Raw genomic sequence first — 227625 nt, 5'->3', positions numbered from 1 at the left:
CAGCCGCCGATCGACGGCGCCGCATAGACGAGTGCGGTGAACGCACCCCAGGTCAGGTTCGCATGGCTGTCGGTGAAACCGAGCCGGTCGACCATGAAGAGGACCAGGAGCGCGGCCATGCCGTAGTAGCCGAAGCGCTCCCACATTTCGATGAGGAAGACCGTCGTGAACGATCGGGTTTGTGAAACGGGTGGTTGCATCATCAATCTCGTTTGAAACGGACGGCACGGATCACGCGTCGTCTTTGGGGTCGAACTGGCGCCGATGCACAATGGGCCGGGTAGGCTTCGTGACGGCGATGGAACAGTCGGGCGGTTAGCCCGGGCCGGGGTCGGACTCCGCCGGGTGTGGCGGGGAAGGGCCCCGACCGGCGCGCGCATGGTAACGGCTGCCGGTCCGGTGCGTCAGGTGCCTGCCACCTAGGGAAACTCCCAATGTGGCAGCAGCTTTCAGGAACATTCGTCTCATCATCTATTTGTAAGATTCCGTGCAGGTCCTCCGAAGATTCCCGGAGAGCCGCTTGCAGCTTGCCTGTGAAGCCGGCGAGTCTGGCAAGATAGCGCGTCGTTTCGCTCGCTTCGTGTCCCGTTTAGTGCACCGGGCTTGACACCGAAGACGTGGGCGAACCCGAAGACTAAGCTATATCGTTCTAACTTAGTTATTTTCCATCAAACATTTTTTGACGATCACTTTTCGGCCTGCTATGGTTCCCCCCACTGAAAACTCGCGGGCTGCAGATGCTGCCGCGCTGGGCAGCAAGATTCGCGCGTTGCGCCAACGACTCAAGCGCACGCTCGACGACACCGCTACCGCCGCGGGGATTTCGAAGCCGTTTCTGTCTCAAGTCGAACGCGGGCTCGCGTCGCCGTCGCTGACATCGTTGGCCGGTATCGCGCACGCGCTCGGTGTGACGGTGCAGTACTTCGTGGATACGCCGAGCGAGGAACGCTCGGTGTGCCGAGGCGAGCAGTTGCGCTTCTTCGGGTTTGCCGATTCGGCGAACCTGTTCGCGCGGTTGACGAACGTATCCGAAGGGCGCCAGCTGGAGGCGATCCTCGTGAGGATGCCGCCGGGGCAGAAGCGGTCCGAGGTGACGACACATGCAGGAGAGGAGTTCCTGTATGTGATTGAAGGGGAAGTGTCGCTGACGCTGGAAGGCAAGACGTTCGTCCTGCAGGCCGGCGACAGCTCGCACTATCAGTCGACGGTCCCGCACAGCTGGGTCAACACCGCGAAGATCGAGTCGGTGGTGGTCTGGGTCGGTACACCGAGGCTGTTCTAACGCACAGGTATTCCTTCGTTTCGAAGACGGAATGCCTGTCGAAAGAAACGTAAGGAATACTAAAATGCAATACGAGAATCACGGGCCTCCTCAATCGCTGCGCCCGTCAGCGTCTCAAGCGTAATCCGCGGCATCCGCCGCGCGACGCTCACCGAACAACCTTTCTCAAGACTGCCACGATGAAATCCTTGCATGCCATGTCGGCCGTGCTGGCCGCGCTCGCCCTGACGCCTGCCGCCCACGCCGTTACCGTTCCGTCGAACGTCGCGCTCGCGCCTCAACAGGACCTGACGCGACAGGTGCCCGCCGAAATCGAGTCGCTCGACCCCGCGCACATCGAATCGTGGACCGGCAACACGATCGGCCTCGACCTGTTCGAAGGGCTGGCCCGCATCGATGCGGCCGGCCAGGTCGTGCCGGGCGTCGCGCTGTCGTGGGAGCGCAAGTCGCCGACGACGTGGATCTTCAAGCTTCGCCATGACGCGAAGTGGAGCAACGGCCAGCCGGTGACGGCCGCCGATTTCGTCTATTCGTGGCAGCGCCTCGTCGATCCGAAGACGGGCTCGAAGTACACGATCCTCGTCGAGTTCGTGAAGAACTCGAAGGACATCATCGCAGGCAAGGCTGCGCCGTCGACGCTCGGCGTGCGCGCGATCGATCCGTACACGCTGGAAGTGACGACCGACGTGCCGGTCGCATTCTTCCCGGAACTGACGGCCATGGTGCCGCTCGCGCCGGTGAACAAGGACACGGTGACGAAGCTCGGCGACGCATGGACGCGCCCGGGCAACATCGTCAGCAACGGCGCATACCAGCTCGTCGACTGGCAGCCGAACAACCGCATCGTGATCTCGAAGGATGCGAAGTACTGGAACGCGCCGAAGGTCGTGATCAACAAGGTCACGTACTTGCCGATCGAGAGCGACGAGACGGCGATGCGCATGTACCAGGCCGGCCAGATCGACTACAGCTACTCGATCCCGTCGGGGATCTTCCAGCAGGTCAGCAAGCAGTTCGGCGGCGAACTGCGCCAGGGCCTGCAGCTCGCGACCTATTACTACTACCTGAACAACAGCGATCCGGCGCTGAAGGACAAGCGCGTGCGCCAGGCGCTGTCGATGGTGCTCGATCGCGACGTGCTGACGCAAAGGCTCACGCAGGCCGGCGAGAAGCCGATGTACGGCCTGATGCCGAGCGGCACGAAGGGCGTGCAGCCGTTCACGCCGGATTGGGCGTCGTGGCCGATGGCCAAGCGCGTCGAGACCGCGAAGAACCTGCTGAAGCAGGCCGGCTACTCGGATGCGAAGCCGCTGTCATTCACGCTGACGTACAACACCAACGACCTGCACAAGAAGGTCGCGCTGTTCGCCGCGTCGGAATGGCGCACCAAGCTCGGCGTCAATACGAAGCTCGAGAACGTCGAGTTCAAGGTGCTGATGAAGGAGCGTCATGACGGCAAGGTGCAGATCGCCCGTGACGGCTGGTTCGCCGACTACAACGACGCGATGACGTTCTTCGACCTGCTGCGCTGCGGCAGCGCGCAGAACACCGTCGGCTACTGCAACAAGCAGGCCGACGCGCTCGTCGACGAAGGCAACCAGAAGCTCGACGACAAGGCACGCGCCGCGCTGCTCACGCAGGCGCACGACATGGCGCTGAGCGACACGCCGATGGTGCCGCTGTTCCAGTACTCGGCCGATCGTCTCGTGAAGCCCTATGTGGGCGGCTACTCGCTGAAGAACGTGATCGACATGCGTGCTTCGCAGGACATGTACCTGATCAAGCACTGAGCGGAGCGATCATGCTGGCCTACGCATTGAGGCGCACGTTGTGGGCGGTGCCGACGATCCTCGCGGTCGTCACCGTCTGCTACCTGCTGCTGCACTTCACGCCCGGCGGTCCGTTCGATACGGAAAAGCAGTTGTCCGCCGCGACGCTCGCGAACCTGAACGCGAAGTACCACCTCGATCAGCCGCTGTGGAAGCAGTACCTGATGTACCTCGATTCGCTGCTGCATGGCGATCTCGGTCCGTCGTTCCGCTACGTCGACTGGTCGGTGAACGATCTCGTGAAGAAGGCGCTGCCCGTGAGCCTCGGCGTGGGCGGCGTGTCGATCCCGATCTCGATCGTGTTCGGCGTGTTGCTCGGCACCGTCGCGGCGGTGCGCCGCGACAGCTTCATCGACCGCGTCGTGATGCTGATCGGCAACGTCGGCAATGTCGTGCCGCCGTTCGTGCTCGGCCCCGTGCTCGTGTGGATCTTCGCGATCCTGCTGAAGACGTCGTCCGGCAACGGCTGGCTGCCCGCGGGCGGCTGGGGTGACGGCGGCTGGGAGTACCGGCTGCTGCCGATCGTGCTGCTGACCTTCATCAACATGTCGCTGCTCGCGCGCGTGATGCGCGGCTCGATGATCGAGACGCTGTCGAGCAACTACATCCGCACCGCGCGCGCGAAGGGCCTGCCGGGCTCGACGATCGTGCTGCGCCATGCGCTGAAGCCTGCGCTGATGCCGGTCGTGTCGCTGTTCGGCACGGTCTGCATCACGTCGATCACGGCGGCCGTCGTCACCGAATCGGTGTTCGCGCTGCCGGGGCTCGGGCAGCTCGTCGTGAACGGTGCCATCAACCGCGACTACACGCTGGTGCTCGGCCTCGTCGTGCTGACGACCGTCTGCGCGGTGCTGTTCAACCTGCTGGTCGACCTCGCGTACGCGTGGCTCGATCCGCGCATCCGTTATTGAGCGAGGCACAGCGATGACTCCGACTACTCCCGTCGTCGGCCTGCCCGTGCAGGCCGACTCGCCGCCGCGTTCGCGCTCGCCGTTCGCGCTTGCGATGGCGCGCTTCCTTCACAACCGTGCGGCCGTGTTCAGCCTCGTGCTGCTCGCGCTGATCACGCTCGCCTGTTTCGTCGGCCCGTGGCTGCTCGCGGCCGATCCTTCGGCAAGCGACTGGGGCTCGATCAGCCTGCCGCCGACCTGGACGAACCAGCACTGGTTCGGCACCGACGAGCTCGGCCGCGACCTGCTGGTGCGCACGCTGATCGGCGGCCGCGTGTCGATCGAGGTCGGCCTGCTCGGCACGCTCGTGTCGGGCCTGTTCGGCGTCGCATGGGGCGCGACCGCGGGCTTCGCGGGCGGCCGCGTCGACTCCGTGATGATGCGCATCGTCGACATGATGTACGCGATCCCGTACCTGCTGATCGCGATCCTGATGATGACCCTGTTCGGCCGCTCGTTCATGCTGGTCGTGCTGACCATCAGCGCGTTCTCGTGGATCGACATGGCGCGCGTCGTGCGCGGCCAGACGCTGTCGCTGCGCAGCCGCGAGTTCGTCGATGCGGCACGGGCGATCGGCGTGACGCCGGCGTCGATCGTGCTGCGCCACATCGTGCCGAACCTGCTCGGCGTGGTCGTCGTGTACGCGACGGTCTCGGTGCCGGGCATCGTGCTGACCGAATCGGTGCTGTCGTTCCTCGGCCTCGGCGTGCAGGAACCGATGACGAGCTGGGGCGTGCTGATCCAGGACGGCGCGCAGAAACTGGAATCGACGCCGTGGCTGTTGCTGGCCCCGGCCGTCATGCTGTGCGTGACGCTTTACTGCGTGAACTTCGTCGGCGATGGCCTGCGTGACGCGCTCGACCCGAAGGATCGCTGAAGATGGCCGCACTGCTTGAAGTAGACAACCTCGGCGTGCGCTTCACGCGCAAGGACGCGCCGCCGGTGGACGCCGTGAGCGGCGTGTCGTTCTCGCTCGAAGCCGGCAAGACGCTCGGCATCGTCGGCGAATCGGGCTCGGGCAAGAGCCAGACCGTGATGGCGATGCTCGGCCTGCTGGCCGGCAACGGCACGACCACCGGCGCCGCGCGCTATCGCGGCGACAACCTCCTCGAGATGGATTCACGCGCGCTGAACAAGATACGCGGCGACCGGATCGCGATGATCTTCCAGGATCCGATGACGTCGCTCAATCCGTTCCTGACGATCGAGCGGCAGATGACCGAGACGCTTCAGCTGCATCGCAAGATGTCGCGCAAGGACGCCACGAAGCGCGCGATCGAGGCGCTCGAATCGGTGCGCATTCCCGATGCAGCACGCCGCATCCGCATGTATCCGCACGAGTTTTCGGGCGGCATGCGCCAGCGCGTGATGATCGCGATGGCGCTGCTGTCCGAGCCGGAAATCCTGATCGCCGACGAGCCGACCACCGCGCTCGACGTGACCGTGCAGGCGCAGATCATCGACCTGCTGCGCGAGCTGAACCGCGAGCGCGGCACCGCGATCGTGCTGATCACGCACGACATGGGCGTGGTCGCGGGCCTCGCGGACGACGTGATGGTCATGTATGCGGGCCGCACCGTCGAATACGCGCCGGCCGAATCGATCTTCGCGGCGCCGTCGCATCCGTACACGATCGGCCTGCTCAACGCGCTGCCGCGCCTGACCGACGCGGACGATGCGCCGCTCGTCGCGATTCCCGGCAATCCGCCGATGCCCGGCACCGCGCCGGCCGGCTGCGCGTTCGCGAAGCGCTGCACGTATGCGGAAGAACGCTGCGGCGCGGCGCGCCCCGCGCTCGAAACCTATGGCGCCGTGGGCGCGGTGCGCGCGTGCCACCGCCCCGTGGCCGATCTGACGGGAGGTCTGCGATGAGCGTCAATGAACGCCGCAATACCGGCGCGACGGACGACACGCTGCTGTCCGTCGACGGTCTGAAAGTGCATTTCCGCGTGCCGCTCGGCGGCTATCCGTGGTCGCCGAAGGGGACGCTGCGCGCCGTCGACGGCGTGTCGTTCGACGTGAAACGAGGCGAGACGGTCGGGCTCGTCGGCGAATCGGGCTGCGGGAAGTCGACGCTCGCGCGCGCGCTGATCGGCCTCGTGCCGATGACGGCCGGCACGGTGAAATGGCGCGGCGAAGCCGTGGCGCCCGATCACCTGCGCGGCACCACGATGCGGCGCGAAGTGCAGATGATCTTCCAGGATCCGCTCGCGTCGCTCGATCCGCGCATGACGATCGAACAGGTGGTCGCGGAGCCGCTCGTCACGCACCAGGCCGGCCTCGGCCGCACCGAGGTGCGCCGCCGCGTGGTCACGATGCTCGAACGCGTCGGCCTGAACGCGCATCACCTGCTGCGTTATCCGCACGAATTTTCCGGCGGGCAGTGCCAGCGCGTCGGCATCGCGCGCGCACTGATCGGCGAGCCGAAGCTCGTGATCTGCGACGAACCCGTCTCGGCGCTCGACGTGTCGATCCAGGCGCAGATCGTGAACCTGCTGCGCGACCTTCAACGCGAACTGTCGTTGTCCTATCTGTTCGTTGCGCACGATCTGGCGGTGGTGAAGGCCATCAGCCAGCGTGTGCTCGTGATGTATCTCGGCCGCGTGATGGAGTTCGGCACGCGGCATGACGTGTACGGCGTGCCGCAGCACCCGTACACGAAGGCGCTGCTCGACGCGGCGCCGACGCCGGAGCCGGCGCGCGAGCGTGCTCGCCGTCCGATGCTGCTGGCGGGCGAGATGCCCTCGCCGCTCAACCCGCCGTCCGGCTGCGCGTTCCGCACGCGCTGCCCGGTCGCGATCGACGCGTGCGCGCAGGACGTGCCGCTGCCGGAAGTTCGGCAGGGGTCGGCCGCGCGTGTCGCGTGCATCCGCGCGGGTGTGGCGTGAGCTGAAGTGACGCAGCAAACATAACCAAGGCAGGTCAACAGGGGTAGGTGCGGCGCGAACGATCTTCGCGCCGCGGGTACAGGCGCGTCTTTAATCGGGCGCGCCGGGGGGCCGGGCGCGGATCGCAACCGGCGTGGACGATATCAACACAAGACGAGAATTACGATGAAAAAACAGAAGACGATCGGGACGGCATCGAAAATGCTGCTTGCCTGGGGGCTGCCGGCACTCGCCGGTGTCTCGCTGACGGGCGTCGCGCACGCCGACGACGCGGCCCCCGCACCGCTGACGGTCGCGCAGGCCGCACCGGGCACGACCGTTGCGCAGGCAACGACCCCGAACGCCGTCATCAACGCCGAGGCGAACCAGGCCGTCACGCCGCCCGACGAGCCGTCGGCGCAGTCGCAGTCGAAGGGCTTCATCGCCGACAGCCATCTCAACTTCCTGTTCCGCAACTATGCGGACGTGCTCGACGCCAAGGGCGGGCCGCATCGCCACGCGTGGGTCCAGGGCGCGATGGCGAACTTCGAGTCGGGCTACACGACGGGCCTGATCGGTATCGGTTTCGACGCATCGCTGTATGCGGCGCTGAAGCTCGACGGCGGCCAGGGCGCGGGCAGCATGGTGCACATCGCGAAGGGCGGCGGTGGCGGCAACCAGCTCGCCTGGGCCTATCCCGGCATCTACGACGTGAAGGCGCGCATCTCGAACACGGTGGTCAAGTACGGTCTGCAGGCCGTCGACAACCCGTTCATGGAGCAGCACGACAACCGCGCGCTGCCGCCGACGTTCCTCGGTGCGACGCTCGTCAGCAATGAATTCAAGAACGTGATGCTCGAGGCCGGCAGCTTCACGAAGACCGACGCGCGTGGTCATACGACGCTCACCAACCTGACGACGCAATACGGCGGCACGCGCATCAACCGCCTGTCGTACGTCGGCGGCACGTGGGACTACTCGCCGAACGGCGAAATCGCGCTGTACGCGAACCAGGCCGACGACGTGTGGCACCAGTACTACGCGTCGGTGAAGCACAGCATCGGCAGCCCGCAGACGATCAAGTGGACGGGCTTCGGCAACGTCTACTCGACGCACGACACGGGCGACGCGCTGCAAGGCAAGATCAACAACAACGCCTACAGCCTGTCGCTGGCCGCGCAGCACGGCCCGCACGAGCTGCTGCTCGGCTTCCAGCAGGTGCTCGGCGACCAGTTCTTCGACTACCTGAACGAAACGAACGGGATCTTCCTGACCAACTCGATGGACGTCGACTACAACGCGCCGCACGAAAAGTCGCTGCAGCTGCGTTACACGTTCTACGGCAAGGAAGCGGGCCTGCCGGGCTTCAAGGCGATGGTCTGGGGCGTGACGGGCTGGGGGGCGGACGGCAGCGCGGGCGCGGCGAACGACCCGAGCAAGTCGAGCATCTACTGGAGCAACGGCGCGCCGGTGCAGGGCCGTCACCACGAGTTCGGCTTCATCCCGTCGTACACGTTCCAGAGCGGCAAGCTGAAGGACACGAAGGTCACGTTCATCGCGATGTGGCACGCCGGTTCGGCACACTACTCGGACGCGACGAACACCGAGTACCGCCTGGTCGTGAACCTGCCGCTGCACGCGTTCTGATCGAAGGGGGCGCAGGCGCCCCCGCCTCGCACGGCCGGCCTTCGATCGACGCGATCAGGCCGGCTTGTGCAGCCCCGCGACCGGATCGTTCGCAGCGGGCATGTCTTCCACGAGCGACGTGAGCTGGCGGCCCGTATCGCGCCATGCATCGAGGCCGCCGCGCAGCGCGAGCGCATCGGTGAAGCCGGCGTCGAGCAGGCGCTTCGCCATCAACGCGGCCGTGAACTCGTTCGGGCACGAGCAGTACACGACGAACTTCTGCGAGAACGGATAACGCGCGACGATGTCGCCGATCTGGCGTTCGTCGGCGAACTGCGCGCCGGGAATCGTGAACGGATCGAGCTTGCGGTGCTCGGGCGAGCGCACGTCGAGGACCACCGGCGCGGACGTATCGCGCAGCATCGCGTCGAGCTCGTCGACGCCGACCCGCGCGCTCGCGAGCTGGCGGATCAGCGCGCGGCGGCGCATCCAGCGGATCGTCGCGTACACGGCCAGCACCGCGACGGCCACCAGCAGCGCCGCGCGGCCGAGCTGGCCCGCACCGGCGAACAGCCAGTCGATCTGGCGCGCGAACATCAGCCCGACCATCAGCCCGACGATCGTCCACAGCGCGGCGCCGAGCGCGTCGTAGCCGAGGAACGTGCGATAGCGCGTGCCGAACGCGCCGGCCATCGGCACCGACACGAGCGACAGCCCCGGAATGAAGCGCGCGACGGCGAGCACGCGCACGCCGTAGCGGCCGAAGAAGCGTTCGGTTTTCTTCACGCAGCTGTCACGCGACAGCGACAGGCGGCAGATCGTCTTCAGCGTCGTGCCGCCGAAGCGCCGGCCGGCGAGGTACCACACGGTGTCGCCGATCAGTGCGCCGAGCACCGACAGCACGACCACCGTGACCAGTTGCGAGCCGATCATCGCCGGATGCATCGCGGACATCGCGCCGAACAGCACGAGCGTCGGCATCGCGGGCACCGGCAGCCCGATGGCCGCCGCGAGCACGTTGACGAAGACGAGAAGCGGCCCGTATTGGGCGACGAGGTCGCGGAGGAGCATGACGGCTGGCCGAAAAGGAAACGCGCGCGGAAAGCACGCAGATGGGCCGATTATCGGCCTTTTTCAAGTCAGCGGCGGGAATAACGCAACGTGCGTGACGGCGGCAGGGGGCGCGGTGAGCCGGCGCGTTGCGCGCGGCTCACCGTTCGAAATCAGGAGGAGGTGCGGGCGAGTGACGCGGCGCCGTGGTTTTCGCCGGGGAGCTCGGCGCCGTGCGAGCGGATCGCCGCGATCAGTTCGGCCGGCGTGATCTCGTAGCGGACTTCGCGGTGGATGCCGGGCTTGCGTTCGTCGATCTCGATCAGCAGCACGCTCTTGCCGTCGCCGGTTGCTTCGAGCCGGAGCGAGCGCAGTTCGCGACCGTCGGTCGGGTCGTGTTCGGTGAGCAGGGTCATTGCCCCGGATGAGCCGGAAGTGCGCATCGAACCTATCCTCGTATCGTGGATGCCGTAGTGGCGAAGATGTCTTGGTTGAATACAGCTTGGCGCAGTTTAACGCGAACGGGCCGCAATTCGGAGCAATTTCGTTGGGGGGAATTGAGGGCTGAACCATTGATCCTTCTGATGTTTGAGCCGCGCGGGGCGGGCGTTTGCGCCGGATCGGGCGCAGCCGCGGCCGGCGCCTGACCGCCGCTCGCGCCCGGGCCGGCCCGGGCGGCGACACGCGGCGCAGCGCGGGTCGCCGCGGCGGCATCAGAAGCGGTCGGCGAGCCCCATCGCCGGGTCGCTGACCGAGTGCCGGCCGGTTTCGACGCGGCCGGCGACGCGGCGCGAGAAACTCGCGTCGCTGTCGGCGGTGACGATGAAGTCGTACCAGTGGCCGGTCGAGTCGAGCTTCCAGTGCAGCTCGGCCTGGTCGCCGGCGCGTACCGTGACCGTCCACGTGGTACCGGTACCGTGGCCGTGACCCTGGCCGTTGCCGTCCTCGTTGCCGTGGCCATGACCGCGATCGTCGTGCGCGCCGCGTCCGGACAGCGGCCCGTAGACCTGGTTCGACCTCACGGTGAAGCGCACCGTCCCGCCGCCGTGGTTGCGCAGCTTCAGGTGGAGGTTGCCGCTCGCGCCCGCATAGCCGACGCGAACCTCCGGCTGCGGCGCACGTGCACCGGCCAGGCGGCTGAGGTCGCCGGTGAAGCGGCGGTGATAGCCGTTCGGGCCCAGCACCCACAGGTCATATTTACCGCCGTTGTCGGCGCGCGCGGCCCAGTCGCCGTGCAGCGTCTTGCCCGGTTCGACGACGTAGCGCCGCGGCAGGCGGTCGAGGTGCAGCTTGTCATAGACGTGAAACACGGCGGCGGCGCGGCCCGTGTTCGCGAACTTCAGCGTGACCGTGCCGGTGCCGGCATCGGTACGCGCGCTGGCATGCAGTTCGTAAGGCAGCGCGCGCGACGGGCGCACGCCGGTCGCCTGCGCGGGCAGCGACGGCGCGGCCGGCGGCACGATCTTCGGCGCGGCCTGTTGCGCGGCGCTCAGCGCGTCGACCTGGCTTTTCGTCGTATGGCCCGCGAGCGTCGGCAGCGGTTCGTTGTTCGGCGAGCGGAAGTTGAACGCGCTCGTCAGGTCGCCGCACACCGCGCGGCGGTACGCGCTGATCTGCGGCTCCGCGACGCCGAAGCGCTTTTCGAGGAAGAGCAGCGTCGACGTATGGTCGAACACCTGCGAGTTGACCCAGCCGCCACGGCTCCACGGCGACACGACCCACATCGGCACGCGCGGGCCCGGGCCGTACGGACGGCCGTCGATCGCCGGCTGGCTCGACGTGGCCGGCGTGAAGTCGTGGTACTCGGCGGCGACGTCGGCGTCCCGCAGCGTATGGCCGCCCGCGAGCGTGCCGTCGGCGTTGCGCGACGGCACGGCCGGCGACGGCATGTGGTCGAAGAAGCCGTCGTTTTCGTCGTAGTTCACCAGCAGCACGGTCTTGCTCCATACCTCCGGGTTCGCCGTCAGCGCATCGAGCACGGCCTGCACGTACCAGCCGCCCTGCGCGGGGCTCGACGGCCCCGGATGTTCGCTGTACACGGACGGCGGGATGATCCACGACACCTCGGGCAGCGTGCCGTTGCGGATGTCGTCGCGGAACGATTCGAGGAAGCCGTACGGCATCGTGTTGCCGAACCCCTTCGCGAGCGGGCTCAGCGGATCGTCGATCGCCGGATCGTAGAACGCGCCGGCCGCCGTCACGGGTTGCGTGATGTCGGTCGACGCGACGTACGCGGGCCGGCGCGCGGGCGGCATCTGCTCGATCGCCGCGCGCCAGTGGCGGAAGCTCATCATCTCGTTGCAGCCGAAGTTGTCGATCAGGCTCTGGTAGACCTTCCAGTGCACGCCGGCCTGCTGCAGCCGGTCGGCGTAGGTGGTCCAGGTCCAGCCCTGGCTCGACGGGCCGATGTCGTTGCCGCCGTTGAACTGGTTGTTCAGCGCGGCGATCTTCACGCGGCTGCCGTCGGCCGGGCTGATGCCGTTCGGGCCGTTGGTGCCGCTCCAGTAGAACAGGCGGTTCGCGATCGTGCCCGTGTGCATCCCGCAGTGATAGTGGTCGCACAGCGTGAACGCATCGGCGAGCGCGCGCTGGAACGGTACTTCCGCCGCGTCGTAGTAGCCCATCGACAGCGGCGTCTTCGCGTCGGGCCAGCGGTTCATCCGGCCATGGTCCCACGCGGCCTGCGCATCGGCCCACGTGTGCGGCGTGCCGCCGGCGCGCTGCGCGTTGCCCTGGCTCGCGTCGAGGTGATACGGCGTGACGGTGGTGGCCGGCGTCGGCTTCGTGTACGTCTGGTAGAACACGTTGCGGCCGTTCGGCGACGGCACCGCGAAGCGGTCGCCGTAACCGCGCACGCCCTTGAACGTGCCGAAGTAGCTGTCGAATGCGCGGTTCTCCATCATCAGCAGCACGACGTGCTTCACGTCCTGGATGGTCCCCGTTTCGTGAAACGCGGGAATCGCGAGCGCGCGGCGGATGCTCGGCGGAAACGCGGACAGCGCGGCGGCGGCGAGGCCGGAAGTGGCGGTTTGCTGAAGGAATTTGCGGCGTGACGTCATGGCGTTCGGGTCCTGTGATGATGGGAGCGTTCGTGACTTCGTCTGGCGGCGCCCGTGCATCGCCCCCTGGGACGATTCGCGCGGCGTGTGCGTTCGAGTGCATCGGCCGCGCGTGGCGGAGGTGCGCGCATCGCGCGCGATGCGTGGTGTCGCGCGGATGCGTTGGCCGTCGCCGCGATCCCGTGCAACGCGCGCTCGTGATGCGCGGCCGGGACGTCGGCACACGCCGGCCCGGCGCATGCCGGGTTGGGCGGCGCCCAGTCTAGGGACGCGGCGTGACGTCGACGTGATGAAGACATGACATCGCATGTCGCGCGCGTGACGTTGCGTGCGCAACGATTGATCGGGAAGCGATGCGTGACGGAATGGGTCAGGAATTACCGATCGCGGCGTGAGAAATCGGTCATATTTTTCCGGTTCGCGATGGAGGGGTGTGCTCGCGCATCGTTGCGGGTGCAACGGCATCGCATGACGCCCATGTTTCAAATGCGTGAAATCGGATAAGCTCGACACGTTGCTGCGCACGTGTCGCAGCCCGCGCGACTGGCGCGACTTTTCGGAACCGGCTCACCCATGACCGACATCACGATCCGGCACAGCGAGGCGCACGACGTCGACGCGATCCGGCAAATCGCCGCGCATCCCGCGGTGTACGCGAATACGTTGCAGCATCCGTTTCCGTCGCTCGAGAAATGGCAGAAGCGGCTCGACGGCGTGCGCGAGCACGGCGTGAGCCTCGTCGCCGAAATCGACGGCGTGGTGGTCGGCCATCTCGGCCTGCATCCCGAACAGAATCCGCGCCGTCGCCATGCGGCAGGGCTCGGCATGATGGTCGACGCGGCGCGCCACGGGCGCGGCGTCGGCAGCCGGTTGCTCGCGGCCGCGATCGATCTCGCGGAAAACTGGCTGAACATCACGCGTCTCGAGCTGACCGTGTTCACCGACAACCGCGCGGCCGTCGGGCTCTACGAGAAGCATGGCTTCCGGATCGAGGGTGAATCGCCGGGCTATGCATTGCGCGATGGCGTGCATGCGTCCGTGTATCACATGGCGCGGATCAAGGCGCGGCAGTGAAGGCTCGGCCGACGCGTATCTGACAGCATGCGCGGCCGCGATGCCGCGTCATATTCATTCGAGAATTCGTTCGTTTTCTGCCGGCTGTGCCCGTCGTATCGTCGAAGGATTTGCCGGTCGCCTCGGCCGGCGTGCGTTTTTCCGAAACGATCATGCGCGGCGTTGCACGTCGGCAGGCTTCATCGTCATCGCTTCATGGCTGTTACTTCGCAGCCATCGCTTCGCGCGCCGCACCTTCCCGCAACTGTCTCTTTCAACGGACCCGCTTCGATGAAAACTGCTCTCCGGAATCTGACTGCCGCCTGCCTGCTCGCCGCCGCGGGTGCGGCGCTTGCCGCTGCCACGCCCACGGGCGCCCCGGCGGCGAGCGCCGCGCCTGATGGCGCGCACCTGCCGCCCGGCATCGCGTGGCAGCACGGCGACGTCGACGCCGCCTTCGCGCTGGCGAAGCGCACCGGCAAGCCGCTGCTGCTCTACTGGGGCGCGGTGTGGTGCCCGTCGTGCAACCAGGTGAAGTCGACGATCTTCAGCCAGCAGGCATTCAAGACCCGCTCGTCGTTCTTCGTGCCCGTGTATCTCGACGGCGATACCGAAAGCGCGCAGAAGCTCGGCGAGCGTTTCAAGGTGCACGGCTACCCGACGATGATCCTGTTCCGTCCCGACGGCACCGAAGTGACGCGGCTGCCGGGCGAAGCCGATCTCGATCGCTACATGCAGGCGCTGTCGCTCGGGATGACGGCCGCGCATCCGGTGCGTCAGACGCTCGCGACCGCGCTGAAGAATGGTGCGTCGCTGACGCCGGACGAATGGCGCCTGCTGGCCGACTATTCGTGGGATACCGACGGCGCGCTGCCAGTGGCGGCCGATCGCGTCGCGGAGACGCTGCAGTCGCTCGCGCAACGCGCACGCGCGGCCGGCGCGAAGGCCGAATCGGCGCGCTTCGCGCTGAAGTCGGCCGTGGTCGCCGCGTCCGACGATCCGGCGCAGGCCGGCGCGCTCGACAAGGCGGCGCTTGCCGATTCGTTGCGCACGGTGCTGCAGGATCCTGTGTTGTCGCGCGCCGACTCGGACGTGCTGGTTGCGGCGCCCGCGCGCGTGGTCGCGTATCTCGTCGGCGACGACGCGCCGCGCGCGAAATTGCGCGGCGCGTATGACACAGCCCTCGCGCGCCTGTCGACCGATACCACGCTGTCGTCGATCGACCGGCTGATGGCGCTGCACGGCCGCGTGCTGCTCGCGCGCGGCGATGCACGCAAGGGGGCACCGCTGGCCGCGCCGGCGCTGGCCGACACGGCGCGCAAGCAGATCGCCGCGTCGGTGCAGGGCGCCGCGAATGCCTACGAGCGGCAGGCGCTCGTCAGCGAAGGGGCCGACACGCTGACCGACGCGGGGCTGTACGACGAGTCGGATGCCTTGCTGAAGACCGAGCTGACGCGTTCGTCCACGCCGTACTACTTCATGTCCGGGCTGGCTGCGAATGCGAAGGCGCGCGGCGACAAGGCCGCGGCGCTCGACTGGTACCGCAAGGCCTATGACGCGGCGAGCGGGCCGGCGACGAAGCTGCGCTGGGGCGCGACCTACTTTGCGAATGCGGTCCAACTGGCGCCGGACGATTCGGCGCGCATCGAAGGGATTGCCGCGAGCGTGCTCGCGCAGGCCGACAAGACGCGCGATGCGTTCTACGGCGCGAACCTGCGCGCGCTGACCAAGGTCGTCACGCAGTTGAACCAGTGGCGCGCCAGCGGTGCACACGATGCATCGGTCAAAGCGATCGCGAAGCAGTTCGACGGTATCTGTGGGAAACTGCCCGCCGGCGATCCGCAGGCAAGCGCCTGCGCGCGCCTGATCCAGCCGGTCAAGGCATAGATCCGGTGGCACTGCGTGGGCTGTCGGGATGCCTTGCGGCGCTTGTCCCGATACCCACGAGGCCACCGACACCATGCCCCACCTGACGCTCGAATATTCCGCGAACCTCGACGGGTTCGATGCCGGCGCGACCTTGCGCGCGCTCAATGCCGCGCTTGCCGCGTCCGGTCATTTCAACGAGCTCGACATCAAGAGCCGCGCGCTGCGGTTCGATACATTCGCGGTCGGCACGTCGCCGGCGCCGCGCGCGTTCGTCCACGCGAAGCTCGCGGTGCTGAGCGGCCGGACGACCGACGTCAAACGTGAATTTTCGGAGCAGGTGCTGGCGGAACTGAAGCGGCACGTCGTTGCGCCGCCCGGCACGCACCTGCAGCTGAGCGCGGAAATACTCGAACTGGAACGCGAGTCCTACGCGAAAGCGAGCACCGAGCCGCGCTGAGCGGACGGTGCGGTGCGTGCGGCGCGAGCCGCGAACGTGGCGGTGGTGCGCGCACGGCCGGCGGATTCGAAACCGGACTATTGGCCCGTGGAGTACGTGCCGCGATTGCCGTAGCCGGCGCCCGCGGCCCGCGGCGCACCCTGCTGCCGCGCGATCTTCGCCTCGGCGGCCTGGATGCTGGCCGGGTAGAACCAGTCGCTCGGCTGGAAGCCGGCCTTTCTCAGTGCAACCACTTCGGCATGAACTTCGGCGCGCGTGAGCGGCTGGCTGGTTTGCGCCTGCGCGGCGAGCGGCGCGGCGAAGACGGCGGCGAGGGCGATGGTGCGGATGAGCGGGTTCATGAGCGGATACCTCCAGGTTTTCGACGGTGCCGATCGCATGCGGTCACCGTTGAAAGCAGTGTAGGCCTCGCCCGACGCGCGAAAAATGCCGCTGCGACCAACGTAGTGTTCTGCTGCGGATAACAATGCGTGAGCCGGCGAGCGCGCGTGGGCGGCGTGCGGCAAAAGGGGGAGGAGTGGAGGCGCGGCCGGCCGCATCGACGCGGCCGGCGGGCGGCGGCCCGGAGACGGGCCGCTGCGGGGTGTTACACGAGCCCTGTCGTGTAGTACACGGCGATCACGAAGAACACCGCGAGCGTCTTGATGATCGTGACCGCAAAGATGTCGCGATACGACTCGCGGTGCGTGAGGCCCGTGACCGCGAGCAGCGTGATCACGGCGCCGTTGTGCGGCAGCGTGTCCATGCCGCCGCTGGCCATCGCGACGACCCGGTGCAGCACGTCCAGCGGGATATTCGCGGCCTGCGCACCCTTGATGAACAGGTCCGACATTGCGGCGAGCGCGATGCTCATGCCGCCCGACGCCGAGCCCGTGATACCGGCGAGCGAGCTGACCGACACGGCCGCGTTGACGAGCGGGTTCGGAATGCTCTTCAGCGCATCGCTGACGACGAGGAAGCCCGGCAGCGCGGCGATCACGCCGCCGAAGCCGTATTCCGACGCGGTGTTCATCGCGGCGAGCAGCGCACCGGCGACGGCGGCCTTCGAACCGGCCGCGAAGCGCCCGCTCACGCGCTTGAATGCGGTCAGCACGACCAGCACGATGCCGAGCAGCAGCGCAGCCTCGACCGACCAGATCGCGACGACCGTCTTGATCGACGTCGTGACCGGCGCGTGCACGCCGGGCAGCACGTCCGGCGCGACCGTATACGACGCGGCACCGTACCACTGCGGAATCAGCTTCGTGAACGCGAAGTTCGACACGCCGACCAGGATCAGCGGCAGGATCGCGAGCGCGGGATGCGGCAGCGACGTGGTCTCGACACGCTCCGGCTCGTTGACGAGCGACGTGCCGTAGCCTTCGCCCTTCGCCATCGCCGAACGGCGGCGCCATTCGAGATACGTGAGGCCGACGACGATGATGAACAGCGAGCCGATCGTGCCGAGCACCGGCGCGGCCCAGGCGGTCGTCTTGAAGAACGTGGTCGGGATGATGTTCTGGATCTGCGGCGTGCCGGGCAGCGAATCCATCGTGAACGAGAACGCGCCGAGCGCGATCGCGCCGGGCATCAGCCGTTTCGGGATGTTGCTCTGGCGATAGAGTTCGGCCGCGAACGGATAGACCGCGAACACCACGACGAACAGCGATACGCCGCCATAGGTGAGCAGCGCGCACACCGCGACGATCACCGCATTCGCGCGTGAGCGGCCGATGTAGCGGATCGCCGCATGGACGATCGACTCGGAGAACCCGGAGAGTTCGATCACCTTGCCGAACACTGCGCCGAGCATGAACACCGGGAAATACAGTTTGACGAAGCCGACCATCTTCTCCATGAAGATGCCGGAGAAGACCGGCGCGACGGCGGCGGGTTCGGTCAGGAGCACCGCGCCGAGCGCGGCGATCGGCGCGAACAGGATCACGCTGTAGCCGCGATACGCGGCGAACATCAGGAACGCCAGCGCGGCGAGGACGATCACGAAAGACAAGGGAGTCTCCTAATGGCTTTGGTTGTTGTTCGATCGCGGGACGCGCCGCGGACCGGCTCAGGTTCGTGCAGGTTTCGTGCCATCGGCCGGATTGCGCCGCCGGACATGGGTCCGCCGGAGACTGGCGGGCCCGCGCCGGTCGTTGTCTGAGGATTCTACATAAAACGTCTCCATCCGGAGACGAAATGGCCGTCCGGCCAGCCCGTGGAACCGGGCAGGCTTTCCTGGGCAACGTGTTGCGGCGTGTCTCCAGAGTGAGATAATCCGTCTCGTTCCGGAGACAGCCGGCCCAAAATACACGGAGACGACGACACGATGATGAATGACTGGGCTCGCCTGCCCGTCAACTACGGCGACGTGCTGCGGCGCGCCGCCGAGTCGCTGTTCCGGACCTTCGAGGATTCGAGCGCGGGCACGGTGGTCGTCGACCGCGATGCGCGTGTGGTGTGGATGAACGAGCGGTACGCGGCGCGCTTCGGTTTCGCCGATCCGCAGCAGGCCGTCGGCCTCGACTGCGAGGCCGTGATCCCGAACAGCCTGATGCGCGAGGTCGTGTCGACCGGGCAGCCGATCCTGCTCGACATCATGGAGACGGGCCGCGAGCCGCTCGTCGTCACGCGCCTGCCGCTGAAGAACGAGGCCGGCGAGACGGTCGGCGCGATCGGCTTCGCGTTGTTCGACCAGTTGAAGACGCTCACGCCGATCTTTTCCCGCTACGCACAGCTGCAGCAGCAGCTGATCGCGACGCAGCGTTCGCTCGCGCAGGCGCGCCGCGCGAAATACACGTTCGCGAGCTTCGTCGGCACGAGCGCCGCGAGCCTCGAAACCAAGCGCCAGGCGCGCCGCGCCGCGCAGGTCGATTCGCCGGTGCTGCTGCTCGGCGAGACGGGCACCGGCAAGGAACTGCTTGCGCATGCGATTCACGCGGCGTCGGCGCGCGCGCTCCAGCCGCTCGTGACCGTCAACGTCGCCGCGATTCCCGACACGCTGCTCGAAACCGAGTTCTTCGGCGCGGCGCCCGGCGCATACACGGGCGCCGATCGCAAGGGGCGCATCGGCAAGTTCGAGCTGGCCGATCGCGGCACGCTGTTTCTCGACGAGATCGGCGACATGCCGCTGCCGCTGCAGGGCAAGCTGCTGCGCGTGCTGCAGGACAAGGAATTCGAGCCGGTCGGCTCGAACCGGATCGTGCGCGCCGACGTCCGGATCATCGCGGCGACGAGCGCCGACCTGCCGGCGCTGGTCGCGGCCGGGCGTTTTCGCGCGGATCTCTATTACCGGCTGAACGTGCTGACGATCCACGCGCCGCCGCTGCGCGAGCGCGCGTCCGACATCGCGGCGCTCGTCTACGCGACGCTCGAGGAGTTGGCCGCGCAGCACGGGCGCGCCGCCCATTGCGAGCTGACCGACGATGCGCTGCGGATGCTGTGTGCGTATCCGTGGCCGGGCAACGTGCGCGAGTTGCGCAACACGCTCGAACGCGCGTTGATGCTGTCGGACCGATCGGTGATCGATGCGCGCGCGCTCGCGCCGTTCCTTGGGCCGGTGCGCGTCTCGACGGACGGGGCCGCACCCGCGCAGCCGCTGGCCGTGGCACCGGTCGAACGGCGCGCGGGCGAGCAGCCTGCTGCGCCGGCCGCTTCGTATGCCGACGCATTGGCGGCGTGGGAGCGCCAGTTCCTGACCGATGCGCTGGCGGCCTGCGACGGGAAGGTGGTGGAAGCGGCCGCGCGCATCGGGATCGGCCGCGCGACGCTGTACAAGAAACTGGCGGCGCTGGGCATCGACCGGTAAGCCAGACGGCCAAACGTGCGCGCTCGGGCGTGAAGCATCGAACAGGAGATCACGATGAAACGGATCGGCATCGCAGGGTGGCTGACCATGTTGCTGGCGACCGCTGCGTTCGCGCAGTCCGGCGACACCGATGCGCCCGAGGCGCGGCGCAACTGGTACAACGATCCGTTCATCGCGCTGTCGCGGGACGTGGCCGAATGCCCGTTGCCGCTCGGCCCGTGGATGACCCGGGCCGAGATGACGGACGACGCGCATTACCGCGCCGAACGCGGCACCACCTGCTGGCTCGCGCATCGCTGCACGAAGCCGAATTCCTATATGTATGACGCACCGATCGCCGATGCCGTGAAGGCGCACTTCGCCGGCTCCGATCGGCTGCATGGCACGAGCCTGTGGATCACCGTGCAGCGACGTTTCATTTACGTCGAAGGATGTGCGGATACGGCGTTCGATCAGCCGGCGTTGCAGCGCGAACTCGAGGCGCTTCCGGACGTCGAGCAGGTGTTCGTTCGCATCACCGACGATCCACGCAAGCGCTTGCCGTACAAGGCGCGCGGGCAACCCGGCCGTACGCCGAACTGACGGCCGAAGGGCCGCGCATGGCATACTCGCGACATTCAAAAAAAGGTTGACGGGAACCACAATGAAACACATGCTTGCGTCGGTCTGTCGGCGGCCTCGGGCGGCCGTTGTCTTGGCTCTGGTTGCAGGGCTCGGCGGGTGTGGCGGCAGCGCACCGCTGTTCACTTCGGACGGGCGTCCGACTACCCAGGTGCAATGCACCGGTAGCGACTGGAGCAATTGCACCGACAACGCGCGGGCGATCTGCAACGGCGATTTCGAAGTGATTCAGCAATCGAGAGATGACGCCACGCGAAATCTTCTCTTCGCGTGCAAGAAAAAGAGCGGTTATTGATCCCGAGATAACCGGCTGAGGAGACCACGATCGGGCGAAGCGTTTTTCTGTTGGCTGAGCGTCATCTATTTTTCACGAATAACACTCACGGAGTCCCATCCATATGGCGACCTACAGGCAACTGAGCGCGCAGCTCGAACGGCTTCAGCAAAAGATCGACAAGGAACGTGAAAAGGCGATTGCCGATGCGATTGCCGATATCCGCGCGAAAATCGAGGAATACGACATTACGCCGGAAGAGCTCGGGTTTCGTCCGGTAGGCGCGGCCGCTGGCGCAACCAAGCCGAAGCGCGTGTCGCCGCCGAAATATTTGAACCCGAAGACGGGTGAAACCTGGAGTGGCCGCGGGCGCTCGCCGACCTGGCTCGGCAAGAATCGCGAGCGTTTCCTGATCAAGGACTGACTCCCGAAAAACCTCACCTTTCGCGTACTGACTGACGGTGCGAACGGCCATGCGGCCGCCGCACCGTTTTGTTTTTGTGCATTTCCGGCGCGATTCCCGATGGCGTATTGAACTGCGACGCCGCGCAATTAACGGATCCCGTTTTGCGAATTCACTGCGATTCGCCGGGATATCGCGGCGAATTCCGGTAAACAGCCGCGCAATTGCGCAGCGCATGCGCATTGGCCTGCGCCATTCTCGTGGTGCACGCGTGCTGCGAATTCCGATCACCTTTCGCGTGTTGGCGCGTGGCGCCGTGCAATTCCCGAAGAGTCTCACCATGGCTCCTGTAAATCCTCACCTTTGACGAAGTGGACGCAGCGTCGCGCTGCACGCCTGCACCGTGTGCGCCGAGCGGATGTGCTCGGCCGGCGCGCGGCGATGGCTTCCGTACTGGTGTTGCAGGCCCATGATGCGAGCGTTGACGTGGGTCGAACAGTCGGCCGTTCGGCATATAGGCAGCCGCATGCGCTTCGCCTATGCTTGGGGTTCGCGTCGATCGGCGTATGGCCTGCCCGTGCCGCATGCCGATCGGGTCGTCTTTCGTTACCGCAGGGAGCCGATGTGACCGTTCGCCATCTCGATGCGTTGTTCCAGCCCAAGTCCGTTGCGGTCGTCGGCGCGTCGTCGCGCGCGGGCAGTATCGGCGCGATGGTGTGGTCGCGCGTGCTCGACGGTGGATTCGAGGGGCCCGTGTGGCCCGTCAATCCGAAGTATCGTGAGCTGCACGGGCATCCGGTCGTTGCCGATGTCGACCGGTTGCCCGCGCCGCCATCGGTGGCCGTGATCTGCACGCCGCCCGCGACCTGGGCCGGCATCGTGCGCAAGCTCGGCGAGCTCGGCACGCGCGTTGCGGTGATCGTCGGCGAGGCGCGCACCGATGCCGATCGCACCGCGCTCGATCGCACGCTGAAGGCGGCGAAGCCGTTCGTGCTCCGTATCGTCGGGCCGGGCAGCCTCGGCGTGCTGTCGCCTGCACGGCACGCGCATTTCGGCGCGCCGGCCTACACGGCACGATCGGGCGGCGTCGCGTGGGTGTCGCAATCGAACGCGCTGACGAACGCGGTGCTCGGCTGGGCCGATGCACGGGGCCTCGGCTTTTCGCACGTCGTCGCGCTCGGCGGCGAGTCCGACGTCGATGCGGGCGACGTGCTCGATTATCTCGCGAGCGATCCCGGCACGCGCGCGATCCTGCTCGAACTCGATACCGTGCGCGCCGCGCGCAAGTTCATGTCGGCCGCGCGCGCGGCCGCACGCAACAAGCCGGTGCTCGCATTGCGCACCGGCCGCGCCGATCCCGGCGACGCGCTCTATACGGCGGCGTTCCAGCGCGCGGGGATGGTGCGGGTGGATGCGCTCGACGATCTGCTCGACGAGATCGAGACGCTCGGCGTCGGCCGCGTCACGGCGCGCGGCGCGGCCACGCTCGTGACGAGCGACGCGGGTGTCGCGAAACTCGCGGTCGATGCGGTGGCCGAGGTGCGCGATGTGCTGACCGACTGGTCGCCCGCGGCCACGTCGGCGGTGTCGGCCGCGCTGCCGCATCTCGCTTCACCCGGCAATCCGCTGACGCTGGGCGACGATGCGCGCCCCGAGCATTTCGCCGCGGCGGTCAAGGCGCTCGCGCCGTTCCCGCAAACGGGCACGCTGTTCGTCGTCCATTCGACTTCCCACAGCGCGCCGGCCGATGCGGTTGCGCATACGCTGATCGAATCACGGCAGTACGCGCATCGCGGCATCCTCGCGTGTTTCTTCGGCGCGGTCGATGCGGCGACGCGCGATGCGCTGCACGCGAACGGCATTCCGGTGCACACCACGCCGCAGCGGCTCGCGCGCGCGTATGCGCGTCTCGTCGACTACAACCTCGGGCGGCAACTGCTGATGCAAACGCCCGAGGGTACGCCGCTGCAGCCGGCCGAGTGTGTTGCGTCCGCGCAGGCCGATGCGCGCCGGATGGTCGAAGCCGGCCAGCATGAATTGACCGGCGAAGCCGCGCTGCGCTGGCTGTCTCATTTTGGCCTGCAGGGCGAGCCTGCCGTCGAGCCGGCGGGAAAGAAAGTCGTCGATGTCACCGTCGACATGTACGACGATTCGAACTTCGGCCCGGTGTTTCGCTATGCCGTGCCGCCCGCGGACGGCGTATCGGCGCCGTTCGTCGTCTATGGCCTGCCACCGCTGAACACCGTGCTTGCCCGCGCGGTGATGGAGCGCTCGCCGTATGCACGCAGCACACCCGTCGAGCCGACGCTCGACGCGTTGACGGCGCTGTCGCAGGTCGTCTGCGACGTGCGTGAAGTCGTTGCGATGTCGGTCACGCTGCGCGTGCTGTCCGACCGCGCGCACGTGATCGCGCCGCGCATCACGCTGGCCGCGGGGCGCAGCCGGCTCGCGATCATGCCGTATCCGCGCCACCTCGAGCAGACGCTCGAGTGGCGCGGCGAGACGGTGACGATCCGCCCGATCCGTCCGGAAGACGAGGCCGCGCACAACGAACTGCTCGGCGCGATGACGCCGGAGGATCTGCGGATGCGTTTCTTCGGCGCGGTGCGCAGCTTCGATCATTCGCAGGTCGCGCGCATGACGCAGATCGATTACGACCGTGAGATGGCCTTCATCGTGTCGTTCACCGATGTGTCGGGGCGCGACCACACGCTCGCGGTGGCGCGCGCGGTGGCCGATCCCGACAACGAGACGGCGGAGTTCGCGATCGCGGTACGACCCGATCAGAAGGGCAAGGGGCTTGGCCGGCTGATGATGACCCGCATCATCGACTACGCGCGCTCGCGCGGAACCGCCTGGATGATCGGCGAGGCGCTGCGCGAGAACACGGCGATGATCTCGCTGGCGAAGGCGTGCGGGTTCGCGGTGTCGACGACGGAGGAGCCTGGCGTCGTGGGTTTCAGGATGAAGTTGCAGCCGTAGCGTCTGTCGGCGGCCCGACGCGCGGAGACGTTGCATGCGGTGGATGTCTCCGGCCTTCCGGCACGTTCCGAATGTTGCCGGTCAGGAATGCAGAGCATTCGAACCTGCCTCGAGAGCGAGGCAGCCGAGAACGAGTCGGCGCCTGTTCGCGGCGGAAATATCGACGCGCAAATGGCACCGATCCGGCACCGCGAGACGCGTACCGCTTGCCGCGATATTCGCCCCGCAGCGCCGTTTCGGACAGGTGTCCGCACGCATTTACCGTCGCATTCCACCTTCGAAAATTCGAACTTGCCCAAAAGGTGAGATTTTTCGGGAGCTGTCGGTGAGCTTCTCCGGGAAGGTTGGGGTGAGTCGATACGGGAGCGCTTGGTGAGCCGATACAGGAGCACTCGGTGAGCCTTCCCGGGAATGGCCGGTGAGCACCTGCGGGAGCCGCCGGTGAGCCTTTCCGGGGCGCATGGGTGAGGATCTGCGGGAAGTGTCGGTGAGGACATCCGGGACGCTTTGGTGAGGGTCTCCAGGAGCCTGGGTGAGCTTTTTCGGGAGGGTTGGGTGAGCGCTTGCGGGACGCAAAGGTGAGGCTTTTCGGGAGCGTCCGGATGCACGTCTCCCGCAAGCGCAACGCCGGCCTGGGCCGGCGTCATGCGGGGTGCGGGCACGCATGAACCGTGCCCGTGGCTACATTCAGGCAGCGAGTTTCGACGCCGCGTCGTTCACCTGGTCGCGCGAAATCGCGAGTTCCTCGAGGTGCGGATCGGCATAGACGGCGCCGGTTTCGCGCTCGAGGCGGGCGATCGTCAGCGCACAGCGCGCGGTGTCCTTCGGCATTGCGATGAAGCGCTTGACCGATTCGCCGGACGTGAATGCTTCGAACAGCGCGCCGCGCACGTCGTCCGGAAGCGTCTTGGTCCACTGGTACGGCTTGCCGTTGAACGTGATCGACGGCGGCAGCGTGCGTTCCTTCTTGGTCGCCGTGATGAGCCCGTAGGTGCGGGCCGCGTCGCCGATCTGCTCGGGCGAGAAGAGTTCGTCGGGCGTGATGTCGAACTGCTCGATGTAGCTCTCGATCGCCTGCATTGCAGCGGTACGATCGTCGCGCTTCTTCTGCGCGCGCGCGACGATATCGCGCAGCTCGTCCGCCTCTTCGGGCGTGATCGTGAAGCTTGCCTGCTTCTGCTGAAGTTCGGAGAAACGCTGGAATTCTTGATCGTTCAGAAGTTTGGCCATGACATCCATCGGACACGACGGCCGCGACAACCGGCCGCCGTAGTTTTTGAGAGGGCCGCTATTTTAGCGTAGCGCCGTGGGCGCACGATATGGCACCGTGCATCGCGCTCCGCAGAGGGGTTGCGCGCGACCGGGGGCAACGCGATAGCGCCGCCCCCGGTGCGCTCCGCCGGGCCTGCGCGTCAGCAGGTCTCGTCGCGGCACATCGACAGATGGGCGGCTGTTTCGCGCACCCCTTCGACGACCGTGTCGACGGACGGCGCCATATGCGCATCGATCCGGCGCATGTACGGGCAGGTGAGCACCGCGATCGCATGGCCGGACGGCCCGAGGATCGGTGCGCTCAGGTCGGTCACGCCGTACGCCTGGCGGCTGTCCTCGCGCAGGTAGCCGTCCTGCCGGATGGACTGGCACGCATACGCGAGTTCCTGCTCGTTCAATGGCGCTTCGCCCTTGACCTTGCGGTGCTCGGCGAGCATGTGCGCGCGCTGCTCGGCACCCTGGAACGCCAGCATCACGCGCCCCGATGCCGTATCGACGAGCCCGACACGCGAGCCGAGCCGGACCGACACGCCCCACGGGCCGGGCCCGTCGACCTGCGCGATCACGAGCAGATTGCCGCGATCGTAGACGGACAGGTGACACGATTGCTCGGAGGCATCGGCGAAACGCTGCATCGGCGGCAACGCCTCGGCGATCAGCCGGCTCATCGGCGGATGGCGGTGCGCGAGCGAGAACAGCTTGAGGCTGAGCGTGTAGCGGTCGCCGCCGGTCGAGCGCATCACGTAGCGGCGCGCGACGAGGCGTTCGAGCATCCGGTAGATCTCGCTCGCGTTGCGGCCGAGTTCCTTCGTGATTTCGGTGCGGGTGAGGCCTTCTTTCTGCTCCGACAGGAGTTCGAGAATGTCGAGACCCTTGTCGAGCGCGGGTGCGCGATAGCGGTCGATTGCGCCCATCGATTCCCGTGCGTCGCAGCCGGGAAGCAGGTCGTTGGTTGTTTGCATTGTCGGTGTGAAGTTGGGGGATTACTTTCGATCGATTGGCGACGCACGCTGACCGATTCTGCAACACGCTTGTGTCGAGCCCGCGTGTGGCGACGAACGCCATCCGTTTGAGCTTAACAACAAACATTTAGTGTGCAATGCAGCGTCTTTTTACGGATCGTTACCGGACAAGAACGGATCGATTCCCGTTCGGGATGACAGGGAAGCCCCGAATACCCGGTATTCATGACAGGTGGCACCGGTTCAAGGTAATCGAAAGGAAATCGGGCGGGGGCGCTGCCCGCGATGCTGCGCCGCAGCGCCGGCGGGCGCACCAATAGTCGGTATCCGTCGCGCGTCATTTCACGGCGCGCGGCCGATGGTACAAAGGCTGGCGGGCCAGCGACGGTGCGGCCGCGCGTGAAGCCGGCCGGTATGGGCCGGACCATGTCGCGGGTGCCGGGCCGTCGTCGCCGATGCGCAGACCGGCGGCCGCCCGTTCGATGCGCGCCATACTTCCGTGCGGCGCCGCGATCGCTGCGCCCGCGCGAGCCTCGCGCGTCGACGGCATGCCGGATGCGGCGTCGACGCGCGCAATCGACGATCGACAATCAGTCCGGCGCGCGGCCGCGAATGGCCGCGTCGGCCGGAATCCTGTCCCATTCGACAACAGAGGTTGACCACGATGAAACTGCTTCGCTATGGCCCGTCCGGCCAGGAAAAGCCCGGGATGCTCGACGCGGACGGCCGGATTCGCGACCTGTCCGCGCAGGTGCCGGACCTGTCCGGCGATGTGCTGTCCGACGCGGGTCTCGCGCGGCTGCGCGCGATCGATCCGGCTACGCTGCCGCTGGTGTCGGGCGAGCCGCGCATCGGCGCGTGCGTCGGGCAGGTCGGCAAGTTCATCGGCATCGGCCTGAACTACGCCGATCACGCGGCCGAAGCCGGCATGCCGGTGCCGAAGGAGCCGGTCGTGTTCGGCAAGTGGACGAGCTCGATCTGCGGCCCGAACGACGGCATCGATATCCCGAAGGGCTCGGTCAAGACCGACTGGGAAGTCGAGCTGGGCGTCGTGATCGGCGCGACCTGCAAGGACGTCGACGAAGCGCGCGCGCTCGATTACGTCGCTGGCTACTGCGTCGTCAACGACGTGTCCGAGCGCGAATGGCAGATCGAGCGCGGCGGCCAGTGGGACAAGGGCAAGGGCTTCGACACGTTCGGCCCGATCGGGCCGTGGCTCGTTACGCGCGACGAGGTGCCCGATCCGCAGCGTCTCGACCTGTGGCTCGAAATCGACGGCCACCGTTATCAGAACGGCAACACGCGCACGATGGTGTTCACCGTCGCGCAGCTGATTGCCTATCTGTCGAGCTGCATGACGCTGCAGCCGGGTGACGTGATCACGACCGGCACGCCGCCGGGCGTCGGCATGGGCATCAAGCCGTCGCCGGTGTTCCTGAAGGCCGGCCAGACGGTGCGCCTCGGTGTCGAAGGACTCGGCGAGCAACTGCAGCACACGCGCGACGCGCGATAGCCGCGCACCCGGCGATTCCGTCGAACGACCGCTACCGGCAGTTCAATAGCAAGGGCCCGATTCCGCATTGCGCGAAATCGGGCCCTTGTCTTTGGTGACGCGAGCGCGATTACACGATGTTGTCGAGTTCGCAATGCGCTTCCAGCCGATACCCGTCGGGATCGACGACGAACGCTGCGTAGTAGCCGGGGCCGTAGTGTTCGCGCTTGCCGGGCCCGCCGTTGTCCTGGCCGCCGTGCTCGAGTGCGGCACGGTAGAACGCGTCGACTTCGACGGGCGAAGCGGCCTTGAACGACAGGTGCATCCCCGAGTCGGGATCAGGGGCGACGGGGCGAGGTGCATATTGCAACCACAGCTGTGGCTCGGTTGCGCCGTACCCGATGGATTCGTCGTCGGTATGCAGCCGTTTGTAGCCGAGCGCGCCGAGCGTGCTGTCGTAGAAGGCTCGGCTGCGGCCGACGTGTGCAACGCCGAACGAAAGGTGATCGATCATGTGTGGCTCCTTGGACTGAAGCGGAACGGTAGTGCGGCAAGCCTGCTTATAACCACCATGCCAGCCGCTTGTAGCGGAGTGTGCCGAGTGTGCTGTCGTAGAACGCGCGGCTGCGGTTGTTGTGGATAACGCCGGACAAAAGACGATCGATCATCTGTGGCTCCTTGGACTGAGGCGGGTGTCAGTGCAGCAAACCTTTTATAACTACCATGCCGGTTATGTTAGGAAGCGCTCGCGGGCTTGTCAACCGGCATGGTGGTTAGATACGATCCGGGCATGAGCGATACGCAACCTTCCGTCACGATGGACTGCCTGATTCCGGCGCCGCCCGAAACCCTGAGCATCGATTTCGCGAACACGCTGTACTGGCGCGGCAGCGATCCGCCGACGGAAACCTTCGGCACGATGGACGACCTGCTGGCGTGGTGTCGCGACCAGGCTGGCGTGCCGGCCGGCCTGGCGGAAGCGTGTCGTGCGCACGGCGAAGAAGAAAGGGAGCCGGCGATGCTCGCGCATGCGCTCGCGTTGCGCGAGGCGCTGTATCGGCTCTTTCTTGCGCAGGCCGAACAGCGCGAGCCGCAGGCGGACGATCTCGCGCTGCTCGGCGGCTTCCTGGCGGAAGCGGCGCCGCGTGTCGCGCTGGCACGCGTCGATGGCGGTTATGCGTGGCGGATCGGGGAGGGGCGTGCGACGCTGGCCGGGCTGCTGAGCCCGGTATTGTGGTCGGCGATCGACCTGCTCGGCGGCGCGCGGCTCGCGAAGGTCAAGCGTTGCGCGAACGACGCCTGCCAGTGGCTGTTCATCGACGACAGCAAGAACGGCAGCCGCCGCTGGTGTTCGATGTCGTCGTGCGGCAATCGCGCGAAGGCGTACCGCCACTATCACAAGGCCGACTGACGGTCGGCCCGTTCACTGCGCGGCAACCGCCCTGGTTATTTCACCGACAGCTTCCGCCACAGTGTCGTCTTGCTGATGCCGAGCATCGCGCACGCGCGGTCGCGGTCGCCGCCGCATGCGTCGAGCACCGCGCGGATCTCGTCGGCTTCCGCGCGACGGCGGCGCGCGTGCAGTGTCTGCGCGTCGTCGCTGTCGGCCGCATCGGGTGGTGCTGCGAACAGCTCGGGTGCGATCGCCTGCAGCGCGTCGGGATCGAGCGCGCCGCACGCGGCGGCCGGATCGCTTTCATCGACTTCCTCGGCCAGTTCCACCGCGATCCGCTCGATCACGTTCTGCAGTTCGCGCACGTTGCCGGGCCACCGGTAGCGTACGAGCGCAGCCTGCGTTACGCCGAGCACGCGTGTGGCATCGGCGGCGTCGCGCAGACGTTCGGCGAGGCGCGGTTCGCGTCGTGCAGCCTGCACGAGCAGCGTGGCCGCGAGTGCGGGGATGTCGGCGGCGCGCTCGCGCAGCGGCGGCAGGCCGACATTCAGGATGTTGAGCCGGTAATAGAGATCCGCGCGGAACGTGCCGGCCTCGACGGCCGCGAGCAGCGGCCGGTGCGTCGCGGCGATCACGCGCACGTCGATGCGGATCGGCTCGGTCGAGCCGAGGCGGATCACCTCGCGCTCCTGCAGCACGCGCAAGAGCCGGCTCTGCAGCGACGGCGGCATCTCGCCGATCTCGTCGAGAAACAGCGTGCCGCGGTGCGCGGCTTCGAACAGGCCGGTCTTGCCGCCGCGCCGCGCACCGGTGAACGCGCCTTCCTCATAGCCGAACAGCTCGCTCTCGAGCAGCGCTTCCGGAAACGCGCCGCAGTTGACCGCGACGAACGGGTAGCTGCGCCGCGCGGACAGCGCGTGCAGGCTTTGCGCGATCATTTCCTTGCCGGTGCCGCTTTCGCCGAGCACGAGCACGGTCGCGTCGGATTTCGCGTAACGGCGCACGAGATCGCGCACGCGCGCCATCGGCGCCGATGCGCCGACCACGTCGTCGAGCGCATAGCGCGCGGCGAACTGCTGCATGGTGGGCTGCGAGCGCAGCGCGCGGTCGAGCCGTTCGACCGCGCGCGATTCCTGGAACGTCAGCACGCTGCCCGACGTGACGCCGCGATCGACGAGCGGCCCGCGATGCACGACGTAGCGCACGCCGCGCACGGTCGCGAGCGCGTCACCGTCCTCGCCGCGCAGCGTGCGCAGCTCGGGCCGCAGGTCGACGAGCGCGCGGCCGACGGCCGCCGCGGGTTCGACCCCGAGCGCCGACGCGAGCCGCTCGTTGATCGCTTCCACACGGCCGCGCGCGTCGAGCGCGACCACGCCGTCGCGCAGATGCTGGAGCAGGTTGTCGAGCCGCTGGCGGCGGAACGCCTCGGCATGCGTCGCATACGCGACTTCGAGTGCCGTATCGACGGCCTTGCGTACCGATGCGTGCGAATACAGGAACACCGCGCCCATGCCGGCGCTGGCCGCGAGATCGGTGACGAGGCCGGGGCCGACGATCGTCTCGATGCCGCGGTCGTGCAGGTCGTGCACGCAGGCTTCCGCTTCCTGCGCGGACTGATATGACGCAAACTGCACGTCGAGGCCGTACGCGGCGACGAAGCGGCGCACTTCGGGCGGCGTTTCCCCGGCGCTGACGAGCGCGATCCGCGACGCGTCGCGCCGGGCGCGTGCCAGCGCCTGCATCACGTCGAAACCGGTCGGCGACACGACCACCACCGGCACCTGCGCACGCGTCTTCAGGAACCCGCCGTTCGAGCCGGCCGCGACGATCACGTCGGGCCGCGCGGTGCCGGCCTCGGCGATCGCGCTGAGCGCGTCCTCATAGGCGCGCGTCACGATGCGCACGTCGGCGCGTTCGTCGAATTCGCCGGCGATCTCGCGAAACAGATCGCGCAGGCGGCTGATGCCCATCGCCCAGATGCGCGGGCGCGTCGCGCGATCGGCCGGGCCGACGGGCTTGGTCGAGGAGAGGTCCATGGCGGTCGATTATGCGCGCGCGATTTCATTTTTGAAACATGAAATTGCTGAATTGAAATCGCCGGGCACTTCGACGCCCGTGCCGGTTGCTTAAGAATCAGTGGGTTAGCGACGTGGCGCGAGCTGGCCCGGTCCTTGCTGTTGATGGTCGTTCCTTCAGGAGGCCGTTCATGAGCAATACGCATCTTCAGAGCGCCGGCGCGAAATTCCGCGCGGCAGTCGCGGCGGAGCAGCCGCTGCAGGTGGTCGGCGCGATCACCGCCTACGCAGCCAAGATGGCGCAGGCCGTCGGCTTCAAGGCCGTGTACCTGTCGGGTGGCGGCGTCGCCGCGAACTCGCTCGGGATCCCCGACCTCGGCATCAGCACGATGGAAGACGTGCTGATCGACGCGAACCGGATCACCAATGCGACCGACCTGCCGCTGCTGGTCGACATCGATACCGGCTGGGGCGGCGCGTTCAACATCGCGCGCACCGTGCGCTCGTTCATCAAGGCCGGCGTCGCGGCCGTGCACCTGGAAGACCAGGTCGGCCAGAAGCGCTGCGGCCACCGTCCGGGCAAGGAAGTCGTGCCGATCGAGGAAATGGTCGATCGCGTCAAGGCGGCGGTCGATGCGCGCACCGACGACCAGTTCGTGATCATGGCGCGCACCGACGCCGCCGCCGCCGAAGGGATCGACTCGGCGATCGAGCGCGCGGTGGCCTACGTCGAAGCCGGCGCGGACATGATTTTCCCGGAAGCGATGAAGACGCTCGACGACTACCGCCGCTTCAAGGCCGCCGTGAAGGTGCCGATCCTCGCGAACCTGACCGAATTCGGCTCGACGCCGCTGTTCACGGTCGACGAGCTGCGCGAGGCGAACGTCGATATCGCGCTGTACTGCTGCGGCGCGTATCGCGCGATGAACAAGGCCGCGCTGAACTTCTACGAGACGGTGCGCCGCGACGGTACGCAGAAGGAAGCCGTGCAGACGATGCAGACGCGTGCCGAGCTGTACGACTTCCTCGGTTATCACGAATACGAGCGCAAGCTCGACGAGCTGTTCGCGCAGGGCAAGAAGTAACGCGCCCGCGCGCCGGGACGCGATTCCGGCGCGTTTTGCATGGGGCCGCACCAGGCGCTAAAGCGCCAAGTCCGGCCGACCGCGAAGCATGGGGCCGGACTAAGCGCTGAAGCGCCAAGTCCGGCCGACCGCGAAGCATGGGGCCGCACTAAGCGCTGAAGCGCCAAGTCCGGCCGACAGCCAATATCCCGATACACATTGGAGAGCAGAAACATGAGCGAGACGAAAGACGCAGCAGCACCGGCCGCCGCAGGCGCATTCAAGCCGAAGAAGTCGGTGGCGCTGTCGGGCGTGACGGCCGGCAACACGGCGCTGTGCACGGTCGGCAAGACCGGCAACGACCTGCACTATCGCGGCTACGACATTCTCGACGTCGCCGAGTCGTGCGAATTCGAGGAAATCGCCCACCTGCTCGTGCACGGCACGCTGCCGAACCTGACCGAACTGGCTGCGTACAAGACCAAGCTGCGCGCGCTGCGCGGCCTGCCGAGCGCGCTGAAGGCCGCGCTCGAACAGATCCCGGCGTCCGCGCACCCGATGGACGTGATGCGCACGGGCGTGTCGGTGCTCGGCACCGTGCTGCCGGAGAAGGACGACCACAACCTGCCGGGCGCGCGCGACATCGCCGACCGCCTGATGGCATCGCTCGGCTCGATGCTGCTGTACTGGTATCACTTCTCGCACAACGGCAAGCGCATCGAGACGGAAACCGACGACGACTCGATCGGCGGCCACTTCCTGCACCTGCTGCACGGCAAGACGCCGTCGAAGTCGTGGGTCGAGGCGATGCACACGTCGCTGATCCTGTACGCGGAGCACGAATTCAACGCGTCGACGTTCACCGGCCGCGTGATCGCGGGCACGGGCTCGGACATCTATTCGGCGATCACCGGCGCGATCGGCGCGCTGCGCGGGCCGAAGCATGGCGGCGCGAACGAAGTCGCGTACGAGATCCAGAGCCGCTACAGCTCGCCGGACGATGCGGAAGCCGACATCCGCCGCCGCGTCGAGAACAAGGAAGTCGTGATCGGCTTCGGCCACCCGGTCTACACGATCTCCGATCCGCGCAACAAGGTGATCAAGGGCGTCGCGCACAAGCTGTCGAAGGAAGCGGGCGACCTGAAGCTGTACAACATCGCCGAGCGCCTCGAATCGGTGATGTGGGAAGCGAAGAAGATGTTCCCGAACCTCGACTGGTTCAGCGCGGTGTCGTATCACATGATGGGCGTGCCGACCGCGATGTTCACGCCGCTGTTCGTGATCTCGCGCACGTCCGGCTGGAGCGCGCACATCATCGAGCAGCGCATCGACAACAAGATCATCCGCCCGAGCGCGAACTACACCGGTCCGGAAGACCTGCAGTTCGTGCCGATCGAAAAGCGCTGACATGCCCACCGTGCACGCCGGCCGCCCGCGTGACGGGGGCGGGCGTGCGCCGGACGCCATACCCGAGTTCCCCACACCATGAATACCGCCAACCGCAAACCCCTGCCCGGCACGTCGCTGGACTATTTCGACGCGCGTGCCGCGGTCGAAGCGATCGCGCCCGGCGCCTACGACACGCTGCCGTACACGTCGCGCGTGCTCGCCGAAAACCTCGTGCGCCGCTGCGATCCGGCGATCCTTGACGATTCGCTGAAGCAGATCATCGAGCGCAAGCGCGACCGTGATTTCCCGTGGTTCCCGGCGCGCGTCGTGTGCCACGACATCCTCGGGCAGACCGCGCTCGTCGATCTCGCCGGCCTGCGCGACGCGATCGCCGACGGCGGCGGCGACCCGGCCAAGGTGAACCCGGTCGTGCCCGTGCAGCTGATCGTCGACCACTCGCTCGCCGTCGAATGCGGCGGCTTCGATCCGGATGCGTTCGCGAAGAACCGCGCGATCGAGGATCGCCGCAACGAGGATCGCTTCCACTTCATCGAGTGGACGAAGAAGGCGTTCGAGAACGTCGACGTGATCCCGCCGGGCAACGGCATCATGCACCAGATCAACCTCGAGAAGATGTCGCCGGTGATCCAGGCGCAAGACGGCGTCGCGTATCCGGACACCTGCGTCGGCACCGACAGCCACACGCCGCACGTCGACGCGCTCGGCGTGATCGCGATCGGCGTCGGCGGCCTCGAAGCGGAGAACGTGATGCTCGGCCGCGCATCGTGGATGCGCCTGCCGGACATCGTCGGCGTCGAGCTGACCGGCAAGCGCCAGCCCGGCATCACCGCGACCGACGTCGTGCTCGCGCTGACCGAGTTCCTGCGCAAGGAAAAGGTGGTCGGCGCGTACCTGGAGTTCCGCGGTGAAGGCGCGGCGAGCCTCACGCTCGGCGATCGCGCGACGATCTCGAACATGGCGCCCGAATACGGCGCGACGGCCGCGATGTTCTTCATCGACGGCCAGACGACCGACTACCTGCGCCTCACCGGCCGCAGCGACGAGCAGGTGAAGCTCGTCGAGACCTACGCGAAGGCGGCCGGCCTGTGGGCCGATACGCTGAACGATGCGCAATACGAGCGCACGCTGACGTTCGACCTGTCGAGCGTCGTGCGCAACATGGCCGGCCCGTCGAACCCGCACAAGCGGCTGCCGACGTCCGATCTCGCCGCGCGCGGGATCGCCGGCCAGTGGGAAGAGAAGGCGGGCGAGATGCCCGACGGCGCAGTGATCATCGCCGCGATCACGAGCTGCACGAACACCAGCAACCCGCGCAACGTGATCGCGGCGGCCTTGCTCGCACGCAACGCGAATGCGCGCGGCCTCACGCGCAAGCCGTGGGTGAAGAGCTCGCTCGCGCCCGGCTCGAAGGCGGTCGAGCTGTACCTGGAAGAAGCGAACCTGCTGCCCGAACTCGAGAAGCTCGGCTTCGGCATCGTCGCGTTCGCGTGCACGACCTGCAACGGGATGTCGGGCGCGCTCGACCCGAAGATCCAGCAGGAGATCGTCGATCGCGACCTGTACGCGACGGCCGTGCTGTCCGGCAACCGCAACTTCGACGGCCGCATCCATCCGTATGCGAAGCAGGCGTTCCTCGCATCGCCGCCGCTGGTCGTCGCGTATGCGATCGCCGGCACGATCCGCTTCGACATCGAGAAGGACGTGCTCGGCCACGACCAGGACGGCCAGCCCGTCACGCTGAAGGACATCTGGCCGACCGACGAGGAGATCGATGCGATCGTCGCGTCGAGCGTGAAGCCCGAGCAGTTCCGCAAGGTTTACGAACCGATGTTCGCGCGTAGCGCCGATGCGGGCGAGCGCGCGGCACCGCTGTACGAGTGGCGCGCGCAGAGCACGTACATCCGCCGTCCGCCGTACTGGGAAGGCGCGCTGGCCGGCGAGCGCACGCTGCAGGGGATGCGCCCGCTCGCGGTGCTCGGCGACAACATCACGACCGACCACCTGTCGCCGTCGAACGCGATCCTGCTGGACAGCGCGGCCGGCGAATACCTCGCGAAGATGGGCCTGCCGGAAGAAGACTTCAACTCGTACGCGACGCACCGGGGCGACCACCTGACCGCGCAGCGCGCGACCTTCGCGAACCCGACGCTGATCAACGAGATGGCGATCGTCGACGGCGCGGTGAAGAAGGGCTCGCTCGCGCGCGTCGAGCCGGACGGCAAGGTCATGCGGATGTGGGAGGCGATCGAGACGTACATGAATCGCAAGCAGCCGCTGATCGTGATCGCCGGCGCCGACTACGGCCAGGGCTCGTCGCGCGACTGGGCGGCGAAGGGCGTGCGGCTCGCGGGCGTCGAGGCGATCGCCGCCGAAGGCTTCGAGCGGATCCACCGCACGAACCTGATCGGCATGGGCGTGCTGCCGCTCGAGTTCAAGCCGGGCACGAACCGGACGACGCTCGGCATCGACGGCACCGAGACCTTCGACGTGATCGGCGAGCGCACGCCGCGCGCCGACCTGACGCTCGTGATTCATCGCAGGAACGGCGAGCGCGTCGAGGTGCCGATGACGTGCCGGCTCGATACGGCCGAGGAAGTGTCGATCTACGAAGCGGGCGGCGTGCTGCAGCGCTTCGCGCAGGACTTCCTCGAATCGTCGCAGGCGGCTTGATCGGGTCACACAGGGATAACGCACATATGGCTCACACTCTTCAAATCAGGATTCCCGCGACCTACATGCGCGGCGGCACCAGCAAGGGCGTGTTCTTCCGGCTGCAGGACCTGCCGGACGCCGCGCAGGCGCCGGGCGCCGCGCGCGACGCGCTGCTGCTGCGCGTGATCGGCAGCCCCGATCCGTACGGCAAGCAGATCGACGGGATGGGCGGCGCGACGTCGTCCACCAGCAAGACGGTGATCGTGTCGAAGAGCACGCGGCCCGGCCACGACGTCGACTACCTGTTCGGCCAGGTGTCGATCGACAAGGCATTCGTCGACTGGACCGGCAACTGCGGCAACCTGTCGGCGGCGGTCGGCCCGTTCGCGATCAGCGGCGGGCTCGTCGATCCGTCGCGCGTGCCGCGCGACGGCGTCGCGACCGTGCGGATCTGGCAGGCGAACATCGGCAAGACGATCGTCGCGCATGTGCCGGTGACGAACGGCGCGGTGCAGGAGACGGGCGATTTCGAGCTGGACGGCGTCACGTTCCCGGCGGCCGAAGTGCAGCTCGAATTCATGGACCCGGCCGCCGAGGAAGAAGGCGCGGGCGGGTCGATGTTCCCGACCGGCAACCTCGTCGACGATCTCGCGGTGCCGGGCGTCGGCACGCTGAAGGCGACGATGATCAACGCGGGCATTCCGACGATCTTCGTCGAAGCGGAAGCGATCGGCTATACGGGCACCGAGCTGCAGGACGCGATCAACGGCGATGCGAAGGCGCTCGAGAAGTTCGAGACGATTCGTGCGCACGGCGCGCTGCGCATGGGCCTGATCGACACGCTCGATGAAATCGCGACGCGGCAGCACACGCCGAAGATCGCGTTCGTCGCGAAGCCGGCCGATTACGTCGCATCGAGCGGCAAGCGCGTGAACGCGGGTGACGTCGACCTGCTGGTGCGCGCGATGTCGATGGGCAAGCTGCACCACGCGATGATGGGCACGGCGGCGGTCGCGATCGGCACGGCCGCGGCGATCCCCGGCACGCTCGTCAACCTGGCGGCGGGCGGCGGCGAACGCAACGCGGTGCGCTTCGGGCATCCGTCGGGCACGCTGCGCGTCGGCGCGGAAGCGCAGCGCGAGAACGGCGAGTGGACCGTCACCAAGGCGATCATGAGCCGCAGTGCGCGCGTGTTGATGGAAGGCTGGGTGCGCGTGCCGGGCGACGCGTTCTGAGCGTAGCCGGTTGAGCGGTACGGATGCGGGCGGCTTCGGCCGCCCGCGTCGTTTTCATCATCCGTGCAGGAACCGGCGCAGTGCATCGTGGCTGAGGCGGCGCGCCGTTTCGGACACGCGCGCGCCGGGCACGATGTCGAAACCGTGCACGCCGCCGGGGAGCACGTGCAGTTCGGTCGGCACGCCCGCGCGAAGCAGGCGCTGCGCGTAGTCGAGATTTTCGTCGAGGAACAGATCGAGCGAGCCGACCGACAGGAACGCGGGCGGCAGGCCGTCGAGCCGCGTGGCGCGTGCGGCGGCGGCGTACGGCGACACGCCGTCGACGCCCGGCGCGTGACCGAGCAACGCGCTCCAGCCGAACCGGTTGTTGGCCGCATGCCAGACGAACTCGCCGGCATGCGGATGCGACGCACGCGTGCAGGTGCGATCGTCGAGCATCGGATAGATCAGGTGCTGGAACGCGAGCCGGTATTCGCCGCGGTCGCGTGCCAGCAGCGCCAGCGCGGCGGCGAGCCCGCCGCCCGCGCTTTCGCCTGCCACGCCGATCCGCGCCGCGTCGATGCCGAGTGCATCGGCGTGGCGGAAGACCCACGCGAGCGCGGCGTAGCAGTCCTCGATCGCGCCGGGAAACACGGTTTCCGGCGCGAGGCGGTAGTCGATCGAGATCAGCGCGCAGCCAAGCTGCGTCACGAGCGACCGGTGCACCGCCTCGAGATCCTTCGCCGCGCCGCGCACGTAGCCGCCGCCGTGCATGTGGACGATCGCCGGGAGCGGGCGTGCGCCGGCCTCGGGCAGATAGACGAGGACCGGGACGTCCGGCGCGCCGGCGGGGCCCGGCACCGCGCGGTGTTCGAGCGTGCTGCCGGCGAGGTCGGGCGGTGGCAGCGGCAGCACGCGTTCGCGCGACTGTGCGAGGTTGTCGGCGCTGAGCGTGACGGTCGGCCAGGCCGCGAGCAGCGGGCGGATTTCAGGATCGACGAGATGCAGGGTATCCAACGCATGGCTCCATCGTGACGGTGGGTCGCGCGATCACAGCACGCTGCGCGCGACGACCCAACGGTGTACCTCGGTCGGGCCCTCGAAGATGCGCATCAACCGCGCTTCGCTGGCCATCTGCTGTAACGGCATTTCCTTCGTCATGCCCATCGCGCCGAGCGTCTGCATCGCGTGATCGATGACGCTCGATGCCATTTCGGTCGCGAACACCTTGACCATCGAGATCTGCGTGCGCGCGTCCTGCCCGGCATCCACGCGCGCGGCCGCTTCGTAGGTCATGAGGCGGCACGCGTGGATCTGCGTGAGTGCGTCGGCGACCCACCACTGGACAGCCTGGCGTTCCGCGAGCGGCACGCCGAAGGTCGTGCGCTGCTTCGCATGGTCGCACAGCATCGCCACCGCGCGCTCGGCGCGGCCGATGCACCAGGCGGCCATCTCCAGCCGCCGGTTCGCGAGCCGGGCCTGCATCGGCGCGAAACCGGCGCCTTCCCGGCCCAGCAGTTGCGCGGCGGGAAGGCGGCAGTTCTCCAGCACGATTTCATACGTGGACAGCCCGCCGATCATCGGGATCCGGCGTTCGATGACGAAGCCCGGCGTATCGCGGTCGACGATGAACGCCGACATGCCGCCGCGCTTGCCCTTGCTTCGATCGGTGAGCGCCATCACGATCGTCCAGTCGGCTTCGGTCGCATGGCTGATCCAGATCTTGCGGCCGTTCAGCACCCAGCTGTCGCCGTCGCGCACGGCCGTCGTGGACAACGCGCCCGGATCCGAGCCGGCGCCCGGCTCGGAGATCGCCATCGCGGCACGCGTGACGCCGCGTGCGTACGGATCGAGATAGCGCGCGCGCTGCGCGTCGTCGGCCACTTCGCACAGCATCCGCAGGTTCGGCGAGTCCGGCGGCAGGATGTACGGGGTCACGGTCGCGCCGATCGCTTCGTTCACGCCGACCATCGCGACGGCCGGCAGGTCGGCGCCGCCTGCCTCGAGCGGCGCGTCGAGCCCCCACAGGCCGAGCTGTCGCGAGCGCTCGTCGAGGTGCGCGCGCTCGTCGTCGAGCAGCCCGAAGCGCTGGCCGTCGGCCTCGCGCGCCATCACGGCCGCTTCGAGTGGAATCAGTTCGTCTTTCACGAAGCGTGCGACGAGGTCCCGGATCATCCGGTGGTCGAGTTCGAGGTCGAAATTCATGAGGGTCGATGAGAGTGAGGGAGGAACGGCCGACGCGGTCAGCTCGCGTCCGGACGAGACGATGCGCGGGTGCGCAGCGTGAACAGCAACGCGATGGCGCCGGCTGCGAGCAGCGCGGCGTTGAAATAGAGTCCGCCGCGCATCGACCCGGTGGCCGTGTTGAGCACGCCCATCAGGAACGGACTCGCGAATCCGCCGATCGCGCCGGACATCGTGATCGCCGCGATCGCGACCGCCATCGAGCGCTTCGGCAGCGCGAGCCCCGGCAGCACCCAGAACGCCGGTAACGCCGCGGCGTGCGTCGCGACCGCGACGCAGAGGGCGATCATCATGTGTGTCGTGCCGGTCACGCGCGCCAGCCCGGCGAGCGCCGCTGCGCACGCGATCATCGCGATCGCGCCATGCCCGCGCCATTCGCGCCGGCGTTCGGTGCGCCAGCCCATCCCGAGCATGCCGACGATGCCGCACAGGTAGGGCAGCGCGGACAGCAGCCCGATCTGCATCGCGCCATGCAGGCCGCCGCGATGCAGGATCACGGGCATCCAGAACACCAGCGCATAGCCGGCGGCCGCGATCGCGAAATTGGCCGCGCACAGCAGCCAGAAATCGCGCTGCGCGAGCAGCGGGCGGGCCATGTTCGCCTCCGGCGTGCCGGCTTCGGCCTGCGTATGCGCGGCGCGCAGCGCGGCCTTGTCGGCGTCCGACAGCCAGCGTGCGTCGTCCGGCCGGTCGTCGAGAAACCGCAGCGCGACGAAACCGAGCACGCTGCTCGGCAGCCCTTCCACGAGGAACAGCCATTGCCAGCCGCTCAGGCCCGCGGCGCCGTCGAAGTACGACAGGATCGCGCCCGACACGGGGCCGGCGATCATCCCCGCGAGGTACAGCGCGGTCATGAAGAGCGCGAACGCCTTCGCGCGCTGCTGCGGCGGATACCATGCGCCGAGATAGAACAGGATGCCGGGGAAGAAGCCGGCCTCGAACACACCCAGCAGGAAGCGGCACGCGTAGAACTGCGCGGGCGTCGTGACGAACATCGTCGCGGCCGAGCCGAGCCCCCACAGCACCATGATCCGGGCGATCGTCCTGCGCGCGCCGATCCGCGCAAGCAGCGCGTTGCTCGGAATCTCGAACGCCATGTAGCCGATGAAGAAGATGCCCGCGCCGAGCCCGTAGACGGCGTCGGAGAAGTGCAGCTCGGCCGCCATCTGCGCGTGCGCGAAGCCGATGTTGATTCGGTCGATGAACGACAGCGTGTAGCAGAGGATCAGGAACGGCAGCAGCCGGCGCGAGACCCGGCGGTAGAGCGCCGGCGTCGCACCATCGTCGACGGCGGCCGGGTGGGTCGAAAGGGTCGGGGTCATGAGCACTCCGTCAGAAGCGGTGAACGAGGCCGAGCGCGAACACCTGCTCGGTGCCGCCCGGTTGCGGCTGCAGGCCGACGACGACCGTGTTGCGGGCGTTGCCGGCGTTCTTCATGAAGAGATAGCGTGCGTAGAGCGACGTCCGCTTCGACAGCGGGTGGTCGTACCCGATGCCGAGCGCGGTCGCGTCGTTCGCCGAGCCTTTCACGTCGCGGCGCACGACCGAGACGAGCACGCGATCGAGCGCGCCGACGTCGATCGACGCACCGGCGCTCGCGGTCGAGAACGCAGGCAGGTTGCGCGCCGTGCTGACGCCATAGAGAAACGCGGCGTACAGCTTGACGTGCGCGAATGCGTAGTTGGCCGCGAACACGTAGTGGCGGGTCGTCGACGGGGAGACGACGGGCGCCAGGTTGCCGGCCGACGTGTCGCCCTGGAAGCCGGCGCCGACGTAGAGCCCGCCGATCCGGTACTGGAGTCCCGCGCCGTAGTTGCGGCCGGCCTGCGTGGACAGCGCGTTCGGCGTCGGGAAGCCGTACGTGGCCATCACGCGCAGGCCGTTCCAGTCGGGGCTCAGGTACGACACCGCCTGGTTGAAGCGCGGAATCGGCGGCGTCGTGTTGGCGGTGATCGTGTCCGTCGACGTCGCGAGCAGCGCGAGCGGCGACAGCCGTTCGTTGAGCCCGAACGGATCGCCGTCATAGACGACGTAGAACGATGGCGTGTATTGCCGGCCGAGCCGGAGGTCGCCGTAGCGCGTGTTCTGCAGCGCGACATAGGCCTGCCGGTAGAACAGCGTGCCGCCCTGGAACGACCCGTCGGCCGGCGAGAAGCCGCTTTCCAGCACGAACTTCGTCGACGTGCCGCCGCCGAGATCCTCGACGCCCGTCAGCCCGAACCGGCTCGTCGACGAGCCGCCGCCGCTTTGCCGCACGCTCGACAGGCTGCCGACGCGATCGAATTCGACGTAGCTGTCGACGATCCCGTACAGCGTGACCGACGACGCGTGCGCCGATGTGGCGCATAGCACGCACACGCCGACCAGGAATGCTTTCCGTTGCATGAAGGTGTCTCCGTTCCATGTTTTTTGCGCGCCCGCGTTCTGGGAGCGGTTGCGTGCGCTTTGTCGCCGTGCTGCGTCGGGCTCAGCGTCCCTTGAACACCGGCTTGCGTTTCTCGAGGAACGCGCGGGCGCCCTCGAGCCGGTCTTCGCTCGCATAGACGTCGGGGCCGACGTCGAGCCGCAGCGCGGCGGCCACCGGCAGCCCCTGGCTGCGGGTCGCGGTTTCCTTGATGCGGCGGATCGTGAGCGGCGCGTTCGCGGCGATCGTCTGCGCGAGTTCGCGCACGGTGTCGTCGAGTGCGGCGCCGGGGACGACGCGGTTCAGCAACCCGGCGCGCTGTGCCTCGTCCACGTCGAAGCGGCGGCCCGTGAACAGCAGCTCCATCGCGATCGCGCGCGGCAGCAAGCGCGGCAGCAGCACGCTCGCGAAGTTCGCGCCCATGCCGACGCGCGCTTCGGGCAATGCGAAGTACACGTGGTCGGCGGCGATCCGCAGGTCGCACGCGAGCGCGATCTCGAAGCCGCCGCCGATCGCGTAGCCGTTGATCGCCGCGATGGTCGGCTTGCGCAGCTCGAGGATCAGCTCGTGCACGTTGCGTGCGAGCCCGCGCATCGGCTGCATGCCGCGTATCTCGGGGTCGCCGAGATCGACGCCCGCGCTGTACGCGCGTTCGCCCGCGCCGCGGATCACGATGACGCGGATCGACGGGTTGTCGTCGAGCGTGACGAGTTCGTCGCACAGCCGCCGGATCGCTTCGGCGGACAGTGCATTGGCGACGTGCGGACGATGGATCGTCAGCCACGCGATGCCGCTGTCGTCGTTGCGCAGGATCGACGGGGCGTCGTCGCCCGTCAGCGAAGAGAACGAGCCGGATGGGGTCATGACGCGCTTCCGGTGGCGTCCGCACGCGTGTCGTGGAGCACACCCGCCTGCCGCAGCGCGTCCCGGTGCGCCGCGTCGATGCCGAGCGCGTCGAGCACGGCGTCGGTGTCGGCGGCGAACGGCTGGGGCGGCCGGCGTATCGATCCGGGCGTGCGGGAAAGTTTGGCGGGGACGCCCGCGCCGGTGTACGTGTCGGTCTTGACGAACATCGCGTTGTGCGTGGCTTGCGGGTGGCCGAACGCATCGGCGACGGTGTTCACCGGGCCCGTCGCGACGCCGGCGTTCAGCAGCCGCTCGACGATGTCGTCGGCATGCAGTTCGGCGGTCAGCTGGCTGAGCAGCGTATCGAGCGCATCGCGATGCGCGACGCGCTTCGCGTTGGTCGCGAACCGGGGATCGCGCGCCAGCTCGGGCACGCCGAGCGTTTCGACGAGCCGCGCGAACGTGCGGTTGTTGCCGGCGCCGGTCGAGATCGGCTTGTCCTTGCACGGATAGACGCCGTACGGCGCGATCGCGGCATACACGTTGCCGGTCGCGACGGGCACGTCGCCGGTCGCCATCCAGGTCGTGCTGACCGGATGCAGCATCGACAGCGCGGTGCTGAACAGGTCGATGTCGACGTGCTGGCCGAGTCCGGAGCGGGTCCGTTCGACCAGCGCGAGCAGGACGCTCGACACGGCGCTCAGGCCCGCCGCGTAGTCGACGACCGGGAACGGCACCTTCAGCGGCATGCCGCCCGGCTCGCCGTTGATCGACATGAAGCCGGCGAGACCCTGCGCGACGGCGTCGTAGCCCGGAAACCGCGCCAGCGGGCCGTCGGTGCCGTATCCGGAGATCGAGCAGTGGACGAGGCGCGGGAAGCGCTCGCGCAGGCAGTCTTCGTAGCCGATGCCCCAGCGTTCGAGCGTGCCCTGCTTGAAGTTGTCGATCAGCACGTCGGCCGTGTCGAGCAGGCGGAACAGCACGTCGCGCCCGTCCGGATGCGACAGGTCGAGCGCGAGATTGCGCTTGTTGCGGTTGAGCCCCCAGTAGTAGCTGGAGATGCCGCTCGGCATCGCGGGCCCCCAGTCGCGCGTTTCGTCGCCTTGCGGCGGTTCGATCTTGACGACGTCCGCGCCGTGGTCGGCGAGCGTCTGCGCGCAGAACGGCCCCGCATAGACGCGGCTCAGGTCGACCACGCGCACGCCAGCGAGTGCGCCTTCGTGACTGCTTGTCATGACGATGTTTCCTTCGATGTGGGATTCGGCTGGCCGGCACGCCGGCATGCGATGCGTCGCGGATTCAACCGCGCGCGGCGAACAGGGCGTTCACGGCTTCGCGGTGTTCGGGGGTGGCGTGCGCGAACGCCTGGTACGACGCCGACAGGTCGAGCAGCGTGTCGAGGCTCGCGTGGCGGCCTTCGCGCAGCAGCCGCTTGGTCAGGCGCAACGCGGTGCCCGAATGCCGGGCGATGCGGCCGGCCAGTTCAAGCGCGTGCGCAAGGAGGTCGCCATCGGGAACGACACGCGATACGAGCCCGCAGCGCAGTGCCGCCTGTGCGTCCAGCGCATCGCCCGTGAACGACATTTCCGCGGCGACGGCGGCGCCGACGATCTGCGGCAGGAACCACGCGCCGCCGTCGCCGGGCACGAGGCCGAGGGCGATGAAGCTTTCGGCGAAGCGGGCGCGTTCGGCGGCGATGCGGATGTCGCACATGCACGCGAGATCGGTGCCGGCGCCGATGGCCGGGCCGTTGATCGCCGCGATGGCCGGCACTTCGAGGTGCTGGAACGCGTGTGCAATGCGCTGGATGCCGCGGCGATAGCTGGTCCGTATCGCGGCGAGGTCGTGCTGGTCCGATTCCATGAACGCACGCATCGCCTTCACGTTGCCGCCCGACGAGAACGTCGTGCCGGCACCGGTCAGCACCAGCACGCGGATCGATTCGTCGCGGTTCGCGTCGTCGCAGCATTCGGTCAGTGCGTCGATCGCATCGTTGTCCGAAATGGCGTTGCGTGTTTCCGGACGGTTCATCGTGACGGTCAGGATCGGTCCCTGCCGTTCACGGATCAGAAAGGCTGTCATGGTGTCTCCGAATGTTCCGTGCCGCGCGACTTCACGCCGCGGGCCGAAGCCTAGTATCGTCACGACGGTTGGCGGCGGGAAATTCCGTTCCACGTATGTGGAAGGCTCGCCCGGTGGCGTGAGGAGACGGCGGGATGAGCGGAAACGTGGTCAAGAGCGCGGCGCGCGTGTTTGAAGTGCTGGAGCTGTTCAGTGCATTGCAGCGGCCGCTGAGCGTGCGGGAGATCTCCACGCGCTGCGGCTATCCGGGGTCGAGCGCGGCGGCGCTGCTGACCAGCATGAAGGCGCTCGGCTATCTCGCGTACGACGATGCCACCCATACGTATGCGCCGACTGCGCGGCTCGTCAATCTCGGCGAAGCGCTCGTCGATTCGACGGCGGGCAGCCGGCGGTACTGGCATGCCGTCGCAAAGCGGCTGGCGGTCCGCACGCGCGAGGCCGTCGTGATCGCGGTGCAGAGCGACCTGTACGTGCAGTACATCGATGCGGTCGAGGGCGCGCATACGCTTCCGATCCACTTCTACGCGCCGATCGGCACGCGTCGCGAGATCTGCATGTCGAGCCTCGGCTGGGCGTTGCTGAGCCTCCAGCCGGACAGCGCGATCCGCCGGCTCGTGTCGCGCAGCATCCGCCGGCTCGGCAAGTCGGGCCGGACGATCGACGAGGATGTCGTGCTCGACAAGGTCGAACAGACGCGCCGGTTCGGCTATTCCTATTCGGCGCACACGGTCACGCAGGGCGCCGCGATGATCTCGATGGTGATCGCGGACGGCTGGAACGGCCTGCCGCTGGCCATGGGGGTGGCCGGGCCGGTCGAGCGGATCGACGCGCAGCGCGACGCGATCGTGCGGGCGATGCGGGAGGTGCTGGCCGGGCAGGGGCCGGATGCCGCGGCGGGCTAGCCGGCCGCGGCTGGCGCGCGCAGGCATTCGCATAGAATCGGGAGGTTTCGTTGCTCCTGTCCCGGCTGCATTTCAGCGAGGTCGCCATGCCATTGAACACGCCGCTTGCCGGCATCCACATCGTCGAATTCGAAGGGCTCGGCCCCGGCCCGCTGGCGGGCTGGATCCTCGCCGGGATGGGCGCGCGGATCACGCTGATCGCGCGCCCGGCCGGCCGCACGAGCGCGCCGGACGCGTTGAAGGCCGGCGATGGCGACCTGTTGCGCGAAGGCAAGACGATCGTCGAACTCGACCTGAAGTCGCCGGCCGGCCGCGACGCCGCGCTCGACCTGGTCGCGCAGGCCGATGCGCTGATCGAGGGGCTGCGGCCCGGCGTGATGGAACGGCTCGGCCTCGGGCCCGACGATTGCGCGCGCCGCAAGCCGACGCTCGTGTACGGGCGGATGACCGGCTGGGGCCAGCACGGCCCGCTCGCGGCCGCGGCCGGACACGACCTGAACTACGTCGCGCTGACGGGGCTGCTGTCGCTGTCCGCGCCGCGTGACGGCCGGCCGGGGGTGCCGCCGACCGTCGTCGGCGATGCGGGCGGCGCGCTCGGGCTCGCGTTCGGAATCGTCTGCGCGTTGCTCGACGTGCGCGGCGGTGGCCCCGGGCGCGTGGTCGACGGCGCGATCGTCGACATCGTGTCGATGCTCGGCTCGCTCGCGCTGTGGGCGCGCGCGAACGGGCAGCTCGACGGCGCGCAGCCGAGCCTCTTTCACGATGCGCCGTTTTACGACGTGTATCGCTGCGCGGATGGCGAATGCGTGACGATCGGCGCGCTCGAGCCGCCGTTCTATGCGCTGCTGGTCGAACGGCTCGGGCTGACCGACGTCGATCCGGCGTCGCAGTACGACCGCGCGCGCTGGCCCGCGCTGAAGGCGCGTTTCGCAGAGATATTTGCGCAGCAACCGTCCGCGCACTGGCGCGCGCTGCTCGAAGGCACCGACGCGTGTTTCGCGCCGCTGCTGAGCGTGGCCGATGCGGCCGTGCATCCGCACAACACGGCGCGCGCGATCTATCGGACGGATGAGAACGGTAACGTGCGGGCGCGCGTGGCGCCGCGGTTTTTGCCGCTGGCGGGGGACGCGGCGGAGTAGACGGACTGGCATGTCGAGGTCGTTGAGCCAGCCGCGAAACGCACATTATCGAAAGACTTCGCGAGTCGTGGGTGCCAATTATGGTGCTAAATTTGGCGTCAAAAAGAGTACAATCGATCTCTTGTTGAAAAAGGAGTCGACATGCCTCATACCATCCTGGCCAGCGTTACGGCGAGCGTTTCGGAACTGAAGCGGAACCCAATGGGCACGGTCGCGGCAGGAGAGGGTTTCCCGGTCGCGATCCTGAATCACAACGAACCCGCGTTCTATTGCATCCCGGCGAAGACCTGGGAGGCGATGGTCGAACGCCTTGAAGATATCGAAGACAACGCGCTGGCCGACAAGCGCGCCAAGGAGAAGGTCGTCAAGGTCAAGCTGAATGACCTTTGAGCTTGCCTTTCTCGAACCTGCTCTGAAAGAGTGGAAGAAGCTCGACCGCACCGTTCGCGACCAGTTCAAATCCCGGCTCGCCGAGCGGCTCGAGAATCCTCGAATACCGTCCGCAAAGCTGCAGGGTCATCCGGACCGCTACAAGATCAAGCTGCGCAGCGTCGGCTATCGGCTCGTCTACGAAGTGCGCGATTCGGAAGTGCTCGTACTGGTCGTGGCGGTCGGTCGACGCGAGCGCGATGCGGTCTATCTTGCCGCGATGAAGCGTTAGATCCCGATGCGCCGCACGGGGAGCGGCAAGCTTGTCCGCATGTCTGACCGCTTGGCTCGGCTACGCGCTCGTCGTCTTCTGGAAAGACGGGCGATCCATCAAGTGCGGAGAACCGCTCACGCCGTTTCCTCCGGCGCATCCGGCATCTTGCCGTCGCCGACGCGGTTGATCGTGCCCTGCGCGATCGCGACGAGCCGCTCGTGATCGCCGTCGATGACGAACACATGACACTGGCAGGTCGCCTGGTGCCGCCCCGCGTAGACGAGCTTCGCGCGGGCGACGAGCGTGCCGTTCACGGCCGGCCGCAGGTAATTGATCTTGTATTCCGCGGTGATCACGCGCGGGCCGAGCACGAGCGCGCCGGCAAACGTCAGCGCGTTGTCCGCGAGGTAGCTGATGACGCCGCCGTGCACGAAACCGTGCTGCTGCCGCAGTTCCTCGCGCACGGGCAGGCACAGCGACACTTCGTTGTCGCCGATATGCATCAGCTCCGTGCCCAGCAGCATGCTGAACGGTTGCGCGCGCAATGCGCCGCGCGCGTGATCCGTGATGTCGGTCATCGACTTTCCTCGAAATGAGTGCCCGCTTGCGCTGAACTCTAGGAAGGGGGATGCCGATAAGCAAGGAAATTCGTCCGCATTTCGCGCAATTTCCAGCGCGATGCGACGCGATTATTGCGTCGAATGCCGTAGATTTCCCTGTTTGCGGGGGATTCCGCTGGAATGCGCGGACAACGTGAATTTCGTTGCCGTCCGTACCTAAAGTCGGACGAAGAAATGCCGCTAATGCCGGGGCATTGCCTCATCGTCCGCTTTCCAGGAATCTCCCCCATGTTCGGAAAAATCAAGCTCGCGTCGGGTCTGCTCGGCGTGTTGACCGTGTTTTGCGTCTTCCTGTTTGCGATCGAGGCGCTCGGCTTCTGGGCGCTCAAGTCGACGCGCAGCGGCGTCGACGATCTGTCGAACGTCGCGATCACGCAGGTCGAGGCGGCCAGCCAGGCGACCCAGCAGTTGCTCGACGCGCGCATCAACCTGTCACGTGCCGGCACGCGGATGGTGCGCGGCGGCCCGAAACCCGAGGACATCATCCGCCATGCCGGCGCGTCGCTCGCGGAAGCGGACAAGGCGTTCGCCGCGCTGACGGCCGCGCAGCCGGTCGACGATGCCAACCGCGCGCGGGTCGCGGCGCTCACCGAGCGCTATCGCGCGCTGCGCGGCGCGCTCGGCGAACTCGTGCAGTTCCTCGACGCCGACAACATCCAGGCCTTCCTCGACCAGCCGACGCAGAGCATCCAGGACGCCTATATCGCCGAGTTGCGCCGCTTCACCGACTACGGCGGCGCATCGAGCCGCACGGCGCTCGACACGATCGACGGCGGCATGCTCTGGTTCAAGTCGGTCGGCATCGTGCTGCTGGTGGCGATGCTCGTGGCGAGCGCGGCGATCTACGCGGCCGCTCGGCGCGCGGTCGTCGCGCCGCTGGAAGAAGCCGGCCGCCATTTCGAGCGGATCGCGCAGGGCCGGCTCGATGAGGTCGTGCGGGCAGGCGGCGTGTTCGAGATCGACCGGATGCTGCGCGGCCTCGCCACGATGCAGACGAGCATCGCGGGCACCGTGCGCACGGTGCGCCAGGCGTCCGACGCGATCCACCTCGGCGCGGGCGAGATCGCGGGCGGCAACGCCGACCTGTCGGCGCGCACCGGCACGCAGGCCGCGTCGCTCGAGGAAACGGCCGCGAGCATGGAGGAACTGACGGCGACCGTCCGGCAGAACACCGACAGCGCGCGTGCGGCGAGCGCGCTGGCCGACGCGGCGCTCGAGGCGACGAGCCACGGCGGCGGCGTGGTCGACAGCGTGATCGACCGGATGCGCGGCATCGCGCAGAGCTCGGGGCGGATCGCGGAGATCATCTCGGTGATCGACGGCATCGCGTTCCAGACCAACATCCTCGCGCTGAACGCGGCCGTGGAAGCCGCCCGCGCGGGCGAACAGGGGCGCGGCTTCGCGGTCGTCGCGGGTGAGGTTCGCTCGCTCGCGCAGCGCAGCGCGCAATCGGCGAAGGAGATCAAGGCGCTGATCGAGGATTCGGTCGCGCAGATCAACGGCGGCGCGGAGCTCGTCGAGCGCGCCGGCGATGCGATGCGGACGGTGTCGGCGTCGATCACGCGCGTCGTGCAGACGATGTCCGAGATCACGGCGGCGTCGGTCGAGCAGAGCGTCGGGATCGAGCAGGTGAACCAGGCCGTCACGCAGATGGATCAGCTCACGCAGCAGAACGCGGCGCTGGTGGAGGAGGTCGCGGCGGCGGCCGCGTCGCTGAACGACCAGACCGCGCACCTGATGCAGGCGGTGTCGGTGTTCGAACTGGGCGACGGCCGCGCCGCACGCGGCGAGCGCGCGGCGCCGTCGTTCGACGACGCGGGTTACGCGCCGGCCGGCAGCGCCGCGTAGGCGGTCTCGAGGTGGTAGGGCGTCGTCGACGGCATGTCGGCGCGCGCCACCTGCCCGTCCGCCGTCTTGCACTCGAACCAGCCGCGCGGATGCAGGAAGCGCGCGGCGAAGCGTTCGATCTGCCGCGCGAGCGGCGCGGAGGCCGGCGTGCCGCCGTGCGTCGCGAGCGCGCGCAGATACTCGGTCTGCGCCCAGATCCGCTGCGTGCCGTCGATGCACGCGCCTTGCGCGTCGAGCGCCGCGCAGACGCCGCCCGTCTGCGGATCGACGCCGTATTGCTCCGCGAACACGAATGCGCGCGCCAGCGCGCCGGGGAGCCCGGTCTGCGCGAGCCGCGCGCCGGCCGCATCGACCAGATAGAACCATTCGAACTGATGGCCGGGCTCGAACCGGTTGTCGGCTGCGCCGAGCGGCAGTTCGGCCACGCAGCCGGTTGCCGCGTCGACGAACGTGCGCTCGACGGCCTGCGCGGTGCGTGCGAGCGCGTCGTCGAACGCCGTGTCGCCGAATGCGGCGGCCGCCGCGAGCCACGCTTCGGTCAGGTGCATCAGCGGATTCTGCAGCGCCCCGCTGCCGGATGACGAGAAATCGGCGTGGCGCGCCGCGTCGAGCAGCGCGTCGCCGCGGTGCGGCGCGAAGCGGTCCTGAATCAGCGCGGCGGTCTCTTCGGCTGTCTTGCGCGCGGCGGCGTCGCCCGACGCCGCATACCACGCGGCGCACGCGAACACGATGAAGGCGTGCGTGTAGAGATCCTTGGTCGTGTCGAGCGGGGCGCCCTGCGCGTCCACGCTGTAGTGCCAGCCGCCGTGGCGCGGGTCGCGAAAGTGGCGGCCCAGCGCGTCGAACAGCGTGGCCGCGTGCGTGGTGTCGCCGGCCTGCGCGAACACGAACAGTTGCCGTGCGCAGGCCATCGCGCGATAACGGGTCACGGGCAGCGGCGCGTGGGTGGCCGGATCGACGGCTTCGAACGGCAACTGTAATGTCTGGTCGAACCCTGAACCCCGCCAGATCGGCAAGACGACGTGCGCGAAATGGTGGCGCAGCTGGGCGGCCTGGGCGGAAGCGGAGTCGGAAACGGACATGACGGGGTTGAGCGCTGGGTTCGAAACGTGTCGGCGCGGCCCGGAGGATCGGCGCGGCCGGGGCCAAGGATAAAACATTCCGCACGGCCGGCACCAGAAAAGGAGATAAATCGCATGCTGAGCAACCTGGAACTCGTGATGCGGCTCGTCCTCGCGGCGGCACTGGGCAGCGTCATCGGCTTCGAGCGCGAGCGTCTGTCGTGGGCGGCCGGCCTGCGGACGCACATGCTCGTCTGTGTCGGTTCGACGCTGATCATGATCGTGTCGGCGTTCGGGTTCGCCGACGTGCTCGGCAGCAGCGAGCACATCGTGCTCGACCCGTCGCGGATCGCCGCGCAGGTCGTATCGGGCATCGGCTTCCTGGGGGCGGGCTCGATCCTGCTGCGCGGCGAGATCGTGCGCGGGCTGACGACCGCCGCGAGCCTGTGGTCGGTTGCCGCGATCGGCCTCGCGGTGGGCGGCGGGCTCTACGTCGCGTCGATTTCGGCGACGATCATCATCCTGATCATCCTGGCCGGCATCAAGCCGCTGGAGCGGCGCTACTTCACGGTGCGCCAGCGGCGCCAGCTCGCGCTGACGGTCGTGGGCGGCACGCTGAACTTCGATTCGCTGCACGCGGCGCTCGGCCCGGACAGTGCGCGGGTGAAGCAGTTCATCGTGCAGCGCGCCGACGACACGGGCGAGCACGACGAGGTGCGCATCGCGCTCGCGCGGGTGTCGGAACTCGAATACCAGGCGATCTGCGACAAGCTGCGCGCGCTGAAGGGCGTCACGCGTTTCGAAGAGGGCAACGGGTTGTCGGGCGACGAATAGGCGGAATCGGCGACGGGGCGTACGACAATGGCCGACCGCCGATTCCGTTCGACATCCGGTTCCGCGCTTGCGGGCCCCGCCATCCGATTTTCTTGATCTCCGCCAAATACGAGTCGAAATTGTCGTGATTTTCAAGGGTTTGCGGAGAATTGCTTTTCGACCCTTCAATCGCGAGAGGCTTTGCTTCAAGTCAGTCGATCCATCTGGGGATGGCGGGAACGAGGGGAGGGTGGGGCACCGATACGATTCGTCGGGCGTGGGCGACCTTGCGCCAGTCGGGCGCTGTTTGTGGGGCGCTATCATCTCGCCACTTCAAAGACTGGGGTTCGTCCGCATCCAGGTTGCAAGCAATCGCGGGAGATGGGGCGGCGCCGGCACTTTGTCGGCACCTTTCACAAGATCATTCATTCTCAGCCCGATTGTCGTGGCTGGCGTGGCCGCTGCTTCAATCGCTTTGAGGGTTTCATGTCGATCGAGTGCGACTTCCCATTTTGTCGTCGCAAGCATGCACTTGGGAAGTTGTGCGGTCATTTTTTCTTTGGTAATGCGTATCTATTGCTGAATTCGGCGACGTCTTTATATCCATGCCTGGATGCAAGAAAATGCTTAATTCTTGCCTCGGCATCTCGATGTTTGATCGTCCGAAATGAGTGGTTTTTGACGGCGCAACCATAAAAAAACGACATTCAATGGAATCATCGTCTGTCATTTTCGAGTAGAGCGCTTTACTTCGACGTGAGTGGGTTGCCCGCCCGCTTGCGGCGAACTTAAGGTAAGCTGGCGGAGCATGATCGCGCTTGCCGAAAGGCACAGCATGACTGTCGATGTGCTGGATGACGGGCGCCGCCCCAAAGTGGGGCGATTATTCCGAACAGCGCGTGCGGTATGCCGCTTTAAGAGGGAAAGCCGTTCTTCCGCGCCACATTCACAACCCACTGTTGCGACACATGTCTTGTCCTTACTCGATTACGGTTCGCGGCGCGTTGAATTCGGCAGGAGCCGAAGTCGTTCGATCCATGCAATTGCCGTCGGGCATAACCCTGTCAGAATGGACAGGTCGCAATACGTTGACCGAATATAAAAGCTCGGCGGAGAACGTGCTGAGTATCTATTTGTCGGGCGGCGAAAATTGTGCACAGGTCGACGGAAGGCAGGTCGTTCGCCGGGGATTCAAAAGTGCAGTCTGTCTGTTTCCGGTTGGCGAAGGCGAATCGCAGTGGCAAATCACCGAGCGCCTCAATTTTCTGCATATCTACTTCGACATGCGCAACTTCGAGCCCAGCCTGCTTCGGGCCTTGCGCCAGCCACCGGAGGCCTACCGGTTCCGCGAGGTCTTCCAGGAAGCCTCCCCGGTCATCAGTGCGGCGGCGCACAGCATTGCGCAGTCCGACTGGAACGACGAGACGCTGTCGCTCGGTATCGATAGCCTGATGAGCTGGATTCTGCTCAACGCGATCCGCGGTTACGCCGAGGCCGATCTGGAGCCCGTGGATACGCGGGGCTGCCTGTCGACGAAGCAGGCCGACATGATCCGCGAGTATTGCAACGCCAATCTCGGCGAGATGGTGCGGCTCGAACATCTGGCGGATCTCGTGAGTCTCAGCCGCTACCACTTTCTGCGTAAATTCAAGAACACGTTCGAACAGTCTCCGCACGCGTTCTTGACCGGATTGAGGATGGCCCGGGCACACGACCTGCTGAGACACACCGACCAGAAGATCATGAGCATCGCACTCGAGTGTGGCTATGCGCAGCACAGCCGGTTCTCGACCGCATTCAAGCGACATTACGGCTATTCTCCCGGCGCGGTGCGCGGAAAGTGATATCGCTCAAGTCAGGGACCGTTTTGCGCGTCGCGGATCAAGCCGGCCAGGTCGGCTGATCTCAACTTGCGATGCGAGAGGGCGGGGACGCGAAGTTCCTGTGCGAGATTGCGCACCTGCTGCTTGTGGGCAGCCTTGAGGTTGTCGTGAAACGCGATCGCATCGACACCGCCCTTGATCGACCGGGCGCATGCGATCAGGTCCTTCAATCGTTCCGGCGAGTCGTAGTCGTGCGCGACCAGCCAGTGATTGGGAAGCACGTGCGACAGCGCGAGTCCTTGCGTGTCGCCGTAATCGCGCAGCAACTGCGTGAATCCGGGCTCGAAATGGGTTCCGCCGATACAGAGCAGCGAGATCGCCGGTTGAGCCGCGTGTTCCCCCGCCGTCAGCAGTGCACGCACAAGCACGTCGGCGGCATCCGGGTTTGCCCACGCGTCCGCCGTGCTGCCGATTTCCAGATCGATGACCGATGGCGTCACCGCGGAGACGAGGCTGCCGGGCTGGGCGCCGTAGAGCGGGCCGGACCAGTGCGTGGCTTCCATCCACGTCGAATACGAATCCAGGCCCGCTTTCCGACGCTCGTGTTCGACCGCCAGAAACAGGCTGCGCGTGATGGCGGGATCGACTGGACTGAACGTGCCGCTTTCCATGTCGCCGGTTGTCTGGACCGTGAAAATGCGGTCGGGCGCATTTTTCCCTTCATGCCAGTTGACGATAACGATCGCGTCGGCGTCGCCGAAGGCCTCGTTCACCCGTGGCGCGTAGCGTCGGTAGTCGTGGCTGAGCACCTGGTCGAGCTGCAGCAGGTCGTAGCGCACGCCGCCGGATTGCGCGCGCAGTACCGGATGTCCGTCCAGGGTGCCTTCGGCTTGCCAGTCGATGCCGGAGCCGAGGAGCCGGGCCAGCACGTGCGCCGACACCGGATCCTTGTCGAGATCGGTGCAGAAAGCCAGAACGATGTGCTTCACGGGTGAGTTTTCCTGAAGTGGATCATGGCGAACGTTCAGAACAGCAGAAACGCGATCGAAGAGGCGGACAGCAGGGCCAGTGTTCGTTGGAGTGCCCTGCCGCGCAGGACTTGCGACATCACGAGGCCGAATACGGCCCAGATCGAGTTGCACGGGAAGAAAATGATCCCGAGCGTGAGCGACAGGAGCGTTGCGTCGACGTACAGGTTGCTGGTCAAGGGCAGGAACGTTGACGTCGCGCTGGCGCCGAGCAGCCAGATTTTCGGATTCAGAATCTGGAGCAGCGCGGCCTCACCGAACGTGATGGGATGCTCGATCGAGAGATTCCCGGCATGCGTCGGCTGCGACGTGTACAGCTTGTAGGCCAGGTACAGGATGTACGCGGTGCCCACCACCTTCAGCGCCGGGTGCAGCAACGGGTATCGGCTCAGCACGCTGGACAGCCCGAGCGCGATGACCATGAACAGGACGAATACGCCAACCGAAATGCCGGTCAACGACGGCAGCGTGCGTCGATACCCGAACTGCGCGCAGTTGGCGGTCGTCATCAGGTTGTTCGGCCCCGGAGAGATGATCAGCGGGATCGAGAACAGTCCGATCTGGAGCAACTTGGCGACAAGCGCGGCGTCGACGTTCATCTAGCCTCTCACCTTGTCGCGATTCGCGCCTGCCGCTGTGCGCCGTCGGCGAATTGCGCCGAGGTGATGGGCAAGCTCGACGAGCGGGCCGCGGTCGCGCATGCGGTAGGTCGAGCCGACGTCCGGTTGCGGTTCGCTGTGCCACGTCGCGAGATCGGCGTTCTGCTTCAAGCGGGCGACGAGACTGTCCACTGCGGCTCGTTCGGCGCGCGAATAGAGCGTTTCCGAATTGTCGCCGTCGGAGAACCGGACTGGATGACGGCTGATGATGGCGCCCGTATCGAGGCCGGCGGACACGCGATGAATCGTCGTGCTCAGCTTGTCGAATTCGCCGTGATGCAGTGCGAAGAAGAAGCAGTGATTGCCCCGGTAGTACGGCAGGTGACCGCCGTGGATGTTGATGATGCGCCCGGGCGGTACGAGCGACAGCAACGCCTCGCCGATCTTCTTGGTGCCCATCACGATATAGACGTCGGACATGTCCTCGCGCAGTGCGTCGAGCACGCTCGTGTCGTTGATCCACGACGTTTCCAGATATCGAACACCGGCGTGACGTCGAAGTGCGTCCCAGGTTCGCAGTTCGTCGTCGCGAAGAAAATAGCGGCGGCGGTACGCGTCGTATCCTGATAGTCTGCGTCGCCATTCGTGATAGCGAGTCCACAGATACGCACGATAGTTGCCGTTGCGAAACAGGCGAGATGCCTGTTCGCGCCCGGGCTCGACGATGACGCGAACGCGTCCGAACGCGGTAACAAGCTCCGCGGCGAGATAGAGATGATGCGGACCGTCCGAACAGAGCAACGTGACGTTGGTCATGCGAGCACACTCATGAAGCGGCGATCGAGCGCCTGTTGTGTCGCAGCGGTGCGGGACTCGCAGGATCGCTGGCGCCGGCGCTGATCCAGCAGGCGCGTGGCGAGTACTGCTACCGCCGCGTGCGTGTTCCGCGTCGATGGCCCACCGCCGCCGTCGAGCGCGTCGAACACGTTTGCACTTTCCAGCCGGGCATGAACGCGGTCGAGCATCGCTGCCGCCGTGGCGTCGAGCGAATCCGACGTGGCGCCGGGCACGCCGGACAGTGCGCGTCCGACCGCCGCATGGGCATCCCTGAATGATGCCGCGCGTTGCTGCACGAGCGATTCCGCGACGAGCGTCGCGCCTGCATTCCCGATTTCGATCGCGCGGCGTGCGGCGTCGGCGTCGAATCGGATCTCGTTCATCGCATAGACGAGCACCCTCAGCATGTCGATGACGAGTCCGCTCATCTCGGCGACCGTTTCGACCGCGGTGCGGCTGGCCTGATACGAGTTGCCGGTCGGCAGATGCGATAGCGACGACAGTGCCGCGGCGCAATGTCCGACGATGCGGTCGTGACCGAGACGCAACCATTCGAGCAAGTACGGGTTGCGTTTCTGCGGCATGTTGGACGAGCCGCCGTACATGCCGTCCGGCAATGTGACGAGCCCGATTTCGCGCATCGACCAGAGCTGCAGGTCGGTCGCGATACGGTTCAGATTGCCGCTCAGCTCCGCCAGCAGGCACACGCAGCGCAGTGCCGGATTCTTGTCGGTGATCGCGCTCAGCGAATTGAGCGGGCCTGCCGAGAAACCCAGCAGGGTCGCCGTGCATTGCGGGTCGGTGGCGAACGTCGTGCCCGCGCCGGCGCATGCGCCGAGCGGGGAAACCGTGAGGCCGTCGCGCAGCGAAGAGAGCGCGTCAAGCGTGCCGAGCAGTATTTCGCACTGCGCGACGAGGTAATGCCCGGCCGATCCGGGCATCGCGGTCTGGTACTGGCTATAGATCGGCAGCAGGATGTCGGCCGAATCGGCGGCGCGTCGCATGAGCGCCGTGCCGAGATCGACGGCCTGGCCCGTGACGTGCGATAGCGCCTGGCGAATGGTCAGCAGAAGGTGCGTGCCGTTGATGTCGTTGCGTGAGCGCGCCGCCTGAATCATGCCTCCGGTGTCCCGTCCGCAGCGGCTGATCACATACTGTTCGTAATCGAAGTAGTCGCCGCGTCCGGAAACGTGTTCGAGCAACAGCGCCGGATTCGCTTCGAGTGCCATGACCGCATCGCGCAGCGAGTCGAACTGCTCGGCGTTCAGGATCGATCGTTCCCGCAACATGATCAGATGGGCTTTTTCGATCGCGAGAAGATGGGTCTTGAGCTTGCCGAAGCACGCGGGCGTACGTTCGTAGACGATGTCGTGAATCGTGTCGCGGTTCGGCACCGCCCGATCCGGTTCGTCGTAAAGCACGCGTGAACGCCTCCGGAGCGACAGCGCCTGCCGGAGCACCGAAGCAGCGCTTCGGCCGAACGAAATGACGTAACCGGCGCGATCGGAGAAGTCGAACTTGCCGGCGTTGACGCCTGCTTCGCGAAACAGGCCGGCGTCGGCGCAGTCGTCCGGAAAATCGATGCCGACATAGCGGCGCCCGACTTCCGGCACGACGAACGCGACCGCGCTATGCAACGCGGGCGTCGGCACGACGAACTGGCTGCGGCGCGCAAGATGGCTGCGCACGTATAGATCCGCGATCGACCATCCGTATGCACGCTCCATCAAGCGGGGAATCATCCCGCCGGCAAGGCGCGCGTTGATTTCGATGACGGTGATCGTGCCGTCGTGAACTTTCAGTTCCGTGTGCGCGGGACCGAATGCATAGCCGACCGCATCGAGTGCGCGACGTACCGTATCGACGATGCGGGCATGGGTGGCTGCATCGAGGTCCGCCGGCAGGACGTGCGCGAGTTCGAGAAAATGCGGCGGCTTGGTCACGAACTTGCGCGTGACCGCAAGCACATGATGGCCGTCGGCATCGCTGAACGATTCGACCGAGAACTCCGTTCCCGGAATGAAGCGCTGGCAGATGAGCGCGCCATCGGACGCATCCGGAAAATCCGGCTCGTGTTCGACGAGGCGCACGCCGATGCTGCCCGTGCCTTGCCTCGGCTTCACGATGACCGGATAGGTCAGATTGTGCGCCGCCTCCGCGGAATCGATCGCAGCGGTATACGGGTACGGGACGCCGTGGTCGCGCAACACGTCCTGCAGTCGCAGCTTGTCTCGACACAGCGCGACCGTGGCGCCCGGATTGCCGGGCAAGCCGAGCCGCTCGGACAATCGTGCCGCATTCTCGATGAATGCATCGCTCGTCGATACGACGTAACGCACGTTGGCGATTTCACCGACGACACGCTCGAGTGCATCGACCGATTGCGTGTCGCAATCGATCACGCGAACGCCGGGCGGCAACCGATCGATAAACGCGTAGCGCGCACGGTCGCGCACGAGGAAGCAGGTTTCATCGTAGTGCAACGACGCGTCGAGCAGCATCTGCCCGAACCCCGTGGTGTTTGATTCGATGTAGATGATCGCCATGATTCACTGAAACCTGTGGATGTCCGAGCGATTCCAGTTCATCCACGCCCATTCCGTCTCCGCATCGTAAGCCGTCGGGTGCCCGATCTCGATCGGACGAAGTCGATCGTATGCGGGACTGTCGGGATGCGCGGTGAAGGTCGAGCCGACGTAGCGGGAACCGTCGTCGGGGCTCAGGAAGACGATCGGCGTATCCGGACATCTGTCGCGCACGGATCGGACGACCGCGTAGGCGGCGCCGGTGGTCGGCCCGCGGAAATGTCCGGTGGACGCATAGAGCTTGCGCGTGAAATGATCGGCAAGCTCCGCGCTGACCCAATGTACTTCGTCGAACAACGCATGCTTCAGGTTTCCGGGCATGATCGTGTTGCCGAGACCGCGCAGTTTGCGCGGGCCGTCGACCTGGCCGAACAGGACGCTGTTGAAGGTGTCGACGCCGACGAGCGTGCAGTCGGCGCCTGCCGCGCGCAGCGACGTCGCCATGCCGCAGCTCGAGCCGCCGGAGCCGACCGGCGCGACGAGAATCAGGCGGGGGCCGATCCGGTCCAGCAGCTCGTGGGCGATGTTGGCGTAAGCGAGCGCGTTGTTCTCGTTGTCGTACTGGCGGCACCAGAACGCCCCTTGCTCGGCATCGAGAATTTCGTGCAGTCGATCGAGTCGCGCCTTCTGGTACCCCTGGCTGCCCTTTTTGTCCGTGACGATTTCCACTCTACCGCCCAGCATTTCGAGCTGGCGCTTGAATGTCGGATCGATCACGGGATCGCCGATCGCCACGAAGGGGTGGTTCAAGCGGTTGCACACGATGGCCATCCCGAGCGCGAAGTTGCCGCTCGATGTTTCCACGACCGTTCCGCCCGGCTGCAGTTCGCCGCGGGCGCGTGCCGTGCTGATGATGTAGTTGGCAGGCACGATTTTCATCGCCTTGAACGACACCATGTGCAGCGAACGCTCGATTGGAAACAGCACTGCGTCCTGCATCGCGTCGAGCGACGATTCGTATTGAAGCATGTACGTTTCCTATACCGTTGTGTATTGAGTGGATTCGATTCGAAGTGCGTGCAGTCGCTTCCGTGCATAAGCGGCCGCGTCGGCCGTATCGGCTGCGTTTGCGTCGTAGAGCAAGCCGACACACGTTCCCGAATGCGTCGCGGCGAGGCCGAGCGCGCCGGTCTCGGCGCGCAGCTTGCGCAGGACAGGGAGGTGCGGGTGAGGGTTGAATGCCTGCGACAGCTCGCAGCTTCGCGTCGCGATCTCGCCGAGCGCGTGCAGATCCGAGGTGCGGATCGCTGTTTTCATGCGCGCCAGCATGCTGCGGTATTCGTCACGCACTTCCGCGGGCGGATCGCGTTTCTTCCGGTTGAATTCGATCGTGTCGCATTCTCCGCCGCGATCCGCGCTGACGATCATGAGAGCAGGCGTCTTGCCAAGCTGCTCGTCGAGTTTTACCTCGCGGTGGTAGAACGAGACGATGCCGTCATACATCACGCCGTCCGTCGGTTCGATGAAACGGAGGATCGATTCGATCGTCTCGGGCGTCGGCGTCCGGCCGTATGCCGACGCGGCGGCACGGATCGACGCGACCATATCCGCCGACGAGCTCGCCAGTCCCTTGCCGACGGCGAACATCGACTTGAAATGCAGCATGCCGCCCGGGGGCAAGTCGTGAAGGCGCAGATAGTCCTGAACCGCGCGACACGCCTTGGTCTTGAACCCGACATCGACCGCGACATGATCCGAATGCGTGATCTCGAATTCGACGATGCTCTTCAGGTTGACCGGCAATGTGACCAGGAAGTGCCGGTCGTCCGGCAGCACGCCTTGCATCAGCTCGCCGAAGGTCCCGTGGCATTCACCTTTGGGAAACGGCGACAGGTGTCCGTCGCTTCGTAGCGCGTCAGCTTGCTCTGAGAGAACGGCCATTTCTCCCCCTCGAAATGAAAAAATTTTGAGTGTCGAGCTGGAAGCATAGCGACGGCAGCTCTCCATCTTCTTTGCAAAAATTGCTCACTAGTATCGAAATATTGCTCCGGAACCGGGGCGCGGGGAGGGTGCCGACGGCTTGGAAAGTAGCCTGGATTCGATCGGCCGGCCCCGCTCGCAACGCGGTGAAAAAGGCCGCCGGATTGTTGTCGCGAAAGGGTTTGCGGCCGCGTGAACGGCGCGGCATTCGGGCTTGCCGATCGGCGTGCCATTGCGTGGCGATGCGTGTCGAGTCGCGCGATCGCGCGATGGCCCGGCACTTTACGTGCGCGGTGGGGCCGGGATAGAGTATTTCCACGACGATGAGGATGTGTCGGGCAGGGAAACGCGGACCAACAGAATTGGAACCGACGTTCCCTCCTGGAGCCTGTTCCGCAGAACACGGCATCACGTGCCGCCGAAAAATCAATCGCGGCTTCTCCGAATTAAATGGAATCGATGGAATTCGAACGCTCGGTTCGAAAGCCGTTCCATTGATTTGTCATCCTTATCAAGTTTGAAAAATCAATCAAGCTATCCGGGAAACGTGAAATGGAAACGATGTTCGCTGGCCGGTTCATGACGTTCGACGGGCGGGACGTGAGCAGGAACATGACGCTGCGCGACGCCGTCGAATGCGTGCGCGATCGGGAAGTCGCCGCGGCACTGCTGGACGTGGTTGCGCCCGCCGACATCGATACGTGGTGGAACGATCGCGGGTTTCCCGATATGCGCGGCCACCAGTACCATCGCGCCCTGAATGCGACGGGCATCACGCTCGGCCAGTTGCAACGTTCAGGATCCGAAGCGCTGGTCAGCAATATTGCCGAGTATTTCGGGCACGCCGGCGTGGCGAATCTTCACATGCGCGAGACGCATTTCATTCAGCTGTTCATCAAGGAGTTGGGTGCGGAAACCCTGCGATTCGGCAACTGGAGTCAGTTCATGCTGGCCACGAAGCGTGAATATCCTCCCTTCGAAGGGGATCCGTTCAGCTTTGCGCCGCATTGCGATTGCATCGACTTCGGGCGCGAGGTGGAGCGTTGGCCATTTCGACTCAATCTCGAGCAGCTGGGTGCGTTCATCACGATCCAGAAGGCCGAGAACGAAGCGGGCTTCGTTCTGTGGAACATCCGCCCGGAATCGCGTCGTCAGCTGGACCAGTGGGCCGAGGAGTATGCGCAGCACAAGACGCTGGGCGTGCTCGAGGGCGTCGATGCGCTGACCGTGCGGCCGAAGAGTGGCCAGCTCTGCGTCTTCAACAGCCGCAATCTGCATGCGGTCGAGCGATGCTCGTCGCTGCGTCGCACGATCGGTACGTTCCTGGTGTATCACGAGGCGGGCTGGAAACTGCTGCACTAGTCAGGCCGACGTGCATCGTGTTCAGCCGATGGTCGTACGAGGCATCCCATTTCATTCGCAAACCCAGCATATGTACGAATCGTTCGTGACGGCGTCTGACGGAGAGCGGCTGCGAGTATTTCGCGGGGATTGGCGCGAAGCGAAACCGTTCTTGACGCTGATACTACCGTTCGGGCTTCGCCTCGATGCGGCCGGAACACTGTGCGCGATGCTGTCGGGCGAATTCAACGTGGTGACCTGGCAAGGTCGCTCGCTGTGCGATCAGCCGCCCGCCGCGCACGAAAGCGGGATGACGCCCGAAGTCCATGTTCAGGACATGTGCTCGGTGCTGGACGCGTTGGGCGTATGCAAGACGGATGTGGTCGGATTCTGTTCGGGTGCCGGCATCGCACTCGTCGCCGCGCGCATCGAAGGGCATCGAATCGATCGTCTCGCGCTGGTTTGCGGAGAGTACATGCTGAGTCCCGCGGTCTGCCCTCAATCGAATTTTCAGCGGGAAGTGGACAGTCTGCTGCCGTTGGCGGCGGAAAGCCTGAACTATGCGGCCGCGTTGTGCGAGAAGCTCACGGCGAGCCGGGTAGGGGTTCCCGCCAAGACCGAGTTCGACGAAGAAGTTCTCGTGCCGTTTTCATCGGCCGCTCGCCTGCATCGTCACGGGCTGAACTACCTGTCGTATCGCGGCACCGACTTCATGGCGCTCGCCGGCGAAGTCCCGCACCGCACGCGCGTGATTTCGACCGATGGCGACGAGCAGGTCTGCCCTGCCAGCTCGCGGGTCATTGCCGCGCTGTTGCGCAATGCCGAGCGACATGTCGTGGTGCCGGGAGACCACTACGAAATTCTGCGCGAAAAGAACGCCGTCAACGATTCGATCATCGAGTTCCTCGGTCGCCGGGAGGCCGTATGACGGCGTGCACCGTGGTTCGCGTCGGGCCGTCTTGCCGCCCGGAGACGAGCGTCTGCCTTGTGTCGACCTGGAGCCGGAGATGAGCATACTCGAGCGATTCGGACAGGTGGTCCGGCTTCATGCGACGCACACGGCGCTTGCCGCGCGAAGCGCGCGTTACACCTACGATCAGCTTGACGCGCTGTCCGATCGGTTGGCGGCCTGTCTCGACGGATTCGACGTGGCCGCCGGTTCGCCGGTTGTGCTGCTTCTGCCGCGCTCGCCCGGTGCGGTGATCGCGATGATCGGGGTGTTGAAGATCGGCGCCTATTACGTTCCGGTCGATCCGGCCGGTCCGACCGCGATAGTGAACGAGCATCTGCGGGAGCTCGGCGCGCGCGTCGTACTGACCTTGCCCGAATACGCCGCGCATCTGCAGCTCGATCCGGATCTCGAAGGCATCGTGCTCGTCGAGGTCGGTCGGGACGGGGTGTTGTGGACCCGGCATGACGTTCTCGACAGGCCTGCATGTTCGCGGGCGGTGGCGCCGGATTCGCCCGCCTACGCAATGTTTACCTCCGGCAGCACGGGCAGGCCGAAGGGCGTGCTCGTGCCGCATCAGGCGATCCGGCGGCTGGTCGTCGAGACGAACTACATCGAGCTGAATGCGCAAGATCGTGTGCTGCAAATGGCGCCGATTACGTTCGATGCGTCGACTTTCGAAATATGGGGCGCGTTGCTCAACGGTGCGACCTTGGTGGTCGAGGAATCGCCGGTGCTGGATCTGAATGCCATGGGCTGTCTCGTACGCGATGAACAGGTCACGGTCATGTGGTTGACGGCTGCACTTTTTCATCTCGTGGTTCGCAACCGCCTCCCGTTGATGGCGGGGCTTCGCGTGCTGCTGGCGGGCGGCGACGTGCTTCAGCCGGAGTCAGTCAGAACCGTGCTTTCCGCGTTCCCGTCGCTCACCGTGATCAATGGGTACGGGCCGACCGAAAACACGACCTTTACCTGCTGTCATGCGATGACGGCGGCTACGCCACCGGGCGCAACGGTACCCATCGGCAAGCCGATCACGGGTACCACCGTACGCGTACTCGACGAGAACGGGCGGCCGGTACGCCGAGGCGAGGCGGGCGTGCTGTATGCGGGCGGGATCGGCCTCGCGCTCGGCTATCTGAACGATCCGGAACGAACCCGTGCCGCTTTCGTCGACGATCCTGACGGTCAGGATCGGAAACTGTATCGGACGGGTGATCTCGTGCGCGAACGTGACGACGGTACCTACGAATTCCTCGGTCGTCTCGACAGGCAGGTGAAGATCCGCGGGTATCGCGTCTCGGTGGAACAGGTGCAGCAGGTGCTCGCGATGGCCGACGGTGTCGAGGACGCGATCGTCGAGGTCGGCCAGGACGAGCTGGGGGAGAAGCGGCTCGTCGCATTCGTACAGTCGCCCGGGGATCCTGCCAAGGTCAGGGCGGCGGTCCGACAGTATCTTCGGCAGCGTCTGGCGGGTTACATGATCCCCGACGTGATTGAAGTGCAAGCGGCGCTGCCGTTGACTGCCAACGGCAAGGTCAACAGGAAGCGTCTGATGAGTTCGCGGGAGACCCGCAACACTGGAGAGGAGCATGAGCGAATCGCTGCAGTTCAAGGAGCCCATTCGGAAACGGCTGGCGGGGTTGTTGAAGGATCGTGAGGTCGGCGACGACGACGATTTTTTTGATCTCGGCGCAAGTTCGCTGTCGATCGTCGAACTGCAAGTCAAGATCGAAGCGGATCTGGGGGTGACCGTACCCACGGCCAAGCTGATGCTGACGCCGACGCTGGCCGGCTGGGCCGAGCTTTATCGCGCGGCGGCCGTTGCTGCGACGGCCGTCGAGAAATAGCACGAAGTGACTCAATCAAGAGGACCGACATGACGCAGTTTTCATTGACTCCGGACGAACTCGCTCAATTCCGCGCACAGGGCTTCTTCGGGCCGTTTCGCGTGTACTCGCCCGAGGAGGCGCGCAAACGCTACAGGGCAATCCGGGCCGAGCTGTTCGACAGGGAATACGCGATCTACGACCTGCCGGCAACCAGCCCCATCGCCAATTACGATCGTCACCTGGACGTGAACCTGCTCAGCGAGCATATCGGCAAGCGTGAGATCGTCGATCGCGTGGCGGGCATGCTGGGCCCGGACCTGCTGTGCTGGCGATCGGAGATGTTTCCGAAGTATCCGGGCGACGAGGGTACGGACTGGCATCAGGCCGACACGTTCGCGCATGCGTCGGGCGAACCTCAGATCGTCTGGCCCGGGGACAGCCGGTTCGGCGGTGCCATCACCGCATGGACGGCATTTACCGACGCGACCGAGGAGAACGGTTGCCTTCGCTTCATCCCCGGCACGCACGAGGAGATGTTCTACGACGAGTCGAAGAAGATGGCCTACGACTCGTCGAAGATCAATAACCAGGAAAAGGACGGGATCAAGCGCGGCTTTTTCGGTTACGACTACCGCACCCTTCAGAAGGATCCGTCGTGGAAGCCGGACGAATCGCAGGCGGTGTCGATCAAGATGCAGGCAGGCGAGTGCGTGATCTTCTGGTCTACGCTGATGCATTCGTCGTTTCCGAATTCGACGACCGACACGACGCGACTTGGATACGCGAGCCGTTACGTTCCGACCGGTGTGAAGGTGTATCCGAATACGGATGTCGTTGAGGAGTACGGCAGTTCCATCTCGCTCGACAAATACGGCGTGGTCCTGGTGTCGGGAGAGGATCACTACGGGCATAACAAGCGTGTCCATAACAATGCGAGAGGGCAGGTGTTCGCCTTCGAGGGTCGCGGCTGACGGCCCGGCACGGGAAATATCCGGAGCGCCGCATCCTGCGGGATGGCAAGGACGGCGGCGTTCCGATCAATGCGACGGAGTGGACATGCAGACAACCAGGGCACTCGTGAAGCGCCTTTTTTCCGAATCGCTCGGTATCGAGCACATCGCTTCCGATGCGGATTTCTTTGTGCTCGGAGGTGGATCGCTGGCAGCGGCGGTGCTGGTGACGAAGGTCGAGCAGGCATGCGGCATCGAAGTATCGCTGCTGGACTTCATGAACCATTCGACGATCGATGGCTTCGCCGGTATCGTCGAACAGCGCCTGAGCAGCGTCGCATGAGCCACGCTACCTGCTCGCCGGCCCTCGCGGACGGAATGCGCGGCGCGGTCGATGCGGACGACGTCGAGATACATTACCTGAAGCGAGGCAGCGGCCCGTTGGTCATATGCTCGCATGGCTTTCCCGACAATGCCTTCACATTCCTGCCGCTGGTCGACGCACTGGCGGAAGCCGGCTTTACCGCGGTCGCTCCGTACCTGCGCGGGTATGCGCCGTCGGGCGCAGCGCCGGTGGATCAGTACCACACCTGCTATATGGCTCGCGACCTGATCGCGCTGATCGACGGGCTTGGCTTCGAGCACGCGATTCTGGTCGGACACGACTGGGGCGCGCAGGCGTCCATCGCGGCCTCGATCCTGTTTCCGGAGCGCGTGACGAAGCTCGTCGCACTGGGTTGGAGTCGTCCCGATGCCGCGCAGCGATTGCACTACGAATACCTGAAGGGAATCTGGCATACGTTCTTCTTCCAGTCGCCGTCGGCCGAGCAGGTACTGGCCCATGACGATTTCGCCTTCATCGAAGCGTGGTGGCGCGATGCTTCCCGAAACTGGGACGTGCCGCGAGACACGATCGAATCGGTGAAGCGCACGTTTCGCCAGCCGGGCGTGCTCGAGGCTGCGCTCGCGCAATATCGTTGCCGCCACGTCCCGTTGCGTGATCCGCAGCGTCATGCGGAGCAGGCACGCATCGTCGCCGGGCCGGTACCGGTGCCGACGCTTCTGATGCATGGCACGCACGATCGGGAAGGGCGCCTCGACGCCTTCGTCGGCGACGGCGTGCCGGGGTATTTCTCGGCGGCGCTGACACGCAAGGTCGTCGAGGGGGCAGGGCATTTCCTTCACCTTGAAAAGGCAGCCGAGGTGAATCGCTCGATCATCGACTTCATTCTGGCGCAATCATGAACCGGATTCATCTGTCGGATATCCACGTGGACGACTTCGCCGAGCAGGACATCGCCCCCTGTCTCGACTACTGGTATCGCTCGCCTTCGACCCTGATGGAGTCGATGAATGTCGATGTCGACAAGCTGCCGAGCGAGCGCCGGATGCGGGAGCTGCTGACGATTCTGGTGCGATGGAACCGCAGCGGTGCCGCACCTGCGCCGATCCTGGCGATCCGGCACATGGGCCGCGCAATCGGCGTACATGAACTGACGCATCTCAGCCCGGGATGCAGCGCCGTCATGCATGCTCATATCTGGCAGTCCCGGTATCGCGGCATCGGCATCGGGTCGGTTTCGTATCCGGCGGCCATGCGCATTTTCTTCGACCGATTCGCGCTGAAATGCATCCGCTTCGAAACGCCGATCGACAATCTCTCGGCGCAAAGCGTCAAGCGCAAGCTCGGGATCGAGCCGCAGGGTGAGGGCACCATCGATATGCCGATGCTTCGGACTCCGGTAAAAACGATCAGCTATCGCGTGCTGCGCAACGAACTGGAAGATATCGAGAAATTCGTCAACCCGATCGCAGGTTGACCGCGAATCACGATCAACGCCCGCTGCCTCCCGGCAGCCATTGCAATCCTATCCGTCACGAGGCACTTCATGTCGTTTGCTCTTTCATCAGGAATCGACCAATTCAAACCACTGGCGGTCGCTGCGTATATTCTCGCGTTGTCGATTACGCCGGGCCCGAACAACGTCATGCTTGCTGCTTCGGGGGCGAACTTCGGATTCGTGCGCACGTTGCCCCATCTGCTGGGCATTACGGTGGGCGCGACCGTTCTGGTGATGCTGAGCGCAACGGGGCTCGGGGTCGTCTTCATCGAGTATCCGGCGGCGAGACTGGCGTTGTTCGTGATTGGCGCGCTCTATCTGGCGTACCTCGCCTACAAGATTGCGAACGCCGGGCGGCCCGCCGCGAAAGAGGCGGAAACGAAGCCGTTTTCGTTCGTTCAGGCCGCCATGTTCCAGTTCGTCAATCCCAAGACCTGGCTCATGGCCGCGAACCTGATCGTTCTGTTCTCGGTCGATGGCCAGGGATTCGTTTCATCCGTGATCGGCATCTGCATCCTGATGATCGTGATCAATTTCCCGGCGGTGTCGGTGTGGGCGGCGCTGGGCGTCGGCATGCAGACCCTGTTGCAGACCGAGCGCGCGCGCGTGATCTACAACCGCACGATGGCGCTGCTGCTGCTGGCGTGCGTGCCGTTGCTGTTCTGGAAATAAGCTCGATCGAGCGCATTCGCCATGCCGGAAATCGTCAAGTCGAGCCGCGGTCTCGTGTCTTTTTCCGCGCACGGTAAACCTGACGCGCGGATTTATTGCCTGCCCTACGCGGGCGGCAGTGCCTCTATTTTTGCCGGTTGGCGGCAGGCGCTGCCGGCGAACCTCGAGGTGTGCGCGATCGAGTTGCCCGGGCGGGGGGGCCGGTTTTCCGAACCTGCGCTGACGCACATGGATGCCGTCGTCGATGAGCTGGTTCGTGTCGTCAGCGACCGCGCGGACATTCCTTTCGCGCTGTTCGGCCACAGCATGGGGGCCGTCATCGCGGTCGAGCTGGCACGTCGGCTCGTCGACTTGGGACGTCGTCCGACCGCACTCGTCGCGTCCGCATGTGCCGCGCCGCACCTGCCGCTGCGCCGCGAGCACGTGCTGCACATCCTTCCGCGCGATGCGTTGATCGACGCGTTGATACGCCTCAACGGGTTGCCGGCCGTCGCGCTCGAGCGCAGAGACTTCATCGACACCTTCATGCCGACCATCCGTGCCGATCTGCAGTGCCGGGAAACGTGGCGCAGTACGCCGCGCGACCTGGGCATACCGATCCACGTGCTCGCCGGGAAGGACGACGAACTGGTGTCGGAAGCGGATGCGCTGGCGTGGCAGGTATTCACGTCGGCGCAATTTTCGATCACGCGCTTCGACGGTGGGCATTTTTTCATTCAATCGGCAATGCAGGCCGTACTGGATCACCTGGCCACGATCGTCCTGCGGACGCTGCAGCCTTGTCACGGCAGCCCGGCTTCGCCCGCACGCGTCACGTGCGCCCTCAATCACGACAGAGGCATGAAGTGACTCATTTTGAAAACTGGCAGATCAGGAAACCCGTGGTTTCGGCTTCCGGCGGCATCGTTGTCAGTCAGCACTACAAGGCATCACGCATCGGGGCAGCGGTGCTGGAGGAGGGCGGTAACGCCATCGACGCGGCGATCGCCGCGAGCTTTGCAATCGGTGTGCTCGAACCCTGGCAAAGCGGCTTGGGCGGCGTGGGGCATATGGTCGTCGCGCCGGCCGACGGAACCGCATTCAACATCGACTTCGCGGCGAAGGCCCCGTTGGCGCTCGAGCCCGACGACTATCGCCTGACCGGAGAATCCGCACGGGGCATGTTCGGGTGGCCCGCGGTCGTCGACGATCGAAATCTCGAAGGCCCGTTTTCAATCGGTGTGCCGGGGCAGGTTGCCGGCATGACGCTGGCCCACCGTGAGTTCGGTTCGCTCCCGTGGCGGCGGCTCGTGGAGCCGGCGGTTCGCTGTGCCCGCGAGGGGCTCGAAGTCGATTGGTATCTGACCTTGAAGGTGGCGTCGGCTGCCCCGGGGCTCGCACGTTATCCGGCGAGCGCGGCATGCTATCTGCCCGGTGGGCACGTGCCCGCGTCGGACTGGTCCGGCGCCGCCCCGCCCATCATGCTCGAGCATCAGGCCGCCACGCTGGAGGCGCTTGCCGAACGGGGCGGCGAGGATTTTTACCGCGGCGCGCTTGCCCGCCGGATCGCTGCCGATTTCGCGGCGGTGGGATCGCGCCTGTGCATCGACGATCTGGCCGCCTATGGCGCGGAGATCAAGCAGATCGAAGCACTGTGCTACCGGGATGCGACCATCCTGACCTCATCGGAACTGACCGCGGGGCCGGCGCTGGCCCGCGCGCTATCGCTGTTCGCACGGCAACCGGCCGGCGACGACATGGCGGTTCCGGACGCGCGATTCTTTTCGCGCATTGCCGACGCGCTGGCGCAGACCTATGCCGAGCGTATCGGCGCCGGGGCGCCCACGGACGACGCACGACGCGGTACGTGCACGACGCATATCAGTGTCGTCGACCGACATGGCAACGCGGTCGCGTTGACACAGACGTTATTGTCGATGTTTGGCTCGAAAGTGACGTTGCCGCAAACCGGCATCGTCACGAACAATGCCGTCATGTGGTTCGATCCCCGGCCGGGGAACGCCAACTCGATCAAGCCCGGTGCGGTGCCGCTGTCGAACATGTGCCCGACGGTGATCCGGCGAGCGAGTGGCGACGTGCTTGCGCTGGGCGCGTCGGGTGGTCGACGGATCATGCCGGCCGTCATGCAGCTCATTGCGTATCTGGTCGATTGCGGCATGTCGGTCGAGGACGCGATTCACTTCCCGCGCCTGGACGTGAGCGGCGACCCGTGGGTCACGGTCGACGAGCGTATCGAAGCATCGGTCGTGAATGCGATCGGCGCGACGCACGAGGTTCGGCGCGCGGCCAACCTGATCGCGCCGAACCTGTTCGGTTGCCCTAACGTCGTACTGCGCCATGCGGAAACCCGACAGCTGACGGGCGGTGCGTTCGTCTCGTCGCCATGGTCGGCGGCAGCGGCGGAGCGCGACACACGTCGGGACCGCCACGATCCAGTTCATGATTGATCACGCCATGCATGCAGAATTCAACTATCTGACCGGTATTTTGAACGCACCCGTCTACGACGTCGCGGTCAAGACGCCGCTCGAATGCCTGTCCCGGCTTTCCGAGCGTTTCGGCAGTCGTGTGTTGCTCAAGCGCGAGGACATGCAGCCGAGTTTCAGCTTCAAGGTGCGGGGTGCCTACACGCTGATGGCACGGCTGTCGAGCGACGCGCTCGCGCGCGGGGTGGTGACCGCTTCGGCCGGCAATCACGCGCAAGGCGTGGCGCTCGCGGCGCACACGCTGGGCTGCAAGGCCAGCGTGTTCATGCCTCACACGACGCCTGCGATCAAGGTGCAGGCCGTGAAGCGCTACGGTGCCGAGGTGGTGCTGTGCGGTGACAATTTCGACGACGCGTGCGATGCCGCGCTGTCCTGCGCGAACGATCGAAAGCGTACTTTCGTGCCACCGTTCGACCATCCTCATGTGATTGCGGGGCAGGGCACCGTCGGGATGGAGATTCTGCAGCAGACGACCCAGCTCGATGCGATTTTCGTGCCGATCGGCGGCGGAGGGCTGGCTGCCGGCATTTGCGCGTACGTCAAGCGCGTGAAGCCGCAGATCAGGATTTTCGGCGTGGAGCCGAACGATGCCGACAGCATGAGTCAGGCGCTCGCCGGCGGCGCGCCGGTGCGGCTCGCACACGTCGGTCGCTTTTGCGACGGTGTGGCGGTACGCCAGGTCGGGGCGCACAGTTTCGCGTTGTGCAAGCAGTATCTGGACGGCATCGTGCTGGTGAACAACGACGAAGTCTGCGCGGCGATCAAGGACGTCTTCGTCGATACCCGCTCGATTCTCGAACCGTCGGGCGCACTGGCGCTCGCCGGATTGAAGGCCTGGCAGCAGCGCGAACAGCTGCAGGGGGCGACGCTGGTTGCGATTGCGTCCGGGGCCAACATGAATTTCGATCAGCTGCGCTATATCGCCGAGCGCTCGACGATCGGTGAACACCGGGAGGTGCGTCTTGCCGTATCGATCGCCGAGCGTCCCGGGAGTTTTCGCGCACTCATCGAGCAGCTCGGCGAGCGTGTCGTGACGGCATTCGACTACCGCCGCACGACCGGACGCGAAGCGCAGGTTTTTGTGGGGGTGCAGACGCCGGGTGCCGAGGACGCGCAAAGCATCATTCACGACCTGGAAACGGCTGGCTACCGGGCCACGGATCTTGGCGGCAGTACGTTGTGGAAGACGTATGGCCATCAGCTCGTCGGCGCGGACGCATGGCATCTCGAGCAGGAAAAGCTCTTTCAGGTGATGTTTCCGGAGCGCCGCGGCGCGTTGCTGGAGTTCCTGCTGACACTCGACGATGCGTGGGATATCAGCCTGTTCCACTATCGTAACGAAGGGTTCGACTACGGGCGGGTGCTGATCGGGATTCGATGCGATCGCGCCGATTCGTCCCGGCTGACCCGTGCGCTGGAAGCGACGAATTTCGAGTTCAGCGAACAGACCGATGCGCGGCCGTATCTGGCATCGCTTCATCATCCGGAATACTGATAAAAAGCGGCTGACACGTCGTTCGAGGCTACGTTGAATACTCACCAATTGATCACGATGTGTTTTTACGCGGTTCTGGTGCTGGTTGTCCCGGGGCCGACCAACACGTTGCTGTTTTCATCGGGCATCAGTGTCGGCCTGGCGCGAACGCTGCCGCTCGTGCTGGCCGAGGCGGCAGGCTATGTCATCGCCATCTCCGTGTGGGGATTTTCGCTACTGACGTTCGCCGCGGCGCATCCTCACGTCCTGACCGTGATCAAGGTCGCATGTTCGTCGTACCTGCTGTTGCTGGCGGTCAACATGTGGACGCAGGGCCGGATGGAAGGGGACAAACGCGCGAAGGCCGTGACGTGGCGGAACCTGTTCGTCGCCACGCTGTTGAATCCGAAGGCCTTTCTGCTGGCCAGCACGGCGTTTCCATTGCAGGCGTTTCATGATGCCGGCAACGGGGTCGTGGCATTCGGTGCGTTTCTGCTGGTGCTCGTGCCCATCGGGACGGGCTGGGCCAGCCTGGGGCGCGTGACGAGCGTCCTGGCATCCGGGCCGCGGCATATTACGACGCTGCTTCGTTCTGCGTCGATGCTGCTGGTGTTGTTTTCCGGAACCCTGCTGTATTCACTCGTCAAATGAGTGTCCGGTGACCGTGCCGCTCGCCATTGAGGGGGCGGCCTTTGCGGGTGCAGATGTCCCGGATACGCTCCCGCAATTCGCGAGCGCTCGCGTCAAGGCTTTCGGCTGATGCACTGCCTCACGTCGGTATCGACGGAGCGCTGCGCCGGCGTTAGCGTGCGCGCAGTCCGCCCCCCGGCTGGATCAGCCAGGCCCTCGGTCGACATCGGGTTGGTGACATCGTCGACCTTGCCATCGAGCGCCGCACCCATTCCAGCATTGACCTCACACCGGAAGCAATTTTCTTTTTGGTGGTGCCGGCACGCGGCAGGACGTCGAGTCCTGTGGCATGTCGCAGTTGGGTAAAACAGTGCACCTGGATCCGGGCCTTTCGTTCGACCCGGTGTGTGCTGGGCAAGGTGAGTCGCGACGAATTGCGGCACCAGGGGCCACGGCATTGCCGGTTGGTGTGTCGCTTGGGTCGACTGTTTTGGAGGGGTGTAGTCGACTGCCATGACAGGATTCGCCGCGATGTGACCGTGTGCCCGCATCCACTGCATGACGGCTGCATGCGTTGACGAGTACGGCAGGTTGTAACAGTCTTCGTCAGCCAGATCGGGCGTAGGGCGTCTGCACAAGTCGCCCGGGCCAATCGCGTCGAGCTTCCGGTTACCGAGCCTGGGAAAGACGTCGCCTTCCAGGCTGCTGATCCAGTGGATTGCATGCTTTTTACTCGTTCACCCGGGCTCACGTTCGTCGTGGACTTGGCGGGCGGCTTGCTCGAACGCAAGGGCCGCCGCAACACTGGCGCCTCTTGATCCCGATTGCGCGGGTCGATGCGGTCTGCGCCGCTCAGTAGTCCGGTCACTTTTCCGTCGAAGCCGGGTTTGTCGGGTGGTTTGAGCGTTTTGGCTTGTTTGTCGGTTAGCATCGGTTTCAGGCCCATCACATCGCCCATCGGAAATCACTGGATAGGGTGGAATTCTGTCAGCGTAAAATGGACAGGTTGATGATGCAAATTATTGATTTGTTTAGAGATAGTTGGAATTCGATAGATGTTCTTGGACAGTAATTTGGCAGAAGTGACCGAATCCGTTTCCTCGCCTCGCTCCCGTTCCAATCGTTCGTCGGCCCGTTCGCGCCCGCGCTCGGCTGCTGCCGCGGGCAGTACGTCCGCGAGGGCGACGGTGCGGTCCGGCAATGCGCCGGCCGGCGACGCGTCGCGAGACGAACGGACGCTCGACCTGTTCGGCGATCCGGTGCTCGAGCCGGGCGAGCGCGTGCCGGCTGCGGCGCGTGACGAAGCGGGCGCGCAAGCCGAGGCGGCAGTCGATGTCGCGGACGATGTGGCGTCCGGGCGGCAGGCTGCGCTGGACGGGTTCAGTGCGCCGGATGGGCTGGCCGCGGCAGGACATGTGGAAGCAGCGGAAGGTGCAGTGACGCCTGAAGTCGCGACGGTAACGCATGCCGTTTCGTCGCCTGAAGGTGGTGGTGACGCAAACGTTGACGTCGTGCCGGCTTCTGGCGCGGCTGCGATGACGGCGGTCGATATTCCCCTGGCTGATGGCGTTGCAACGAAAGCCGGCGACATGCCTGCGGGCGATGGCGCCGCAACGGTGGCGACCAAGCTGCAAGCAACCGATGGTGTTGAGGCGAAGTCGACCGGATCTCAAGCGGCTGATGGTGAAGTCGAGAAGGCTGTTGTTGTTGCTGCTGCCGCCGCCGTTAAATCCCGCGAAGGGCGATCCTCCGGTGACGCCGCGAAGGAACGCCGTGCGTCGTCGGGCGGCAAACGCCGGACGGCTGCCGGTGCAAGCGAAGCGACAACGGAGCAATCCGCGCCGGTCGTGTCGAGCGTTGGCACGGTGCCGGAGGCGGCCGGGGCGAGCCCGGTGACGACGGTCGAGCCGCAGACGTCGGCGCAGCCGGCCAAGCCGGTGATTGCCGCGAACACGGCGAACACCGCCAACACCGCGAAGGCCCATGACGCCGCGCCGCGGACCGACGCCACCGTATCTCCGGTCACCCAGCCGCTGGCTTCCGCTGCCTCCTTTGTCACGAAGCCGTCGGCGGAGCGCACGCAACCGGCCGCGCCGGCCTTCGATCCGGATACGCACCTGCGCCCGCTGACCGACCGACTGGCCGCACTGCAGGCCGATGTGGACGGCTTGACGCGTACGGCCGATCGCGAGATGCGCCGCGTCAATCGCCTGCTGCTGGCGTTGGCCGTCGTCGTGCTGGCCGGACTCGTCGCGCTGGTGATGCAGACGCGGCAGATCGCGCACCTGAAGCAGGACGTCGCCACGAAGCAGCAGCGGATCGATCGCCTTGCGGCCGATCTGTCGACGCAGCAGGCAACGCTGATGACGCTCGAGGAGCATCACGAAGCGCTTCTGTCTCAGGTCGACCGGCTTCAGCGCAACGCGAACCGCGAAGCGGCCGTCGCGAAGCGCGCTCGCCGCACGCGTTAATTGTTTCGACCCTATCCTGGGAGCCAGATGAAGCAAGGATCGTCGTGATGTATCGGCGATCGGCCGTCATGCGCATGCGGCAAACTGATGCTGTGCGCTGGCAGAGTTCAGGGAAAACCCTTAGAATGGAGTCCATCTAAGGGAAAACCCTAGCCACATCTGTCAGGAGTCTCACATGAGCTTCATCCTCGCCCTGCTGCAAAAGATCGACGACCTTTTCGTGTCCCCGCACCTGCCGCTCGACGCCGAATACTCGTACGCTGCGCGTCGTGCCGAGGCCGAGCGCGTGCGCCGTGCGCACCTCGTGCCTATCGTCCTGTACCGTCGCTGATTCGCTGATTCGCTGATTCGCTGATTCGCTGATTCGCTGATTCGCTGATTCGCTGATTCGCTGATTCGCTGATTCGCTGTCAGCGCGGCGCTTGCCGCACCTGCCTGTCCGCTTTCCGCCGCCGCATCGCGCGCCGGCGCGACCGTCCCGCTACACTGGAAGTCCGATTCCGTACACGGTGACCGGGCCATGCTGCAGATGCGGCCGATGACGGCCAGCGAATTCCACGCGTACCGCACGCGAGCCATCGACGGCTACGCGAGCGATCTCGTTTCATCCGGACAAAATGCTGTCGAAGACGCGGCCAGCCGGGCGCGCGCCTGTTTCGACACGCTGCTGCCGGACGGCCTGCGTACCTCCGGCCAGACCCTCGTCGTGCTCATCGACGGCGCCAGCGGCGACGCGGTGGGCGACCTCTGGTACGCGATCGTGCCTGAAGGGCCGAACCGCACGCTGTTCATCTACGACCTCGACATCGCCCCGTCCCGGCGCCGCCAGGGTTGGGCCACGCGTACGCTCGAGGCGCTCGATGCCGAGGCACGCCGGTACGGCGTCACCGAGATCGGGCTGTCGGTGTTCAATCACAACGCGGCGGCCCGTGCGCTGTATCGTGCGTGCGGCTTCGCGCCGATCACGACGACCTTGATCAAGCCAGTCATTTCGGACTGAAGCCACCGGCCGGCGCCGCGTCGTCGTGCGCTGGCGGTTCGACCCGCCGCGATCGGCCAATGCCGGCCGACCTCACGATCCTTCCTGTTCGCCAAGCGCCAAGCGCCGAACGGCCATTTGGCCGTTCGGCACCCGTCACCGGCACACGTCACCGCGCGCGCCCCTTCCATCTCCGCAACAGCAACGCGTTGGTCACGACGCTGACGCTCGAAAACGCCATCGCCGCGCCTGCGATCACCGGGTTCAGCAAGCCGAGCGCCGCGAGCGGCACGCCGACCAGGTTGTAGACGAACGCCCAGAACAGGTTCTGCTGGATCTTCCGGTACGTGCGTCGGGAGATGTCGATCGCGTCGGCGACGAGCGCCGGGTCACCGCGCATCAGCGTGATGCCGGCCGTATGCATCGCGACGTCGGTGCCGGTCGCCATCGCGATGCCGACGTCGGCCGCTGCGAGCGCGGGCGCATCGTTGATCCCGTCGCCGACCATCGCGACGATTCCGCCGTGCGTGCGCTTCAGCTCGGCGACGACACGCGCCTTGTCGTCGGGCAGCACCTGCGCATGCACCTCGCCGATCCCGAGCGACGCCGCGACGGCGGCCGCGCTGCCGCGGTTGTCGCCCGTCACGAGTACGCTCGCGACGCCGCGCGCCGACAGCGCCGCGATCGCGTCGCGGGCTCCCGGCTTCACGGTGTCGCCGAAAGCGATCAGCGCGAGCAACGCGCGCGGCGCGTCGGCGCGCATCAGCCACGAGATCGTGTTGCCCGCGCGCTCGAGCTCCGCCGCGCGTGCGTCGAGCGCGGGCGCCGCCGCGATGCCGAGCTCGTCGCGCCAGCGCGTGCTGCCGAGCGCGAGCAACTGTCCGCCGACGCGCGCTTCCACGCCGCGTCCGGCCACCGCACGGGCATCGGCGGCGACGGGCGACGGTACCGCACCGCCGCGTGCGGCCAGGTCGGCATCGTGCGCGGCGACCACGGCGCGCGCGAGCGGATGGTCGCTCTGGCGCTGCACCGCCGCCGCGAGCGCGAGCGCTTCGTCATGCGGCACGTCGACCGCTTCGAACGCGGTCACGGATGGCTTGCCTTCGGTCAGCGTGCCGGTCTTGTCGAACGCGATCACGGTCGTGCGCTGCGCGAGTTCGAGCGCCTGCGCATCCTTGATCAGCACGCCGTGCCGGGCCGCGACGCCCGTGCCGGCCATGATCGCGGCGGGCGTCGCGAGGCCGAGCGCGCACGGGCACGCGATGACGAGCACCGCGACCGCGTTGAGGATCGCGGTTTCGGTGCCGGCGCCGGCGATCAGCCAGCCGACCAGCGTCAGCAAGGCAATGCCGAGGATCGCCGGCACGAACACCTCGCTCACGCGATCGACGAGCCGCTGGATCGGCGCCTTCTCGGCCTGCGCGGATTCGACGAGGCGGATGATGCGTGCGAGCGTCGTCTCCGCGCCGATCGCGGTGGTTTCGACGACGAGCGCGCCTTCGCCGTTGATCGAGCCGGCCGTGACGGCGTCGCCGTCCTCCTTCGGCACGGGCAGGCTTTCGCCGGTGATCAGCGATTCGTCGATGTGCGAGCGGCCCGACACGATCCGGCCGTCGACCGGCACGCGCTCGCCGGGACGGATGCTGACGTGGGTGCCGACGCGTACCTGCGCCAGCGGCACGTCGCGCTCGACGCCGTACTCGACGACGCGCGCGCGGTCGGGACGCAGCGCGTTCAGCGCGCGGATCGCGTCGGTGGTCTGGCGCTTCGCGCGCGACTCGAGCCACTTGCCGAAGCGCACCAGCGTGACGATGACGGCCGACGCCTCGAAATACAGGTGGCCGGGATGCAGGGGGGCGCGCAGCAGCATCCACAGGCTCAGCCCGTACGCGGCCGACGTGCCGAGCGCGACGAGCAGGTCCATGTTGCCGGTGCGCGCCTTCACCGCATGCCAGGCCGCGCGATAGAAGCGCGCGCCGTAGCCGAACTGGACGATCGACGCGAGCATGAGCTGGAGCCAGCCGGGCAGCATCAGGTCGATGCCGAACGGCGCGACGAGCATCGGTGCGACAAGGGGCGCGCTCAGCACGGCGGACCAGATCACGAGATCGCGTTCGCGAATCGCTTCGAGGTGCTTGCGGGTGTCCGGGTCTTGCGCGGGGCGGGTCGGTTGCGCGTCAGCCCCGGCGGTGGCGCCGGCTGATGATGCGGCGGAGAGCGACGCGCGGTAGCCGGCCGTGGTGACGGCCGCGATCAGCGTGGCGGCGTCGAGCGCGCCGGCGCCGTGCACCGACGCACGCTCGGTTGCGAGGTTGACGGAAGCGCGCGCGACGCCCGGCACGGCGGCCAGCGCCTTTTCGACGCGGCCGGCGCAGGATGCGCAGGTCATTCCGCCGATGTCGAGTTCGAGATCGGCGGAGGCGGCGGAGGCTGCCGGCGGGATCGCGGCGCCGGCCACCGGCGTCGCGCCATAGCCGGCTTGTTTCACGGCTTCGGCGAGTTGTACGGCGGTCACATCGGGCGCGGCGTCGACGGTAGCCCGTTCGGTCGCGAGATTGACCGACGCGCGCGTGACGCCCGGCACCTTCGCCAGCGCCTTTTCGACACGCGATACGCAGGACGCGCACGTCATCCCGTCGATCTCGAGTTCGATGCTGGCGGGCGCGGCAGGCGACGAAGGCGCGAACGCGGCGACGCCGGCCTCCGTTACCGTCGGCGTCGCGCCGTAGCCGGCCTGCTTCACGGTGTCCACCAGCTGCGCGGCGGAAACGTTCGCCGCGGCATCGACGGTGGCGCGCTCGGTCGCGAGATTGACCGACGCGCGCGTGACACCCGGCACCTTCGCCAGCGCTTTTTCGACGCGCGACACGCACGATGCACAGGTCATCCCGTCGATCTCGAGTTCGATGGTGGTGCTGTCGGCCGGAAGCGGGTGGCGGGTCGTGGAAGCGGCTGCGGCCAGCGGTGCGGGCGATGCTTCGACAGGATGGGCATGCGGCGTCGTGGCGTCTTCGAGCAGCGGGTCGCGCACGGCGGCGCGGTAGCCGGCTGCGTCGACCGCCTCGACGAGTTGTGTGGCTCCTACCGTTTCCTGCGCAGTCACAGTCGCCGTGTGCGTGTCGAGGTCAACTGCCGCGTCGACGACGCCCGGCACCGCGGCCAGCGCCTGTTGCACGCGGCCCGTACAGCCGCCGCAATGCATGCCGTCAATGCTCAGCTCGGTCGTATGCAGCGCTGCGGAGGCAAGTGATTCAGTCATGTCGGATTCCCTGAATGCGCGGCTCATGCCGCCAATGATCCCAGTATCAACATTCCCATGATGGTAAGGTCAAGCGGTGCGTGATGCATGCGATGCAAGGCGGGCGGATCGGCTCAAGGCCATCCTTGTTCACAGGGTGCCACGGCCCGGAAAAAGCGAACGCCCGGCTTCCGCGAGAAAAGCCGGGCGTCACGGGCTTGCACGCGATCGCGTGGCTACGCGCAGAGCTTGGCGCTGGCGAGACGGTTCAGGCTGACGCCTTGTTCGGCGGCCTGGATCACCAGCGCGCGGTGAGCCTGCGGCGGGATGCGGACCTTGAATTCACCGCTATAGGTTCGGTCGGCGATCGGTTCGGGCACCTTTTCGCCGTTCGCGGTCATGTCGCGCACGACATCGGCAACGAGCCGGCGGATGCCGGCGAGCGCGCCTTCCGGCGTCGCGGCGAGCCACGAAAGAGACGGGAACTCCGCGCACAGGCCGACGTGCTCCCCGTCCTCCGGGGACCACGTTACGCGGTACGTAAAGTGGTCTTGAGTCATGATTTCTGTTCCTTCAGTCGGTCGATCGCGTCGAGAACCTGCCGCACCTGATAGGCCTTGGCTTTCCCGCGATCGTTCTGGATATTCACTCGAGGATCGCCTTGCCACGGTGTCTTGAAAATGGCGTGGCTCGAACCGGATTGGCGGGCCTGGCCGAAGTGTGCCTCGCAGACCTTGAACAGATCGCCGAATCGCACATTCGCGGGCTCGCGCCTCATTTGTTCGAGGATCTTCCAATCGCTTGCCATGCTGAATGGTGTCAATAGTGACACCATCTGTCAATCCAGATGGCAACTCAATCGCTACTGAGACCGATCCGAAGTCGGCCGACATCGCCTCAATGCCGCCCCAATTTTCCTGAAGATCCGGCGAAACATTTGGGACCGGTCAGCCCGCGAATACGCGCCACCCGCTAATCGGCATATTGGGGGATGCCCTGAGGCGCTATGATACCGGCCTGACATCAGCGCCCACCGTTATGAACCGTAGCGAGACGGTTGTCCGGGCAGGCTGGGGTGCCTTGCTTTCGCCATTCGCAAGTCGAACAAGGCGTTGACTGAAAAGAACGATATTCGGCCAGTAATCGATGATTGAAAACCAGCAGGAATCAGTTTCTCTGCGGCGCGCGTGCGCGTCGCTCGCCATCATGGCGTTGCTAGCGGGGTGCGCGTCGCAACCGGACGCAATCCAGCGGAAAACCGGCTGGATGCGCGCGGAAGTCGCCGACTCCTATGTCTACGCGTATCCGCTCGTGCTGATGGACGTCGCGAAGGAAGCGGCGACGGGCGGCGACGGCGCGCAACCGGGGCAGGCGCCGCTCAACACGCTGCGCCATGCGCAGGCGCTGCCGCCCGTCGGCGCGGTCAATCCGCCGCTGCCGGGCGTCGACACGCTCGACTCGACCGGCTGGCTCGACGTCGCGACCGAACCGGTGATCGTCACGTTGCCCGACACGCGCGGCCGCTACTGGGATGCGCGCGCACTCGACATGTGGACGAACGTGCTGTGGTCGTCGTCGAGCGTGGCCGCACGCGGGGCACGCGGCGGCGCGCGATCGCAAACGATTGCCTTCGCCGCGAAGGACTGGCAGGGCACGCTGCCGAAGGGCGCGGTCCGGATCGACGTGCCGTCGGCCAATGCGTGGCTCGAAGTCCGGCTGCAGACGAGCGGCGGGCGCGACCTGACGAACGTGAAGAAACTGCAGCGCGCGATCCGCGTGGTGCCGCTGTCCGTCTACACGGGCGCGGCGCGCGGCGCGTCGGTCGCGGTGCATGCGGGCAGCGCGCCGTCCGAAGCGGTGGGCGGCGGCACGCCGGCCGAGCAGGTGGCCGCACTCGATCCGAAGGCGTTCTTCACGCGCTTCGCGCAGGCGCTGCAGGACAACCCGGCGCCGGCCGACGATGCGCACGCACAGGAACTGCTCGGCGACATCGGCGTGTCGGCCGGCTACCCGGTGCTGTGGACGGGCGACCGCCTCGCGGCCGCGACGGCCGGCGTCGCCGAGGCGCGCGCGCGGCTCTCGACCCCGCCGTCGAACCTGCTGAACGCGAACGGCTGGAGCTGGATCGGCGATACGGCCGGCAAGTACGGCCAGGACTACACGCTGCGCGCGTACGCGGCCTACACGCAGTTCGGCACCGCGACGCGCGACGACGAAACGCTCGCGGTCGTCCGCGTCGACAGCGACGGCCATCCGCTGAACGGCGCGAACCGCTACGTGCTGCATTTCGCGCCGGGCGCGCTGCCGCCGGTGCGCGCGTTCTGGACGCTCACACCCTATTCGACCAACGGCGCGCTGCCCGACGTCGGGTCGGCACGTCGCTCGCTCGGCGATCGCGACCGGTTGCGCCGCAACCACGACGGCTCGATCGACATCGTCGTGTCGGCGTCGCCGGGCGGCACGCATGCGGCCAACTGGCTGCCGGCGCCGCGCGCCGATTTCGCACTCGCATTGCGCCTGTACGCGCCGAAGCCGCAGGCGAGCGACGGGTCGTGGATGCCGCCCGTCATCGTCCGGAAATGAACGGATGACCGGCGGCGCTGTCCGACCGGCGGGCGCGACGGCGCCCGAACCCCGTACCGTCACCTCCTGAGCCTATACTTTCGGGATAGCGTGCGCGGCCGCCCGGTTCTCCGGCGCGGCCCGGCATTCCATCCCGAGGCATTCAAGCATGGCAAGCGCAGACAAAGAAACCGTACCCTCGACCCTCCATGCCCTCGGTGGCGTTACACGCTCGCGCCGGGCCCGGCGCATCGGCATCGGCCTGCTGATCTTCATCGTTTTATTCGGACTGCTCGGGTTCTTCGCGGCGCCGCCGCTGATCCGCCATATCGCCGAACAGCAGTTGAGCAAGCAGCTCGACCGGCCCGCCACGATCCAGCGCATCGCGCTGAACCCCTACACGCTGAACCTCGAAGCCGACGGCATCCATCTCGGCGACAAAGGCGGCCAGGGCGACTTCATCGACATCGCGAAGCTCGTCGTGCGGCCGTCGTGGTCGTCGCTGTTTCGCGGCGCGCCGATCGTCAATGAAGTGCGCCTCGACTCGCCGCGTTTTCATATCGTCCGCTACGACGCGCAGCGCTTCAACTTCACCGACCTGATCGAGAAGTTCTCGACGCCGTCGCCGAAACCCGAAAGCAAGCCGACACAGTTCTCGGTGTCGAACATTCAGGTCAACAACGGCCGGATCGATTTCGACGACCGCCTGCTGAACGAAAAGCACGTCGTCGACAACTGGACGCTCGGCATTCCGTACATCGCGACGCTGGCCTCGAAGACCGACATCTTCGTCGAGCCGAAGCTGCGCGCGCGCTTCGACGGCAGCCCGATCGCAATCGACGGCAAGACCAAGCCGTTCGCGCAGTCGCGCGAATCGGAGATCGCGCTGAAATTCGACGGCCTCGACGTGCCGAAGCTGATCTCGTACGTGCCGGCGAAGCTGCCGGTGGCCGTGACGAGCGGCCTCTTGAGCAGCGACCTCGCGGTCAATTTCGTGATGAGCGGCGAGACGCCCGCGCTGCGCGTGTCGGGCACCGTTGACCTGAAGGACGCGAAGGTGACGGACCATGCGTCCGCGCCGCTGTTCGCCGCGCGCGGCGTGCACGTCGCGGCGGCCAGCCTCGAGCCGCTGCGCAACGCGATGCATTTCGACGAGATCCGGATCGACCAGCCGGTGGTCGACCTGGCGCGCGACAAGCAGGGCGTGCTGAACGTCGAGAAGCTCGCCGCGCAGCCGGCAGCCGCCTCGAAGGCCGCCGAAGGCAAGCCGGCGGCGTCGGGCGCAACCGGGGCTTCCGCCGCGGTCGCAGCCACCGCCAGCGGCGCGAAGGTCGAAGCTGCAACGAAGGAGGCGCCGCCGCTCGACCTGACGATCCGCCATTTCGCGATCGACGGCGGCACGGTCAACGTCGACGACCGCGTGCCGGCGACGCCGACCGCGCTGTCGCTCACGAAGCTCGCCGCGACGCTCGACGGCTTCACGATGCAAGGCAAGACGCCCGCGAAATACACGCTGTCGACGTCGCTGTCGCGCGGCGGCGACGTGACGGCCGCAGGCTCGTTCAATCTCGCGGAGAAGCAGGTCGAGAGCAAGCTGACGGTCGCCGCGCTTGCGCTGCCGGCGCTGCAGCCGTACCTCGGCGAGGCGACGCGGGCGCGCGTGCTCGACGGCACGCTCGGCGCGACCGTCAACGCGAAGGCCGACTGGGGCAAGACGCCGCTCGCCGCACAGGTTGCCGACAGCACGGTCAGCCTGAAGTCGCTGAAGATCGCGACGCCCGATGCGAAGGCACCCGCGATCGTGCTGCCCGACGCGAGCGCGAAGATCGCGAAGGTCGACGTGGCCACGCGCATCGCGGAGATCGCCAGCGTCGACGTCAGCGGGCTCGCGCTCGACGTGCAGCGCCTGAAGGACGGCAAGATCGACCTCGCGTCGCTGGCCGAACCCGCGCAGGCTGCGGTGCCGAAGCGCACGGTCGCGCGCAAGGCCGAGGCCGCCGCGCCGTCGTGGCATTACCGGATCGACGCGCTGAACGTGAAGGATTCTGCCGCGAACTTCACCGACCTGTCGACGCCGCGCCCGGTGAAGCTGGCGATCAAGCCGCTGGACCTGTCGGTGCAGAAGATCAGCGACGACCTGACCAAGCCGCTGCCCGTGCAACTGAAGGCGACGCTGAACCGCAAGGGTTCGTTGAACGTGACGGGCGACGTGACCGCGCAGCCGCTGAAGCTCGGCCTGAAGGTCAACGGCAACCGTCTCGACGCGGCCGCGTTCGAGCCGTATTTCGGCAGCGCGCTGAACGCGACGATCGCCAGTGCGCTGCTCAACGCGCAGGGCAACCTGACGTTCGCGCAGGTGAAGGGCGCGCCGCGCGCGACCTATCGCGGCGATGTCGCGCTGGTCGACGTGCGGATGCTCGACAAGGCGACCTCCGACCCGTTCGCGGGCTGGCGCTCGCTCGCACTGACGAACCTGAAGGCGAACTACGACGAGAAGGGCACCGACGTCGATGCCGCGCGCGTGACGTTCTCGAACTTCTACGGCCGCGTGCTGCTCGACGCGCAGGGGCGTTTGAACCTGAAGGACGTGGTCGCGAAGGAAACGGGCCCCGCGCAGTCGCTCACGCGTGACGCGAGCAAGGGCGAGCCGGTGCCGCTGTCGCCGGGCATGACGCCGCCGGCCGCCGCGCAGGCCGCGTCGGCTGCGGCCGCGCAGCAGGCGTCCGTGCCGGCCGCCGCCTCGGCGACGGTGGTCGTGAAGGCCGCGCCGCCGCCGCAGAACCCGGTGCGCATGCATTTCGGCGAGTTGCTGCTGCAGAACGGCCGCGTGACGTACACCGACAACTTCATCAAGCCGAACTACACGGCGAACCTCGTCGCGATCAAGGGCACGGTCGGCGCGTTCGGCACGGATTCGACGACGTCCGCGCCGGTCGACGTCGCCGCGAACCTCGCGGGCAACGGACCGATCTCGATCAAGGGTTCGGTGAACCCGCTGACCGAGAAGCCGGCGCTCGACCTCACCGCGACCGCGCACGACATCGAGCTGACCAACCTGACGCCGTACTCGGCGAAGTACGCGGGCTACCCGATCACGAAGGGCAAGCTCAACGTCGACCTGCATTACGAACTGGCGAACGACCAGCTGAAGGCGAACAACCACATCTTCATCGATCAGCTCACGTTCGGCGACCATGTGGAGAACGACACGGCGACCCGGCTGCCGGTGAAGCTCGCGATCTCGCTGCTGAAGAACACGCGCGGCCAGATCGACGTGAACCTGCCGGTGTCGGGCTCGCTGTCGAATCCGGAGTTCAGCGTCGGCGGGCTGATCTGGCGCGCGGTGCTGAACCTGATCGCGAAGGCCGTCACGTCGCCGTTCTCGCTGCTCGCGCATGCGTTCGGCGGCGGCGGCGAGGATCTCGGCTACGTCGAATTCGCGCCGGGCTCGTATCAGCTCGACGACGCGCAGCAGAAGAAGCTCGACACCGTCGTGAAGATGCTGACCGAGAAGCCGTCGATCCGCCTCGACCTGATCGGCCGCGTCGATCCGGCGAAGGACACGTCGGGGCTCGGCGACGCGTACGTCGATCGGCTCGTGCGCCAGCAGAAGCTGAGAGACGTGGTCGGGCAGGGCGAGAGCATCGACCCGATGTCGGTGAAGGTCGAGCCGGCCGAGTACAGCAAGTACCTGACGCGCGCGTACAAGGCCGCCGACTTCAAGAAGCCGCGCAACGTGATCGGCCTGCAGAAGACGCTGCCCGACGCCGACATGAAGAAGGCGCTCGCCGACCATGCGCCGGCCGACGACAACGCGCTGCGTGCGCTCGCGCAGCAGCGCGCGCAGGCCGTGCGTCAATACCTCGACGGGAAGATCGATTCGAGCCGCGTGTTCGTCGTCGCGCCGAAGCTCGATGCGAAGGGCATCGAGGACAAGGGCGCCACCACCCGCGTCGACTTCGGCCTGCAGTAAGCGAGCCATCCGCCGCCGCGTCCGTTCATCCGTTCGGGCGCGGCGGCGCGTTTTTTTCAGCGCGCGGCGATCGCCGGTTCCTCGCGCTTGCCCAACTCCTTCTTGGCAGCCAGCGGCAGGCGCGCGTCGTCCCACTGCGCCAGCCATTCGACTTCCTTCGCGGTGAACACCTGTCCGTAGTTGCGCAACGCGTACTGCAACGCGTCGACGACGTGGTGGCGAATGATTTCGGGGGTGCGTGCATCGTCCAGCACGAACCGGAGGGCTTCCAGGGTCGACATACTCGTGCTCCGGGTCAGGGAAAACCCTTTATCACACACCAATAGTCGTGCGCCAAGCCGGAAAAAAAATCGTGCGGCCGATGACGTTGCCGGCGGTTTGACCGATGCACCGGTGTAGTGCCGGCAGGTGAGCGCGCCCCGTCGCAATGTGCGCCAGGCCACCTTGCTTTGCGACCGATTCGTGTCACTTGCGATTGGTTACGTTTGATAGAAAACAGAAAGCCCCGCTTCATGCGAGCGACCCACGACGCGCCCATATTCTTGCGCGCCTGATGGCAAGTCACGCAGTTCAACGTCAATCGAAGAGGTGGGGTGATCATGTCTTTCCTTGGTAAGCAGCGGAAGGTGGTGGCGATGGTGGCAGGCGCGCTGGCGCTCGCCGGTGCGGGTGCGCACGCCGCGCAGCAGGACGGCGACAGTCAGGGCGAGGATCGCGGCCACGCGAGCCGCGTCGTGAAGCACGTGCTGCTGATCAGCGTCGACGGCCTGCACGAGCAGGATCTCGCGCGCTGCATCGGCGCGAACACGTGCCCGAACATCGCGGTGCTCGCGAAAAGCGGCGTGACGTACACGAATGCCTATACGCCGGGCCTGTCGGATTCGTTCCCGGGCCTCGCCGCGCTCGTGACGGGCGGCTCGCCGAAGACGGCCGGCCTGTTCTACGACGTGTCGTACGATCGCAACCTGTACGCGCCGGGCGACACGAGCTGCTCGGGCAAGCAGGGCTGGAACGTCGTGTTCGACGAGACGACCGGCATCGATGCCCAGAACGGCGGCGCGCTCGTCCACCTCGACGGCGGCGGCGCGTTCAACCCGCAGGCGATCCCGAACGCGAAGGTCAACGGCAAGTGCGTGCCGGTCTATCCGCACAACTACGTGAAGACCAACACCGTGTTCGAGGCCGTGAAGGCCGGCATCCCGAACGCGACCACCGCATGGGCCGACAAGCACGCGTGGGGCTACGACTGGCTGAACGGGCCGTCGGGCACCGGCGTCGACGACCTGATGCGCACCGAGATCAACTCGATCGACCCGGTGACGAAGACGGACTACACCGACGTCTATTCGCATACCGCGCAGTTCGACAACCTGCACGTGCAGGCGCTGATCAACCAGATCAACGGCCGTGACTCGACGGGCACGAAGAGCGCGCCGGTGCCGACGCTGTTCGGCGGCAACTTCCAGACGCTCAGCGTCGCGCAGAAGGCGCCGGTCGCGAAGGGCGGCGGCTATCTCGATGCGAACTTCACGCCGAACGGCCAGGTCGCGAACGCGATCACGTACGTCGACAACTCGATCGGCCATATCGTCGCGGCGCTGAAGCAGGCGAACCTGTATGCGTCGACGGCCGTGATCGTCACGGCGAAGCATGGCCAGTCGCCGACCGATCGCACGAAGCTCGTGAAGAACGGCGACACGCTGACGAAGCTGCTCGAAGCGAACAACTACGTCGACCCGAACGGCAACTTCGGCCAGAACAACACGAAGACGGGCAACCTGAACGACGGCTCCGGCCTGGTCGACACGGGTTTCGTGCAGACCGACGACGTCGGCCTGATCTGGCTGCGCGACCGCAACCAGCGCACGGCCGTGGTGCAGACGCTGAAGGCGAACCTCAGCTGCAACGCGCCGGGGATCTGCGCGGACGGCTCGCAGGCGTACGTGCTGTACGGCGCGGCGCTTGCTGACCGCTTCGGCGATCCGGCCAACGGCCGCACGCCGGACATCATCGTCCAGCCGAATCCGGGCGTGATCTACACGTCGAGCACGAAGAAGGACGAGGAGCACGGCGGCAACGCGCCGGACGACAGCCACCTCGGCCTGCTCGTGTCGTACCCGGGCCTGCATCGCGCACGCACGGTGACCGACACGGTCGGCACGAAACAGGTCGCGCCGACGATCCTCGGGCTGCTCGGCGCGAACCCGCGCCTGCTGCATGCGGTGGTGGCCGAGAATACCGGCGTGCTGCCGGGGCTGGGCATCGAACGGCACTGACGACGGTTTCCGGACCCCGCTGCCCGGCGGAGTCCGGTACGGCGGGGCGCGCGGTCGAGCGCGTCCCGCCGCATGACGCATGCGGGCCGGCTTACGCCGGCGCGCATTCGTCCAGCATCCATGCCCTGAAGTGCCGCAACGCTTCGCTCGTCTCGAGGCGCTCCGGCGCGTAGCACAGGTAGTGCCCCTGCGCGTCGACCTCGACGGGCGCGTCGAACGGTTCGACGAGCGTGCCGGCCGCGAGATTGTCCGCGATCAGGAAACGCGGCACGAGCGCGAGCCCGAGGCCCGCCTGCGCGCCCTGGATCAGCACCGAATACTGTTCGAAGCGCGGCCCGGCGAGCGCATTCATCTGCGTGGCGCGATGGCGTTCCGCCCACGCGGACCACGCGATTTCGGCCTGCTCGTGCACGAGGCGCGGCGCCGTGACGGCGTCGGCGGGCGTGCGCAACGCGTGCCGCTCGCCGAATTCGCGCGTACAGACCGGCACGAAGGTTCGCCCGTCCAGGTAATCGCTTCGCACGCCTTCCCATGCTCCGTCGCCGTAGCGGATCGCCGCGTCGAGCCCGAACGGAAAGATGTCGCCGTGCGCGAGATGGCGGCGAAAGCTCAGCGTGACGCCCGGCGCGACGGCCAGGAAACGCGAGAGCCGCGGCACGAGCCACTTGGTCGTAAACGTCGGCACGCTGGCGATCGTCAGCAGGTCGCCGTTTTCGCGCGCGCTCAGCAGTTCGATCGACGCGTTGCCGATCTCGCGCAGCGGGCCGGCGACGCGGGCATGGTACACCTGCCCGGCACGCGTGAGCACGAGGCTGCGCCCCTCGCGCACGAACAGCTTCACACCGAACAGCGCCTCGAGATTCGCGATCTGCCGGCTGACCGCGCTGGGCGTCAGGCCCAGTTCGCGGGCCGCGTACGAGAAGTTCAGATACTTCGCAGAACAGGTGAATGCATGCAGTTCCGAGACGTTCGGATACAGGTGCTTCATCGCGACTATTCCTTCGGCGCACAGATCGATGCGGGCTTTGTACGTTTTTTTCATGACGATGCCATGTCGGATCCGCACACTTCGGCCATCCAGAAAACGCGTGACAGCCCCGCCCGGCGGGCGTTGCGTGGTGTCTTCGTCTCTTGTCCGCGAGTGTTTTCATGCCTGCGTCTACCGCCCCGGCCCTGGCCGATGGTGTTCCGATTTCGCGTAACAGGCCGGTGCGCCCGAGTGCCGGACGCTTCTTGCTGCACGCGCTCGTCGCGGTGTTCGGGCTCTACCTGTTGCTGCCGATCGCGCTGCTGCTGATCGGCTCGGTCGGCCAGTCGTGGACGAATACGCTGCTGCCGACCGGCTTCACCTGGCACTGGTTCGCCGATCTCGCCGGAAATCGCAGTTTCACCCGCGCATTCGGCGTGAGCCTGACGGTGGCGCTGGCGTGTTGCGCGCTCAACGCGGTGCTCGGCCTGCCGCTCGCATATGCGCTGCATCACCGTGCGCAGGCCGGGCGCGGCATGGCGACCCGCGTCGTGATGCTGATGCCGGTGGCCGTGCCCGCGCTGACGCTCGGCTTCGGCTATATCGCGATCTTCAGCGGCGACACGCTGCCCTGGCTCGGCACGCTGCCGCTGATGATCGGGGCCCACGCGGTGCTGACGCTGCCGTACCTGCTGCAGACGCTGCTCAGCGATCTGCGCCACCTCGGGCTCGCACGCCTCGAGGCCTGCGCGGCGACGCTCGGTGCGACGCCGCTGCGCCAGTTCGTCACGATCGTGTTGCCGAACCTGCGGCACAGCCTGTTCTCGGGGCTCGTGATGGTGGCCGCGCTGTCGATCGGCGAATTCCAGATCTCGAACCTGATCGCCGGCTTTCGCTACCGCAACTATCCGATCGTGCTGCTGCAGGCGTTCTACGGCGCGTCGGGGATGGCATGCGCGGCGACCGTCGTGCTGCTCGTCCTCGCCGTGCTCGCGACGCTCGTATCGGTCGGCACCGTGCAACGTATGAAGTGAGTCCGTCATGAGTCTCGAGTTCGAACACGTCAGTTTCCAGTATCCCGGCGCGCGACACGGCGTCGACGACGTCACGCTGTCCGCCGCGCAAGGCGAGCTGCTCGCGGTGATGGGGCGCAGCGGGTCCGGCAAGTCCACGCTGCTGCGGCTCGCGGCCGGCCTGCTCGACGGCGGCAGCGGCCGCATCGCGATCGGCGGCGCCGACATGGCCGGCGTGCCGGTATGGCGGCGCGAGGTCGGCATGGTGTTCCAGCACTACGCGCTGTTTCCGAACCTGTCGGTGGCCGACAACGTCGCGTACGGGCTGAAAATGCGCGGCGTCGCGGCGCATGCGCGGCGGCAGCGTGCGCGCGACATGCTCGAGCGCGTCGGCCTGGCGGCGCATGCGGAACGCGGCATCGCGATGCTGTCCGGCGGCCAGCAGCAGCGCGTCGCGCTGGCGCGTGCGCTCGTGATCGAGCCGAAGCTGCTGCTGCTCGACGAGCCGCTGGCCGCGCTCGACGCCGGCATCCGCCATCAGCTGCGCGACGAGATTCGCGCGCTGCAGCGCGCGTGCGGCGCGACGACGCTGCTCGTCACGCACGACCAGGACGAGGCGCTGAGCATGGCCGACCGCGTCGCGATCGTCGACGGCGGGCGCGTGCTGCAGGTGGGCACGCCGCGCGACCTGTACGAGCGGCCCGCGTCCGCGCAGGTCGCGCGCTTCGTCGGCCATTCGACGCTGCTGCGCGGCCGCGTGACCGCGCACGATACGGTCGACGTGCGGTTCGCGACGCTGCGCGTCGAGACCGGCGGGCACCGGCCGGGCACCGAGGTCGAGGTGCTGGTGCGGCCCGAGCACGTGGAGGCCGATCCGCCGGCGCACGGCGTGAACTGCATCGACGGCGCGCCGGGCGACGTGCGCTACTTCGGCGCGACGCAACGCTACGACTTCATTCCCGCCGGCTCGGCCGACCCGCTGCTGTGCGAAGGCCGCGTGCCGGCCACCCGGCGGATCGCGATCGACCCGCGCCATCTGCTCGTGCTGCCGGCCGCGCCGGACGCGCAATGACCCCTTTCATTCAACGGAGATCCCCGATGCCTGCAGGCCACCCTCTTGTGAAGACCCTACGCGCCGGCGTGCTGGCGCTCTGCGCGTTCGCGGCGCTGGCCGCCGCGCCGGCGCACGCCGCGCCGCTGTATCCGGGCGAGGACGCGCTGTATGCGAAGGCCGCCGACGAAGGGCTCGTCGTGTCATTCGACACGGGCCCCGAATGGGCGAACTGGAAGGCGCTGTTCGCCGAGTTCCGCAAGCGCTATCCGAAGGTCGAGATCACCTACAACGACATCGGCTCGGCCGCGACCGTGGTGTCGCTCGACAAGTCGCGCCGCCGTCCGCAGGCCGATACCGCGTACTACTTCGCCGCGTCGGCGCTCGACGCCGAAAGCAAGGATGTCGTCGCGCCGTTCAAGCCGGTCAACTTCGACAAGCTGCCGGACGTGTTTCGCTCGGCGGACGGCCGCTGGTTCGCGGTGCACTCGCTGAACATCGCGTTCCTCGTCAACCGCAAGCTCGTGAAGAACGTGCCGCAGCGCTGGTCCGACCTGCTGAAGCCGGAGTATCGCAACGCGGTCGTCTATCTCGACCCGCGTTCGACCGGGCAAGGGCAGGTCGCCGTGTTCGCGGCAGCCTATGCGAACGGCGGCAGCGTCGAGAACCCGAAGCCCGGCGCGGAATTCCTTGGCAAGCTGAAGCGCGCGGGCAACGTGCTGCGTGTCGAAGGCACGACGCCTTATGCGAAGTTCGTGAAGGGCGAGATTCCGATCCTGATCGGCTACGAGAACGACGGCCTGAAGGCGAAGTACGTCGACGGCATGGGTGACGCGGCCGACGTGGTGATTCCGCAGGACGGCAGCGTATCGGCGCCGTATGCGATGAGCCTCGTGAAGAACGGCCCGAACCCGTCCGCCGCGCAGCTCTGGCTCAACCTGGTGATGAGCGACGTCGGGCAGGGGCTGTTCGCGCAGGGCTTCGTGCGGCCGGCCGTGCCCGGCACGCCGGTCGCGCCGGATGTCGCGGCGAAGCTGCCGAAGGCGCCGCAGGTGCGTCCGCTCGACGTGGCGAAGGCGGCCGCACGCAAGGCCGAGATCGACCAGCTCTGGTCGCAGGCGACGCTCGGCCAGTAAGGGGCACACGATGCAGACCTCCCTGGCGGACCGCGGCGCGCTGCGCCGCTTCGGCGCGGTGCCGGCGGCGGTATTGCTGGCGGTGTGCTTCGCGCTGCCGCTCGCCGCGCTAGTCGGCTCGGCCTTCACGGACGGCGGCCGCGCGTTCGGCGCGGTGCTGCGCGATCCGCTCGTCGCCGATGCGATCGCACGATCGCTGGCGCTGGCGGTGGGCGCCGGCACGCTGTCGGTCGGCATCGGCGTGCCGGTCGCATTCGCGCTGGCGGGGCAGTCGCCCGCCCGCCGCCACTGGACGCTCGCGCTGCTCGGCGTGCCGCTCGCGTTCTCCGGGCTCGTGATCGCGTACGGCTTCATCCTCGCGTTCGGCCGTGCCGGCTTCGTCACCACGCTCGCGGCGTCGCTGGGCGCGGACCCGACCGTGCTCGGCGGCGCGATCTACACGATGCCGGGGCTGGCGGTCGCGTATGCGTATTACCTGATCCCGCGGGTCGCGCTGATGATCTACCCGGCGCTCGCGAATCTCGACCGGCGGCCGCTCGAGGCGGCACTGACGCTCGGCGCGCGGCCGTGGCGTGCGTGGCTCGACGTCGCGTGGCGCGAACTGTGGCCGTCGGTCGCGTCCGCGTGGTGCCTCGTCACGGCGATCGCGCTCGGCACCTACGGCACGGCGCTCGCGCTGGCCGGCACGCAGATCAACATCCTGCCGCTGCTGATGTATCTGAAGCTGTCGGACGGGCAGACCGATTTCTCGCAGGCGGCGGTGCTGTCGATCGTGCTGACGGCGATCTGCACCTGCGTTCTTGCATTGGGGGAAGGCCTTGTACGGCAACGACGTCATGGATGAGTGGTCGGAAGCGGCGTGCGACGCGCTGGCGCTACTCGCGCAGCGGCAGCGCGGCGCGCGGCGGCACCGCATGCCGGTCGGCGTGATCGGTCCGCGCGAGGCGACCGACGAGCAGATGCGGGTCGCGCAGCGGATCGCGCATGCGCTCGCGGCGGCGGGGGTCGCCATCGTCGGCGGCGGCAAGCAGGGCGTGATGGAGGCGGCCGCGCGCGGCGTGCATGCGGCCGGCGGGTGCGCGATCGGGCTGCTGCCGGAAGACGATGCGACGCTCGCGAATCCCTACCTGAGCGTCGCGCTGCCGACCGGGCTCGGCATCACGCGCAACGCACTGGTCGCGCGGGCGTCGCTGTGCCTGATCGCGGTCGGCGGCGGGCTCGGCACGCTGTCCGAGATCGCGCTCGGGTTGCAGTGGGGCAAGCCGGTGTTCGCGATTTGCGACGCGCCGCGCGTGGCGGGCGCCGAATGCTTCGACGAAGCGGATCCGCTCGTGGCGCGGGTCGCGCGGTGGCTGGCTGATTCGGCGTAGGTCGTATGGCGCGCGTGCCGATCGCCGGCTGCGCCGGCGGGGCGAATGCCGGTTCGAACTTGAAATGAGGCGCGCGGCCCGTCATATTGTCTGCGCCTGAACTTTCAACGACGCCCCCGGAGGATTCCCGATGCGCCTTTTGCTTGCCCTGCTGTTGCCGTGGTTCCAGTTCTTCACGATCGGCCGCCCGATCGCCGGGATCATCTGCCTGATCCTGCAAATCACGATCATCGGCTGGCTGCCCGCCGCGATCTGGTCGGTGTATGCATTGAGCCAGTACAAGACCGACCGCAAGATCGAAGCGGCGTTGGGCGAGCGGCGGTAGGCTGCCGTCGAGCACGCGAAGTAGCTGTTTCGGCAGGGATCTACATGGATTGCCGGCCTCCATGGACGCGATTCGTATGGATTTCTGCCGAAATGACACTGTTCCTGGTGAACAGGCAGACGCCACACCATGGACCAACTTCGCCATGCCGGAATGGACGTTCGGCGTCGTGCGGCGCGCGCCGCGACAGCGATTCCCGGCGTCGTGGCAACGGCGCATCCGTCGATCGACAGAGGCGCGAGGCGTCAGGAGGGAAGGAATGCCGGTCGGTCGACCGGCTTATTTCACCGCAAACAGCGTCAGGTTCATGAAGATCTTGAACGCATAGCCGAGCGTGACGGCGCCGATCACGCCGCCCGCCCACAGGACGACGAACCACATCCAGCCGCGCATGCGCGGCTTCGGCGCAGCGGGCTGGCGATCGGCGGAATCAGTGGTGGTAGTAATGCTGGTCTTCATGGCGCACCTTGCCTCGGAATACCCAGTAACCCATCGTCGTGTAGGCGATGATGATCGGGAGGATAACCGCTGCGCCGACCAGCGTGAAGGTCTGGCTCGAACGCGGCGCCGCGGCTTCCCAGATCGTCATCGTCTGGGGAATCGCATACGGGAACAGCGTGACGAGCAGGCCGACGTAGCCGAGCAGCACGAGCGCCAGCGCGAGCACGAACGGGGTCATGTCGTGCCGGGCGCGCACCGCGCGGCGCATCCATACCGCGCAGCCGGCGACCAGGAACGGCACCGGCAGCAGGCGCCAGAACAGCCCCGAGTCGAACCAGCGCTGCGCGATGGCCGGATCCTGCAGCGGCGTCCACAGGCTGACGACCGCGATGAAGCCGAGCAGCACGACCGTCAGCGGCCACACGACGCGATGCAGGCGCCGCTGCAGGTCGCCTTCCGTCTTCGCGACGAGCCAGCAGCAGCCGAGCAGCGCATAGGTCACGATCAGGCCGAGGCCGGTCAGCAGGCTGAACGGCGTGAGCCAGTCGAACGCATCGCCCGCGAACACGCCGTCCTTCACGTTGATGCCCTGCAGGAACGCGCCGAGCGCGATCCCCTGGAAGAACGTCGCGCCGGCCGAGCCGCCGATGAACGCGAGATCCCACAGCTGCTTCGTGCGCCGCGCCTTCGCGCGGATCTCGAACGACACGCCGCGGAAGATCAGGCACACCAGCATGAAGATCAGCGGCAGGTACAGCGCCGACAGCACGGTCGAATAGACGACCGGAAACACCGCGAACAGCCCGGCGCCGCCGAGCACGAGCCACGTCTCGTTGCCGTCCCACACGGGTGCGACGGTGTTCATCATCAGGTCGCGTTCCTTCTCGTCCGGGAAGAACGGGAAGACGATGCCGATGCCGAGGTCGAAGCCGTCGAGCACGACGTACATGAAGAGCCCCAATGCGATGATCGCGGCCCAGATTACGGTGACGTCCATAGGTTTTCTCGTATGCGAAAAAGGGTGGGCTCAGACGGTCTCGAGCGGCTCGTCGACGGCCGACATCGGGCGGCGCGCGGTGTGGTCGGGGCGCGTGTCCGGGGTGTCGTCGTGCTTCACGTCGGGCAGCGCGGGGCCGGCCTTCATCAGCTTCAGCATGTAGTACACGCCGGTGCCGAACACGAGGAAGTACACGATCACGAACGTCATCATCGACAGGCTGACCTGCTGCACCGACAGCGGCGATACCGCATGCGCGGTGCGCATCACGCCATACACGACCCACGGCTGGCGGCCTGCTTCGGTCGTCACCCAGCCCGCGAGCAGCGACACGAAGCCGGTCGGGCCCATCACGAGCGCGAAGCGCTGGAACCACTTCGATTCATAGAGGCGGCCGCGGCGGCGCAGGAACCACGCGAGCGCGGCGAGGCCGATCATCGCGAAGCCGAGGCCGACCATGATCCGGAAGCTCCAGAACACGACCGTCGAATTCGGGCGGTCTTCCGGCGGGAATTCCTTCAGGCCGCGGATCTCGCCGTCCCAGCTGTGCGTGAGGATCAGGCTGCCGAGGTGCGGCACCTTCACCGCGTAGCGGGTCGTTTCCGCCTGCATGTCAGGGATGCCGAACAGGTTGAGCGGCGTGCCGCCCTTCTCGGTTTCCCACAGCCCTTCGATCGCGGCGATCTTCGCCGGCTGGTGCTTCAGCGTGTTGATGCCGTGCTGGTCGCCGATCACGGCCTGCAGCGGCGCGAGCACCAGCAGCAGCCACAGCGCCATCGAGAACATCTTCTTCACGCCCTTGTCGCGGCGGCCCTTCAGCAGGTGCCACGCGCCGGTCGCGGCCACCACCAGCGCGGCGACGATGAACGCGGCGATCGCCATGTGGAACAGGCGGTACGGGAACGACGGGTTGAAGATGATCGCGAACCAGTCGGTCGGCACGACGCGGCCGTCGACGATCTCGAAGCCCTGCGGCGTCTGCATCCAGCTGTTCGACGCGAGGATCCAGAACGTCGAGATCAGCGTGCCGATCGCGACCATCAGCGTCGCGCCGAAGTGCGCGCGCGGGCTCACACGGTTCCAGCCGAACAGCATGATGCCGAGGAAGCCGGCCTCGAGGAAGAACGCGGTCATGACCTCGTACATCAGCAGCGGGCCGGTGACGGCGCCGGCGAAGCTCGAGAAGCCCGACCAGTTCGTGCCGAACTGGTAGCTCATCACGACGCCGGAGACGACGCCCATCCCGAACGCGACCGCGAAGATCTTCGACCAGAACAGGCAGAGGGTTTTGTAGTACTGCTTGCCGGTTTTCAGCCAGCGATATTCGAGCACGGCGATGAAGCTGGCGAGGCCGATGCTCAGCGCCGGAAAGACGATGTGAAAGGAGACGGTGAACGCGAATTGCAGGCGGGCCAGATCGAGGGCCGAAAGAGCGGTGTCCATACCAGTTGACCGAGGCTGACGATACCCGCCGGCGGGTGCCGGCGGACCCCGGCGGACGGGCGTCGGGGTTGGCTGGAGTATGGTCCGCGATGTTGCACCGCGAAATGCGCCAACTCGTCGCAGATGTCCAGCCCGTCGCGCGCATTTCCAGGGTAAATCGTTGATTCGTATCAAGAAGGCTGCTTGCGGCGCGCGCGGCCGCGGCGTGGCGGTCTGACGCACGTGCGGCAATATGGCGCGTCGCGTCATCGGAACGGTTCGGCGCGGACGCAAACGCCGCGTGACACCACGCGTCACGGCGCCCGCGCGCGGCCGAACCGTTTCAGTGCGTTATCGCGTAACGCACGCGGTCGTGCCGGCGGGCCGCGGCCGTTGGGGTCTGTCACATGGGTAACGCCGCGCAACCTTCGATACGCACACGCTGCATGAATTGCGTACACTCTGAGTCTCGTTTCGGCAGGGCCGGGCGCATCGGTTCCGGTCCGCGTTTACCCAGGACTCAGCGATGATCGATTTACGCAGCGATACCGTGACACGTCCGAGCCAGGCAATGCTGGCCGCGATGACTGCCGCCGAAACCGGCGACGACGTATGGGGTGACGACCCGACCGTGCTGCGCCTGCAGGCGGTGACGGCCGAGCGGGCCGGCAAGGAAGCCGGCCTGTTCTTCCCGAGCGGCACGCAGAGCAACCTGGCCGCGCTGATGGCCCATTGCGAGCGCGGCGACGAGTACATCGTCGGCCAGCTCGCGCACACCTACAAGTACGAAGGCGGCGGGGCGGCCGTGCTCGGCAGCATCCAGCCGCAGCCGATCGAGAACGCGCCGGACGGCACGCTGCCGCTCGCGAAGATCGCCGCGGCGATCAAGCCGCTCGACAACCACTTCGCCCGCACACGCCTGCTCGCGCTCGAAAACACGATCGGCGGCCAGGTTCTGCCGGAAGGGTATGTGCAGGAAGCCACCACGTTCGCGCGCAGCCGCGGGTTGTCGCTGCACCTCGACGGCGCACGCGTGTGCAACGCGGCCGTTGCGTCGGGGCGTTCGATCGCCGAGCTTTCCGCGCCGTTCGACAGCGTGTCGATCTGCTTCTCGAAAGGGCTCGGCGCACCGGTCGGCTCGGTGCTGGTCGGCAACCGTGCGCTGATCGAGCGCGCGCAGCGCTGGCGCAAGGTGCTCGGCGGCGGGATGCGGCAGTCGGGCATTCTCGCGGCGGCCTGCCTGTATGCGCTCGACCACAATGTCGAGCGGCTCGCGGACGATCACGCGAATGCCGCGCATCTCGCCGAAGGCCTCGCACGCATCGACACCGTGAAGGTGCTGTCGCATGCGACGAACATGGTGTTCGCGCAATTCCCCGAAGCCGATTGCGCGCCGCTCGAGGCGTGGCTCAAGGAACGCGGGATCCTCACGCAGATGCTGTACGCGTCGCGCTTCGTCACGCATTGCGACGTGTCGCGTGCGGACATCGATACGTTCATCGATGCGGTCGGTGCGTATTTCGCGCAACGCCGCGCGTAAGGTGGAATGCGCCGGCCGGCGGGGACGCCGGCCCGATGTGGCGCGAAGCAGGGGGCGGAGAGGCGACGGGGGCGACGTGGCAACCCGTCTGTCGATATCGGGCGAGCCGGCGGATCATGCTTGCCGGGGTGCATCGGCGGGCGGTGTGCCGTCGTGGAACAGCGCTTGCAGTTGCGTGCGCAGTTCGGCGCTGTCGGTGTGCTGGTGAACCTGGACCGCATGCTGCACGGCGGCTTCCAGCAGTTCGTTGTCGGAGTCGGCAGAAATCGCGACCGAGCAATTCATCGCGCTGGGAAACTCGCGGCAATCGATGTAGCGGCGAGACATGATGTTCTCCTTGCGGGAAAGGGCGCGGCCGATGGAAAAAGTATAGGCGGCGCGGCGGGGATTCTCGCCTTCAGGTATACCGCACCCCGCGCACGGTGGCGATGGCGGTGCTTACGGCAGCGGCGCGAGCAGCCGCCGCGCCGCTTCGACGACCCGCTCGGACAACGACGCCATCGTCGGCGACTGCACGGTCCACGCGTGCCAGTACAGCGTGACGTCGGTCGGATGCGCGGGCGCGAGATCGACGAGCCCCTGCGTGTCGAGCGGTGCGCTGCCGATCAGCGGCTCCGGCACCATCGCGTAGCCGAGCCCGTGCCGCACCGCCGCGAAATGCGAATGAGTGCCCGGCACGTAGTGGCACGGGTACGCGCCGTCGGGCAACCCGAACTTCTCCTTCAGGAACGACGACTGCAGCGTATCGCGCCGCGAATACGCGACGACGGGCGCCTTGCGCGCGCTCGTGCGGTTCAGCCCGCGCGGAAACCAGCGCACCGCGAACGCGGCGGCCGCGAGCAGCCGGTAGCGCATCGTGCCGAGCGGCGTCGCGAGGCAGCCGCGCATCGGCTTCGGCTCGGTCGTCACGCAGCCCACCGCCATCCCGCTTTCGAGCAACGCGAACGTGTGGTCCTGATCTTCGACGATCAGCTCGAACAGGATGCGCTCACCCGCGAGCACGGACGTCAGCGCCGGCAGAAACCACGTGCCGAGGCTGTCGGAATTGAGCGCGATCGTGACGGAGATCGGCGATTCGCGCTCGGTCGCGAGCGTGCTCTGCAGGTCGGCCTGCAGCAGCGCGACGCGGCGCAGGTGCTGCAGCACGCGCTGCCCGGCCACCGTTGGGCGGCACGGCCGCGTGCGCAGCACCAGCGGCGTGCCGAGGCTCGCTTCCAGCGCGCGGACCCGCTGCGTGACGGCGGAGGCGGTCACGTGCAGGCGCACGGCGGCCTGCTCGAAGCTGCCCGTGTCGGCGACGGCCAGCAGCGCGGCGGCCTGCTTCGGATCGATCGTCATCGACATGTATCAGATAGCCCAAGACAGATTGTGATACTCAAAACGATGAAGCCTTTCTAGTTACGGCGTTGCGGCCGATCATGATGCGTGGCGATCAAGTGTGACACGGAAATCGGTCCCACCTTGGACCAAACTGCGACCAATTCGGTATGTTGTGCCAGATGGTCTGGCGCTAGATGTGCATACCGGAGAACCATGTCGTAACTACACCATCCACCCAGGTCCTTTAGTCGCTCAAGCGGTGTGCCATTCTGAACGTGCCAGCTAGCCCAGGTGTGCCGGACATCGTCGAATCGAAAATTCTTGACGCCGGAAAGTTGGCGAGGATCGCTGACCAGCGCGGCATCGCCGGGAGGCCGTGCGAGCTCAGTCACGACGTGTTGATCGGGGACGCACAAACCAATTTGCCGAAGTAGCGCGGTAACCGAGGCCGAGCGGTCTCGAAAAAAACAGGGTGGCCGGCGGGATGTTCGAGCATCCTTTCGCGCCGGCACCGTGGTTACAGGTCAGCGAACGCGGGCAGAAGGTCCTGGTCGACGAGCCGGATCTCAATACGGTTGGCAACTTCGACGTGTTCAGCGTTGTCCACTGAAAAAACGGCGTCAGCGACGCTCACAATGATCGTCCCAGTCTGCTTACGGCCGGCATCGGGAACTGGAATCAATTCGCGTGCTTCCGGGACTTGCTGAGTCGTGAGAACCTTCGGGAGATACAGCATCCAGCCAACGCCCGGCTTGTCATCAAACACCTGCCGGGGAAAATACTCTCGTGGCGAAACAGAGACATACATCGGGTCATAAACCGAGACCATCGCGGACACGATCTTAGCCACGCCCTCACAGCTGCGCTCGTCCGCCGAACCAGCACTCTGTGCCGGTAGCCCAATTTCTATCTCGCTGGGCCGCCTCTTCGCATCGATAGCTAACTTCAGCCTCGCGCTGTCGGCCGCGTCCATTTGACCATTCCAGAAGCCAAATACTTTAGGAAGATCCATCTTTTTTTCGTACCGCTGCACCAAGACTGCCAAAACGGCTGTCGAAGGTATGCCAGGCGCTTCATACATGGGATACAGACGGGCTTCTTCCTCGGTATCTGCCTTCAACCACCACTGCCCCAGACGTTCGTCCTCGCGTGACATGGCTTCAACCACCGGCCATAGACGGACGAGATGAGCCGCAAAATCGCCAAGCGGGGCGAAATCGGCAGGGCTACGAAATTGCGTGACTATTTCCATATTTGCCAGGGCACCCATTCTGATTCGACTTGAAGACGCATAAGCGGTTCTCTCAAATAGTTCCAAGTCCCGCTTCGGGTCGTAGTAGCCATTGAGGAAACTGTGACCACGCTGTGCCTGCGACAAAGATCGATAGTGCGGAAACTCAATAAAAATCAACAAAGCCTACCTAGGCTGCGTTCTGACCGGCGCGAGACTAGTGGTTAAAGATCAACGATTTACACGTCTTTGTCTGCGATCGATCGTCATCGACATGTCGGTGGAATTCCTGTGAACGTAAGACGAGAACAGCCGGTAGTGTAAGTCAGCGCGTATCGGCGGCCGGGGGCGGCGCGAGGTTCTGCCGCACCGTATCCATCGTCGGAATCGGCCGCGTTACGCAAGCACGCCGCGTGCTCGATACCGGTGGCGCGCGCATTTTGAACTAGGCTATATGAACGCGCGGACCACGGCATGTGCCATGCCGGCCCTTCGCGCGCGGACGATCGCGCGTCGCGCGCAAGCCGCGGCGCGGGCGTCGTGACGATTCCCCTTTCACGGAGACGAACATGTCGATTCGACTAGGCGAGGACGCGCCCGATTTCACCGCGGAGACCACTGAGGGAACGATCCGCTTTCATGAATGGATCGGCGACCACTGGGCGATCCTGTTTTCCCATCCGAAGGATTTCACGCCGGTGTGCACGACCGAACTCGGCTACATGGCCGGACTCAAGCCGGAATTCGACAAGCGCAACACGAAGATCATCGGGCTGTCGATCGATCCGGTCAGCGATCACCGGGAGTGGGTGGCGGATATCGCCGAAACGCAGGGGCATGCAGTCAACTATCCGCTGATCGGCGATGACGAGCTGAAGGTCGCGAAGCTGTACGACATGATTCATCCGAATGCGAGCGGCGGCCCGCGCACGGCGGTCGACAACGCGACGGTGCGCTCGGTCTTCATCATCGGGCCGGACAAGAAGGTCAAGGCGATGCTCGTCTATCCGATGAGCGCGGGGCGCAACTTCGACGAGGTGCTGCGCCTGCTCGACGCGCTGCAGCTCAACGCGAAGCATACGGTGGCAACACCGGTGAACTGGAAGCCCGGCGACGATGTCATCATTCCGACGTCGGTGTCGGACGATGCGGCGAAGCAGAAGTATCCGGACGGCTTCCGGACGCTGAAGCCGTACCTGCGCTACGTGACGCAGCCGCGTTGACGCACCGTGCCGGCCGGATGCCGGCGATGCAGGACCACGACGGGGCGGCCCGCGCGACAGCGATAGTCGCGGCGCGGGCCGGACGACAGCGTCACGTACGCATAAAACAAGCGTCAACCAGCGACGGAGCGACTTCGCGATGATCTTCCGGCAACTCTTCGACCCGCAATCGTCAACGTACACGTACCTGCTCGCCGACAGCGCGCCGCGCGAAGCGGTGCTGATCGATCCCGTGTTCGAGCAGGTGCGCCGCGACGCGGCGCTGCTCGACGAGCTCGGGCTGCGGCTCGTCGCGACCGTCGACACGCACGTGCATGCCGATCATGTGACGGGCGCGTGGCTGCTGAAGCAGCGCACGGGCAGCACGATCGCGATATCGGCCGCGAGCGGCGCGCAGGGCGCCGACCGCTACCTGAACGACGGCGACCGCTGCGCGTTCGGCGCGCGCTACCTGACAGTGCGCGCGACGCCCGGCCACACGAGCGGCTGCATCAGCCTCGTGCTCGACGACGAATCGATGGCGTTCACCGGCGATTGCCTGCTGATCCGCGGCACGGGCCGCACCGACTTCCAGCAGGGCGACCCGCGCGCGCTGTATCGCGCGGTGCACGGCCGGCTCTTCACGCTGCCGGCCGCGTGCCTGCTGTATCCGGCGCACGACTATCGCGGGCTCACGGTGACGAGCGTCGGCGAGGAGCGGCGCTTCAATCCGCGTCTTGGCGGCGACCTGAGCGAAGACGATTTCGCGGGCTACATGCGCAACCTCGGGCTCGCGCATCCGCGCCAGATCGACGTCGCGGTGCCGGCGAACCTGCAATGCGGCGTCGCCGCGAACGCGCCCGATGTACAGGCCGCGCCCGACTGGGCGCCGCTCGTCTATACGTTCGCCGGCTTCTGGGAAATCGATCCGCAATGGCTCGAGGATCATCTGCCGGCGGTGCAGGTCGTCGACGTGCGCGAGCCGGACGAATTCACCGGCCCGCTCGGCCACCTGCCCGGCGCGACGCCGATTCCGCTCGGCGAACTGGCCGCGCGCGCCGGCGAGATCGCGCGCGACCGGCCGGTCGTGACCGTGTGCCGCGCCGGGGGGCGATCCGCGCAGGCGACTGTCATTCTGCTGAAGGCCGGCTTCGACACGGTGGCGAATCTCGGCGGCGGGATGCTGCGCTGGCGTGCCGAAGGGCGCGTCGTGATGGACGGCCGGTCGTAACGGCCCGAGTCGCACGACAAAATAAATTCGACTCGCTGTCGAAATGGCCGCGTGCCGTTCGTCGTCAAGGTATCCGATTACGTGGCGCCGCATCACGCGGCGCCGAAACCCTGAGAGACCGCACGATGATGCCGACGCTCTACGCCCATCCCTTTTCGTCCTACTGCCAGAAGGTGCTGACCGCGCTGTACGAGAACGGCACGCCGTTCGCGTATCGCGTGCTCGCGCACGACGATCCGAAGCCGATGCAGGAGCTGGCCGCGCTGTGGCCGCTGAAGCGCTTTCCGGTGCTCGTCGATGCCGGCCGCACGGTGATCGAGGCGTCGATCATCATCGAGTATCTCGGCCTGAACCATCCTGGCCCCGTGCGCCTGCTGCCCGACGATCCGCACGCGGCGCTCGAGGTGCGGACGATGGATCGCTTCTTCGACAACTACGTGTCGACGCCGCAGCAGAAGGTCGTGTTCGACGCGCTGCGGCCGGAGGCCGAGCGCGATGCGCGCGGGGTGGCCGATGCGCGCGCGATGCTGGAGACGTCGTACGCGTGGCTGGACAAGAAGATGGCCGATCGCGAATGGGCGGCCGGCGACCGCTTCAGCCTCGCCGACTGCGGCGCGGCGCCGTTCCTGTTCTACGCGGACTGGACGCATCGGATCGATCCGTCGTTCGCGAACGTGCTGGCGTATCGCCGGCGTCTGCTGGCGCGGCCGTCGTTCGCGCGCGCGGTCGACGAGGCGCGGCCGTTTCGCCCGTTCTTTCCGCTGGGTGCGCCTGATCGCGACTGATCGGCGCGGGCGATGCGCGGCGCGCCGCCACTGCGCATGGCCGGCAGCGCGTGCCGGGGCGGCGGAACGTAAGCAGCGGCAGCATCGCGGCGTCTCTCCGTCACATCGTGTGGGTGGCTGACTGCGCGAGCGTCAGCAGTTCGTCGAACTGCGTGATCAGCTCGAAGCACAGCAGGAACGCGAGCGTGTAGGCCGGCGCGGGGAAGCGCTTGATCATCGCGAGCACCTGCGGCGCGAAGCGCGAGCGGATTGCATCGCGCGTCAGCAGCCACGCGAGCGCGATGCCGATCGCGGCGCCCGCGATCAGGTCGGTCGGATAGTGAAAGCCGAGATACGCGCGCGGCACGCAGATGAACACGACCGCATACACCAGTGCCAATACGCCGACGCGGCGCGCGATGATGAAGATGCCGGTGGCGATCGCCATCCACAGCATCGCGTGATCGCTCGGAAACGAACTCCATGCCTGCAGCGTGGCCGCGCGGAGTCCCGCCGACGGAAAGTGCAGGTGCAGGTCGGGGTTGTAGATCGGCCGCACGCGGAACGGCAACACCTGCGCGAGCAGCCGGCCGAACGCGAGCGCGATGAGCCCGCTCGCGATCGTCGCGACGACCAGCTCGCGCTGCCGCTCGCGGTTCGGGCCCGGCTGGAACCACAGCCAGCACAGCACGGGAATGAGCACGAAGCCCTTGAACGTGTACAGGCCCGCGATCACGCGGATCGCGTGATTCATCAGCGGGCCGAACGTGATGTGGGTGAGGAAGGTCTGGATCGTGGTGTCGAAATCGTTCATGTTCTGTGCGACCCGGGCGGACGCTCAGCGCATGACATGCGGCCGGCAGGATCGAAAAGCGCGCTCGTACCGGAGCGCAACGGGGGGCAAGTATGTCACCCGATATTTCGAAGAAAATGCGAAAAAATACCGGGAATCCCCTGATAAAACGGGGCTGTGCGGTGGGGCCGGATGGGCGGGCGCCGCGTGGCGGGGCGCATCGAATCGTCCGACGTTTTCGCATTGATGCACACGGCCATCGGAAAAATAATCGGTTGAACTGGACATTCGTTCGAGCGGGTGCGGACCTTGCGCCGCATGGGGGCTTTTCGTGCCGAATGCGCACGAATCGGCTGGACTGCGCAGCGTCATGCGTGCGCCGATCGAAAATAAAAGAAAAGGCGGACAAGCCCTGTGGGCCTGCCCGCGTTGTGCGTGCGATGCGGAATTTCAGTGGCGCCAGATCCGCACGGCGAGCGCGGCGAGTGACGTCACGACGGCCAGCCCGGTCACCGCATTCCAGCCCAGTTGCGCGAGCAACAAACTGCCGATCGCGGCGCCGGCTGCCATCCCGATGAACATGCCGACGAACAGCACCGCGTTGAGGCGGCTGCGCGACGCGGGGTCGATCCGGTAGACGATTGCCTGGTGCGCGATCAGCGTGGCCTGCACGCCGAGATCGAAGCCGATCGTCGCGACCGCGAGCAGCACGAGCTGGGCATGCGCCGACATCAACGGTGCGGCGGCCATCGACGCGAACGACACCGTCGCGATGCCGATGCCGATGCGCGTGACGCGCTCGGGGCCGTGATGGTCGGCCAGGCGCCCGGCAATCGGCGCGGCCAGCGCACCAGCCGCACCTGCGAGCCCGAACGCGCCCGCGGCCGCGCTGCCGAGGTGGAACGGCGCGCCGTGCAGCATCACCGCGAGCGTCGACCAGAACGCGCTGAACCCGATGGCCAGCAGCCCCTGCGCGAGCGCGGCGCGGCGCAGCGCCGGATGCTGGCGCCACAACTGGCCGAGCGACCCGATCAGTGCACGATACGGCAGGCGCGTGGTCGGCTCGAAGTGCGGCAGCCCGCGCGCGGCCACGACGCCGATCACGGCGACGCTGACGGCCGCGAGCGCGAACATCGCGCGCCAGCCGGCCGTTTCGGCGACGAATCCGGCCACGACCCGCGACAGCAGAATGCCCAGCAGCAGCCCCGTCATCACCGTGCCGACGATGCGGCCGCGATGCGCGTCGTGCGCGAGCGTCGCGGCGGCCGGCACGACGTCCTGCGCCATCGTCGCCGCGAGGCCGATCGCGAAGCTCGCCGCGAGCAGCAGCCCGAGCGACGGCGCGATGGCGGCGAGCAGCAGCGCGACGACCAGCGTCGCGGCCTTGGTCACGATCACGCGGCGGCGGTCGAAACGGTCGCCGAGCGGCGCGAGCAGCAGGATGCCGAGCGCATAGCCGAGCTGCGTGAGCGTCGGCACGAAGCCGATCGCCCGTGCCGACGCGCCGAGATCGGGCCCGAGCGCGCCGAGCATCGGCTGCGCGTAGTAGAGCGGCGCGACCGCGAGGCCGGCGGCGGCCGCGAGCAGCAGCACGAGCCGGCGATCGGGCATCGAATGGGCGGCCGGCTGGGCCGGGGCGTGAGCGGCGCGGGGCGCGGCATCGAGACGGGACGGGATGGACATGGCGTGCATCCTGGTTGCGATGAAGGAATGGACGCGAGTGTGGCGGCATGCGGCCGGCCACGGTAGTGCCGCCCTGCGCAGATTTGTTATACGCTCCACGAATGACCGAAAAATCCCCCTTCTCTCCCGCTGCTGGCGGGTCTCCGCGCATTCAGGCGGTGCCGGTGGACGGCGCCGGCTATCGTTTCGAGCTGATGGAAACCTTCGTGCGCATAGTCGAAGCCGGCAGCCTGTCGGCCGCGGCCGCGCAACTGCATACGACGCAGCCGACCATCAGCCGGCGGCTGCAGGCGCTCGAGCGCTCGCTCGGCATGCGGCTGCTGCAGCGGACCACGCACACGATGCGGCTGACCGTCGACGGCGAGCGCTGCTTCAAGCGCGCGAAGGAACTGCTGGCGAACTGGGCGGCGTTCGAGGCCGATCTGCGCGGTGCGCAAGAGGAGCCGGACGGGCTGTTGCGGGTCGCGGTGCCGCACGCATTCGGCCAGGAGCGTTTCGTCGAGCCGCTCGCGCGGTTCCTGCGCGACTATCCGCGCGTGTCGGTCGAGTGGCTGCTGCAGGACGAGGTGCGGGATTTCGTCGGCAGCGGCATCGATTGCGCGATCCAGGTGGGCGAGCCGACCGATCCGGCCGTGGTCGCGATCCGGCTGTCGAAGGTGCCGCGCTTCGTGGTCGCCGCACCGTCCGTGCTGAACGGCGCCGACGTGCCGGCCGACCCCGATGCGCTCGCCGAGTTGCCGTGGCTCGCGCTGCGCACGTATTACCGCACGGAGCTGGCGCTCACGCATTCGGTCACGGGCGAGACGAGACGCATTGCGATGCGCCCGCGCATCACGACCGCGAACCTGTACGCGCTGCGCAGTGCGGCGCTGCTGGGGGTGGGGGCGTGCGTCGGCTCGTCATGGATGCTGGCCGATCACCTCGCGCGCGGCGAGCTCGTGCACCTCGCGCCGGAGTGGCAGGCCGCGCCGCTGCCCGTCTACCTGACCTACCCGCATGCGCAGTTCTATCCGTCGCGGCTCGTGCGGTTCGCCGCGATGATGCGCGAGGCCGTGCCGGGGCTCGTCGAAGGGCGCGACAGCTGACCTCCGACGCGGGATGTGCCGCAAGCGGAGGGCGGCGGGCGGCCGCAGCGGCTTCAGCCGCGCCGGATCCCTTCGGGCAGCGCGCTGATGCGGCGCACCTCGGGCGAATCGAGCCACGCGCGCGACGTCGCGCAGTCGGCGAACATGTCGGTCGCATCCTCGCCCCAGAACAGGTCGCCGTCGAGTGCGAAGGTCGGCACGCCGAATACGCCGTGCGCGATCGCGTCGTCGGTGTTTGCGCGCAGTGCGTCCTTCACCGGCTGGGCGTCGACGGCCGTCACGCCTTCCGGAAAATCGACCGCTTCGCACAGCGCGGCGAAGCCCTCCGGCGTCGACACGTCCTGGCCGTCGCGCCAGATATGCCGGAAGATCCGCCGGATCGCGTCGGGAGAATTGCCCATCGCGATCGCGAGGCGCAGCGGCTTGATCGGATTGAACGGGTGCGCGGGCGGCATCCGGAACGCAATGCCGAGCTTGTCCGCGCGATATTGCGCGTGGCGATAGGTGAAGACGCGTTTCGCCGCGATCTCGGCCGGCGCTTTCTGGCCCCAGTGGGCGAGCAGTGCGCCGAGCACGATGGGCTTCGGCTCGAACGCGGCGGCGGCCGGCAACCGGTCGAATTGTTCCTGCTGCAGATAGGCGAACGGCGAAACGAAATCGAAATACCAGGTAGCGGTGCGCGCGGCGTTCATGGTGGCGACCCTCAAGCGTGTCCGGTTGGCGGTGGCTCGCGCGGCATGCCCGCAGGCGGCGCGCGATGCATGCATCGGCGGCCAGTGTCGCACGCGGCCGCCTTTTGCGCTGTTGCGTGGCCAGGCGCGCGCCGCCGCCGGTTACGACGCCGCGTCGCCGTGGTCCGCTGGCGATGCGAGCCGCGCGAGGCTGTCGCGCACGGCCGCTGCGTCGTAGCGTGCACCTGAGCCGCCGAGCGCGACGGTCGCCTTCTGCGCGAACGGCAACAGCATCGCGAGCGCCGCCGCCATGGCCGGTGCGTCGGCGAGCCGCGATTTCGGGCCCGATACGGTCAGCGCGCCGACGCACTCGCCGGCGGCGCCGAACACGGGCACGGATGCCGACGCCGTCTCCGGGTCGCGCTCGCCGTACGACGCGGCCCACAGCTGTTCGCGCACGTCGTGCCATTGCGCATCCTGCATGTCGGTGAACGCCAGCAGCACCTTCCCGGACGCACCCTGGCGCACCGGAAACTCCTCGCCGACCCGAATCGACACGCGCACCGCACGGGCGGGCTCGACCCGGTACAGCACCGAGCGCATGTCGCCCTGGCGCACGTAGAACGACGCCGTTTCGCCGAGTTCGCGGCTCAGCGTCTCGAGCAGCGGCTCGACCACCGGGCCGACCCGGAACGAACGCTGATACAGCGCGGCGAGCCGCAGCGGCTCGTGTCCGATCGCGTACTGGCCGTCGTCGAGCTTGCGCATGAAGCCGCCATGTTCGAGCGCCGTGAGCAGGCGCAGGATCGTGCTCTTGTACAGCCCGGTGCGACGCGACAGCTCCGCGAGCGACAGCCGGTCGTCGGTCTGCCCGAACGCACGGAGGATCGCGAACGCGCGATCGAGCACGGCGACGCCGCTGGACGCTTCTTCGGCCGAATCGGGCTCGCTGCCGGCGTGATCGGTTTGAGTCTTGGGCACTGCGTGCTTCCTTCTGAGGATGATCGATCGACTATATCGTTCTGCCTGACAGAACTCAAGTTCCAAAAAATCGCAATTTCACGGGTATACCCCGCTTACAGCCCATTCGACGCACGCATAGAGTTCTATCAAACAGAACGGTGTTCTTTCAAGCAGAACGATGGAGTGTCAAATGAGCGTTTCCGAATATCCGAAGGTGCTGGTCAGCGAGGTCGGGCCGCGCGACGGCCTGCAGAGCATCCAGGCCGTGATGCCGACGGCCGGCAAGCTGCGCTGGATCACCGCGCTGGCCGCGGCCGGCCTGCGCGAGATCGAGGTCGGGTCGTTCGTGCCGGCGAAGCTGTTGCCGCAGATGGCCGATGTGCGCGAAGTCGTCGCGCACGCGCTGGCGATTCCCGGGTTGCACGTCGCCGCGCTCGCGCCGAACCTGCGCGGCGCCGAGGGCGCATTCGAGGCCGGTGTGCACAAGCTGACGCTGCCGGTCTCGGTGACGGAAGCGCATTCGCTGGCGAACATCCGCAAGACGCCCGCGCAGATGATCGACGAGGTGCGTGCGATCGTCGCGCTGCGCAATGAGCGGTTTCCATCGGTGCACATCGAGGCGGGCGTGTCGGTCGCGTTCGGCTGCACGATCGCGGGCGCGGTGAGCGACGACGAGACGATCGCGATGGCGGTGGCGATGGCCGAATGCGGCGTCGACGAGATCGGGCTGTCCGACACGAGCGGCTATGCGAATCCGGCGCAGGTGCGCCGGCTGTTCCTGCGCCTGCAGCGCGAAGTCGGCGACAAGGCCGGCGGCGCGCATTTCCACAACACGCGCGGGCAGGGGCTCGCGAACGTCGTCGCGGCGCTCGACGCGGGCGTGACGACGATCGACGCGAGCCAGGGCGGCCTCGGCGGCTGCCCGTATGCGCCGGGTGCGACCGGCAACATCGTCACCGAGGATCTCGTGTTCCTGCTCGAGGCGATGGGATTCGACACGGGTATCGACGTCGACGCGCTGCTCGCCGCGCGCGCGATCCTGCACGCGGCGCTGCCGGCCGAGGCGTTGTACGGCCATGTGCCGGACGCCGGGTTGCCGAAAGGCTTCCGTTACGCGGACGGCCGCGCTCCGAGCGCGGTGCAACCGGAAGGATGCCTGACGGGAGTCGCGCAATGAACGACCACCAACCGGCTTCGACGCTGCCGTACGCAGGCACGCGCGTGATCGAGATGACGCACATGGTGATGGGTCCGACCTGCGGGATGTTGCTCGCGGATCTCGGCGCGGAGGTCATCAAGATCGAACCGATCGCGGGCGACAGCACGCGCGCGCTGCGCGGTTCCGGCGCGGGCTTCTTCGGGATGTTCAACCGCAACAAGAAGAGCCTCGCCGTCGACGTGAAGGATCCGCGCGGGCTGGAGATCGTGCTGCGGCTCGTGGCGACCGCGGACGTGTTCAGCGAGAACTTCAAGAGCGGCACGATGGACCGGCTAGGCCTCGGCTATCCGGTGCTGCATTCGCTGAATCCGCGCCTCGTGTACGTGTCGCACAAGGGCTTCCTGCCGGGGCCGTACGAGCATCGCACCGCGCTCGACGAAGTGGTGCAGATGATGGGCGGCCTCGCATACATGACGGGCCCGGAAGGGCGGCCGCTGCGCGCGGGGGCGAGCGTGAACGACATCATGGGCGGCATGTTCGGCGCGATCGGCGCGATGGCCGCGCTCGCGCAGCGCGAACGCACCGGCCGCGGCCAGCAGGTGCAGAGTTCGCTGTTCGAGAACAACGTGTTCCTCGTCGCGCAGCACATGATGCAGTTCGCGGTGACCGGGCAGGCCGCCTCGCCGATGCCGAGCCGGATTTCCGCGTGGGCCGTCTACGACGTGTTTTCAGTTAAGGATGACGAACAGATCTTTCTCGCGGTCGTATCGGACACGCAGTGGGCGCTGTTCTGCGATGCGTTCGGCCTGGCCGCGCTGAAGGACGATCCGCGCGTCGCGACCAACAACCTGCGCGTGCAGGCGCGCGAGTGGCTGCTGCCCGAGTTGCGTGCGCGGCTCGCGCCGCATTCGGCCGCGGAGATCGGCGCGATCTTCGAATCGAACGGCCTGCCGTACGCGCCGATCACGAAACCGCAGGACCTGTTCGACGATCCGCACCTGCTCGCCACGGGCGGCCTCGAGGCCGTGACGCTGCCGGCCGACGCGAGCAGCGCCGGGCGGCCGGTCGACACGCGCACCGCGCTGCTGCCGCTGACGCTTGGCGGCGAACGCCTGCGGCTGCGCGCGGCACCGCCCGCACTCGGCCAGGACACGCGCGCGCTGCTCGGCGAGCTCGGCTACACGCCGGACGATGCGCGTGCGCTGATCGAAGCCGGCGTCGTCGCGGGGCAGCATGGCGCGGACGATGCGGCGCCGGGCGGCGCGCCGTCACCGAACGAACTGGCGAGCGCGTAGCGCGGCCGCGATTCACCGAACGAACAAAGGCGTCCCGGCCGTGCCACGCACGGGCGCGGCCGCCCCATCCACGGAGACAACCATGACATCCGCTTCCCCGGCACTGGCCGACGATCGCGAGACCGACGCGTCGCTCGAGCAACGGGCCGTGCGCAAGGCCGCGTGGCGCTTCATTCCGCTGCTCGCGCTCGCGTACTTCTTCAACTACCTGGACCGCACGAGCGTCGGCTTCGCGGCGCTCACGATGAACCGCGATCTCGGCCTGACCGCGACGCAGTTCGGCTGGGGCGCGGGGATCATGTTCGCCGGCTACTGCTTGTTCGAGGTGCCGAGCAATCTCGCGCTGTACCGCTTCGGCGCGCGGCGCTGGCTTGCCCGCATCATGATCACGTGGGGGCTGATGGCGGCCGCGACCGCGCTTGCAACCGGGCCGACGAGTTTCTACGCGATCCGGCTGCTGCTCGGCATCGGCGAAGCCGGATTCTTTCCGGGCGTGATCTTCTTCCTCGCCGTGTGGTTTCCGGCGAGCTACCGCACGCGCGTGCTCGCGTGGTTCACCGTGTCGACGCCGCTGTCGTCGCTGATCGGCGGTCCGTTGTCGACGTGGCTGCTGCAACTCGACGGCGTGTTTGGGCTCGCCGGCTGGAAATGGATGTTCATCGTCGAAGGGCTACCGGCGTGCGCGCTCGGTTTTCTCGTGCTGAAGCTGCTGTCCGACTCGCCGGCGCATGCCGCGTGGCTGTCCGACGACGAGCGGGCGGCGCTGCAGCGTGCGTTCGAGCGCGACGGCGCGGCCGCCGGCCGCAAGAAGCGCTTCGGCATCGCGCTGCGCGACGTGCGCGTGTACTTGCTCGCGCTGATTTCGTTCGGCTTCACGATGGGGTCCTACGGGATCGGCATCTGGCTGCCGCAGATGCTGAAGGCGCACGGCATGTCGACGATGCAGACGGGCTGGCTGTCCGCGGTGCCGTACTTCTTCGCGACCGTCGCACTGCTGTGGTGGGCGAAGCGCGTGGACCGGCGCGGCGGCCCGGTTGCGAACCTGGCGATCGGGTTGTTCATCGGCGCGGTGGCGCTTGGCGTGTCGACGCACTTCCAGACGCTCGGGCCGGCACTCGTCGGCATCACGCTCGCGCTGATCGGCACGATCGCCGGCCGCACGATCTTCTACACGCTGCCGTCGCGCTTCCTGTCCGGCCAGGCCGCGGCCGGCGGGCTCGCGCTGATCAACTCGATCGGCGCGCTCGGCGGCTTCGCGGGCCCTTATCTCGTCGGCTACCTGAAGGACAGCTTCGGCACCTTCACCGCCGGCATGCTGGGCCTCGCGATCGTGCTGGCGATCACGACGCTGCTCACGCTGTCGCTGGTTGCATTCGACCGGAGCGAATGACATGGACACGACGATGTCGATCAAGCGACGCCGGCTGCTCGGCGCGGCCGCCGCCTCGCTCGCGCTGCCCGCGTTCACCAAGGCGCGCGCGGCCACCCAGGAAGGAGTTTCACGCATGACGACGCAAAGCAACTATCTCGCGGTCCGCCCCGACTGGCTCGCGTCGGCGCTCGAACCCGCGCTCGAGCCCGACCTGCCGATCGTCGACGCGCATCATCACTTCTACGAACGGCCGGGCTGGATCTATATGCTCGACGACTATCTGCAGGATGCGCGCTCGGGCCACAACATCCAGGCGTCCGTCTACATGCAGGCGCAGACGCGCTATCGCGACTCGGGCCCGGCCGAACTGAAACCGGTGGGCGAGACGGCCTACGTCGCGGGCGTGACCGAGCCGCTGCAGCACGGCCCGGTGGCGGTCGCGAAAGGCATCGTCGGCCACGCGGACCTGCGCCTCGGCGAACGCGTGCGCGAGGTGCTCGAAGCGCATCTCGAAGCCGGTCGCGGGCGCTTCCGCGGGGTGCGTCACCTGACGACCTGGGACGCCGATCCGACGCTCGCCAATCCGCTGTCGGCGGTGCCGCGCGGGCTGCTGCTCGATCCCGCGTACCGCGCGGGCGTCGCCCAGCTCGCGCCGCTCGGGCTGTCGTATGACGCGTGGCTGTTCTTTCCGCAACTGCCCGAACTGTTCGAGCTGGCGAAGGCGAACCCCGATACGCGCGTCATCGTCAATCACTGCGGCGGTGTCGTGCGGATCGCCAGTTATGCCGACAAGCGGCCGGAGGTGTTCGAGCGCTGGTCGGCGTCGATGCGTACGCTCGCGCAACTGCCGAACGTGTACGTGAAGGTCGGCGGGCTCGGGATGCGCATCAACGGTTTCGATTTCGAGAAGGGCGAACGGCCGCCGTCTTCCGTGCAGCTCGCCGACACGTGGAAGCCGTGGATGATGACCTGCATCGACGCGTTCGGCCCCGGGCGCTGCATGTTCGAGAGCAATTTCCCGGTCGACAAGGGCTCGTATTCGTTCGTGAACGGCTGGAATGCGTTCAAGAGGCTGACCGCGCAGGCGAGCCCGGACGAGCGCGACGCGCTGTTCCGCGGCACGGTCACGCGCGCTTACCGGCTCGGCTGACGCGCGCGGCGGCGGGCCCGGCGCTGGCTCACCCGGCCTCCACCAGCGCCGCGAGCCGCGCCAGCGCCATTTTCCAGCCGGTCTCGTTGTCGGCGGCCGGCACGCCCGGCGGCACCCCGTCGTGCACCGCGTCCACGCGCGTGCCGCCCGCTTCGTCGGACAGCGTGATCGTGATCGTCATGGCGCCGCGCAGCATCGGGTCGTCGGTCTCGAACACGTCGATCTCGACGATCTGCTCGTCCGGCACGAGCGTGACGAAGCGGCCGTGATAGGTATCGGTGTGCGCGGTGGTCTTGCCGGTGCCGGCCGACGGCGCGTCGTAGCTCAGCGATACCCGCAGCGCACCGCCTTCGCGCGCGTCGTACGCGTGCACGCGGCAGGTCATGCCGTCGGGCACCTTCCATTGCTCGACCGCGTGCGGATCGAGGAGGGCGCGGTAGACGCGGCCGCGCGGGGCGTTCAGGTGCCGGCTGACCCGGGTCGAATGCGTGTGCGTGTGCAACATGTGGCCTCCCGCGGAGTGCGCACGACGGTGCACGCCGGCGGCCGGCGTGTCGTCATGCTTCCTTCAGGAATCCTAGGCGCGCGAGCGGCGGCATGCAATGACCGCACATGCGGCCGCGGCCGGCTCAGCGCAATGCGGCCGCGAATTCGTCGAGCTGCGTGATGCAGGTGTTCCAGCCCTCGAAGAAGCCGAGCGCTTCGTGGCGCTCGCGCGTGGCGGCGTCCGGATGCATCACGCGCGCCTCGTAGCGGCTGCCCGCGTCGTCGTCGGCCATCGTGATGATCGCGGTGAAGCCCATCCACGGCGCCTGCGGCCGCCAGCCGCCCGTGAGCATCGACGTGAACGCGATGCGCGATTCCGGCACGATCTCGAGGAAGCAGCCGGGATTGTCGCTGGTGCCGCCATCGGGGCCGCGCATGAACGTGTGGAAGGCGCCGCCCGGCCGCAGGTCGAACGCGCGCACTTCGGTGGTCCACGGTTTCGGGCACCACCATTGCTTCAGCAGTTCGGGCTCGGTCCAGGCACGCCACAGCGCGTGGCGCGGCGCACGCAGCGTGCGCGTGATGACGAGGTCGTGGGCTTCAACGGGGTCGACGGGGCTGGCTGACATCTTGCTCCTCCTGGTGACGGCGTTCGACGAATTCGACGAGACGATCGGATCGGGCTTCCCACAGTGCGCGCTGCTCGGCGAGCCATGCCTCGGCTTCGGTCAGCCGGCTGCCGACCAGCGTGCAGGTGCGCGAGCGGCCGGCCTTGCGGGTCTGGACGAGACCGCTGCGCTCGAGCACGGCGACGTGCTTCATCAACGACGGCAGCGCCATGTCGAACGGTTCGGCCAGCGCGGAGACGGTCCGTTCGCCGTGGCCGAGCATGCTGACGATCGCGCAGCGCGTCGGATCGGCGAGGGCGTGGAAAACGTCGCTGATGCCGGGTTGAAAGTTAGCCATGTGGCTAAGTATAGGGGAGGCGAACGGCGATGCAACGGAAATTTTCGTCGCGTAGGATGATGGGGCGGTAACACGCGCCGACCGGGTGCGGCGTTGCCGAGCGCCTGCCGCCGTTGCGCGAGCCGCGACGGCAGGCCGGTGTTTCCTTCCCATCCGGCCGCACGCCGAACCCGCGTGTGCGACCCAACTGACTACCGGAGTTGGCATGACCGAATCCGTTACCGTCCGCCGCGTCGGCGCGGACGAAGCGAAGCGCTGTGTCGAAGCACTGGCCGACGTGCTGATCGATTGCGTCGAGGGCGGCGCGTCCGTCAGCTTCATGTTGCCGATCGAGCGGGCGACCGCCGTCGCGTTCTGGACGAATGTCGCCGACGGCGTCGCGAACGGCGAGCGCATCCTGCTCGTTGCCGAGGACGCGGCCGGCCGGATCGTCGGCACCGTGCAGGTCGTGACCGCGCAGCCGGAGAACCAGCCGCATCGCGCCGATATCTCGAAGATGCTCGTGGCGCGGCACGCGCGCCGGCAGGGCATCGCCGCGCGGCTGATGGCGGCGGCCGATGCGGCCGCGCGCGACGCGGGCAAGACCGTGCTCGTACTCGACACCGTGACGGGCGGCGACGCCGAGCGGCTGTACGAGCGGGCCGGCTGGCAGCGTGTCGGTGTCGTGCCGAACTACGCGCTGATGCCCGACGGCACGCTCTGCGCGACGACGTATTTCCACAAGCAGCTCGCGTAACGGCATTCGTCATGCATCCCGTCGCCCCGTTGCTCCTGTTCGTCACGCTCGCGGCGGGTGTCGTGGCGCTGACCGCGCCGGTGTCGCTCGCGGTCGCATGGCGGCGCCGCGCGCAGGTGCCGTTGCGGGTGTTTTTCTACGGGATGCTAACCTTTTTCGTGTTCCAGCCGGTGCTGCGCCTGTCGTGGCAAGTGCCGTTGTTCCGCTGGCTCGCGCACGATCCCGGCTGGCACCTGCCGATGCTCGTGTTCGCCGCGCTGACGGCCGGGCTCTTCGAGGAGTGCGGGCGCTGGGTCGCTTTCCGGTATCTGCTGCCGAAGCGACATGACGCGCCGACGGCCGTGATGCTCGGGCTCGGGCACGGCGGGCTGGAAGCGATGCTGCTGGTCGGCGTCGGATTCATCGCGCTCGCTGCCGCGTACCTGCTCGCGCGAGCAGGCGTCGTGGTGCCTGAAGGTGCGCAGTCACTGATCGGGTCGCAGTTCTCCGGCATGACATTCGCGTCGCCGTTACTTGCGCTGTTCGAGCGCGTGAGCGCCATGGCCGCGCACGTGGGGCTGTCGCTGATCGTGCTGCAGGTATTCGTCCGCGGCACGAAGCGCTGGCTCGCGTATGCGATCGCGCTTCATCTCCTGTTCGACCTCGCCGCCGTGCTGCTGACGCGGTACTGGCATGTCGATACCGTGCTGGTCGAGGTGCTCCTGTTCGTGTGCGGTGTCGCGCTTCTGTGGCTGGGTGTTCGCTGGAGCCGCCGGATGCCGGGTGCCGGCGAGGCCAGCACGGAGCCTGTTGCCTGATTGGCAACGCGCCGTCGGGGAATCAAGCCGGGCCGCGGACATCGCCGGTCCGATATATTCACGCAGGAAGACTTCAGCAGAACGAGAACGCCCCGGAACCACCGCCCCGATGAAACGCTCCCATGTCGCTTTTGCCCTCACGGGCCTGCTCGTCGCGCTGCCGATTGCCGCGTATGCGCTCGTCAAGCCGTTGCGCGTCGTCGCGCCCGCGCTGGTCCCCGGTGTGTCGTGCCCGAGCGCCGATATCTGCACGGACGATGCCGCGAAGCTCGGCGACGCGCGGCAGCTCTATCGCGACGGCTATGCGCGCGCGGCGGCGGCCGTCGGTGCATTCCAGGCGGCGCCGCGCGTCGTGTTCTGCTCGACGCGGGCGTGCGCCGATGCGTTCGGCTTGGGCCAACGCGCGGCGCTGACGCTCGGGAATTTCGGCGTGGTGATCGCACCGCGCGGCTGGCAGACCTACTTTCTCGCGCACGAGCTGATCCATCACCGGCAGGCCGAAGTGCTCGGCAACCTGGCCGTCGCGACCCGGCCGCGCTGGCTGATCGAAGGGATGGCGTATTCGCTCAGCGACGATCCGCGCCACCCGCTGGCGGAGCCGTTCGAAGCGTGGCGCACGCATTTTGCCGCCTGGAATGCGGCGCGCGGTGCGCAGCCGCTGTGGGATGCCGCCCGGGCGGTCGAATAGCGCGGCGAGACGTTGAACCATCACCGCGCACGCCGACACGCCGCACCGGCCGACGCACCATGACATCTTGGCGCGGCTACACCCGCGCGCCCGGATCGTCGCGCCCGGCGGTGAGCGTCTCCCGCGCGGCGGCGAGGATCTCGTCGGCCAGCGCCGGATCGGTGCCGGCGATCGCGCGCGACAGCACGAGCGCGCCGACCATCTGGCTGAAGACCGCGACCGCATCGCGACGCGTCTGCGCCGGCGTCGCGCCTTCCGTGGCCACCATCCGTTCCAGCCGATCGAGGTACGTGGCGAGGCCGTGCGCGTAGCGCGCGCGTGCCGCATCGGTCAGTCGCGGCGCATCGCCGGCGAAACCGGACAGCGGGCATCCGGCCTCGACGTTGTCGCGATGCGCGGCCGACAGATACAACGCCACCTGCGCATCGAGACTGCCGGCATTCGGCGAATCCGCCCGGTCCTGCATCGCCTTTTCCATCACCTCGGCAACCAGCGCGTCCTTCGACTTGAAGTGGTTGTAGAAGCCGCCCTGCGTGAAGCCGGCTTCCTTCATCAGCTCCGTGAGCCCGACCGCGTCGACGCCGCGCGCGCGGAACAGCCGCTCGGCGGCCGCGACGATCGCGCTCCGGTTCTCGGCAGCCTGCTGTCTTGACACGCCCATAGATCCCTCCCTGATTTTGTCGATCGCGTCGATTGGAAAACACAATGGCGATCACCATTGACATGCCCGAAGGGCGAGAACACAATGCATCGCAAAGACGATGGTGATCGACATTGACATCGAGTGTAGCCGACTTGGCGGCGGGCGCAAAGCCGCGACCGGAACACCGGATGGCAAGCGGTCGGGGTCTTGGGCGCCGCCGGGTCACGGGCAGCGGGCGGCTCGCCGTCTGCCGGCGGCGGCGCCACGATTCGGCAAGCAAAGGGCAGGCTGGTTTTCTACCGGATCTCACGCGCGCGGCGAGCCGGCGCGCATGCGATTCATCATGCGAAAGGAACGAACATGAAGATCGAAGGTGCAGTGGTGTTCATCACGGGCGCAAACCGCGGGCTCGGGCTCGAGTTTGCGAAGCAGGCGCTCGCGAGAGGGGCGCGCAAGGTCTATGCGGCGGCGCGCGATCCGGCCACCGTGACGCTCCCGGGCGTCGTGCCGGTGAAGCTCGACGTGACCGATCCGGCGGCCGTCGCCGCGGCGGCCGATGCCGCACGCGACGTCACGCTGCTGATCAACAACGCGGGCATCGCGCGGCTCGGCAGCCTGACCGACGATGGCGCGCCCGACGCGTTGCGCGATCACTTCGAAACCAACGTGTTCGGGATGCTGGCGATGTCGCGCGCGTTCGCGGGCAGCCTCGCCGGGAATGGCGGCGGCGCGATCCTGAACATCCTGTCGGTCGCGAGCTGGGTGAACCGGCCGATCCTGGCGGGCTACGGCGTGTCGAAATCGGCTGCGTGGGCGCTGACCAACGGGCTGCGCCATTCGCTGCGCGAGCAGCACACGCAGGTCGTCGGGCTGCATGCCGGTTTCATCGATACCGACCTGACGGCCGGCCTCGACGTGCCGAAGGCCACGCCGGCCGACGTCGTGCGCCAGGCGTACGAAGCGATCGAAGCGGGAGAGGAGGAAGTGTCGACCGACGAGTTCACGCGGCAGGTGAAGGCCACGCTGTCGTCGGGCGTTTATCTGGAAGAACCGGCGCCGCGTTGAAGCCGCCGGTATCCCGAGCCCGCCGCCCCTGCTGCGCGTGCAGCGGGGCGGCGGGGGCGGCGGGCCGTACCGTCAGACGGTGGTGTCGATGATGCCCGGGATCTTCACGTCCGGGTTCACGTCCGCGTCGTAGTCGACGCCGGCGATCTCGAAGCCGAACAACCGCAGGAACTCGGTCTTGTAGCCGGTGAAGTCGGTCAGCTCGTACAGGTTCTCGTTCGTCACGTGGTTCCACTGCGCGACGACCTTCGCCTGCACCTGCGGATCGAGCTCCTTGTAGTCCGCGCGCAGGCGGCCTTCTTCGTCGACGTGCGGCGTCGTGCCGTACAGGCTGTCCTTGAACAGGCCGTACACCTGCTCGATGCAGCCTTCGTGCGTGCCGGCTTCCTTCATCGTCTTGAACAGCAGCGACAGGTACAGCGGCATCATCGGGATCGCCGAGCTGGCCTGCGTGACGACCGCCTTCAGCACCGACACGCGCGCGTCGCCGCCGTGCGCGGCGAGCTTGTCGCGGATCGACAGCACTTTCTTGTCGAGATCCTTCTTCGCTTCGCCGATCGAGCCGTTCCAGTAGATGTCGTGCGTGATCTGCTCGCCGAGATACGTGAACGCGGTGGTCTTCGCGCCGTCGGCCAGCACGCCGGCTTCATCGAGCGCGTCGATCCACATCTGCCAGTCCTCGCCGCCCATCACGGCGACGGTGCCGTCGATCTCTTCCTGCGTCGCCGGTTCCAGCGTGACGTCGCGGATCACTTCCTTGTCGGTGTCGAGGCCGCGGAACGTGACCGTCTTGCCGATCGGCTTGAGCGTCGAGCTGATGGTTTCGCCCGTCTTCGGATGCGTGCGGCGCGGTGCCGCGAGGCTGTAGACGACGAGATCGACCTTGCCGAGATCCTGCTTGATGGTGTCGATCGTGACCTGCTTGACCTTGTCGGAGAATGCGTCGCCGTTGATGCTGCGCGCATAGCGCCCCTTTTCGGCGGCGAATTTCTCGAACGCGGCGGTGTTGTACCAGCCGGCCGTGCCCGGCTTCGTCTCGCTGCCGGCACGCTCGAAGAACACGCCGAGCGTGTCCGCGTCGGCGCCGAAGGCGGCCGAGATCCGGGCGGCGAGGCCGTAGCCGGTCGACGCGCCGATCACGAGCACCTTTTTCGGGCCGTTGGCGATCGGGCCGTGCGAAGTCACGTAGTCGATCTGTTCCTTGACGTTGGCTTCGCAGCCGACCGGATGAGTCGTCACGCAGATGAAGCCACGCACGCGCGGTTTGATGATCATGGAAACCTCTACTCTAGTCAGAAAGGCTGGGACGGCCTGAATTCGGAAAATCCCGCGCATTGTAAAGGAAGCGGCCGATCGCGGGCGGGCGCCGCCGGAACCGGGCGGATCGTCCAGTTATTTCTCTCTTGACAGAAATAACTGAAATGCCTAAATTTCACGTCATGGAACTCACACCGATTGCCGAACGATTCATTCTCCACTGGGGCGAAATGGGCTCGCGGTGGGGCGTCAACCGCACCGTCTCGCAGATCCACGCGCTGCTCTATCTGGCCGGCCGGCCGGTCGCGGCCGACGAGATCGCCGAGACGCTCAATGTGGCGCGCTCCAACGTCAGCACGAGCCTGAAGGAGCTTCAGGCGTGGCGGCTGGCGAAGGTCGTGCACGTGCTGGGCGACCGCCGTGACCACTTCGAGACGTCGACCGACATCTGGGAGCTGTTCAAGCTGATCGTCGAAGGGCGGCGGCAGCGCGAGATCGAGCCGACGCTGACGGTGCTGCGCGATTGCCTGACGAATCCCGAGATCGCGAACGAGAGCCGTGAGACCGAGCAGCGCATCCGCGACACGCTGCAGTTCGTCGAGACGCTCACGACCTGGTCGGACGAGATGCTGCGGCTCAAGCCCGATACGCTGATGAAGGCGCTCGGCATCGGCGCGAAGATCAGCCAGACGGTCAGGCGCAAGCCGTCGAAGTAGGCAGGACACGCAGTGCGGGCAGCCAGCCCGCTTTTTTTGGGATCGCTATTTCTGTCTGTACAGAAATAACTGTAAATAGAGGATGAAAATGGACACCGTCTTGCCGTCGACCCGCCCGCCCGGCCGCACCGCGGCGCGCAGCATAACCGTTCTCGTGTGCGGGGCGAACGGCTTCATCGGGCGGGCACTCTGTGCGCAGCTCGAAGCCGGCGGCCATCGTGTGCTGCGCGGCGTGCGTCAGGCGGCCGGCCCGTCCGACATCGCGATCGACTTCGCGAAGGACGTCGACCCGGACGCGTGGCTCGCGCGGCTGGAAGGCGTCGACGTGGTGATCAATGCGGTCGGCATCCTTGCCGATCAGCGCGGCGCGACGCTCGACGCCGTGCATCGCGCCGCGCCGTGCGCGCTCTTCACCGCGTGCTGCCGCGCCGGCGTGCGGCGCGTGATCCAGATCTCGGCGCTCGGCGTCGAGCGTGGCGATACGCGCTACTTCGCCAGCAAGGCCGCGGCCGACCGCTTCCTGCAGACGCTGCCGATCGACTTCCGGATCGTGCGTCCCGCGCTCGTCTACGGCACGGACGGCGCGTCGGCGCGGCTTTTCCGGATGCTCGCGAGCCTGCCGGTGCAGGTCCTGCCGGCGGGCGGCCGTCAGCGGCTGCGCCCCGTGCACGTCGACGATCTCGCCGAAGTCGTCGCGCGGTGCGTCGATGCGCCGGCGCCCGGCCGCCCGGTGATCGACGTGGTCGGCACCGACGAAGTCGAATACCGCGAGATGCTGGCCCGTTACCGCGCCGCGTTGGGGTTTCCGCCGGCCGCTCGCATCGGATTGCCGGGCCCGCTGGCCGGTGTGGCGGCCGTGCTGCTCGGCACGTTGCCGAGCGCGATCTTCACGCGCGATACGTGGACGATGCTGCGTGGCGGGAATACCGGCGATCCGGCCGCCGCCACGGCGATGCTCGGCCGGCCGCCGCGCGGGATCGACGGCTTCATCGGCGCGGAAGCCGCCGCGCTGCGTCGCGATGCGCTCGCGATGTGGCGTCGCCCGCTGTTGCGCGGCGCGCTGGCGATCGTGTGGATCTGGACGGCCATCGCCAGCGCGTTCATCCATCCGCTGCACGCGAGCCTCGCGCTGCTTGCACCCGCGCACCTGACGGGGCTGCCCGCGCTGCTCGCGCTCTATGCGGCCAGCGCGCTGGACTTCGCGTTCGGCGTCGCAACCGTCGTCGCGCCGTCGCGCCGCCTGTGGGTCGCGCAAGCCGCGCTGATCGTCGCGTATTCGGCCGTCATCGCGGTCACGATGCCGGGCCTGCTCGCCGAACCGTTCGGCCCCGTGCTCAAGAACGTGCCGATTCTCGCCATCCTGTTGATCCTTTTTTCAGAAGAAGAACAAGCATGAATACCTATCTCGTCATCAAGGCGCTTCACATCCTGTCTTCGGTGCTGATGGTCGGCACCGGGTTCGGCACCGCGTTCTACCTGTTTTTTGCTAACCGCACGCGCTCGGTGCCCGCGATCGCGGCCGTGTCGCGGCTCGTGGTGCGCGCGGACTGGTGGTTCACGACGCCGGCCGTGATCTTCCAGCCGGCATCCGGGCTGTGGCTCGCGCACATGGCCGGCTGGCCGTGGGATACGCCGTGGCTCATGGCGTCGATCGTGCTGTACGCGATCGCCGGTGTGTGCTGGCTGCCGGTCGTGTGGCTGCAGGTCGAACTGGCCGCGATGGCGAAGCTCGCCCACGCGAACGGCGATGCCGCGCTGCCGGAGCGGTACTGGCTTTACGCGAAGCGCTGGGAACTGCTCGGCTATCCGGCGTTCTTCGCGATGCTGACCGTCTACTTCCTGATGGTGCTCAAGCCGATGTAAGTGCGTTGCCGCCGCTGCGCAGAAGCGGCGTTGTGGCACATCGGAGAGCCGTCGATCGATTCATGAAGCATGCGACGGATAATAAGAAGGAGTGCGAATCATGGAATCAAGTGAACTGGTGCTGTACTTCGACGGACGATGTCCGTTGTGCGTGGCGGAGATCAAGCGTCTCGGGGCTCGCGACGCGCGACACCGGCTGGCCTTCGTCGATATCGCCGCGCCGGGTTTCGATCCCGTGCCGCTGGGCGTCGACCTGCCGGCGCTGAATCGCGCGCTGCACGCGCGCCTGCCCGACGGACGCATGCTGACCGGCGTGGACAGCATCCTGGCCGCCCAGGCGCTGACCGGGCGTCGCTGGGTCGTCCGGCTGCTTCGTGTGCCGGTCGTGCGCGGTGCGCTGGCGCCGCTGTATCGCCGCTTCGCGCGCAACCGGCATGCGGTATCGCGCTGGCTCGGCTATCGCACCGAAGCGCCGTGTGATGCGGCGGCGTGCCGTGACGGTAGCGAACGTGCCGCTGAACATCCGACGGATCGTCCGGCGCAAGACAACGTTCGCCGCATCGTCGTGACCTGGATGTACTGCGCCGCGATCGCACATCTGCTCGTCGGCGTTGCCGTTCCGTGGGTTGCCGGCGCACCGTGGCTCGACGCGTATCACCGCGTCATCGAGCTGCATTTCTGGGCGGAAGCGGCTCCCGACGCGGCGCGTGCGCAGCAGATCTGGTGGATGTCGCTGATGGGCGCGACGGTGCAATGCGCGTCGGCCTGGATGCTGGCGCTCGTGCACCTCGGCAACAGGTTGCAGAAACGGGAAGTGTGGGGATGGCTGCTGGCCGGCCTGCTGATCTGGGCGCCGCAGGACATGCTGTTTTCATTGCAGGCCCAGGTATCGGGCCACGTGGCGATCGACGCGGCGGCACTCGTCGCGATGGTGCCGCCGCTTGTCTGGCTTTGGAGGAGGGACGCGGTATGAACACCTTGCCTGCTTACGACTGGGCGCTCAACCTGCTGATCGTGCAGGGTGCGATGGGCGCATTCGATACGCTTTATCACCACGAACTCACGCAGGATCTGCCGCACAGCCCGCGCGCGCGGCTCGAGCTGGGAATTCATGCGGTGCGTTCCGTGCTTTACGGCCTCGTGTTCGCATCGATCGCGAACGTCGCTTTTCACGGCGCGTGGGTCGCGGCCCTCGCGGCGGTGGTCGTCGTCGAGATAGTGCTGACGCTGTGGGATTTCGTCGTCGAGGACCAGAGCCGCAAGCTGCCGGCGACCGAGCGCGTGCTGCACACGCTGCTGGCCGTCAACGGCGGCGCGCTGTTCGGAATGATCGCGATGCAGCTGGCCACGTGGGCGCACGAGCCGACCGCGCTGCAGGCGATCGATCTCGGCTGGCGCGGCTGGGTGCTGAGCCTCTTTGCCGTCGGTGTGACGATTTCGGGAATCCGCGACGGAATCGCGGCCTGCCGGATTGCGCGACGCGAGCCGGTCGTCAATCCGTTCGCGGGGCAGCCGCCGGGAAACGTGCTCGTCACTGGCGGCACCGGCTTCATCGGCGAAACCCTCGTGAACCATCTGCTCGATGCAGGGCATGCGGTCACGTTGCTGGCGCGCGATCCGCTGCGCGCGGCCTACCAGTTTCACGGCCGCGTGCGCAGCGTCACGTCCGTTGAGCAGCTGCAGCCGCACGAGCGTTTCGACACGGTCATCAATCTCGCGGGTGCGCCGGTGCTCGGTGCACGCTGGAGCAAGCGCCGGCGGGCGGTGCTGCTGGCCAGCCGCGTCGGCGTGACGGAATCGCTGATGCGCTGGGTCGAGACCGCCGAGGTCAAGCCGAGCACGTGGATCCAGGCATCGGCGATCGGTTACTACGGCGTGCGCGCTGCCGACGAGCGGCTCGACGAAGGCAGCAGCGCCGGCAGCGGCTTCATGTCGGAGCTGTGCCGGCAATGGGAGCAGTCTGCACGACAGCTCGAGCGTCATGGCGTTCGTTCGGTGGTGCTGCGGCTGGGCGTCGTGTTCGGCCCGGGCGGCGCGCTGCGCCCGATGCTGTTGCCGCACTACTTCGGGATGGGCGGGCGCTTCGGCGACGGCGCGCAGGTGATGAGCTGGATCCACCGGGACGACGTGCTGCGGATCATCGCGCGTGCGATGGCGAACCCGGGCATGTACGGCGTCTACAACGCGGTCGCGCCCGCACCGCTGACCCAGCGCGAGTTCGTGCAGGTCGTGTCGAAGGTGCTGCAGCGCCGGGCCTGGCTGCACGTGCCGGCCGCGCCGCTGCGTATCGCGATGGGCGAGATGGCCGAGCTGCTGCTGGGCGGCCAGCGCGTGATGCCGGCGCGGCTGCATCAGGACGGGTTCATGTTCCGGTTCCCGACGGCCGAGCATGCGCTGCGTGACCTGACGAATCGGCCGCATGCGGATTTTCCGCGTACGGCCTGTCGTTTGCCCCGCGGTCGCGTTTGACTGCTCTCCTCCCTGAGAGAAGGAGATTCCCACTTCTTTGAATGCAACCCGACATCGCCTCAAAGAGACATGGGACTTACGCTTTCTCCATGGGCTGACACCGCCAGTCCGGCGGCCAAAACGTTACGCGCTGCATTGACGTCGCGGTCGTGGGGCGCCCCGCATTCTGGACAAACCCACGCCCGCATTTTCAACGGCAGCTTGGCTACGATATGCCCGCAGCCGGAGCATCGCTTGCTGGACGGATGCCACCGATCGATGCCGATCAGTATGCGGCCGTGCCATTTGGCTTTGTACGTCAGTTGCCGCACGAATTCCGACCAGCCTGCATCGCTGATCGATTTTGCGAGTCTTCGATTCTTCAGCATGTGGCTGACGGAAAGGCTTTCGATGGCGATCACTTGGTTTTCGTTGATGAGCCGGGTCGAAAGCTTGTGCAGGAAATCCCTGCGGCGGTCCGCTATTCGAGCATGCATGCGAGCGACTTTGAGCCTGGCCTTCCTGCGATTGGCGGAACCTATTTGTTTCTTCGCCAACCGCCGTTGCAACTTGGCGAGCTTTGCTTCGGTCTTGCGAAACTCGTTCGGTGCAGCGATCTTCTCGCCCGTCGAAAGAACGACAAAATCTGTCAACCCGAAGTCGATTCCGACCTTGTTTTTCGATTCCGATTTTGCGGAAACCACGTCGTCGCAAAGCATTGAAACGTGGTATCGGCCCACAGCGTCCTTCGACACTGTGACGGTCGTCACTGTCGTGCCTTTGGGAATCGTACGCGACCAGCGGATCGCGAGCGGCGTGTCCATCTTCGCCAGCTTCAGCGAAGTGCCGTCCCACCTGAAGGCGCTTGCCGTGTACGTGGCCGACTGCGTACCGTCCTTGCGTCGGAAGTTAGGATACTTCGCCCGCTTGGCGAAAAAGTTCGCGAATGCTGTCTGCAAATGGCGCAGCGCCTGCTGAAGCGGAACCGAACTTACTTCGTTCAGCCACGAATGCTCAGGGGTTTTCTTCAGCGCGGTGAGCGCGGCGGAAGTCTCGTGATACCCGACACGCACCTGATGCTGTTGCCATGCATCGGTGCGCATTTTCAGCATGTGGTTATACATAAAGCGCGCGCACCCAAATGTCCGGGCAAGAATCGCTTTTTGCTCGAGTGTCGGGTAGAACCGGAATCGGTAGGCACGCTTGATGTCCATGCCTTGAACATGTCATAGGTTTGAGTTTGCCTCAAGCGTTGGGAGAAGCGGCAGTTCCGCCGCTCTCCTTTCATCCCCGCACCGCACCCCGAAGGAAGTCCCCTTGGGGAAAGGACGAGGATTCTCGGAGCAAACCTGATAAATTCGGCGTGTATGCGTTCGGGACCTGTCGTGCGTCCCGGGCGCTCCGCATCCGACCTCACAAGGAGACTGCATGCTGCACATCCTCGGCAAGATCCCGTCCATCAACGTTCGCAAGGTGCTGTGGCTGTGCACCGAGCTGAACCTGCCGTTCGAACAGGAAGACTGGGGCGCGGGCTTCCGCACGACCCACGATCCGGCCTATCTCGCGCTGAATCCGAACGGTCTCGTGCCCGTCATCAAGGACGACGATTTCGTGCTCTGGGAATCGAACACGATCATCCGCTACCTCGCGAACCGCTACGGCGGCGACGCGCTGTATCCGGCCGAGCCGCAGGCGCGCGCGCGGGTCGATCAATGGATCGACTGGCAGGGCGCGGACCTGAACCGCTCGTGGGTCGGCGCGTTCCTCGGCCTCGTGCGCAAATCGCCCGATCACCAGGACCCGGCCGGCATCGCGCAGTCGATCGCGGGCTGGACGAAGCACATGCAGGTGCTGAACGCGCAGCTCGAAGCGACCGGTGCGTACGTGGCCGGCAACGGCTTCACGCTCGCGGACATTCCGATCGGACTGTCGGTGAACCGCTGGTTCGGCACGCCATTCGAGCATCCGGATTTCCCGGCGGTGTCGCGCTATATCGAACGTCTCGCGACGCGCGAAGGCTTCCAGAAATACGCGGGCAGCGCGAACCCGTGATGCGTCGCGGGTAGTGTGCGAGGCGGCGCCGTGGCAAGCGCCATCGCGTTTGCGTCACGACCGATATGCACGGGCCCTCGGGCCCGTTGTCACGCACCGGGCGCCGGCACCGCGTCGAGCACGCGCGCGAGAAACGCCTCGTGATTCCACGCGGATTCCGGCCGCGACAGCCCGAGCCGCACGACCACCAGCTGCCGGCTCGGCACCACGCTCACGAACTGGCCTTCATGGCCGACCGCATGAAACGCGTCGGCCGGCATCGCGACCGCATGCGGATCGCGATCGTTGAACGGCTCCGGCACCTTGACCCACAGCTGCGCGCCATACTCCTGTCGCGCCGACTGCGGCGTCGTGCGCGTCAGGTAGCGCACCCAGCCGTCCGGCAGCAGCCGCTGCCCGTCCCACACGCCATCCTGCAGCAGCAGTTGCCCAAAGCGCGCCCAGTCGCGTGCGCTCGCATACATGTACGACGGGCTGACGAGCGTGCCGGACGCATCGGGTTCGAACACCGCGCTGCGCATCCCGAGCGGCGCGAACAGCGCGCGGTGCGGTAACGCGAGGTAGTCGGCGTTGCTGCCGCCCAGTGCCTCGCGCATCACGCGCGCGAGGATCGCGCTCGTGCCGCTCGAGTAGGACCACTGCGCGCCGGGTGTCGCGGCGAGCGGCTTCGCCGACGCGAACCGCGCGGTATCGGGTTGCGCGTACAGCATCAATGCGACGTCGGACAGCGGGTCGTCGTAGTCCTCGTTGAATTGCAGGCCGCTCGTCATCCGCAGCAGCTCGTCGAGCGTGATGGCCGCGCGCGGATCGCCGCCGCCGCGCCATTCGGGCAGCAGCGCCGACGCATCGGGCGACAGCTTGTGCTGCGCGACGAGCGTGCCGACCAGTGCGGCCGTGACGGTCTTCGTCATCGACCAGCCGGGCAGCGGCGTGTCGGCGGTGAAGCCGGGCGCATAGCGTTCGGCGATCATCTGGCCGCGCCACATCACGACGACCGCGCGCGTGCGCCGCGGCCGCGCCGGATCGGGTTCGTCGAACGCGCGGTCGAGCGCGGTCTGCAGCTTCTGCGCGTCGATGCCGGCCGGCAGCGTGGCCGGGGCCGGCTGTGTGGACGGCGGATCGGGGAGAGGCGGCAGCGCGGCCGGCAACGCACCGGGCGACGGCCCGAGCGCGAGCGTGCAGCCGAGCCCGGGCCGGAAGTCGGCTTCGCGTTCGGCGAAGCCGGCGAAGGTCGCCGTCGCGCGATGATGGTCGGGGTCGATCGACGGGTGTACCAGTTTCAGCAGTGGGTGCACGCCCGCCATGATGTCGACGTCGATCACGGACGCGGCCGGGCGGCCCGACACGTACACGCCGGAACACAGCGCCTTCGCCGCATAGCCGGTCGCGATCGGCGCGAGCCGGGACAACATATGGCCCGTGTAGCCGACCGCGGCGACGATGGCAAGCGCGACGCCGCGCAGGATCAGCTTCTTGAAGGGGATCGTCATGCGCGAGCGTCCTCGATTGTCGGCAGGCGGAACCTGAACCGGCAGTGTCGCAGGTTCGGGCCGGCGGTGGCAATCGCGGGTGGGTGCGACGCCGGGCGGCACTGACAGCGCGCAAGGTGCCCGGCGTGTGTGACGCGCATGTGTCGATCGTCTGGGGCGAACGGGCCGCATGCGGCCCGTCCAGGCGGCGCGTTACTGCGCGTTGTTGTTGTCGGAGCGCAGGGTCCAGACCGTCGCGGTATTCGTGTTGTCGTCGACGGCTGCGAATTCCAGCTGGCCTTTGCTGCCGTGCCCGAACGCGAGGCCGAACGCGGCCCCCGGCACGGTGTCGATCTGCATTTGCGCGATGAAGCGACCGTCCACCGTGAATTCGACGATCTCGCTCGGCTGCTGCGGGTCGGCGTTGACCGCGTCGCCGTTCGCGGTCACGAGATGGCCGTTCGGTGCGAGCGCCAGCGCGAGCGGGCCGTGCAGGTGTGCCGCGTCGAAGTAGATCATCCGTCCGACGCCGCCGTTGCGATTCGTCGACGCCGCGTTCTGGATCGCGAACACGGCGTTGTCGCCGGTGGAGGCGACATACAGCACGTCGCTGTTCGGGTCGTAAGCGAGGCCGGTCGGGCCGACGACGAGTGCACTGGGATCGGTTCGATTCACGTAGCCCGACGCGATGACACGCGAGCCCGGCAGCATCGTGGCGCCGTTGTCGCCGATCGCGAGTTCGATGCGGGAGACCGTCCCGTTCAGCACGTTCGACACGAATGCGGTCACGCGCTGGCCGCGATCGATCACGGTCATGTCCCACGGCCCGTCGAGCAGCGCCGCACTGCTGAGTTGCGTGACGAGATTGCCGTGCGGACCGATGACGAGCAGCGACCCCGGCGGCACGACGGTCTTGCCGTCCGGTGCCGGGACGTTGCCGACCAGCACGAAGCCGCTGCGCAGCACCGCGAGCGCGGTCGTCAGGCCGAGATTGCTGCCCTGGAAGAAGGCCGCCGGCGTCTTGCCGGGCGACAGCTTCACGATCGTCGTGCCGGTGCCTTGCGTGTTCGACGCCGCGTTGAAGTTGGACACGACGACGTCGCCGGGTTTCAGCGTGCTCCAGCTCGGCACGCCGCGCGGCACGAACGCGATGCCGTACGGATTGACATCGCCGTTGGCGGGCACGGTCGACGCGGTAAACGATGGAATCGGCAAGATGATGTCGCTGCCGCCGGCCCATGCGAACGCCGACGACAACGCGACCAGCCCGGCGCCGCATGCCGCGCGGCATAGCGAATGCGCAAGCGTGCGCCGGACGCGCGCGACGACCGGCGGATCAACCGCAAGGACGGGCGTGGCCGGGGAACGACAGGAGGGGAGAGGGTCCATGGCATGACTCCGGTTGATGATCGCGAGCAGTCATCCCGGCTGCCGGCCTGCGCAGCCGACGGGTGTCCGGCGCGGGTTCGCGATCGTGCTGTTGCCGCGTGAACCCACGCTCGAAATAAACGGATGGCGACGGCCGGATATTCCATTCCGTTACCGATGTTGCAGGCGAGCCGGCGGCCATTGTTCGCCGCAAGGGCGATGCGGCCCGACAAGTTGAAATCCGACCCGCCGTCGGCCGATAATCGTCCGGCATCGCTTTCCCCCTCTCCCAGTCCAACCGTAATCGGAAAACGCCATGTCCTACGACAACAACAACCCGTTCGCCAAGATCCTGCGCGGCGAACTGCCGTGCGTGAAAGTCGCGGAAGACGACGCGACCCTCGCGATCATGGATCTGATGCCGCAGGCCGACGGCCACGTGCTCGTGATCCCGAAGGAGCCGGCCGCGCAGATCTTCGAGTTGTCCGGCGATGCAGCCGCGGCCGGCATCCGCATGACGCAGCGCGTCGCGGCGGCGGTGCGCGCGGCGCTCGAGCCGGACGGCGTGTTCATCGGCCAGTTCAACGGCGCGGCCGCCGGCCAGACGGTGCCGCATGTGCACTTCCACGTGATTCCGCGCTGGGAAGGCGCCGAGCTGCGAATGCATGCGCGCGAGATCGCCGACGCGGCGACGCTCGAAGCGCTCGCCCAGCGCATTCGCGCGCGTTTCGTGTAACGCGTCGATTGCATTCGGCGACGGCACGGCATGGCGTACCGGCCCGCCGCCGTGCCAACGCCTGTTTCAGCGGTCATGCGAGGTAACACGTGTAACCGCCGACGAAACTCGTCTCGGCCCACCCGGCGCTAGACTCCGCGCATTGCTTCACCGAGCGACAGGAAGGGCGGATCGCCTCTTCGTGCCGGCCGGCCGCCTTTCATGGCGACAAGGCTTTCGCGAGGTGCCATTCGTCTTTCGCGCCGGGAATCGAGCCATGACCAGACTTCTCATCACGCTTGCCCTGATCGGCGGCCTGTCCGGCTGCTACGTCGCGCCGCCGTACGGCTACGCGCCCGCGCCGGCCTACTACGGCTATGCGCCGGCGTATTACGCGCCGCCCGTCAGCGTCGGGATCGGCGGCAACTTCCGCATCCGCTGATCGGGCACTGGGCGTAGCTGCTGGCCGCATCGGTCAGCGCCGACGCGTTGCGCCGGAGACGTGCGCGGATTCGCGTATCGCATGACGGCGGTGCGCAGCGCGGCGTGCGCGCGCTTCCTATACTTCACAGGAAAGCGCATTCCGCGTTCCGGTGAGGCAGCCATGGCAGTCACCCGCAAGGTCGCAGTCGCGTCGGCCATCTCCACGCTCGTCTATCTCGGGCTCGCGGTGCTCGGCAGCGGCGGGTTCGCGGCCTTCTTCTCGCATCCACCGCTGACCGTCGTCGTCGTCGCGACGCTCGCGATGGCCGTCGCCGCGCTGTTTACCGAAGGCAACCTGAGCAGCGGCGAGCGCGAGAACCGCGACAACCGCTGGGTGCTCGCGGCGTTCGGGGTGAGCGGATTCCTGCTCGCATACCTGCCCGCGCTGACCGACCGGCTCGACTTCTGGACTTTCGGCGGCGAGGCGGTGCGCTGGATCGGCGTCGTGCTGTACATCGTGGGCGGCGTGCTGCGCATCTGGCCCGTATTCGTGCTCGGCAAGCGCTTCAGCGGGCTCGTCGCGATCCAGCCGGGCCATACGCTCGTGACCGACGGCATCTACCGCCGCATCCGCAATCCGAGCTATCTCGGCCTGGTCGTCAATTCGGTCGGGTGGGCGCTGGCATTCCGCTCGGGTGTCGGCGTGCTGCTGGTCGCATTGATGATGGTGCCGCTCGTCGCGCGCATTCGCTCCGAGGAGGCGCTGCTGCGTGCCCAATTCGGCGCCGAATACGACGCGTATTGCGCGCGGACCTGGCGTTTGCTGCCGGGCGTGTACTGACCCTCTTCATTTCTTTCCCACCGCCGTTTCGGGCGCTGCCCACGATCCGTTCCCGATGTGTTGCCACGTGTGTCGCAAACGTGCGACGCCGTGGATGGGCGGCCTCTCGTTCCACCGGGCCGGACCCTCGGCGAAGCCAATGCTGGCGTGGGTTTGCGGGCGTTCCGGTGCGACTGTTCGAACGCGCTTATTCGTAAACAACTTGTTACCAGAATGTCCACGGCAAGGATGGGGGACCGGTGCTATTCTTCGCCGCAAGCTCATTGAAATGAATTGGTCCGCGGTTCGGCACAATGCCTGACACGACGTCGATCGATTCAGATCGTCGTACCGAGCGGACCTTCAATAACCAGATTGCGAACAAGGAAGAATACGGGAATGTGGAAGAAAATCGCCCCCGCTCTCGTCGTCGCCGCTTTGACCGGCGCGACTGCACTGCCGGCCATGGCAGGTGACATGAACAACGCGCTTGGCGGCGCGCTCGGCGGGGTAGCCGGCGCAGCGGTCGGCGGTGCGCTCGGCGGCAGCACGGGCTCGGTGATCGGCGGCGCCATCGGCGGCGGCGCGGGTGGCGCGGTGACGTCGAACCGTCGCGAGCGCACCGGCGCGATCATCGGCGGCGCCCTCGGCGGCGGCGCAGGTACCGCGGCAGGCAACGCGATGGGCGGCCGCACGGGCGGCCTGCTGGGTGCGGCGGTCGGCGGCGGTGCCGGCGCGGCCCTCGGCGGCAACATGTCGCGCAGCTCGTACGAGCGCGATTACGGCGGTCGCGGCGATCGTGGCTACCGCCACCGCAAGCATCACCATCACCGCGACTGGGACTGATCGCCGCTGGCGCGGCTCGGTGCGCGAACCGCGCACCGGCGCGCCGACGGCGTCGGCACCCGACGCGAGATTCGGCCCGGCGGCCTGCCGGGCCGTCATCGCCGGCCAGACCGGCGAATACCCTTCCGGCTTCCTCAGCCGCGGCCAGATGCCCGATCGACGGGCCGGCAAGTTTCCCGCCTCGCTGTATTTCCCCGTTTTCCGACTCCATCGACTCTCGTGACTGAATGCGTCCGAGGAGCACCGAGACCATTCGCGTTCCATTCGATTTCCGTTGCCCCCGTTCTGCGGCCTGACGGCGGCTCATGACTGGCGCGGTGCGGCTTGCTGCCGTGCGCACGTCGGCGCGATCCAGTCTGCGTAACCGGATGTATCGCGCACCGCGTGTGTCGCTACAGCGGCTGCGGCTTTTCATCTGTCCGGTAGCGTCCGGGCAAACATGCGCGTTGCCCCGTCCGTCAGGATTTCCCTGATAGCCAGAGCGTCGTTTCGCGCGTCCTTACCGCGTATCGCGGCTGCCGGCTGGTAGTGGGAAATCGAATGGAATCCATCGCAACATTTAATTGGTCGATTGCGAATGAGTTCGCTATCGTCGGCGATGCTCGCGTACGGCATCGCACCGTGCCGCTGGCCGCGTCTCCCGCATGATCGCGAGCGCCACGGCCCGGTCGCCGGCCCCACAAGCACGGGCCGCTACGTCCGAAGAACCGGACGAACCCGTCGCGAAGCCTGGCCGACCGAACGAAGGCGCATGCGCCTTCAAGCCACCCCGGCAACGATGTCCCGCCGCCGCATGCGTGCCCCACGCGCGTACGTGCCGCCCGATGCCGTTGGCACCCGGGGCCGGACCAACCCATTGCCTGGATGCACTATGTCTAAGACAACGTATTACGCGCCGCACGGCGGCCACCCGCCGCAGACCGATCTGCTGACCGATCGCGCGATGTTCACCGAGGCGTACGCGGTGATCCCGAAGGGTGTGATGCGCGACATCGTCACGAGCTGGCTGCCGTTCTGGACGAACACGCGCCTGTGGGTGATCGCCCGCCCGCTGTCGGGTTTCGCGGAAACCTTCTCGCAGTACATCGTCGAAGTGAGCCCGGGCGGCGGCAGCGACAAGCCCGAGCAGGACAAGAACGCCGAAGCGGTGCTGTTCGTCGTCGAAGGCGAAGCCGAGCTGACGCTGCAAGGCACGAAGCACGTGCTGAAGCCGGGCGGCTACGCGTTCATTCCGCCGGGCGCGGACTGGACGCTGCACAACGTCAGCGATGCCGCGGTGCGTTTCCACTGGGTGCGCAAGCACTATCAGGCCGTCGACGGCATTCCGCTGCCGGAAGCCTTCGTGACCAACGAGCAGGACGTCGAGCCGATCCCGATGCCGGGCACCAACGGCGCATGGGTGACGACGCGCTTCGTCGAGATGAGCGACATGCGCCACGACATGCACGTGAACATCGTGACGTTCGAGCCGGGCGGCGTGATTCCGTTCGCTGAAACGCACGTGATGGAGCACGGGTTGTATGTGCTCGAAGGGAAGGCTGTTTATCGGCTGAACCAGGATTGGGTCGAGGTCGAAGCCGGTGACTTCATGTGGTTGCGTGCTTTCTGCCCGCAGGCGTGCTACTCGGGTGGGCCTGGGCGCTTCCGTTACCTGCTGTACAAAGATGTGAACCGTCACATGAACCTGTTGCTGAATCCGGCGCGTTAAGCGTCGTTCAGGCAGTTGGATGTGAAAGCCCGCCGGTGAATGCCGGCGGTTTTTTTTTCGGGTTCTTCGCGGGTTTCCAGGCGGGCCGTTTGACGCCCCGTTTCCGGCGGTCGGGTGGCCGCGGTTCCAACGGCAGGTATCACCTGCGGATTCAACCCGGCATCGACGGAATCCAGCCAGTGCGTGTTGCGAACCCACCGACCGTCAGTCGGATGCCGCCGGCGACTCATTGCCCTGCGTCGCGCCACATTGATGGCAATGCGGGAAGAAGAAGAAATTCCGGCCACCGCATCCGCATACGTTGAAGAGCCGCAATCCGCAATGCACGCAGAACGTGGAGTCGTCGCCGCCGAGATTCCATTGTTTGTCGCAGGACGGGCAGCGCTTTTTCTCGAGTGAGCGAACGGCCTTTTCGTATCCGATCGTGCGCGCACGTTCTCCCTGGTCCTGCTGCAATTCGAGCCGCTTGCGTTCGGCATAGCGCTGAAAGGCCTTCATCATGTAAAGGCCGGCGAACACCGTGAGCGCAATGCCGACCAGGACCCGGACATAGCCGCCGAAATTCGGCAAGTACGGGACCAGTTCGATGAAAAACGCGCTCAGTGAAAACAGGCCGAAGCCATACACGAAAGGCCAGTAGCGCATCTTGCGATAGCGCACGAACAGCCAGATCGCCATCAGCAGAATCGGCAGTGTGAGCGCAAGCCGCAGTCCGAACACCTGCAACTCGTAATGCCGGTTCGCCTTTTCGAAGCGCTGTTGGGCTGCCGCGTCCGCGTCGGCGATTTGCGTGTCGACTTGAGTCTGCTGCGACGCCAGGGCCCGTTGCTGGTCGCCGATCGCATCGATCTGATGCTGCCAGTTGACGACCACGGCCTGGAGCGTATCCAGCTTGCGAGTTCGCGCCAGAATGTCCGGGTCCCTCGCACTGTCTCCCGTCACCGAGCGGGTTGCCAGCCAGTTGCGGAAACTTTCTTTCTCGGCCGCGTACTCCTTCGCGGCGCGTCCGCGAGCCACCTCCATTGCGTCGGCCTTCTCGGCAAGCGCGTCGTGCCGTGCCTGCAGATCGCGCCGGGCTGCATCCAGCCGCGCCTTCAATGGCGCATCCGCGAATTGCTCGACGACGGGCGGCCCGCCCCTCGGAGCGAAGGCCATGTCGCGAATCACGAGACTGCCGAGCATGTTCAGAAAGACAGCGAAGATGATCGCAATTACCCACGAGGCTATCCGCAGGAGACGTGCCGGACTGGTCAGGCCGTCGCTGGAAGTCATCATTGTTTTGCCTTTGTTGGAATGGTTATATAAGCGGGCTTGATTGTCGACGATTCCCGCACCCTTGTCGAACGTCCCCTCCTGGCCGGGAGCCGTCGGTCTTTCCGCGTTCCGCGGGAATTCATGATGAACGTGTTTTCACGGGCGATGCGTGTGGCTACAGGCCGAGCGCCGCCGCCGCGAGCGTCGCGACCTGCAGCCGTGTATCGGGCGACAGGCCGTCCTCGATCAGCCACACCGCCGACAAGCCCGACCAAGCGAGAATCCACTGCAGCAGCCGGCGCCTGTCGAGCCGCGCAGCGTCGGCCACGACTATGACACGCTGTTCGAAGCGCACCGGATCGACCGCAACATCGTGCGAAGGATTGCAGAACAGGTTCGCGTAGTCGAACGCGCGATCGCCGCGCAGGCCTTTCGGGTCGATCGCACGCCAGCCGCGATCGCCGAAATGGAGAATGTTGCCGTGATGGATGTCGCCGTGCAGGACGACTTCGTCGACGAGCGGCCCGTCCAGCAGCTGCCGCGCGACCGTTGCCGAGCGACGCAGCACGTCATTGGCTGACGCGTCGGACAGCAGCGCCTGAAACCAGTCATGCAGCGGCACGACCCAAGGCGGCTCCGAAGCACGATGCGCATGCAGCCGCGCGACGACATCGCACGCGATGCGCATCGCATCGTCGTCATGCCCCGATGCCGAAAAACCGGCCAGCGTCGGTTCCGGCTGCGCCCGTTCGAGCAGAACCGCATCGCTGTCGTGCTCCCACACCTGCGCGGCGCCTTGCCCGTTCCACCAGGTCATCAGCGCATTACCGCGACGTTCTTCGTCGCAGGTAGCGACTTTCAACATCGCCGGCCGCGATTGCCAGACGACGGGCAACAGGCCGCCGCTCGCGGTCAGGATCGGGCCGCCGTCAGGAACGAGGCCCCACAGGCCGAGGTATCGATCGAACATCACCCGATGCTACCGCCGAACCGGATCGCGCGCAGCACGGTTCGTCCAACGGTGCGTCACGCGGTCGCAGATGCGACGTGAACGGCCAAGGCACACTTTCCTAAATAAAATTTAGCCAGCCAAACTTTGGCTAAAGAATGTTCCGGTTTCGTGCCATCCCTTCGACAATGCGCGCCTTTCGTGACCGTCGGTGCCTCTCGCGCACCGGCCGTCACAGCATCGAAGAAGGAGCCCGACATGACCGACCACACCGCATCCCTGCCGCCGCCATCCGCGCCACCGCCACGCCGTCGCCGTGTGTGGCGCACGCTTGCGGGCGCGCTGCTCGGCCTGACGGTCGCCTGCGCGGGCATCGGCGCATGGACGATCCAGCGGATCTGGACGCAGTTGCCGTCCGTCGAGCACCTCGCCGTGTATCGTCCCGCGCTGCCGCTGCGGATCTTCTCGCGCGATGGCGACCTGCTGGCCGAATACGGTGTCGAGCGGCGCGAGTTCGTGCCGCTCGAACGCATCCCGCCGCTGATGCGGCAGGCGCTGCTCGCGGCCGAGGACGCGAAGTTCTACCAGCACGGCGCGGTCGATTTCAACGGCCTCGCGCGCGCGACGTTCGCGAACGTCGTGACGGGGCAGCCTGGGCAGGGCGGCAGCACGATCACGATGCAGGTCGCGCGCAACTTCTACCTGACGCGCGACAAGGTGCTGAGCCGTAAGCTCGCCGAGATCCTGATGGCGACCAAGCTCGAACGCGAATACAGCAAGGACAAGCTGCTCGAGCTGTACATGAACGAGATCTATCTCGGCGAGCGGGCCTACGGTTTCGCGGCGGCCGCGAACGTGTATTTCGGCAAGCCGCTCGACGCGCTGAGCGTGGGCGAGGCGGCGGTGCTCGCGGGGCTGCCGAAGGCGCCGTCCGCGTTCAACCCGGTCGTCAATCCGGCACGCGCGACCGCGCGGCGCAACTACGTGCTCGGCCGGATGCATGCGCTCGGCCAGCTCGACGAAACGACGTACCGCGCGGCCGTCGACGCGCCGATCGCGCTGGCTACCACGCCGCCGCCGGGGATCATCGCGGCGCCGTACGTCGCCGAGCGCGCGCGCCGGATGATGGTCGAGCGTTTCCATGACGATGCCTATACGCTCGGCCTCGACGTGACGACGACGATCTCGATGCGCGACCAGCGCGCGGCCGAATCGTCGCTCGCCCGCACGCTGAGCCGCCAGCCGCGCGCGCAGCGCGATGCGCGCAACGGGCTCGAAGGCGCACTGGTATCGCTCGACGCGGCAACTGGCGACATGCTCGCGCTCGTCGGCGGCGCGGATTTCAACCGCAACGTATTCGACCATGCGCTGCAGGCGTATCGCCAGCCGGGTTCGAGCTTCAAGCCGTTCGTCTATTCGGCGGCGCTGGAAAAGGGCTACTTCCCGGGCGTGCTCGTCGACGATACGCAGCGCACGCTCACGCATGAGGAAACCGGCGCGCGTCCATGGCGCCCGCGCAATTTCGCCAACAACTACGAGGGCTTCATTCCGGTGCGGCGCGGGCTCATGCGCTCGAAGAACCTGGTGGCGGTCAGCCTGATGCAGGCCACTGACGCGCGCTACGTGCAGCAGCACGCGGTGCACTTCGGCTTCGACGCGCAGCGCAATCCGGCGTCGCTGCCGCTCGCGCTCGGCGCGGGCGCCGTGACGCCGCTCGAACTGGCGAGCGCGTACAGCGTGTTCGCGAACGGCGGCACGCGGATGGAGCCGCGCCTGATCCTGTCGGTGAAGCAGCGTCATGGCGGCGCGATATACGAGGCGACGGCGCCGTCGGGTGAGCGCGTCGTGTCGGCGCGCAACGCGTTCGTGATGGACAGCATGCTGCGCGACGTCGTGAAGTCCGGCACCGCGCGCGGCGCGCTCGCGCTGCGTCGCGACGACGCGGCCGGCAAGACGGGCACGTCGAACGGCTCGAAGGATGTCTGGTTCGCCGGCTACTCGTCGGGCATCGTCGCGGTCGCGTGGCTCGGCTACGACACGCCGCGCCCGATGGGGCGCGCGACCGGTGCGTCGCTGGCGCTGCCGGTCTGGCTCGACTACATGAAGACGGCCGTCGACGGGCGTACGCCGGTCGAGGCAACGCCGCCGCAGGACGTCGCACTCGTCGACGGTGACTTCGTCTACGCCGAATACACGCGCGGCACGTGCACGGCCGACGTGCCGTCGTACATCCGCAGCCGCTTCGCGTGCGGCGGGGCGGCGGCGGTGGGCGGTGCGTCCGACGCGCCGGGCAACAACGGCAAGCCTGCCGAGCCGATGCCTGCCGCGGTCGATGCGGCCGAGCGCGAACGCGTGCTCGACCTGTTCCGGACGGATGACTGACGCGCACCATGCATACGCTTTATCTGATTGCGATCGTCGCGGAAGCGATGTCGGGGGCGCTGATGGGCATGCGCCGCGGGATGGACCGCTTCGGGCTCGCGCTCGTCGGCGCGGTGACGGCGCTCGGCGGCGGCACCGTGCGCGACGTGCTGCTCGGCCACTATCCGCTCGGCTGGATCGCGCATCCCGAGTACCTGGTGATCACGCTCGTCGCGGCGACCGTCGCGTCGTGGGTCGCACGGCATGTCACGCGCATGAAGACGCTGTTCGTCACCGTCGATGCGATCGGCCTCGCGGCGTTCACGATCATCGGCTGCGACGTCGGCGCGTCGACGGGCACCGCGCCGATCATCGTCGTGCTGGCCGGCGCGATCACGGGTGTCTGCGGCGGGATGCTGCGCGACCTGCTGTGCAACGAGATGCCGCTGATCCTGCGCGAGGAGCTGTATGCGAGCGTCGCGTTCGTCACGGGCGGGCTCTATGTCGGGATGCAGCATCTCGGCGTCGAGGCGGGCTTCGCGACGGTCGTCGCGCTGGCGGCCGGGTTCTCGATGCGAATGCTCGCCGTGCGGCTCGGGTGGAAGATGCGGACGTTCGGCGCAGCGGATCTCGAGCATTGAGCGGGGAGGCGCGCCGTCCGTGCGGCGCTGGGTGAGGGCGATGTCGGCCGGGGCGTTTGAGTGAGCGCCCAGGCCGAACGGAACGTCAGTCGGCCTGCATCACCTGGAAGACGTTGCCTTCCGGATCGACGCCGTCGTACATCGTGTACGCGAACCCTTCATAGCGCTTGAGGTCGCGTACCGTCACGCCGTTGCCGGCCAATCGGTTGCGATGTACGGCGATGTCACGGTCGATCGAGAACACGAACTTCACGTGGCTGGTTTCCGCGCGCGGTTCCGTGTGACCCGACATCGCGTGGCGGAACGCCGGGCCGGCGAGATGCAGCGCGAGTTCGATGGCGCTTGCGCCGAGCACGACCCACTCGTTTTCGATTTCCTCGATGACGGGTAGATCAAAATACCGTTGGTAGAACGCCTTCAGCAACGCGACGTCCTGGACGTACAGGATGATGCGGGTCATCGGAAGCGGCACGTGGGTCTCCTTGAAGGGGATTCGCGAAGCGCGAATGATGCGTCGTGACAGTCGTTGCCATCGATCAAGCAGGACATCGCGCGACGCAACGCTCATGCGACCTGCGGCACACGCCCGCGCTACGCCGGCACCATCACCGGCGGTGCACCGTCGCCGGTTTCCACCATCTTCACCGCGAATCCGTAGCACTGCGCGATGTGCGCCGGCGTCATCACGTCGCGCGGCGTGCCGTGCGCGACGATCGTGCCGTCGGCGAGCATCGCGATCGTATCCGCATGCCGTGCGGCGAGATTCGGATCGTGCACGATCGCGAGCACGCCGAGCTGCCATTCGCGTGCAACGGCGCGCACGGTTTCGAGCAGGCGGTGCTGATGTGCGAGATCGAGCGCGGCGGTCGGCTCGTCGAGCAGCAGGTAGCGCGGGCCGCTTTCCGTCGCATCGTCGTCCGGCCACAGCTGCGCGAGCACACGGGCGAACTGCACGCGCGCGAGTTCGCCGCCGGACAGCGTCGTGACGTCGCGGCCGACGAGTGCATCGGCGCCCGCGCGTTCGAGCGCGCACCACGCGATCTCGCGATCGCGATGCGACGTCGCACCGCTGCGCCGCGCATGCGGATAGCGGCCGAGCAGCACGATTTCGTCGACGCTGAACGGGAACGCCGGCTGCGCGGCCTGCGGCAGCACCGCGCGCAGGCAGGCGAGCCGCGGTGCGTCGATGCGTGCGAGCGGTTCGCCGTTCAGCGTGATGTCGCCGGTCACGCGCACGCCGTTCGGCGCGACGCCGCCGGTGAGTTCGCCGGCGAAGGTTTTCAGCAGCGTGCTTTTGCCCGCGCCGTTGCGGCCGAGCAGCGCGGTCACGCGGCCGGGTTCGATCGACAGCGACAGGTCGCGCAGGATCGCGTTGTGTCGACGGGCGACGTCGAGGTGATGGGCGGTCAGCATGATCGTCGTGAAAGAAGGGTTAGCCGCTGAGCGCGCCGCGGCTCTTCCACAGCAGCGCGAGAAAGAACGGTGCGCCGAGCAGCGCGGTCAGCACGCCGAGCGGAATTTCGGCGGGCGCGGCAATGGTGCGCGCGGCGAGATCGGCGGCGAGCGTCAGCAGCGCGCCGAGCAGCGCGGCGCCCGGCAGCACGACGCGCTGGTCGGGGCCGCACGCGAGCCGCACGCAATGCGGCGCGACGAGCCCGATGAAGCCGATGATGCCCGCGCACGACACCAGCGCGCCGACCGCGAGCGCGACCGCGACGAGCACGCGCCGCTTCAGCCGCTGCACGGGCACGCCGAGGTGCAGCGCCTCGGTTTCGCCGAGCTGCAACGCATTCAGCGCGTCGCGTTCACGCGCGAGCAGCACGCAGCCGATCGCGACGCACGGCGCGACGGCCGCCAGCGCGGACCATTGCGCGCCGCCGAGGCTGCCGAGACTCCAGAAGGTCAGCGAGCGCAATTGCGCGTCGTCGGCGACGAACGTGAGGAGCCCGATCGCCGCGCCGACCAGCGCGGTGATCGCGATGCCGGCGAGCAGCAGCAGCGGCAGCGCGAGCCGGCCGCGCGATGCGGCGAGCCGGTAAACGAGCGCGGCAACCGCGAGCGCGCCTGCGAACGCGGCGACGGGCAACGCGGCTGCGCTCACGTGCGCGGCAAAGAGCGCGGGGCCGAGCACGATCATCGTCGTCGCGCCGAGCGCGGCGCCGCTCGACACGCCGACGAGCCCCGGATCGGCAAGCGGGTTGCGGAACAGCGCCTGCATCGCGGCGCCGGTCGCGCCGAAGCCGCCGCCGACCAGCAACGCGAGCGCGACGCGCGGTGCGCGGATGTCGAACAGCACCGCGCGCGCCTGCTGTGCGGCCGCATCGCCGGTCAGTGCGGCCCAGGCTTCCGCGAGCGGAATGCGATAGGCGCCGACGCACAGCGCGACGACGGACATCGCGCATACGAGGCAGGCGAGCGCGGCCAGCGCGAACGGGGCGAAACGGCGCGACGCGCCGATGCGCGCGGCACCGGCGCTTGACGCGGGCGACGATGCGGGGAAAGGCGAAGCGTGAGCGGGCATCGGGTCGATCCGGAATCAGGCGAGCGCATCCGACAGGCGTCGGTGCAGGGTCGTGACGGCGAGCGGCAGGCGCGGGCCGAAGCCGAGCAGGAACAGCGCGTCGAGCGCGACCACGCGCTGCGCGCGGCCGGCCGGCGTCGCGACGAAGCCGGGCGTCGCGAGCAGCGCGGCGCGGCCGCCGACGGCCGCGAGCCCTTCGTCGGAGATCAGCACGATGTCGGGCGCGGCGGCGGCCAGCGCCTCGGTCGTCAGCGGCTTGTAGTGATCGAAGCCCTGCATCGCATTGCGCGCGCCCGCGTAGCGGATCATCGCGTCGGCGGCCGTGCGCTGGCCGGCGACGAGCGCCTGGTTGCCGGTATGGTTCAGCACGAACAGCACGCGCGGCGGCTGCGCGCCGCCGGGCGCACGGGCGGCGACCGCGTCGCGCGCGGCCTGCCAGTCGCGGTCGAAACGTTGCAGCAGCGCGGTGCCCGCGTCGCGCACGTCGAGCGCCTGCGCGACGCCGGTGATCTTCGCGCGCACCGATTCGACGTCGTGGCGTTCATCGAACGTCGTTACCGCAACGCCGGCGTTCTTGACTTGCGCGATCGCGGTGGGCGGGCCGGCTTCGGCCGACGCGAGCACGAGATCGGGCCGCAGCGACAGCAGCCCCTCGGCCGACAGCGCGCGCTGATAGCCGACCTTCGGCAGCCGCTTCGCGGCGTCGGGGTACGTGCAGGTCGTGTCGGCGCCGACGAGCCGGTAGCGCGGCGTTTCCGCGCCGCCGAGCGCGAACGCGGTTTCCGCGAGTGCGCCGCCGATCACGACCACGCGTTTCGGTGCGGCCTGCACACCCTGGGCGAGCACGCTGCCGGGCAGCGCGCCCGCGAGCGCGCCGGCCGCCGCGCTTGCCAGCACCGCGCGGCGGCGCGGATCGAACGGCCGCGCGCTCACCGCACGCCTCCGCGTGCCGCGGCCGGCAGCGTCGCGACGAGCGCGCGCCAGTCGTCGCGTTCGACCTTGCCGGGCTTGCGCTCGCCGAACAGCAGCGCGACGTGGTCGCCCTGCCGGTCGAACAGTTCGAGCGACGTGACGATGCCGTCGCTCGTCGGCTTCTTCACGACCCACGCGGCGGCGATCAGGTCTTCGCGCACGTGCAGGTTGAAGCCCGGGTCGAGCACGTTGATCCACGCGCCAACCTCGCGCACGTTCGCGACGGGGCCGGTATGGATCTGGATCATCCCTGCGTTGCCGACGAACACCATGATCGGCTGGCCGCTCTGCGCGGCCTGCTGGAGCACGTGGCGCAGCGCATGCGTGGTTTCGACCGGATACGCGTATTGCGGATCGGCGAGCCGCAGCGCCTGCATGCGGCTCACGCCGAAGCGCTGCGTGATGCCGAAGAACTGGTGCGTGTCGGTCATCGTGTCCCACGCGGCGCGGAAGCCCGCGACGTCGATCTCGGTGTCGGCGCGCTCGGGCGTTTTTGGCGCGGCGGGCGCGACGTCGAGGCCCGGCTCCTGCGACGGCGCACGCCAGCGCTCGACGAACGCGTCGTACGCGGCGTGGTCGCTGTGCGCGCGCAGGTAGACCTTGTGGATCGCATGGCCCTGCGCGTCGAAGAACTGCAGGCTCTTCAGCGGGCCGTGCGCGGTCTCGTCGCGCACCGCGAATGCCGATACCCAGTGACGATAGAAGATGCGCAAGTCGATATCGCCGAGCGCTAGGCCGACGGGGCCGTCGTGGCTCATCTGCGCGTATTCGCCGTCCTTTTCGTGGACAGCCGTGTCGTTGCGCGTGAGCGCCATCACGCGACCGAGGCGCGGCATTTCCTCGAACATCGCCGGAAAGCGCGCGTCGAGCCGCACGACGTGCTCGCCGACGAACGCGGCGAGCGCCTCGCCTTCGCTGACGCCGAGCGCCTGTGCGACGTCGCGGTTGCGCAGCTGGCGCTCGGTCTTGAGCTGGATGAACGCGTCGCGCAGCGCGGCGGCTGCGCGGGCCGGCGTGGTGGGTTGACCGGGAAGGGCGGATTGCATCATGTCGGACTCCTTCAAGTAACGGTTGGGGTGGCAGCGCGGGCGGCGCGCATCAGAAATCCACTTTCATGCTGACGGCGACCGTGCGACCGGACGACGTATACGCGTCGAGCACCTGCGAATCGGCTGCGATGCCGCGCACGTCCGACCAGTTCCAGTACTTCCGGTCGAACAGGTTGCGGATGCCGATCGTCGCGCTCACATGCTTGTTGAAGCGGTAGCCGCCGCGCAGGTCGACGACGAACGACGACGGCGGCGAGAAGCACGCCTTGTTCGAGCAGTCGGACTTGTCGATGTCCTTGTCGCGTTTCGCGGCCTGGAACAGCAGGTCGGTCTGCACGTACCAGCGCTCGGTCGGCTCGTAGCGCACGCCGAACACGGCCGAGAACGGGTTGACGGTGTTCAGCGGCTGGCTGGCCGCGCCGTCGTTCTGCGTCGAGCCCTTCGTGAACGCCATCGCCGTCTTCAGCGTGATGCCGTTCGGCATCACCCATTCGGCGCGGCCTTCGAGGCCGTGAATGCGCGCGTCGGCGAAGTTCACGTACTGGAACACGAACGGGTCGGTGGGCCGGCCGCTGCCGGCGATCGTCGTGCGCGAGATGAAGTTGCGGTAGCGGCCCGTGAACGCGGCGGCGCTGTAGCGCACGACGCCGTAGCCGGTGCCCGCCTTGCCGCGCAGGCCGGCTTCGAACGTGTCGCTCGTCTCGGGCTTCAGGTTCGGATTGCCGATCGACGTGTAGCCGTACACCGGGTTCGAGAAGCTGCTGTTCACCTGGTCGGGCGTCGGCGCGCGAAAGCCGTGTGCGTATTGCACGTACGGAATGACCGCGGGCGTGATCTCGTAGAGCACGGCGACGCGCGGCGACAGTTCGTTCGCGCTCGTCGATACCGCCTTGCCGGTGAACAGCGGATCGTTGGCGGTCGGGTTCAGCCGGTACGTGTCGAAGCGCAGGCCCGGCGTGACGAGCAGGCGCCCGTAGCCGATCTGGTCCTGCACGAACGCGCCGAACAGCGTGTAGTCGGTGTCGGGGAACGCCTTGTTCGGGAACGCCTCGCCGACGCCCGGCACCGTGCCGTCGCGCAGGTTCGTCACGCGCGACACGCTGCCGTCGACGCCGTAAAGCAGCTTGTGCGCGAACGGGCCTGTCGCGAAGCCGCTTTCGGCGAACGCGGAGCCGCCGAACGTGCGCTCCTTGTACTGGTTGTCGCGCGAACGCGAAGCCGCCCGGCCGCGCGTCTCGAACGCGTACTGGTCCTGCTTCACGTCCTGGTAGTAGAACTGCACGTGCGCGGTCTGGAACCAGCGGAACGCGTCGTCGCGGAAATCGTAGTCGACGCTGAAGCGATTGCGTTCGAGCCGGTCGTAGGTCGTGAGGCCGAGCGTGGTCGGCGGGCTGATCGCCGACAGCACGTCGGTGCTCACGCGGCGCTGCACCGTTTCGGCGGTGAACCTGATCGTGTCGCGCGTGGTCGGCGTCAGCACGAGCTTGCCGAGCAGCGATTCCGAATAGACGTCCTGCGGGTTCGACGTGGTGCGCAGCGTGCTTGCCGAGTTGTTGCTGCCGCGCGTGTCGACCTCGTGGCCGCGCCGGCCGTCGGCGATGATCATCCCCTGCACGCGATCGTTGCCGCCCGCGGCCGACACGGTCGCGCCGACGCTGCGGTCGGCCGAGTCGTAGCTCGGCCGGAACGAGAAGTAATAGGGTTTGTTGTAGATCGACAGCAGGTCGCGCGGATCCTTCGTGATGAAGTTCACTGCGCCGGTCAGACCGTCGCTGCCGTACAGGGCCGAAGCCGGCCCGCGCAGGATCTCGATGCGCTTGAGCGTGTCGAGATCGGCGTAGTCGCCGCGCCCCGCTTCGAGCGGGCCGAACGAAAACGCGTTCGGCAGGCGGATGCCGTCTTCCATCAGCAGCACGCGATTGCCTTCGAGGCCGCGGATGTTGATGCTCGAATCGCCGTCGCGGCCGCCGCCGAGCGCGGCGTTGCCGGGCCGGTACGCGGTGCGGCGCACCGTGACGCCCGGCTCGTAGCGCAGCGCGTCCTTGATGTTGGTGGCCTGCTGTTCTTCCAGATCCTCGTCGGTGATTACCGACACGGACGCCGCCGTGCGGCTCGCGGCCGTGGCGGTGCGGTTGGCCGTGACGGTGACGGGATCGAGCAGCGCCGCATCGCCGCGCGTGGACGCGGCGACGAGGAGGGCGGCAGGCGGGTTGGCGCCTTGCGGCGTCGAATCGGCGTGAGCCGTGGCGGCGGACAGGCCGAACGCGCCGAACAGCGCGGCACAGATCGGCCGCCGCGCCAGCGTATAGCAATGCACAGGTGGTCTCCCATTGATGATGACAAGCCCGAAGGCTGGCTGGGTGACGCGTTCACCTGGCTGGCCCGCCCGCGCACGGAAGGCGGCGAGCGGCGAATTGAAAGGCAACTGATAACTTTACCAGTGTAAATGAGAATTATTATCAATACAAGAACGGAAAGCGGCTCGCGTGGGTGAGCACTTACCTGCGCGGCTCGGGCGAGCCGCGGCGGGAAATTCGGGAAAAACGCGGGCGTGAACAGGCCCTAGGCCAGCGCTTCGATGCGGATCAGCAGGTTGCGCGCATGCGTGATGAACGCATCGTGCGTCGCGCGATCGCCGTGGCTTTCGAGGCCGGCCTGCTCGGCGAATGCGATCTGTTCGGTGTAGAGGTCGACGAGCGCTCGGCGTGTGTCAGGGGGAAGCGCGCGGATCATCGACACGATCAGCAGTTCCTGCGCGCGAAGCGTGCCGGACAGCGTCTGGACGTTCATGCTGGCCTCCATCGGACGATGCGGCGGCGAGCCGCTCTTTCCATACTAGGCGGTCGGCGGTCGCAGCGCAGGCGCGGTGTTGGCGACGAGGAGACGGAATGCGATTCGACGCGGTAATCGACGCTGCCGTTGCGCGGCGCGAAACGCGCCACGCGTGGCCGGCGCACCGTGAATCGACGCGTGCAGGGAAGCGAACGGAATCAGCCGGCCGCTTTCGCCGCCTGCGCATCGCGCACGACCTGCGCGACGCGTTCGACGAACTCGACGTCGACGCTCGACAGTGCTTCGCGCTTGCCTTCGGGCATCTCGACCATCAGGCGATACGTGACGTCCTGCGTGGCCCATGAGAGATAGCCGACGACGGCGAGCATCACGCCGACGACGAGCGCGGCGCTCGATCCGGCGATGCCGCCTGCGACGGCGACGGCCGCGCCGATCAGCGAGATCAGCGACGGCACGAGGCGGTTCTTCGGAATCTTGACGACATCGACCTGGCGGATGTCACGGAGTGCGAATACCTGCCCGGCGGCCGACAGGCCGTTGCGCGTGATCATCACGCCACGTTCGTTGAATGCGTTTTCCATCGTGTGTTGCGTGGACGAAAACGCGCAGCGTAGCAGGTTTCGTTGCGGCATCAAACGAGACCGACTGCCGCACGATGGGTGCGGCGCGGGTGAAACCAGGCAAGCGGATGGAGCGGGAAGTCGTTCAGAACTGCAGGCGGCCGTCGCCGTAAAGCCGGCCCGGCACGTGCGAGGCGACGACCTCGGCGATTTCTTCGTCGGTCGATTCGGCCGGCACGATCTGGCGCCGCGCGGGCGCGTCGAGATGCATCGTCCATTCGACGAGGCGATACGGCCGGCCCCACGGGCGCTGCATTTCGACCGATACGCGGCAGCTCTGGACCGGCATCGAGTGTTGGCACGTCAGAATCGCGTGCAGATGGCTGAAAACGGTATCTTCGATCATCATGGCCTCCGATCCTGTCTTGTCTTGTGGGCAATCGATGGCGGCGCCGTCGGCGGTTCAAAAAAAAAGCCGCCGATGTTCAGGCGGCCAACAGGGGGGGTGAGAGCATCCTCTCAGCCCAGAATTAAGCGAAACTTAAAAGCCCATAAAAAAGCGCCCCGCGTGGAGCGGGGCGCTTCTTGCCGTCGTGATCCGCGTGTTAAGCGGATGCTTTAGAACTTGTGACGGATACCGATACGTGCGGCGATCTGGTTCTTCGAACCCGTGCCCGACGTATTGAAGTAGCTCGTGCTCGAGCCGATCTGCGCTTGCACGCCCTTGCCCGACGCTTGCTGGTACACGACCAGGCCGTACACGTCCGTACGCTTGCTGAGTGCGTAGTCGGCGATACCGTTGACCTGGTTCCAGTGCCACGAGTTGCCGCTTTGCGTGGCGTTCGTGTACGTGTAGCCGAGGCCGCCCGACAGAGCCGGCGTGAAGGCGTACTTCGCACCTGCTTCATACGCGTTGTAGAACGTGCCGCCCGCGCCCGACACGGTCGAGAACTGCGTACGCGTCCACAGCAGCCATGCCGTTGCCGGGCCCCAGACGTAGCGGCCACCGACGCCGTACGTGCGCAGGTCGCGGACGTTGCCCGTTGCGATATTCGCGATCGTCGTCGAGAAAGCCGGCGTCGACTGGCTCGGGAAGCGGATGTCCGTGTACGCTGCGCCCAGCGAGAACGGGCCGTTCGCGTAGTTCAGGCCGAAGCTGTATGCGCGCGACGAGCCTGCCGTCGTCGTCGTGCCCGTCGTCGTCGCCGGTGCGCCTGCGAAGTCCGTCGAGTTCGAGAAGCCGTACAACGCGCCGAACGTGAAGCCCGAGTAGTTCGCGCTCTGGAACTTCACGGCGTTGTTGATGCGGCTCGACGTGAGCTGGTCGAGGTCGTTCACGTGGTACGCGTAGTTACCCGCGACCGTGTTGCCGCCCGTCGAGTAGTTCGAGCCGAGGATGTCGGTCGAGAACGAGTACTGGCGGCCGAACGTGACCGTGCCGTATTGCGACTGGCTCAGGCCGACGTAAGCCTGGCGGCCGAAGATCGCGCCACCCTGGCCGATCGTGCCGTTACCGCTGTTGAAGCCGTTTTCGAGCACGAAGATCGCCTTCAGGCCGCCACCGAGGTCTTCGGTGCCGCGCAGGCCCCAACGGCTGCCCTGGGCAACGCCGTCGTCGTACTTGAACAGCTTGCCCGTACCGCCGTTGGCGGTCTTGCTGTGGTTCACGTAGCTGATACCGGCATCGATGACGCCGTACAGGGTCACGCTGCTTTGTGCGTGCGCCGTGCCGGCCGTTGCTGCCAGAGCGGCGATGGTCAACAGTTTCTTGTTCAAAGGGTTCTCCGAGCGAATAAATGGCGTGTCCAGTTGCGGTTCCGGCGCTCTCTATGGGCGCTTTCACGTACCGGCGGCAACTTTATCGAGGGGCCACGTAATGAATATGACAGCGACTGTCATATGAAGAATCTGTGGCGTCGATGCGACACCGAATTCTGCCCGGTTGTATAGCCGGTGGTTATACCGATTCAGACTGAGATTCGACCGGAATCAGGAATATGCACATGAAATAAGCTTGGTTGGCGGCGTTCCGGCCCCATGCCACGATCCGTGTTCCAACAAACGACACGGGACAGAGGACACCATGCGACGTTCATTCCTGACCGGCCTCGGCGCACTCGCCGCCGCGCTGGCATTCGCGGCGCCCGGCGCGCACGCCGACCCGCAAACGCTGAAAATCGGCACGATGAGCGGCCCCGACGCACAGATCTGGACCGAGGTGACGAAGGTCGCCGCGCGCGAAGGTCTCGCGATCAAGGTCATCGAATTCAACGACTACGTGCAGCCGAACGCGGCGCTCGATTCCGGCGATCTGGACGCGAACGGCTTCCAGCACCAGCCGTTCCTCGACAGCCAGATCAAGCAGCGCGGCTACAAGATCGTCAACGTCGGGCTCACGTACACGGCGCCGATGGGTTTCTACTCGAAGAAACTCAAGTCGCTGAAGGACTTGCCGGTAGGCGCGAAGGTCGGGATCCAGAACGATCCGTCGAACGGCAACCGCGCGCTGCTGCTGCTGCAGAAATACGGGGTGATCAAGCTGAAGCCGGGCGTCGGCGCGAACGGCGTGAATGCCACGCCGCTCGACATCGCCGAGAACCCGAAGAAGATCAAGATCGTCGAGCTTGATTCCGCGCAACTGCCGCGCGCGCTGCCCGACGTCGATGCCGCGTCGATCAACACCGACTACGCGGTGAAGGCCGGGCTCACGCCGGTGAAGGATGCGATCGCGATCGAGGATCTGCGCGGCCCGTACGCGAACCTGATCGCGGTGCGCGCGCAGGACAAGGACAAGCCGTGGGTGAAGAAGCTCGTCGCGGCCTATGAATCGGACGACGTGCGCAAGTTCATCGACCAGAAGTTCGGCGGCGCGATCATCCCGGCGTTCTGAACGTTTTCACCTACCGGATGGCCGGATATCGACGATCCGGAAAGCAAATCGCCCGCGCAAGCGGGCGATTTCGTTGGTGCGGGCGGGTATCGCGATACGCGCGCGCCATGCTCCGGCGCGCAAGCCGGCCGCTCAGGCCGACAGCAGCGAACCCGTGCGGATCGCGGTCGCGCCGGCAATCCGCGCGACTTCCATGCCGGCCGTCGCGAAGCGCACGATCTGGCGCGCGTACAGCACGCCCGACACGCTGCTCTTCAGCGTGACGACGCGATCGGTCAGCGGATCGACGATGTCGGCCACGGCCTGCCCGGCCTCGATCATCACGCCGACCGGCGTGCGGAACACGATCACGCCCGACACCGGCGCGACGAGCGGATCGGTGCCCGCGAGCGGCGTGGCCGGATGCGCGAGCGGCGGCAGCGGCGCCGGCGTGCCGTCGACGACCCCACGCTCGGTCAGGTATTCGACGATCGCCTGTGCGTCCTTTTCGGCGAACTCGTACGACACGTCGCGCTCGCTGCGCAGCTCGATCGTGACGGAAATCGCACCGTTCGGGATCGGGAAGCGGTCGCCGAAGCGGTTGCGCAGGTCCGACCAGCAGAAGCTGTGAATCTCGTCGAACGGGTTGCCGACCGAATTCAGCGCGAGCAGCGACGCCTGCGCGTCGAGGTAGCGCGACAGCGGCTCGACGTCCGGCCACAGATCGGGATTCGTGTAGAGGTGCATCACCGCATCGCTGTCGCAGTGCAGGTCGAGCACGATATCGGCGTCGAACGACAGCTTCTGCAGCGCGAGGCGCTGCGAGTCGAGCTCGGTGCGCGGCTTCTGCTCGTCGAGCGCTTCGCGCATCGCGGCGCGCACGGCGACGAGGTTGTGCTGCGCGTCGTGAGTCAGGCGGTGTTCGACGCGCGGCAGCACGAGCGCCGCGAGATCGTAGAAATTGCGGTTGAAGTTCTGCATCGAGCCGAGCTCGAAGCGGCCGAGGTGATCGCCGAACACGTGTTGCGACAGGCCGATCGGGTTCGGCACGGGCACGATGACGACTTCGCCGCGCAGCTTGCCGGCCGTCTCGAGCGCGGCGATCTTGCGGCGCAGCAGGGTGGCGACCAGCATGCCGGGCAGTTCGTCCGCGTGCAGCGACGACTGGATATAGACCTTCTTGCCGCCGCGCGGGCCGTAGTGAAAGCTCGTGATCTGGCGTTCGGTACCGACGGCGGGGGAAATCAGCGGATGGGTCTGCGTTTGCATGATGGGGGAGTGCGGCGCAGCCGCGAATGATCCGGTGTGCGTGGAAGATCGATTGTACGTTGCCTTCCTCGCCGCCATCAAACCGGCGCCAGAACACGCCGTTTCTCGTTGAGAATCATCAGGTTGGGGCGGAAAAAATAACGCTGCCGGCACGGCCCGCGCAAAAAAACGGGCTCCTTGCGGAGCCCGTTCGTGCCGAGGCGAAGCGTGCGCTTGCCGGGCGGATTACTTGCCGTAGACGTCGAAATCGAAGTACTTCTTCGCGATCTTGTCGTACGTGCCGTCCTTGCGCATGCCGGCGATCGCGCCGTCGATCTTCGCCTTCAGGTCGGTGTCTTCCTTGCGCAGGCCGATGCCGGCGCCGTTGCCGAGCGTCTTCGGATCGTCGATGTCCTTGCCGGCGAAATCGAAGTTCGCGCCGCGCGGCGTCTTCAGGAAGCCGATTTCAGCCTGCACCGCGTCCTGCAGCGCGCCGTCCAGACGGCCCGAGATCAGGTCGGCGTAGACCTGGTCCTGGTTCTGGTAAGGCACGACGTTCACGCCCTTCGAGGCCCAGTACGTCTTCGCATAGGTTTCCTGGATCGTGCCCTGCTCGACGCCGACCGACTTGCCCTTCAGCGATTCGGCCGTCGGCATCAGGCCGGTGCCCTTCTTCGTGACGAGGCGCGTCGGCGTGTTGAACAGCTTCGCCGAGAAGGCGATCTGTTCCTGACGCGCCGGCGTCATCGACATCGACGACAGCACGCCGTCGAACTTGCGGGCCTTCAGCGCCGGAATCATCCCGTCGAAGTCGTTTTCGATCCACACGCACTTCGCGTTCATGCGGCGGCAGATTTCGTTGCCGAGGTCGACGTCGAAACCCACAACCTTGCCGTCAGCGCCTTTCGATTCGAAAGGCGGGTAGCTTGCGTCGACGCCGAACCGCACGGTCGTCCAGTCCTTCGCATACGCGGTGCCTGCCGATACGGCGAGCAGGGCTACGGTCACAGCCGCAAGAATCTTTTTCACTCGGTGACTCCTCGTTTTGTTCGATGGGTGCGCGGTTGTGCCGCGCCGTAAGCCTTCGGCCCGGCGCGGCTTCGCGACAGGCTGTCCGTTTCGCCCACCCGATGCGGGCGCGCGACGTGCGGAAGATTATCAAGACAAAATACCGGCAGGGCGCCTAGGACAAGCCCCGATACCGGGCCCGGCGGCGGCGCATGAGGGGCGCCGCCGTTTCAGACACAGGAACGATTCAGCCGAGCGTTTCGTTGACCGCGCGCTGCAGGCACGTGACGAATTGCGTGACGGCCGGCGTGGGCAGCAGGTCGCGCCGCGCGATGATCGACAGGTCGAAGCGCGGCATGGCTTCGTCGAGTTCGGCCGTGCGAATGCCCAGCGGCGCGACCATCGCGGCGAGCGGGCGCGTGAAGCAGCCGATCACGTCCGAGCGCGCGACGAGCCCGAGCGTCACCGCGAACGACATCGGCGAGCGCAGCAGGCGCTTCGGCAGCGGCAGCCCGTGCGCCTCGAACATCCCGACCATCACACTGTGCGGAAACTGCTCGGCACCGACGGTGACGATCCACTCGGCATCGAGCAATGCCTCTAACCGGCGGGCATGCGCAAGCGGGTGGCCTTCGCGCATCACGACGGTGAATTCGGTCGACAGCAGCGGCGATTGCGTGAAATCGCGGTCGAGCGCGGGCACATGGTGCATCGCAGCGATGTCGAGCGTGCCGTTGCGCAACTGCGCGAGCGCGTCGGGCACCGTCACTTCCTCGAGATGCAGGCTAACGTTCGGCATCGACTGGCGAAACGCCGTCACCGCGTGCGGCAGCGCGGTCAGCGCGATCGACGGCATCGTGCCGACCGCCACGCGCCCCGACATCTCGCCTTTCACCTGCTCGACGGCCTCGACCGTGCGGCGGATATCGCCGAGCAGCTGCTTGGCGCGCGGCAGCAGCGCATGGCCGCACGCGGTCAGCTCGACGCCGCGCACGCTGCGCGCGAGCAGTTCCGCGTTGAGCGCCGTTTCGAGCTCGCGGATCGTATGCGTGACCGCGGGCTGCGTGACGCCGAGTTCGCGCGCGGCGGCGCGCAGGCTCTTGTGATGCGCGGCGGAGACGAACGCCTGGAGCTGCGCGAGGTTCAGGGGGTTGCGGATGCGGGTCATCGATCGGGTCCGGTTGGCGCGATGCTGTGGCGGGCGACGGGGTGTAGCGGAATTTGATTGCAATCCTGACGGTTGCGTGCGCATGGGGTTGCGGCGCCGTGGCTCGGGCAGGCGGCAGGTGCGGCCGTGGCCGCGACGGCGATCGTCGTCGGGCTGGTCGTGATCAAGCCGTTTCGATACCGGTAGCCTGCACGTGCCGCAATGGCAGGCGTGGCGAGGCCCTACGCCAGCGCCATTTCGACAGCCGTCAGCGTGCGGCGCCGAATCCAGCCGCTCGCCATCCGGATCGCGAGCCAGTACGGCATGAACAGCAGCCGCGTGCGGGCGGTCGGGCAATGCACGAAGGTTTCGGTGCGCAGCAGGTGCGCACCCGACGCGAGCCCGACGACTTCGAAGCTGAGCACCAGCTTCGCATCGCGCGGATCGTCGTGCCGCATGAACGCCGCCGCGTCGGCGATCTTCAGCACGCCGAGATCCGGGCGCCAGAAGCGGCCGATCAGGCCGAGCGACAGCGTCGTTTCGTCGCGATGCAGCGGGGTGAACGCATGGAGGCCGAAGCGTTCGCGTTCGACGCGTGTGGCGCCGGGGCGCAGCAACGCGGCAACGGCTGCCGGGAATTCGCGGACGTTGAGCAGCGCGTCGACGATCGGATCCGTGCGCATGTCGAGCGTGGCGACCGTGTCGATGATGCGCGCCGGCGCGGCATCGATCGGCTTCGATTCGTGCACTTCGTGGAAGCCGAACGACGGGATGAACGGCGGCTTGCGCGCCGACGTCCGGGTGCTCGATTCGGAGACGATGCCGAGCGCGTTCATGGGGGCTCCCGAAGGCAAAGCCCGATCGTAGCACCGGGGGCGGATTCGCGCCGCACCGTTTCCGCGATTCGCGTCGCACTGCGCCCCATCAGCAAAAAAAGCCTGGAAACTTGCGTTCCCAGGCCTGGAGACCATCAACGATGATGGTGGAGGAGACGATGTCGTCCCGATGCGCGCCGTCCTTCTGCCGGCGATGTCGCGCACGATTCGCGGTCAGATCGCCCAGCCGCCGAGATAGAACGTGACGAGCACGGCCGCGATGAGCACGGTGCCGACGTTGAGCTTGCGGAATTCGCCGCTGGCGATGCGGCCGATCACGAGCGTCGAGAAGCCGAGCATGATGCCCGTCACGATGTTCGCGGTCAGCACGATGAACACCGCGCACACGAGGCCCGACATCGCGTCGACCATGTCGTCCATGTGCAGCTTGCTCACGCTGCCGAGCATCAGCAGGCCGACGTACATCAGCGCCGGTGCGGTGGCGTACGACGGCACGAGGCCCGCGAGCGGCGAGAAGAACATCACGACGAGGAACAGCAGGCCGACCACGGCGGCCGCGAGGCCCGTCTTCGCGCCGGCGGCCACGCCGACGCTCGACTCGATGTAGGCTGCCGCCGGCGCACCGCCGAGGAAGCCGGAGAAGATCGAGCTGAGCGAGTCGGCGGTCAGTGCACGGCCGCCGTTGATGATGCGGCCGTTCTCGTCGAGCTGGCCGGCCTGGCCCGCGACCGCGCGGATCGTGCCGGTCGCGTCGAACACGGCGGTCATCACCAGCGCCAGCACGCTCGGCAGCACGGCCATCGACAGCGCGCCCTTGATGTCCATCGCGCCGATCAGCGACGCATGGCCCGGTGCGCTCAGCGACGGCAGCGCGAAGATGCCGTGGTATTTCACGCTCGGATCGAAGACCAGCCCGAAGATCGAGATCGCGATCACGACGAGCAGGATGCCGCCCGGCACGCGACGCTTCTCGAGGCCGAAGATCGCGGCGAGGCCGATGATCGACATGATGACCGGGAACGCGGTGATCTGGCCAAGCGAGACCGGCAGGCCGGCGCCCGGGTTCTTGATCACGAGGCCGACGTCGTTCGACGCGATCAGCAGCAGGAACAGGCCGATGCCGATCCCGGTGCCGTGCGCGACGCCCGCGGGCAGGTTGCGCAGGATCCACGAACGCACGCCGGTGACGGAAATGCCGGTGAACACGAGGCCCATCAGGAACACGGCGCCGAGCGCGACCGTCGGCGACAGCCCCTTGCCGAGCACGAGGCCGAACGCGGTGAACGCGGTCAGCGAGATCGCGCAGCCGATCGCGATCGGCAGCTTCGCCCACAGGCCCATCAGCAGCGAACCGAACGCGGTCGTGAGGCAGACCGCGACGAACACGGCGCTCGTGTCGAAGCCGGCCTTGCCGAACATGCCGGGGACGACGAACACGGAATAGACCATCGCGAGGAAGGTCGTGACGCCGGCAATGATCTCGCGGCGCTGCGTGCTGCCGCGCGACGAAATGTCGAAGTACCGGTCGATGACTCCCTTGGTGCCAAAGTCAGTTTCTTCCGCGCCGACGCCGACCGTCGGCTGCACCGGGGTATCACTCATGAGCTTGCTCCTTTATCAGCATGCTGAAACGGCCCGTAGCGAACCGTCGTCAGGGTGTCTCGTATCTAGTTGGGATTGTCGGCAACGTCGTGGGGACGAATGACGCGTGATCCGTGTCGTTCCGTGCGAATCGAAACGATCGCGTGGGTGTCGCGTCGTGCGACGCGTTGTGGTGTCGACCCCGTCACGTGTGCTTTGCCGTAGCGAAGGTTAGGCGAACCGCCCATCACGTCCCATTGGGGGAAGAGCATGCAGCGCATGTCTCAGCGCTTATATCGGCGTGCAACGGGGCTCTGTCGCGTCGACACGCGTGTATACGCCTAGTTCGAATCCGTTAAGGCGATTATTTGAATGCAGGGTCGACGGGCAAGGGGGAAGCGAGGGATGCATCGAAAATTACAAATTTCTTTCATGGTGGCCGGGCAGGCCGGTGGAATCAGGGGCCGGTGACGGGATCCGCCGCCGCGCGCAACCTGCATTCGGACGAGGGCGCCATCGCGCCGAGGCGGTTTTCGTCGCCGCCCCGGCCTCAATTGTGCGCGAGATGGTCGAGGTAGGCGCGGAACATGTCGGCCATCGCGTTCGCATACGCGTCAATTTCATCGGGCGAGCGCTCGCTTTCCGAAAACGCCTTGCCGGCCGCGGTGAGCGTGGTGATGATCAGGTCGCAGGCCAGTTCGCGCGTGGCGTCCGGTGCATCGGGCAGCGCCTCGCGCATGAACGCCTGGAAGATGCGGTTGCCGGCCGCCTTCGCTTCGTGTGCCTCGGGCGCGTCGCGATAGAGCGGCGCGGCGTCGTCGAGCGCGATGCGCATCCGCGCCTCGTCGCATTCCGAACGGATGAACGCGTGAACGGCCGTGCGCAGCCGCTCGGGCGGTGTCCGGTTCACGTCCTCCAGCATCCCGCGCAGCATCTCGGCCGTCTGCCGCCACTCGTCATGCTGCAGCCGGAACAGCACGGCCGCCTTGTTCGGGAAGTACTGGTACAGCGAGCCGACGCTCACGCCGGCGCGCTCGGCGACGCGCGCCATCGTGAAGCGCTGCGCGCCTTCGCTCGCCAAAACCTGAACAGCGGCCTGGAGGACGGCCTCGACGAGCTGGGTCGAGCGAGCCTGCCGAGGCAGCTTGCGCGTGGCAATCCGGGCGTTCGGGCGGTCGGTCATGCGTGGCTGGCCAATGCGAATAGTAAAACCTGAATAGTTCGTCATATTCTAACCAGGTGCACCGACGCACTCAACCTGAACCCGGAGATTCGCATGACCACCCTGACGCTCGACCCGCTGGCCTCGCTGCTCGCACGCCTGTTCGACGAAGCCGACGCCTCGTCGCCCGCGACGAGCCCGGATTTCGCCAGCCTGTCGCGCGACGAGCAAGCGCGGCTGATGCGCAGCAAGACCGACTACACCGACTTGTATGCGCGCCTGAAGGACTATCCGCTCGCCGTGTCGCGCGAGACCGGCACGCTGCTGTACATGCTCGCGCGCAGCGGTGGCGCGCGGTCGATCGTCGAATTCGGCACGTCGTTCGGCATTTCGACGCTGCATCTCGCGGCTGCGCTGCGCGACAACGGCGGCGGCCGGCTGGTCACGAGCGAGTTCGAGCCGTCGAAGGTCGTGCGGGCGCGGGCGAACCTGGCGGCGGCCGGGCTGGCCGATCTCGTCGAGATTCGCGAGGGCGATGCGCTGCGTACGCTGGCCGCCGATCTGCCGGATTCGGTCGACCTGCTGCTGCTCGACGGTGCGAAGGCGCTGTATCCGGAGGTGCTTGCACTCGTCGAGCAACGGTTGCGGCCCGGCGCGTTCGTCGTTGCCGACAATGCCGAGTTCAGCCCCGACTATCTCGCTTACGTGCGCTCGCCGGAGAACGGCTATCTGTCGGTGCCCTTCGGCGGCGAGGTCGAGTTGTCGATGCGGATCGGCTGAGTTTTGCGGTACGTGATGACGGCATGCATCCATTCATCAAGAATAGGATGACTGATCAATATGATGCGAGAGACGGACGACACCGCAGTGACGCCCGTCGCTTCGTGCGCCGCGCCGTCGTGTGTTATTTCAGGAACACGTAGCGCGCGAAATACGGGAAGCGGCCGACCGCATGCTCGGTCGAACACGCTGCATCCGGCGGCATGCCGCCCGCGGTATCGAGCCGCTGCACGAAGCGCACGCCGGCGAGTGTGCCGGCCGCGGCTTTCGCGTCCGTTGCGGCCGGCGTCGCGGCGAGCAGGAGTTGCGGAATGCTGCCCGGGCGTGCGCTCGGCGCTTCCGCGAGTTTCTTGCCGGTAATGCGGCTGCCGTCGAGCGCCTCCCATGACGGCCCCGTGCCGTGCCGGACGACGAGCGTGCCGCTCGCGTCGAACAGCATCGCTTCCGGGTGCTGGAACACCCACGCGAGCTTGTGTCCGGCATCGTAGTCGCACGTGTAGACCTGTAGGCCAGCCGCGGTCGTCGACAGCACGGGCGTGGCCGGCTGCGGCGGCGCGAGGCCGGCGGAGTCGTCGGCGCGGGCGGACGACGCGCAGAAGGCGAGTGCAACGCAGGCCACGGCGGCCGGTAGCATGGGGCGTTTCGGGAAGCGGCTTCGCATGGCGAGGCATCCTTTCGGGTCGGGTGACGGGTATTCGTCGACGAACCCGTAAACGCTAGACGCCAATTGCACCGGCTGCAATGCGCAAATGGCAATCTTGGCGATAGCCGTTGCGATTGCGCGCGGCCCGGGATGCTCGGCCGTGGGTTGACGCGGCCGCGCCTGCCCGATTCAACCTCAAACCGGGCCAACCGGCGTCGGTGCCTGCGCGGCAATCAGGCGTTCGGCCTTCAGCACATCCCACAGTTCGGCCGGGATCGACATCGCCGCGAGACGCAGGTTGTCGTCGATGCGATCGGGCCGGCTCGCGCCGGGGATCGCGGCCGCGACGGCCGGGTGCGCGAGCGAGAATTGCAGCGCCACCGCGCGGACATCGACGCCGAATCGTTCGCAGATCCGGCGGATGCGCGCGACGCGGTCGAGCATGGCCTGCGTGGCCGGCTGATACTCGTAGTGAGTGCCGCCCGCGAGCACGCCCGAGTTGTACGGGCCGCCGACGATGATCCCGAGCCCGCGCGCGGCGCTTTCCGGCATCAGCCGTTCGAGCGCGCCGGCATGGTCGAGCAGCGTGTAGCGCCCGGCGAGCAGGAAACCGTCGGGGTCCGCACGTTCGAGCGCGAGTTCACACGGCTCGACGCGGTTCACGCCGAGGCCCCATCCCTGGATCACCTTCTCGTCGCGCAGCCGCGTGAGCGCCCGGGCCGCGCCCGACATCGCGACGTCGAACACGTCGCGCCACGCGTCGCCATGAAAGTCGACGGCCGGGTCGTGAATCCACACGGTGTCGAGCCGGTCGGTGCGCAGCCGCTTCAGGCTCGCGTCGATCGAGCGCAGCGTGCCGTCTTCGGTGTAGTCGTAGACGATCCGGTTCGGCAGCCCGTGGCGGAACAGGCCGCCTTTTTCGCCGAGATCGCGTTGCGATGCGTCCTCGTGTTCGTCGAGGACGAGCCGGCCGACCTTGGTGCCGAGCGAATACGCGTCGCGCGGGCGGCCCGCGAGCGCTTCGCCGAGGCGCAGCTCGGCGAGGCCGGCGCCATACAGCGGCGCGGCGTCGAAGTAGCGGATACCGCTTTCCCACGCTGCGTCGACCGTGGCCAGCGCTTCTTCGTGCGGGATGTCCCGGTACATGTTGCCCAGCGGCGCGGTGCCGAAACCCAGGCGGGAAGGGAGCGTGATTCTCATGGGGAGTCTCGGGTAGGCCGATTCAGGCCGCGGCCTGGGCCAGTGTCGGATAGTCGGTCAGCCCGCGCTCGCCGCCGCCGAACAGCGTGTTGCGGTCGTGCGGTGTGAGCGCGGCACCGGTGCGCAGCCGCTCGGGCAGGTCGGGGTTCGCGACGAACGGGCGGCCGAACGCGACGAGGTCGGCCCAGCCGGCGGCGATCGCTTCGCGTGCGCGCTCGGCGGTGTACGCGCCGGCATAGATCAGCACGCCCGGGAACGCGGCGCGCAGTTGCCGCTTGAATTCGACCGGCATCAACGGCGCGTCGTCCCAGTCGGCTTCCGCGATGTGCAGGTAGCCGACACCGAGTTCGCCGAGCAGCGTTGCAGCGGCGAGGTAGGTCGTTTCCGGATCGGCGTCGACGCAGCCGTTCAGTGTCGTCAGCGGCGCGAGGCGGATGCCGACGCGCGACGCGTCGCCCGTGCCGTCGATCAGCGCCTGCGTGACTTCGCGCAGGAAGCGCAGCCGGTTTTCGAGCGAACCGCCGTACGCATCGGTGCGCGTGTTCGCATTCGAGTCGATGAACTGGTTCACGAGATAGCCGTTCGCGCCGTGCAGCTCGACACCGTCGAAGCCGGCCTCGATCGCGTGGCGCGCGGCGGCGCGGTATTGATCGACGATCTCGCCGATTTCGTCGATCGTCAGCGCGCGCGGCTCGGACGCCTGCACGAAGCCCGGCGTGCTGCCGTCTTCACCGGCGATGAACACGTTCACGCCTTTCGCCTGGAGCGGCGACGACGACACCGGCTGCCGGCCACCCAGCAGGCTCGTGTGGCTCAGCCGGCCGACGTGCCACAGCTGCGCGAAGATCCGGCCGTGCGCCGCATGCACGGCGTCCGTCACCTTGCGCCAGCCGGCGACCTGCGACGGCGTGTGAATGCCGGGCGTCCATGCGTAGCCCTTGCCGAGCGGCGCGATATAAGTGCCTTCGCTGACGATCAGGCCCGCGCTCGCGCGCTGCGCGTAATACGCGGCCATCAGTTCGTTGGCTTCGTCGCCGGGCTGGCTGGCGCGCGAGCGCGTCATCGGCGGCATCACGATGCGGTTCGGCAGCGTCAGCGCGCCGAGTCGCAGCGGTTGGAAAAGCGGGTCCTGGGTCATGGTGCTGATGTCCTGTCGGTGCCGCGGCCTTCGGGCCGCGGTGAATCCAATGTGAGTGGCGGGTGGTGCGGTCAGTCCCACTTCGGCGCGAGGCCGGCCGGGTCGACTTCGCGGCCGTTGCGTTCGAGCGCGGCGATCTGCGCCATGTCTTCGTCGGTCAGGCGCAGCGTCTGCGCGAGCAGGTTGCTCGCGAGGTTCTCGCGCTTCGTCGACGACGGGATCACCGAGTAGCCGAGCTGCAGCGCCCACGCGAGCGCGACCTGGGCGGGCGTCGCATCGTGACGCTGCGCGATCGCGCCGATCACCGGATCGCCGAGCACCTTGCCGTATGCGAGCGTCATGTACGACGTGACGTGGATGCCTTCGGCGTTCAGGAATTCGACGAGCTTGCGGTTCTGCAGGTACGGGCTCAGCTCGATCTGGTTCGTCGCGATCGCGTCCTTGCCGACCGCCGCGATCGCTTCCTTCGTCAGGGCGATGTTGAAGTTCGAGATGCCGATCCGGCGCGTGAGGCCCTGCGCCTTCGCATCGGCGAGCGCGGTCATGAACGTGTCGAGTGCGACGCCGTTGTCGGGGGCCGGCCAGTGGATCAGCGTCAGGTCGACATGGTCGGTGCGCAGCTTGCGCAGGCTTTCCTCGAGGCTCGGCACGAGCTTGTCCGGTGCATAGTGGTCGACCCAGATCTTGGTCGTGAGGAACAGCTCGTCGCGGCGCACGCCCGATGCGGCGATCGCTTCGCCGACTTCGGCTTCGTTGCCGTAGATCTGCGCGGTGTCGATCGCGCGGTAGCCGACTTCGAGGCCGTTGCGGACCGAGTCGATGACCGTCTGGCCTTGCAGTCGGAACGTACCGAGGCCGAATGCGGGAATCTTGCTCATCAGGTGCTCCTGGGAGAGTGGAACGGGTTCGCTATGGAAGTCATTCTGGCGTTTCGGATTGGTGAGATAAACGCCGTTGCAGGTCAAAAATATTTGATCTGGAATCAAGTATCGGGAGCGGCTCGGGGCGGTGTCATGCAGCGCGTATCCGTGCGTTTTCATCCGCGTGGAACACCGGCAGCACCTCTGCCGCGATCTCGGCCATCGTCTCGTCGAGCGGACGCAGGTTGCGGCGTAAATGCAGGCCGATGTGCCGCACACCCGCGTCGCGCATGGCCGCCAGCTCCCCGATGAGCGCGAGACGCCCCGCGCGGGCGCCGAAGCGGTGACGCTGCAGCGGCGTGTGCGGGTCGTCCGCGAGGTCGAGGTGGAGGAAGCTCACGTACGGCTTGTCGCCGGCCACCGCGCGCCAGTTCGCGGCGCGCTGCCGGTGGTCGTCCGGCGTGCCGGGATACGCGAGGCAGCCGTCCATGTGTTCGCCGATCCACGCGGGCGTTTGCTGCGCGAGACCCGCGACGAGCAGCGGCAGCGGCGCACGGGCGGCGGGCAGCACGTCGAGACCGGGCGGCAGATGCCCGCGCGCGCCGTCGCGCAGCAGCGCGATCTGGTCGCGGAAATTCGCGCCGCGTGATGCGAAGTCGCGGCCGAACAGCGGATATTCGACCGGCCGGTCGCCGCTGGCGACGCCGAGCAGCAGGCGGCCGCCGCTCAGTTCCTGGATCGACGCGGCCGATTTCAGCGTGAGCAGCGGCTCGCGCAGCGGCAGCACGACGGCCGCCGTGCCGAGCAGGATGTCGTTCGTGATGCCGGCGAGGTAGCCGAGATACGAGAAGGTTTCGAACACCTGCGCGGCGTCGCCGAACGCCGGGTCGTACACCGGTACGTCGCGCACCCAGAGCGCACGGAAGCCGAGCGTGTCGGCCCGTTGCGCGAGCGTCGCGTGGCGCGCGAGGTCGGGTACGCCGGGGTAGCGACGGTCGTGCTGGCGCTTCGCGTTGCCGGCCGGCGACCAGTCGTTGTCGAGCGGCAGTTCGATGCCGATGCTGAAGCCGCCGTCGGCCAGTTTGTCGAGTGCGGTGAATGAAGTGGACATGGTCGGGCTCCGTTCAGATCGCGCGCAGGCTGCCTTCGAGCCGATAGAAATCGAGCGACGACGCGGTGAAGAACGACCGCGACGTGCCGGCGGCGAAATCGTCGATATGCACGACCGTCGCGCGGTCGGCTTCCTGCCACGAGATCGCGTAGGTATCGCCGGCGATGGGCTGCCACGTGTAGGCGACTTCGCCCTTCGCGCCCGCGTACGGGCCTTCGGTGATCTCGTAGCGCATGTGGCGGCCGTCGTCGTCGTACGCGTTGAGCGCGGTGAGGCCGTCGTAGCGCACTTCGAACGTCTTGCCGGCGAATGGCGGGCGTGGGGTCGATGCGTTCATGTGTGCAAACTCCTGCAAGAAAGTGACGTTCAGTGCGCGAGCTGGACGGGTTCCGCCGTGCGTTCCGGCAGGCCTGCGCTGCGATCGAGGCGACCGCTCAGGGCGGTGAGCGCGAATGCGCCGAGCGTGACGGCTGCCGCGATCCACGGCGTATGGCCGAGGCCGACGTGCGCGACGATCACGCCACCGAGTGCCGAGCCGCCCGCGACGCCGAGGTTGAACGCGGCGATGTTGAAGCCGGATGCGACATCGGTGGCGTCAGGCGCGAAGTGCCGTGCCTGCTTCACGACGTACACCTGCAGGCCCGGCACGTTGCCGAACGCCACCGCGCCCCACGCGAGCATCGTCAGCACGGCGAGCCATTTGACGTGGATCGTGAAGGTGAGCGCGAGCAGCACGATCGCGAGCAGCAGGAAGATCCGCTTGAGGGCCTTCACGGGGCCGACGGCGTCCGCGAGCTTGCCGCCCCACACGTTGCCGAACGCGACCGACACGCCGTAGCCGACGAGCACGAGGCTGACCTGCGACGGCGTGAAGCCGGCGATCTGCTCGAGCAGCGGGGCCATGTACGTGAACGCGATCAGCGAGCCGCCGTAGCCGACGGCCGTCATCGCATAGACCAGCAGCAGGCGCGGTTGCGCGAGCACGCGGAACTGGCGGGCGAGCGGCGCGGGCGCCGTTTGCGGCAAGCCGCGCGGCACGAAGGCCACCGCGCCGACGAACGCGACGAGGCCGAACAGCGCGACGACCAGGAAGGTTGCGCGCCAGCCGAAGTGCTGGCCGATGAAGGTGCCGAGCGGAATGCCGGCGACGAACGCGACGGTCATCCCGCTGAACATCGTCGCGATCGCGCTGGCGGCCTTCTCCTTCGGCACGAGCGTGGTCGCGATGATCGAGCCGACCGAGAAGAACACGCCGTGCGCGAGGCCGGTGAGAATGCGCGCGACGATCAGCGATTCGTAGCCGGGCGCCTGCCACGCGACGAGGTTGCCGACGGTGAACAGCGCCATCAGCGCGGCGAGCAGGGTCTTGCGCGGCACGCGGCCGGTGAGCGCGGTGAGGAGCGGCGCGCCGATCGCGACGCTCAGTGCGTAAAGGCTGACGAGCAGGCCGGCGGACGGCAGGCTGACGCCGAGGTCGGCGCCGATCGTCGGGATCAGCCCGACGATCACGAATTCGGTGGTACCGATGGCAAATGCGCTGATGGTCAGCGCAAGCAGGGCGAGTGGCATGACGGGTGCTCCAGGGTCCGGTGAGGATGGAGCGCAGTGTGCCGACTTTACTTTTGCTGAAAAACAGGTCTATAAACCAAATTGTTTTGATTTGAAATCAAGAATGCAGCGATGAAGATTACGCTCGACGAACTCCAGGCCTTTGCCGCCGTGGTCGACTCCGGTTCGATCACGGCGGCCGCGCAGCAGCTCGACCTCACGGTGTCGGCGACGAGCCGCACGCTCGGGCGGCTCGAGGAGAAGCTGAAGACCACGCTGCTGCGCCGGACCACGCGCCGGCTCGAGCTGACCGAGGAAGGGCGCGCGTTCCTGCAGGACGCGCGCGCGATCATCGAATCGGTCGAGACGGCGGAAGAGCAGATGCTCGCGCGGCGCGAGATGCCGTCCGGGCGGCTGCGCGTGGATGCGGCGACGCCGTTCATGCTGCACGTGATCGTGCCGCTCGTGCGCGGCTACCGCGAACGCTTCCCGAAAGTCGAGCTGGAACTGAACAGCAACGAGGGCATCATCGACCTGCTGGAGCGGCGCACCGACGTCGCGTTCCGGATCGGCCGGCTGAAGGATTCGACGCTCCACAGCCGCCGCATCGGCGCCAGCCGGATCCGCATGCTCGCGAGCCCAGAGTACGTGGCGGCGCACGGCCAGCCGCGCAAGGTGGAGGATCTCGACAAGCACACGCTGCTCGGCTTCACGCAGCCCGAATCGCTGAACGTGTGGCCGATCCTCGGCACCGACGGCGAGCCGTGCCGCATCGAGCCGGGCATCCGCTCGTCGAGCGGCGAGACGCTGCGGCAGCTCGCGCTCGATGGCGCGGGCGTCGTCTGCCTGTCGGATTTCATGACCGCGCAGGATCGCGACGCGGGCCGGCTCGTGCAGGTGCTCGCGCGCCAGACGCTGGAGGTCGAGCAGCCGATCCACGCGGTGTACTACCGCAATACAGCGATCTCGTCGCGGATCGCGTCGTTCGTCGATTACCTGATCGAAGCGCTGGGCGGCAGCGGCAGCGATGCGCCGGGGCGGCGCAAGGCGGCGTCGTGGATGGAGCCGCGGTAACGGCGGCCGGGACGACGGGGCGGGTTACGCCCCGTGCGGTTTGACGTGCGATCCGGCGTACCCCACTGGGGCACGCCGTCGCGTGGCGGTTACGCCTCTTCGGACCACGACATCCCGTCGCGCGCGAGCAGCGCCGACGAAGCCGCAGGCCCGAACGTGCCGGCCGTGTACAGGCGCGGCCGGTCGCCGAGCTGCTTCCAGCCGTCGAGGATCGGCTCGACCCACGACCATGCGGCTTCGAGCTCGTCGCGGCGCATGAAGTGCGTGAGGCGGCCGCGGATCACGTCGATCAGCAGACGCTCGTACGCTTCCGCGCGCCGCTCCGGAATCGCCTGCTGCAGGTCGAGGTTCAGGCTCACGGGCACCATGTTCATCCCGCTGCCCGGTTCCTTCGCGAGCATCTGCAGCTGGATCGACTCTTCCGGCTGGAGCTGGATCACGAGACGGTTGCTGTAGTGGCGCGGGCCGGTCGGGATGATCGAGAACGGCATATCCGCGAACTCGATCACGATTTCCGACTGGCGGCGCTGCAGCCGCTTGCCGGTGCGCAGGAAGAACGGCACGTTCGCCCAGCGCCAGTTGTTGATGTGCGCGCGCAGCGCGACGAAGGTTTCCGCGCGGCTGTCCGCCGGCACGTTGTCTTCCTCGAGATAGCCCTTCACCGGCTGGCCGTCGACCGCGCCGGCCGTGTACTGGCCGCGCACCGTGTCGCGCGCGACGTCGGCCACCGCCATCGGCCGCAGCGAACGCAGCACCTTCAGCTTCTCGTCGCGCACCGCGTCCGGGTCGAGCGACACCGGCGGCTCCATCGCGACGATGCACAGCAGCTGCAACAGGTGGTTCTGCACCATGTCGCGCAGCGCGCCGGTATGGTCGTAGAAGCCCGCGCGACTGCCGACGCCCACCGTCTCCGCCACCGTGATCTGCACGCTGCGGATGCTCGGCGCCTGCCACAGCGGCCCGAAGATCGGGTTGCCGAAGCGCAGCACCATCAGGTTCTGCACGGTTTCCTTGCCGAGATAGTGGTCGATCCGATAGATCTGCGATTCCTCGAAGTGCTTGCCGACCGCATCGTTGATCGCCTTCGCGGACGCGAGATCGTGGCCGAGCGGCTTTTCGAGGACGACGCGCGAGTGCTTGTCGACGAGATGCGCGGCCGACAGGTTGTCGCAGATGGTGGTGAACAGCTCCGGCGACGTCGACAGGTAGAACACGCGGATCGCATCGCCGCGCGCCGCTTCCGCGAGCCGCAGGTAGTCGTCCGGCGCGTTCACGTCGATCAGCACGTACTTGAACAGGTCGAGGAAGCGGCTCCAGGCCGCTTGATCGAACGCCTTTTCGTCGATGAACGGACGCGACTGCTCGTCCATGAACTTGCGATAGCCGTCGATGCCCCAGTCGCGGCGGCCGACCGCGATGATGCGCGTCTCGGGCGGAAGGTTGCAGTGCAGATGCGCCATGTACAGCGCGGGCAACAGCTTGCGGGCGGCCAGGTCGCCGCCGCCGCCGAAGATGATCATGTCGACGGGCCGGTCGGCTCCGGTCTGGGTAGGCTGATTCGTCATGGGAGGTTCGCGGTGTGAAACGGGGAACGTGAAACGAACGTCGGAGGCGTCGGGCGCCGGTACGGCAAAACCCTAATAGTGCACGCTTTTGATGGATTGCGTGCGTGTCCGTTTACTGTTGCGAAGCGGCCGGGCGGCGTATTGCCGTCGAAGGGACAGGAGTGAGCGCTGACATCGGGTTGGCTCGCCGGGAGCGGCGAGCGGCCGTTCGGCCCCAGCGCGTGAGGGCGGGCGTCGGCTGGCGCCGCCCGCGTGCGGCGATCGACGGGCGCGGCGGTTGTTTCAACCCGCCTGTTCCACCAGCGCCTGCACGTCATGCCCGGCCTTCGCGATGGCCGCTTGCACCGCCTCGGCGCCCAATACGGTGCCTTCCATGCGCACTTCGCGGATGTCGCTCAACCCGATGAACCCGAGCAGATGCTTCAGATAGCCGGACTGGTAGTCGAACGGTGCATACGGGCCTTCCGAAAAGACGCCGCCGCTGGCGGTGACCAGATAGACCTGCTTGCCTTCCACCGTGCCGGCGACGCCGCTTTCGCCATAGCGAAACGTGACCTGCGGCCAGATCACGCGGTCGAACCACGCGCGCAGCTGCGTGGACGGGCCGAAGTTGGTCATCGCGGAGCCGATCACGACGATGTCGGCGGCGCGCAATTCGTCGACCAGCGCTTGCGCCAGCTCGACGGCCTGCGCTTGCTCCGCGTTGCGCGCGTCCGGCGGCAGCATGCGGCCGACGATGTAAGCATCGTCGATATGCGGCAGCGGATCGGTGGAGAGATCGCGCAACGTCACGGTGCTGTTTGCGTCGCGCGCCGCGAGTTGCCGCGCGAGGTCGTGCGCGACGCGCGTGGACAGGCTGTCGGTGCTGCGGGGGCTGGAGGTGATCAGCAGGATGCGGCTCATGAGCGTTCCTTTCGGGATAAGATGAGAACCCGGTAACTTTTGATGACTCAGTTACCGAAAAGCATGTGGAATGCTAGGGTTCGCGCCCGGGCCCCACAAGAACGCACAGGGTTGTGCCCCAGTCACATCGATGTTCCTGCCACCATGCCCCGACCCAGCGAAGACGGCTGCCAGGCGACCCGCCAGATCCTCGACCGGATCGGCGACAAGTGGAGCCTCTACATCATCGCGACGCTGAACGACGGTTCGCGGCGCTTCAACGAGCTGAAACGCGAGATCGAAGGGATTTCGCAGCGCATGCTGACGCTGTCATTGCGCGGGCTGGAGCGCGACGGGCTGGTCACGCGGACGGTGTTCCCGACGATTCCGCCGCGCGTCGACTATGCGCTCACGCCGCTCGGCGCAACGCTGCTGGAGCCCGTGATGACGCTCGTCAGGTGGGCGGAGAAAAACAAGGAGCCGATCGCGCAAGCGCGCGAGCGTTTCGACGAGGCGGCCGATGCGGCGCCGAAGCCGGGCGAGGGCGTCGTTTACCGCAGTCGCTAGGGGCGGAACGCGGCCGCCCGCCGCGTCCCCGAACGTCGCGTGCGCTCAGCGCCCCAGCGCGTAGAACTCCGCATTCGGCCGCATGTTCGTCACGTTCGCGATGCGGTTGGACATGCCGAAGAAAGCCGAGATCGCCATGATGTCCCACACGTCTTCTTCGACGAAGCCGTGCGACTTGAGCGCGTCGAAGTCCGCTTCGCCCACCCGATGCGCGGCCTGTGACACCTTCATTGCGAAGTCGAGCATCGCCTTCTGCCGGGCGGTGAGATCGGCCTTGCGGTAGTTGGTGGCGACCTGGTCGGCGATCAGCGGATCCTTCGTGCGAATGCGCAGGATCGCCCCGTGCGCGATCACGCAGTACTGGCACTGGTTCGCGCTGCTGGTGGCCACGACGATCATCTCGCGCTCGGCCTTGCTCAGGTTGCCCGGCTTGTCCATCAGCGCGTCATGGTAGGCCATGAACGCGCGAAACTCGTCCGGGCGATGCGCCAGCGTCAGGAATACGTTCGGGATGAAGCCCGACTTCTCCTGGACGGTCGCGATGCGTTCGCGAATGTCCTCGGGCAAGTCTTCGAGCGCGGGCACGGGAAAGCGGCTGATGGGGGCGGTGTGTGCGGCGGTCATGAGGTCTCCTGGATAACGTGGCGCGGGCGTACTCGCTGCGCGAGCCGCCGTCCGAATGAAGCAGCGTGGGTGATCGTCAGCGGCGTCACGCGTTGACGTCGACGACGACGCGGCCGCGCACCTTGCCGTTGATCAATTCCCCGGCAAGTGGGATGACGTCGCCCAGGCCGACCTGGTGGCTGATCGCGCCCAGCTTCCCGACGTCGAGGTCGGACGCGAGCCGGCGCCACGCTTCCAGGCGGTCGGCGCGCGGGCACATGACGCTGTCGATCCCGACGAGCGTGACGCCGCGCAGGATGAACGGCATGACCGTCGCGGGGAAATCGAAGCCCGCGGCCAGGCCGCAGGCGGTCACGACGCCGCGGTAGCGCGTGGTCGCGCACACGTTGGCGAGCACGTGGCTGCCTGCCACGTCGACCGCGCCGGCCCAGCGTTCCTTGCCCAGCGGCTTGCCGGGCTCGCTGAATTGCGACCGTTCGAGGATCTCCGCCGCGCCGAGCTGCCGCAGGTAGTCGGCATCGGCGGGGCGGCCCGTCACTGCGACCACGCGATATCCCAGCTTGGAGAGGATGGCGGTGGCGACGCTGCCCACCCCGCCTGCCGCGCCGGTCACCACGATCTCACCGTCGTCGGGGCGCACGCCGTGTCGCTCCAGCGCCATCACGCACAGCATCGCGGTGTAGCCCGCCGTGCCGATGGCCATCGCCTGTTGCGGAGAAAAGGCGGACGGCAGCGGCACCAGCCAGTCGCCGTCGACGCGGGCCTTCTGCGCGAGGCCGCCCCAATGCATTTCGCCGACGCCCCAGCCGTTGAGCACGACCTGATCGCCGGGGCGATAGTCCGGGTGCGTGCTCGCTTCGACTTCGCCGACCAGATCGATGCCGGGCACCATCGGGAACTTGCGGACCACCGGGCTTTTGCCGGTGATCGCCAGCCCGTCCTTGTAGTTCAGTGTCGAATAGCCCACGCGTACCGTCACGTTGCCGGCGGGCAACTGCGCGTCGTCCAGCGTCTGGAGCCGGGCCTGCTGGCCGGTTTCATGCTTGTCGATCACGATGCCTTGAAACATGTGTCCTCCTTTCTAGACCGATCGTCTAGTTAATGGCAAAAAAATTCAGCGGCGCGGTAGTCCATTGAAGAAAAACTGCGTGAACAGGCTCAGTGGTTTGTCGCTGCGCTCCAGCTTCGCGCGCAGCACGGCGCCTTCCCAGCCGATCCAGAAGAATGCGGCCAGCTCGGCGGGATCGGCCGAGCCGGCCAGTTCACCGGCTTGCTGCGCGGCGGCCAGGCATTCGGCGAGGCGCCGTTGCCAGTCCTCGAACGTGGTGCGCAGGCGTTCGCGGAAGCTTTCCGGCAGCGTGCCCATTTCCTGTCCGAGGTTACCGATCAGGCAGCCGCGGCTGTATGCGTAGCGGGCCATGCCGTCGCGGGCGTCGTCGATGAATGCGCGTACGCGCTGCAGCGGCGAGCGTGCCGGGTCGCTGAAATGGCGGTCGAGCTTGCGGGCGAAGAATTCGGCGTAGCGGTCGATCAGTTCGAGGCCGAACGCGTCCTTGCTGTCGAAGTAGTGATAGAAGGAGCCCTTCGGCACGCCGGCGCGCCCGAGGATCTCGTCGAGCCCGGTGGCGGAAAAGCCCTTTTCGGTGAGGATCTCGAGCCCGGTGCGCAACAGCATGTCACGCGTGGCGACGAGGTCGTCGTGCTGCTTGGGTGGCCTGCCGCGGCGGCGAGGCGGATCGATTCGAGCGTCCATGGCGGAATAATAGACCGTTCGTCTCGAAAATCAATGGGTCGTGTGCGGAGCCGGTCGGACGGGCCGTCGCGTCGGCGCTGCGCTGCGGGTGTCACGCCCCGGCCCGCGCGTGGCGTCGTGCGAACGTGTCCGCGGTCAGGCGACGAACGGTGCGTCGACCTGAACCCTGCCGGTGTCAAGGCGGCGATCAGCTGCCGTAGATGTGCTCGCAGAGCGCGACACTCGCGCCCAGCTTCCGCGACAGATCGGCGGCCGCATCCAGCTGCGGTCGATCCAGCTCGCCCGACTCGTGCGCGACACTGAGGCGGGATGCCGGACCGGAAAGCGTCAGCGCCGCCATGAACTTGTCGCCGGCGCCGAAGACCGGCACCGCGAACGCTGCCGTGTGCACATCGCGCGCACCCGCGGTGAAGAGGGGCAGTGCCGGCGATTTGTCATAGATCGGTTCGCCGAGCCCCCAGAAACGGATCACCTGGCTGATGGCCGTGTCGTCGAGCGGCAGCATCGTCCCCGCGAGCCGCGTTTCACGCAGGCCTTCGGACGGCTCGACCCGAAACAGGCAAAGCCGCTGCCCGTTGTCGTGCACGTAGTACGATGCGCTTTCTTTCGTGAGCGCGGCCAGCGCATGCAGCGCCGGTTCCACCACCGTGGATAGATGGAAAGACTGCTCGTACAGCTTGCCGAGGTACAGCACGCGGTGCCCCAGCGAATAGTTGCCGGACTGCGCGCGCACGACATAGCCCATTCGCTCAAGCGAGTTCATCAGCCGATAGACCGTCGTCTTGTGCATGCCGGATGCCTGCGACAGCGTCGCGAGCGATTGCGATTCGGCGCCGGGCTTGAAGCAGTCCAGCAGCGCAAGCGCCTTTTCCACGGCAACGACCCCGTCGTTTCCCATTTCTTCTCTCCCGTCGACATTCACTCGGAATTGTACAGAGTAAAACGCTGGTTTACCACGTAAAAGGGTAAACGCCAGTGCCCTGACGTATGCCCTCTGGTTATAGTGATTTCACCATGTACACCAGTGTTGTACCGAGTACAACGCGCAACCCGAGGTCGAATCATGAGCAACCCATCCGCCAGCACTTCTCCGATCACTCGCGACATCGAACGCGTCTCGCCGGAACTCGTTCAGGCGGCCGCGCGCTACCAGGCCGCGATCCTGGCCGACGTCGCGGGCCGTCGCGGCACGGTGCATGGCCGTGTGCGGCCGTTGTCGCCGAAGATGAAGGTCGCCGGCCCCGCGGTCACGGTCGAAGTCCGCGCGGGCGACAACCTGGCGATCCATGCGGCGCTCGCCGTCGCGAGGCCGGGCGACGTCGTCGTGGTCGACGGCAAGGGCGACATCTCGTGCGCGCTGCTCGGCGAAATCATGGCGGCGCAGGCGAAGGCGAGCGGCATCGCCGGCATCGTCATCGACGGCGCGGTGCGCGACGCGCACGAACTGGCCAACGGCGACTATCCGATCTTCTCGGCCGGCCTCAATCCGTGCGGCCCGACCAAAAGCATCGCGGGCCGCGTGAATGCGCCGATCTCGCTGGGCGGCACGGCGGTGAATCCGGGCGACCTGGTGGTCGGCGACGCCGACGGCGTCGTCGTCATTGCGCGCGCCGACGTCGCGCGTATCGTCGATCTGGCGCAGAAGAAGCTCGACGTCGAAACCGCGCGCATCGCAGCGATCCACAAGGGCGACCTTCGTCCGGGCTGGGTCGAGAAGGAGTTGCGCGCAGCCGGCATGCTGGCCGAAGGCGAGGCACTGTGATGCAGGCCGCTTCGCACAAGCCCGTGGTCCTGGTGACCGCCGCCGACCTCGCGCCGCAAGCGCTCGAGATGCTTGCGCAGTTCGACGTCGTGTTCGCCGGCAAGCAACCGACCGAGGACGACATCGTGGCGCTCTGCGCCCAGCACAAGCCGGTCGCGATCGTCGTCCGGTACGGCAAGATCAACGCCCGCATCATGGACGCCGCCGAAAACCTGCGGGTGATTTCGAAGCACGGCAGCGGCATCGACGTGATCGATCAGGACGCCGCTGCCGTGCGCGGCATCGCGGTGCGCGCCGCGGTCGGCGCGAATGCGGCCGCCGTCGCCGAGCACGCCTGGGCGCTGCTGCTCGCGTGTGCGAAGTCGGTTCCGCAGCTCGATATCCGCATGCGCGAAGGCCATTGGGACAAGTCGACGCACAAGTCCGTCGAACTCGACGGGCGCACGCTCGGCCTCGTCGGGCTCGGTGCGATCGGCCGGCGCGTGGCCGCGATCGGCGCGGCGTTCGGCATGAAGGTGCTCGCGTTCGATCCGTTCGCGAAGGAAGCGCCCGCCGGCGTGAAGCTCGTGCCGCTCGACACGCTGTACGCGGACTCGGACGTCGTGTCGCTGCATTGTCCGTTGACGGCCGACAACCGCCGGATGCTCGACCGCGACACGCTCGCGCGTTTCAAGCGCGGGGCGATTCTCGTCAATACCGCGCGCGGCGGCCTGATCGACGAAGCCGCGCTTGCCGACGCGCTGGCGAGCGGCCACGTGCGTGCGGCCGGGCTCGACAGCTTCGACGTCGAGCCGATGACGGTGCCGCACCCGTTCCAGCAGATCCCCAACGTGATCCTGTCTCCGCACATCGGCGGCGTGAGCGATGCCGCGTACGTGAACATGGGCAAGGGCGCGGCCGCCAACATCCTCGCGGTGCTCGACGAACGCGCGCACAGCGCGGCTTGAACCCTGGACATCGAGGTACGCATGTTTTATCTGACGAACCCCGACGTGCGCGAAGCCGACGTGTTCACGCGCATGCCGGAAAAGTTTCGCAAGCCGGACGTCCGCACGGAATGGGCGCGCGCGAATCGCGGCGGCATGGTCACGGATTCCTTTCTCGAAGGGCCGGTCTGGGATCCGGACGGCTATCTGTTCGTGACCGACATTCCGCACGGGCGCATCTTCCGCATTTCGCCGTCGGGCGACTGGGAGCTCGTCGTCGAATACGACGGCGAGCCCAACGGGATGAAGCGCTTCGACGCAGCGCACCTGATCATCACCGACTACCGGAACGGCCTGATGCTGCTCGATATCGAGCGCGGTGAAATTCGCCCCTATCTCGAGCGCCGCAACACCGAGCGCTTCAAGGGCGTGAACGACCTGACGTTCGACTCGGCCGGCAACCTTTATTTCACCGACCAGGGGCAGACCGGGCTGCACGATCCGACGGGCCGCGTGTATCGGCTCTCGCCCGACGGCAAGCTCGACATGCTGGTCGGTACCTGCCCGAGCCCGAACGGGCTCGTCCTGTCACGCGACGAGAAGGTGCTGTTCGTCGCGATGACGCGCGGCAATGCGGTGTGGCGCATGCCGCTGCAGGCCGACGGATCGGTCACCAAGGTCAGCCCGTTCTTCACGTCCCACGGGCCGAGCGGCCCCGACGGCCTCACCGTCGATCTCGAAGGCCGCCTGTTCGTCGCGAATCCGGGGCTCGGCCGCGTGTGGGTGCTCAACCACTGCGCGGAGCCCGTCGAGATCCTGACCGGGCGAAAGGGGCGTCGCTCACGAGCGTGTGCTTCGGCGGCGCCGACATGAAGACGCTCTTCATCACCGAATCGACGTCCGGTTCGGTCCTGAAAGCGGACATGCGCATTGCCGGCCCGTTGCCGAAACAGGCCGCGAACAAGGACTGAAACCCGCGAACCGGGAAGCCGCTCGCCGGTTTCCCGCCCGTATGCCGAAAGATCGCGCCGCCAGTCGCGCGACGAAGGAGACAAGCATGACCATTTCGCACGCGCTGCGTGCCGGCGATGACGCACCGCGTGCCGACGCATCGTCCGCGGAGCGCCTGGGCGGCGACGATTACGCGGCCAGCGAGCGCACGCTCGCGAAGGCGTTCCGGCGCATTCTGCCGTTCATCTTCGTCTGCTACGTGATCAGCTATCTCGACAGGACCAACGTCGGTTTTGCCGCGCTCACGATGAACAAGGACCTCGGTCTGACGGCCGAGCAGTTCGGTGTCGGTGCCGGCCTGTTCTTCATCGGCTACTTCCTGTTCGAGATTCCGAGCAACCTGATCATGCAGAAGGTCGGGGCGCGCGTGTGGATCGCGAGAATCATGATCACGTGGGGCCTGTTCTCGATGGCGACGGCGTTCGTCACCGGACCGAAAAGCTTTGCGGCGGCGCGCTTTCTGCTCGGGCTCGCCGAGGCGGGGTTCACGCCCGGCATCTACCTGTATTTCACGCACTGGTTTCCCGGCAAGTGGCGCGCGAAGGTGACGGCCGCGTTCCTCGTCGGCATCCCCGTCGCGAACATGATCGGCTCGCCGATTTCCGGTGCGCTGCTCGAACTCGGCGGCCTGCACGGGCTGCGCAGCTGGCAGTGGCTGCTGCTGATCGAAGGCGTACCGGCCGTGATGCTCGGCATCGCGTGCCTGTTCGTGCTGGCCGACCGTCCCGAGAAAGCCGCGTGGCTCAGTGACGAAGAGAAGGCGTCGCTCGCGAAGCGCCTCGCGTTCGAGCAGCGCGACATCGGCGCGAAGCACGGCAGCAAACTGCGCGACGCGATGACGAACTGGCGCGTGTTCGTGCTCGCGTTCATCAACTTCTGCGGGATCGTCGGCTCGCTCGGCGTCGGCTTGTGGATGCCGCAGATCATCAAGCAGTTCGGCGTCGAACACGCGGTGGTCGGCTGGCTGACGGCCATTCCGTATGCGATCGGTGCCGGTGTGATGCTCTGGTGGGCGCGTCTTGCCAATCGCGCGGCCAACCGCATTCCGTATGTCGCCGGTGCGCTGGCGGTTGCCGCCGTGGCGTTGTGCGCGAGCGCCTTCATTCATGCGCCGGTTTTCAAGCTGATCGCACTGTGCGTCACGGTGAGCGGGATCCTCGCGTTCCAGGCGACGTACTGGGCCATCCCGTCGGGATTCCTCACCGGCCGTGCCGCCGCGGGCGGACTCGCGCTGATCGTGTCGGTCGGCAATCTCGGCGGCTTCGTCGGGCCGTCGCTGATCGGCGCGCTCAAGCAATTCTCCGGCGGCTTCACCGCGCCGCTCATCGCCGTATCGGGTGTGCTGCTGCTCGGCGCGTTGACCATCGCGTGGCTCGGCGATCCGGGCTCGGGCGCCGGCGAAGCGCCTGTCGCCCGCGAACCGTGAATTTTCCTTCGTCAGCCCCACCCATAAAAAACAGTTTGGAGACTCCATGTTGTCGAATCAGGCCAGCCGCAATACCCGCCCCACATCCCGCTTCATGCTCGGCGTCATCACGGTCGCGAGCGCGACCTCGTGGTGCGGCGGCGCCCATGCAGAAAGCAGCGTCACGCTGTACGGCATTGCCGACGTCGGCATCGAGCACATCAACAACACGAGCACCGGCGGCGCGCAGACGCGCGAAGCGTCGGGCAATCTGTCCGGTTCGCGCTGGGGACTGAAGGGCGTCGAGGATCTCGGCGGCGGCATGAAGGCCATTTTCCAGCTGGAAGACGGCTTCAACATCAATGACGGCACGACCGCGCAGTCGACGAAAGGCCTCGGTTCGAATGCCGCCACGACGTCGCGGATTTTCGGCCGGCAGGCGTGGGTCGGGCTGGCGTACCGGGGCCAGCAGTTGACGTTCGGCCGCCAGAATGCGCTCTTCTACGAACAGGCCGTGGCCTTCGACCCGATGGGCGCGTCGTCGCGGTATTCGTTGCTGTCGCTCGACTACGCGGCGGCCGCTCGTATCGACAATTCAGCGAAGTACACCGGCGTGTTCGGTCCGCTGACGGCGCAGGCCATGTATAGCACCCGCTACGACACCGGGTACGGCGCCGAGGTGCCGGGCGCGCAACTCACGGGCCGCTTCTTCAGCGGGGCGTTGACGTTCGCGCAAGGGCCGCTCGCCGCGAGCGTGTCGTACGAGCAGCGCAACAGCAACACCGTCGCGACGAACACGGGCACCGAGCGACGCGCGACGGCCGCCGCGTCGTATGCGATCGGGCCGGTGAAGGGATTCGCCGGCTATCGCTACCTCCATGCGTCGAACGCGTTCCTGCCGGCGAACCCGATCCGTGTCGCGAACGGTTCCGAAGCCAGTGCGGCGAACCTGTACTGGGCCGGCGCGCAATACGCGGTGTCGCCGGCGTTCGTGGTCACGGCAACCGCCTATTACCAGGACGTGCATTCGACCAGTGCCGACCCGTGGCTCGCCGTGCTGTGTGCCGACTATCTGCTGTCGAAGCGCACCGATATCTATGCGACGGCCGGTTTCGCGCGCAACAAGGGCGGTTCCGCGCTCGGCGTGAACGGCTACGGCACGGTCGCACCCGATCACAACCAGACGGGCGTGGTGATCGGCATGCGCCAGAAGTTCTAAGGCGAGCGCGATGCAGACCGTTCACGCGCCCCATCTTCCCGTCAGGTCCGAGTGGCTCGCCTTGCGCGACGAGCCGGTGCTCGAACCCGAGCTGGCCATCGTCGACGCCCATCATCACCTGTGGGATCGACAGACAGGTCGCTATCTCGCGGACGAGTTCGGTGCGGACGTGCGCAGCGGACATCGGGTCGTGTCGACGGTCTACGTGCAGTGCCGCTCGATGTTGCGTGCGAGCGGGCCGGAAGCGTTCAAGCCGGTGGGCGAAGTGCAATTCGCGAGCGGCGTCGCCGCGATGTTCGACAGCGGCGCGTACGGCCCCACGCGATGCTGCGAGGCCATCGTCGGCGGCGCCGATCTGTCGCTCGGCGCGGAACTCGATGCGGTGCTCGACACGATGCTGCAGGTGTCCGGCGGGCGACTGCGCGGGATTCGCAATCCGCTCGCGTGGCATGCGAGCCCCGACGTGCGGTCGAGCCCGGTGACGCCGCCGCGCGACCGGATGTCGGATCCGGGTTTCCGGCGGGGCGCGGCGACGCTCGGTCGCTACGGGCTGTCGCTCGACGCGTGGGTCTATCACACGCAGCTCGACGACCTGCACGAACTCGCGCGCGTATGCGAGCACGTCACCGTCGTCATCGACCATTTCGGCGGCCCGCTCGGCGTGGGTCCCCATGCCGGCCAGCGCGCGGAAGTCCATGCGCAATGGAAGCGGCAACTCGCGCGTCTCGCCGCGTTGCCGAACACGCGCATGAAGCTCGGCGGCGCGGGCATGACCGTGTTCGGCTTCGACTTCGCCGCGCGCGACCTGCCGCCGTCGTCGCAGGAACTGGCGGCGGCGTGGCAGCCGTATTTCGACACGTGTGTCGAACACTTCGGCGTCGAACGCTGCATGTTCGAAAGCAACTTCCCCGTCGACAAGGGGATGTTCGGCTATCGCGTGCTGTGGAACGCCTTCAAACGACTCGCGTCCGCGATGTCGGCCGATGAAAAGGCTGCGCTGTTCAGCCGGACGGCCGCATCGACGTATCGCATCACGCTTCCCGGAGACAACCCATGAAGACGAGTGCAACCGTGGCGACGCAGGACATGGCGTCCGCAGCCGCGGAAAAAGGGCTCACGCGCGTGACCGGTATCGAGTGGCGTTCGCTGTCGCTCGCGGGGCTCGGCTGGACGTTCGAGAGCTACGATTCGTTCCTGTTGTCGCTGCTGCTGCCGACGCTCGCGCTGCAGTTCGGGCTGAGCAAGGCGCAGCTCGGCATGTTCACGAGCGTCACGGCGGCCGGACAGATCGTCGGCGGCATTCTGTTCGGCTTCGTGTCGGACCGGATCGGGCGCGTGCGCACCGCGCTGCTCTGCGTCGGCATCTACTCGCTGTTTTCCGGCCTGATCGCATTCGCGCTCGACGCGCACGCGTTCGCCACGTTGCGCTTTTTCGGCGCGCTCGGCATGGGCGGAACCTGGACCGCCGGCGCGGCGCTCATCGCGGAGACCTGGCACCCGAGCCGGCGCGGCAAGGGCGGCGCGCTGATGCAGATGGGCTTGCCGATCGGCGCGATTCTCGCGATCGCGATCTCGGGCATCGTCGGCGCCGCGCATGGCGGACTGGCCGGCGACAGCTGGCGTCTGCTGTTCCTGATCGGCGCGTCGCCGTTCTTCATTCTGTTCTGGGTTGCGCGCAAGACGCCGGAATCGCCGATCTGGCTCGAACGCCGGCACGCGAAGTCGCCGGCCCGCAAGCGCGACACGGCAAGTCGCGAGAAGCTGAACGTGCGCGGCCTGCTCACCGCCTTCTGCTTCATCTTCTTTCTGCAGTACCTCTACTGGGGCGTATTCACGTGGACGCCGACGTTCCTCATCACGGTAAAGCACCTCGACTTCGTGCATAGCCTGAAGTTCGTGCTGGCGCTTCAGTTCGGTGCGATCGCCGGGTTCCTGCTGTTCTCGGCATGGGTCGACCGGCTCGGCCGGCGGCCGATGTTCCTGGCCTACCTGCTGGTCGGTGCGCTGGCCGTCGGCGTGTACATCGTGTCGGCGAATCCGTTGCTGCTGATGGCCGCGATCTTTCTGACCGGCTTCAGCGTGAACGGCATCTTCGCGGGTGCCGGCCCGTTCCTCGCGGAAATCATCGGCAACACGGCATCGCGCGGGTTCTTCATGGGCCTCGCGTACAACGGCGGCCGGCTCGGCGGTTTCATCGCGCCGTTGGTCATCGGTGCGCTGGCGTCGACGTCGGGCGGCTTCGTGCTTGGACTCGCGACGACGATCGTCGCGTTCATCGCCGCGGCGGCGGTCGTGCTGTTCGCGCCCGAAACGCGCGGAAAGGCGCTGTCATGAACGTGGCTACGCAGGCGGGGTGGGTGAACAGGCTGTTTCCCGCGCTGTCGGAGGCGTCGCTGCGGCGCTACCTGAGCGGGCAGGTCGCGTCGGTGCTCGGCAGCTGGACGCAGAACGTCACGCTGAATCTGCTGATCTATCACCTGTCCGGCTCGGCGGCGATCCTCGCGCTGCTCAACTTCCTGCTGTACGGGCCGCAGCTGATCGTCGCGCCGGTGGCGGGTTCCCGCATCGGCTCGGCCAACGCGCGCCGCGTGACGTTATGCGTGTTGACGACGTCGCTGCTGCTGACGGGCAGCCTCTTCACGTTGTCGCTGCTCGGCCTGCTCGGCGTGAAGCTGATCCTCGCGCATGCGCTGGCGATCGGCGTGTCGAGCGCGGTGGAAACGCCGGCGCGGCAGGTGCTGCTGCTGACGAGCCTCCAGGATGCGACCCATACCTCCAACGCGGTCGCGATGAACACGATGGTCTACAACGTCGGGCGCATGGTCGGCCCGACCATCGCCGGCGTCGTCTATCCGACGCTGGGCCCCAGGACGTCGTTCGCGATCTATGCGCTCGCGCTGTGCTTCATGGCGGCGTGCGTGCGGTCGATCCGGGCGGCGACGGCGGATCGCCCGTCGCGCGCGGAGAGCGGCCTGCGCGACGCGGTCGGCTACGTGCTGTCCGATGCGTTCTCGGCCCGCTATCTGCCGATTCTCGCGTGCATCGGCCTGTTCGCCGGCAGCTACCAGACGCTCGTGCCGCTGCTCGCGGACCAGGGCTTTCACGACGCGGCGCGCTTTACCGGCGTGTTCTTCGCGTGCGCCGGCGCCGGGTCGTTGAGCGCGGCGGTGCTGCTGTCGTCGGCGCTCGGGCCGCGTGCGTCGCACCGGTTCATCGCGTATGCGCCGTGGACGGCCGTCGGCGCGCTGGCCGTGCTGGCCGCGACCACCGATGCGGCGGGATCGATCCCCGCGTTCTATGCACTCGGCTTCAGCCTCACGTTCGCGGCCACGTCGACGAACGCGACCATTCAGCGCCAGTGTCCGGATCACGTGCGCGGGGGGCTCGTCGGGATGTACGGCATGGCCTACAACGGCACGATGCCGTTCGGTTATCTGCTCGTCGGCAGCGCGTCCGAGGCGCTCGGCGTGCGACACACCTTCGCCGCCATGGCCGCCGTGCTCGCGTGCGGCGTCATCGCGGTCATCGCGTGGCAACGGTTCACAGAAACGCGCTCAGGCGCACAATAAACGGAGACAACATGCACACCGGTTTCATGGAAGCGTCCGCGATCGAGCGCCGGACCATACGCAAGGTCGTCTGGCGACTCATTCCCTTTTTGATGATCTGCTACCTGCTTGCCTTCATCGACCGGGGCAACGTCGGGATGGCGTCGTTGCAGATGAACCATGACCTCGGGATGTCGGCGCAGGTCTTCGGTTTCGGCAGCAGCCTGTTCTTCATTTCATACTTCTTTTGCGAAGTGCCGAGCAATCTCGCGCTGCAGAAATACGGCGCGCGGATCTGGATCGCGCGGATCATGATCACGTGGGGCATCGTGTCGGCGGCGACCGCGCTCGTGCACAACGCGACGACGTTCTACGTGCTGCGTTTCCTGCTGGGTGCGGCCGAGGCCGGCTTTTTCCCCGGCGTGCTGCTTTATCTGTCCTACTGGATTCCCGCGCAGTATCGTGCGCGGATCGTCGCGACGTTCATGGTCGCGATTCCGGCCGCGAGCTTCATCGGCTCGCCGATCTCCGCGCTGCTGTTGCAGATGGACGGCGTCTGGGGCCTGCGCGGATGGCACTGGCTGTTCATCCTCGAAGGCGTTCCGACCGTGCTGCTCGGCGTCGCGTGCCTGTTCGTGCTGACGAACAAGCCGGAAGACGCCAGGTGGCTCGACGACGACGAGCGCGCATGGCTCACGACCGCGCTGGCCGCCGGCCACAAGACACGCAAGAAAGTGCCGTCGCTGCCGCTCACGCAGCTGTTCCGCAACCGCTACGTGCTGTGCCTCGCGCTCGTCGACACGTGCGCTTCCGCGGCAGGCAGCACGCTGTCCGTGTGGCAGCCGCAGCTGCTGAAGTCATTCGGCTTGACCGTCATGGAGACCGGCCTGCTGAATTCGGTGCCTTACGCGGTGGCCTCCGTCCTGATGGTCTACTGGGGCCGTCGCTCGGACCGCGTCGGCGAACGGCGCTGGCACACGGTCGTGCCGATGCTGCTGATCGGCGTGGGCCTGTTCGCGACGTCGCTGAGCGGATCGCTGCTGCCGACGGTCTGCATGCTCTGCGCGGTGCTGGTCGGCGCGTATTCGTTCAAGGGCCCGTTCTGGGCGCTGGCGACCGACATGCTGTCCAACAGCACCGTGGCGGCCGGGCTCGCGACGGTCAATGCGATCGCGAACCTGCTTGGCGGCGGGCTGATGGTGAACGTGTACGGGTGGGTGAAGGCGGCGACCGGCAGCTACGCGCTCGCGTTGATGCCGCTCGCGATCCTCACGCTCGTGAGCGTCGCGACGCTGCTGCTGCTCACGCGCAATCATTCGGCGGGCAAGCTGGTCGGCAAGACGGAGACCATCTGATCATGGCGCGCATCGCGAGACGCGAATTCCTCAGGATTGCGGGCGCCACGCTGGCTTCGGCTGCATTGCCGGGGCTGGCCGCGGCCGACGAAACGTGGTCGAGCGGCATCGAGCGGCCGGCGCTCCGGCTGCCCGAAGGGGCGATCGACTGCCACATGCACATCTACGACGATCGGTTTCCGGTCGCGCCGGGCACGACGCTGCGACCGCCGAATGCGACCGTCGCGCAATACCGGCGCGTGCAGACGCGCGTCGGCGTGAAGCGCAACGTGGTCGTGACGCCGTCGACGTACGGGACGGACAATCGCTGCACGCTGGCGGCGCTCGCGCAGTTCGGCGACGACGCGCGCGGCGTGGCCGTCGTCGACGGCACCGTGAGCGACGACGAACTTCTGGCATTCGATCGTGGCGGCATCCGTGCGATCCGGTTCAACCTGAGCTATCCGGGCGCGACGACGCTCGACATGCTGGCGCCGCTCGCCGCGCGGATTGCGAACCTCGGATGGCATATCGAGCTGGTCGTGCAGGGGGCGCGGCTGCCTGAGCTGGAGCGTCACCTTGCGGTGCTGCCTTGTCCGCTCGTGATCGACCATATCGCGCATGTGCCGCAGCCCGGCGGCCTGTCGTCGGACGCGTTTCGCACCGCGCAACGCCTCGTCGAAAAGGGCCATACGTGGATCACGTTGTCGGGGCCGTACGTCGACAGCAAGACGGGCGCGCCTGCCTACGACGACGTCGCGCCGGTCGCGAAGGCGCTGATCGACATGGCGCCGGAGCGCATGCTGTGGGGCTCCGACTGGCCGCACCCGACGCAGAAGTCGGACAAGCCGGACGATGCAGGCTTGCTGGACGTGATCGCCGGCTGGATCGGGCGTGCGGACTGGCAGCAGCGGATATTCGTCACGAACCCGGCGAAGCTGTACGGATTTGCCTAGATCGACAGCCGCGTGTCCAAACCGGGGAATCAGCACTTACCCTGATTAAAAAACCTTATCGCGGTGAAAAATTCCGCATCTTATTGAACCGATATCGGCTCGCTATAGTGGCTCGCTTTCCCGCACGCACCCGTTGCGTGCGCAGACAAACAGCAGGAGCCCCTTGATGCCCACCGATACCCGATTCACCGAAGTCGAGGATCTGATGCCCGCCGCCGGCGGGTTGCGCGAGATCCGTCACCACATCCATCACCACCCCGAACTCGCGTACGAGGAGCACGACACGGCCGCGCTCGTCGCCGAGAAGCTCGAGCAGTGGGGCTGGCAGGTGACGCGCGGGGTCGGCAAGACGGGCGTGGTCGGCACGCTGCGCGTGGGCGACGGCACGCGCAGCATCGGCATTCGCGCCGACATGGACGCGCTGCCGATCATCGAGGCGACGGGCCTGCCCTATGCGAGCGGCACGCACGGCAAGATGCACGCGTGCGGCCACGACGGCCACACGACGATGCTGCTCGGCGCCGCGCAGCACCTCGCGAAGACCCGCAACTTCTCCGGCACCGTGCACCTGTATTTCCAGCCGGCGGAAGAGCATGGCGTCGACAGCGGCGCGAAGAAGATGATCGACGATGGCCTGTTCGAGCGCTTCCCGTGCGACGCGGTGTTCGGCATGCACAACCATCCGGGCGCGGCGCCCGGCGTGTTCCTGACGCGGCGCGGCCCGTTCATGTCGGCCGGCGACAAGGCGATCATCACGATCGAAGGCGTCGGCGGCCACGCGGCACGGCCGCACCTGACGGTCGACCCGGTCGTCGTCGCGGCGAGCATCGTGATGGCGCTGCAGACGATCGTCGCGCGCAACGTCGATCCGTCGCAGCCGGCGGTCGTCACGGTCGGCTCGATGCACGCGGGCACCGCGAACAACGTGATCCCGAACGGCGCGCGTCTCGAACTCAGCGTGCGCTCGTTCAGCCCCGACGTGCGCGCGCTGCTCAAGCGCCGCATCACCGAGCTGGCCGAAACGCAGGCCGCGAGCTACGGCGCAACCGCGCACGTCGAATACATCGAAGGCTATCCGGTCGTCGTCAATACGGATGCCGAAACGGATTTCGCCACGCAGGTCGCGCGCGAACTCGTCGGCGACGCGCACGTGGTCGAGCAGACCGACCTGCTGATGGGCAGCGAGGATTTCGCGTTCATGCTGCAGCAGCGGCCGGGCTCGTTCGTGCGGCTCGGCAACGGCGAAGGCGAGGACGGCTGCATGGTGCACAACCCGAAATACGACTTCAACGATCGCAACCTGCCGATCGGCGCGGCGTACTGGACGCGTCTCGTGGAGCGTTACCTGGGGCAGTGATCGCGGCGACGGCGCGCGGCCGGCGCTTCCGGCGCATTGACAGGAGAGGATAGCGATGCAGAAAGACCATCTCGCGTTGCACCCCGCGTCGACGGGCGTGGCCGAAGCCGGCGCGCCCGGCGCACCGGCCGTCACGCGGCGCGGTGCGATTGCCGCGGCCGTGATCGGCAACTGGCTGGAGTTCTTCGATTTCACCGTGTACGGCTTCTTCGCGGTGCTGATCGGCAAGCTGTTCTTCCCGTCGAGCGACCCGACCACGTCGCTGCTGCTGTCGGTCGCGACGTTCGCGGCCGGCTTCTTCACGCGGCCGCTCGGTAGCGTCGTGCTCGGCGTCTATGCGGACCGCAAGGGGCGCAAGGCCGCGCTGAACCTGACGATCATGTTGATGGCGCTCGGCACGGGCCTGATCGCGATCGCGCCGACGTATGCGCAGGTCGGCGTGGCCGCGCCGCTGCTGGTCGTGTTCGCGCGGCTGATGCAGGGCTTCTCGCAGGGCGGCGAATTCGGTGCGGCGACGTCGACGCTGCTCGAACAGGGCGGCACGTCGCGCCGTGCGTTCCGCGCGAGCTGGCAGCTCGCGACGCAGGGTGGCGCCGCGCTGATGGGCTCGGGCTTCGCGGCGCTGCTGTCGAACACGATGACGAAGGATGCGCTGGAAGGCTGGGGCTGGCGCTTGCCGTTTCTCGTCGGCGTGCTGATCGCGCCGGTCGGGATGTTCTTGCGCCGCCGGCTCGCCGACGATGCGCCCGGCGACCGCCATCACGGCATCGAACGCGGCGTGCTGCACGAGCTGTTCTCGAAGCACACGCGCACGGTGCTGCTGCTGATGCTCACGGTGATGGGCGGTACGGTGTCGACCTACATCCTGACGTTCTACATGCCGACCTACGCGATCCACACGCTCGGCCTGCCGATGAAGCTGTCGATGTTCGTCGGCGTCGCATCGGGCTGCGTGATGCTGGTCACGTGCCCGCTGTTCGGCTGGCTGTCGGACAGGCTCGGCAGCCGGCGCCTGCCGATCTTCGTCGGCCGCGGCGTGCTGGTCGCCTTGCTGTTCCCGGCGTTCTGGCTGATGAACCACCACCCGACGCTGTCGGTGATCCTGCCGCTGACCGCGCTGATGCTGCTGTTCTATTCGCTCGGCTCGGCGTCGGAAATGGCGCTGATGTGCGAGTCGTTGCCGCGCCACGTGCGCGCGACCGGCATCTCGATCGCGTATGCGCTCGCGGTGACGATCTTCGGCGGCACCGCGCAGCTGATCGCGACCTGGCTCGTGAAGACGACCGGCAGCAAGCTCGCGCCGGCCGGTTACGTGGCCGCATGCGTGGTGCTGTCGTTGATCGCGGTGGCGATGCTGCGCGAGACGGCGCGGGATTCGATCGACTGACACGCGGCGCAGCGCGGCACGACGGGCGGCCGGCGGCAATACGCGCTTACCGCCCGCGCACCACCCTCAGGTACGACGCGAGCATCGTCGCGAGTTCCTGCGCGGCGGGCGTCAGCGGCACGGCCGCGCGTTGCAGCAGGCAGATGTCCTGCGATTCGGCCTGTTCGCGCACGGGCACTTTCGCGAGCGCACCGGCGAACGGCCCGTGCCGCGTCACGGCTTCGGTTTCGAGCGACAGGCAATCGGTCTGCGTGACGAGCTGCAGCGTCTCGAACATCCCTTCGACGGTGGCGAGGATCTTCGGCGGCGGCAGGCCGTGCACGTCGAAGTACGCGAGCAGCCGGTTGACGACGGGGTCCGCGCTCAGGTTCGGCGAGCGCGTCGACACCCATGCGTAGTCGGCCAGTTCGGCCAGCGATTGCGCATGCATCGCCGGATGCCCGTTGCGGCACACGACCACCGGCGCGGAAGCACGCAGCGGCGTGACCGCGAGATCGGTCGTGTCGGTCTGCTTCGCGACGAGCGCGATCGCGAAATCGACCGCGCTTTCCCGCAGCCAGCCGATCATCATTCGTGACGTGCCGGTACGCAGGTGCACGTCGACCTTGTCGAAGCGCGCACGGAACGCGCTCAGCACCGGCGCGAACGCATCGATCAGCGGTTCGGCCACGAGGCCGAGCGTGACGGTGCCTTCGTACGCGCCGCTCAGTTGCCGGATTTCCCGCTCGACCTGCTCGCATTCGCCGAGGATCGACCCGGAGCGTGCGAGCAGCCGCTGGCCGACGGCCGTCGGCACGATCCCGCGATTGGTGCGCGTGAACAGCGTCGCGCCGAGCGTCGCCTCGAGGCTCTGCAGCTGCTGCGTGACGCCGCTCTGCGCGAGATCGAGCGCGCGTGCGGCGGCGCGCAGGCTGCCGTGCTCGACGACGGCCTGGAAGATGCGGAGCTGGGAGAGCGTGAACGCCATGGGCAAGCGCGGGGCCGGTGATCGGGAAAAGTGATCATGATAAGGCAGTGGGCGATTCCGCCGGCGGCGCGTGCGCACTACGATCGCAGGCAGTCCGGCTCGTGCCGTTTGCTCATCGTCCCGCCTTCGTCGACCATGAAACGTCCCTTCCTGCCGCTCGTTTCCCTATGCCTTGCGCTCGCGGCTGGTTCCGCGCACGCACTCGATGCGCGCCCCGTGCGCCTCGGCATCGATCCGACCTATCCGCCGATGGATTCGAAGGCGCCTGACGGCAGCCTGAAGGGCTTCGACGTCGATCTCGGCAACGAGATCTGCCGCCGCGCGCAGTTGCGCTGCCAGTGGGTCGAGCTCGAATTCTCCGGGATGATTCCCGCGCTGCAGGCGCGCAAGATCGACGCGATCCTGTCGTCGATGGCGATCACCGAGAAGCGCGAGAAGCAGATCCTGTTCTCGTCGAAGCTGTTCCGCTTCAAGTCGCGGCTCGTCGCGCGGCCTGGCAGCGGCGTCGACAGCACGACCGCATCGCTTGCGGGCAAGCGCGTCGGCGTGCAGTCGGGCACGCAGTTCGAATCGTGGGCGCTCGCGCACTGGGCGCCGGCCGGTGTCAGCGTGATGCCGTACAAGAGCCAGGACGACGTGTTCGCCGATCTCGTCAACGGCCGCCTCGACGCGGCGTTGCTCGGCACCGTGGAAGCCGACTACGGCTTCCTGCGCACGCCGAAGGGCAAGGGCTTCGCGTTCGTCGGCGCACCGCTCGACCTGGGCGATCGCGGCGTCGGCATCGGCATGCGGCAGTCGGATACGGCGCTCAAGGCGTCGATCGACGGCGCGATCGCGTCGATGCTGAAGGATGGCACGTACGACCGGATCGCGAAGCAGTATTTCGACTTCAACCCGTACGGCGACTGAGCGCCGAGCCACCTCGACGTTTCACCGGCTTCTTCGTTTTCATTTCGTTCGAGACCATCGATGCAGATTCGCACCACGCCGCTCCTGTCGCCGTCGATCGGCACGCAGCGCACGCTGACGAGCTTTCATTTCGGGCCGGCCGACACCGGCCGCCAGATCTACCTGCAGGCCGCGCTGCACGCGGACGAGACGCCCGCGATGCTCGCGGCGTTCGTCCTGAAGCAGCGTCTCGCGCAGCTCGATGCCGAAGGCCGGCTCGCGGCCGAGATCGTGCTCGTGCCGGTGGCGAACCCGGTCGGCCTCAATCATCATCTGCTCGGGCAGTTCATCGGCCGTTTCGATCTCGCGAGCGGCCGCAACTTCAATCGCGGCTTCCTGCCGCTCGCGGAGATCGCCGCGCATGCGCGCGACCGGCTCGGCGACGACGGCGAGCGCAATCGCGCGATCGTGCGCGAATGCGTCGGCGCGGCGCTCGACGAGATCGTGCCGCGCACGGAGTTCGATGCGCTGCAGCTCACGCTGCTGAAGCTGTCACTCGACGCCGATGTGGTGATCGACCTGCATTGTTCGCTCGAAGCGGTGATGCATGTGTACACGAGCGAGACCGCATGGCCGGAAGTCGAGCCGCTCGCGCGCTATCTCGGCTCGGAGGTGTCGCTGCTCGCCGAGGATTCGGGCGGGCACGCGTTCGACGATGCGCATCACCTCCTGTGGTCGCAATTGCGGCAGCACTTGCCGGCGGGCACGCCGATGGCGGCCGGCACCGTGGCCGTGACGGTCGAGTGCCGCGGCCAGCGCGACGTGACGTACGACTATGCGGAACGCGATGCCGATGCGCTCGTCGACTATCTCGTCTGGCGCGGCGCGGTGCAGGGCGAACGCAAGCCGCTACCGCCGCTCGCCGCGCCGGCCACGCCGCTGGCCGGCAGCGAGCAGTTCCATGCGCCGGTGAGCGGGATACTCGTGCACCGCGCGGCGATCGGTGCGACGATCCGCGCCGGCGATCCGCTGTTCGATATCGTCGATCCGCTGACGGACGCGATCACGACAATTTCGAGCGGGACCGATGGCGTGTTCTACATGCGCCGCGCGATTCGGTTCGTCACGGCGGGTGCGCCGCTCGGCCGCGTGACGGGCACGGTGCCGGTGCGCAAGTGGATGTTGCTCGGCGCATGAGCGGCGCGGTGTCCTACCCGTGTGCGACGCGATTTCGTTCTTGTCAAATTGACCGCGTTTCCGTGCGTCACTAAATTGTGCGGCGCGGAGTTCGCTCCGTGTTCCGTGAGAAGAACGTTGTAACCAAGTGGAGTTGATACGGGCAGCCAAGGGCTGCCCGTTTTTTTTGCGGTGCGTCCACGGCAACGCACTGTGGCGAAGGTCGTGAAACAGGTTGAAGACGAGCGTGCATGCTGTTCGGCAGCGATGTCAATTAGCCAGACAGTGTCTGGCTAATCTTCCCCGGCACTGGTACGCCCGAGGTGACTCGACGAACTGGCGCAGTGCTTCACGCTGCCGTGGTCGGCCTATGTGCGGCTGCCGTCGGTCAAGGACGACCAGGCCTCACCCCCGCCGCGCCACCAGCTCCGACACCGTCTGCGCGGCCTGCTGCAGCGGCCCGAGAAACTCCTTCACCATCTGCTTCGCGGTATGCCGCTGCGCGTTGCCGCTGATATTCATCGCCGCGATGATCTGCCCACGCCGGTTGCGGATCGGCGCGGACAACGACATCAGGCCCACTTCGAGTTCCTGGTCGACCACCGCCCAGCCTTGCTGGCGCACCTGCGCGATCGCCGCCTTCAGTTCGCCGAGGTCGGTGATCGTGCGCGGCGTATGCGCGCGGATGCCGCTTTGCGCGAGCGTCTCGTCGAGCTCGGCGTCGTCGAGCGCGGACAGCAGCACGCGGCCCATCGACGTGCAGTACGCGGGCAACCGGCTGCCGATCGACAGGTTGATCGTCATGATCTTGCGGGTCGGCACGCGCAGCACGTAGACGATCTCGGTGCGGTCGAGCACGGCCGCCGAGCAGCTTTCGTGGATCTGCGCGGACAGCTGTTCCATCACGGGATCGGCGAGATTCCAGAACGGCATCGACGTGAGGTACGCGAAGCCGAGCTCGAGGATCTTCGGCGTGAGCCGGAACAGCCGGCCGTCGGCCTCGACGTAGCCGAGCGTCTGCAGCGTGAGCAGGATCCGGCGCGCGCCCGCGCGCGTGAGCCCGGTGGCCGAGGCGACCTCGGTGAGCGTCTGCTCCGGACGGGCCGCGTCGAATGCGCGGATCACTGCGAGGCCGCGCGCGAACGACTGGACATAGGAGTCGCCGGGTTTCGTCTGAGTGTCTTCGGTTGTCATGAGCGCCTGGAATATCGTGCAGCCGAGAAGATAGCGCATGGGGCCTGACACGCCAACCGCGCGGCGGACCGCGCGCTTGACAGGTCGTCCCCGCACTCCCTATGATGCGTTGAACGTTCGATACACGATCTTATGTTCGTATATAGAACATTTAAGCGCATCCCGACGGGCAATGCAAGGGGCGCGCCCTGTTCATTCCCCCAGCCTGTCCTGGGACCGGAGACACTGATGACCGAAGCTTTTCTGTGTGATGCGATCCGTACGCCGATCGGGCGTTACGGTGGTGCACTGTCCGGCGTGCGCGCCGACGATCTGGGCGCGGTGCCGCTCAAGGCGCTCGTCGAGCGCAACCGTGACGTCGACTGGACGGCGATCGACGACGTGATCTACGGCTGCGCGAACCAGGCCGGCGAGGACAACCGCAACGTCGCGCGCATGTCGGCGCTGCTCGCAGGGCTGCCGCAGGGCGTGCCCGGTTCGACGATCAACCGCCTGTGCGGTTCCGGGATGGATGCGGTCGGCGTGGCCGCGCGTGCGATCAAGTCCGGCGAGGCCGCGCTGATGGTCGCGGGCGGCGTCGAGAGCATGACGCGCGCGCCGTTCGTGATGGGCAAGGCCGCGAGCGCGTTCGCGCGCCAGGCCGACATCTACGATACGACGATCGGCTGGCGCTTCGTCAATCCGCTGATGAAACAGCTGCACGGCGTCGATTCGATGCCGGAGACGGCCGAGAACGTCGCGGTCGACTACAACATCAGCCGCGCCGACCAGGACCTGTTCGCGCTGCGCAGCCAGCAGAAGGCCGCGCGCGCGCAGCAGGACGGCACGCTGGCCGAGGAAATCGTCGCGGTCACGATTGCGCAGAAGAAGGGCGATCCGCTGGTCGTATCGCGCGACGAGCATCCGCGCGAGACGTCGCTCGAAACGCTGGCGAAGCTGAAGGGCGTCGTGCGCCCGGACGGCTCGGTGACGGCCGGCAATGCGTCGGGCGTCAATGACGGCGCCGCTGCACTGCTGCTCGCGAACGAGGAAACCGCGAAGCGCTTCGGCCTGACGCCGCGCGCACGCGTGCTGGGGATCGCGACGGCCGGCGTCGCGCCGCGCGTGATGGGCATCGGCCCCGCGCCGGCCACGCAGAAGCTGCTCGCCCGGCTCGGGATGACGATCGACCAGTTCGACGTGATCGAGCTGAACGAGGCGTTCGCGTCGCAAGGTCTCGCGGTGCTGCGCATGCTCGGCGTGGCCGACGACGATCCGCGCGTGAACCCGAACGGCGGCGCGATCGCACTGGGCCATCCGCTTGGCGCGTCGGGCGCGCGTCTCGTGACGACCGCGATGTATCAGCTGCATCGCACGAACGGCCGCTTTGCGCTGTGCACGATGTGCATCGGCGTCGGCCAGGGCATCGCGATCGCGATCGAGCGCGTCTGACCTGCGCCACACGGCGAAGCGGCAGCGCACGCGCCGCTTCGCGCTATCCGAATCGATGCGCGGCACGAGGATTCTCGTGCCGCGCATCGTCGTTAACCGGCCTGCGACAACTGCTTGAGGCGCGCATCGAGCGCGTCGATCTCGGTGTCCGCGAACACTTCGACGCCATGCTCGCGCAGCAACGCTGCCGTGACGCCGGCGCCCGCGTGCCGCCGGTTCTCGAAACTTCCGTCATAGATGAACGTGCTGCCGCACGACGGACTGCCGTCGGCCAGGATCGCGAAGCGGCAATCGTGCGCGCGCGCGAGGGCCAGCGCGGTGTGCGCGCCGGACACGAACGGCGCCGTCACGTCGGTGCCGTTCACGTCGACGATGCGCGCGGCGCCCGACAGCACCCGCTGCCCCGATTCGCCGTGGGCGATTTCGGCGGGCGGGCGCGGCACGCTGAAGCCGCCGGCCAGTTCGGGGCAGACGGGCACGAGACGCCCTTCGCGCTGCCACCGTTCGAGCGCCTCGTGCGCGGCGGTCTTGGCCGAGCCGTTGTAGCGGACCGGATGACCGATCACGCACATGCTGACGAGGATCTTCGGCATGGCTTGCGGCTGCGCTTCGTTCTGCAATTTCGCTCTCCGTGATGCGGCGCTAGCCGATAGCGGCCGTGGCAAAGCGGGAAATTCCACGCGTCACCCGCGCGCCGGTGCGTCAGGCCGTCGGTCCTTCCAGGTGAATGTCTTCCGGCTCGAGCGCGTACAGCGCCGGGTCGGGCGATGTGCTGACCGTGAAGCCGAGCCGCAGGTAGAAGTCGATCGTGTTCTGCGACGGCGTCGCGGACACATACAGGCGCGCAGCGCCCATCGCGCGCGCCTGCTCGCGGGCCGCGCGGTAGAGCTGCTCGCCGAGCCCGCAGCCGCGCCAGTCGTGGCTCACATGCAGGAACTTCAACTGCAGCATGTCGCCGCGCGGGCCGAGCGGCTGGCTGTCGACGATGATCGCCGCGACGAGCCGCGCGCCGTCGAACATGCCGACGCACCAGCCGCCGCGATCGTGGCAGTCGAGCAGGATCGGCGTGTAGTGGTCGGCTTCGCCGTCGGGCCAGCCCGCGACGTCATAAAAGTCGGGAACGAGATGCAGCGTGCCGTCGCGCAGCACGTACAGGTGCTCGATGATCTCGCGCCGGTCGATGGTCCACACGAGCGGCACCTCGTCGCGTGCGAGCGGGCGGGCGCACAGTGCGTCGCGTTCGGCGGCGGTGCGGCGCGTCATGCGGCCTCCCGATGCGCGGCGATCGCATACATCAGCGGCAGGCGCGGCATGTGATCGGGCGGCACCATCCGGCGGCCGTCCAGCTCGCGCATGTCGTCGAAACCCTTCCAGCCGTTCGCGTACGGATATTCGGTCAGGCGGTCGATCGCGAGCCCGGCCGATACGAGCGCGTTCACGACATCGCCGATGCCCCACATGAACTCGTAGCTCGGATGCGGGTTCGCGAAATCGACGACGCCCGGATGGTCGTGCTGCGCGCCGAGCCCCGTGCCGGATGCGGCAACGTAATCGCCGACACCTGCCGGCTCCTCGGTCGCATCGCCTTTGAAATAGTCGTAGTGCGGCGTCCAGTGTTCGTCGAAATACAGCGCGAACGGATGGAACTCGACCATCGCGAAACGGCCGCCGGGCGCGAGCAGCGCGGCGATCCCGCGGGCCCACGCGTTCAGGTCGGACAGCCAGCAGATCGCGCCGTACGACGTGAACACGCGCTCGAAGCGCTCGCCGCGCGCGGCGGCCTCGGGCATCCAGTCGAGCACGTCGGCGCGCTCGAAGCGCGCGGGCAGGCCCGCGTCGGCCGACAGTTGCCGGGCGAAGGCGATCGCTTCGTCGGAGATGTCGACGCCCGTCGCGTCCGCGCCGTCGCGCACGAGGCTCAGCGTGTCCTGCCCCGCGTTGCACTGCAGATGCAGGAGCCGCACCCCGCTGACGTCGCCGAGCAGTTCGCGTTCTTCCGGGAAGAGCGTCGAGCCGCCCGCGCGGAAAAATGCGGCCTGATCGCCTTTATGACTGTTATGCGCGACTGTCGCCGTATTCCAGGACAGCCGATTCAGTTCGTGCAATGCCTTTTTCATCGAATTCGAATACCGATTGAATGGGACAGGATAGACGGAATCGTTTCGCCGCGTGCAACGGCCGACGGCGTTGGCGTGCCGTGCGGCCTGGCTGGGCGGTGCGGCCTGGCTGGGCGGTGCGGCGTGACATGCGGATGAACACGCGCAGCGAATATTGCCGGATTATTTGATCGAAATCATGGCGTCCGCCGAATTGAATATTTTATGCGATCAAAGGGTAAGGTTTTTCCCCAATATGCCGACAGTAAGATGAAGACCGTCGTAAAGCGATAAACCGTTTTTCGGCTACTGAGCGTGAAGTCAGCGCGACGCGGACGTCAGATCCGCTTTTCGGAGCCTTGCATGCGCAATAACCAGCCCGTTACCCAACAGGAATTCGATTTTCCCGACGACGTCACGCTGATGTCGACGACCGACGCAGACAGCATCATCACCTACGCCAACACGACGTTCGCGCAGGTGAGCGGCTTCACGAACGAGGAACTCGTCGGCCAGCCGCACAACGCGGTGCGCCACCCGGACATGCCGCGCGAAGCGTTTGCCGACATGTGGGCGACGCTCAGGCGCGGCGAGCCATGGACCGCGCTGGTGAAGAACCGCCGCAAGAACGGCGATCACTACTGGGTGCGTGCGAACGCGATTCCGGTGATGCGAAACGGCGAGCCGCAAGGCTACATGTCGGTGCGGACGAAGGCGCCGCACGACGAGTCCGAGGCCGCCGACGCGCTGTATCGCGCGTTCCGCGAAGGCAAGGCCGGCCAGCGCCGGTTCCACAAGGGGCTGGTGATCCGTACGGGGCTGCTGCGCATCGCGTCGCTGTCGCAGACGATGTCGGTGCGCGCGCGCGTGCACTCGGCGCTGTGCGTGCTCGCGCCGGCGGTCGTTGGCGCGGGCTGGGCATGCGGGCTGGCGGGCGGCGGGCTCGCGGCGTTTGCCGGCGTGACGGTCGGCGTGGCGGCGGCGGCCGGCCTGTGGCTCGATGCGCAGATCGTGCGTCCGCTGAAGCGGCTGCACGACCAGGCGCTGAACGTCGCGACCGGCGAAAGCCGGCGTGGCGTGCGGATGAACCGTGTCGACGAGATCGGCATGACGCTGCGCACGATCAACCAGCTCGGGCTGATGTTCCGATGGCTCGTCGACGACGTCAGCGAGCAGGTGCACAACGTGCAGCGCGCGAGCAACGAGATCGCGCAGGGCAACAACGACCTGAGCGCGCGCACCGAGCAGGCGGCGTCGAGCGTGCAGGAGACGGCCGCGTCGATGGCCGAGATGACGGCGACCGTCGACAGCAACGCGGAGACCGCGCTGCAGGCGAACCGGCTCGCGATGTCGGCGAGCGAGGCGGCCGGGCGCGGCGGGCAGGCGGTGGGCGAGGTCGTCACGACGATGAGCGACATCACGGCCAGCTCGCGCAAGATCGCCGACATCATCGGCGTGATCGACGGCATCGCGTTCCAGACCAACATCCTTGCGCTGAACGCGGCCGTGGAGGCGGCGCGGGCCGGCGAGCAGGGGCGCGGCTTCGCGGTGGTCGCCGGTGAGGTGCGGGCGCTCGCGCAGCGCAGCGCGAATGCGGCGAAGGAGATCAAGACGCTGATCGGCGCGAGCGTCGAGCGCGTCGAATCGGGCGCGCGGCGCGTGGACGAGGCCGGCAAGACGATGGAGGACATCGTCGCGCAGGTGAAGCGCGTGTCGGACCTGATCGCGGAGATCAGCTCGTCGACGGTCGAGCAGAGCACGGGCGTGTCGCAGGTGGACCAGGCGGTGGTGCACCTGGACAACATCACGCAGCAGAACGCGGCGCTGGTCGAGCAGAGCACGGCGGCGTCGGAGAGCCTGAAGCAGCAGGCGACGCGGCTGGTGGATGCGGTGAACGTGTTCCGGTGAGCGTGGGGGCGCGCACGTGATGTGCGCGCCAAATCAATGCAGCATGATTGGCGTGCGCAATGCGCGTCAGGATTTTTTTAGCCAATCAAAAATGCGCTGTTCGACGAATATTCATATTCAAGATTTCATGTTGATACATTGAAGCGCGATCGAGTAAATGGCGTTGAATGATCAGACGAATACCCGTCTAACCGTTGCCTGGCGTGGTGTTTGGTTTTATCCATAAACAAATTGTTCGGTAAAAACAAGATCATGTATTTCTAATGCATATTTACCCGAATACACCATAATGTTTTCGTGGGATTTGCCGAAAGCGCAGGGGTAAGACCAACGTGCATGCGGACAGACCGCAATGCGCGGGTCTCGAATCAATCGACAAGCGGACGCAAGATCCGTTACCCGGAGCTCCACACCATGCGCAACAACCAGCCCGTCACGCAACGCGAATTCGATTTTCCCGATGACGCGACGCTGATGTCGACCACCGACGCGAACAGCTACATCACCTACGCGAACGCGGCCTTCATCCAGGTCAGCGGATTTTCCCCCGAAGAGATCGAAGGCCAGCCGCACAACGTCGTGCGGCATCCGGACATGCCGAAGGAGGCGTTCGCCGACATGTGGGCGACGCTCAAGGGCGGCGAGCCGTGGACCGCGCTCGTGAAGAACCGCCGCAAGAACGGCGATCACTACTGGGTGCGCGCGAATGCGATTCCGGTGATGCGCAACGGCGAGCCGAAGGGCTACATGTCGGTGCGCACGAAGGCGACGCGCGACGAGATCGCGGCCGCGGAGGCGCTCTACAAGGCATTCCGCGAAGGGCAAGCCGGCAACCGGCATTTTCACAAGGGGCTGATCGTCCGCAAGGGCGTGGCCGGCTTCACGTCGCTGTTCCAGACGATGTCGGTGCGTGCGCGGCTCCATGCGTCGCTGTGCGTGCTCGCGCCGGTCGTGGTGGCCGGCGGCTGGGCGTGCGGGCTGGCCGGCGGCGGGCTCGCCGCGTTCGCGGCGGTGACGGCCGGCGCTGCGGCTGCTGCGGGGCTGTGGCTCGATGCGCAGATTGCGCGCCCGCTCATGCAGTTGCGCGACGAGGCGCTGCGCGTGGCGACCGGCGAAAGCCGCAGCGGCGTGCGGATGAACCGCGTCGACGAGATCGGCATGACGCTGCGCACGATCAACCAGCTCGGGCTGATGTTCCGCTGGCTCGTCGACGACGTCAGCGAGCAGGTGCTGAACGTGCAGCGTGCGAGCAACGAGATCGCGCAGGGCAACAACGACCTGAGCGCGCGCACCGAGCAGGCGTCGACGAGCGTGCAGCAGACGGCGGCGTCGATGGCCGAGATGACGGCGACCGTGTCGAGCAACGCGGAGACGGCGCTGCAGGCGAACCAGTTGTCGGTGTCCGCGAGCGAAGCGGCGGGGCGCGGCGGGCAGGCGGTGAGCGAGGTGGTCGCGACGATGAACGACATCACGGCCAGCTCGCGCAAGATCTCGGACATCATCGGCGTGATCGACGGCATCGCGTTCCAGACCAACATCCTTGCGCTGAACGCGGCGGTGGAGGCGGCGCGGGCCGGCGATCAGGGGCGTGGTTTCGCGGTGGTTGCGGGCGAGGTGCGGGCGCTTGCGCAGCGCAGCGCGAACGCGGCGAAGGAGATCAAGACGCTGATCGGCGCGAGCGTCGAGCGCGTCGAATCGGGTGCGCGGATCGTCGATGGCGCGGGCAAGACGATGGAGGACATCGTCACGCAGGTGAAGCGCGTGTCGGACCTGATCGCGGAGATCAGCTCATCGACGGCGGAGCAGAGCACGGGGGTTGCGCAGGTCGATCAGGCGGTCGTGCACCTGGACAACATCACGCAGCAGAACGCGGCGCTGGTCGAGCAGAGCACGGCGGCGTCGGAGAGCCTGAAGCAGCAGGCGACGCGGCTGGTGGAGGCGGTGAACGTGTTCCGGTGAGCGTGGCGTGCCTCGTTGGCCTTCACGCATGTCGACTGGCCTCATGCGTGGATCGCGCCGTTCAGTGACGAACTGAACGGCGCGATCGGCCAGGCTGGAGATTTTCCAGCTTCTCGGATTAACCGATGCTCACCCCGTGAGCTTCTGCCAGAGGCTTCAGGCCACCCGTGAAACCTTGTCCGATCGCCTTGAACTTGAACTCGTCGTTGTGGCGATACAGCTCGCCGAAGATCATCGCGGTTTCGGTGGATGCGTCTTCGGACAGGTCGTAGCGGGCGATTTCCTTGCTGTCGGCCTTGTTGACGACGCGGATATAGGCGTTGCTGACTTGACCGAACGACTGCTTGCGGGCTTCTGCGTCGTGAATCGTGACGGCGAAGACCAGCTTCTTCACGTCGGCCGCCAGACCGGTCAGCTTCACGTTGACCTGCTCGTCGTCGCCATCGCCCTGGCCGGAACGGTTGTCGCCCAGGTGCTCGATGGAACCGTCGGCGGACTTCTTGTTGTTGTAGAAGATGAAGCCGGCGTCGCTCAGGACTTTGCCGTTTTCACCGGTGACGAAGATCGAGGCGTCGAGGTCGAACTCGGTGCCGTCGGTGACGCGCGGGTCCCAGCCCAGGCCGACGACGATTTCGCTCAGGCCCGGGGCCTCTTTCGACAGGGAGACGTTACCGCCTTTGGACAGACTGACAGCCATGGTGTGATTCCTTGTTCAGGTGAGGAGACCGTTCAGAAGTTCATGCCGTAGCCGTTGGCCAGGGCACGCAGGCCGCCGGCATAGCCTTGGCCAACGGCGCGGAATTTCCATTCGCCGCTGCTGCGGTACAACTCCGCGAAGATCATCGCGGTTTCGGTGGAGGCGTCTTCCGCCAGGTCGTAGCGGACCACCTCGGCGCCGGAGGTCTCGTTCACGACGCGGATGAACGAATTGCTGACCTGGCCGAAGTTCTGCTTGCGCGCTTCCGCGTCGTGGATGGTGACCGTGAAGGCGATCTTGTCGATGTCGGCCGGAACGCGGCTCAGGTCGACCTTGATGACTTCGTCGTCGCCGTCGCCCGCGCCGGTGCGGTTGTCGCCGGTATGCTCGACGGAGCCGTCCTGGCTGCGCAACTGGTTGTAGAAGATGAAGTCGGCTTCACCGCGGACTTTGCCGTTGGCCCCCAGCAGGAACGCGCTGGCGTCCAGATCGAACTCGGCGCCATCGGTCGCGCGCGGGTCCCAGCCCAGGCCAACCAGGATTCGGGTCAGGCTCGGGTCGGCTTTGGACAGGGAGAGGTTGCCGCCTTTTTGAAGAGTCAGTGCCATGAAAAACAGCTCCTTTGGGTTGTGACGGGTTACTGATTTTCGGCTTGCGCGTCTTCCTTGTTCGGGAAGATCACGCTGGCCAGGATTCCGATTGCCAGGACCGCCATGACGATGAGCAGGCTGGTGTTCGGGGAGATGCTGATACCGTGGTGGAACAGATGGTCGGTCGCGTTCAAGCCCAGCTTCGCCGCGATGAAGAACAGCAAGACGACCACGGCCTTTTCCAGATGCACCACGTAGCGCTTCAGCGCTTCCAGCACGAAATACAGCGTGCGAAGGCCAAGAATGGCGAACAGCATCGCCGAGTAGACGATCAGCGGTTCACGGCTGACTGCGATGACCGCGGGGACCGAGTCGAACGCGAACAGGACGTCGGACACTTCGATCACGACCAGGCAGAGGAACAGCGGCGTAGCGAACAGGCCGCCTTTGGCCGCCAGGCTCATGTCCCGCTCGGCCGTCCGTGCTTCCGCCTCGAGCTGCTTGCGGCTCACGAAAAATTTGTGGCCGTGCAGCCTGGGCCATACGGGGAAGAGCTTTTTCGCGAAGCGGCAAGCAAGATGCTGCGAGTAGTCCTTCGCCTCGTCATCGTCGTCACCGCCCTTGAGCATCATGACGGCGGTCCACGCCACGATCAGCGCGAAGGCGATCTCGACCCATGGGCCGAATGCCAGCAGGCCGGTACCGATGACGACAAAGACACCGCGGAACACGATGGCCCCGATGATGCCCCAGTGCAGGATGCGGTGACGCATGCCGTCCGGGACCTTGAACCACGCGAAGATCGCCATGAAGACGAACAGGTTGTCGACGGAGAGGACCTTCTCCAGCGCATAACCGGTCAGGAACAGGCTGGCCACTTCTGCGCCGTGCTGCACGTACAGGAAGCCGGCGAATGCAACGGAGATGGCCACCCAGAATACCGACCAGATGGACGCCCGGGCGAGGGTGATCGGCTTGTCGTCGCGGTGGGTCACCATGTCCAGCACCAGGGCGGCCAGCGCCAGGCCGATGAATACCGCCATGGTCAACGGCGGGAAGCCAATGTGTGTCGTTTCCACGTTTCGGTTTCCTACAGTTCGAAGTCAACCGGGTTCAAGCCGAGCTCGAGGCAAATCAGGCGGCAAGCTGCTTTTTCCTTGTCGTCGAAATGACCGTCGGATGCGCCAATGGCACAGGCCACACGCACCAGCAAGCGTGCTTCGCCGTCCTTGCCCTTGATCTTGCCGATGGCCTTCAGCGCCTCGGCCTGGCCGATCTGGAAATCGAATTCGAACTTGCCGCAGGCGTCGCTGAACACCGCGATCACGTCGCTCAGGTTGAAGACCTTCAATTCCGGGGAATTGTTGATGAAGCCGACCATCTTCAGCTTCTCTTCGGATTTGATCTCGCCATCCGCGGCGGAGATCAGCGCGCAAGCATTGGCGGTCGCCTCCATGAACGTCCGGTTCTTGAATTTGGCGACTTCGATGGTCAAGGTTTCGCGGGCTTTGGCCGCGTTGGTTTTCAGCCAGTCGAGCATGTGTTTCCCCTCAGTGAGCGGGGCCGGACGGCCCCGCCGGTCAATGGTTACTTGGAGCCTGCTTTCCAGCGCATTCCCCAGCCGTAGGCACGATCCATTTCCTCGTGTCCGGGATGGAAGTCGACTCGACGAGAGACCTTGACGGCCCCGTTCACGTTTTCAAGCAGGGCAATCGCGCACATGCCGTGGCGGCCGCCTTCCTCGTTCATGCGAACTTCGATGTCGGACTGGCCGGGCACGAAAATGGTGACGACACCATCCGTTGCCTTCCAGTTCGGCGCGCCGTCGTAGATGAACGCGAAAATCAGGATGCGTTCGATCTTGTTCCACTGTTGCCCATTGATGCGAAGCCACTCGCCATCGGCAACCGAGCCGGTGCGGTCATCTCCCATCAGCTGGATGTAGGGTGCCTCCCGCAGATCGCCGAAACGCTTGCCGAGCGCCTGCACGGCCCCTTTGAATCCGTCCTGCATTTCGAACAGGCAACCCAGGTCCAGGTCGATGGCGCCGCGTTTTCCCAGGAAGCCGCCGAGCAGGCCACTCGTACCCTGGTTCCAGTTGAGGTTCACCTTGATTTCACCGAAGCCGGCAGCGGTCTTCTCCAGGCTGATGCTGGGGCGTGATTTGTCGAGCGTGACTTTGCTGAGCCGGATCGTGGACGTCGGTGCGCCAGGCGGGGCCGGTGCGAGCGCGGGCGCTGGTACGGGCGCCGGAGCCGGCGCGGGAGGGCTCTGTGTCGGGCTACCGGAAGGCGCGGCAACGTCGACGCCGAAGTGCCTGGCCAGCGGCTCCAGGCCGCCGGCAAAGCCTTGTGCGACACAGCGGAACTTCCATGCGTCCTGACGGCGGTAAAACTCCCCGAGGATCAGTGCAGTCTCATTCATCCCGGCAGTCGGGATCTGCGCCTCGATCCCGCCCGTCACGGCCAGCGCCAGCATCGAAACGCGATCGAAGGTCGCCTTGTTCTCATGGATGGTCGCGGTGAGCGCGACTTTCTCGACGGCAGGGTCGATCCGGGCGAGATCCACGGTGAACGTTGCCCGGCCGGCCGTCGTGGCGGTCAACTGAACCGCGCCGCCCAGGACGCTGGTTTGGCCGTAGAAGCACATGTCGCCATCGCCCCGGACTTTCGCCGCAGCGGTGAGCGCGAATGCGGAGATATCGATCTCCGCGCCTGGAATCGGCGCGTAGTTGATGTCCACGCGCAATTGACCGGTGGCCACCGGTGCATTGCCGCCAGGTACCAGTGTCGTCATGCTCGCACCGCCTGAATCGCCAGATTGACGAGATCGTCCGCGGTGCGGCCGTGGGTGGACTGGCCGATCGCCTTGAATTCCCAGCCGCCGCCGCCACGGCTGAGGCTGGCCATGACAACACCAGTGTGGCGGCCCTTCTCCGCGAGGTTGAAGCGCGCCAGCTCCTTGTCTTGGGCGTCGTCGAGGATGCGGCAGTAGGCGTTTTCGACTTGGTCGAACGTCTGTCCGCGGAAGCTGTTCACGGTGAACACCAGGTGCTGGATGGTGCCCGGCAGGCGCTGCAGGTCGACGTGGATGGTTTCATCGTCGCCATCGCCTTCACCCGTCAGGTTGTCGCCGGAGTGCTCGATGGCGCCGTCCCTGGATGCCAGTTGTCGGAACCAGACCAGGTCGACGGATTTCATGTCGCCGTCCAGCAGGATGCAGGACGCATCGAGGTCGATGTCGTTGCTGCCGCCGCCCAGCATCTTGGAGAAGAAGCCGCTGGGCTTTACCGGGTCCCAACCCAGGCCCAGACTAATCGAGGTCAAGCCACGGCCCGCGGTTTTTTCCAGCGAGATGCTCTGATTCTTGCTCAGGGTGAGTGCCATCTTTACGCTCCTTGTTGATCTTCAATGTTCAGTGTTCGTGCGAGGGATCGGACGGAGTCACGTTCCCGAGTCCCGGCTTGGCCAAACCGCGAGCGGGATTGCCGCCACACGGGGAAAGCGTCGCCATGACTCGTCTTGTGCGGCAGCCGCTCACTCACGGTCCGGATGCAAGTCGCCGCTGCTGCTCGGCCGACATCGCGTCGGCGGACAGCAGGCCGTGCGCCTTTGGGGGCAGCCTCATGCATTTCCACGCGCATCAGCCGGCCTCCGCCAGTCGAACGCCATGCTCGCCATTGCTCGGGGCGGTGGGCTTCACGCCGTGCCACTTGGCGCGTTCGAGGATGTTGACCGCCCACTTGTAGTGGGTTGCCGGCTCGCACATCGCGTCGTTGTGCTTGAAAACGGCAGGGGCCGCATCGTTGACGATCAGCGTGGCGCAGTTGAAGTCTTCGAGGCTCACGCGCAGCGCCTCCTGGATGATGCGGATCTGGCTCGGATGAATGGCCGTCTTCCCGACCAGGCCATGAGCGATGTCCAGTTCCAGTTCCTCGTTCAGGAGATGGGGCGTGGCGAGTTGCTCGAAGACGGGCGCGGTCAGGGCAAATCCCTGCGCCCCCATGATTCCGGCAAGCATGGGAATCACGTAGCTGAGAGGCGTGCGGTAGAGCGTGGTGGCCGGATTGCGCCGCAGACCAAGACAACCCATCAGGTCGTTGCCGCCGATGCGCAGCGCGATGATGCGTCGGTTCAGGTTCGCCTTCAGGGCCGAGCCAAGCTCCACCATTGCGCCCGGGTCGTAAACGTCGGCCGTCTCCAGTGTCGGCATGAGGTACAGGTCAGGATGACTGACCGCGTTCTCCCACGACGAAAGGGACCGCAGGGTCAACTTGGGTACGACGAACCCGTCGACGTGCTTCATCAGCGGCCAGTCGTTCAGCACCGCCGCCATCGCGGCATCACGTGGCCGAACGAACAGCAAGGGACCGGATTCGACGCGCCCGCCCCGGGCATCGATATTCATGAGGAGCGCTCGCAGGTTCGCCAGCGCGCTGTCGACGTCGATTGCCGCCACCGCGTCTTCCAGACAGACCACCAGCGAGCGCAGCTCAGGGAATCGGGTGCCGGAAACCACATCCAGAATGTCGCTGCGGGTGGCCGGCATGTACAGCGTCGCGCCGAGGGCGAACGGGGAGAGGGTTTTAATCAATTCGCGCTCCGAATGATGGTGACCGCGCAGTACGGACCCAGATCGGCGCCAGCTTCCTCCACGGTCACGCCCGCGCGTCCGGTGAGATGCAGCAGCAACTGAACATCGCTGTCATCGCGGTCACGTACCAGCACGCGATCCGGCACACGGCGCAGGACCGCTCGGGTTGCCTCGGCGATACCCGGTTTCACGCGGTTCAGGTTGCCGATGTCGAAGCGGGTTGCCAGCGCGGATACCACGTCGTCCGCGGACGCCTGGAGCGTCCGTCGCTGATCGTTGGTCCATGGAGCGGCAGGCCGGGCGCCTGCCAGCGCCCGACGTTCGGCGTCGATCCTGTCGATGAACGCGCGCGTGACATCGTGTTCGCGCAGGTGTTCGTAGACCACGCAACCATGCAGGCCGCCTTGAGCCGGCCAGATGGAGCGGGACACCAGCCCCGAAACGGTTGCACCGAGAATGCCGGACGGAATGGTCCAGTCTTGCGCGGAGGCAGCCAGCCACGCGCGGCCGCAAGGATCCGCCAGAACCACGAGGCGCGGACCTTCAGGGAAGCGCGTGTCGTCCGCGAGGGTCCGTGCGAGCTCGCCGGAAATGGCACCTTTGCCGGTCCAGCCGTCGACGAAGACGATGTTTTCGGCGCCATGCAGCTGGATGATGGCTTCCAGCGCAACCGTGTCGATCCCGCGATCGCGAATGATGCTGATCCCGTAGTGGCGGGCGTCGCGCCCCATCTCCACGAGTGCCCGGCGCAGCAGCACGCCAAGCGGCAGGCCCGCGCGCACAAACGAGACCAGCGCGATGCCCGGCCCGGTGCAAGCGGCATTCAGCGCCAGCGCCAGGGACTGCACCTCCGAAGCCATGCGGGCGCCGTTCTGCACCAGCGCGCGGGCGTAAAGGCGCTGGTGCACGTCGCTGGGCGCCTGCTCGAGGCCGATCATTTCCGAGTAGTGTTTTTGATTCGTCTGGATCAGACGTTCCTTCTCCTCGACGTCGGTCACGCTCATCCGCACGTGTTGCAGCAGGACGTGCACATCGTCGGGGGCATAGCTGCCGCTGCCGACGGTGTTCAGGCTCGCGAGGCGATTACCCATGGATCGTCCCCGTCACCCAATTCGCAAGCTGGCTGCGCGCCGGTGTCGCCCACATGTGGCAGAGATCCATGTACCCGAGATCGGTGATGCTGTCGCCGAAGCCCAGGACCGGTCGCTCGCCGTGGATCTCACGGTCGCGGCGCAACCATTCCTGAACCGCCGCGCGCTTGGCCAGCCCCGTTGGCAGGAAGGCGAGGTTGTTGCCGTTGGCATGAACGTGCATGCCGTCCACCATGCGCCGGGACCGCACTCCGGCCAGCACCTCGGCGAGCACCGCGTCGTCGGACGCGTTGTGCTTGATCACCACGTAGTGGCGCAAGCCTTCTTCTTCCACGACCCAGCCGCGGAGTGAGTAGCCGAGTTCCTCGCCGATCGCCAGCGTGGCCTCGCACAGTGCCGGCAGTCGCTCCTGAACGCCCTGGAGAACCTCGACCATTCGCCCGTGCCAGCTTCGATCGCGTAACCCGTCGGGGCGGAGCATGACGCCGCCATGCGAGCAGATTGCGCCTTCGGTGAAGGGAAGCATGACGCGGCCGTATGCCTCCACGCTGCGCGCGGTGACCGGAACGACGTCGGCGGTGGCGAGCAGCCACGTGATGAACGCGTGCTGGACCGGGTCCATGAAGCCGTTTGGCTGACCGTGCACGTCCAGCGTGGCCGCCGTGCGCGGGACGCCTTCCGCCATCTTGCGGGCGGTCTGGAACAGGGTGTCGTCGAGGTCGACGAATGCCAGGGGGCGGTTACCGCTCATCGACAATCACCTCCGCGTTCAGCGCGTCGACGAGTTCCACGGGGAGTGCCTGAGCGGGCGTTTCCGTGCAGATCAGGACCCGGTCGAACTGGCCGGGCTTCACGTTGTAGAGGAAGTTCGGCATACCGAGGCCGTAGTTGTCGGGGAACGACAGCGCGTGCTCGATCGCGTGGCCCAGCGCGATGGGGGACCGCGTGGTCGAGCTGAAGTGGACATCCGCGCCAGATCGCTCCAGGCGTTCCGCCAGCAGAAAAGGACGCCAGACGAACTCGCCGGTACCGACGACAATGACTTTCTCGCCGGGCTGGACCTGAACGTCCGGCGCAAGCGTGTCGTCCACCTCCCGGACGCCCAGACGTCCCCAGTCGTTGCGGGGCGAGAGCGGCCATTCGCCCATGGAAACGGTGCCGACGTTCGGCATGTCCGGGAGGGGCGCGGACTGATCCTCGTGGAACTGGTAGGCGCCGGTCAGCAGCGATACCGCGGTGACCGGTTCCCCGATCGCGTGACGCGCGGCACCGGCAGTCCAGTCCGTCAGGACGCAGGTGACCACTCGCTCGACGTTGCTCAGGCCTGCTGCGACCAGTGCGCGGTGCAGGTTCAGGAAGGTCTTGCCGGTGGAGGCTTCGTCGTCCACCAGGATCAGCGATCGAGCCTTCAGCATCAGGTCACGAATCTCGGGATCGACCGGCAAGTGGATCAGATGAGCGCTCGCATGGCTGTGTTCTTCCTCGAATCGAGCAAAGACGCGAGTACCCAGCGGATGCCGGGTACTGGTGAGGTACACGCTGTCAGGGCGGCCCGCACGATAGGCGCGGTGCACGCCGGCACCGAGGCCCACCGCGGTTTCGGCCATGCCGATCACCAGTACCGGCCCGGGCAGGTCCGCCGGAATGCCGGCCGCCAGGCGCTCGAAGCTGGCCGCCATGATCGACGGGCGTACCGGGATGTGACGGCCCAGGACCTTGGATACGAAGAGGAAGGCTCGCTTGGGATTCCGGCGCTCCGCGAAACCGAACAGGTTCGCGGGAGGCAGCGCGGCGGCGTCGACTCTGATCTCGAGCAGCCCCCGCTTGAGTTGGGCGCGCAGGCACGTTGGTCCTACGTGGCTTTCCATGAACAGCATCCTCGTTGAGCGTGGCTCGAAGGCCCACGACGACCGCTTGCGCCTGGTGCGCAGTCGGTCGAACCGCGTTCGCGCCGGGCGCCGGCACCGTCGGTCCGGCATCCCGAAACCTTTCAAAATGAAATTGAATCGTATCAAATTTGAAAGGTTGGTGGGTGGAGGCGTGTGCCGATGTCGCGAGGGCTTTTGTTTTTCGGTTTTGTTCGAGAAGACGGGCGTTGCGGGCGTGGCGTGGCCTGATGACGACGGTCAGCCGTTCGACCAACGCCGATGCTGTGATCGCAGTCCGGTGAAAGCGGTGAGGAGGGGGAGGGGGAAGGGGAGAGGAGGGGAAGAGATGACGCGGGCACGACGGAGAGAGAGGGACGCCGGCCCGCGTCGGACCGCCCGGTTCCGGCCGGGCGGTCAGGGCCTGTCGCCGAAGCGGCAGGCCCTGAACCGTCAGACGGCGAGGCAGAGGTACTTGATCACGACGTAGTCGTCGATGCCGTAGTGCGAGCCTTCGCGGCCGAGGCCCGACTGCTTCACGCCACCGAACGGCGCGACTTCGTTCGAGATCAGGCCCGTGTTCACGCCGACCATTCCGTATTCGAGCGCTTCCGCCACCTTCCACACGCGGCCGATGTCGCGGCTGTAGAAGTACGCGGCCAGGCCGAACTCGGTGTCGTTCGCGAGGCGGATCACTTCGTCGTCGCTGCCGAACTTGAACAGCGGCGCGAGCGGCCCGAACGTCTCTTCCTTCGCGACCTTCATCGCCGGCGTGACACCCGTCAGCACGGTCGGCTCGAAGAAGCCGTGGCCGAGCGCGTGGCGCTTGCCGCCCGTCACGACGGTCGCACCCTTCGCGAGCGCGTCCTCGATGTGCGCCTCGACCTTCAGCACGGCGGCTTCGTTGATCAGCGGACCTTGCGTGACGCCCGGCTCCGTGCCGCGGCCCACCTTCAGCTGGCCGACGGCTGCCGCGAGCTTCTGCGCGAACTGGTCGTACACGGCTTCATGCACGTAGAAACGGTTCGTGCACACGCAGGTCTGGCCGCTGTTGCGGTACTTCGATGCAATCGCGCCCTGCACGGCCGCATCGAGATCGGCGTCGTCGAACACGATGAACGGCGCGTTGCCGCCGAGCTCCAGCGACACCTTCTTGACCGTCGCTGCGCACTGCGACATCAGCAGGCGGCCGACCGGCGTCGAGCCGGTGAACGACAGCTTGCGCACGATCGGGTTCGACGTCAGCTCGCCGCCGATCGCCTTCGGGTCGCCCGTGACGACGCTGAACACGCCCGCCGGCACGCCCGCGCGCTCGGCCAGCACGGCCATCGCGAGCGCGGAGAACGGCGTCGCTTCGGCCGGCTTCACGACGATCGGGCAGCCTGCGGCGAGCGCCGGGCCGACCTTGCGCGTGATCATCGCCGCCGGGAAGTTCCACGGCGTGATCGCCGCGCACACGCCGATCGCTTCCTTCGTCACGACGATGCGCTTGTCGCTCGCCGGCGTCGGGATCGTGTCGCCGTACACGCGCTTGCCTTCTTCCGCGAACCACTCGAGGAACGACGCGGCATAGCCGATCTCGCCCTTCGCTTCCGCCAGCGACTTGCCCTGCTCGGTCGTCAGGATCAGCGCGAGATCGTCGGCGTTCTCCATCATCAGGTCGTGCCACTTGCGCAGGACGACCGCGCGTTCCTTCGCGGTCTTCTTGCGCCACGCCGGCCAGGCGGCGTTCGCGGCTTCGATCGCGTGACGCGTTTCGGCCGTGCCCATCGCCGGCACCGTGCCGAGCAGGCCGCCCGTCGCCGGGTTGCGGACTTCGAACGTCTCGCCGTTCGTCGCGCCTTGCCATTCGCCGTTGACGTACGCCTGCTGGCGGAACAGCGACGGGTCTTTCAGTGCCAGGGTTTCCTGAACCGTGCTCATATGAATCACCTGCTTCGAAAAGGACGGATGAAACGGCCGCCGCCGTCATGAAGACGGCGGCGGCGCATTCAGTTGATGAAGTCGACGGACACTCAGGCCGGCACGCCGACCGTTTCCTTCAGCACTTCCTCGAGGATCACGAGCGCTTCGTCGAACACGGCTTGCGGGATCGTCAGCGGGAACAGGAAGCGCACGACGTTCGAGTACACGCCGCACACGAGCAGCAGCAGGCCGCGCTCGAGCGCACGCGTCTGCACGCGCTTCGTGAATTCCGCATCCGGCTCGCCCGAGCCCGGCTTCAGGAACTCGACCGCGATCATCGCGCCCGGGCCGCGCACGTCGGCGATCTGCGGCACGTCGGCCTGCAGTGCGTTCAGCTTCGCCTTCAGCACGTCGCCGAGTTGCGTCGCGCGCTCGCACAGCTTCTCTTCGTCGATGATCTCGAGCACCGCGTGTGCCGAGGCGACGGCCAGCGGGTTGCCCGCGTACGTGCCGCCGAGGCCGCCGGGCGCTGCCGCGTCCATCACGTCCGCACGGCCGACGACGCCCGACAGCGGCATGCCGCCTGCAAGGCTCTTCGCCATCGTGATCAGGTCGGCCAGCACGTCGTAGTGCTGCATCGCGAACAGCTTGCCGGTACGCGCGAAGCCCGTCTGCACTTCGTCGGCGATCAGGAGGATGCCGTGCTCGTTACAGATCTTGCGCAGTGCGCGCACGAACTCGGCCGGCGCCGGGTTGAAGCCGCCTTCGCCCTGGACCGGTTCGAAGATGATCGCGGCGACGCGCTTCGGATCGATGTCGGCCTTGAACAGCATCTCGATCGCCTTGATCGAGTCGGCGGTTGTCACGCCGTGCACGGCGTTCGGGTACGGGGCGTGGAACACGTCGCCCGGGAACGGGCCGAAGTTCAGCTTGTACGGGGCGACCTTGCCGGTCAGCGCCATGCCCATCATCGTGCGGCCGTGGAAGCCGCCCGAGAACGCGATGACGCCCGGGCGGCCGGTCGCTGCACGCGCGATCTTGATCGCGTTCTCGACGGCTTCCGCGCCGGTCGTGAAGAACGCGGTCTTCTTCGGGAAATCGCCCGGCGCGCGGTCGTTGATCTTTTCAGCCAGCTCGACGTACGACGCGTACGGGACGATCTGGTAAGCGGTGTGCGTGAAGTTGTTCAGCTGATCCGCGATCGCCTTGACGATCTTCGGGTGGCGGTGGCCGGTGTTCAGCACGGCGATGCCGGCGGCGAAATCGATGAAGCGGCGGCCTTCGACATCCCACAGTTCCGCGTTCTCGGCGCGGGCTGCGTAGAAATCGCACATCACGCCAACGCCGCGCGGGGTGGCGGCGTTCTTGCGGGCCTGCAGGTCGGCATTCTTCACGGTCATCTCCTTGATGTTCTTTCCGGTGAGTAGAAATCGGGCGCTTCGACTGCCCATGGAGGCGACTATAATCACATTTGGCTCTGGCAATCAGAGCCATTTCAATAAATATTCAGGAGCCAATCATGCGCGCGAGCGTGTTGTCGGACTGGCTGGCGCAGCGCCTCGTGCGCGGCGGCGAACAGCCGATCTACCGGCAGCTTCACCGGCTGCTGCAACAGGCGATCCTGTCGCGCGAACTGCCGGCCGGCACGCGTGTGCCGTCGTCGCGGCTCCTGGCTGCCGAGCTCGGGATCGCGCGCAACACGGTCACGCAGGTTTACGAGCAGCTTGCGCTCGAAGGCTACGTGAACTCGGCGACCGGCCGCGGCACGTTCGTCGCCGACAGCGCGCCGGACGAGATCGTCGGTGCGCCGACCGACGCGGCTACCACCCACGCGGCGCTCGTGCAGCCGTCCGCGCGGCGGCTGTCCGCGCGCGGCACGCGGCTCGTGGAAGGCGCCGGCGTGTCGAAACGGCAGGGCGGCGCGTTCATGCCGGGCGTGCCCGATGTGTCGCGATTTCCGGCGCGGGTGTGGACGCGGCTGCACAACAAGTACTGGCGGCGCCTGCGCCCCGACCTGCTGACCTACGCGCCGGGCGGCGGGCTCGCGCTGCTGCGCGAGGCGCTGGCCGACTACCTGCGCACGTCGCGCTCGGTGCGCTGCACGCCGGAGCAGATCGTGATCACGACCGGCATCCACCAGTCGATCGACCTCGCGGTGCGGCTGCTGACCGACCCGGGCGATGCAATCTGGACCGAGGATCCGTGCTACTGGGGCGTGCGCAGCGTGCTGAACGTGTCGGGGCTGACGACGCGGCCGATCCCGGTCGACGACGAAGGGATCGCGCCGTCGGCCGCCGATCTCGCCGAACCGCCGAAGCTGATGCTGGTCACGCCGTCGCACCAGTATCCGCTCGGGATGGTGATGAGCCTCGCGCGGCGGCGGATGCTGCTCGAATACGCGCGCCAGCACGGCTGCTGGATCATCGAGGACGACTACGACAGCGAATTCCGCTACGGCAGCCGGCCGCTCGCGTCGCTGCAGGGTCTCGATACGGCCGGGCAGGTGATCTATGTCGGCAGCTTCGGCAAGACGCTGTTCCCGGGGCTGCGGGTCGGTTATCTGGTTGCGCCGGAGCCGCTCGCGGAAAGTTTCGCGACCGCCAGCGCCGAGCTGTATCGCGAAGGGCAGTTGCTGCAGCAGGCGGTGCTGGCCGAGTTCATCGCGGAAGGGCACTTCGTGTCGCATATCCGCAAGATGCGCACGTTATATGGGCAGCGCCGCGAGGTGCTGCTCGACGCGGTCGCGCAGCGCTACGGCGACACGCTGCACGCGCTCGGTAGCGATGCGGGGCTGCATCTGGTCACGCAGTTGCCGGAAGGCGTCGACGATCGCGCGGTCGCGCAGGCCGCCCTCGAACGCAATATCGTCGTGCGGCCGTTGTCGGGGTATTACGCGGACCGCGACCGTGCGGCATCGGGGTTGCTGCTCGGTTATGCGTGCGTGCCGGAGGACGAGATCGCGACCGCGTTCGCGACGCTTGCCGAGGCGATCGACGAGCGGGCGTTTGGTCGGGTGGTCGAGGTGGCTTGAGCGGCGTATTCGGTGGCGGCATCGCGTTGCGATGCCCGCTGCGGCCATCGATACCGGAGGGCGGCGTGCGCTGCGCACCGCGAAGCGCACGCGCGTTCTGCCGACCCTGCGGTGAAGCTCAATATCCGATCCACACCGCGAACGTCAGCACGACGCACGATAGCGCGAGCAGCGTGAGGAACAGCGGCAGCACGAAGCGGATCCACGCGCCGAAATCGACGCGTGCGGTGGCCAGATACGCGAGCAGCATCCCGGACGTCGGCGTGACGAGGTTCGTCAGCCCGCCGCCGAGCACGAACGCGAGCACCGACGTCTGGCCGCTCACGCCCGACAGCTGCGCGATCGGCCCGATGATCGGCATGCTGACCGCGGCCTTGCCCGACACCGACGGAATGAACACGTCGAGCACCATCTGCACGCCCATCAGCCCGTTCGCGACCCACACCGGCGACTGCCCGTCCGCGAGCCGCGTGAAGAAGTGGATCAGCGTGTCGAGCACGAGGCTGTTCTGCAGCAGCAGTTCGACGGACGCGGCGAGCCCCATCAACAGCGCCGCGAGGATCATGTTCTTCATCCCGTCGACGAACGCGTCCGCCGCGCTGCGCGAATCGAGCCCGCCGATCACGGCCGTCACGATGCTCACGAACGTATAGAACGCCGCCAGCTCGACGTTGCCCCACTTCAGTTCGCGCGTGCCGTAGATCAGCATCGCGACCGCCGCGGCGAACACGGCCAGCGTCGCCTTGTGGCGCAGCGACAGCTTCGCGGTTGCATGCGCGGCGTGGCCGGCGGCGGTCTGCCCGGCGCGATAGCCGGTGCTGCGCACGTAGCGCAGCAGGTACAGGATGCCGATCGTCAGGAAGACGACGAACACGGCCGCGCGCAGCGCGACGCCGCTGAACAGCGGCACGCCGACGAGCGGCTGCGCGACGGCCAGCGCGAGCGGGTTCGTCACCGACGCGATATAGCCGATCTTCGCGGCGAGCGCGACCAGAGCGACCGCGAACAGGTCGGAGAGCCCCAGGCGCCGCGCGATCACGACCACCATCGGAATGATCACGAGGTACTCGGAGATGAAGCCGAGCAGCGTGCTGCCGAGCCCGATCAGGATCATCAGCATCGGTGTCAGCAGGTACGCATTGTTGCCGGTGAGCTGCAGCAGACGGTCGATGCCCGCGTCGACCACGCCGGTGCGGCGCATCACGCCGAACATCCCGCCGACGAACATCACCATCACGATCAGCGGCGCGTTCTTCAGCAATCCGTCCGGTATCGCGACGAACGCCGAGACGACGCTCGCGGGCATCGCATGCGTGGGCGTGCTGTGGCTGACTGCCGGTGCAACGAGCGTCGTGAGCGCGGTGGTCTTCGGCACCACGTGATAGGTGCCCGGCACGACGAGCCGGCCGTTGCGCTCGAAGCGGCCGGAATCGACGAACCACGTGAGTGCGATCGCGACGGCCAGCACCCACAGCATCATCACGACCGGATGCAGCATCTTGCCGTGCGGATGCGGCGCGCGGCCGGCATGGGCCGATGCGTCGCCGGGCGCATTGCCGGCCGCGTCGTGGGTCGCTGCGTCAGCCGGTGCCGCGAGCGTGGTGGCGTCGGCGGCGCGTGCGCCGGCAGGGTTCGGGGAAGAGGCGGACATCGGATCCTCGTCGGAGAAGGAAGCGGGCCGTCAGGCCGGTTGCAGCGCGGCACGCGCCGGGACGTAGCCGAGTTCGGCGGAAATCGCGAGGCTGCACGCCTGCAGTCGTTCGAGATAGTCGGGAATGTCGGCGTGGCTCACGCGCACCTCGGGCCCCGTCACGCTGACCGACGCGACTGTCGCCCCCGTCAGGTCGCGCACCGGCACCGCGATCCCGACCGCGCCGGGCGTCACCTCGCCGCTGCTCACCGCGTAGCCCTTGCGCGCGACCGCGTCGAGTTCGCCGGCGAGCTTCGCCGGATCGTCGGCGTGCCCGTTTCGGCGCAATTGCGCGAGAAAGTCGTCGCGCACCGGGTCGGGCGCGAATGCGAGCAGCACCTTGCCCGATGCGCCGAAATTGATCGGCCGGCGGTTGCCGACCGCGCCGACGGTGCGTACCGCGTGCGTCGTTTCGCAGCGCGCGACGCACACCGATTCGAGCCCTTCGCGCACGCGCAGCACGATGGTCTCGTTGATCGCCTGGTTGAGCGCGAGCATGTGCCGGTGCGCGGCGCGCACGACCGCGTTCTGCTGCGACGCCGCTACGCCGATCACGAACGCCTGCGGGCCGAGCGCATAGGTGGACGTGCGCGGGTCCTGCACGACGAAGCGGTGCAGTTCGAGCGTGCACAGCATCCGGTACGTGCGCGACTTGTTGATGCTGAGCTGCGATGCGAGCTCGGTCACGCCGAGGTTCGGATGCTCGGCCACGTAGGTCAGCAGCTTCAGCGCGCTGTCGACGGCGTCGACGATGTAGGTCGTCATGCGGGGTCTCCCTGCGGCGCGATGCGCACGCGGACGTAATCGGCGAGTGCGTCGAGATACGCATCGACCGAGCGCTTCAACGTGGCGAAGCCCACGTGTTTCGCGAATGCGGCCTCGTCCATGTACAGCGCGCGATTGAATTCGATCTGGATGCTGTGGCGCTGCCGCGCGGGATCGGCGAGCGCGGTCAGCAGGTCGCCGCCCTGGTACGGGTCGTTGATCTGCACGCGATAGCCGGCGTCGGCGAACCACTGCGCGGTCCACGCGGTGAAGGCCGGGTCCGCGGTCGTGCCGCGCCGGTCGCTGACGACGACGTCCGGCCGCCATGCGCCCGCGTCGACGTTCATCGCGTTGCCGCGCGACTTCATCGAATGGCAGTCGATATGCCACAGCGCGCCGTGCGCGGCGTGCAGCGGCTCGGCGATGCCGGCGAGCGCGCGGCGGTACGGCAGGTAGTACGCGTCGATCCGGTGGCGTACTGCTTCGAGCGACAGCTTGCGGTCGTATAGCGGCACGCCGGGCAGCGCGTCGCGACGGATCAGCCCCATCCCGCGCTGCGTGTACGGCTGCGGCGCAAGCGGCTCGGGCCACGGCTCGGCGAGCAGCGTTGCGTCGATGTCCGTTTCCGCGCGGTTCGGATCGATGTATGCGCGCGGAAACGTCGCGCCGAGCAGCGTGCCGCCGCGCGCGGGCGTGCCGGCCCACAGTTCGTCGACGTACGCGTCCCACGTCGTGCGGATCGCGTCATCGGGCGCGACGGTGGCGAAGTCCGGCGGATACGCGATGCCGCTGTGCGGCGAGTCGACGACGATCGGCAGGGCCGGCACCGTCGGCGTCGCGACGAAATACGCAGGCGATGCGCCGGCGGTCGCGTTGTTGCAATTAAACGTCAGCATGGGGATCAGGTTCTTTACCTAGTTTCTCGAAGCGTCTCGTGCGGTTGTTTTAATCATTAAAACAGCGTATCAATATTTCACAACGACTGAAAATCGCGGTCAAGGGCTTTTTGCGATATCGGGATTGCATGTCGAGATCGGGCTGTAATGCCCGTGGTTATTGGGTGCGTTTCATTCCTTGAAACGCCTGGAGATTCAGGGGTATTTCACTCCCATGTACGATTTTTGGCATCGCTTGACGCTTCAAATCGCCGAATTCGACAATGAATAAGACGATGTTTTATTCATTAAAACACGTGTCGAGCGAAATAAATCGCTCCCCATATTCGGTCGATAAAAGGGGTTGGAGATGAAGCGGAAAGGAATGGCGGTCGCGCTGGCGGGACTCGCAACGGCGGCGGGTGCGATGCACGCGCATGCGCAGTCGAGCGTGACGTTGTACGGCGTGGTCGATTCGGGGATCACGTACACGAACAACCAGAACGGGCATGCCGCGTGGCAGGCGACCGGCGGCAACGAGCAGGGCACGCGCTTCGGGCTGCTCGGCAAGGAGGATCTCGGCGGCGGCACGCGCGCGGTGTTCCGGCTCGAGAACGGCTTCAACATCGAGAGCGGCGCCGCGAGCCAGGGCGGCCGGCTGTTCGGGCGCCGCGCGTACGTCGGGCTGGAAAACGACCGCTGGGGCACGCTGACGATGGGTCGCCAGTACAACGCGGCGCAGGAAGTGCTGGAGCCGCTGCAGATCGGCGCGACCACCGCGCTCACGCAGTACGCGCTGCACCCGTTCGACACCGACGACCTGAACAACACGTTCCGCACCAACAATTCGGTGCAGTACCAGACGCCCACCTGGTACGGCTTGCGCGCGGTCGGCCTGTACGGCTTCTCGAATTCGACGTCGTTCGCGCAAAACCGCGTGTGGAGCATCGGCACGAGCTACGAGAACGGGCCGCTGCAACTCGGTGCGGCCTACGTGCGCGTCGATCATCCGGCGCTCGACACCACCGGCGCGGCGGCATCCGACAACTACTACACGTTCATCAAGGGCGTGACGCGCCAGCAGATCTGGGGCGCGGGCGGCGCGTATGCGTGGGGCGCCGCGACGTTCGGGCTGCTGTACACGAGTTCGCTGTTCAACCTGCAGACGGGCGGCGCGATGCGCTTCAACAACTACGAGGGCAGCGTGCGCTACCTGATGACGCCCGCGCTGCAGTTCGCGCTCGGCGAAACCTATACGCAGGTGCTCGCGTCGCAAGGGCCGAAGCCGAGTTCGCACTACCTGCAGACGAGCGTCGGTGCGCAGTATTTCCTGTCGAAGCGCACCGATATCTACGTGAACGCGTTCTACCAGCGTGCGTCGTCGAACACGGTGGCCGCGATCGAAGGCATCTCGAATCCGTCGAGCACGCGCACGCAGATCGTCGCGGTGACGGGCATCCGCCACAAGTTCTGACGCGGCGGCAGGCGCGCGGGCGCGCGCTCGTTCTGCTTACAGCCGGATCAGCGCCGCGCCCGCCACAACCAGCGCGCACGCGGCGAGCCGCTGCGCGCCGGGCCGCTCGCGCATCACGAGCCAGCCGATCGCGACCGCGAAGATCGAGCTCGTTTCGCGCAGCGCCGACACCGTGCCGACCGGCAAGTACCGGTACGCGAGGATCACGATCCCGTACGCCGCGAGCGAGATCGTGCCGGCGATCGCGCCCTGCGTGAGCGCGGTGCGCGAGCCGAGCACCGCGCGCGGGCCGCCACGCACCGCGCACACCAGCACGAATTGCGGCACGCTCCACAGCACGTACACCCACGCGATGTAGCCGAGCGCGCTGCCGGATACGCGCGAGCCGATGCCGTCGCAGATCGAATAGGCGGCGATGAACACGCCCGTGAGCAGCGCGAACGGCACGCCTTCGCCGGAGAACCGGAAGCCGCGCCGCAGTGCGAGCGACATGATGCCGAGCGACACGAGCGCGATGCCCGCGAAGCCGAGCGGCGTCGGCCGCTCATGCAGGATCGCGAGCGCGAGTACCGACACGAGCAGCGGAGAAATCCCGCGTGCGATCGGGTAGATCTGCCCGAATTCGCCGCTGCGATACGCGCGCGCCAGCGTGAAGCAGTACGCGACCTCGAGCACGGCCGACCCGGCGATATACGGCCACGCGGCGGGCGCCGGCGCGGGCAGCAGCGCGGCGCCGGCCGCGCCGAACACGAAATACGGCAGCGACATCGTGCCGAGCTGGACGAGCCGGTCTTCACTGACGTGGAGGAAGGCATTCCAGATCGCGTGCAGCAACGCGGAGCACAGCACGAGGCCGATGAAGAGGTGGTCCATGGACGAAGGGGCGGACAGGGGCGGGAGCGGAGGCGGCGCGATCATTATGTGGGTATCGGGCGCACTCGCAAGGAATTGTCGATAATGGCGTGTTGTTATTCACCGGATGCCGACCATGACCGAAGCCACCCAAGCCCAGCCTGCCGTTCCGCGCCTCACGAGCCTGTCACATGGCGGCGGCTGCGGCTGCAAGATCGCGCCGGGCGTGCTGTCCGAGCTGCTGAAGCGCGCGACGCCGCCCGCGCTGTTCCCGGATCTGCTGGTCGGCACCGAGACCTCCGACGACGCAGCCGTCTACCGCCTCAACGACGAGCAGGCGATCGTCGCGACCACCGACTTCTTCATGCCGATCGTCGACGATCCGTTCGACTTCGGCCGCATCGCCGCGACCAACGCGCTGTCCGACGTCTATGCGATGGGCGGCAAGCCGATCCTCGCGCTCGCGCTGGTCGGCATGCCGATCAACGTGCTGCCGCACGAAACGATCGCGGCCGTGCTGCGCGGCGGCGAATCGGTGTGCGCGGACGCCGGCATCCCGGTCGCGGGCGGCCATTCGATCGATTCGGTCGAGCCGATCTACGGGCTTGCGGCAATCGGCGTCGTGCATCCGTCGCGCGTGAAGCGCAATGCGGCCGCGCGCGCGGGCGACGTGCTCGTGCTCGGCAAGCCGCTCGGCGTCGGTGTGCTGTCCGCCGCGCTGAAGAAGAACCAGCTCGATGCCGATGGCTATGCGCAGATGGTCGCGACGACCACCAAGCTGAACCGGCCGGGCGCCGAGCTCGCCGCGCTGCCGGGCGTGCATGCGCTGACCGACGTGACGGGCTTCGGGCTGCTCGGCCATACGCTCGAGCTGGCGCGCGGCGCGCACCTCACCGCGCGCGTGCACTATGCGTCGCTGCCGTGGCTCGCGGGCGTCGAGGCGTTCGTCGCCGATGGCGTGTTCACCGGCGCGTCAGGCCGCAACTGGGCCGCATACGGCACGGACGTGCGGCTGGCCGCCACGCTGCCGCCCGTCGCGCAGGCGCTGCTGACCGATCCGCAGACGTCGGGCGGCTTGCTGGTCGCGTGCGCACCGGAGGCCGTCGACGACGTGCTCGCGTGCTTCCGTGCCGACGGCTTCGACCGCGCGGGCGTGATCGGCGAGATGGTGGACGGGCCCGCACGCGTCGACGTCGCGTGACGCTCACGCGCCACACAGGATTTTTTTTGCGGTCGCTAGAATCGATGCCTTCCATCGAAGGCATCGACGACCGATGAACGACTTCCTGTTCGGGCTGATGATCGCGCTGTCGGTCGGGCCCGTTGCGCTGATGATCGCGAACTACGGGATGCGCGCCGGCACCGCAAGCGGCGTGCGCGCGGCGGTGGGTGTCGCGATGGCCGACGGCTGCTATGCGGTCGTCGCATTCACGCTCGGTGCGATGCTCGCGAGCACGCTCGCCGCCCATCTGTCGCTGTTGCGCCTGGTCGGCGCGCTCGTGCTGCTCGCGATGGGCGCGCGGATGCTGTGGCAGGCGCTGCGGGATCGCCGCCGCACGCTCGACGGTGATGCACGGCCGCCGGGCAGCCGCCCGTTTTCATCGATGTTCTTCGTCACGCTGGCGAACCCGCTCACGATCCTGTTGTTCTACGGTTATGCAACGGCTGCCGCCGGTGCGCATCGGCACTGGCTGCTGGGTGCCGCGTGCGTGTTTGCCGGCAGCCTCGCGGGGCAGCTCGTGTTCGCATTCGGCGGCAGCGTGATCGGGCGGATCGTGAAGTCGCCGGCGTTGCTCGCGGCGAGCCATGTGGTCGCGGCGCTTGTCGTGCTGGGTTACGGGGTGGCGGGGCTGGCGCGGCTGTAGCGGTGCCGGGTGACACGCGTGCAAGTGCGATTGACGTGCCGGTGTCGAGCAACCGGATAGTAATCCTGATGGTGTGTCGACGCGCGGAGACCATTTCCTTCGTCATTCCCGCGCGTACCCGACCCGCGCCGACGCACCGTTGCCGTTTCGTAGTCGGGTTCCGCATCGGGCATGCGCGTTCTATACTCCGACGCGCAGTCTACGAGAGCCGTTCTCACCCAACATCATCGAAACAAGGAACGCCGATGCTGACTCGCTCCATTCTTTCCGCCGCTGCATTCTCGCTCGCAGCCTGTGCGACCGCGCCGTCGATCGCGCAGGACAACCAGGGCAACAACGCGGGCAACAATGCATTTGCCGAGACCGGTGCACAGGGCCGCCCGGTCAAGGTCATGATCATCACGATGTTCGGTCCTGAGGGCCAGGCCTGGCTCGACCGGATCGGCCCGTGGCGCGACATCGCCGTGCCCGGCCTGTCGCCCGACTATCCGAACGTGCATTGCAACAAGCAGGACGTATGCGTGGTCACGACCGGCATGGGCTATGCGAACGCGTCGGCGACGATCATGGCGCTCACGTTCTCGCAGCGCTTCGACCTGCGCCGCACGTACTTCCTGATTTCCGGCATCGCGGGCGTCGACCCCGCGCAAGGCACGGTCGGTTCGGCCGCGTGGTCGAAATACCTCGTCGACTTCAGCCTGCAGTGGGAGCTCGATGCACGCGAGATTCCGGCCGGCTGGAATACGGGCTTCCTCGGCATCAACACGAAGAGCCCGAACGACAAGCCGCCGCTCGACTATCGCACCGAGGTGTTCCAGCTCAACCCGCAACTGACCGACGCCGCGGTCGCGCTGTCGCGCAACGTCGTGCTCGCCGACAGCGCGCAGGCGCAGGCCGCACGCGCGAAGTTCAACTACGCGCCGGCGAACCGGCCGCCGACGGTGATCCAGTGCGACACGTCATCGGGCAACACGTGGTTCTCGGGCACGCTGATCGGCGAGCGCGCGCGCCAGTGGACGAAGATCCTGACTGACGGCAAGGGCACGTACTGCATGACCGCGCAGGAAGACAACGCGACGTATGAAGCGCTCAAGCGTGCGGCGAGCGTGAAGCGGGTCGACCTGTCGCGCGTCGCGGTGCTGCGCACCGGGTCCGATTTCGACCGGCCGTATGCGGGGCAGACGAGTGCCGACAACCTGCTGAACTACGCGGACCAGGGCGGCTTCGCCCCGGCGACCGAAAACCTGTACCGCGCGGGCAATCCGCTCGTGCAGGACATCGTGACGCACTGGGGCGAATGGCGTGACGGGGTGCCGCGCCGGTAAGTGCCGGACGACGACTCAGCCGCGATCAGTGCGCGTGCGGGGCCGAACGGAACGGCGTCCATACCGGCGTGGTGTCGTCCCAGTGATCGAGCGGCGAAGGGAGTTGATCGTTCATCATGTTCTCCTGCAACTAACTATCTAGCTGACTGACTCGGCGAGTCGTCGATGGCGGGTTCGAAACGCCGCGCGCGGGGCAACCCGTTGCGCGGCGTTGCGCGTTTACCGGCCCCCGCCGGCGAGCTGGTTGCTTTCCGGCATCGAGCGATACGGGCCTTGCGCCAGTTCGAGCCCTTGCGGATACGAGTTGGCCTTGCGCAGGTACGCGAGCGTGCCGTCCTTGCGTGCCTGCTCGACTTCCGCGTTCACTTCGGCGCGGGTACGCGGGCCGTTGTGTTGCGAGTACCACGACGTGTTGCCGTAGTCGCCGGCATGCGGGGTGCCGGAATCGGCGAAGGCCGGGGCGGACACGGCGAGCGTGAGGGCGAGGGCGGAGAGAAGATGGCGGCGGTTCATGGCGAAACTCCTGTCTGTCGGAGCTGGCGCTGAGCGCTTACTCCGGTCCCATCAAGCGGGATCTGTTCGATGCGCAACGAGGTGCGCGACAGGGTTTACTCTAGGTATCTGTTCCGTCGCGATAAATGCGGCAGATGCGAATTGAATTGTCGTGTCAGTGGAACAATCGCCATCCGTACACCCGGCAGGGTTATGCGGAAATCGCTCGAACCCGCTTGCAGCGGGCCTCGAACGGGCGCGACGACGGCGCGCGACGACGCAGGCGGACGATTGCGTCGCCTGGCACAAAGGTTTGCTGCGGATTCGGGAAGGATCGGCTGCGCCGGGCGGGAAATGGGGCGCGGAGGCGGGGCGACACGCGGGCCTGGCAGCCCGCGTGTGCGGTTCAGTTGCTCAGTTCAGGCGCTTACGCAACCCACTCGTTGATGACCGGCGTGTCGAGCGCCGGTGCGCGTTCGGCTTCCTCGAACGTGCGCTTGCTGCACGTCGCGTCGAGGCTGCCCTTGCCGCTCAGCAGCGGGCAGCGGTCGAACACCTCGGCGATCCAGTCGACGAACACGCGCACCTTCGGCGACAGATGGCGGCTGTGCGGATACACGACCGAGATCGGCATCGGCAGCGGCTTGACGCCCGGCAGCACTTCCTTGAGCCGGCCTTCGCGCAGATGCGGCAGCACCATGAAGAGCGGCGGCTGGATCAGCCCGAAGCCTTCGATCCCGCAGGTCACGTACGCATCCGCGTCGTTGACCGACACGATGCCTTCCATCTTCATCTCGACTTCCTTGCCGTCGGTCAGGAACGTCCAGTCGATCGTGCGGCCGGTGCGGCTCGAGAAGTAGTTGACGGCCTTGTGCTGGTTCAGGTCGTCGATCGTCTGCGGCTCGCCGTGGCGCTCGAGATAGTCGGGCGACGCGACCGTCACGCATTCGAACAGGCCGACCCGGCGTGCGACGAGCGACGAGTCCTGCAGCGCACCGACGCGGATCACGCAATCGACCCCTTCCTGCAGCAGGTCGACCGGCCGGTCGGACAGGCCGAGCTGCAGGTCGATGTCCGGATAGCGCGTATGGAATTCGCACAGCGACGGAATCACGAGCAGCCGCCCGATCGAACCCGGCATGTCGATACGCAACTTTCCGTGCGGCTTCCGGTTGTTCGCCTGGAAGCTCGCCTCGGTTTCCTCGACGTCCGCGAGGATCCGCACGCATCGTTCGTAGTACGCGGCGCCGTCCGGCGTGAGCGACAGCCGGCGCGTGGTCCGGTGCATCAGCCGCACACCGAGGAATGCTTCGAGATTCTGGATGATCGTCGTGACGGACGCTCGCGGCAAGCTGAGCGTTTCTGCTGCCTTGGTGAAGCTGCTTGTATCGACGACGCGAGTAAACACCTGCATGGCCTGAAGCCGGTCCATCACAACCTCCGCAATCTAATGAGCCTCCGGAACAAGAAGGCTGCGCTACCTCGTGGGTAAACGCAGCCTCGGATTGTTCGGGGGCGTTGAATTGTGTTGCCGGATTATAGGCATTTATCCCAATGTCTGCCGGACCCAGAATTCGTTCCATCTCGAAATGGATGCTGCATCGTCATGGACGCTTCTGAATTCAGCAAATTCCTGAAGGCCGCGTTGCCCGTGCAAGCCACGGCAGGCGCGGCGCTGACGGTCGCCGAAGTCGAAATTCCCGGCTACGCGCAGGACATCGTGCTGCGCCTCTACCGCCGCCCGGACAAGACCGGGTTGCCAGTAGTGCTTTATTTCCACGGCGGCGGCTTCGTGCGCGGTTCGCTCGAAGACGCCGATTTCGCCGCGCGTTTTTTAGCAGAACGCTTACCAGCGCTCGTAGTGTCGGTCGATTATTCGCTCGCGCCGGCCTTTCCTTTTCCGGCCGCGCCGGAGGATGCGTATCGCGCCGCCGTGTGGGCCGCGACGCGCGCCCGCGCGTTCGGCGGCAACCCGAAGAAGATCGGTGTCGCGGGCCACGACGCGGGCGGCCAGCTCGCGAACTGCCTCGCGTTCATCGCGCGCGATCGCGGCGAGGTGCAGATCGTCGCGCAGGCGCTGTTCGGGCCGATGCTCGACCCCAGCATGACGCGCATCGGCGACGCCGATCGTCTTTCCTCCGACATCACCCCGCGCGAATGCGCGGCCTGTTATCGCGCGTATCTGCCGCAGGCCGCCCAACGCATGCACCCGTACGCGGCGCCGCTCGAATCGGTGCGCCTCGCGGGGCTGCCGCCGACGCTCGTCGTCACCGCGCAGAACGATGTGCTGCACGTCGAGGCGGAGAAATATGCGGGCTGCCTGATCTCGTCGGGCGTGCTCACGCAGGTGATCCGCTATCCGGACATCACGCACGCCGCGCTCGCGACGCACGAAGCCGCCTTCGAGGAAGCCGTGCGCTTCTTTCAGTGCCGCTTCCAGGCGCGCCAGCCGAACCGTTCCGAATAACCAAAACCAATCCACGTTTACTGGAGATCCACATGGCCATCCTACGCACCTCCCGTTCCCGAATCGCGACAGCGGCGATCGTGACGCTCGCCGTCGTCGGCCTCGGAACGTTCGGCGCGATGCGCGTGAACGCAAACGCACCGGAGAAAGCGGCAGCACCGCTGCCCGAAGTCGACGTCGCGACCGTCGTGCCGCAGACCGTGACCGACTGGCAGAGTTATTCGGGCCGCCTCGAAGCGGTCGAGAAAGTCGACGTGCGCCCGCAGGTGTCGGGCACGATCGTCGCGGTGAACTTCAAGGACGGCGCGCTCGTGAAGAAGGGCGACGTGCTGTTCGTGATCGACCCGCGCCCGTACCAGGCCGAAACCGATCGCGCAGCCGCGCAGCTCGCGGCCGCGCAGGCGCGCAACGGCTACGCGCAGACCGACTGGCAGCGCGCGCAGCGGCTGATCGGTGACAACGCGATCGCGAAGCGCGACTACGACGAGAAGCAGAATGCGGCCCGCGAGGCGACGGCGAACCTGAAGGCCGCCGAAGCCGCGCTGGAAACGGCGCGGATCAACCTCGGCTATACGCGGATCACGGCGCCGGTGTCGGGCCGCGTGTCGCGTGCGGAAATCACGCTCGGCAACGTCGTGTCGGCCGGCGCAGCGGCCGCGCCGCTGACGACGCTGGTGTCGGTGTCGCCGATCTACGCGTCGTTCGACGCGGACGAGCAGACCTACCTGCAATACATCAACGGCGCGCGCAGCGGCCGCAAGGTGCCGGTCGAGCTCGGCCTCGCGAACGAAACCGGCTACTCGCGCAGCGGCGAGATCGACTCGGTCGACAACCGGCTCGACACGTCGTCCGGCACGATCCGCGTGCGCGCGCGCTTCGACAACGCCGACGGCGCGCTCGTCCCGGGCCTCTATGCACGCGTGAAGGTGGGCGGCAGCGCGCCGCACGAGGCACTGCTCGTCGACGACGCGGCGATCAACACCGACCAGGACAAGAAGTTCGTGTTCGTCGTCGACCAGCAAGGCCGCGTGTCGTACCGCGAAGTGCAGCAGGGGATGCAGCACGGCAACCGGCGCGTGATCGTGAGCGGGCTCTCCGCCGGCGATCGCGTGGTCGTGAACGGCACGCAGCGCGTGCGCCCCGGCGAGCAGGTGAAGCCGCACATGGTCCCGATGACGGGCGGTGACGCGCCGTCCGCGCCTTTGGCGGGCAACGCGAAGCCGGCCGCCCCGGCGAAGGCGGATTCGTAAGCGGCCCGCCGCTTCGTATCCGCGTTCAACCAGACAGAGCCACACATGAACATTTCCAAATTCTTTATCGACCGGCCGATCTTCGCAGGAGTCCTATCGGTGATCATCCTGCTCGGCGGGGTGATCGCGATGTTCCTGCTGCCGATCTCCGAGTATCCGGAAGTCGTGCCGCCTTCCGTGATCGTCAAGGCGCAGTATCCGGGTGCGAACCCGAAGGTGATCGCCGAGACGGTCGCGTCGCCGCTCGAAGAGCAGATCAACGGCGTCGAGGACATGCTCTACATGCAGTCGCAGGCGAACAGCGACGGCAACATGACGATCACCGTCACGTTCAAGCTCGGCACCGATCCGGACAAGGCCACGCAGCTCGTGCAGAACCGCGTGAACCAGGCGCTGCCGCGCCTGCCGGAAGACGTGCAGCGGCTCGGCATCACGACGGTGAAGAGCTCGCCGACGCTGACGATGGTGGTCCACCTGATCTCGCCGGACAACCGCTACGACATGACCTACCTGCGCAACTACGCGCTGATCAACGTGAAGGATCGCCTGTCGCGGATCCAGGGCGTCGGCCAGGTGCAGCTGTGGGGGTCGGGCGACTACGCGATGCGCGTGTGGCTCGATCCGCAGAAGGTCGCGCAGCGCGGGCTGTCGGCCGAGGACGTCGTGCAGGCGATCCGCGAGCAGAACGTGCAGGTCGCGGCCGGCGTGATCGGCGCGTCGCCGTCGCTGCCGGGCACGCCGCTGCAGTTGTCGGTGAACGCGCGCGGCCGCTTGCAGACGGAAGACGAGTTCGGCGACATCGTCGTGAAGACGACGCCGGACGGCGGCGTCACGCACCTGCGCGACATCGCGCGGATCCAGCTCGACGCGTCCGAATACGGGCTGCGCTCGCTGCTCGACAACAAGCCGGCCGTCGCGATGGCGATCAACCAGTCGCCGGGCGCGAACTCGCTGCAGATCTCGGACGAAGTGCGCAAGACGATGGCCGAGCTGAAGCAGGACATGCCGGCGGGCGTCGACTACAAGATCGTCTATGACCCGACGCAGTTCGTGCGTTCGTCGATCAAGGCCGTCGTGCACACGCTGCTCGAAGCGATCGCGCTGGTCGTGATCGTCGTGATCGTGTTCCTGCAGACCTGGCGCGCGTCGCTGATTCCGCTGATCGCGGTGCCGGTGTCGATCATCGGCACGTTCTCGCTGCTGCTCGCGTTCGGGTATTCGATCAACGCGTTGTCACTGTTCGGGATGGTGCTCGCGATCGGGATCGTGGTCGACGATGCGATCGTGGTGGTCGAGAACGTCGAGCGGAACATCGAGAGCGGGATGAACGCACGGGCGGCGACCTACAAGGCGATGCAGGAAGTGAGCGGGCCGATCATCGCGATCGCGCTGACGCTCGTCGCCGTGTTCGTGCCGCTCGCGTTCATGTCGGGCCTGACCGGCCAGTTCTACAAGCAGTTCGCGATGACCATCGCGATCTCGACGGTGATCTCGGCGTTCAACTCGCTGACGTTGTCGCCGGCGCTGTCCGCGATCCTGCTGAAGGGTCACGGTGACAAGGAAGACTGGCTCACGCGCGTGATGAACCGCGTGCTCGGCGGCTTCTTCCGCGGCTTCAACAAGGTGTTCCATCGCGGCGCGGAGAACTACGGCCGCGGCGTGCGCGGCGTGCTGTCGCGCAAG

210 protein-coding genes and 3 pseudogenes (2 of these 213 only partly in view) are annotated in these 227625 nt (G+C 66.9%); 110 read left to right on the top strand and 103 right to left on the bottom strand.

Features of this window, described 5'->3' with window-relative positions:
- Positions 1-203 carry the start of a peptide MFS transporter gene (locus CFB40_RS31410; protein WP_089428815.1) on the bottom strand. Its footprint begins 1318 nt before the window's first position, so 203 of the gene's 1521 nt are visible here — the first part of the coding sequence; the start codon lies at positions 201-203; the stop codon falls past the left edge of the window.
- Between the two features lie 500 nt (positions 204-703).
- Here CFB40_RS31410 and CFB40_RS31400 point away from each other — a divergent pair, with 500 nt between their 5' ends.
- The 7 genes from CFB40_RS31400 (at position 704) to CFB40_RS31370 (ending at position 8575) form a co-directional block, all read left to right on the top strand.
- Positions 704-1282, top strand: coding sequence for a cupin domain-containing protein (locus CFB40_RS31400; RefSeq protein WP_069252724.1), 579 nt, complete (start codon positions 704-706; stop codon positions 1280-1282).
- A 179-nt stretch (positions 1283-1461) separates the two neighbouring features.
- A complete protein-coding gene (locus tag CFB40_RS31395) occupies positions 1462-3072 on the top strand; it encodes a peptide ABC transporter substrate-binding protein (protein ID WP_089428816.1) in 1611 nt (536 codons plus the stop codon).
- A gap of 11 nt (positions 3073-3083) precedes the next feature.
- A complete protein-coding gene (locus tag CFB40_RS31390) occupies positions 3084-4022 on the top strand; it encodes an ABC transporter permease subunit (protein WP_089428817.1) in 939 nt (312 codons plus the stop codon).
- A 13-nt stretch (positions 4023-4035) separates the two neighbouring features.
- Positions 4036-4938, top strand: a complete 903-nt coding sequence (locus CFB40_RS31385) for an ABC transporter permease (protein WP_089433489.1) — start codon at positions 4036-4038, stop codon at positions 4936-4938.
- A 2-nt stretch (positions 4939-4940) separates the two neighbouring features.
- Complete coding sequence (locus tag CFB40_RS31380; RefSeq protein WP_089433488.1) at positions 4941-5933, top strand: ABC transporter ATP-binding protein; 993 nt, start codon at positions 4941-4943, stop codon at positions 5931-5933.
- Positions 5930-6949: an ABC transporter ATP-binding protein gene (locus CFB40_RS31375; RefSeq protein WP_179255115.1), complete on the top strand. Its 1020-nt coding sequence runs from the start codon at positions 5930-5932 to the stop codon at positions 6947-6949. The genes CFB40_RS31380 and CFB40_RS31375 overlap by 4 nt, the downstream gene beginning before the upstream one ends.
- A gap of 165 nt (positions 6950-7114) precedes the next feature.
- The gene (locus CFB40_RS31370; protein WP_039349592.1) at positions 7115-8575 is read left to right on the top strand and encodes an OprD family porin; all 1461 of its coding nucleotides are present in this window, start codon (positions 7115-7117) and stop codon (positions 8573-8575) included.
- A gap of 54 nt (positions 8576-8629) precedes the next feature.
- Here the strand turns inward: CFB40_RS31370 and CFB40_RS31365 are convergent, their stop codons facing one another.
- From CFB40_RS31365 to CFB40_RS31355, 3 genes are all read right to left on the bottom strand, one after another.
- Positions 8630-9625 (bottom strand): DedA family protein/thiosulfate sulfurtransferase GlpE, encoded by a 996-nt coding sequence (locus CFB40_RS31365; protein WP_089428820.1) that lies wholly within the window; start codon positions 9623-9625, stop codon positions 8630-8632.
- 152 nt (positions 9626-9777) lie between these two features.
- A complete protein-coding gene (locus CFB40_RS31360) occupies positions 9778-10047 on the bottom strand; it encodes a hypothetical protein (RefSeq protein ID WP_089428821.1) in 270 nt (89 codons plus the stop codon).
- A gap of 270 nt (positions 10048-10317) precedes the next feature.
- The gene (locus tag CFB40_RS31355) at positions 10318-12663 is read right to left on the bottom strand and encodes a phosphocholine-specific phospholipase C (protein WP_089433486.1); all 2346 of its coding nucleotides are present in this window, start codon (positions 12661-12663) and stop codon (positions 10318-10320) included.
- Positions 12664-13236: 573 nt separating this feature from the next.
- On the opposite strand from CFB40_RS31355, the gene CFB40_RS31350 reads away from it, so the two are divergent.
- The 3 genes from CFB40_RS31350 (at position 13237) to CFB40_RS31340 (ending at position 16042) form a co-directional block, all read left to right on the top strand.
- Entirely contained in the window at positions 13237-13737 is a 501-nt protein-coding gene (locus CFB40_RS31350; protein WP_089433485.1) for a GNAT family N-acetyltransferase, read from the top strand.
- A gap of 270 nt (positions 13738-14007) precedes the next feature.
- Positions 14008-15603, top strand: a complete 1596-nt coding sequence (locus tag CFB40_RS31345; protein ID WP_089433484.1) for a thioredoxin family protein — start codon at positions 14008-14010, stop codon at positions 15601-15603.
- Between the two features lie 73 nt (positions 15604-15676).
- Positions 15677-16042, top strand: coding sequence for a 5-carboxymethyl-2-hydroxymuconate Delta-isomerase (locus CFB40_RS31340; RefSeq protein WP_089433483.1), 366 nt, complete (start codon positions 15677-15679; stop codon positions 16040-16042).
- Positions 16043-16119: 77 nt separating this feature from the next.
- Here the strand turns inward: CFB40_RS31340 and CFB40_RS31335 are convergent, their stop codons facing one another.
- Both CFB40_RS31335 and CFB40_RS31330 read right to left on the bottom strand, forming a co-directional pair.
- Positions 16120-16383, bottom strand: coding sequence for a DUF4148 domain-containing protein (locus CFB40_RS31335; protein WP_089433560.1), 264 nt, complete (start codon positions 16381-16383; stop codon positions 16120-16122).
- A gap of 245 nt (positions 16384-16628) precedes the next feature.
- Positions 16629-18032 carry a GntP family permease gene (locus tag CFB40_RS31330; protein ID WP_089428826.1) on the bottom strand — a complete coding sequence of 468 codons (1404 nt, stop codon included), beginning with the start codon at positions 18030-18032 and terminating at the stop codon, positions 16629-16631.
- Between the two features lie 315 nt (positions 18033-18347).
- Here CFB40_RS31330 and CFB40_RS31325 point away from each other — a divergent pair, with 315 nt between their 5' ends.
- From CFB40_RS31325 to CFB40_RS31305, 5 genes are all read left to right on the top strand, one after another.
- The gene (locus CFB40_RS31325) at positions 18348-19826 is read left to right on the top strand and encodes a sigma-54 interaction domain-containing protein (RefSeq protein WP_089433482.1); all 1479 of its coding nucleotides are present in this window, start codon (positions 18348-18350) and stop codon (positions 19824-19826) included.
- A gap of 54 nt (positions 19827-19880) precedes the next feature.
- The gene (locus CFB40_RS31320; protein WP_089433481.1) at positions 19881-20408 is read left to right on the top strand and encodes a BON domain-containing protein; all 528 of its coding nucleotides are present in this window, start codon (positions 19881-19883) and stop codon (positions 20406-20408) included.
- A 61-nt stretch (positions 20409-20469) separates the two neighbouring features.
- Complete coding sequence (locus CFB40_RS31315; protein ID WP_089428829.1) at positions 20470-20742, top strand: hypothetical protein; 273 nt, start codon at positions 20470-20472, stop codon at positions 20740-20742.
- A 103-nt stretch (positions 20743-20845) separates the two neighbouring features.
- On the top strand, positions 20846-21145 hold the full coding sequence (locus tag CFB40_RS31310) for an H-NS histone family protein (protein ID WP_089433480.1): 300 nt from the start codon (positions 20846-20848) through the stop codon (positions 21143-21145).
- Positions 21146-21748: 603 nt separating this feature from the next.
- Entirely contained in the window at positions 21749-24106 is a 2358-nt protein-coding gene (locus CFB40_RS31305; protein WP_089433479.1) for a GNAT family N-acetyltransferase, read from the top strand.
- Between the two features lie 687 nt (positions 24107-24793).
- Here the strand turns inward: CFB40_RS31305 and CFB40_RS31300 are convergent.
- Positions 24794-25345, bottom strand: coding sequence for a hypothetical protein (locus CFB40_RS31300; RefSeq protein ID WP_039349620.1), 552 nt, complete (start codon positions 25343-25345; stop codon positions 24794-24796).
- 173 nt (positions 25346-25518) lie between these two features.
- Entirely contained in the window at positions 25519-26340 is an 822-nt protein-coding gene (locus CFB40_RS31295; protein ID WP_089433478.1) for an IclR family transcriptional regulator, read from the bottom strand.
- A 664-nt stretch (positions 26341-27004) separates the two neighbouring features.
- Between CFB40_RS31295 and CFB40_RS31285 the strand changes: the two genes are divergently transcribed.
- Positions 27005-27853, top strand: coding sequence for an ureidoglycolate lyase (locus tag CFB40_RS31285; RefSeq protein WP_089433477.1), 849 nt, complete (start codon positions 27005-27007; stop codon positions 27851-27853).
- Between the two features lie 109 nt (positions 27854-27962).
- Here the strand turns inward: CFB40_RS31285 and CFB40_RS31280 are convergent, their stop codons facing one another.
- Positions 27963-28346 carry a VOC family protein gene (locus CFB40_RS31280; RefSeq protein ID WP_089428835.1) on the bottom strand — a complete coding sequence of 128 codons (384 nt, stop codon included), beginning with the start codon at positions 28344-28346 and terminating at the stop codon, positions 27963-27965.
- A gap of 252 nt (positions 28347-28598) precedes the next feature.
- On the opposite strand from CFB40_RS31280, the gene CFB40_RS31275 reads away from it, so the two are divergent.
- The gene (locus CFB40_RS31275) at positions 28599-29243 is read left to right on the top strand and encodes a CGNR zinc finger domain-containing protein (RefSeq protein WP_089433476.1); all 645 of its coding nucleotides are present in this window, start codon (positions 28599-28601) and stop codon (positions 29241-29243) included.
- A 35-nt stretch (positions 29244-29278) separates the two neighbouring features.
- Here the strand turns inward: CFB40_RS31275 and prpR are convergent, their stop codons facing one another.
- Positions 29279-31261: a propionate catabolism operon regulatory protein PrpR gene (gene prpR / locus CFB40_RS31270; RefSeq protein WP_089433475.1), complete on the bottom strand. Its 1983-nt coding sequence runs from the start codon at positions 31259-31261 to the stop codon at positions 29279-29281.
- 170 nt (positions 31262-31431) lie between these two features.
- Between prpR and prpB the strand changes: the two genes are divergently transcribed.
- The 4 genes from prpB (at position 31432) to prpF (ending at position 37601) form a co-directional block, all read left to right on the top strand.
- Complete coding sequence (gene prpB / locus CFB40_RS31265; RefSeq protein WP_039349639.1) at positions 31432-32325, top strand: methylisocitrate lyase; 894 nt, start codon at positions 31432-31434, stop codon at positions 32323-32325.
- Positions 32326-32538: 213 nt separating this feature from the next.
- Positions 32539-33711: a bifunctional 2-methylcitrate synthase/citrate synthase gene (gene prpC, locus CFB40_RS31260; protein WP_043181158.1), complete on the top strand. Its 1173-nt coding sequence runs from the start codon at positions 32539-32541 to the stop codon at positions 33709-33711.
- A gap of 78 nt (positions 33712-33789) precedes the next feature.
- Positions 33790-36384, top strand: a complete 2595-nt coding sequence (acnD, locus tag CFB40_RS31255; protein WP_089433474.1) for a Fe/S-dependent 2-methylisocitrate dehydratase AcnD — start codon at positions 33790-33792, stop codon at positions 36382-36384.
- 26 nt (positions 36385-36410) lie between these two features.
- Positions 36411-37601 carry a 2-methylaconitate cis-trans isomerase PrpF gene (gene prpF / locus CFB40_RS31250; protein WP_089428839.1) on the top strand — a complete coding sequence of 397 codons (1191 nt, stop codon included), beginning with the start codon at positions 36411-36413 and terminating at the stop codon, positions 37599-37601.
- A gap of 57 nt (positions 37602-37658) precedes the next feature.
- Here prpF and CFB40_RS31245 read toward each other — a convergent pair whose 3' ends face one another.
- The 7 genes from CFB40_RS31245 to CFB40_RS31215 all read right to left on the bottom strand — a co-directional run bounded on the left by CFB40_RS31245 (position 37659) and on the right by CFB40_RS31215 (position 45156).
- Positions 37659-38597 carry an alpha/beta hydrolase gene (locus CFB40_RS31245; protein WP_089428840.1) on the bottom strand — a complete coding sequence of 313 codons (939 nt, stop codon included), beginning with the start codon at positions 38595-38597 and terminating at the stop codon, positions 37659-37661.
- A 33-nt stretch (positions 38598-38630) separates the two neighbouring features.
- Positions 38631-39785: an acyl-CoA dehydrogenase family protein gene (locus tag CFB40_RS31240; RefSeq protein WP_089428841.1), complete on the bottom strand. Its 1155-nt coding sequence runs from the start codon at positions 39783-39785 to the stop codon at positions 38631-38633.
- Positions 39786-39823: 38 nt separating this feature from the next.
- On the bottom strand, positions 39824-41146 hold the full coding sequence (locus CFB40_RS31235) for an MFS transporter (RefSeq protein ID WP_089433473.1): 1323 nt from the start codon (positions 41144-41146) through the stop codon (positions 39824-39826).
- 10 nt (positions 41147-41156) lie between these two features.
- Positions 41157-42209 (bottom strand): porin, encoded by a 1053-nt coding sequence (locus CFB40_RS31230; RefSeq protein WP_089428843.1) that lies wholly within the window; start codon positions 42207-42209, stop codon positions 41157-41159.
- Positions 42210-42291: 82 nt separating this feature from the next.
- Entirely contained in the window at positions 42292-43092 is an 801-nt protein-coding gene (locus CFB40_RS31225; RefSeq protein ID WP_089433472.1) for an enoyl-CoA hydratase/isomerase family protein, read from the bottom strand.
- Positions 43089-44309: a CaiB/BaiF CoA transferase family protein gene (locus CFB40_RS31220; protein ID WP_089433471.1), complete on the bottom strand. Its 1221-nt coding sequence runs from the start codon at positions 44307-44309 to the stop codon at positions 43089-43091. Before CFB40_RS31220 ends, CFB40_RS31225 begins: the two co-directional genes overlap by 4 nt.
- 64 nt (positions 44310-44373) lie before the next feature.
- Positions 44374-45156 carry a crotonase/enoyl-CoA hydratase family protein gene (locus CFB40_RS31215; RefSeq protein WP_089428846.1) on the bottom strand — a complete coding sequence of 261 codons (783 nt, stop codon included), beginning with the start codon at positions 45154-45156 and terminating at the stop codon, positions 44374-44376.
- 134 nt (positions 45157-45290) lie between these two features.
- Here CFB40_RS31215 and CFB40_RS31210 point away from each other — a divergent pair, with 134 nt between their 5' ends.
- From CFB40_RS31210 to CFB40_RS31195, 4 genes are all read left to right on the top strand, one after another.
- Entirely contained in the window at positions 45291-46058 is a 768-nt protein-coding gene (locus CFB40_RS31210) for an IclR family transcriptional regulator (RefSeq protein WP_089433470.1), read from the top strand.
- 86 nt (positions 46059-46144) lie between these two features.
- Positions 46145-47197: a CaiB/BaiF CoA transferase family protein gene (locus CFB40_RS31205; protein WP_089433559.1), complete on the top strand. Its 1053-nt coding sequence runs from the start codon at positions 46145-46147 to the stop codon at positions 47195-47197.
- Between the two features lie 141 nt (positions 47198-47338).
- A complete protein-coding gene (locus tag CFB40_RS31200; RefSeq protein ID WP_089428849.1) occupies positions 47339-47587 on the top strand; it encodes a type II toxin-antitoxin system Phd/YefM family antitoxin in 249 nt (82 codons plus the stop codon).
- Complete coding sequence (locus CFB40_RS31195) at positions 47577-47858, top strand: type II toxin-antitoxin system RelE family toxin (protein WP_039349649.1); 282 nt, start codon at positions 47577-47579, stop codon at positions 47856-47858. The genes CFB40_RS31200 and CFB40_RS31195 overlap by 11 nt, the downstream gene beginning before the upstream one ends.
- 116 nt (positions 47859-47974) lie before the next feature.
- Here the strand turns inward: CFB40_RS31195 and CFB40_RS31190 are convergent, their stop codons facing one another.
- Positions 47975-48418, bottom strand: a complete 444-nt coding sequence (locus CFB40_RS31190) for a PaaI family thioesterase (RefSeq protein WP_011353771.1) — start codon at positions 48416-48418, stop codon at positions 47975-47977.
- A gap of 270 nt (positions 48419-48688) precedes the next feature.
- Between CFB40_RS31190 and CFB40_RS31185 the strand changes: the two genes are divergently transcribed.
- Positions 48689-50308 carry a methyl-accepting chemotaxis protein gene (locus tag CFB40_RS31185; RefSeq protein ID WP_089433469.1) on the top strand — a complete coding sequence of 540 codons (1620 nt, stop codon included), beginning with the start codon at positions 48689-48691 and terminating at the stop codon, positions 50306-50308.
- Here the strand turns inward: CFB40_RS31185 and CFB40_RS31180 are convergent.
- Positions 50281-51390: an AGE family epimerase/isomerase gene (locus CFB40_RS31180; RefSeq protein ID WP_089433468.1), complete on the bottom strand. Its 1110-nt coding sequence runs from the start codon at positions 51388-51390 to the stop codon at positions 50281-50283. The genes CFB40_RS31185 and CFB40_RS31180 overlap by 28 nt on opposite strands.
- Positions 51391-51504: 114 nt before the next feature.
- On the opposite strand from CFB40_RS31180, the gene CFB40_RS31175 reads away from it, so the two are divergent.
- Both CFB40_RS31175 and CFB40_RS31170 read left to right on the top strand, forming a co-directional pair.
- The gene (locus CFB40_RS31175; protein WP_046548701.1) at positions 51505-52203 is read left to right on the top strand and encodes an MgtC/SapB family protein; all 699 of its coding nucleotides are present in this window, start codon (positions 51505-51507) and stop codon (positions 52201-52203) included.
- Positions 52204-53036: 833 nt separating this feature from the next.
- Positions 53037-54026 carry a helix-turn-helix transcriptional regulator gene (locus CFB40_RS31170; protein ID WP_254600223.1) on the top strand — a complete coding sequence of 330 codons (990 nt, stop codon included), beginning with the start codon at positions 53037-53039 and terminating at the stop codon, positions 54024-54026.
- Positions 54027-54037: 11 nt separating this feature from the next.
- Here CFB40_RS31170 and CFB40_RS31165 read toward each other — a convergent pair whose 3' ends face one another.
- From CFB40_RS31165 to CFB40_RS31140, 6 genes are all read right to left on the bottom strand, one after another.
- On the bottom strand, positions 54038-54994 hold the full coding sequence (locus CFB40_RS31165; protein WP_089428854.1) for a D-aminoacyl-tRNA deacylase: 957 nt from the start codon (positions 54992-54994) through the stop codon (positions 54038-54040).
- Positions 54995-55029: 35 nt separating this feature from the next.
- The gene (locus CFB40_RS31160) at positions 55030-55632 is read right to left on the bottom strand and encodes a LysE family translocator (protein ID WP_089428855.1); all 603 of its coding nucleotides are present in this window, start codon (positions 55630-55632) and stop codon (positions 55030-55032) included.
- Entirely contained in the window at positions 55633-56448 is an 816-nt protein-coding gene (locus tag CFB40_RS31155; RefSeq protein ID WP_089433467.1) for a formyl transferase, read from the bottom strand.
- Positions 56445-59015 carry a lyase family protein gene (locus tag CFB40_RS31150; protein WP_089433466.1) on the bottom strand — a complete coding sequence of 857 codons (2571 nt, stop codon included), beginning with the start codon at positions 59013-59015 and terminating at the stop codon, positions 56445-56447. The genes CFB40_RS31155 and CFB40_RS31150 overlap by 4 nt, the downstream gene beginning before the upstream one ends.
- 3 nt (positions 59016-59018) lie before the next feature.
- Positions 59019-59951, bottom strand: coding sequence for a PLP-dependent cysteine synthase family protein (locus CFB40_RS31145; protein ID WP_242808635.1), 933 nt, complete (start codon positions 59949-59951; stop codon positions 59019-59021).
- Positions 59952-60032: 81 nt separating this feature from the next.
- Positions 60033-60839: a GHMP family kinase ATP-binding protein gene (locus tag CFB40_RS31140; protein WP_256976941.1), complete on the bottom strand. Its 807-nt coding sequence runs from the start codon at positions 60837-60839 to the stop codon at positions 60033-60035.
- A 687-nt stretch (positions 60840-61526) separates the two neighbouring features.
- On the opposite strand from CFB40_RS31140, the gene CFB40_RS31135 reads away from it, so the two are divergent.
- The 16 genes from CFB40_RS31135 (at position 61527) to CFB40_RS31065 (ending at position 76620) form a co-directional block, all read left to right on the top strand.
- Positions 61527-62336: a hypothetical protein gene (locus tag CFB40_RS31135; protein ID WP_089428860.1), complete on the top strand. Its 810-nt coding sequence runs from the start codon at positions 61527-61529 to the stop codon at positions 62334-62336.
- Between the two features lie 70 nt (positions 62337-62406).
- Positions 62407-63243 carry an alpha/beta fold hydrolase gene (locus CFB40_RS31130; protein ID WP_089428861.1) on the top strand — a complete coding sequence of 279 codons (837 nt, stop codon included), beginning with the start codon at positions 62407-62409 and terminating at the stop codon, positions 63241-63243.
- Positions 63244-63322: 79 nt separating this feature from the next.
- A complete protein-coding gene (locus CFB40_RS31125) occupies positions 63323-64924 on the top strand; it encodes an amino acid adenylation domain-containing protein (protein WP_089433465.1) in 1602 nt (533 codons plus the stop codon).
- Positions 64857-65114, top strand: a complete 258-nt coding sequence (locus CFB40_RS31120) for an acyl carrier protein (protein ID WP_089428863.1) — start codon at positions 64857-64859, stop codon at positions 65112-65114. Before CFB40_RS31125 ends, CFB40_RS31120 begins: the two co-directional genes overlap by 68 nt.
- 29 nt (positions 65115-65143) lie before the next feature.
- Positions 65144-66067 carry a chlorinating enzyme gene (locus tag CFB40_RS31115; protein ID WP_089428864.1) on the top strand — a complete coding sequence of 308 codons (924 nt, stop codon included), beginning with the start codon at positions 65144-65146 and terminating at the stop codon, positions 66065-66067.
- A gap of 106 nt (positions 66068-66173) precedes the next feature.
- Positions 66174-66389 carry a phosphopantetheine-binding protein gene (locus CFB40_RS31110; RefSeq protein WP_242808564.1) on the top strand — a complete coding sequence of 72 codons (216 nt, stop codon included), beginning with the start codon at positions 66174-66176 and terminating at the stop codon, positions 66387-66389.
- 35 nt (positions 66390-66424) lie between these two features.
- The gene (locus CFB40_RS31105) at positions 66425-67291 is read left to right on the top strand and encodes an alpha/beta fold hydrolase (RefSeq protein ID WP_256976940.1); all 867 of its coding nucleotides are present in this window, start codon (positions 66425-66427) and stop codon (positions 67289-67291) included.
- Positions 67288-67866: a GNAT family N-acetyltransferase gene (locus tag CFB40_RS31100; protein ID WP_089433463.1), complete on the top strand. Its 579-nt coding sequence runs from the start codon at positions 67288-67290 to the stop codon at positions 67864-67866. Before CFB40_RS31105 ends, CFB40_RS31100 begins: the two co-directional genes overlap by 4 nt.
- A gap of 69 nt (positions 67867-67935) precedes the next feature.
- Entirely contained in the window at positions 67936-68559 is a 624-nt protein-coding gene (locus tag CFB40_RS31095; RefSeq protein WP_089428868.1) for a LysE family translocator, read from the top strand.
- A gap of 21 nt (positions 68560-68580) precedes the next feature.
- Complete coding sequence (locus tag CFB40_RS31090; RefSeq protein WP_089433462.1) at positions 68581-69408, top strand: thioesterase II family protein; 828 nt, start codon at positions 68581-68583, stop codon at positions 69406-69408.
- Entirely contained in the window at positions 69405-71006 is a 1602-nt protein-coding gene (locus CFB40_RS31085; protein WP_089433461.1) for a gamma-glutamyltransferase family protein, read from the top strand. Before CFB40_RS31090 ends, CFB40_RS31085 begins: the two co-directional genes overlap by 4 nt.
- Positions 71007-71013: 7 nt before the next feature.
- Positions 71014-72540 (top strand): threonine ammonia-lyase, biosynthetic, encoded by a 1527-nt coding sequence (gene ilvA / locus CFB40_RS31080; protein ID WP_089433460.1) that lies wholly within the window; start codon positions 71014-71016, stop codon positions 72538-72540.
- Between the two features lie 57 nt (positions 72541-72597).
- Positions 72598-73170 (top strand): LysE family translocator, encoded by a 573-nt coding sequence (locus tag CFB40_RS31075; RefSeq protein ID WP_179255327.1) that lies wholly within the window; start codon positions 72598-72600, stop codon positions 73168-73170.
- Between the two features lie 1061 nt (positions 73171-74231).
- Entirely contained in the window at positions 74232-75620 is a 1389-nt protein-coding gene (locus tag CFB40_RS31070; protein ID WP_089433459.1) for a flagellar hook-length control protein FliK, read from the top strand.
- 175 nt (positions 75621-75795) lie between these two features.
- Complete coding sequence (locus CFB40_RS38850) at positions 75796-75951, top strand: hypothetical protein (RefSeq protein WP_006481665.1); 156 nt, start codon at positions 75796-75798, stop codon at positions 75949-75951.
- Positions 75952-76140: 189 nt separating this feature from the next.
- On the top strand, positions 76141-76620 hold the full coding sequence (locus tag CFB40_RS31065) for a GNAT family N-acetyltransferase (RefSeq protein WP_071333859.1): 480 nt from the start codon (positions 76141-76143) through the stop codon (positions 76618-76620).
- A 148-nt stretch (positions 76621-76768) separates the two neighbouring features.
- On the opposite strand, the gene CFB40_RS31060 is transcribed toward CFB40_RS31065, so the two are convergent.
- The 3 genes from CFB40_RS31060 to CFB40_RS31050 form a co-directional block, all read right to left on the bottom strand.
- Positions 76769-79858, bottom strand: a complete 3090-nt coding sequence (locus tag CFB40_RS31060; protein ID WP_089433458.1) for a heavy metal translocating P-type ATPase — start codon at positions 79856-79858, stop codon at positions 76769-76771.
- A 215-nt stretch (positions 79859-80073) separates the two neighbouring features.
- Positions 80074-80397, bottom strand: a complete 324-nt coding sequence (locus CFB40_RS31055) for a type II toxin-antitoxin system HicB family antitoxin (RefSeq protein ID WP_089428874.1) — start codon at positions 80395-80397, stop codon at positions 80074-80076.
- Positions 80394-80672 carry a toxin HicA gene (locus tag CFB40_RS31050; protein WP_206124945.1) on the bottom strand — a complete coding sequence of 93 codons (279 nt, stop codon included), beginning with the start codon at positions 80670-80672 and terminating at the stop codon, positions 80394-80396. Before CFB40_RS31050 ends, CFB40_RS31055 begins: the two co-directional genes overlap by 4 nt.
- 311 nt (positions 80673-80983) lie before the next feature.
- On the opposite strand from CFB40_RS31050, the gene CFB40_RS31045 reads away from it, so the two are divergent.
- Together CFB40_RS31045 and CFB40_RS31040 are read left to right on the top strand one after the other, a co-directional pair.
- Positions 80984-82420, top strand: coding sequence for a DUF1254 domain-containing protein (locus CFB40_RS31045; protein WP_089428876.1), 1437 nt, complete (start codon positions 80984-80986; stop codon positions 82418-82420).
- Positions 82421-82568: 148 nt separating this feature from the next.
- Positions 82569-86372, top strand: a complete 3804-nt coding sequence (locus CFB40_RS31040; protein ID WP_089433457.1) for a DUF748 domain-containing protein — start codon at positions 82569-82571, stop codon at positions 86370-86372.
- A gap of 56 nt (positions 86373-86428) precedes the next feature.
- On the opposite strand, the gene CFB40_RS31035 is transcribed toward CFB40_RS31040, so the two are convergent.
- Positions 86429-86653 carry a hypothetical protein gene (locus CFB40_RS31035; RefSeq protein WP_027790361.1) on the bottom strand — a complete coding sequence of 75 codons (225 nt, stop codon included), beginning with the start codon at positions 86651-86653 and terminating at the stop codon, positions 86429-86431.
- Between the two features lie 318 nt (positions 86654-86971).
- Between CFB40_RS31035 and CFB40_RS31025 the strand changes: the two genes are divergently transcribed.
- On the top strand, positions 86972-88648 hold the full coding sequence (locus CFB40_RS31025; RefSeq protein WP_373452698.1) for an alkaline phosphatase family protein: 1677 nt from the start codon (positions 86972-86974) through the stop codon (positions 88646-88648).
- A 91-nt stretch (positions 88649-88739) separates the two neighbouring features.
- Here CFB40_RS31025 and CFB40_RS31020 read toward each other — a convergent pair whose 3' ends face one another.
- The gene (locus CFB40_RS31020) at positions 88740-89636 is read right to left on the bottom strand and encodes a LysR substrate-binding domain-containing protein (RefSeq protein WP_089428879.1); all 897 of its coding nucleotides are present in this window, start codon (positions 89634-89636) and stop codon (positions 88740-88742) included.
- 161 nt (positions 89637-89797) lie between these two features.
- On the opposite strand from CFB40_RS31020, the gene CFB40_RS31015 reads away from it, so the two are divergent.
- From CFB40_RS31015 to CFB40_RS30990, 6 genes are all read left to right on the top strand, one after another.
- Complete coding sequence (locus CFB40_RS31015; protein ID WP_089433455.1) at positions 89798-90649, top strand: ABC transporter permease; 852 nt, start codon at positions 89798-89800, stop codon at positions 90647-90649.
- Positions 90650-90656: 7 nt separating this feature from the next.
- The gene (locus CFB40_RS31010) at positions 90657-91700 is read left to right on the top strand and encodes an ABC transporter ATP-binding protein (protein ID WP_089433454.1); all 1044 of its coding nucleotides are present in this window, start codon (positions 90657-90659) and stop codon (positions 91698-91700) included.
- Positions 91701-91726: 26 nt separating this feature from the next.
- Entirely contained in the window at positions 91727-92815 is a 1089-nt protein-coding gene (locus CFB40_RS31005; protein WP_089433453.1) for an extracellular solute-binding protein, read from the top strand.
- Between the two features lie 10 nt (positions 92816-92825).
- A complete protein-coding gene (locus tag CFB40_RS31000; protein WP_089433452.1) occupies positions 92826-93659 on the top strand; it encodes an ABC transporter permease in 834 nt (277 codons plus the stop codon).
- Complete coding sequence (locus CFB40_RS30995; RefSeq protein ID WP_089433451.1) at positions 93652-94185, top strand: TIGR00725 family protein; 534 nt, start codon at positions 93652-93654, stop codon at positions 94183-94185. The genes CFB40_RS31000 and CFB40_RS30995 overlap by 8 nt, the downstream gene beginning before the upstream one ends.
- Positions 94186-94315: 130 nt before the next feature.
- A complete protein-coding gene (locus CFB40_RS30990) occupies positions 94316-94510 on the top strand; it encodes a YqaE/Pmp3 family membrane protein (protein WP_060317401.1) in 195 nt (64 codons plus the stop codon).
- A gap of 279 nt (positions 94511-94789) precedes the next feature.
- On the opposite strand, the gene CFB40_RS30985 is transcribed toward CFB40_RS30990, so the two are convergent.
- The 3 genes from CFB40_RS30985 to CFB40_RS30975 are packed head-to-tail and all read right to left on the bottom strand — an operon-like array spanning position 94790 to position 97391.
- Positions 94790-94969 carry a hypothetical protein gene (locus CFB40_RS30985; RefSeq protein WP_089428885.1) on the bottom strand — a complete coding sequence of 60 codons (180 nt, stop codon included), beginning with the start codon at positions 94967-94969 and terminating at the stop codon, positions 94790-94792.
- Entirely contained in the window at positions 94941-95948 is a 1008-nt protein-coding gene (cydB, locus tag CFB40_RS30980; RefSeq protein WP_039364378.1) for a cytochrome d ubiquinol oxidase subunit II, read from the bottom strand. Before cydB ends, CFB40_RS30985 begins: the two co-directional genes overlap by 29 nt.
- 30 nt (positions 95949-95978) lie before the next feature.
- Positions 95979-97391, bottom strand: coding sequence for a cytochrome ubiquinol oxidase subunit I (locus CFB40_RS30975; protein ID WP_089428886.1), 1413 nt, complete (start codon positions 97389-97391; stop codon positions 95979-95981).
- Positions 97392-97896: 505 nt separating this feature from the next.
- On the opposite strand from CFB40_RS30975, the gene ltaE reads away from it, so the two are divergent.
- Positions 97897-98910 carry a low-specificity L-threonine aldolase gene (gene ltaE / locus CFB40_RS30970; protein WP_089428887.1) on the top strand — a complete coding sequence of 338 codons (1014 nt, stop codon included), beginning with the start codon at positions 97897-97899 and terminating at the stop codon, positions 98908-98910.
- A gap of 114 nt (positions 98911-99024) precedes the next feature.
- On the opposite strand, the gene CFB40_RS30965 is transcribed toward ltaE, so the two are convergent.
- From CFB40_RS30965 to CFB40_RS30950, 4 genes and pseudogenes are all read right to left on the bottom strand, one after another.
- Positions 99025-99237 (bottom strand): DUF1059 domain-containing protein, encoded by a 213-nt coding sequence (locus CFB40_RS30965; protein WP_089428888.1) that lies wholly within the window; start codon positions 99235-99237, stop codon positions 99025-99027.
- Positions 99238-99348: 111 nt separating this feature from the next.
- The gene (locus CFB40_RS30960; protein WP_089433450.1) at positions 99349-100254 is read right to left on the bottom strand and encodes an HTH-type transcriptional regulator ArgP; all 906 of its coding nucleotides are present in this window, start codon (positions 100252-100254) and stop codon (positions 99349-99351) included.
- 50 nt (positions 100255-100304) lie between these two features.
- Positions 100305-100559, bottom strand: a pseudogene (locus CFB40_RS39280) (tyrosine-type recombinase/integrase); the annotation flags it as partial.
- A gap of 188 nt (positions 100560-100747) precedes the next feature.
- A complete protein-coding gene (locus CFB40_RS30950) occupies positions 100748-101482 on the bottom strand; it encodes an immunity 52 family protein (protein WP_089433448.1) in 735 nt (244 codons plus the stop codon).
- 548 nt (positions 101483-102030) lie between these two features.
- Between CFB40_RS30950 and CFB40_RS30945 the strand changes: the two genes are divergently transcribed.
- The 3 genes from CFB40_RS30945 (at position 102031) to CFB40_RS30935 (ending at position 104679) form a co-directional block, all read left to right on the top strand.
- Complete coding sequence (locus CFB40_RS30945) at positions 102031-102684, top strand: peroxiredoxin (RefSeq protein ID WP_089433447.1); 654 nt, start codon at positions 102031-102033, stop codon at positions 102682-102684.
- Between the two features lie 139 nt (positions 102685-102823).
- On the top strand, positions 102824-103894 hold the full coding sequence (locus CFB40_RS30940; protein ID WP_089433446.1) for an MBL fold metallo-hydrolase: 1071 nt from the start codon (positions 102824-102826) through the stop codon (positions 103892-103894).
- 125 nt (positions 103895-104019) lie between these two features.
- Positions 104020-104679 (top strand): glutathione S-transferase family protein, encoded by a 660-nt coding sequence (locus tag CFB40_RS30935; RefSeq protein WP_089428892.1) that lies wholly within the window; start codon positions 104020-104022, stop codon positions 104677-104679.
- 100 nt (positions 104680-104779) lie between these two features.
- Here the strand turns inward: CFB40_RS30935 and CFB40_RS30930 are convergent, their stop codons facing one another.
- Together CFB40_RS30930 and CFB40_RS30925 are read right to left on the bottom strand one after the other, a co-directional pair.
- Positions 104780-105472, bottom strand: a complete 693-nt coding sequence (locus tag CFB40_RS30930; RefSeq protein ID WP_089433445.1) for a phosphatase PAP2 family protein — start codon at positions 105470-105472, stop codon at positions 104780-104782.
- Positions 105473-105901: 429 nt separating this feature from the next.
- Complete coding sequence (locus tag CFB40_RS30925) at positions 105902-107134, bottom strand: MFS transporter (RefSeq protein ID WP_089433444.1); 1233 nt, start codon at positions 107132-107134, stop codon at positions 105902-105904.
- A gap of 101 nt (positions 107135-107235) precedes the next feature.
- Between CFB40_RS30925 and CFB40_RS30920 the strand changes: the two genes are divergently transcribed.
- Positions 107236-108219, top strand: a complete 984-nt coding sequence (locus tag CFB40_RS30920) for a LysR family transcriptional regulator (protein WP_089428894.1) — start codon at positions 107236-107238, stop codon at positions 108217-108219.
- A 53-nt stretch (positions 108220-108272) separates the two neighbouring features.
- Here CFB40_RS30920 and CFB40_RS30915 read toward each other — a convergent pair whose 3' ends face one another.
- A complete protein-coding gene (locus CFB40_RS30915) occupies positions 108273-108911 on the bottom strand; it encodes a 2-hydroxychromene-2-carboxylate isomerase (protein WP_089433443.1) in 639 nt (212 codons plus the stop codon).
- Between the two features lie 141 nt (positions 108912-109052).
- Entirely contained in the window at positions 109053-109871 is an 819-nt protein-coding gene (locus CFB40_RS30910; protein WP_089433442.1) for an IclR family transcriptional regulator, read from the bottom strand.
- A gap of 172 nt (positions 109872-110043) precedes the next feature.
- Between CFB40_RS30910 and CFB40_RS30905 the strand changes: the two genes are divergently transcribed.
- The 4 genes from CFB40_RS30905 (at position 110044) to CFB40_RS30890 (ending at position 114829) form a co-directional block, all read left to right on the top strand.
- Positions 110044-111030, top strand: coding sequence for a hydroxymethylglutaryl-CoA lyase (locus CFB40_RS30905; RefSeq protein WP_089433441.1), 987 nt, complete (start codon positions 110044-110046; stop codon positions 111028-111030).
- The gene (locus tag CFB40_RS30900; RefSeq protein WP_089433440.1) at positions 111027-112307 is read left to right on the top strand and encodes a CaiB/BaiF CoA transferase family protein; all 1281 of its coding nucleotides are present in this window, start codon (positions 111027-111029) and stop codon (positions 112305-112307) included. The genes CFB40_RS30905 and CFB40_RS30900 overlap by 4 nt, the downstream gene beginning before the upstream one ends.
- 82 nt (positions 112308-112389) lie before the next feature.
- Positions 112390-113697 (top strand): MFS transporter, encoded by a 1308-nt coding sequence (locus CFB40_RS30895; protein WP_089428899.1) that lies wholly within the window; start codon positions 112390-112392, stop codon positions 113695-113697.
- Position 113698: 1 nt separating this feature from the next.
- Positions 113699-114829: an amidohydrolase family protein gene (locus CFB40_RS30890; protein WP_089428900.1), complete on the top strand. Its 1131-nt coding sequence runs from the start codon at positions 113699-113701 to the stop codon at positions 114827-114829.
- 28 nt (positions 114830-114857) lie between these two features.
- Here CFB40_RS30890 and CFB40_RS30885 read toward each other — a convergent pair whose 3' ends face one another.
- The 3 genes from CFB40_RS30885 to CFB40_RS30875 form a co-directional block, all read right to left on the bottom strand.
- Positions 114858-115334, bottom strand: a complete 477-nt coding sequence (locus tag CFB40_RS30885; RefSeq protein WP_089433439.1) for an SRPBCC family protein — start codon at positions 115332-115334, stop codon at positions 114858-114860.
- A gap of 124 nt (positions 115335-115458) precedes the next feature.
- Entirely contained in the window at positions 115459-115944 is a 486-nt protein-coding gene (locus CFB40_RS30880) for an SRPBCC family protein (protein ID WP_089433438.1), read from the bottom strand.
- Complete coding sequence (locus tag CFB40_RS30875) at positions 115916-116281, bottom strand: ArsR/SmtB family transcription factor (protein WP_089433437.1); 366 nt, start codon at positions 116279-116281, stop codon at positions 115916-115918. Before CFB40_RS30875 ends, CFB40_RS30880 begins: the two co-directional genes overlap by 29 nt.
- Before the next feature lie 205 nt (positions 116282-116486).
- On the opposite strand from CFB40_RS30875, the gene CFB40_RS30870 reads away from it, so the two are divergent.
- The 3 genes from CFB40_RS30870 to CFB40_RS30860 all read left to right on the top strand — a co-directional run bounded on the left by CFB40_RS30870 (position 116487) and on the right by CFB40_RS30860 (position 118502).
- Complete coding sequence (locus tag CFB40_RS30870) at positions 116487-117017, top strand: GNAT family N-acetyltransferase (protein ID WP_089428904.1); 531 nt, start codon at positions 116487-116489, stop codon at positions 117015-117017.
- An 11-nt stretch (positions 117018-117028) separates the two neighbouring features.
- A complete protein-coding gene (locus CFB40_RS30865) occupies positions 117029-117814 on the top strand; it encodes a YhfC family intramembrane metalloprotease (protein ID WP_089433436.1) in 786 nt (261 codons plus the stop codon).
- A gap of 109 nt (positions 117815-117923) precedes the next feature.
- On the top strand, positions 117924-118502 hold the full coding sequence (locus tag CFB40_RS30860) for a hypothetical protein (protein WP_089428906.1): 579 nt from the start codon (positions 117924-117926) through the stop codon (positions 118500-118502).
- Between the two features lie 76 nt (positions 118503-118578).
- Here the strand turns inward: CFB40_RS30860 and CFB40_RS30855 are convergent, their stop codons facing one another.
- Positions 118579-119163 (bottom strand): TetR/AcrR family transcriptional regulator, encoded by a 585-nt coding sequence (locus CFB40_RS30855; RefSeq protein WP_089433435.1) that lies wholly within the window; start codon positions 119161-119163, stop codon positions 118579-118581.
- Between the two features lie 342 nt (positions 119164-119505).
- Between CFB40_RS30855 and CFB40_RS30850 the strand changes: the two genes are divergently transcribed.
- A complete protein-coding gene (locus tag CFB40_RS30850) occupies positions 119506-120210 on the top strand; it encodes an SDR family oxidoreductase (RefSeq protein ID WP_089428908.1) in 705 nt (234 codons plus the stop codon).
- Positions 120211-120282: 72 nt separating this feature from the next.
- Here the strand turns inward: CFB40_RS30850 and fabV are convergent, their stop codons facing one another.
- The gene (gene fabV, locus CFB40_RS30845) at positions 120283-121485 is read right to left on the bottom strand and encodes an enoyl-ACP reductase FabV (protein ID WP_089428909.1); all 1203 of its coding nucleotides are present in this window, start codon (positions 121483-121485) and stop codon (positions 120283-120285) included.
- A 164-nt stretch (positions 121486-121649) separates the two neighbouring features.
- Here fabV and CFB40_RS30840 point away from each other — a divergent pair, with 164 nt between their 5' ends.
- From CFB40_RS30840 to CFB40_RS30820, 5 genes are all read left to right on the top strand, one after another.
- Positions 121650-122183, top strand: coding sequence for a GbsR/MarR family transcriptional regulator (locus CFB40_RS30840; protein WP_006480371.1), 534 nt, complete (start codon positions 121650-121652; stop codon positions 122181-122183).
- Positions 122184-122271: 88 nt separating this feature from the next.
- Entirely contained in the window at positions 122272-123579 is a 1308-nt protein-coding gene (locus CFB40_RS30835) for an SDR family oxidoreductase (RefSeq protein WP_089433557.1), read from the top strand.
- The gene (locus tag CFB40_RS30830) at positions 123576-124046 is read left to right on the top strand and encodes a DUF2269 family protein (protein WP_089428911.1); all 471 of its coding nucleotides are present in this window, start codon (positions 123576-123578) and stop codon (positions 124044-124046) included. Before CFB40_RS30835 ends, CFB40_RS30830 begins: the two co-directional genes overlap by 4 nt.
- Positions 124047-124146: 100 nt before the next feature.
- Entirely contained in the window at positions 124147-125019 is an 873-nt protein-coding gene (locus CFB40_RS30825; RefSeq protein ID WP_089433434.1) for a thiol-disulfide oxidoreductase DCC family protein, read from the top strand.
- Positions 125016-126515 carry a TIGR01777 family oxidoreductase gene (locus CFB40_RS30820; RefSeq protein WP_089433433.1) on the top strand — a complete coding sequence of 500 codons (1500 nt, stop codon included), beginning with the start codon at positions 125016-125018 and terminating at the stop codon, positions 126513-126515. The genes CFB40_RS30825 and CFB40_RS30820 overlap by 4 nt, the downstream gene beginning before the upstream one ends.
- 59 nt (positions 126516-126574) lie before the next feature.
- Here the strand turns inward: CFB40_RS30820 and CFB40_RS30815 are convergent, their stop codons facing one another.
- Positions 126575-127708 carry an RNA-guided endonuclease InsQ/TnpB family protein gene (locus tag CFB40_RS30815; protein WP_089433432.1) on the bottom strand — a complete coding sequence of 378 codons (1134 nt, stop codon included), beginning with the start codon at positions 127706-127708 and terminating at the stop codon, positions 126575-126577.
- 214 nt (positions 127709-127922) lie between these two features.
- Here CFB40_RS30815 and CFB40_RS30810 point away from each other — a divergent pair, with 214 nt between their 5' ends.
- Positions 127923-128546 carry a glutathione S-transferase family protein gene (locus tag CFB40_RS30810; protein WP_089428914.1) on the top strand — a complete coding sequence of 208 codons (624 nt, stop codon included), beginning with the start codon at positions 127923-127925 and terminating at the stop codon, positions 128544-128546.
- 89 nt (positions 128547-128635) lie between these two features.
- On the opposite strand, the gene CFB40_RS30805 is transcribed toward CFB40_RS30810, so the two are convergent.
- Complete coding sequence (locus tag CFB40_RS30805; protein WP_089433431.1) at positions 128636-130036, bottom strand: serine hydrolase domain-containing protein; 1401 nt, start codon at positions 130034-130036, stop codon at positions 128636-128638.
- A gap of 192 nt (positions 130037-130228) precedes the next feature.
- Entirely contained in the window at positions 130229-131404 is a 1176-nt protein-coding gene (locus tag CFB40_RS30800; RefSeq protein ID WP_179255324.1) for a hypothetical protein, read from the bottom strand.
- Positions 131405-131699: 295 nt separating this feature from the next.
- Here CFB40_RS30800 and CFB40_RS30795 point away from each other — a divergent pair, with 295 nt between their 5' ends.
- The 6 genes from CFB40_RS30795 to CFB40_RS30775 all read left to right on the top strand — a co-directional run bounded on the left by CFB40_RS30795 (position 131700) and on the right by CFB40_RS30775 (position 135895).
- Positions 131700-132119, top strand: coding sequence for an HIT family protein (locus CFB40_RS30795; protein WP_043181059.1), 420 nt, complete (start codon positions 131700-131702; stop codon positions 132117-132119).
- A gap of 256 nt (positions 132120-132375) precedes the next feature.
- Positions 132376-132540 (top strand): hypothetical protein, encoded by a 165-nt coding sequence (locus tag CFB40_RS38845; protein ID WP_011353821.1) that lies wholly within the window; start codon positions 132376-132378, stop codon positions 132538-132540.
- A 162-nt stretch (positions 132541-132702) separates the two neighbouring features.
- Positions 132703-133362 (top strand): methyltransferase family protein, encoded by a 660-nt coding sequence (locus CFB40_RS30790; RefSeq protein WP_089428916.1) that lies wholly within the window; start codon positions 132703-132705, stop codon positions 133360-133362.
- Between the two features lie 378 nt (positions 133363-133740).
- Positions 133741-134187 carry a hypothetical protein gene (locus tag CFB40_RS30785; protein ID WP_043181055.1) on the top strand — a complete coding sequence of 149 codons (447 nt, stop codon included), beginning with the start codon at positions 133741-133743 and terminating at the stop codon, positions 134185-134187.
- Positions 134141-134410: a hypothetical protein gene (locus CFB40_RS30780; protein WP_143329908.1), complete on the top strand. Its 270-nt coding sequence runs from the start codon at positions 134141-134143 to the stop codon at positions 134408-134410. The genes CFB40_RS30785 and CFB40_RS30780 overlap by 47 nt, the downstream gene beginning before the upstream one ends.
- A gap of 648 nt (positions 134411-135058) precedes the next feature.
- Positions 135059-135895: a bifunctional allantoicase/(S)-ureidoglycine aminohydrolase gene (locus tag CFB40_RS30775; RefSeq protein WP_089433429.1), complete on the top strand. Its 837-nt coding sequence runs from the start codon at positions 135059-135061 to the stop codon at positions 135893-135895.
- A 204-nt stretch (positions 135896-136099) separates the two neighbouring features.
- Here CFB40_RS30775 and CFB40_RS30770 read toward each other — a convergent pair whose 3' ends face one another.
- Both CFB40_RS30770 and CFB40_RS30765 read right to left on the bottom strand, forming a co-directional pair.
- Positions 136100-137167 (bottom strand): zinc ribbon domain-containing protein, encoded by a 1068-nt coding sequence (locus CFB40_RS30770; RefSeq protein WP_179255130.1) that lies wholly within the window; start codon positions 137165-137167, stop codon positions 136100-136102.
- Positions 137168-137324: 157 nt separating this feature from the next.
- Positions 137325-138119 (bottom strand): aminoglycoside phosphotransferase family protein, encoded by a 795-nt coding sequence (locus tag CFB40_RS30765; protein ID WP_089433428.1) that lies wholly within the window; start codon positions 138117-138119, stop codon positions 137325-137327.
- Positions 138120-138356: 237 nt separating this feature from the next.
- Between CFB40_RS30765 and CFB40_RS30760 the strand changes: the two genes are divergently transcribed.
- Both CFB40_RS30760 and CFB40_RS30755 read left to right on the top strand, forming a co-directional pair.
- Positions 138357-140480, top strand: a complete 2124-nt coding sequence (locus tag CFB40_RS30760; RefSeq protein WP_089433427.1) for a penicillin-binding protein 1A — start codon at positions 138357-138359, stop codon at positions 140478-140480.
- 8 nt (positions 140481-140488) lie between these two features.
- Entirely contained in the window at positions 140489-141100 is a 612-nt protein-coding gene (locus CFB40_RS30755; RefSeq protein ID WP_089428921.1) for a trimeric intracellular cation channel family protein, read from the top strand.
- Between the two features lie 85 nt (positions 141101-141185).
- Here CFB40_RS30755 and CFB40_RS30750 read toward each other — a convergent pair whose 3' ends face one another.
- The 10 genes from CFB40_RS30750 to CFB40_RS30705 form a co-directional block, all read right to left on the bottom strand.
- The gene (locus CFB40_RS30750; protein ID WP_089433426.1) at positions 141186-141572 is read right to left on the bottom strand and encodes a VOC family protein; all 387 of its coding nucleotides are present in this window, start codon (positions 141570-141572) and stop codon (positions 141186-141188) included.
- Positions 141573-141691: 119 nt separating this feature from the next.
- Positions 141692-142513, bottom strand: coding sequence for a heme ABC transporter ATP-binding protein (locus CFB40_RS30745; protein WP_089433425.1), 822 nt, complete (start codon positions 142511-142513; stop codon positions 141692-141694).
- A gap of 19 nt (positions 142514-142532) precedes the next feature.
- Positions 142533-143621, bottom strand: coding sequence for a FecCD family ABC transporter permease (locus tag CFB40_RS30740; RefSeq protein WP_089433424.1), 1089 nt, complete (start codon positions 143619-143621; stop codon positions 142533-142535).
- Between the two features lie 15 nt (positions 143622-143636).
- Positions 143637-144554 carry a heme/hemin ABC transporter substrate-binding protein gene (locus CFB40_RS30735; RefSeq protein ID WP_089433423.1) on the bottom strand — a complete coding sequence of 306 codons (918 nt, stop codon included), beginning with the start codon at positions 144552-144554 and terminating at the stop codon, positions 143637-143639.
- Complete coding sequence (locus CFB40_RS30730; RefSeq protein ID WP_089433422.1) at positions 144551-145642, bottom strand: hemin-degrading factor; 1092 nt, start codon at positions 145640-145642, stop codon at positions 144551-144553. Before CFB40_RS30730 ends, CFB40_RS30735 begins: the two co-directional genes overlap by 4 nt.
- 49 nt (positions 145643-145691) lie before the next feature.
- Positions 145692-147959 (bottom strand): TonB-dependent hemoglobin/transferrin/lactoferrin family receptor, encoded by a 2268-nt coding sequence (locus CFB40_RS30725; RefSeq protein WP_089433421.1) that lies wholly within the window; start codon positions 147957-147959, stop codon positions 145692-145694.
- Between the two features lie 245 nt (positions 147960-148204).
- The gene (locus tag CFB40_RS30720) at positions 148205-148432 is read right to left on the bottom strand and encodes a hypothetical protein (protein WP_089429221.1); all 228 of its coding nucleotides are present in this window, start codon (positions 148430-148432) and stop codon (positions 148205-148207) included.
- 200 nt (positions 148433-148632) lie between these two features.
- Positions 148633-149016 (bottom strand): DUF6232 family protein, encoded by a 384-nt coding sequence (locus CFB40_RS30715; protein WP_089433420.1) that lies wholly within the window; start codon positions 149014-149016, stop codon positions 148633-148635.
- A 124-nt stretch (positions 149017-149140) separates the two neighbouring features.
- Positions 149141-149401: a DUF2866 domain-containing protein gene (locus CFB40_RS30710; protein ID WP_011353838.1), complete on the bottom strand. Its 261-nt coding sequence runs from the start codon at positions 149399-149401 to the stop codon at positions 149141-149143.
- 212 nt (positions 149402-149613) lie between these two features.
- Positions 149614-150771 (bottom strand): porin, encoded by a 1158-nt coding sequence (locus tag CFB40_RS30705; RefSeq protein WP_089428929.1) that lies wholly within the window; start codon positions 150769-150771, stop codon positions 149614-149616.
- A 307-nt stretch (positions 150772-151078) separates the two neighbouring features.
- On the opposite strand from CFB40_RS30705, the gene CFB40_RS30700 reads away from it, so the two are divergent.
- Positions 151079-151885 carry a MetQ/NlpA family ABC transporter substrate-binding protein gene (locus CFB40_RS30700; protein ID WP_089428930.1) on the top strand — a complete coding sequence of 269 codons (807 nt, stop codon included), beginning with the start codon at positions 151079-151081 and terminating at the stop codon, positions 151883-151885.
- Positions 151886-152017: 132 nt separating this feature from the next.
- On the opposite strand, the gene CFB40_RS30695 is transcribed toward CFB40_RS30700, so the two are convergent.
- From CFB40_RS30695 to CFB40_RS30685, 3 genes are all read right to left on the bottom strand, one after another.
- Positions 152018-153133 carry a succinylglutamate desuccinylase/aspartoacylase family protein gene (locus CFB40_RS30695; protein ID WP_069252629.1) on the bottom strand — a complete coding sequence of 372 codons (1116 nt, stop codon included), beginning with the start codon at positions 153131-153133 and terminating at the stop codon, positions 152018-152020.
- A 225-nt stretch (positions 153134-153358) separates the two neighbouring features.
- Entirely contained in the window at positions 153359-154141 is a 783-nt protein-coding gene (locus CFB40_RS30690; protein ID WP_089428931.1) for an ABC transporter substrate-binding protein, read from the bottom strand.
- Between the two features lie 226 nt (positions 154142-154367).
- Positions 154368-155288 (bottom strand): LysR family transcriptional regulator, encoded by a 921-nt coding sequence (locus CFB40_RS30685; RefSeq protein WP_179255323.1) that lies wholly within the window; start codon positions 155286-155288, stop codon positions 154368-154370.
- A gap of 93 nt (positions 155289-155381) precedes the next feature.
- On the opposite strand from CFB40_RS30685, the pseudogene CFB40_RS39545 reads away from it, so the two are divergent.
- Positions 155382-155474, top strand: a pseudogene (locus tag CFB40_RS39545) (CopD family protein); the annotation flags it as partial.
- Between the two features lie 35 nt (positions 155475-155509).
- Here CFB40_RS39545 and CFB40_RS30680 read toward each other — a convergent pair.
- The 3 genes from CFB40_RS30680 to CFB40_RS30670 all read right to left on the bottom strand — a co-directional run bounded on the left by CFB40_RS30680 (position 155510) and on the right by CFB40_RS30670 (position 158912).
- Positions 155510-156103, bottom strand: a complete 594-nt coding sequence (locus CFB40_RS30680; RefSeq protein WP_089433419.1) for a hypothetical protein — start codon at positions 156101-156103, stop codon at positions 155510-155512.
- 213 nt (positions 156104-156316) lie between these two features.
- Positions 156317-157705, bottom strand: coding sequence for an NCS2 family permease (locus CFB40_RS30675; RefSeq protein ID WP_089433418.1), 1389 nt, complete (start codon positions 157703-157705; stop codon positions 156317-156319).
- A 529-nt stretch (positions 157706-158234) separates the two neighbouring features.
- The gene (locus tag CFB40_RS30670; protein WP_089428934.1) at positions 158235-158912 is read right to left on the bottom strand and encodes a TetR family transcriptional regulator; all 678 of its coding nucleotides are present in this window, start codon (positions 158910-158912) and stop codon (positions 158235-158237) included.
- 48 nt (positions 158913-158960) lie between these two features.
- Here CFB40_RS30670 and CFB40_RS30665 point away from each other — a divergent pair, with 48 nt between their 5' ends.
- A complete protein-coding gene (locus tag CFB40_RS30665) occupies positions 158961-159626 on the top strand; it encodes an O-methyltransferase (protein WP_089433417.1) in 666 nt (221 codons plus the stop codon).
- Positions 159627-159750: 124 nt separating this feature from the next.
- Here the strand turns inward: CFB40_RS30665 and CFB40_RS30660 are convergent, their stop codons facing one another.
- The 7 genes from CFB40_RS30660 to CFB40_RS30630 form a co-directional block, all read right to left on the bottom strand.
- The gene (locus CFB40_RS30660) at positions 159751-160287 is read right to left on the bottom strand and encodes a DUF3455 domain-containing protein (RefSeq protein WP_089433416.1); all 537 of its coding nucleotides are present in this window, start codon (positions 160285-160287) and stop codon (positions 159751-159753) included.
- A 177-nt stretch (positions 160288-160464) separates the two neighbouring features.
- Positions 160465-161469 carry an aldo/keto reductase gene (locus tag CFB40_RS30655; RefSeq protein WP_089433415.1) on the bottom strand — a complete coding sequence of 335 codons (1005 nt, stop codon included), beginning with the start codon at positions 161467-161469 and terminating at the stop codon, positions 160465-160467.
- Between the two features lie 22 nt (positions 161470-161491).
- Positions 161492-162607 (bottom strand): alkene reductase, encoded by a 1116-nt coding sequence (locus tag CFB40_RS30650; RefSeq protein WP_089433414.1) that lies wholly within the window; start codon positions 162605-162607, stop codon positions 161492-161494.
- 71 nt (positions 162608-162678) lie between these two features.
- Complete coding sequence (dkgB, locus tag CFB40_RS30645; RefSeq protein WP_089428939.1) at positions 162679-163485, bottom strand: 2,5-didehydrogluconate reductase DkgB; 807 nt, start codon at positions 163483-163485, stop codon at positions 162679-162681.
- A gap of 133 nt (positions 163486-163618) precedes the next feature.
- Positions 163619-164578, bottom strand: a complete 960-nt coding sequence (locus tag CFB40_RS30640) for a TIGR03571 family LLM class oxidoreductase (RefSeq protein WP_089433413.1) — start codon at positions 164576-164578, stop codon at positions 163619-163621.
- A 13-nt stretch (positions 164579-164591) separates the two neighbouring features.
- The gene (locus CFB40_RS30635) at positions 164592-164915 is read right to left on the bottom strand and encodes a MoaF-related domain-containing protein (protein WP_089428941.1); all 324 of its coding nucleotides are present in this window, start codon (positions 164913-164915) and stop codon (positions 164592-164594) included.
- A 29-nt stretch (positions 164916-164944) separates the two neighbouring features.
- Complete coding sequence (locus CFB40_RS30630) at positions 164945-166147, bottom strand: MFS transporter (RefSeq protein ID WP_039349950.1); 1203 nt, start codon at positions 166145-166147, stop codon at positions 164945-164947.
- Between the two features lie 111 nt (positions 166148-166258).
- Here CFB40_RS30630 and CFB40_RS30625 point away from each other — a divergent pair, with 111 nt between their 5' ends.
- The gene (locus CFB40_RS30625; RefSeq protein ID WP_089428942.1) at positions 166259-167200 is read left to right on the top strand and encodes a LysR family transcriptional regulator; all 942 of its coding nucleotides are present in this window, start codon (positions 166259-166261) and stop codon (positions 167198-167200) included.
- A gap of 89 nt (positions 167201-167289) precedes the next feature.
- Here the strand turns inward: CFB40_RS30625 and zwf are convergent, their stop codons facing one another.
- Positions 167290-168765, bottom strand: a complete 1476-nt coding sequence (gene zwf, locus CFB40_RS30620; RefSeq protein WP_089428943.1) for a glucose-6-phosphate dehydrogenase — start codon at positions 168763-168765, stop codon at positions 167290-167292.
- Positions 168766-169047: 282 nt separating this feature from the next.
- Positions 169048-169668: an FMN-dependent NADH-azoreductase gene (locus tag CFB40_RS30615; protein WP_089428944.1), complete on the bottom strand. Its 621-nt coding sequence runs from the start codon at positions 169666-169668 to the stop codon at positions 169048-169050.
- 111 nt (positions 169669-169779) lie between these two features.
- Here CFB40_RS30615 and CFB40_RS30610 point away from each other — a divergent pair, with 111 nt between their 5' ends.
- Entirely contained in the window at positions 169780-170214 is a 435-nt protein-coding gene (locus CFB40_RS30610; protein WP_179255326.1) for a winged helix-turn-helix transcriptional regulator, read from the top strand.
- Positions 170215-170259: 45 nt separating this feature from the next.
- Here CFB40_RS30610 and CFB40_RS30605 read toward each other — a convergent pair whose 3' ends face one another.
- The 4 genes from CFB40_RS30605 to CFB40_RS30590 form a co-directional block, all read right to left on the bottom strand.
- Complete coding sequence (locus tag CFB40_RS30605; RefSeq protein ID WP_089433411.1) at positions 170260-170838, bottom strand: peroxidase-related enzyme; 579 nt, start codon at positions 170836-170838, stop codon at positions 170260-170262.
- A gap of 85 nt (positions 170839-170923) precedes the next feature.
- Positions 170924-171907 carry an acrylyl-CoA reductase (NADPH) gene (acuI, locus tag CFB40_RS30600; RefSeq protein ID WP_089433410.1) on the bottom strand — a complete coding sequence of 328 codons (984 nt, stop codon included), beginning with the start codon at positions 171905-171907 and terminating at the stop codon, positions 170924-170926.
- Between the two features lie 45 nt (positions 171908-171952).
- Positions 171953-172591, bottom strand: coding sequence for an acrylate utilization transcriptional regulator AcuR (gene acuR / locus CFB40_RS30595; protein ID WP_089428948.1), 639 nt, complete (start codon positions 172589-172591; stop codon positions 171953-171955).
- 187 nt (positions 172592-172778) lie between these two features.
- Positions 172779-173489 carry an IclR family transcriptional regulator gene (locus CFB40_RS30590; protein ID WP_089433409.1) on the bottom strand — a complete coding sequence of 237 codons (711 nt, stop codon included), beginning with the start codon at positions 173487-173489 and terminating at the stop codon, positions 172779-172781.
- 165 nt (positions 173490-173654) lie between these two features.
- On the opposite strand from CFB40_RS30590, the gene CFB40_RS30585 reads away from it, so the two are divergent.
- The 12 genes and pseudogenes from CFB40_RS30585 (at position 173655) to CFB40_RS30530 (ending at position 187496) form a co-directional block, all read left to right on the top strand.
- The gene (locus tag CFB40_RS30585) at positions 173655-174353 is read left to right on the top strand and encodes a methyltransferase (RefSeq protein ID WP_089433408.1); all 699 of its coding nucleotides are present in this window, start codon (positions 173655-173657) and stop codon (positions 174351-174353) included.
- Complete coding sequence (locus CFB40_RS30580; protein ID WP_089428951.1) at positions 174353-175300, top strand: NAD(P)-dependent oxidoreductase; 948 nt, start codon at positions 174353-174355, stop codon at positions 175298-175300. The genes CFB40_RS30585 and CFB40_RS30580 overlap by 1 nt, the downstream gene beginning before the upstream one ends.
- Before the next feature lie 21 nt (positions 175301-175321).
- A pseudogene (locus CFB40_RS30575) lies at positions 175322-176250 on the top strand (SMP-30/gluconolactonase/LRE family protein).
- 86 nt (positions 176251-176336) lie between these two features.
- Positions 176337-177716, top strand: a complete 1380-nt coding sequence (locus tag CFB40_RS30570; protein WP_089433407.1) for an MFS transporter — start codon at positions 176337-176339, stop codon at positions 177714-177716.
- Positions 177717-177762: 46 nt separating this feature from the next.
- A complete protein-coding gene (locus CFB40_RS30565; protein ID WP_089428954.1) occupies positions 177763-178914 on the top strand; it encodes a porin in 1152 nt (383 codons plus the stop codon).
- Between the two features lie 10 nt (positions 178915-178924).
- Complete coding sequence (locus CFB40_RS30560; RefSeq protein WP_089433406.1) at positions 178925-179971, top strand: amidohydrolase family protein; 1047 nt, start codon at positions 178925-178927, stop codon at positions 179969-179971.
- The gene (locus CFB40_RS30555; RefSeq protein ID WP_089433405.1) at positions 179968-181248 is read left to right on the top strand and encodes an MFS transporter; all 1281 of its coding nucleotides are present in this window, start codon (positions 179968-179970) and stop codon (positions 181246-181248) included. Before CFB40_RS30560 ends, CFB40_RS30555 begins: the two co-directional genes overlap by 4 nt.
- Positions 181245-182483: an MFS transporter gene (locus CFB40_RS30550; protein ID WP_089433404.1), complete on the top strand. Its 1239-nt coding sequence runs from the start codon at positions 181245-181247 to the stop codon at positions 182481-182483. Before CFB40_RS30555 ends, CFB40_RS30550 begins: the two co-directional genes overlap by 4 nt.
- An 11-nt stretch (positions 182484-182494) precedes the next feature.
- The gene (locus CFB40_RS30545; protein WP_089433403.1) at positions 182495-183817 is read left to right on the top strand and encodes an MFS transporter; all 1323 of its coding nucleotides are present in this window, start codon (positions 182495-182497) and stop codon (positions 183815-183817) included.
- A gap of 2 nt (positions 183818-183819) precedes the next feature.
- Positions 183820-184752, top strand: a complete 933-nt coding sequence (locus tag CFB40_RS30540; RefSeq protein WP_089433402.1) for an amidohydrolase family protein — start codon at positions 183820-183822, stop codon at positions 184750-184752.
- Between the two features lie 166 nt (positions 184753-184918).
- Positions 184919-186109, top strand: a complete 1191-nt coding sequence (locus CFB40_RS30535; RefSeq protein ID WP_089433401.1) for a M20 aminoacylase family protein — start codon at positions 184919-184921, stop codon at positions 186107-186109.
- Positions 186110-186164: 55 nt separating this feature from the next.
- Positions 186165-187496, top strand: a complete 1332-nt coding sequence (locus CFB40_RS30530; protein WP_089433400.1) for an MFS transporter — start codon at positions 186165-186167, stop codon at positions 187494-187496.
- Positions 187497-187542: 46 nt separating this feature from the next.
- On the opposite strand, the gene CFB40_RS30525 is transcribed toward CFB40_RS30530, so the two are convergent.
- Complete coding sequence (locus CFB40_RS30525; RefSeq protein WP_089428962.1) at positions 187543-188463, bottom strand: LysR family transcriptional regulator; 921 nt, start codon at positions 188461-188463, stop codon at positions 187543-187545.
- Positions 188464-188598: 135 nt separating this feature from the next.
- Between CFB40_RS30525 and CFB40_RS30520 the strand changes: the two genes are divergently transcribed.
- Positions 188599-189372 (top strand): transporter substrate-binding domain-containing protein, encoded by a 774-nt coding sequence (locus CFB40_RS30520; protein ID WP_089433399.1) that lies wholly within the window; start codon positions 188599-188601, stop codon positions 189370-189372.
- A 60-nt stretch (positions 189373-189432) separates the two neighbouring features.
- Positions 189433-190548: a succinylglutamate desuccinylase/aspartoacylase family protein gene (locus CFB40_RS30515; protein WP_089433398.1), complete on the top strand. Its 1116-nt coding sequence runs from the start codon at positions 189433-189435 to the stop codon at positions 190546-190548.
- Positions 190549-190932: 384 nt separating this feature from the next.
- Here the strand turns inward: CFB40_RS30515 and CFB40_RS30510 are convergent, their stop codons facing one another.
- Positions 190933-191721, bottom strand: coding sequence for an IclR family transcriptional regulator (locus CFB40_RS30510; RefSeq protein ID WP_039367952.1), 789 nt, complete (start codon positions 191719-191721; stop codon positions 190933-190935).
- 228 nt (positions 191722-191949) lie between these two features.
- On the opposite strand from CFB40_RS30510, the gene pcaF reads away from it, so the two are divergent.
- Positions 191950-193152, top strand: coding sequence for a 3-oxoadipyl-CoA thiolase (gene pcaF / locus CFB40_RS30505; RefSeq protein ID WP_071331902.1), 1203 nt, complete (start codon positions 191950-191952; stop codon positions 193150-193152).
- Between the two features lie 92 nt (positions 193153-193244).
- Here the strand turns inward: pcaF and CFB40_RS30500 are convergent, their stop codons facing one another.
- From CFB40_RS30500 to CFB40_RS30490, 3 genes are all read right to left on the bottom strand, one after another.
- Positions 193245-193745 carry a DUF523 domain-containing protein gene (locus CFB40_RS30500; RefSeq protein ID WP_373452700.1) on the bottom strand — a complete coding sequence of 167 codons (501 nt, stop codon included), beginning with the start codon at positions 193743-193745 and terminating at the stop codon, positions 193245-193247.
- Between the two features lie 109 nt (positions 193746-193854).
- Positions 193855-194415 (bottom strand): GNAT family N-acetyltransferase, encoded by a 561-nt coding sequence (locus tag CFB40_RS30495; RefSeq protein ID WP_089433396.1) that lies wholly within the window; start codon positions 194413-194415, stop codon positions 193855-193857.
- The gene (locus CFB40_RS30490) at positions 194412-195269 is read right to left on the bottom strand and encodes a class I SAM-dependent methyltransferase (RefSeq protein ID WP_089428967.1); all 858 of its coding nucleotides are present in this window, start codon (positions 195267-195269) and stop codon (positions 194412-194414) included. The genes CFB40_RS30495 and CFB40_RS30490 overlap by 4 nt, the downstream gene beginning before the upstream one ends.
- A gap of 342 nt (positions 195270-195611) precedes the next feature.
- Between CFB40_RS30490 and CFB40_RS30485 the strand changes: the two genes are divergently transcribed.
- Together CFB40_RS30485 and CFB40_RS30480 are read left to right on the top strand one after the other, a co-directional pair.
- Positions 195612-197156 (top strand): methyl-accepting chemotaxis protein, encoded by a 1545-nt coding sequence (locus CFB40_RS30485; RefSeq protein WP_089433395.1) that lies wholly within the window; start codon positions 195612-195614, stop codon positions 197154-197156.
- A 414-nt stretch (positions 197157-197570) separates the two neighbouring features.
- Positions 197571-199115: a methyl-accepting chemotaxis protein gene (locus CFB40_RS30480; RefSeq protein ID WP_089433394.1), complete on the top strand. Its 1545-nt coding sequence runs from the start codon at positions 197571-197573 to the stop codon at positions 199113-199115.
- Positions 199116-199233: 118 nt separating this feature from the next.
- Here the strand turns inward: CFB40_RS30480 and CFB40_RS30475 are convergent, their stop codons facing one another.
- The 12 genes from CFB40_RS30475 to CFB40_RS30420 form a co-directional block, all read right to left on the bottom strand.
- A complete protein-coding gene (locus CFB40_RS30475) occupies positions 199234-199812 on the bottom strand; it encodes a TerD family protein (protein ID WP_089433393.1) in 579 nt (192 codons plus the stop codon).
- Positions 199813-199844: 32 nt separating this feature from the next.
- Positions 199845-200420 carry a TerD family protein gene (locus CFB40_RS30470; RefSeq protein WP_089428971.1) on the bottom strand — a complete coding sequence of 192 codons (576 nt, stop codon included), beginning with the start codon at positions 200418-200420 and terminating at the stop codon, positions 199845-199847.
- 29 nt (positions 200421-200449) lie between these two features.
- Positions 200450-201481 carry a TerC/Alx family metal homeostasis membrane protein gene (locus tag CFB40_RS30465; RefSeq protein WP_089428972.1) on the bottom strand — a complete coding sequence of 344 codons (1032 nt, stop codon included), beginning with the start codon at positions 201479-201481 and terminating at the stop codon, positions 200450-200452.
- An 11-nt stretch (positions 201482-201492) separates the two neighbouring features.
- Positions 201493-201942 (bottom strand): tellurite resistance TerB family protein, encoded by a 450-nt coding sequence (locus tag CFB40_RS30460; RefSeq protein ID WP_089433392.1) that lies wholly within the window; start codon positions 201940-201942, stop codon positions 201493-201495.
- A 47-nt stretch (positions 201943-201989) separates the two neighbouring features.
- The gene (locus tag CFB40_RS30455) at positions 201990-203198 is read right to left on the bottom strand and encodes a TerD family protein (RefSeq protein ID WP_089433391.1); all 1209 of its coding nucleotides are present in this window, start codon (positions 203196-203198) and stop codon (positions 201990-201992) included.
- A complete protein-coding gene (locus CFB40_RS30450) occupies positions 203195-203788 on the bottom strand; it encodes a TerD family protein (protein WP_089433390.1) in 594 nt (197 codons plus the stop codon). Before CFB40_RS30450 ends, CFB40_RS30455 begins: the two co-directional genes overlap by 4 nt.
- 256 nt (positions 203789-204044) lie before the next feature.
- On the bottom strand, positions 204045-204995 hold the full coding sequence (locus tag CFB40_RS30445; protein WP_256976937.1) for an HpcH/HpaI aldolase/citrate lyase family protein: 951 nt from the start codon (positions 204993-204995) through the stop codon (positions 204045-204047).
- Positions 204992-206086 (bottom strand): cysteine protease StiP domain-containing protein, encoded by a 1095-nt coding sequence (locus CFB40_RS30440; RefSeq protein ID WP_089433389.1) that lies wholly within the window; start codon positions 206084-206086, stop codon positions 204992-204994. The genes CFB40_RS30445 and CFB40_RS30440 overlap by 4 nt, the downstream gene beginning before the upstream one ends.
- Positions 206079-206837 (bottom strand): trehalose phosphatase, encoded by a 759-nt coding sequence (locus CFB40_RS30435; protein WP_089428977.1) that lies wholly within the window; start codon positions 206835-206837, stop codon positions 206079-206081. Before CFB40_RS30435 ends, CFB40_RS30440 begins: the two co-directional genes overlap by 8 nt.
- Positions 206827-207954 (bottom strand): phosphoribosyltransferase domain-containing protein, encoded by a 1128-nt coding sequence (locus CFB40_RS30430; RefSeq protein ID WP_089433553.1) that lies wholly within the window; start codon positions 207952-207954, stop codon positions 206827-206829. Before CFB40_RS30430 ends, CFB40_RS30435 begins: the two co-directional genes overlap by 11 nt.
- A 450-nt stretch (positions 207955-208404) precedes the next feature.
- Positions 208405-209874, bottom strand: a complete 1470-nt coding sequence (gene gabD, locus CFB40_RS30425; RefSeq protein WP_021156413.1) for an NADP-dependent succinate-semialdehyde dehydrogenase — start codon at positions 209872-209874, stop codon at positions 208405-208407.
- A 92-nt stretch (positions 209875-209966) separates the two neighbouring features.
- Positions 209967-211250 (bottom strand): 4-aminobutyrate--2-oxoglutarate transaminase, encoded by a 1284-nt coding sequence (locus CFB40_RS30420; protein WP_083266220.1) that lies wholly within the window; start codon positions 211248-211250, stop codon positions 209967-209969.
- A gap of 125 nt (positions 211251-211375) precedes the next feature.
- Here CFB40_RS30420 and pdxR point away from each other — a divergent pair, with 125 nt between their 5' ends.
- Entirely contained in the window at positions 211376-212887 is a 1512-nt protein-coding gene (gene pdxR / locus CFB40_RS30415; protein ID WP_089428978.1) for a MocR-like pyridoxine biosynthesis transcription factor PdxR, read from the top strand.
- 118 nt (positions 212888-213005) lie between these two features.
- Here the strand turns inward: pdxR and CFB40_RS30410 are convergent, their stop codons facing one another.
- Genes CFB40_RS30410 through CFB40_RS30400 form a run of 3 tightly spaced genes read right to left on the bottom strand, consistent with a single transcriptional unit; the run spans position 213006 to position 216238 of the window.
- The gene (locus CFB40_RS30410) at positions 213006-214538 is read right to left on the bottom strand and encodes an SLC13 family permease (protein ID WP_089433388.1); all 1533 of its coding nucleotides are present in this window, start codon (positions 214536-214538) and stop codon (positions 213006-213008) included.
- A gap of 30 nt (positions 214539-214568) precedes the next feature.
- Entirely contained in the window at positions 214569-215342 is a 774-nt protein-coding gene (locus CFB40_RS30405) for an IclR family transcriptional regulator (RefSeq protein ID WP_089433387.1), read from the bottom strand.
- Positions 215339-216238, bottom strand: a complete 900-nt coding sequence (locus tag CFB40_RS30400; protein WP_089428981.1) for an N-formylglutamate amidohydrolase — start codon at positions 216236-216238, stop codon at positions 215339-215341. Before CFB40_RS30400 ends, CFB40_RS30405 begins: the two co-directional genes overlap by 4 nt.
- Positions 216239-216587: 349 nt before the next feature.
- Here CFB40_RS30400 and CFB40_RS30395 point away from each other — a divergent pair, with 349 nt between their 5' ends.
- Positions 216588-217691, top strand: a complete 1104-nt coding sequence (locus tag CFB40_RS30395; RefSeq protein WP_179255322.1) for a porin — start codon at positions 216588-216590, stop codon at positions 217689-217691.
- 36 nt (positions 217692-217727) lie between these two features.
- Here CFB40_RS30395 and CFB40_RS30390 read toward each other — a convergent pair whose 3' ends face one another.
- Positions 217728-218564, bottom strand: coding sequence for a DMT family transporter (locus tag CFB40_RS30390; protein ID WP_089433385.1), 837 nt, complete (start codon positions 218562-218564; stop codon positions 217728-217730).
- 115 nt (positions 218565-218679) lie between these two features.
- On the opposite strand from CFB40_RS30390, the gene selD reads away from it, so the two are divergent.
- The 3 genes from selD to CFB40_RS30375 all read left to right on the top strand — a co-directional run bounded on the left by selD (position 218680) and on the right by CFB40_RS30375 (position 221733).
- Positions 218680-219744 (top strand): selenide, water dikinase SelD, encoded by a 1065-nt coding sequence (gene selD, locus CFB40_RS30385; protein WP_089429226.1) that lies wholly within the window; start codon positions 218680-218682, stop codon positions 219742-219744.
- 73 nt (positions 219745-219817) lie between these two features.
- The gene (locus CFB40_RS30380) at positions 219818-220408 is read left to right on the top strand and encodes a LysE family translocator (RefSeq protein WP_089433384.1); all 591 of its coding nucleotides are present in this window, start codon (positions 219818-219820) and stop codon (positions 220406-220408) included.
- 245 nt (positions 220409-220653) lie between these two features.
- On the top strand, positions 220654-221733 hold the full coding sequence (locus tag CFB40_RS30375; protein ID WP_011353903.1) for a purine-nucleoside phosphorylase: 1080 nt from the start codon (positions 220654-220656) through the stop codon (positions 221731-221733).
- A gap of 219 nt (positions 221734-221952) precedes the next feature.
- On the opposite strand, the gene CFB40_RS30370 is transcribed toward CFB40_RS30375, so the two are convergent.
- Both CFB40_RS30370 and ceoR read right to left on the bottom strand, forming a co-directional pair.
- The gene (locus CFB40_RS30370) at positions 221953-222246 is read right to left on the bottom strand and encodes a DUF4148 domain-containing protein (RefSeq protein WP_077021359.1); all 294 of its coding nucleotides are present in this window, start codon (positions 222244-222246) and stop codon (positions 221953-221955) included.
- 406 nt (positions 222247-222652) lie between these two features.
- Positions 222653-223657, bottom strand: coding sequence for a putative multidrug efflux transcriptional regulator CeoR (gene ceoR / locus CFB40_RS30365; protein WP_039367883.1), 1005 nt, complete (start codon positions 223655-223657; stop codon positions 222653-222655).
- Between the two features lie 174 nt (positions 223658-223831).
- Between ceoR and CFB40_RS30360 the strand changes: the two genes are divergently transcribed.
- The 3 genes in view from CFB40_RS30360 to ceoB are tightly spaced (at most 45 nt apart) and all read left to right on the top strand, a layout consistent with a single transcriptional unit that may run on beyond the window.
- Complete coding sequence (locus CFB40_RS30360; protein ID WP_089428984.1) at positions 223832-224692, top strand: alpha/beta hydrolase; 861 nt, start codon at positions 223832-223834, stop codon at positions 224690-224692.
- Between the two features lie 32 nt (positions 224693-224724).
- Positions 224725-225942 carry a multidrug efflux RND transporter periplasmic adaptor subunit CeoA gene (gene ceoA, locus CFB40_RS30355; RefSeq protein ID WP_089433383.1) on the top strand — a complete coding sequence of 406 codons (1218 nt, stop codon included), beginning with the start codon at positions 224725-224727 and terminating at the stop codon, positions 225940-225942.
- Positions 225943-225987: 45 nt separating this feature from the next.
- On the top strand, positions 225988-227625 hold the 5' portion of the coding sequence (ceoB, locus tag CFB40_RS30350) for a multidrug efflux RND transporter permease subunit CeoB (RefSeq protein WP_089433382.1). It continues 1563 nt past the right edge of the window; only the first 1638 of its 3201 coding nucleotides appear in the window; its start codon is at positions 225988-225990; its stop codon lies beyond the right edge, outside the window.

It is taken from the genome of Burkholderia sp. AU31652 (genome assembly GCF_002223155.1).
Classification (GTDB): Bacteria; Pseudomonadota; Gammaproteobacteria; order Burkholderiales; family Burkholderiaceae; genus Burkholderia.
Note: the sequence above shows the minus strand (reverse complement) of the source record. Positions and strands in the feature narration are given on the sequence as shown.

Coding starts and splice junctions, on each gene's coding strand:
- CFB40_RS31400 (WP_069252724.1), top strand. CDS start 704: ATGGTTCCCCCCACTGAAAACTCGCGGGCTGCAGATGCTGCCGCGCTG.
- CFB40_RS31395 (WP_089428816.1), top strand. CDS start 1,462: ATGAAATCCTTGCATGCCATGTCGGCCGTGCTGGCCGCGCTCGCCCTG.
- CFB40_RS31390 (WP_089428817.1), top strand. CDS start 3,084: ATGCTGGCCTACGCATTGAGGCGCACGTTGTGGGCGGTGCCGACGATC.
- CFB40_RS31385 (WP_089433489.1), top strand. CDS start 4,036: ATGACTCCGACTACTCCCGTCGTCGGCCTGCCCGTGCAGGCCGACTCG.
- CFB40_RS31380 (WP_089433488.1), top strand. CDS start 4,941: ATGGCCGCACTGCTTGAAGTAGACAACCTCGGCGTGCGCTTCACGCGC.
- CFB40_RS31375 (WP_179255115.1), top strand. CDS start 5,930: ATGAGCGTCAATGAACGCCGCAATACCGGCGCGACGGACGACACGCTG.
- CFB40_RS31370 (WP_039349592.1), top strand. CDS start 7,115: ATGAAAAAACAGAAGACGATCGGGACGGCATCGAAAATGCTGCTTGCC.
- CFB40_RS31365 (WP_089428820.1), bottom strand. CDS start 9,625: ATGCTCCTCCGCGACCTCGTCGCCCAATACGGGCCGCTTCTCGTCTTC.
- CFB40_RS31360 (WP_089428821.1), bottom strand. CDS start 10,047: ATGCGCACTTCCGGCTCATCCGGGGCAATGACCCTGCTCACCGAACAC.
- CFB40_RS31355 (WP_089433486.1), bottom strand. CDS start 12,663: ATGACGTCACGCCGCAAATTCCTTCAGCAAACCGCCACTTCCGGCCTC.
- CFB40_RS31350 (WP_089433485.1), top strand. CDS start 13,237: ATGACCGACATCACGATCCGGCACAGCGAGGCGCACGACGTCGACGCG.
- CFB40_RS31345 (WP_089433484.1), top strand. CDS start 14,008: ATGAAAACTGCTCTCCGGAATCTGACTGCCGCCTGCCTGCTCGCCGCC.
- CFB40_RS31340 (WP_089433483.1), top strand. CDS start 15,677: ATGCCCCACCTGACGCTCGAATATTCCGCGAACCTCGACGGGTTCGAT.
- CFB40_RS31335 (WP_089433560.1), bottom strand. CDS start 16,383: ATGAACCCGCTCATCCGCACCATCGCCCTCGCCGCCGTCTTCGCCGCG.
- CFB40_RS31325 (WP_089433482.1), top strand. CDS start 18,348: ATGATGAATGACTGGGCTCGCCTGCCCGTCAACTACGGCGACGTGCTG.
- CFB40_RS31320 (WP_089433481.1), top strand. CDS start 19,881: ATGAAACGGATCGGCATCGCAGGGTGGCTGACCATGTTGCTGGCGACC.
- CFB40_RS31315 (WP_089428829.1), top strand. CDS start 20,470: ATGAAACACATGCTTGCGTCGGTCTGTCGGCGGCCTCGGGCGGCCGTT.
- CFB40_RS31310 (WP_089433480.1), top strand. CDS start 20,846: ATGGCGACCTACAGGCAACTGAGCGCGCAGCTCGAACGGCTTCAGCAA.
- CFB40_RS31300 (WP_039349620.1), bottom strand. CDS start 25,345: ATGGATGTCATGGCCAAACTTCTGAACGATCAAGAATTCCAGCGTTTC.
- CFB40_RS31295 (WP_089433478.1), bottom strand. CDS start 26,340: ATGCAAACAACCAACGACCTGCTTCCCGGCTGCGACGCACGGGAATCG.
- CFB40_RS31285 (WP_089433477.1), top strand. CDS start 27,005: ATGAAACTGCTTCGCTATGGCCCGTCCGGCCAGGAAAAGCCCGGGATG.
- CFB40_RS31280 (WP_089428835.1), bottom strand. CDS start 28,346: ATGATCGATCACCTTTCGTTCGGCGTTGCACACGTCGGCCGCAGCCGA.
- CFB40_RS31275 (WP_089433476.1), top strand. CDS start 28,599: ATGGTGGTTAGATACGATCCGGGCATGAGCGATACGCAACCTTCCGTC.
- prpR (WP_089433475.1), bottom strand. CDS start 31,261: ATGGACCTCTCCTCGACCAAGCCCGTCGGCCCGGCCGATCGCGCGACG.
- prpB (WP_039349639.1), top strand. CDS start 31,432: ATGAGCAATACGCATCTTCAGAGCGCCGGCGCGAAATTCCGCGCGGCA.
- prpC (WP_043181158.1), top strand. CDS start 32,539: ATGAGCGAGACGAAAGACGCAGCAGCACCGGCCGCCGCAGGCGCATTC.
- acnD (WP_089433474.1), top strand. CDS start 33,790: ATGAATACCGCCAACCGCAAACCCCTGCCCGGCACGTCGCTGGACTAT.
- prpF (WP_089428839.1), top strand. CDS start 36,411: ATGGCTCACACTCTTCAAATCAGGATTCCCGCGACCTACATGCGCGGC.
- CFB40_RS31240 (WP_089428841.1), bottom strand. CDS start 39,785: ATGAATTTCGACCTCGAACTCGACCACCGGATGATCCGGGACCTCGTC.
- CFB40_RS31235 (WP_089433473.1), bottom strand. CDS start 41,146: ATGACCCCGACCCTTTCGACCCACCCGGCCGCCGTCGACGATGGTGCG.
- CFB40_RS31230 (WP_089428843.1), bottom strand. CDS start 42,209: ATGCAACGGAAAGCATTCCTGGTCGGCGTGTGCGTGCTATGCGCCACA.
- CFB40_RS31225 (WP_089433472.1), bottom strand. CDS start 43,092: ATGACCCCATCCGGCTCGTTCTCTTCGCTGACGGGCGACGACGCCCCG.
- CFB40_RS31220 (WP_089433471.1), bottom strand. CDS start 44,309: ATGACAAGCAGTCACGAAGGCGCACTCGCTGGCGTGCGCGTGGTCGAC.
- CFB40_RS31215 (WP_089428846.1), bottom strand. CDS start 45,156: ATGACAGCCTTTCTGATCCGTGAACGGCAGGGACCGATCCTGACCGTC.
- CFB40_RS31210 (WP_089433470.1), top strand. CDS start 45,291: ATGAGCGGAAACGTGGTCAAGAGCGCGGCGCGCGTGTTTGAAGTGCTG.
- CFB40_RS31205 (WP_089433559.1), top strand. CDS start 46,145: ATGCCATTGAACACGCCGCTTGCCGGCATCCACATCGTCGAATTCGAA.
- CFB40_RS31200 (WP_089428849.1), top strand. CDS start 47,339: ATGCCTCATACCATCCTGGCCAGCGTTACGGCGAGCGTTTCGGAACTG.
- CFB40_RS31195 (WP_039349649.1), top strand. CDS start 47,577: ATGACCTTTGAGCTTGCCTTTCTCGAACCTGCTCTGAAAGAGTGGAAG.
- CFB40_RS31190 (WP_011353771.1), bottom strand. CDS start 48,418: ATGACCGACATCACGGATCACGCGCGCGGCGCATTGCGCGCGCAACCG.
- CFB40_RS31185 (WP_089433469.1), top strand. CDS start 48,689: ATGTTCGGAAAAATCAAGCTCGCGTCGGGTCTGCTCGGCGTGTTGACC.
- CFB40_RS31180 (WP_089433468.1), bottom strand. CDS start 51,390: ATGTCCGTTTCCGACTCCGCTTCCGCCCAGGCCGCCCAGCTGCGCCAC.
- CFB40_RS31175 (WP_046548701.1), top strand. CDS start 51,505: ATGCTGAGCAACCTGGAACTCGTGATGCGGCTCGTCCTCGCGGCGGCA.
- CFB40_RS31170 (WP_254600223.1), top strand. CDS start 53,037: ATGACGGGCGCCGCCCCAAAGTGGGGCGATTATTCCGAACAGCGCGTG.
- CFB40_RS31160 (WP_089428855.1), bottom strand. CDS start 55,632: ATGAACGTCGACGCCGCGCTTGTCGCCAAGTTGCTCCAGATCGGACTG.
- CFB40_RS31155 (WP_089433467.1), bottom strand. CDS start 56,448: ATGACCAACGTCACGTTGCTCTGTTCGGACGGTCCGCATCATCTCTAT.
- CFB40_RS31150 (WP_089433466.1), bottom strand. CDS start 59,015: ATGGCGATCATCTACATCGAATCAAACACCACGGGGTTCGGGCAGATG.
- CFB40_RS31145 (WP_242808635.1), bottom strand. CDS start 59,951: ATGGTGTCGTTCAAGGCGATGAAAATCGTGCCTGCCAACTACATCATC.
- CFB40_RS31140 (WP_256976941.1), bottom strand. CDS start 60,839: ATGCAAGGCGTGCTGCCGGACGACCGGCACTTCCTGGTCACATTGCCG.
- CFB40_RS31135 (WP_089428860.1), top strand. CDS start 61,527: ATGGAAACGATGTTCGCTGGCCGGTTCATGACGTTCGACGGGCGGGAC.
- CFB40_RS31130 (WP_089428861.1), top strand. CDS start 62,407: ATGTACGAATCGTTCGTGACGGCGTCTGACGGAGAGCGGCTGCGAGTA.
- CFB40_RS31125 (WP_089433465.1), top strand. CDS start 63,323: ATGAGCATACTCGAGCGATTCGGACAGGTGGTCCGGCTTCATGCGACG.
- CFB40_RS31120 (WP_089428863.1), top strand. CDS start 64,857: ATGAGCGAATCGCTGCAGTTCAAGGAGCCCATTCGGAAACGGCTGGCG.
- CFB40_RS31115 (WP_089428864.1), top strand. CDS start 65,144: ATGACGCAGTTTTCATTGACTCCGGACGAACTCGCTCAATTCCGCGCA.
- CFB40_RS31105 (WP_256976940.1), top strand. CDS start 66,425: ATGCGCGGCGCGGTCGATGCGGACGACGTCGAGATACATTACCTGAAG.
- CFB40_RS31100 (WP_089433463.1), top strand. CDS start 67,288: ATGAACCGGATTCATCTGTCGGATATCCACGTGGACGACTTCGCCGAG.
- CFB40_RS31095 (WP_089428868.1), top strand. CDS start 67,936: ATGTCGTTTGCTCTTTCATCAGGAATCGACCAATTCAAACCACTGGCG.
- CFB40_RS31090 (WP_089433462.1), top strand. CDS start 68,581: ATGCCGGAAATCGTCAAGTCGAGCCGCGGTCTCGTGTCTTTTTCCGCG.
- ilvA (WP_089433460.1), top strand. CDS start 71,014: ATGCATGCAGAATTCAACTATCTGACCGGTATTTTGAACGCACCCGTC.
- CFB40_RS31075 (WP_179255327.1), top strand. CDS start 72,598: ATGTGTTTTTACGCGGTTCTGGTGCTGGTTGTCCCGGGGCCGACCAAC.
- CFB40_RS38850 (WP_006481665.1), top strand. CDS start 75,796: ATGAGCTTCATCCTCGCCCTGCTGCAAAAGATCGACGACCTTTTCGTG.
- CFB40_RS31065 (WP_071333859.1), top strand. CDS start 76,141: ATGCTGCAGATGCGGCCGATGACGGCCAGCGAATTCCACGCGTACCGC.
- CFB40_RS31060 (WP_089433458.1), bottom strand. CDS start 79,858: ATGACTGAATCACTTGCCTCCGCAGCGCTGCATACGACCGAGCTGAGC.
- CFB40_RS31055 (WP_089428874.1), bottom strand. CDS start 80,397: ATGACTCAAGACCACTTTACGTACCGCGTAACGTGGTCCCCGGAGGAC.
- CFB40_RS31050 (WP_206124945.1), bottom strand. CDS start 80,672: ATGGTGTCACTATTGACACCATTCAGCATGGCAAGCGATTGGAAGATC.
- CFB40_RS31045 (WP_089428876.1), top strand. CDS start 80,984: ATGATTGAAAACCAGCAGGAATCAGTTTCTCTGCGGCGCGCGTGCGCG.
- CFB40_RS31040 (WP_089433457.1), top strand. CDS start 82,569: ATGGCAAGCGCAGACAAAGAAACCGTACCCTCGACCCTCCATGCCCTC.
- CFB40_RS31035 (WP_027790361.1), bottom strand. CDS start 86,653: ATGTCGACCCTGGAAGCCCTCCGGTTCGTGCTGGACGATGCACGCACC.
- CFB40_RS31025 (WP_373452698.1), top strand. CDS start 86,972: ATGTCTTTCCTTGGTAAGCAGCGGAAGGTGGTGGCGATGGTGGCAGGC.
- CFB40_RS31020 (WP_089428879.1), bottom strand. CDS start 89,636: ATGAAGCACCTGTATCCGAACGTCTCGGAACTGCATGCATTCACCTGT.
- CFB40_RS31015 (WP_089433455.1), top strand. CDS start 89,798: ATGCCTGCGTCTACCGCCCCGGCCCTGGCCGATGGTGTTCCGATTTCG.
- CFB40_RS31010 (WP_089433454.1), top strand. CDS start 90,657: ATGAGTCTCGAGTTCGAACACGTCAGTTTCCAGTATCCCGGCGCGCGA.
- CFB40_RS31005 (WP_089433453.1), top strand. CDS start 91,727: ATGCCTGCAGGCCACCCTCTTGTGAAGACCCTACGCGCCGGCGTGCTG.
- CFB40_RS31000 (WP_089433452.1), top strand. CDS start 92,826: ATGCAGACCTCCCTGGCGGACCGCGGCGCGCTGCGCCGCTTCGGCGCG.
- CFB40_RS30995 (WP_089433451.1), top strand. CDS start 93,652: ATGGATGAGTGGTCGGAAGCGGCGTGCGACGCGCTGGCGCTACTCGCG.
- CFB40_RS30990 (WP_060317401.1), top strand. CDS start 94,316: ATGCGCCTTTTGCTTGCCCTGCTGTTGCCGTGGTTCCAGTTCTTCACG.
- CFB40_RS30985 (WP_089428885.1), bottom strand. CDS start 94,969: ATGAAGACCAGCATTACTACCACCACTGATTCCGCCGATCGCCAGCCC.
- cydB (WP_039364378.1), bottom strand. CDS start 95,948: ATGGACGTCACCGTAATCTGGGCCGCGATCATCGCATTGGGGCTCTTC.
- CFB40_RS30975 (WP_089428886.1), bottom strand. CDS start 97,391: ATGGACACCGCTCTTTCGGCCCTCGATCTGGCCCGCCTGCAATTCGCG.
- ltaE (WP_089428887.1), top strand. CDS start 97,897: ATGATCGATTTACGCAGCGATACCGTGACACGTCCGAGCCAGGCAATG.
- CFB40_RS30965 (WP_089428888.1), bottom strand. CDS start 99,237: ATGTCTCGCCGCTACATCGATTGCCGCGAGTTTCCCAGCGCGATGAAT.
- CFB40_RS30960 (WP_089433450.1), bottom strand. CDS start 100,254: ATGTCGATGACGATCGATCCGAAGCAGGCCGCCGCGCTGCTGGCCGTC.
- CFB40_RS30950 (WP_089433448.1), bottom strand. CDS start 101,482: ATGGAAATAGTCACGCAATTTCGTAGCCCTGCCGATTTCGCCCCGCTT.
- CFB40_RS30945 (WP_089433447.1), top strand. CDS start 102,031: ATGTCGATTCGACTAGGCGAGGACGCGCCCGATTTCACCGCGGAGACC.
- CFB40_RS30940 (WP_089433446.1), top strand. CDS start 102,824: ATGATCTTCCGGCAACTCTTCGACCCGCAATCGTCAACGTACACGTAC.
- CFB40_RS30935 (WP_089428892.1), top strand. CDS start 104,020: ATGATGCCGACGCTCTACGCCCATCCCTTTTCGTCCTACTGCCAGAAG.
- CFB40_RS30930 (WP_089433445.1), bottom strand. CDS start 105,472: ATGAACGATTTCGACACCACGATCCAGACCTTCCTCACCCACATCACG.
- CFB40_RS30925 (WP_089433444.1), bottom strand. CDS start 107,134: ATGTCCATCCCGTCCCGTCTCGATGCCGCGCCCCGCGCCGCTCACGCC.
- CFB40_RS30920 (WP_089428894.1), top strand. CDS start 107,236: ATGACCGAAAAATCCCCCTTCTCTCCCGCTGCTGGCGGGTCTCCGCGC.
- CFB40_RS30915 (WP_089433443.1), bottom strand. CDS start 108,911: ATGAACGCCGCGCGCACCGCTACCTGGTATTTCGATTTCGTTTCGCCG.
- CFB40_RS30905 (WP_089433441.1), top strand. CDS start 110,044: ATGAGCGTTTCCGAATATCCGAAGGTGCTGGTCAGCGAGGTCGGGCCG.
- CFB40_RS30900 (WP_089433440.1), top strand. CDS start 111,027: ATGAACGACCACCAACCGGCTTCGACGCTGCCGTACGCAGGCACGCGC.
- CFB40_RS30895 (WP_089428899.1), top strand. CDS start 112,390: ATGACATCCGCTTCCCCGGCACTGGCCGACGATCGCGAGACCGACGCG.
- CFB40_RS30890 (WP_089428900.1), top strand. CDS start 113,699: ATGGACACGACGATGTCGATCAAGCGACGCCGGCTGCTCGGCGCGGCC.
- CFB40_RS30885 (WP_089433439.1), bottom strand. CDS start 115,334: ATGTTGCACACGCACACGCATTCGACCCGGGTCAGCCGGCACCTGAAC.
- CFB40_RS30880 (WP_089433438.1), bottom strand. CDS start 115,944: ATGTCAGCCAGCCCCGTCGACCCCGTTGAAGCCCACGACCTCGTCATC.
- CFB40_RS30875 (WP_089433437.1), bottom strand. CDS start 116,281: ATGGCTAACTTTCAACCCGGCATCAGCGACGTTTTCCACGCCCTCGCC.
- CFB40_RS30870 (WP_089428904.1), top strand. CDS start 116,487: ATGACCGAATCCGTTACCGTCCGCCGCGTCGGCGCGGACGAAGCGAAG.
- CFB40_RS30865 (WP_089433436.1), top strand. CDS start 117,029: ATGCATCCCGTCGCCCCGTTGCTCCTGTTCGTCACGCTCGCGGCGGGT.
- CFB40_RS30860 (WP_089428906.1), top strand. CDS start 117,924: ATGAAACGCTCCCATGTCGCTTTTGCCCTCACGGGCCTGCTCGTCGCG.
- CFB40_RS30855 (WP_089433435.1), bottom strand. CDS start 119,163: ATGGGCGTGTCAAGACAGCAGGCTGCCGAGAACCGGAGCGCGATCGTC.
- CFB40_RS30850 (WP_089428908.1), top strand. CDS start 119,506: ATGAAGATCGAAGGTGCAGTGGTGTTCATCACGGGCGCAAACCGCGGG.
- fabV (WP_089428909.1), bottom strand. CDS start 121,485: ATGATCATCAAACCGCGCGTGCGTGGCTTCATCTGCGTGACGACTCAT.
- CFB40_RS30840 (WP_006480371.1), top strand. CDS start 121,650: ATGGAACTCACACCGATTGCCGAACGATTCATTCTCCACTGGGGCGAA.
- CFB40_RS30835 (WP_089433557.1), top strand. CDS start 122,272: ATGGACACCGTCTTGCCGTCGACCCGCCCGCCCGGCCGCACCGCGGCG.
- CFB40_RS30830 (WP_089428911.1), top strand. CDS start 123,576: ATGAATACCTATCTCGTCATCAAGGCGCTTCACATCCTGTCTTCGGTG.
- CFB40_RS30825 (WP_089433434.1), top strand. CDS start 124,147: ATGGAATCAAGTGAACTGGTGCTGTACTTCGACGGACGATGTCCGTTG.
- CFB40_RS30820 (WP_089433433.1), top strand. CDS start 125,016: ATGAACACCTTGCCTGCTTACGACTGGGCGCTCAACCTGCTGATCGTG.
- CFB40_RS30815 (WP_089433432.1), bottom strand. CDS start 127,708: ATGGACATCAAGCGTGCCTACCGATTCCGGTTCTACCCGACACTCGAG.
- CFB40_RS30810 (WP_089428914.1), top strand. CDS start 127,923: ATGCTGCACATCCTCGGCAAGATCCCGTCCATCAACGTTCGCAAGGTG.
- CFB40_RS30805 (WP_089433431.1), bottom strand. CDS start 130,036: ATGACGATCCCCTTCAAGAAGCTGATCCTGCGCGGCGTCGCGCTTGCC.
- CFB40_RS30800 (WP_179255324.1), bottom strand. CDS start 131,404: ATGGACCCTCTCCCCTCCTGTCGTTCCCCGGCCACGCCCGTCCTTGCG.
- CFB40_RS30795 (WP_043181059.1), top strand. CDS start 131,700: ATGTCCTACGACAACAACAACCCGTTCGCCAAGATCCTGCGCGGCGAA.
- CFB40_RS38845 (WP_011353821.1), top strand. CDS start 132,376: ATGACCAGACTTCTCATCACGCTTGCCCTGATCGGCGGCCTGTCCGGC.
- CFB40_RS30790 (WP_089428916.1), top strand. CDS start 132,703: ATGGCAGTCACCCGCAAGGTCGCAGTCGCGTCGGCCATCTCCACGCTC.
- CFB40_RS30785 (WP_043181055.1), top strand. CDS start 133,741: ATGTGGAAGAAAATCGCCCCCGCTCTCGTCGTCGCCGCTTTGACCGGC.
- CFB40_RS30775 (WP_089433429.1), top strand. CDS start 135,059: ATGTCTAAGACAACGTATTACGCGCCGCACGGCGGCCACCCGCCGCAG.
- CFB40_RS30770 (WP_179255130.1), bottom strand. CDS start 137,167: ATGACTTCCAGCGACGGCCTGACCAGTCCGGCACGTCTCCTGCGGATA.
- CFB40_RS30765 (WP_089433428.1), bottom strand. CDS start 138,119: ATGTTCGATCGATACCTCGGCCTGTGGGGCCTCGTTCCTGACGGCGGC.
- CFB40_RS30760 (WP_089433427.1), top strand. CDS start 138,357: ATGACCGACCACACCGCATCCCTGCCGCCGCCATCCGCGCCACCGCCA.
- CFB40_RS30755 (WP_089428921.1), top strand. CDS start 140,489: ATGCATACGCTTTATCTGATTGCGATCGTCGCGGAAGCGATGTCGGGG.
- CFB40_RS30745 (WP_089433425.1), bottom strand. CDS start 142,513: ATGCTGACCGCCCATCACCTCGACGTCGCCCGTCGACACAACGCGATC.
- CFB40_RS30740 (WP_089433424.1), bottom strand. CDS start 143,621: ATGCCCGCTCACGCTTCGCCTTTCCCCGCATCGTCGCCCGCGTCAAGC.
- CFB40_RS30730 (WP_089433422.1), bottom strand. CDS start 145,642: ATGATGCAATCCGCCCTTCCCGGTCAACCCACCACGCCGGCCCGCGCA.
- CFB40_RS30720 (WP_089429221.1), bottom strand. CDS start 148,432: ATGAACGTCCAGACGCTGTCCGGCACGCTTCGCGCGCAGGAACTGCTG.
- CFB40_RS30715 (WP_089433420.1), bottom strand. CDS start 149,016: ATGGAAAACGCATTCAACGAACGTGGCGTGATGATCACGCGCAACGGC.
- CFB40_RS30710 (WP_011353838.1), bottom strand. CDS start 149,401: ATGATCGAAGATACCGTTTTCAGCCATCTGCACGCGATTCTGACGTGC.
- CFB40_RS30700 (WP_089428930.1), top strand. CDS start 151,079: ATGCGACGTTCATTCCTGACCGGCCTCGGCGCACTCGCCGCCGCGCTG.
- CFB40_RS30695 (WP_069252629.1), bottom strand. CDS start 153,133: ATGCAAACGCAGACCCATCCGCTGATTTCCCCCGCCGTCGGTACCGAA.
- CFB40_RS30685 (WP_179255323.1), bottom strand. CDS start 155,288: ATGACCCGCATCCGCAACCCCCTGAACCTCGCGCAGCTCCAGGCGTTC.
- CFB40_RS30680 (WP_089433419.1), bottom strand. CDS start 156,103: ATGAACGCGCTCGGCATCGTCTCCGAATCGAGCACCCGGACGTCGGCG.
- CFB40_RS30675 (WP_089433418.1), bottom strand. CDS start 157,705: ATGAGTGATACCCCGGTGCAGCCGACGGTCGGCGTCGGCGCGGAAGAA.
- CFB40_RS30670 (WP_089428934.1), bottom strand. CDS start 158,912: ATGACGAACTATTCAGGTTTTACTATTCGCATTGGCCAGCCACGCATG.
- CFB40_RS30665 (WP_089433417.1), top strand. CDS start 158,961: ATGACCACCCTGACGCTCGACCCGCTGGCCTCGCTGCTCGCACGCCTG.
- CFB40_RS30660 (WP_089433416.1), bottom strand. CDS start 160,287: ATGCGAAGCCGCTTCCCGAAACGCCCCATGCTACCGGCCGCCGTGGCC.
- CFB40_RS30655 (WP_089433415.1), bottom strand. CDS start 161,469: ATGAGAATCACGCTCCCTTCCCGCCTGGGTTTCGGCACCGCGCCGCTG.
- CFB40_RS30650 (WP_089433414.1), bottom strand. CDS start 162,607: ATGACCCAGGACCCGCTTTTCCAACCGCTGCGACTCGGCGCGCTGACG.
- dkgB (WP_089428939.1), bottom strand. CDS start 163,485: ATGAGCAAGATTCCCGCATTCGGCCTCGGTACGTTCCGACTGCAAGGC.
- CFB40_RS30640 (WP_089433413.1), bottom strand. CDS start 164,578: ATGTCCACTTCATTCACCGCACTCGACAAACTGGCCGACGGCGGCTTC.
- CFB40_RS30635 (WP_089428941.1), bottom strand. CDS start 164,915: ATGAACGCATCGACCCCACGCCCGCCATTCGCCGGCAAGACGTTCGAA.
- CFB40_RS30630 (WP_039349950.1), bottom strand. CDS start 166,147: ATGCCACTCGCCCTGCTTGCGCTGACCATCAGCGCATTTGCCATCGGT.
- CFB40_RS30625 (WP_089428942.1), top strand. CDS start 166,259: ATGAAGATTACGCTCGACGAACTCCAGGCCTTTGCCGCCGTGGTCGAC.
- zwf (WP_089428943.1), bottom strand. CDS start 168,765: ATGACGAATCAGCCTACCCAGACCGGAGCCGACCGGCCCGTCGACATG.
- CFB40_RS30615 (WP_089428944.1), bottom strand. CDS start 169,668: ATGAGCCGCATCCTGCTGATCACCTCCAGCCCCCGCAGCACCGACAGC.
- CFB40_RS30605 (WP_089433411.1), bottom strand. CDS start 170,838: ATGACCGCCGCACACACCGCCCCCATCAGCCGCTTTCCCGTGCCCGCG.
- acuI (WP_089433410.1), bottom strand. CDS start 171,907: ATGTTTCAAGGCATCGTGATCGACAAGCATGAAACCGGCCAGCAGGCC.
- acuR (WP_089428948.1), bottom strand. CDS start 172,591: ATGGACGCTCGAATCGATCCGCCTCGCCGCCGCGGCAGGCCACCCAAG.
- CFB40_RS30590 (WP_089433409.1), bottom strand. CDS start 173,489: ATGGGAAACGACGGGGTCGTTGCCGTGGAAAAGGCGCTTGCGCTGCTG.
- CFB40_RS30585 (WP_089433408.1), top strand. CDS start 173,655: ATGAGCAACCCATCCGCCAGCACTTCTCCGATCACTCGCGACATCGAA.
- CFB40_RS30580 (WP_089428951.1), top strand. CDS start 174,353: ATGCAGGCCGCTTCGCACAAGCCCGTGGTCCTGGTGACCGCCGCCGAC.
- CFB40_RS30570 (WP_089433407.1), top strand. CDS start 176,337: ATGACCATTTCGCACGCGCTGCGTGCCGGCGATGACGCACCGCGTGCC.
- CFB40_RS30565 (WP_089428954.1), top strand. CDS start 177,763: ATGTTGTCGAATCAGGCCAGCCGCAATACCCGCCCCACATCCCGCTTC.
- CFB40_RS30560 (WP_089433406.1), top strand. CDS start 178,925: ATGCAGACCGTTCACGCGCCCCATCTTCCCGTCAGGTCCGAGTGGCTC.
- CFB40_RS30555 (WP_089433405.1), top strand. CDS start 179,968: ATGAAGACGAGTGCAACCGTGGCGACGCAGGACATGGCGTCCGCAGCC.
- CFB40_RS30550 (WP_089433404.1), top strand. CDS start 181,245: ATGAACGTGGCTACGCAGGCGGGGTGGGTGAACAGGCTGTTTCCCGCG.
- CFB40_RS30545 (WP_089433403.1), top strand. CDS start 182,495: ATGCACACCGGTTTCATGGAAGCGTCCGCGATCGAGCGCCGGACCATA.
- CFB40_RS30540 (WP_089433402.1), top strand. CDS start 183,820: ATGGCGCGCATCGCGAGACGCGAATTCCTCAGGATTGCGGGCGCCACG.
- CFB40_RS30535 (WP_089433401.1), top strand. CDS start 184,919: ATGCCCACCGATACCCGATTCACCGAAGTCGAGGATCTGATGCCCGCC.
- CFB40_RS30530 (WP_089433400.1), top strand. CDS start 186,165: ATGCAGAAAGACCATCTCGCGTTGCACCCCGCGTCGACGGGCGTGGCC.
- CFB40_RS30525 (WP_089428962.1), bottom strand. CDS start 188,463: ATGGCGTTCACGCTCTCCCAGCTCCGCATCTTCCAGGCCGTCGTCGAG.
- CFB40_RS30520 (WP_089433399.1), top strand. CDS start 188,599: ATGAAACGTCCCTTCCTGCCGCTCGTTTCCCTATGCCTTGCGCTCGCG.
- CFB40_RS30515 (WP_089433398.1), top strand. CDS start 189,433: ATGCAGATTCGCACCACGCCGCTCCTGTCGCCGTCGATCGGCACGCAG.
- CFB40_RS30510 (WP_039367952.1), bottom strand. CDS start 191,721: ATGACAACCGAAGACACTCAGACGAAACCCGGCGACTCCTATGTCCAG.
- pcaF (WP_071331902.1), top strand. CDS start 191,950: ATGACCGAAGCTTTTCTGTGTGATGCGATCCGTACGCCGATCGGGCGT.
- CFB40_RS30500 (WP_373452700.1), bottom strand. CDS start 193,745: ATGCCGAAGATCCTCGTCAGCATGTGCGTGATCGGTCATCCGGTCCGC.
- CFB40_RS30495 (WP_089433396.1), bottom strand. CDS start 194,415: ATGACGCGCCGCACCGCCGCCGAACGCGACGCACTGTGCGCCCGCCCG.
- CFB40_RS30490 (WP_089428967.1), bottom strand. CDS start 195,269: ATGAAAAAGGCATTGCACGAACTGAATCGGCTGTCCTGGAATACGGCG.
- CFB40_RS30485 (WP_089433395.1), top strand. CDS start 195,612: ATGCGCAATAACCAGCCCGTTACCCAACAGGAATTCGATTTTCCCGAC.
- CFB40_RS30480 (WP_089433394.1), top strand. CDS start 197,571: ATGCGCAACAACCAGCCCGTCACGCAACGCGAATTCGATTTTCCCGAT.
- CFB40_RS30475 (WP_089433393.1), bottom strand. CDS start 199,812: ATGGCTGTCAGTCTGTCCAAAGGCGGTAACGTCTCCCTGTCGAAAGAG.
- CFB40_RS30470 (WP_089428971.1), bottom strand. CDS start 200,420: ATGGCACTGACTCTTCAAAAAGGCGGCAACCTCTCCCTGTCCAAAGCC.
- CFB40_RS30460 (WP_089433392.1), bottom strand. CDS start 201,942: ATGCTCGACTGGCTGAAAACCAACGCGGCCAAAGCCCGCGAAACCTTG.
- CFB40_RS30455 (WP_089433391.1), bottom strand. CDS start 203,198: ATGACGACACTGGTACCTGGCGGCAATGCACCGGTGGCCACCGGTCAA.
- CFB40_RS30450 (WP_089433390.1), bottom strand. CDS start 203,788: ATGGCACTCACCCTGAGCAAGAATCAGAGCATCTCGCTGGAAAAAACC.
- CFB40_RS30440 (WP_089433389.1), bottom strand. CDS start 206,086: ATGGGTAATCGCCTCGCGAGCCTGAACACCGTCGGCAGCGGCAGCTAT.
- CFB40_RS30435 (WP_089428977.1), bottom strand. CDS start 206,837: ATGAGCGGTAACCGCCCCCTGGCATTCGTCGACCTCGACGACACCCTG.
- CFB40_RS30430 (WP_089433553.1), bottom strand. CDS start 207,954: ATGGAAAGCCACGTAGGACCAACGTGCCTGCGCGCCCAACTCAAGCGG.
- gabD (WP_021156413.1), bottom strand. CDS start 209,874: ATGAGCACGGTTCAGGAAACCCTGGCACTGAAAGACCCGTCGCTGTTC.
- pdxR (WP_089428978.1), top strand. CDS start 211,376: ATGCGCGCGAGCGTGTTGTCGGACTGGCTGGCGCAGCGCCTCGTGCGC.
- CFB40_RS30410 (WP_089433388.1), bottom strand. CDS start 214,538: ATGTCCGCCTCTTCCCCGAACCCTGCCGGCGCACGCGCCGCCGACGCC.
- CFB40_RS30405 (WP_089433387.1), bottom strand. CDS start 215,342: ATGACGACCTACATCGTCGACGCCGTCGACAGCGCGCTGAAGCTGCTG.
- CFB40_RS30400 (WP_089428981.1), bottom strand. CDS start 216,238: ATGCTGACGTTTAATTGCAACAACGCGACCGCCGGCGCATCGCCTGCG.
- CFB40_RS30395 (WP_179255322.1), top strand. CDS start 216,588: ATGAAGCGGAAAGGAATGGCGGTCGCGCTGGCGGGACTCGCAACGGCG.
- CFB40_RS30390 (WP_089433385.1), bottom strand. CDS start 218,564: ATGGACCACCTCTTCATCGGCCTCGTGCTGTGCTCCGCGTTGCTGCAC.
- selD (WP_089429226.1), top strand. CDS start 218,680: ATGACCGAAGCCACCCAAGCCCAGCCTGCCGTTCCGCGCCTCACGAGC.
- CFB40_RS30380 (WP_089433384.1), top strand. CDS start 219,818: ATGAACGACTTCCTGTTCGGGCTGATGATCGCGCTGTCGGTCGGGCCC.
- CFB40_RS30375 (WP_011353903.1), top strand. CDS start 220,654: ATGCTGACTCGCTCCATTCTTTCCGCCGCTGCATTCTCGCTCGCAGCC.
- CFB40_RS30370 (WP_077021359.1), bottom strand. CDS start 222,246: ATGAACCGCCGCCATCTTCTCTCCGCCCTCGCCCTCACGCTCGCCGTG.
- ceoR (WP_039367883.1), bottom strand. CDS start 223,657: ATGGACCGGCTTCAGGCCATGCAGGTGTTTACTCGCGTCGTCGATACA.
- CFB40_RS30360 (WP_089428984.1), top strand. CDS start 223,832: ATGGACGCTTCTGAATTCAGCAAATTCCTGAAGGCCGCGTTGCCCGTG.
- ceoA (WP_089433383.1), top strand. CDS start 224,725: ATGGCCATCCTACGCACCTCCCGTTCCCGAATCGCGACAGCGGCGATC.